This is a genomic window from Nocardia blacklockiae (genome assembly GCF_015477355.1).
GTDB lineage: Bacteria > Actinomycetota > Actinomycetes > Mycobacteriales > Mycobacteriaceae > Nocardia > Nocardia blacklockiae.
Genome location: NZ_JADLRJ010000007.1, coordinates 1 through 227625 on the forward strand (window position 1 = coordinate 1; position 227625 = coordinate 227625).

The window sequence follows — 227625 nt, forward strand, 5'->3', positions numbered from 1 at the left end:
CTCCCACTGCTTGTCCGTCAGCACCTGGTACCGATCACCGGTCAGTGTCGCCACGGCGACCATAATGCATGACCGGCCCGCTGTTCGGGCTGGTCATGCAAAATCTATTGGGAGACAGGCCCTAGTCGGAGAGCGAGGGGCGATGACCAATGCTATGTCCGAGGCCGAGTTGGCCGCGTTCGATATCGCCGGGATGCTCGTCACCGGGCTGAGCGGTGACAGCGAGGCGGTGCGACGTGATCTGTTCGGCATCGGCGCTGTCGGCGCCGCCGTGGTGCTGGATCGCGCCGGTACCCAGCCCCGGTCGGTGGCATACCTGGCGGATGTGGTGCGGGCAGGCGGCTGTCGCTTTGCGGCGGAACTGGAAGAGCCACTTCCGGAACCCGCGCAGGCGGTGACTGTTCGACCCTGGTTGCGCGCGGTTGTCGGCGTCGCCGAGTCGGTGAATACCGATGACCTACTGGCTGATTGGTTGCGTGCGGTCGCCACGATCCTGGCGGTGCGCAGGTTGGATCGTACCGGGGGTTTCGCGTGAACATTCCGGGGCAAGGTGCGGAACCGCGTCGCCGCTCTCGGCTGCCGTGGGTAATCACTGCGATGGTGGTGGCGTTGGTAGCGGCGGTGATGGTGGTCGGCGGGGTCGTCTATCACCGCGGGCATCAGCCGAAAGGGGATGTGGCGAGCGGGGTTTCGGCGGGGCCGGAATGTGCGCTCGACGAGTCGACGTTGGCGCGTACGCGGACGCACAATTTCGAGCATGGGGGGACGTATGAGCCCGGGGGTGGGGGTTCCGGGGTGGCGGAGCGGAACGTAAATTGTGAATGGGGGCAGGTCCGGGGTGTCGATGGGATCGATGAGCGGGAATTGGTTGTGCACGTGGGGATATTCGGTGGGGCGGACGGGGTCGAGCGGGCGCGGCGGAACTATGCGGATACGAAGGTGCCGCCCTATCTGATTTCCGACGCCGAGGTGATCGATGTGGCGGGGATCGGGGACGAGGCATCCTTCGCGTTGCGGAAGAATCGCTCGATCTCGGAAGTGCGGATTCTGGTGCGGAAGGGGAACGTCGTCGTGAGCGCTGGTCTCAGGGGTAAGAAGCAGGGGGCGTTCCGGTCGACCGCGATGTCGTATTCCGAGGGGCGGCCGATCGCTGAACTCGTGGCGCGGGACCTGCTGCGACGACATACCTGAAGTAGGGACCGATAAGCTCGCTCGGGTGACCGACTCGAAGCTGCTGCAGGGCCCGATTCATGATGTTCATGCCGAGCTGGGGGCGACGTTTGCGCCGTTCGGGGGGTGGGAGATGCCGGTGCAGTATGGGGGGACGGTGGCCGAGCACACCGCTGTGCGGGATGCGGTGGGGTTGTTCGATGTGAGCCATCTCGGGAAGGCGACCGTGCGGGGGCCGGGGGCGGCGGAGTTCGTGAACTCGGCGTTGAGTAATGATCTGGGGCGGATTCGGCCGGGGAAGGCGCAGTACACGTTGTGCTGTACGCCGGAGGGTGGGGTGATCGATGATCTGATCGTCTATTACGTGAGTGATGACGAGATTTTTCTGGTGCCCAACGCCGCGAATACCGCCGCTGTGGTCGCCGAGTTGCGGAAGGCCGCGCCGGAGGGTGTGACGGTCACCGACGAGCATCGGGAGTATGCGGTGTTCGCGGTGCAGGGGCCGAAATCGGCGGAGGTGCTGAGCGCGCTGGGGCTGCCCACCGAGATGGAATACATGGCTTTCGCCGACGCGGAGTGGGATGGTCGGCCGGTCCGGGTCTGCCGCACCGGTTACACCGGTGAACACGGATACGAACTGCTGCCGCGCTGGGACGACGCCGCGCCGCTGTTCCGTGCGCTGCTGGCGGAGGTGCGTGCCCGCGGCGGCGAGGCGGCCGGGCTCGGTGCGCGCGACACGCTGCGGACCGAGATGGGTTATCCGCTACACGGGCACGAGCTGTCGCCGGAGATCTCGCCGGTGCAGGCCCGCTGCGGCTGGGCGGTGGGATGGAAGAAGCCGGAGTTCTGGGGCCGCGACGCGCTGACGGCGGAGAAGGCGGCGGGCCCGCGCCGAACCCTGTTGGGGCTCAAGGCCCTCGATCGCGGCGTGCTGCGTCAGGGGCAGGCGGTGCTGCGTGGTGACGAGCGGGTCGGCGAGACCACCTCGGGCACCTTCTCGCCCACGCTCAAGGTCGGCATCGCCCTCGCCCTGTTGGACACCGCCGCCGGGCTCGAGCCCGGCGCGGAAGTGGAGGTCGACGTCCGCGGCCGCCGCCTGCGCGCGGAAGTGGTCCGCCCGCCGTTCGTCACCCCGCACACCTCCTGACCCGAACCTGTTGCGCGCGAGAGTATTCCGTCGCGCGCACTGGCCACCGCGTTGCGGGCCAGCCCGGGTCGTGCTGTCGGTACACCGAGCAGCGCCCACTCGACGTGGCGTCATACGCGTGCAGTAGTCAGTGTGCCGACATGGCTTGAACGCATGCGGTGGCAACGGGTCGGCATAACGTCGAACGCAAGCGGTGGTCGGCAGTCGGCATGGTGTCGAACACAAGCAGTGGTCAGTGTGCCGACATGGCGTTGAACGCATGCAGTGGTCAACGCGGTCGGCATGGCGTTGAACGCAAGCGGCGGTGAGCGGGCGGCATGGTGTCGAGCACATGCAGTGGTCGGCGGAGCCACGAGCAACGGTCAGCGGCTCGGCACGGCGTCGAACACATGCGGTGATCGGCGGTCGGCATGGCGTCGAGTACGCGCAGTGGTCAGCGGGGCGGCATGGTGGCGGGCGACGGGAGGGCGGTCGAGATGACCGGCAGCAGCACGACCGGGCGGCCGCCTCCCACGGGCTCCCGGGGCGGGCGGAGCAGGACGGCCGCGGCGATGAGAACGACCGCCACCGCGATCCCGGCGCCGATGCGGACGTACGCCCAACGCCGGTGTCGCCGTGGTGCCACGAACCGCACGTCCCGCTCCCTCCTGCTCGGACCTCACCGTTCCCATCGGAACCAGTGCTCGGCCGTTAGCAAATGGCCGTCCGCACCGGACGCGCACGGCCTCCGAGAGGGCGGGATCGCGGTCTCCACGCGGGCTGTATGGTCTGTCCCGAGCGCCGCGCCCGGACCGGATGAAGCCACGAACCCCCGAGCGATTCGCTCATCGGTCGCGAGGTCGGGTGCGGCGTGGTTGGGCAGTCTGCGCAGGGGCTCGAGGTGGTACCGGGGGAGAGGCAGGACCTCGCATCATGGGCGGAACGCCGGGTTCTAGGATCGGGTTCATGACCGTTGCCGCACAGTTCACCCGTATTCCGCATCCCTCGCCCACTCCGGCGGCGCGGCGACAGGAGATGCTGGTGGAGCCGGGCTTCGGGCGTTTCTTCACCGACCATATGGTCTCGATCGACTATCGCGACGGCGAGTGGACCGATCCGCGGGTCGAGCCGTACGCGCCGCTGCAGATGGACCCCTCGACCATGGTGTTCCACTACGGCCAGGCCATCTTCGAGGGCCTGAAGGCGTACCGGCAGGGCGACGGCAGCATCGCGACCTTCCGCATCGACGCCAACGCGGCCCGCTTCCAGCGGTCGGCCCGGCGCATGGCGATGGCGGAGCTGCCGGCGGATCTGTTCGTCGAGTCGATCCGCCAGCTGCTCGAGGTCGACGCCGACTGGGTGCCCGCCGCCGGCGGCGAGGACTCGCTGTATCTGCGGCCGTTCATGTTCGCCACCGAGTCCGGCCTCGGCGTCAAGCCGGCCGCGGCCTACAAGTACCTGCTGCTGGGATCGCCTGCGGGAGCGTACTTTCCGCGCGGCCTGAAGCCGGTGCGGGTGTGGCTGTCCACCGAGTACGTGCGCGCCGCGCCGGGTGGCACCGGCGAGGCGAAGGTGGCCGGCAACTACGCCGCCTCGCTGCTGGCGCAGAAGCAGGCCGCCGACAAGGACTGCGACCAAGTGGTGTGGCTGGACGCCTGCGAGCACCGCTACGTCGAGGAGATGGGCACCAACAACCTGTTCTTCGTCTACGGTACGGGCTCTCAGGCGCGCCTGGTGACCCCGGAGCTGTCCGGTTCGCTGCTGCCCGGCATCACTCGCGACTCGCTGCTCACCCTGGCCGCCGATTCCGGCTACCAGGTGGAGGAACGCAAGATCTCCGTCGAGGAATGGCGCCGCGGCGTCGAGTCCGGCGAGATCACCGAGGTGTTCGGCTGCGGCACAGCGGCGGTCGTCATCCCGGTCGCGTCGGTGCGCTCGGAAGAGGGCGAATTCACCATCGGCGACGGCGAACCCGGCGAGGTCACCATGGCGCTGCGCGAGACGCTGACCGGAATTCAGCGCGGCACCTTCGCCGATATTCACGGCTGGATGCGCAAGCTGGTCTGAGTCCGGACCGGCCGGAACTCACCCCGGCATCAACATGTGCCACTGTTCCAAGGTCTGCGGGCGCATCACATAGTTGCTGTCCCGCACCGCCGACAGCGCGGCGCTGGGTTCCTGCGAATACCAGTGCCCCGGATAAACGACCGGATCGCCCGATAGGCCCGCTAGATATCGGAGACTGCGGAACATCGCGTCGGAATCGCCGCCCGGGAAATCGGTGCGGCCGCAGCCGTCGACGAACAGCGTGTCACCGGCGACGAGCCGGTCCTCGAACAGGAAGCACTGGCTGCCCGGCGTATGCCCGGGAGTGTGCAGCAATTCGATCTCGAGCCCGCCGACGCTGATCTTCTCGCCGTGTTCGTGCCCGGTGAACTCACTGGGCGCGATGCCGGTGACATTGGCGACCCACGGCAGTTCCTCGGCGTTGACGTGCACCGGAACCTGCACCCGCTCCAGCAGTTCCCGCACGCCGCGCAGGGTGAATCCCATCATCGTGCCGCCGACGTGGTCGGGGTGGTGGTGGGTGGCGAGCACACCGGTCAGGCGCAGTCCGTCGGCCTCGGCGATATCCACCAGATCGGTTGCCGCATAGGCGGGATCGACGACCACACACTCGCCGCTGTCCCGGTCGCCGATCAAATACGCGAAATTGCGCATCTGCGTCGCGATCGGATCGCCCACGGCCCAATCCCTGCCGGCCAGCAGCTGACGAAAATACAAACGGTCGGATCCCATGCTCATACCCTATGGCTCGGTGGCGACCGGCGCGCATTCGACCGACTGTGATTCGTCACCGCGTAGCACGGACGAAGCCGAAACGAAACACGCACGGGGAAATCACCGGATCACCTATTACAGATCGTGGAAATTGCGCCGCATCGTCCGCCGATGCGGCACAGTCGTTTTCGGTCAGGGCAGCAGCGGCGCGATGTCCTCGGCGGCCTGCGGACCGTAGGCGCCGCGCAGCCGCTCCAGGGCCTCCTCGCGCCGCAGCGACCACTCCTGCGGGCCGTCGGTCTCGAGCACCAGCACCGCGATCAGCGAACCCAGCTGGGCGGCCCGCTCGAGGCCGAGCCCGGCGGTGTGGCCGGTCAGGAAACCCGCGCGGAACGCGTCGCCGATGCCGGTCGGATCGACCTTCGAGCGTTCCGGCACGACCTCGACATTGACCTCGGTGCCGTCGCGGTCGACGATCTGCACGCCCTTCGCGCCCAGCGTGGTGACCCGGATGCCGACCTGCGCGCCGATCTCGTCGAGGCTCAGCCCGGTCTTCTGACGCAGCAGGCCCAGCTCGTACTCGTTGGTGAAAAGGTATGCGGCGCCGTCGATCAGCTGCCGGGACTGCTCGCCGTCGAGCAGGGCGAGCTGCTGCGACGGGTCGGCGGCGAACGGGATGCCCAGTTCGCGGCATTCGCGGGTGTGCCGCAGCATCGCCTCGGGATCGTTGGCGCCGATCAGCACCAGTTCCAGCTCGCGGGTGCGCGCCACCTCGGCGAGGGAGATGTCGCGGGCCTCGCTCATCGCGCCCGGATAGAAGGTCGCGATCTGGGCCATCTCCCGGTCGGTGGTGCAGATGAAGCGCGCGGTGTGCGCGGTCTGCGAGGTCAGCACGGCCGAACAGTCCACACCGTGCCGCTCCAGCCACTCGCGGTACTCGGCGAAGTCGGCGCCGACCGCGCCCAGCAGCAGCGGGTTGCGGCCGAGGACGCCCATCGCGTAGGTGATGTTGCCGCCGACGCCGCCGCGGCGGATGGCCAGATCGTCGACGAGGAAGCTCAGCGAGACGTGTTCGAGCTGGTCCGCGAGCAGTGCCTCGGAGAAGCGGCCGGGGAACTGCATGAGATTGTCCGTCGCAATGGATGCGGACACGGCGATGGTCACGGGGGAGTCCTTCGGTGTCGTGCGCTTCGCACGCCTCGTCGCTGCTCGACAGACGCGTAGCGGGCCGGCGGGGAGGAGCGACCGGGTTTCGGGCGCACGAGTGAATTACCCATGAACGTCCGAAATCAGTCGTCCGTAACGTACACCGTCGAACTGGCAACCCACCAGCCCGACGCCCGGGGTGTCTCAGTCGGTACTGATCTTGTGCGACAACGGATCTCACCGCACCCGGGCAGCAGAAAGCGCGGAATCCCGGCCGGGATTCCGCGCTGGTGCGCCGAACTCAGTTGAAGCTGTCGCCGCAGGCGCAGGAGCCCGTGGCGTTCGGGTTGTCGATGGTGAAACCCTGCTTCTCGATGGTGTCGACGAAGTCGATCGCGGCGCCCTGGACGTACGGGGCGCTCATCCGGTCGACGGTCAGCGTGACGCCGCCGAACTCGGCGGTGAGGTCACCGTCGAGGCTGCGGTCGTCGAAGAACAGCTGGTAGCGCAGGCCCGCGCAACCACCGGGCTGCACGGCGATCCGCAGCGCCAGGTCGTCGCGGCCCTCCTGATCGAGCAGCGCCTTCGCCTTGCTGGCGGCCGCGTCGGTCAGCGTGACACCGTGAGTGGTGGTCTCGTTCTGCACAGTCATGAAGTCTCCTCGGGACCCGTGTTCAACCCGTGAACAGCGCACGGCTCGGAAGCTGTCAACGCCACTTCGCGGGTGGCTATTCCAATCTTGCCACTCCGGCGCGGCGGCGCCCTAGCCCGTATACCCACTCGCACCCGGGAGGTATGCCTGCCGTGCACGTGTGTTCGCTATCGACCGTACTCGCGTGGCCGACGGAAACGGGCGGTTAGCGGCGGGTGAACGGGCGACTATGGCACACGACACAACAACTCGGCGAACCGGATTTCCAGGGCGGTGTGCCATCGAATAGCCTGGTCGGCGTGAAGTTCCTCCGCCGCGGCGATGCCAGCAAGACCGACGACCTCGCCGACGAGACCTCGGCCGACCGGGCCGACGGCGGCGCGGTCACCCCTGACGAGCGGCCGGCCGCCACGGCCACCGCCGGCAAAGGACGGCCCACACCCAAGCGCCGCGACGCCGAGGCCAGGCGCCGCGGCCCCGTCGCGCCCGCGCCGATGACCTCGAAGGAGGCCCGCGCGCGTCGCAAGGCCACCCGCGGTACGCGGGAGGAGCGCAAGGTGGCCTCCGCCGAGCGCCGCGCGGCCGCCGCGGACCGCCGCGCCCGCATGCTGGCCGGTGAGGACAAGTTCCTGCTGCCGCGCGACCGCGGCCCGGTGCGCGCCTACGTGCGCGACCTGGTCGACGCGCGGCGCAATCTGGTCGGGATGTTCATGCCGCTGGCGCTGGTGCTGATTCTCACCATGTTCCTGACGCCCGCGATCCAGGCCTACGTCACGCTGGCGATGCTGGTGATGATGGCGTTCATGGTGGCCGAGGGCTTCCTGATCGGGCGGACCATCAACAAGCGGGTGCGCGAGCGCTTCCCCGACGACACCACCTCCTCGTGGTCGCTCGGCTGGTACGCCTTCGTCCGGGCCTCCCAGATCCGCCGCATGCGCGCACCGAAGCCCCGGGTGAATCCGGGCGAGGCGGTCTAGTTCCGTTCAGCCGTGTTCGCGCATGGCGGTGATGGCGCGGATTTCGAGGTCCAGTCGCTGGGCGTCGCGATCGTCGACGGCGCTGTAGCCGGTCGGCGGCAGGGTGAGGCCGTGGTGCAGGAAGACCCGGACCGCGAGCACGATCATCAGGACGAACAGTGCGGTGAGTAGCAAGGTGAGCATGGCGGTAATTTTTCTATCGGCCACTTACTGCCACCAGTGGCAGTTGCGACATTGTTCGTAAAAATCCGGCCACGTAGACTGACCTGATGTTGTCCAAGGTCGCCGCCGTGCTGAGCGAGAACGTCGCCATGTTCGAATTCGGCGTCGTCTGTGAGGTTTTCGGGCTCGACCGCCGCGACGACGGGCTGCCGGGATTCGACTTCCGGGTGTGCGGGGCCGAGCCGGGGCGGCCGCTGCGGTCGAGTACGCCCGGCATCACCCTCACGCCCGAGTACGGCCTGGACGAACTGCTCGACGCCGACCTGGTCGCGGTGCCCGCGTTTCCGGTCGCCGCGGACCACGAGTTCGATCAGCGGGTGGTGCAGGCTATTCGCGCCGCCGTCGACAACGGGTCGACGGTGCTTACGGTGTGCTCGGGCGCGTTCCTCGCAGGGGCCGCCGGGCTGCTGGACGGTCGGAAATGCACCACGCACTGGCGCTACGTCGGGCAGCTGGCCGAGCTGTACCCCTCGGCCACCGTCGACCCCGACGTGCTGTTCGTCGACGAGGGGAACCTCATCACCAGCGCAGGTACCGCCGCGGGCATCGACGCCTGCCTGCACCTGGTGCGGCGCGAACTGGGCAGCGCGGCCGCGAACAAAATCGCCCGGCGGATGGTGGTGCCGCCGCAGCGCGACGGCGGGCAGCGCCAGTTCATCGAGCGTCCGGTGCCGGAGTGCACCTCCGACAGCCTCGGCGACACCCTCCTCTGGATGGGCGAGCACCTCGAACTGCCGCACACCGTCGAGGACCTGGCCGCGCGCTCGGCCATGTCGACGCGCACCTTCGCCCGCCGCTTCGTCGCCGAGACCGGCACCACACCCGTCAAGTGGCTCACCAATCAGCGTGTGCTGCTGGCAAAGCAACTGCTCGAGGACACCACGCTGGACCTGGAAACCATCGCCGACCGCTCCGGGTTCGGGTCCAGCGCGCTACTGCGCCACCATTTCCAGAGGTTGGTGGGGATTGCGCCGATTGCCTATCGGCGCAGGTTCGGGGGGTGAGCCTCCGACCCCCTGCCCGCGTGATGGCACAGCACCACACCTATCGGCGACCTACCATACGAAACCAGCTCCGGCTCAACCGATCCGCACACTTTCTTCGCCACCTGTCGGTTCCGGTTCAACGACTTCACCGGCGGGGCTGCGGATCCTGTCGGTCACGGCTCGCCTCCATTCCGTTCCGCTGTGCACACCGGGCAGATACGGGTCAGGATGCCGGGCTCGCTGCCGGGCAGGTGCATGCTGCTGGTGATCTCATGACCACCGAAGTGTCGCCCGCAGAGCTCGCACGGCAGCCAGAAGTACCCGTTGACACGTGCGTGCGCCTCGTGTGGCTCCCGGGGCAGGTATGGCCACAGGGCGGCCGGGTCGAAACTGCTGGATCGCACCGGAGCAATGACGCCGCGGCGCTCGTAGACGGCGGCATACTCCGGCGGTGTCCGGATCAACGATCCCGAAAACGTGTGCTGCGCGCGACCGTCAGGGAAGTGTTCGACTGTGTGCGTGCGGTGGTCGAGTGCGCCATGAACCGCCAGCTCGTCTTCACGGCGGAGGGCGCGGCGGCACGCTCCCAGCACGGGGTCGTCGCTCATGCCTGTCTCCACTCTCCTGTGTCCGCTGCAAGTGCATCCTCGCGCTGCCTCCCCTGTCAACGGATTATGAGCCCCCGGCCAGTCGCCGCAGCAGACCGTCGGCTTGGGTCCTAACAGCCGTTCGAGCGAGCCGACACACCTATAGCTGGTGTTAGGAAGCGATAGTGGCTGTTAGCTCGCGGCCGCGGTTCGGTTGCGGGTGCTGGTGCGGGTCGTCTGCTGGGGTTCGGGCGTGGTTCGTCGCGGCGATGAGCGTTCGGGCTGGCCACAGGAGGCTGGTGGGAGTGGGTTGGTACCGTTCTGGCGTGGTGAAGGATGCTGCGGTGCGGACGCTGGTGCTCGGCGGGGCTAGGTCGGGGAAGTCGGCGTTCGCCGAAGGGCTGGCCGGGCGGGCCGGGGTGGTGCGGTACGTCGCGACCGCCGTGGTCGATCCGGCCGATGCCGACTTCGCCGAACGTGTTGCGGCGCATCGGGTTCGGCGGCCCGGGGTGTGGAACGTCGTCGAGGGTGACCCGGTGGCGGTGCTCGCCGAGTCCGCGCCCGTGACCCTCATCGATGACCTCGGCACCTGGCTGACCGGCCGCATCGACGCGCGCGCCGCCTGGGACCTACCCCGCGGCACCGTACGCCCCGACGCCGACGACCTCGTCGCCGCCGTGAGCGCGTACCGCGACCGCCTGGTGATCGTGAGCCCGGAGGTCGGCCTCGGCGTCCTCCCCGCCACCCGCTCCGGCCGACTGTTCCAAGACGAGATCGGCGAACTGAACCAGCGCCTGGCCGCCGTGTGCGACGAGGTGTACCTGGTGGTCGCGGGCCTGCCCACCAGGATCAAGCCGGACATGGCGGGGAGTGTGGGAGCACCCGTGTCTTCGTCGGAGGGCGACTCGGGCGTCGTCGCTGCGCCGCAAGGTGGGTCGGCGGGTCGTGAGAGTGCCGCTGCCGCAGCGGGTTTGGCGGCAGCCGGGGGCGCCGGGCGGGTCGGTGCCGGGTCTGCGGCCGATTCTGAGGCGGGGGAATCGGACGGTGCGGCGGGTGCCGGCGGGGTTACGGCTGCCGGACAGGCGGGTTCTGTGCCGGGAGGGGCGGCTGGTGTCGGGGCGGGGGCCGATGTGGAGGCGATCGGTGGTGGGACGGCCGCGGTGGGGGCTGGGGCGGGGGCGTCCGCTCGAGCGGAATCCGCGGGGGCGTCTGCGGGAGTGGAATCCGCGGGGGCGTCCGCTGGAGTGGAATCCGCGGGTGCGTCTGCGGGAGCGGAGTCCGCAGGCGCGTCCGCTGGAGCGGAAACCGTGGGGGCGTCTGCTGGAGCGGGAACCGTGGGGAAGCCTGTCGGAGCGGGAGCCCCGGGGGAGCCCGGGGCTGACCCGAATGGTGTTGCGGGGCAAGAGGTTGGGGTGGCGCGGTTCGGGCCGGTGGCGGGGCCTGATGCGGTGTGGCGGGGGCGGGCCGAGGCGCGGCAGTTGGAGTTGACGAAGCCGGCTGGGGCGTTGGGGCGGTTGGAGGCGCTGGGGAATTGGGTGGCGGCGTGTCAGGGGGTGTGTCCGCCGCGGCAGTTCGAGCGGGCGCGGGTGGTGGTGTTCGCCGGGGACCACGGCGTTGCGCGGCACGGGGTTTCGGCGTATCCGAGCGAGGTGACCGCGCAGATGGTCGCCAACTTCCTGGCCGGGGGCGCGGCGGTGAACGTGCTCGCGCGGCTGGCCGACGCGAGCGTGCGCGTGGTGGACATCGCCGTCGACGGGGACACCGATCCCTCGGTCTCGACGCACAAGGTGCGACGGTCCTCCGGGCGGATCGACCGCGAGGACGCGCTCACCGAGACCGAGGTGCACGCGGCACTGGCCGCCGGCAAGGCGATCGCCGACGAGGAGATCGACGGCGGTGCGGACCTGCTCATCGCCGGTGACATGGGCATCGGGAACACCACGCCCGCAACGGTTCTCATCGCCACGCTCACCGACACCGAACCGGTGCTGGCCGTCGGCCGCGGCACCGGCGTGGACGACGCGGGCTGGATGCGCAAGGCCGCCGCCGTGCGCGACGCCATGTGGCGCGCCCGCCCGCACCGGCACGACCCGGTCTCGTTGCTGCGGGTCGCCGGCGGCGCCGACCTCGCCGCCGCGGCGGGCTTTCTCGCGCAGGCCGCCGCTCGCCGCACCCCGGTGATCCTGGACGGCGTCGTGATCACCGCGGCCGCGCTGCTCGCCGACATGCTGGCCTTCGGCGCCAAGGCCTGGTGGGTCGCCGGACACCGCTCCACCGAACCGGCTCACACCCAAGCCCTCACCCGCCTGGGCCTGGACCCGCTGGTCGACCTGGACATGCGCCTCGGCGAGGGCTCGGGCGCCCTCACCGCCCTCCCTATCCTCCGCGCCGCGGTCGCCACCCTCGCCGACATGTCCACCTTCGCCGACGCGGGCGTCAGCACCGCTGACGAAACCTCCTCGGCCACAGCCGAATCCACCTCCTGACACCATGCTTCTCGCCCGGCGCGACCTCCCACGACCGTCCGGCCTCCGACGTCGACCGCCGCTGTCGACAAAGGAGGCGACCCGGACGCCGGGTGGCGTACGGCCAGGTGAACCTGGGTGGACGGCACCGCGCGGATGGCGAATTGCGCCATGGCGAGAGTCGAATCGGCATCCGGGTCCAGGCGGATTGCACGGACGTGCGGACACGGCACGGTGCTCGGGAAAGACGTCCTGCGCCGAGACCCGCTGTGCGTCAGGTCCTTTCCTGGCGGCACACGGGTATTCGGTGTCCTGGATCGCGCGGTCGCTTCGTGCAGGCGGACCGACGTCGCCGTCGCAGTGCCCTTGTTGCCTGGGAGCGCGGAGAGCGAACGTCGGGCGGCGGGAACGACGCATGTGGGCCGGTGGAGTGAGCGCGGGCTTCGGGGGCGGATCCCAGGCCCAGGGTGTGGTCGCGTGGGCGGAGCGAGTGCGGGCTTCGGAGGGCGAGTTCGGCGCCTGGGGGCCGGTCGTGGGGGTGGGGTTTTCGGGGTGGAGTTGGTGCGGGTGAACGGGGTTCGATTGGCGGTGTCGTGGTTGACGGTGGTGCCGGTGCGCGGGCCGGAGGTTGTTGATCGGGGGGTGGCTCGATGGGCGATTGGGGTGGCGCCCGTTGTGGGGGTGGGGCTCGGGTTGATTGCGAGTGGGGTGATGTGGGGGCTTAGTGCTGTGGGGGTGGGGTTTTCGCTGGCGGGGTTGCTTGCGGTGGGGGTGCTGGCGTTGGGTACGCGGGGGATGCATGTGGATGGGCTTGCTGATACCGCGGATGGGCTGGGGAGTTACGGGTCGGCGGAGCGGGCTCGCGAGATCATGAAAAGTGGTGGGGTGGGGCCGTTCGGGGTGGCGGCGCTGATCTTCGCGATCGGGGGGCAGGCGCTGGCGTTCGCGGCGCTGGCGGAGCACGGTCGTTGGTTCGCGGTGGTGCTGGCCGTCGCTACGGGGCGGGTGGCGGTGGTGCTGGCCTGCCGTCGGGGAATCGCCGCAGCGCCGGGGGCCGGGTTCGGGAGCCTGGTTGCCGGGACTCAGCCGCGATTCGTTCCGGCCGCCTGGATCGCGGTCGCTCTTGCCGCGAGCCCGCTGACCACGGCCGACCACCGCTGGCTCGGCCCGATCGCGGTCGCGGTCGCGCTCACGGCGACATGGTTGTTCGTCAACCACTGCGTGCGCCGCTTCGGCGGGTTGAACGGCGATGTGCTCGGTGCGGCAGTCGAATTGACGGTCACCGTCACCGCCGTCGTCGCCTCGCTCGTGCCCTGACCACCACGCTTGGATTCGTCGTCGCAGAGCTGCCCGTGCGCCCTGGGCCGGATGCGGAAGCTCGCCGGGGCGGAGGTACGCGAACGCGCCGCGGCCGGGTGCGGGAGCTTGCCGCGGCCGGGCGCGGGAGCTCGCCGGGGGCGGAGCTCAGCCTCGGGCGGCGATGCGGGCCTGGACTTCGGGGCGGCGGAGTGGGGGGATGGATTTCGGGGGGACTTTGCGGTCGGGGAGGGCGGCGAGGAGGCGGGTGGTGGTGGCGGCTATTTCCGCCACGGCGGTTTCTACGGCGGCGCGGTTACCGGCGGAGATGCTGGACAGGCCGCCGACCTTGCGGACGTACTGCAGCGCCGCCGCGTGGATCTCCTCGTCGGTCGCCGCGGGCTCCAGGCCGCGCAGGGCGGTGATGTTTCTGCACATGACCCGAGGGTAGCGCCGGGGTCCGACATCGGTCCGGCGCTCGGCTCCTACAGGCGGACGGGGTAGGCCGGTTCCTGGATGTCCGGCTTGATGCGGTTCTCGACGAAGATGCCGTGCCAGATCATGAAGACCAGCAGGGTCCACAGGCGGCGGCTGTGATCGGACGCCCTGGTGCGGTGCGCCTCCAGCATGGCCTTGATCGCGGACTTGTCGAGCAGGTGGTCGGTCTGCGAATCGGCGATCTGGGCGGCGGCCCAGTCGTGCAGTTCGGGGCCGCGCAGCCAGTGCCGCAGCGGCACCGGGAAGCCCAGCTTGGGACGGTGCAGGACGTGCGGGGGCACGATGGTCTCGAGGGCCCGGCGCAGCGCGTACTTGGTGGTCTCCTTGGTGATCTTCTGGTCGAACGGGATCTGTTCCGCGACCCGGAAGACCTCGGGATCCAGGAACGGCACCCGCAGCTCCAGCGAGTTGGCCATGGTCATCTTGTCGGCCTTGACCAGGATGTCGCCGCGCAGCCAGGTGAACAGGTCCAGGTGCTGCATGCGCGCCACCGGGTCCCAACCGCGCGAGCGGGCGTAGATCGGGGCGGTGACGTCCTGGTGGGTCCACTCGGGACGGAAGTCGCGCAGCACCGCGCGCAGCTGGGCGTCGCTGAAACTGCGGGCGTTGCCGTAGTAGCGCTGTTCGAGCGGCAGCGAGCCGCGATGCAGCAGGCTCTTGCCCCGGGTGCCCTCCGGAATCCGCTCCGACAGCTTGCCCGCCAGCCGCCGCACACCGCCCGGCAGATACTCGAAAGGCTTGAGCGACAACGGTTCCCGATAGATCGTGTACCCGCCGAACAGCTCGTCGGAGCCCTCGCCGGACAGCACCACCTTGACGTGCTTGCGCGCCTCCTTCGCCACGAAGTACAGCGGCACCAGCGCCGGGTCGGCCACCGGATCGTCGAGGTACCAGACGATTTCGGGGATCGCCCCCGCGAAATCCTCGGGCGTCACGGTGCGGATGTAGTGCTTCGCGCCGATCGCCTCCGCGGTCTCGGCGGCGACGTCGGCCTCCGAGTAGCCCTCGCGCTCGAACGCGGAGGTGAAGGTCAGCAGCTTCGGGTTGTGCCGGATCGCCAGTGCCGCAATGGCTGTGGAGTCGATGCCGCCGGACAGGAACGAACCGACGGTGACATCCGCGCGCATGTGCTTGGCGACCGAGTCCTCGAGCACCTCGGCGATCTCGCGGTAGCGGCGCTCCTCGCTGCCCGCGGCGAACGGCCGCACCCGGAACTGGGGCTGGAAGTACCGCGTAACCTGCGGCGCCGCACCGGGTTCCAGGGTGGCGTAGCAACCGGACTCGAGCCGGCGCACGTTCTTGTGCAGCGACTCCGGCTCGGGCACGTACTGCAGCACCGTGTAGTGCTCCAGTGCCCGCACGTCCAGATCGTCCGAAAGGCCCAGGGCCGGAAGCAGTTCCAGCAGGCTCTTCTTCTCGCTGGCGTAGGCGGTGCCGTTCGGGCCGGTGGCCAGGAACAGCGGCTTGATGCCGAACGGGTCGCGCGCGATGACCAGCTGCCGAGTCTCCGTGTCCCAGATCGCGAAGGCGAACATGCCGCGCAGCCGGGCGAACGCCTCGGTGCCCCAGTAGTGGTAGGCCGCGACGATGGCCTCGCCGTCACCCTCGGTGGCGAACGGCGCGTCGTGCTCCTCGCGCAGCTGTTCGCGGAGTTCGAGGTAGTTGTAGATCTCGCCGTTGAACGCCAGCGCGTAGCGCTGCGGGCTCTCCGCCGGTCCCCAGCGCAGGGGCTGGTGCGAATGCTCGATGTCGATGATCGACAGCCGGTTGAACCCGAGGATGATGTGTTCGTCGTGCCAGGTGCCGCGCTCGTCCGGGCCGCGGTGGCGGCCGCACTGCAGGGCGTCGTACACCTGCTTCACCACGTCGTCGGTCGCCACGTCGGCAGTCAGAAATCCGAGCAGTCCACACACTGCGTCGAGAACCTCGTTTCCGGGATCGGGGGTGCGGGTCGGAGGAGCGAAACCCAGTCTCCGAGTATGCCGTACCGGGCGATGGTGTGCGCTACCCGAGGGGATGTGCGGATTCGTGGGTGTGGATCCCGGCCGAAAGCGTGCCGGGATGACGAAGGAGGCGTGCCGGGATGACGGAGGGCGAGAGGGATGAGGGAGGGAGAGAGGGGATGACGGAGGGGGCGAGAGGGGATGAGGGAGGGGGAGTCGGGGCGACGGGGAGCCGGAGGTGTGAACGAATCCGGAGGTCGTCCGGTTGTGGGCGGTGTGTCGAATGCGACCCGGGCACAACGCGGTACCCGGTTTGGTCTACGCTGCGTAGTACTCGGGAACTCCCGGCCTGGATCGTGCGTTGCGCCGGTCCGGCCGCGGCGGCCCGAACGTGCTGGAAACGCGCTGTCCGGCCCCACCCGGGCGGCGGCGAGTCGGAGAGACGACCAGGAAGGCGTTGAGCGTGGCGCACAAGGCGAGCGAAGCGATAGGGGCACGACCCGCCCGAGCCGGGCGGGGCCGCATCCTTCGGCGGGCCGGGCTGGCGGTGTCCATGGGGATCACCGTGCTGCTCGTCTCGGGCTGCTCGATCGACAATCCCGTGCTTCGGTTCGGCTGGCCCACGGGCATCACCCCGCAGGCGACGAAGATGCGGGAACTGTGGACGTGGTCGGTCGTCGCCGCGCTGGCGATGGGTGTGCTGGTGTGGGGCCTCACCTTCTGGACCGTGGCCTTCCACCGCAAGAAGTCGAACTCGCCGGAGTTCCCCCGCCAGACCGGCTACAACGTGCCGCTCGAGCTGACCTACACGGCGATCCCGTTCGTGATCATCGCGGTGCTGTTCTACTTCACCGTGGTGGTGCAGAACTACGTGCACGAGAAGGTCGACAACCCGGACGTGGTCGTCGACGTGACCGCGTTCCAGTGGAACTGGAAGTTCGGGTACCAGAAGGCGACGCTGGCCGGCGGCAAGGTCTACGACGGCGTCGACGCCAACCGCCAGGCGCTCAACCAGGAGATTATCGAGGAGTACAAGGAGCGCAAGGTCGACGGCCACGCGCAGCCCGGCCCGAACAACGGCCTGCCCGCCAACGACATCTCCTACCTGCACTACGACAAGATCGAGACGATCGGCTCCAGCCAGGAGATCCCGGTGCTGGTGCTGCCGACCAACAAGGTCGTCGAGTTCCAGATCGCCTCGGCCGACGTCATCCACTCCTTCTGGGTGCCGGAGTTCCTGTTCAAGCGCGACGTGATGCCGAACCCGGAGCAGAACCACTCCGACAACACCTTCCAGATCACCAAGATCGAGAAGGAGGGCGCCTTCGTCGGCCGCTGCGCCGAGATGTGCGGTACCTTCCACTCGATGATGAACTTCGAGGTCCGGGCGGTTTCGCCGGACAAGTTCGAGCGCTACCTGCAGGCGCGGGAGAAGGGCGCGACCAACGCCGACGCGCTGGCGAGCATCGGCGAGTCGCCGGTGGCCGTGGTGACGCACCCGTTCGACACCGACCGCACCGCGCGCGAAGCCAGCCAGGCCGAGAGCAAGTGAGGACAGAACTGACATGAAGGTCGAAGCACGCATCTTCGAGCTGCTCACGGTGTTCTTCATCATCGTGGCGATCGTCTACGCCTTCTTCACCGCGCAGTCGCGCACCGGCGTCGAATGGGCCGGCACCACCGCGATCGTGCTCACCGCGGGCCTGACGCTGATCGTCGGCACCTACTTCCGCTTCGTGGCGCGCCGGCTGGACCTGCGCCCCGAGGACTACGAGGACGCCGAGATCGTCGACGGCGCCGGCGACCTGGGCTTCTTCTCGCCCGGCAGCTTCTGGCCCATCCTGATCGCCGCGGCCGCCTCGGTGACCGCGATCGGATTCGCGTTCTTCCAGTTCTGGCTGATCGGCATCGGGGTGGTCTGCATCCTGATCGCCGTGGGCGGGCTGGTGTTCGAGTACCACCTCGGCCCCGAGAAGCACTAGCGCACACAGCACAGCGCCCCGGTCGGGAATCCGACCGGGGCGCTGTGCTGTGCGGCCTACCGGATCATTCGGTGTCGTAGCGGCGGGCGCGTTCGGTGGCGCAGATGTCCTCGATCGCGGCGTCGATCTCGCGTAGCAACTCGGGTGTGCCCGACTTGCCGGTGTAGGTGCCGGTGGGGCGCACCCGGCAGGTGAAGGTGATGAAACCGTGGTCCTCGCCGGACAATTCGTGCAGGTAGGGGGACCGCACGCCGTAGGTCATGGCGGAGATGACGGTGAAGCAGCCGCTGCGCTCGCGGTACTCGGTGAACAGGTCGTGCAGGCGGTGGAACACCGCGGTGTAGGTGGACAGCGGCGCGAAGACCGCCACCCGGTAGGCCGGGCCGCGTTCGGCGGAGGTGATCACCGTGTCGGCCAGGTACTCGGCGTCGCGCAGCGTCAGCACCTTCGGGGCGAACATCAGCGCGCCGGCGGCGGCGTTGCGCACCGGCATGCCGGCCGGACCGCGCGCGGCGGAGGCGATGGCGCCCAGCGACTTCCGGGCGCGGGCGCCCAGTTCGCGGCGGGCCCGCAGGGACGGGGTCGCGGTGGTGGGGTGCAGGCTGGACCACTGCCCGAAGCGCACCGTGCCCAACTGCACATGCCCGGTGCCGACCGGACGCGACACCCGCAGCGGCGAGGTGTCGACCCAGCGGCCGACCTGGAGCATGGCGTCGCCGGGGCGGCGGATCTCCGCGATCGAGTGTTCGACGAAGGTGTCGAAGTCGAGGAAGCGGTGCGGGTCCGACGCCAGCCAGGTGTGGTCCTTGTCGACCTCCACGGCCTCCAGGGTGAGTGCGGTGATGATGCCGGTGCGGCCGGCGCCGCCGAGGATGCGGCGGAACCGGTCGGCGTGGTGGGCGCGCCCGCAGGTGCCGAATCTGCCCTCGGGATCGACGTATTCGAGGCCGACGACGTTGTCGCTGAACATGCCGTAGCGGTGCGAGGCGGCGCTGAGCCCGCCCACGGCCGCGAAGCCGCCGGCGGTGATCTCGCGATGGTCGCCCACGATGGGCAGGCCCAATCCGTGCGCGGCCAGCGTGCGGTCGATGTCGGACAGCCGGGCGCCCGCCTGCACCCGGACCAGCCGCGCGTCGGCGTCGACGGCCTGCACGCGATTCATCCGGCGCAGCGACAGCACGACGCGGCGGTCGGGCGGGGCCGGTTCGTCCTCGTGCTCGCCGCCGTGTTCGGGGCGTTCGCCGCCGCGGACGGTCAACGGCTGCGGCCGGGAGTCGCGCACCGTGCGCACGACGTCCGCGGTGTCGCGGGGCAGGTACTCTTCCGGCAGGTCGGCCAGGGGGGTGCTCATGCCGCGGCCTCGCAGGTGCTGGGGTGCGGCATGCGCACGGGCGCATGGTGTTTCAGGTCTCGCTCGCTGCGCACGCTCATGGCCCCACAGCTAACCACAACCGCGGCCGTTCGTCTGCCCCGAGTCCGCCCCGTGGACGGGGGCTCGGGCGCGTCGCGGGCGGGTCGCCCAGGAGGGATTCGGCCCTGCGCAGCGCGGCGGAGCTGGGACGGTTCCGGGGGTGGGGAGTGGGGTAGAGATGACAGGGACGTGGTGTCGTGCGTGCGGCCCGTGGCGGGGTGAGACCGAATCGTGTGGGCGGTCGCGCTGCCGGGGCGAGACAGGCGGCGGGCCGTGTGAACGGCATGTCGCGGGCAGAGACCGGAAGGCGGCGAGGTCGGTATGAGTTCGGTTCTGGTGGCCGGGGGGAGCGGGGCGCTCGGCAGGCATGTCGTGGAGCGGTTGCGGGTGCGAGGGCACGAGGTGCGGGTGTTGTCGCGGCGGGAGGGGGTGGGGACGCACGTCGGGGATCTCGCTACGGGGGAGGGGGTGCGGGCGGCCGCGGAAGGGGCCGAGTTGATCGTGCATGCCGCTTCCGACTTCCGGAAGTTCGGCGCACCGGATCTCGCGCAGACCCGCAACCTGCTCGCGGTGGCCGGTGGCGCGCGGCATCTGCTGTATGTGTCGATCGTCGGGATCGACCGGATTCCGTTCCGGTACTACCGCAACAAGCTCGCCTGCGAGGAGCTCGTTGCGGGAAGCACTGTGCCGCACACGATCCTGCGGGCCACCCAGTTCCACGACCTCGTCGCCGCGGTGCTGGGCGTGGTGCAGCGCCTGCCAGTGGCGCCGCTGCCACTGGATTTCCGGTTCCAGCCGGTGGCTACCGAGGACGTGGCCGTGCGGGTGGCCGACCTGGTCGAAGGCGAACCGCTCGGCCGCGCACCGGATTTCGGCGGGCCGGAGGTGCTGACGCTCGCGCAGCTGGCGGAGGTGTGGCGGGCGCGGCGCGGAGGCCCGCGGCGCACCGTGCGTATTCCCTTGCCGGGCAAGGTCGCTCACGGATTCCGCGCCGGGTACAACACCTGCCCCGACCACGCCGACGGCTCGCAGACGTGGGCCGACTACGTCGCCGGCGATCCGGGCGGAACCTACCGCCTACGGGGGTGACCGCCCCCTCCCGCCAGGCATACAGGTGACTGACGCTCTGGTGGAGTGCTTCGGCGGTGAAGCATGTCGGTTCGTTGATGCCTCGGCGATGAGGCATGTCGTGGTCGGGTGCTGCGGCGGTGGAGCACCTCGGGTGGTGGCGGGTTTCGTGAGGCGGTGGTGGCTCGGTGGTGGTGCTTCGGCGGCGGTGGCGGAGCGCTTCAGTGCCGGGCGGGGTGCTGGTAGCAGGGCCTAGGGGTCAGTCGATGGTGCCGAACATTTGGGTCGCCATGCGGAGGGAGGCGTCGATGGTGTCGAAACCGCGTGGGAGCATGACGCTTTCGTAGGTTGCGACCGCTTCGGGGAGGGGCTTGTCGCCGCGGGCGGCGGTGAGTAGTTCGGTGGCGAGGGTGGCCGCGTCCTGGAGGGCCGTGTTCGCGCCGACGCCGCCGGTAGGGGGCATGGTGTGGATGGCGTCGCCGAGCAGGGTGACGGGGCCGGAGGGCCACGCCGGGATGCGCTCGCCGGCGCGCAGGGCGATGGGGAAGAACGTGGCGGGCTCGGCGTGGGTGAAGATCTCCCGCAATTCCGGGTGCCACTCGGCGGTGGCGGTGACCGTGAGCTTCCACAGGTCCTCCGGGGGCATGGCGAACAGCTCCTCGTCCGGCACGCCGAACCGCTCCGGGCGGGCCAGCAGGGTGACCATCGTGTAGTCGGTCGCGCCCTCGCAGGGAGAACGGAAGCGCACCGGCGCGAACCCGGCTCCGTACCCGGTGCCGTCGGAGATCCAGTTGAACCCGCGCCGGATGGCCGCCGGATACAACGCCTCGTGCTCGGGCGTCAGCGCCATGCGGCCGTAGACGCAGCGCACTCCCAGATCTCGCACCGTCGCGTGCGGGAGCAGCTGCCGCCGCACCGCGGAGCCGACGCCGTCGGTACCGACGAGCAGGTCGCCCTCGTCGGTGCCGCCCTCGGCGAAATGCGCTCGCACACGGCCGGTCTCGGTGATCTCGTAGCGCGTCAGCGTGTGCCCGAAACGCACCACGCCGTCCAGGTCGGTGAGCAGCCCGCGCCGGAAGACGTTGCGGTCGACATTGGTGATCACGTCGTCGGTGAGGTCCGGGAAGTGCTGGACCATCACCTGTTCCAGCTCGTGGGTGTACATGCCCAGCACGTCGTCGTTGGTACCGCTGGTGCGGCGGACCAGGTCGAAGGTGGGCGCGGGCACGCAGGCGCGCAGCGCGGCATTGCCGTCGGCGTCGATGTGCAGGCGGTAGCCCTGGTTTCGGGTCTGGGGCGTGGGGTCCTTCTCGTAGACGGCGACGTCCAGCCCGCCGCTGTGCAGCGCCTGGGCCAGCGCCAGCCCGCCGATGCCCGCTCCGGCGATGAGAACCCGTGGTGTATCCGGCATTTCGCGATCCTTCGTGCTCCGGCGAGCTCTGCCGCCCGCCGTGTCACACCATCGTCAATCGATACGACAGCTCTGTCAAGTATCTATTTGATTAGTTCATGGAGGAGTTTGATAGTGCCAGGCGGCTGTATGATCCGAACGTGTCTGTGTCGAAACCTCGCAGGTCGCCCAAGCCGCAGGAGCGGCAGCGCGACCCGGAACGCACCCGCGCGCTGATCCTGGACGCGGCGGCGGCGGAGTTCGGCGCGCACGGGTACGCCGGCGCGCGGATCAGTGCCATCGCCGCCCGCGCGGGCGTCAACGTGCAGCTGATCTCCTACTACTTCGACGGCAAAGAGGGCCTGTACCAAGCGGTTTCGCGGCAGTGGCAGGAACGGCGGCGGGAGCTGGTGCCGCCGGGCACGCCGCTGCCCGAGCAGGTCCGCCGCTACGCGCTGGAGGCGGTGCACAATCCCGACGGCGTGCGCCTGCTCGCCTGGAGCGGGTTGCAGTACACCGGGCCCGAGGCCGACCCGGACCACGGCCCGCGCACCCGGATCCTGAGCGAGAGCGTCGACGAACTGCGCGCCTTACAGGAGTCCGGCAGGCTGCCCGCCGAGGTCGACCCGGCCTGCCTGCTGGTCATGCTGATGGCCGCGGCCATGGCGCCCACCACGCTGCCGCAGGTGGTCGAGGGTGTCTGCGGCGCGGATCCGCGCTCGCCGGAATTCCTGGCGCACTTCGCCGATCAGGCGGCGGTGCTGGTCCGGCTGCTCGGGCTCGGCGCCGAGTGAGTGGCTAGGAGAGCGCGGGCACCGCGTCCTCGACGGTGCCCGCCGGTTCCGTGCGCCGTGCCGGGACGCCCGTCGAATACAGGGCCGCGATCGTCGCCCGTTCGCGCCACAGGTGATACAGCGCCAGGGCGAAGATGGTGGTGCCGATGACGTTGGCGAGGAAGTGCCACCAGATCCGGTAGGTGGCGAGCCCCGCGCCCGGATCGAGCAGCCCGAACCAGGTGGACAGGCCGATCGCCTTGGCGCCGAACAGCACCGACACGGTGAGCGCGATGTGCTCGAGGCCGTGGATGCCCTGCATCAGCACGCCCATCCGGCCCCAGCGGCGGGCCTGGCTGCCGGCCGCGTAGTGGGTCAGCAGCGCGACCCCGGCCAGTCCGGCCAGGAAGTGGAAGTTGCCGACGAGATGCAGGATCTCCATGCCCAGGGTGGGCCTGGCGTGATTCACCTGACCGAAGCCGTCGGCCAGGGCGGTGCCCCACGGCGTCATCCACGCGGGGGAGTTGGGGTGGCCGATCCAGTAGCCGACCTGGAGGACGTGTTCCTGGAAGTGGCCCAGCTGCGCGATCACCCCGAGCCCGACCACGCCGAGGCCGACCCGGAACACCCACGGCCGCAACGGCTTCCGAATGCCGACGAACAGCACGCCGACCGCCGCCCACATCACGACCATCCACACGACCATGCCGATCGCCCCGGCGATCGCCCATCCGCTCGCTTCGGCAGTGTGCTGCATGGTTACCCACCCTTCGACTGCTCCGCCCGGGCGTTGCGTGACGAAGTCCGAACGTTTGCCGCCCGAAGTTACCCGCGGGTCCGACCGGTTCGTTCCGGTTCCGGGAGCCGTTGACAAATCTCACAATTCGCCCGAAATGCAACGCAGCGACCCCTTTGTGTGCTGCGCCGTTCCCTGCGTGGGATGGTTCGGTGGGCGAAGGGTGTGGGATCGGTGACAAGCTCCTGCAAGGATCGGGGCATGAGTGTCACCGGGGACGATGTCCGCGCCTTCGCCTTGTCGCTGCCGCAGACGTCGGAGCAGTTCGCTTGGGGGATGCCGATTTTCCGGGTCGCGGGGAAGCTGTATCTCACGCTGCCGGAGAACGAGACGTCGATGGCGGTGCGGTGCCCGATCGTCGACCGCGACGAGCTGGTCGTGGCCGAGCCCGCCAAGTTCTGGATCGCCGCGCACGAGGCCGGCAACGCCTGGGTCCGGGTGCGCCTGGCCGCTCTCGACGATCGCGAGGAGATGACGGCCATCGTCACCGACTCGTGGCGGCAGGCCGCGCCGCGCACTCTGGTCGAGGAGACCGGCTGAGGTCCGCGGCACGGCTGTCAACCGTATTTCCAGCGCGTTTCCTGGAGTTACTCCACGTCGACCCGATCGGGAAATCGTCGTAGCGTCGATGTCGTGACTGTTCCGGAACACCTGCCCACCACTGCGGGCGCCCTGCGCGCGGCGGGGTACCTGCCGCGCGGTGTCAAGACCGAGATCCGCGAAAACCTGCTGGCACTGCTGGGTTCGGGCGGCGATCCGTGGCCGGGCATCGTCGGCTTCGACCGGACCGTGCTCCCGCAGCTGGAGCGCGCGCTGCTGGCCGGGCACGACGTCGTGCTGCTCGGCGAGCGCGGCCAGGGCAAGACCCGGTTGCTGCGCACCCTCGCCGGCCTGCTCGACGAGTGGACGCCGGTGATCGCCGGAGCCGAGCTGGGCGAACACCCACTGGATCCGATCAGCCCGGCCGGGCGCCGGCTGGCCGCCGAACTCGGCGACGACCTGCCGGTGGCGTGGCGGCACCGCTCCGAGCGCTACGCCGAGAAGCTCGCGACTCCCGACACCTCCGTGGGCGATCTGATCGGCGACGTCGACCCGGTGAAGGTCGCCGAGGGCCGTAGCCTCGGCGACCCGGAGACCATCCACTTCGGCCTGGTGCCGCGTGCCCACCGCGGCATCGTCGCCATCAACGAGCTGCCCGACCTGGCCGAGCGCATCCAGGTCGCGCTGCTGAACGTGATGGAGGAGCGCGACATCCAGGTGCGCGGCTACACGCTGCGGCTGCCGCTGGACGTGCTGCTCGTGGCCACCGCCAACCCCGAGGACTACACCAACCGCGGCCGCATCATCACCCCGCTCAAGGACCGGTTCGGCGCGGAGATCCGCACCCACTACCCGCTGAGCATCGAGGCCGAGGTGGACCTGGTGCGCCAGGAAGCCGAGCTGGTGGCCGAGGTGGGCGACCCGCTGATCGAGGTGCTGGCGCGGTTCGTGCGGCAGCTGCGCGAGTCCGCGGCCATCGACCAGCGCTCCGGGGTGTCGGCGCGGTTCGCGGTCGCCGCCGCCGAGACGGTCGCCGCCGCGGCGCTGCGCCGCTCCGCGATCACCGGCGAGCAGCCCGCCGTCGCCCGGCCGGTCGATCTCGAGTCGGTACCCGCGGTGCTGCGCGGCAAGCTCGAGTTCGAATCCGGGGAGGAGGGGCGCGAGCAGGAGCACCTGACTCACCTGCTGCGGCGCTCGTTCGCCGAGACCGCGCGCGAACGCCTGGGCGGGCTGAACCTGCGGCCGCTGGCGGAGGCGGTCGGCGACGGCCACCTGGTCACCACCGGCGAGCGGGTGCCCGGTCAGGAGGTGCTCTCGGCGCTGCCCGAACTGCCGGTGCTGCACGAGGTGGCCGGGCGTCTCGGCGTCGGTGCCGAAGAGTCGCCGACCCGCATCGCCGCCGCCGTCGAATTCGCTTTGGAGTCTTTGTATCTGGCCCGCCAGATCGCCAAGGACTCCGACGAGGGCACGACCGTGTACGGCCGGTGACCGGCACACCCGATTTCGCTCCGGCTGGTGAGGCGTCATGACACTTCCCGATCGCTACTCCTACGGGCCCTACCACGAGGGACCCGATCCGCTGGCGCCGCCGCTCGACCTGCGCGAGGCACTGGACCAGATCGGCCGCGACGTGATGGAGGGCGGCTCGCCGCGCTCCGCGCTGGAGGAACTGCTGCGCCGCGGCACGCGCGGCGGCAGCGGCCTCGACGAGCTGACCCGCCGGCTGTGGCAGCGCCGCGCGGAGATCTCCCGGCGGCACCGGCTCGACGGCTCGCTGCAGCAGATCCGGCAGCTGCTCGACGAGGCCGTCGAGGCCGAACGCCGCGCGCTGTTCCCGGACCCGTCCGACGACGCCCGGTTCGCCGAGGCGCGGCTGGACGCGCTGCCGTCGAACACGGCCGCCGCGGTCGGCGAACTGGCCGAGTACTCCTGGCGTTCGGAGACGGGCCGGGAGAACTACGCGAAGATCCGCGATCTGCTTGGCCGCGACCTGCTCGAATCACGGTTCCAGGGCATGAAGCAGGCGCTGGCGAACACCACGCCCGCCGACGTCGAACGGGTCCGGCAGATGATGTCGGATCTCAACGACCTGCTCGCGGCGCACGCGCGGGGCGAGGACACCGAGCGGCAGTTCGCCGACTTCATGGCGCGTCACGGTGAGTTCTTCCCCGAGAACCCGCGCAATACGGACGAATTGATCGATGCGCTCGCGGCTCGTGCCGCCGCCGCGCAGCGCATGATGAACTCGATGTCGGCCGAGCAGCGGGCCGAGCTGTCGGAGCTGGTCGGGCAGGCGTTCGGCGACCCGCGCATCGCCGAACAGGTGGCCGCGCTGGACGCCAATCTGCGGTCGCTGCGCCCGGGTGAGGACTGGGAGTCGGCGCAGCGGTTCCGCGGCGAGGACCCGCTCGGTCTCGGCGAGGGCGCGCAGGCCTTGCAGGACCTGGCCGAATTGGACGCTCTCGCGGAACAACTCGGGCAGTCGTATCCGGGCGCGCGGCTCGAGGACATCGACCTCGACGCGCTGGAACGCCACCTCGGCGAGGACGCGCGGGTGGACGCCGCCCGGCTGGCCGAGCTGGAACGCGAGCTGCGTCGGCAGGGGTTGTTCGAGCGCACGCCCGACGGCTCGCTGCGGCTGACGCCCCGGGCGCTGCGGCGTCTCGGCGAGACCGCGCTGCGAGATGTGGTGGGGCAGTTGCGTTCCCGGCGCGGCGAGCGGGACACGGCGCGGGCCGGCGCGGCGGGCGAGCCGACCGGTTCGGCGCGGGCCTGGCGGTTCGGCGACACCGAGCCGTGGGACGTGCCGCGGACCGTGCGCAACGCCGTGCTGCGGTCGGCCTCGGCGGGCAGTCGCGCGGTACGCCTGGACGTGTCCGATGTCGAGATCATGGAGACCGAGCAGCGCGCCCGCGCCGCGGTGGCGCTGTGCGTCGACACCTCCTGGTCGATGGTGCAGGACGGTCGCTGGGTGCCGATGAAGCGCACCGCGCTCGCGCTGCACCACCTGATCGGCTCCCGATTCCGTTCCGACGCACTGGATCTGATCACCTTCGGCCGCTACGCCGGCACCGTCGACATCGGCGAATTGACCGGGCTGGAACCGGTGTGGGAGCAGGGCACCAACCTGCACCACGCCCTGCTGCTGGCCGCGCGGCACCTGCGCCGCCACCCCGATGCCGTGCCGGTCGTGCTGGTGGTCACCGACGGTGAGCCCACCGCGCATCTGGAGCCGGACGGGGAGGCCTACTTCGACTGGCCGCCGCAACCGCGCACGCTCGCCGTGACGATGGCGCAGGTGGACGCGCTCGCCAAACTCGGCGCGTCGGTCACGGTGTTCATGCTCGGCGAGGATCCGCGGCTGGCGGCGTTCGTCGATCTGGTCGCCCGGCGCAGCGGCGGGCGCGTGGTGGCGCCCGATCTCGACGGGCTCGGCGCGGCGGTCGTGAGCGACTACCTGCGGGGGAGGCGCGGATAACCGGCGAATCCTTGCTCCGCTATTGAACGTGCCGTTATTTAACGGTACATTAATTGGGGTAAGGGATGGTCGCCTGCGGCGACCGCCGAGGTGGCCGGCCATCCGTTGACAACGATCGCAGGTTAGGAAGTTCCGATGTCTCGGACTCACACACCCGTAGGCGCCCGTCGGCGGCTGTTCCGGGTCGTCGCCGCGGTGACCGTGGCGGCGGCGCCGCTCGCCGTCGCGGCTCCCGCATTCGCCGCGCCCGCGCCGGGCGTCCCGCTCGTGGCCGAGCCGGCCGCCCCGGCCGCCGAACAGCCCGCGCAGGCCGCGGACGGTGCGGCGCAGGACATCCACGGCCGTTGGGGTCACGGTGGCTGGGGCCGCGGTGGCTGGGGTCATGGTGGCTGGGGTCACGGTGGCTGGGGCCACCGTGGCTGGCACGGCGGCTACAACCCGGGTTGGTACAGCCCCGGCTGGTACGGCCACGGACCGTCGAGCGGCAGCGCCTTCTGAGCCCACGGCACCGTCCGTGAGGGGCGCGGGCCGCGTCGAAGCGCGGCCCGCGCAAGGACTTTCCCTCCACGCGGGAATGGAACGCGCGGCGCACGCGGTTGGCACGACCGACCGCACCGGTGGAGGAGTACGCGCATGAAGATCCGTTTCGGCGTCGGCACGAGTTCGGGCGCCGGGCCCGCGGAGTTCGCGGCGCTCGTGGATTCGCTCGAGGCCGCCGGTGTCGACTCGCTGTGGCTGTCGGAGTTGGTGTCGGCCGATTCCGTCGAGCCCTTCGTCGGTATGGCGTTCGCGCTGTCGCGGACCACGCGGCTGAAGGTCGGCACCTCGGTGGCGATCCTGCCCGGCCGCCATCCCGTGCTGGTGGCCAAGCAACTGGCCTCGCTGGCCGGGCTGGCGCCCAAGCGGGTGCTGCCGGTGTTCGGCCTGCAACCCGCGCGCCCGGGCGAACGCGACCTGTTCCCGGTGCCGCCCGGCCGGCGCGGCGCGATGTTCGACGAATCGCTGCGGCTGCTGCGGGCGGCGCTCGACTACGACGAGGTCGACTTCGACGGCGAGTTCTTCACGGTCGGCGGCATCGGTATCGGTGCGCGGCCACCACGTCCGCTCGACATCTGGCTCGGCGGATCCGCGCCCGCGGCGTACCGCCGGATCGGGCGATACGCCGACGGCTGGCTCGGCAGCTTCCTGACGCCCGCCGAAGCGGCGCAGGGCCGCAAGGCCATTGAGGCCGCGGCCGCCGAAGCAGGTCGCGAGATCGAGGCCGACCATTTCGGCACCAGCGTCGTACTGGCCGAGGACGGCATCCCCGACGACCTGGCGGCCGCGATCGTGCGCCGCCGCCCCGGCGTGGACCCCGCGGATCTGATCGCGGGCAGCTGGCCGGACCTACACCGCCTGATCGACGGCTATCTCGAGGCCGGTCTGACCAAGTTCGTCGTCGGCTCGGTGAGCGGGCGTCCGGCCGAGGAGTTCGTCGGCCGTTTCGTCGAGGAACTGCTGCCGCGGCAGAACTGAGTGCGCGGGAACAGCGACCCGTCCGAGCCGGTTGCCCCGAACAGGGGGCCGACGAAGAACGGGAGTGCTGCATGCTGGCAATCGGATTCGACACACCGGGCGGGCCGGAAGTGCTGCGGGAGTTGCGGGTCGCCGCACCGCACGCCGGGCCCGGCGAGGTCCGGATCGCGGTCGAGGCCGCGACGGTGAACCCCTCCGATCTCGTCACCCGCTCGGGGCAGGCGCACGACCGCTATCGCGACGTCGCGCCGCCGTATGTGCCGGGCTGGGAGGCGGCCGGAGTGATCGACGAGGCCGGTCCGGGCAGCGAGTGGCGGATCGGCGACCGCGTCTTCGCGATCACCAAGCCGGTGCTGGAGGGCGGCGGCGCCTACGTGAAACACCTTGTGGTGCCGGACGATTCGGTGGCCCGAATTCCCGAGGGCAGCGACGCCGTCGCGGCCGCGACACTGCCGATGAACGGGCTCACCGCGCGGCTCGCACTGGCCGCCCTCGGTCCGGAGCCCGGCCGGACGGTCGCGGTGACCGGTGCGGTCGGTGCGGTCGGCGGCTACGTCGTGGAAATGGCGAAACACGCGGGGCTGCGGGTGATCGCCGACGCCGCGCCGGCGGATCGCGCGGCGGTCGCCGGGTTCGGCGCGGACGTGGTGGTGCCGCGCGGCGCCGAAGTCGCCCGGCACATTCGCGAGCACGTTCCCGGCGGTGTGGACGCCGTGGTGGACACCGCGCTACAGGGCGCGCCGGTGCTGGCGGCCGTGCGGGACGGCGGAGCATATGTGGCGCTGCGGCCGCCGGCGCTGACCGGCGGAGTCGAGTCCGAGCGCGGCATCGCGGTGCACTACGTCATGGTGACCGACCACGTGCGCGACGCGGCCGGGCTGCGCGAGCTGAGTGAGCTCGCGGCACAGGGCGTGCTGACGCTGCGGGTGGCGCGCACCTTCCCGGCCGCGCAGGCCGCCGACGCGCATCGCCTGCTCGAGGCGGGCGGGGTGCGGGGCCGGATCGTGCTGCGGTTCTGACTTTTTCGAGGCCGACATCGATGGACGGAAGCGGCTCATGGTGCATCCGTCCATCGATGTCGGTTGTATCCGAGACAGTGCCCGGCAGGCCGCGAGGCAACCACCGGACACCATCAGGTATTCGGACCCGCTCGCGAATCGGCTTGGTCGGTGTGCCGGTATGGCTCGTGTCACCTGATGCGGTCGGTGCGGGCGGCTGAGCTGGATGCGTACCTCGAGGTGGGTATCCGGAGGAAATTGTGCGTACTTGCCGGGTCGCGGGGGCCGGGACAGCCTGGTGGCAGCGCGCTGCAATGTCCCGGATCTCGAAGGAGCTGACAAACGATGACGACAACCTCGCCGACCTCGGTGACGGTGCTGGGGCTGGGCGCGATGGGGGCTGCGCTGGCCGCGGCGTTCCGCGCGGCCGGGCATTCGACCACGGTGTGGAATCGCAGTCCCGGCAAGGACATCGAGCTCGTCGCGGCCGGTGCGACACGCGCCGATTCGGTGCGCGCGGCGGTGGAGTCGAGCGACCTGGTCGTGGCGGTGCTGCTCGATCACGCCTCGGTGCACGAAACCCTCGACCCGGTCGCCGACGCGCTCGCCGGACGGGCGCTGGTCAACCTCACCAGCACCGCGCCCGAGGAGGCCCGGGAACTGGCGCGCTGGGCGGCCGGGCACGGCATCGACTTCCTCGACGGCGGCATCATGGCCGTTCCCGCGATGATCGGCCGACCCGGCTCGTCGATCCTCTACAGCGGCTCCCGCGAGGTGTTCGACACCCACCGGCCCGCCCTCGAACTGCTCGGCGCCGCAGAGTATTTCGGCGACGACGCGGGCACCGCCGCGCTCTACGATTTCGCGCTGCTGGCCGGCATGTACATCATGTTCGCCGGCTTCCAGCACGGCGCCGCCATGGTGCGTTCGGCCGGCGGCTCCGCCGAGGACTTCGGCACGCGCGCCGCGGCCTGGCTCACCGCCATCATGGCCTCGCTCCCGGCCCAGGGCCACGTGATCGACAGCGGCGACTACACCCACCCGGTCCAGGACCTGCGCTTCACTAAAACGGCCCTCGACGCCATCGTGCGCGCGAGCCGCGACGCCGGGGTCGCCCTCGACGTCCTTCGCCCGGTGCAGGCGCTCGTCGATCGCCAGATCGCCGACGGGCACGGGGCGGAGGCCACCGAGCGCATGTACGAGGGGCTGCCCGCACCCCGTGCCGCCTCCTGAAGCAGGGGATGCGACGAATACCGGATTCGCTTGGCTTATCGGACAATAGAGTCCAACCGCGCATCGCGGACAATGGCGTGCGCGGTGGCGCACTCCGGTCCGCGTCCAATGCCAGCGAAAGGCCGCCAGCCATGCTAATTTCCCCTCGCATCGCCGCTGCGGGAACGAGGTGTACCCGTTCGCGCGACACGCTTACGACGAGCGGTGAAGGGGACGGCGGTCGATGAGAATTCAGCCCCGGCGGCAGATTCTGGCGGTCTGGCATTCGTTGCTGTCCTCCTGTTATGTCGACGGCGAATGGATCTGGGGCGGCCGCGACGGTTCCAACTCCATCAGCGACGCCGAACAACTGCTGTGCCTGCTCTATCCGGCCACCGAGATCTCGAGCTTCGCCCTGGACAACCCCGACGAGCTGTCCGACGACGTCGCCGCGGTGCTGGCGCCGTTCGGCCGCGGCGCCAAGATCGGATCGAAACTGGTCGAGGTGCTGGAGGACTACTGGGCGCGCTACACCGGTCCGGACGGTGAGCCGATCTTCTCCGCCGGCACCTACCTGCGAGCCACCGCCGCGGGGCGGGAACCGACCCGGCGCCAGCGCGAACTGGACGTGGTGGATTCCTATTCGATGTCGCTGACGCTGTGCCTGGCCGCCCTGAAGTTCCTGCGGGCGTTCCGGCGCTGGGTCAAGACCCGTCCCACGCCCGGCACCACGCTGGAAACCCGCATGGCGGAGCTGGAGGAGAAGGTCGCCGCCCGGCTGACGGCGGCGATGACCGGTCTGGTGCGCAGTTTCGTGGTGTTCACCGTGGACCCGCTGGACCCCACCGAACCCGCCGGCCGCAACATGCTGCGGATGTTCAACCAGACCGGCGCCTCCGACGAGGCAGTGGTCGCCACGGTCAACCGGCGGCTCGACCGGCTGCGGGTGCGGCTGCGCCGGGACGTCACCCTCAGCCAGACACCCGATATCGATCTCGAGGACGAGACCCTGCTGTTCGAGTGCGGGTGGAGCTGGGGCGTGGCCAAGCAGGCGGCGCCCATCGAGTTCGTCGACGCGGCCATCGCCGACCAGCCGGGCTACGCGGTGGCGCGGCCCTATCTGTACTTCACCGTGGTCGCGCTCGACGGCATCAACGACCTCACCTCGCCGCGCACCCGCGAATTGGATCTGCTCGACGCCGACCAGCGGCGGCTCGCCGAGGCGCTGCAGCTGCGCTGGGATCTGGCGCAGCGGTACTGGTCGGCCATGGCGCGCTACGGCGAGGGCCGCTGGCCGCTCGAGGACATCCCGTGGCGGACCTCGGACGGCGAGGAATCGGACTACTTCAGTCTCTCGGTGTCGGCCGTGCTGATCCAGGACCTGATCAACCGCGAAGCCAGCGACGACGACCTCACCAGGGCCACACCGGTTTTCGACGAGTTGGCGCGGCGCGGCCGGATCATCCGCCGCCTGACCGTCGACGACAGCGCGCGCGAACTGCACGTGCCGGGCGTGCGGCTCTCGCTGCTGGGCACCGAGGACGTCGACGACGGCGGGCGGCTGGAGTGGACGGTGTCGGACTACGCACCGGTGCTGCTGAAGCGCACGCTGCAGGCGGCCCGGCTCTCCGGCACGCTCACCACCCGCGACCGGCTGCTCGAACTCGCGCAGTCGACGATGGACCACCTCGAGCGCCGCGCCTTCAAGAAAGGGCAGGCCGAGGGCCTGTGGGACAACGCGGAAGAGGTCTTTCGGATCGAGCCGCCCAACGACGGCCGGTATCGGCCGTCGTTCGCCGACACGGCCGCGGCGGAGAACGAGGGTGCGGACCCCCGGCCGTCCTGGTACCTGACCGAGCGGGTGATCGAATGCCTGGTCGCCGCCGACCTCACCTTCCGTGAGCCGCCGTTGCGGTCCACCACGTCCGCGGTGCGCGCGCTGGAACTGCTCAACGAGGCCGAACATCTGCTCAATCAGAAACTGTTGCAGCTCAGCGAGCTCGACATGACGAAGAACCGCCTGGCGCTGGAGACCGTGCACCAACAATTGGAACGCGCGCGCAGCGTTTTCGACGAACGCCCCGGCACCGCGCACAGTCTGTGCGCGGAGGCGCTGCGGGAACTGGACGGATTGGTATTCGCCGACGAGGACGCGCAGAGGAGCGTGTAGCGGATGCTCGTATTCTCGACCTCGGACAAGGGCGGTACCGGCCGCTCGGTGACCAGTTGCAATGTCGCGTACCGGCTGAGCATCAACGGCCGCAACGTGGCGTACCTGGATTTCGATTTCGGGTCACCGACGTCCGGCGCGCTGTTCGAGGTCAATCGGATGGAGCGCGGCACACCCGACAACGACGGCCTGCACGGCTATCTGCTCGGCTCCGGCGCGGCGCCCACCGCGCGCAACGTGCGATCGGAAACGGGCCGCGCGGAATTGCGCGAGCCGCGCCACCCGTACAAGCTGATGCTGTACCCCGGCGATCGCGGCGGCGCCGAATTCCTCACCGCCACCGACACGACCGTGAAACGATGTGTCGAACTGCTGGTGGCGTGCGAGCAGGAATTCGATGTGACGATCGTGGATCTCAGCGCCGGTCGCTCCGTGGCTCTGGAGATGGTGCTGCGCGCCACCCAGAAGGCGCAGCTGCGCAACGCGGTCACCCGCTGGCTGGTCTTCCACCGCTGGACGCGCCAGCACATCCTGGCGACGAACGGCCTGGTCCACGGCGAGCACGGCCTGCTACACGTCGGCGAGCAATGCGGCCACGACCCGAAGACGCTCTCGGCCGCGATTCGGTACGTACGCACCGCGGTGCCCTCGCCGAACGACCACGCGTCGGCCGACAGCGGACCGCAGGCGGCCTGGCTGCGCGCGCAGGACGACGCGCTGCGGAAATTGGCGACCGCCAATCGGCTCGGGCTCAGCGCGGTGCTCGGCTCGACGCCGATGGAACCGATGCTGCAATGGCGCGAGCAGGTCGTCCTCGACGCGGACGTCTCCGCGAAGATCGCGAACGAGAAGACGGTGGTCGCTTTTCAGGAGCTGGCCGCCGGCCTGACCGACGAAGCGGTCTGGGAAGGGGTCTGAGGTGCAGGAGCATTCGGTCTACAGCGAGGCCGGCGAGGAACTCAAGGTCGCCGAGGTGCCGCTGTCGCACCTGTCCATCGAGACCGGCCATTTCTACATGAGCGAGCTGATCAACGGGCACGACAACATTCGCGCGCAATTTCGCGAGGTGGCCGAGCTGGTCGACTTCTACACCGCCTCGGCGAGAAGGAAATTCGGGGATTCGGCCCGGGTGAGTACCTGTTTCCTGATCGACGACTATTTCGCTCCCGACACGAATCCGACGGAAATTCTGGACAAACTGCTGACCGTCGCCGACGAATGCGGGCTGCGCATCGACTATCTCGCGCGCGAGGCCGGTTGCTGGGAGTATCCGGTGTACTTCGACGGCGTCCCGACCGGGTCGGTGGTGAAGCTGGCGGAAACCCTGGCGGCGCGGGTGGTGGCCGAACCGGCCGAGAACACCACGGGCCGACGGCCGCCGGACGTGGAGTCGGGCTGGCTGTGCAACGGCCGCCGCTCCTCCGATCACGAATCCACGCAGGCCATGCGGGCGACGGAATACCGCCCGCCCGCGCAGTACGGACGCCGGGTGCATTCGATATTCCTCGACACCGAGATGTGGGAGAACCCGATCGACGGCGTGGACGACCGGCACACCCGCTGGTCGTGCCCGTTCCTGGCGTCGATCTGGCAGCTGCTGCGGCTGGGCATGGTGCGCTTCGAAGGTGCCGCGCCGTTCCACCCGCAGCTGCGCAACCGCCGCGACGGGTGGGAGGAGCACTGGTGGGAGATGCCGGCGGTGATCCAGCTGAACCCCGACGCGAAACCGTTCGCCGCGTACCGGTCGCTGTCGGTCCTCCCGCAGGAATATCTGGGTATCGAACACGCCGTGCACGTAATCCTCGACCACCTCGAACTCGATGAACAGGTATGGCAACTGCTCTCCGCACGCGGCGCGCGCGAACGAGTCCCCGTGGCGGTCCCGCGCGAAACCAGCAGCCGGTTGTCGCACGTGCTGCTGGACAGGTGCCTCACATGACCCCCGCGGGCGCGGGCTCCGGCGAGACGCCCGTCGCCCTACTGGGTGACATCCACACCTGCCTGCTGCCCTCGCCGAACGTGCTCGACACCTCGGCGGTGGTCGAGGTGCTCGACGCGGTGAAGCCCGGCAGCGGGGTGACCTCGCTGGAACGTCCGGTGCCGCTGGCGATCTCGTCGCCGCGGGTGGAGGGCGTCGACTGCACGCTGCCCACCGCGTCGGGCCGGTCCGTGCACGCCATCGGCACCGTGCTGTCGCGCGTCATCGTGATCGGCGGCCGCGTGATGCAGAGTTCCACGCAGACCGCGGTGACCCAGGCGGGTGCGACCCAGCGGCGGCCGTGGGTGCACTACCTGGCGCGGGCGGGGACGGTGGAGGCGGTCACCGAGCTGGGCGCCGACTCCGGAAGCCGGCTCGCCGACGGGCATCTGCGCGCCAACGGCACCGACCGGCTCGACCTGGCGGCCATCAGCGGGCGGCTGGCGACGCTGATCCGGATGGACACCCGGCTCGACCAGCAGGTCCCGATCCGCGCCGCGACCACGCGACTGCGCTGGGCCGTCGAGATCGCTCCCGCGCCGGAGCAGCCGCCCAGCTTCACCTTCAGGCTCGACAACGACACGCTGCGGTCGGTGCGGCTGACCGTCGCGGCGGGCGATGTCGCCGCGGCGCAACGCTTCTGCGAGGATCTCGCCGCCCACGACTGGCTGCTCACCACCCTCACCCAATTGCTCAGGGACGCCGACCGTTTCGAGTCGACCCGGCAGGACGTCTCGACCACGCTGGCGCCCATCCTGGAACAGCTGGTGCCGCTGTGGATGCCGGGCGCGCACACGCCGCAGCCGCTGCGCCCGCTCTGGGCGGAACTGGAAGCGGCGCCGGGCTTCTCGCGGCAGTGGACGGCCCGCGCCGAGCAACTGCGCGACCGGATGATGACGGCGACGCTCAACGCGCTGCGCAATTCCAAGATCAGCAGCAACGATTGGTGATCACAGCCGGAACCAGCGGCGCACGAGCAGCGCGAAGAACACCGAGGTGGTCAGCAGTCCCGTGTAGGCCTCCACGACGAACACGAGCCGTTTCGCGCCCTGCAGTCCGGCGGTGTCGTCCGGGCCGAGCGGGTTGAGATAGTTGGTCAGGCATTCGTAGACGATCGTCATCGTCGCCTGCGTCGACAGCAGCCGGACCACCGCGGTGAAGAACAGCAGTTGCAGCGCCATCCAGATCAGCATGCGGAACGGCCGATAACCGTAGCCGCACAACAGGTCCGGGAAGAGGCTGGCGATCCGGCGCCAGCGCACGGGCTGGGCGCGCCGCCGGGCGCGGGCCAGTTCCAGGTTGCACCGGTCCTCGCCGTCGGTGTCCTCGTCCTGCCGGTACAGGCTCGCCGCGCGCCGAAAGGCCAAGGCGGCGTGGGCCGGTAGCACGGTGGTGAGGGTGTCGCCGAGGCGCTCGTAGATCTCGGCCAGGTTCCGGGTCTGCGCGCGGCTCAGGCGCAGCGGCCCCCGGTATTCGACCTCGGCGGCGAGCAACGCCGCCAGCAGCTCCGGAGTCACCACCCGGCCGCCGCGGGGTAGTCGCGGGGTGCGCGGCTGACGGGATTCGGCGTAGAGGCGGCGGAAGACGAGACTGTCGCTGTTGCGGCGGATTCCGGGCGGGTCGTAGCGGGCGACGACCGATTCCACATGTGCCGTAAAGAGATCCAGCAGTTGCTGCTCGTCCGGGCGCGGGGATTCGGTGGCGGTGCCGGCCAGGAAACGGTCCACCGCGTGGGAGTAGGCCGTGGCGCGGCGGGCGACGCGGGTCGACATCGAGCGCACGAACGGCGAATCCTGCTGTTGCTCGTCCACCGTCCGCAGGCCCCCTACCCGATCGGCGCCGACCGGGGGCGCGCCTCCACGATAGCAATGCGTCACCGCGCATATGCCGCGTTCGAGGTGGTGGTGACGCCGGTCGCGAGCGGTCGCCGACCGGCGCGCGTTTGCGTGCACGGCGCGCGGGCACCCGCCCCGTATGAGTGCGGACGATCAGCGACAGGGAAGCGACGACGGTCCGGCCACGCCCTCGGAGGTCACCGAAGCCGACCTGCGGCAGTTGCTCGGCGGTGGTGCCGCGGGTACTCGACTTGTGCTGCGGGAGGGGCGGATTCGGCTCGCGCCCGACGGCGACGACGGCGTGGACGGACTGACCCTGGTCACTCGCGACGAGCTGGCCGGGCGGGTCGGCGACCATCCCGACGCGGGCGAGCTGGAGAAGGAAGCCGAGGCGCTCAACACCCAGATCCGGCTGCAAGGGGCCTGAGCCGTCACTCGCGGGCCAGGGCGTCGCCGTCGCGGGCGAGGCTCGGGGTGCGCGGGAGGTGGTGCTCGAGCAGCAACGTGAGCTGGGTGCGGGCGTCGTCGAAGGGGCGTGCGCTCTTGAGGGCGCGGCTCTGCAGGATCGCGCCCTCGATCACCGAGAGCAGCACACCGGCCAGCGAGTCGGCGGCGTGCGGCGCGACGCCGGCGGCGATCATGCCGGCGGCCAGGCGGGCGGTCCAGTCTCGGAAGGCCTGCCCGGCCGCGGCCTGGACGGCCGGGTCGAGTTCGTCCAGGGCGGCGGCCATCATGAACGAGCCCTCCCGGTAGTCGCTGGATTCGAGCGGGTCGCGCCAGAAGGCGAACAGCTCGTCGAGCCAGTCCGGCACCGACGCCGCCTGCGCCAGCGCCTCGGAGACCGCACTGACGTGCGAATACACCACGCGCGACACGATGCGCGCGGCCGTCTCCACCAATTCGCCCTTGCCTGCCGGGAAATGCTGATACAGCGAATTGCGGGAGGCGTTGCTGCGTTTGAGCAACTCGCTCAGCCCGGCCGCGTGCACGCCGTGTTCCTGCACCGTGGCGATGGTGCTCGCGATCAGCCGGCCGCGCGGTCCGGTCGTCAACGGATCTCCTCCAGCCCTTGTGTGAACCGATCGGTCCATGCTAGACGTAAACCCGGTGAACCGATCGGTTCACACGGAGAGGAAGTCATGCCCGCCCACATCGCCACCGCCGCCCCGGTCGCGCACGCCGCGCTTCTGGGCCTCGGCGTCTACCGTCCCCGCCGGGTCGTTCCCAACGCCGAGATCGTCGACCGCATCGACTCCTCCGACGAATGGATCCGGACCCGTTCCGGCATCGCGGAGCGCCGCTGGGCCGAGCCGGACGAGACCATCGTCTCGATGAGCACCGCCGCGGCCCGCGAGGCGCTGGCCGCCGCGGACCTGGCCGCGGAGAAGGTGGACGCGGTGGTGCTGGCCACTTCTTCGCAAATGGTGCTGGGGCCGTCGGCGGGCGCGGTGGTGGCCACCGAACTCGGCCTGCACGACACTCCCGCCTTCGACGTGTCGGCCGGGTGCGCCGGGTTCTGCTACGCGCTGGCCGATGCCGCGAGCCTGGTCCGGGCGGGGCAGGCGCGGCACGTGCTGGTGATCGGCGTGGAGCGGCTGTCGGATCTGCTGGATCCGGCCGACCGCAGCTGCGCGTTCATCTTCGCCGACGGGGCGGGCGCGGTCGTGGTGGGGCCGGCCGAGGCCGAGGGCATCGGGCCGGCGGCGTGGGGCTCGGACGGCAGCCAGACCGCGGCGATCAAGCAGGACAAGGACTTTCAGCAGTACTTCGCGGAGGTCGCCGCCGCCGAGGCCGCGGGCGGCACCACGGTGCGGCCCTACATCCGGATGAACGGGCAGGCCGTATTCCGCTGGGCCGTCACGTTTCTGGAGAAGGCGTGCCGCGACGCCCTGGACGCCGCCGGCGTCACCGTGGACCAGCTGGACGCCTTCGTGCCGCACCAGGCCAATATCCGGATCACCGACGCGCTGGTCCGGGCGCTGCGCATCCCCGACGGCGTCGCGGTCGCCCGGGACATCATCGGCACCGGGAACACCAGCGCCGCCTCGATTCCGATGGCGATGGAGCAGTTGGTGCGTTCGGGCGAGGCGCGGGCCGGGGACACGGCGCTGCTGCTGGGTTTCGGCGCGGGGCTGGCCTACGCGGGCCAGGTGGTGCAGCTGCCGCCGGTGCTCGCGGACCCGTCCTAGGCCACGGCTACACCGCGCGGTAACTTCGTGGCACCATGCCACGGAACGGTTTTCCGTGATATGGGTACGGGTCGGAAAGCCCGCATTTCGAGAGGAACCAGCCTGATGATGAAACGCACCGTCGCGGTGGCAACGGCGGCAGTCGCGGCCTCGCTCTTCGCGTTCGGCCAGTCCGCGGCGCAGGAACCGGTCAGCCAGTTCGTGGTGATGGAGAACCTGGCGGCGACCGCCCACGTCGACGACCCCGCCGAGAACACCTGCTACCCGGGTGTGATCACCGCGGAGGCGCCCCGGACGATGTACTGGCGCAACACCACTCCGTACTACGCCACGATCTACACCCGTGCCGAGAACGGCGGCGAGTGCGGCGGTCCGGTGCTGGCCCGGCTGCACCCGAACGAGGCGCCCGGTGTGCCGATCACGCTGACCGGTGCGATCATCGACATCCGGTTCTCGTCGTTCCAGTAGTCCGCGTGCGCGCTCCGGCGGACTCGGCCCCCACGGCCTCGCCGCCGGAGCGCACCGGCTTTTTCGCGGCCGCGCCGATGAATTCGGGGCTCGGGCATCGTCTGTTGTGACATGACGACTCATACGCTCGTGACCCCCGAGGCCGACCTCGTCTACGACGTCCGCGGCCCGCTGCCGCCCGCCGGGGGTCGGCCGCCGCTGTTCATGATCGGACAGCCCATGACCGCCAGCGGGTTCGACGCGCTGGCGGCGCAGTTCCCCGATCGGACCGTGATCACCTACGACCCGCGTGGGCTCGGCCGCAGCGTGCGCAAGGACGGTCGCGTCGACCAGGCCCCGATGGTGCAGGCCGGGGACGTGCACGCCGTGATCGAGGCGGTCGGCGGCCCGGTCGACATGTTCGCCAGCAGCGGCGGTGCGGTCACCGCGCTCGCCCTGGTCGCGGCGCATCCCGGCGATGTGCGCACGCTGGTGGCCCACGAGCCGCCGATCATCCCGGTGCTGCCCGACGCCGAGGCCGCCGGGCGGGCCCAGGCCTTCTTCCGAGATGTCTACGAGGCCAAGGGTTTCGGCGCCGGTATGGCGGCGTTCCTCGAGATGACCTCGTGGCAGGGCGAGTTCACCGACGAGTTCTTCGCCCGGCCCGCCCCCGACCCGGCGATGTTCGGGCTGCCCGCCGAGGACGACGGCTCCCGCGACGACCCCCTGCTCTCCGACCGATCCTGGGCGGTCAGTAGCTACCTGCCCGACGTGGCCGCACTCACCGCGGCTCCTACCCGCATCGTGATCGGCGTCGGCGAGGAGACCGGCGCGGCCTTCACCGGGCGCACCGCCGTGGCCACGGCCGAACTACTCGGCCAGGCGGCGGCGGTTTTCCCGAGCCATCACGGCGGCTTCGCCGGCCCCGAAACCGGCTACCCGGGCCAGCCCGAGGCCTTCGCCCGCGCCCTGCGCGACATCCTCGACGAAACCGAATTGCCCTGAGCTGGATCGGAATTCGACCCGAGGTACTCAGGGTGTGGGAACTCGGGTGGTTGGTGCCACGGTCCTGATCAGCTGCTCTGCGAATTCGACTGCGTCGGTGCGTAATCCGTTGTGTGCGCCGGGGAATTCGGTGAGGGGACGGCCGAGGCGGGCGGCGATCTCGGCGATCGGGCGGTAGGGGAGGGCGCCGCGGGTTTCGCGGCCCGCCGCCGGGATCAGGCGGTCGGACACGGCGGCCAGTGCGGGGTAATCCGGTGTGTACGAGGTGAATTGCCGCAATTCGTGCTCGAACATGAGCGGGGCGTTGGCGGCCAGGCGGGTCCACAGGGCGGCGGTGCGGGGCGGGAGGTCGGTGATCTCGGGGGCGGGCTTCATCGCGCCGCCGATGCCAGCGAGGAAGCGGGCCGACGCGGCGGCCAGGCCCTCGGTGCGGAACAGCGTGTAGACCTCCTCGACCATGGCCAGGTGCGTGGCGGCGTCGGGCAGGACCGCGAAACACGGTGGCTCGTGCGCGATCAGCGTGCGGACCTGCTCCGGGTGGCGAGCCAGCAGATCCAGTCCGACGATCGCGCCGGCGCTGGTGCCGCACACGAACGCGGGCTCGTCGGTGAGGTGGGCGAGCAGCCGGTGCGCGTCGTCGCGCTGCACGGCGACCTCCTGCGGCACGGGTCGGCCGTCGAGAGTGCTGCGTGAGTACCCGCGCGGGTCGAGCGCGACGACGGTGAAGTGCCGTTCGAGCACCTCGGCGGCCTCGTCGAAGACGCCCGCGTCCCCGCCGCCGCCGGGAATCAGCAGCAGGAGCGGGCCGTCGCCGCGGATCTCGTAGTACAGGGTCGCGCCGGGCACGGTCAGGCTGTCGGATCTCATGGTTCTTCCTTCCTTTCATGCGAAGGTTATAACCTAATCATATTAGGCGCAACGGCGTTGCGTGCGGTGCGGCCGGTGGTCCGGCGGCGCGACTAGGGTTGGCTGCGATGTGGTGTGCGGGCAGGGAGGTGGTGTGATGTCGCCGCGGGCGGGTCTGACCGCGGAGCGAGTCGTCGGCGCGGCGGCCGAACTCGCCGACGAGATCGGCTTCGAGAACCTCACTCTGTCGGCGGTCGCCCGCAAGTTCGGGGTGAAGGACCCGAGCCTGTACGTGCACGTGCGCAACCTGCACGACCTCCGGGTCCGGCTGGCACTGCGGGCCGGCGCCGAGCTGAACGACCGCATCGCCGCGGCCATCGCGGGCCGGTCCGGCAAGGACGCGTTGTTCGCCTTCGCCGACGCGTACCGGGCCTACGCGCTCGAACATCCCGGCCGATACGCGGCGACCCAGATCCGGATGGACCCCGCCGAGGTGGGCGAGGAACCCGAACTGCTGCGCAGCGTCGACCTCACCACCTCGATGCTGCGCGGCTACGACCTCGGCGACACCGCGGGCCTGGACGCGGCCCGCCTGCTACGTGCCACCTTCCACGGCTTCGCCACCCTCGAGGCAGCCGGGGGTTTCGCCCACACCCGCCCCACCGACGCCACCTGGCGCAACATCCTCGAGGCCTTGCACCGCACCCTGTCGAATTGGCCCGAAGGCGCGGGGAAGCGCTGACCTCCCCGCCTCAGTGGGCGGAAACCAGTGCGGCGGAGACCTTGTCGGCCGCGGCGGCGGTGGCGGTGCCCAGGTGGGCCAGCTGGGTGGCGGACAGGCGGGTGTCGGGGCAGGTGACGAGGGCCGCGATCACGTTGTCGCCCAGGCGGATCGGAGCGGCGACGGTGACGACCGCGTTCTCCTCGCCGAGCTCGTCGGGTAGGTAGTCGATGGTGATCAGGTCGGCGATCATGGCGCCGAGGCGGTTGCGCAGGGGGTCGGTGACGGGGGAGTTGCGCAGGGCGGCAAGGGCTTCGAGCATGGGGGCGGACTCGTCGGCGAGCCGCTCCACCGAGTAGCCGCGGGTGCGGACGGCCGCGAGGACGGCCTCGAGCCGGTCGCGATGGGCGGGGTCGGCGTGCGTGAGCCAGGCCGCGCGGTCGGAATCGCTTGCCCAGGCAACGAATTCGCGCGCCACCGGCGGGGCGAGCGGCAGGTGGCGGCCTGGGCGGATCCACGGCACCGACGGCGTGCCGACCACCTCGGTGATGACGATCGACTCGGTGTCGCGCTCGGCCAGGAACACCGGAATGCGCCGCCGGTCCGACAGATCCCGCATCGGCTCGGCCGCCAGCCGGCGCAGCGGGAAAGCCGCCTCGGCCCGCCGCGCCACGGTGCGGAAACCCATGCCCAGGCCGTAGTTGCCGTCCTCGTCGCGGGCGGCCCAGCCGTCGGCGGTCAGCTGAGCGAGCACCGCGTGCGCCGTGGCCCGCGACAGTCCGGTGTCGCGCACGATGCGCGCCAGCGACAGCCGGCCGGTGGGATGCCGCGACAGCAGGTCGAGCACCCGCACCACCCGGTGCGTGGGCGGGGAGGCGGCGGCCGCGGACCCGTTTTCTGAAACAGGTTCTTGACCGGCGCGGCCGGGTCGGCCTATCGTCGGTGTCACAATGTCGAACGATAGCGTCGAATATTCGACACCGCAACCCGGCCGCGCAGTGCGTTCCGCCCCCGCGCGCCCGGTGTCGAATGTCCGGCGCGGTGAGTGGGTGAGCGTGTGATGCGGACGGGATACGAGCTGTCGCATCTGGCGGCCCTGGAAGCCGAGTCGGTGCACATCTTCCGTGAGGTGGCGGCGACCTTCGAGCGGCCGGTGCTGCTGTTCTCCGGCGGCAAGGACTCCGCGGTGATGCTGGAACTGGCGCGCAAGGCCTTCTGGCCCGCGCCGCTGCCGTTCCCGCTGCTGCACGTCGACACCGGGCACAACTTCGACGAGGTCGTCGAGTTCCGGGACCGGACCGCGGCCCGGCTCGGGGCGCGGCTGCTGGTGGCTCGGGTGCAGGACGACATCGACGCCGGGCGCGTCACCGAGCGGCCGGGGGAGACCCGCAACCGCCTGCAGACCACGACGCTGCTGCGGGCGATCCGCGAGCACCGCTTCGACGCGGTGTTCGGCGGCGCGCGCCGCGACGAGGAGAAGGCGCGCGCCAAGGAGCGGGTCTTCAGCTTCCGCGACGAGTTCGGCGCCTGGGAGCCGCGCGCGCAGCGCCCGGAGATCTGGAACCTGTACAACGGCAGACACCGTGCGGGCGAACACATCCGGGTGTTCCCGCTGTCGAACTGGACCGAGCTCGACATCTGGGAGTACATCGACCGCGAGGCGGTGGAACTGCCGTCGCTGTACTACGCGCATCGCCGCACCGTGCTGGAGCGCGACGGAATGCTGTTGGCCGCCAACCGTTTCCTCACCCCGCGCGCAGGGGAGCGCACCTTCGAGGCCACGGTGCGTTTCCGCACGGTCGGTGACGCCACCTGCACCGGCTGTGTCGAGAGCGAGGCCGCCGACCCGGCCGCGGTGATCGCCGAGACCGCCGTCAGCCGCCTGACCGAGCGCGGCGCGACCCGTGCCGACGACCGGATCTCCGAGTCCGGCATGGAAGACCGCAAGCGGGAGGGATACTTCTGATGAGCCGCAACCTGCTACGCCTGGCCACCGCGGGCAGCGTCGACGACGGCAAGTCCACGCTGATCGGCCGGCTGCTCTACGACTCCAAGAGCCTGTTCACCGACCAGCTCGCCGCCATCGAGCGGGTGAGCGCGCAGCGCGGCGACGCCGCGACGGACCTGGCGCTGGTGACCGACGGGCTGCGCGCCGAGCGCGAACAGGGCATCACCATCGACGTCGCCTACCGCTACTTCGCCACGCCGCGAAGGAAATTCGTGATCGCCGACACCCCGGGGCACGTGCAGTACACCCGGAACATGGTGACCGGCGCCTCCACCGCCGACCTGGCGCTGATCCTGGTCGACGCGCGCAAGGGGGTGGTCGAGCAGACCCGGCGGCACGCGTTCCTGGCCAGTCTGCTCGGCGTGCCGCACCTGGTGGTGTGCGTCAACAAGATGGACCTGGTGGACTGGTCGGCGGAGCGCTTCGACGAGATCCGCACGGAGTTCGCCGATTTCGCGGCCAAGCTGACCGTGGGCGACCTGAGTTTCGTCCCGGTGTCGGCGCTGCACGGCGACAATGTGGTGACGGCCTCGCCGCACACGCCCTGGCATGCCGGGCCGCCGCTGCTGCGCCACCTCGAGGAGGTGCACATCGCCTCGGACCGCAACCTCATCGACGCGCGACTGCCGGTGCAGTACGTGATCCGGCCGGGCGCCGAAAACGCCGCGCCCGCACCGGATTCGGTGGACGGTGTGCATCGCACCTACGCGGGCACCGTCGCGGGCGGCATCTTCAAACCCGGCGACGAGGTGGTGGTGCTGCCCTCCGGCCGCACCACGCGGGTCGACCGGATCTGGGGGCCGGGCGGCAGCAAGGTGGACGAGGCGTTCACCGGTATGGCGGTGTCGCTGACCCTCGACGACGACGTGGACGTGGGGCGCGGCGACATGCTGGCCCGGCCGGGCAACCGCCCGCACCTCGCCCGCGACGTCGACGCCATGGTGTGCTGGTTCTCCGACGACACGGAGCTGCGGTCCGGCAGGGAGTACGAGCTGCGCACCGCCGCGCAGACCAGCCGGGTCCGGGTCACCGAGCTCGACTACCGCCTGGACGTGAACACCCTGCACCGCGTGGCCGGTGTAGAACACTTGGCGCTCAACGACATCGCGCGTTTGACGCTGCGCAGCCGCCAGCCGCTGATGTTCGACAGCTACCGCGACAACCGGCGCACCGGCAGCTTCATCCTCGTCGACGAGGCGACCGATCAGACCGTCGCGGCGGGCATGATCCTGGCCCGCGACACCGGTCCCCGCACGGACACCGCGACGGCCGACGTGGTCTGGCACAGCTCGGCGGTGACCCGCGCCGAGCGCCCGCACACCGGCGGCACCGTCTGGCTCACCGGGCTGTCCGGCTCCGGAAAGTCCACCATCGCAGTGGAACTCGAACGGCAGCTGGTGGCCGCGGGACGTCCGGCCTATCTGCTCGACGGCGACAATCTGCGGCACGGGCTGAACGCCGACCTCGGCTTCACCGACGCCGACCGGCGCGAGAACATTCGCCGGGTCGCCCAGGTCGCCGCGTTGTTCGCCGATGCCGGGGTGACCGCGATCGTCTCGGTGATCAGCCCGTTCGCGGCGCAGCGCAAGCTGGCCCGCGCCGTGCACGGCGACCGGGGGCTGCCGTTCCACGAGATCTTCGTCGACACACCCCTGGAAGTCTGCGAGAGCCGGGATCCCAAGGGCCTCTACGCCCGCGCCCGCGCGGGTGAACTTCGCGACTTCACCGGCATCGACTCCCCGTACGAACGCCCGCAGCACGCCGACGTGGTCATCACCCCCGACCACGGCAACCCGGCCGACATCGCCGCGCTGATCCGCCGCGAGCTGCGGCTGTGACCGCGCCGCACGCCCTTTCCCGCACCGACGACTAGGAACCAGATGTCTCAACCATCCACCGAGCCCGCCGCGGACCTGACCGAACCGCTGCGCGCGGCCGTCGCCGAGGCCGAGAAGCTGATCGCGACAGCGGAATTCATCCGCGACGAGCGCGACCTGGCCGAGGGCTACGACTATCTCGCGGGCAGTATCCAAGCCGTGCTGCACCTCTCGCGCGCGCACGGCACCGGGCACCCGTACTTCGTCACGTCCACGGGCCCGTATACCAAGATGGGCCTGGACAATCCGGACACGCTCTACTACCACGCGAACGTCGAACCCGGCGCGGAGTATCTGCTCACCGGAACGCGCGGCACCACCGTCGACCTGAGTTTCCAAGTCCTCAAGGGTGATTACAGCGCCACCGACGTCCCCAACGGCGACGACGCCTTCGACGACCGCCGCCTCGACATCGCCGACGACGGCAGCTATCAGCTGAGATTCGGCCCGCCCCGGGAGAATCCGGGGCCGAACTACTTCGTCCTCGGCGAGGGCGCGTCCACGCTGGCCGTGCGCGAGGTGTACGGCGACTGGAATGCCGAGCGGCGGGGCACGATTCGCATCGAGCGCCTGGACTCCGTCGGCACCGCGCCCGCCGCGCCGACGGTCGACCAGCTGCGCAAGCGCTACCGCGCGGCCGGGCGGATGCTGTTGCAGCGCATCCACACCTGGTTCAACTTCCCGAAGCGGTTCTACCTGGATCTGCCGGTGAACACGCTCACCGAACCCCGGCTCACCCCGGGCGGCCTGAGCACGCAGTACTCCTCGGTCGGCCACTTCGATCTCGACGACGAGCAGGCGCTGGTCATCACCGTGCCGAAATCCGAAGTGCCCTACCAGGGTTTCCAGCTGGGCAGCCGCTGGTACATCTCGCTGGACTACGTCAACCACCAGACCAGCCTCAACAGCGCGCAGGCCCAGGTCGACCCGGACGGCATGATCCGGATGGTGGTCTCGAAGCGTGATCCGGGGATCGCCAACTGGATCGAGACCACCGGCTGCACCCGGGGCATCCTGCAGTTCCGCTGGCAGCGCGCGGACCGCCCGCTGACCGCCGCCGACGGCCCGAGCATCGAGCTGGTGCCGTTCGAGAAGGTGCGGGACCTGTTGCCGCACTACGAGTTCAACGCCGTCGACGAGGCCGGCTGGCAGGAGCGCATCGCCGCGCGCCAGCGCGGTTTCGCACAACGGATGCTGGGATGAGAGAGGAATGTCGATGAGCACCGCACTACTGACCGACAAGGTCGTCGTCGTCAGCGGCGTAGGCCCCGGACTGGGCCGATCGATCTGCACCGAGGCCGCCGCGGCCGGTGCGAAGGTGGTACTGGCCGCGCGCACCGAGTCGCGGCTGAAGGAGGTCGCCGCCGAGATCGAGGCGGCCGGCGGCGAAACGCTGTGCGTGCCCACCGATATCACCGACGACGACGCGGTGGCGACCCTGGTCCAGCGCACCCTCGACACCTTCGGCAAGGTCGACGCCTTGGTCAACAACGCGTTCGCGGTGCCGTCGATGAAACCGCTGGCGCGCACCGACTTCCAGCAGATCCGCGACAGCCTGGACCTCACGGTGCTGGGCGGGTTGCGTATGACCCAGGCGTTCACCGAGCCGCTGGCGCAGACGAACGGGGCGGTCGTGATGATCAACTCCGCGGTGCTGCGGCACTCCGAACCCCGGTACGGCAGTTACAAGATGGCGAAGTCGGCGTTGCTCGCGATGTCGCAAACGCTGGCCAGTGAGCTGGGCAAGCAGGGCATCCGGGTCAACAGCGTGGCGCCGGGCTACATCTGGAGCGACCAGCTGAAGTGGTATTTCGGCGAGGTGGCGAAGAAGTACGGCATCACCGCCGAGCAGGTCTACCAGCAGACCGCGGACCGCTCGGATCTGAAGCGCCTGCCCGAACCCGACGAGATCGCCCGCGCCGTGGTGTTTCTCGCCTCGGACTGGTCCAGTGCGATCACCGGCCAGACCCTCGACGTCAACTGCGGCGAGTACCACGCCTGAGCCCGCGACCCTAGGAACCCTTTTATGACCACCCGCACCGACGTGGGCACCGTCGAGGATCTGCACGCCTCGGCGACCAAGGCCTGCGGTCTCACCGATTTCGGCTCCGACGACTACCGCGAGGCGCTCGGCATCCTGCTCGAGTCCTATCAGCGCGACGCCGACCTCACCGAACTCGGCAGCAAGATGAACCGCTACTTCCTGCGCGGGGCCCTGGTGGCCCGCGCGCTGAGCGAGGCCTCGTGGAAAGCCAACCCCCGATACGCCGAAACACCCATCACCAGGCCGATTTTCGTGACCGGCCTGCCCCGCACGGGCACCACCGCGCTGCACCGCCTGCTCGCCGCCGACCCCCGGCACCAGGCGCTGGAGATGTGGCTGGCGGAATTCCCGCAGCCGCGCCCGCCCCGCGACACCTGGGCCGACAATCCCGTGTACAAGCAACTCGACGCCGGGTTCGCCCAGCATCACGTCGAGAACCCGGAATTCATGGGCCTGCACTACATGACCGCCGCGGAGGTGGAGGAGTGCTGGCAGCTGCTGCGGCAGACCGTGAAATCGGTGTCCTACGAGTGCCTGGCCTACCTGCCCACCTATTCGCAGTGGCTGAGCAAGCAGGACTGGACCGACGCCTACGTCCGGCATCGAAAGAACCTGCAGCTCATCGGGCTCGGTGACGAACGCCGCTGGATCCTGAAGAACCCCAGCCACCTGTTCGCCCTGGACGCGCTGCTGGCCGTCTACCCGGACGCGCTGGTGATCCAGACCCATCGCGACCCGGCGACGGTGCTCGCCTCGGTGTGCAGCCTGTCCGACCACGCCGCGCGCGGCTGGTCGAACACCTTCACCGGCAGCCGCATCGGGGAGACCCAGCTCGAGCTGTGGTCGCGGGGCCTGCACGAGTTCACCGCGGCCCGAAAGCGTTACGACCGAGCGCAATTCGTCGACGTCGACTTCGCCGACCTGCGCGCGGATCCGCTCGGCACGGTCGAGTCGATCTACCGGACCTTCGGCATCGAATTCACCGACGCGGCGCGCGCGGCGATGACCGCCCTGGACGAGGAGAGCCGGACCGGCGACCGCAAACCGGCACACCGATATTCGCTCGAGGACTACGGCCTGAGCGCAAGCCAGGTAAACGAGTATTTCCGAACGTCCTGAGCATTTCGCGACCGCGGGCCGCCAGGGTTTGCCGCCACCCGGGCCGCCCGCGGTGAGCTACTCCAGCTCGACTCCCTTGGTTTCCGGGAGCAGCGCCGTGGACACCAAGCTGACCGCCACGAACAACGCCATCATCAGGCCGACCGCCCAGCCGCCGAAGGTCGCCACCAGCCCGCCCGCGACCAGCGGCGGCACCGCGCCGCCGACGATCCCGGCGAGATTGAAGGCCAGGCCCGCGCCGGTGTAGCGGTACCGCGTCGCGAATATCTCGGGAATGAACGACGAGATGGGGCCGTAGAAGAGGCCGAAGATGCAGAAGGTCACGCCGATGGCCACCGCGAACAGCAGCCCAGAACCGGTGTCGATCAGCGGGATCACCGCGAACGCCCACGGCACGGTCAGCGCGAAACCGATCAGCATGAGACGGCGGCGGCCGTAGGTGTCGCACAGGCTCGCGGACACGGCGGTGAAGGCCATCAGCGACACACCGCTGAGCACGCCGGTCGCAAGGATCAGATTGCGGCTGTGGCCGACCTCGTTGCTGGCGTAGCTCATCAGATACGTGCCGCCCATGAAACTCATGGTGAACACGCCGACCATGCAGCCGGAGGCGAGCACGATCTGGCGCGTCTGCGCGCGGAAGAGGTCGGAGATGGGCGCCCTGGCGACGCTGCGTTCCCGCTTCTCCTGCGCGAAGACCGGCGTCTCGGCGATATTGAGCCGCACGTAGAGCGCGATGGCGACCAGCACGGCGCTGAACAGGAACGGCAGCCGCCAGCCCCACTGCATGAACACCGCGCTCTTCTCGCCGATAGTCGCGTTGACCGCGAGAAACACCAGACCGTTCATCGCCATGCCGGCGCCCACGCCGAGCTGGGTGAACATGCCGTACTTCCCGCGCTTCCCCGTCGGCGCGTACTCCGCGCTCAGCAGCGCCGATCCGGCCCACTCGCCGCCGACGGCGAAACCTTGCAGCACCCGCATCGACAGCAGGATGATCGGGGCCGCGACGCCGATGCTCGCGGCGCTGGGGACCAGGCCGACCGCCACCGTGGACAGGCCCATGATCAGCAGGGTCGCGACCAGAGTCTTCTTGCGGCCCAACCGATCTCCGAAGTGTCCGAAGACGGCCGCGCCCGCCGGACGGGAGAGGAACGCCACCGCGAAGGTGGCCAGCGAGGAGATCGTGGCCATCGTCGGGCCCATGTTCGGGAAGAACACGTGCGGGAAGACGAGGGCGGCGGCCGTGCCGTAGATGTAGAAGTCGTAGTACTCGATCGCCGTGCCGACGAAGCTGGCGAAGGCGACCCGCTTCATCGGGACCGGTTGCGTCGCGGTCGCCTGGGCGGGCGGGTGCTCGAGGTGCACCTGGTCCGGCGCGATGTCGTAGGTCATGTGTCCTCATCTCCTTCGGCCCGCGGCCGTCCACGGCACTCAGTCTGCGGCGGCGGCTGTGACGCGCACCACCACGAGTCGGAGGAAGCTCGCGGCGCGGTTTCCTACATTCCGTGGAATCGTTCAGTCCGCCGGCCGGTCGACGAGATCGAGCAGGCGCACGCCGAGGTGCAGCAGCAGCCGGTCGCGACCGTCGTCGAGGTCCAGTCCGGTGATGCTGCGGATGCGGTCCAGGCGGTAGTACAGCGAGGTCCGGTGCATGTGCAGCGCGGTCGCGGTGCGGGCGATCGAGCCGCCGTGGTCGAGGAAGCTGCGCAGCGTGTCGAGCAGTTTCCCGCTGCCGTCGCGAGCGAGGAGTTCGCGCACCGGGGCGGGGATCGTCGACCAGGTGAGGGCGCGGTCGGGAATCTCGAGCAGCACGGCGTGGGCGCCGAGGTCGTCCCAGTGCGCGATGCCGTCGGGGGAGCCGAGTCCGCGCAGCGCGGCGCGGACGGCGATGTCGGCGCGCCGCCGCGCCTGCCAGGCCTGGTCGAGGTGGCCCTCGACGGTGCCGAGGCCGATCGCGGGATTGCTGTCCGGGCCGAGTAGCCGGTGCAGTTCGGCTCGGATGTGCTCGGCTTGCACGCGCAGGTCGGACGGCGGGCGGTCGCGGAACTGGAGCAGGGTGGCGCGGGTGCCGTCGATGACGAAGTCGGACAGGACGGCTCGCGCGCGGGCGGGCCCGTCGAGCGCGGTGGGCAAGGCGATATCGATGGGGGTGTCGGCGGCGGCGGGCGTGCCGATGTGCACGGTCGTGACCGCGGCGGTTCCGGTCCGGCGGGCGTCGTGTTCGACCTGGAGCGTCGCGAGTGCCGCCCGCCGCGCCGCGCCGTCCTCGCCGAGCAGATCGCGCAGCGCGGCGCGGCGTTCGAGCCGGCGCGGGTCGGCGGCGAGGGAGTCGGCGTACAGCTGGGCGGCGATGTCGCGGCTCGTCTTATCGATGTGCTCGATCTCGGCGGGCGTGAGCGAGCCGTCGGCGTCCATCACCATCAGGAAACCGAGCAGCCAGCCCGGACCGTACAGCGGCACACACAGCCGCGAGTGCAGGCCGAGTTCGGCGCTGGCGCGGACCACGTGCGGGCCGTGCCAGCGTGCCGCGCCCTGCGCCAGGATGAAACGGCCGACCTCGGGGCCGGCGTCGTGCTGCAGGATCGCGCGGATCCGCACCGGATCCTCGTCGCCGAAGTGGCGGCTGGTGTAGATCATCCGCACGGCGGGATCGTCGATGACCACCGACCGCCCGAGCTGGTCCGCCAGGGTGTCGACCATGTGCTGGACGTGCCTGCCGACCGAGAGTGGACCTGTCATGCTGCCCTTCTTCCAGCGTTTTTCTACAGAACGTCGAGTCGGCTGGTCAAGCTTGCGACGTCGCGCGGTGTTGTGCGGGGCGCGGCGATTCGATACTCGGGTTCGGTAGCTCGCGCATCGGTGGCGGTCTCGGTCGCCGGGGCCGCACGCACCGGCCGGCAGCTGGTTCGAGGGCTTCCGATGCCACGCGGTCCGGTGGCCGTCACGTTCGATCATCGAGGAGCGGGAAGACCTATGAGTGGACGGTTGTCGGGCAAGGTCGCCGTCGTGTTCGGGGCGGGGTCCAGCGGCGCGGAGTTGAGCAACGGGCGCGCGGCGGCGCTGGCGTTCGCGCGGGAAGGCGCGTGCGTCGCCGCGGTGGACCGCAGCCCGGACGAGGCGGAGCGGACCGCCGCGCGGATCGTCGAGGCGGGCGGGAGCGCGGTGCCGCTGGTCGCCGACGTGACCGTGGAGGCGGAGGTGGCGGCCGCGGTCACGGCGGCGGCCGACCGGTTCGGGCCGCCGACGGTGCTGCACAACAATGTCGGGGCCACGCAGGTCGGCGACATCACCGAACTCGACCGGGACGCCTGGGACGCGGCGCTGGCGCTGAATCTCACCGGGGTGTTCCTCGCCTGCAAACACACCGTGCCCTGGATGCTGCGTGCGGGCGGCGGGTCGATCGTGAACGTGTCGTCGCTCGCGAGCATTCGCTATGTCGGCTACAACTATCCGAGCTACATGGCCACCAAGGGCGCGGTCAATCAGCTCACCGTGGCGCTCGCGCTCGAGTACGCCGCGCGCGGCATCCGGGTCAACGCGATCCTGCCCGGCCTGATCAACACCCCGCTGGTAGCGCGCCAGCTGGTCGCCGACCCGGCCCGCGCCGCCGAGGCGCTGGCCGCCCGCGACGCGGCCAGTCCCACCGGTCGCATGGGTACGCCGTGGGACGTCGCGCACGCCGCGGTCTTCCTGGCTTCCGACGAGGCGGGCTACATCAACGGTGTGTGCTTGCCCGTGGACGGGGGACTCTCGGCGCGCGCGGCCTGACGTTTCGTGGCCGGAAGTCGTTGGGCGCGTGGATCATCCGGCCGCATATCATGGCTGCGACGGGCCCGTCCGGTGAGCGCTGAGTCGCGGACCGCGGGTAGGGAGTTGTGCGGAGGGCGTGTCCCGTACTGCCCGCGGGGGATCGGGTGCGCGGCATGTCCGGTGTGTCGGCAAACTTACAGCGCTCGGGCACTGAATACTGTGCGCATGACCTCGGGTCGGCTGTCGCGCAGAACGATGTTCGCCCTGGCGGCTCTACTTCCGTGCAGCGCGATGGTTTCCGCGCGCGCCGCGGTGCCGGTGTCGTCGATGCGGTACACGATGACCGCGTTCACCAACCGGAGCCAGACCGACATGTGGGTCTTCGAATCCGCTGACGCGACGAACTTCTCACTGGTGGCGGCGTCGGCCTATTGCCCACCCGAGGCCGACCGCGCCGGGACCCCGGCGGCGGCGGTCACCGACAAGCGGGGACTGTGCCGCGACCCCAGCGTCTTCCGCCACGTTGACGGCGCCTACTACCTGACCTACACCACGGCCTGGGACGGCGACAGCATCGGATTCGCGCGCAGCGTCGACCGCGTCGACTGGACGTTCCTGTACGAATACCCGATCCCCGGGGCAGCCCACGCCTGGGCGCCGGAGTGGTTCGTCGATGCCGACGGCACCGTGCACGTCCTGGTGAATCTCCACGACGGCACCGTCTTCCGGCCGCATCTCATGACCGCGACGGACCCGTCGCTGAGCGCGGAGCAGTGGACCCCGCCGACGCCACTGCTCGGCCTCACGCCGGAAGACGGCGCGCTCGGCTACATCGACGCCACGATCGCCCAGTCGAACGGCCGCTACCACGCCTTCGTCAAGAACGAATCGACCAAGAACATCGAGGTCGCGGTGGCCGACGAGCCACTGGGCCCCTACCACTTCGCGCGCCTGGGCAACTGGGCGTACTGGGGCGGCGCGGGCGAGGGCGCACCCCGCGAGGGCCAATGCGTAATCCCCCTCCCCGACGGCCGCTGGCGCATCTACCTCGACGCCTACAACCTCGACAACCCCGACCAGGGCCGCTACCTCTACAGCGACACCGTCACCGACGACCTACTCGGCCCCTGGACCGCACCAGCAGACCTCCCCGGCCTCTCCGGTTTCATCCGCCACGGCACCGTCCTCCCCGAATACTTCCCACCCTCACCGCAGTAGTCGCCGCCTCTCTCACGAATACCCAACCAGCGCAGCGACTTTCGTGACGGCCTCGTCGCAGAGTTGTGCGCCCGACCGAGCAGCCCTCGATTCTCTGCGGGTCGATCGATTGTCGAGGCGTGGACGGGTAGGGCACTACGCTGTTCCGGTCGACGGGCGGGGCCATACGTTGCGTAAGGAACCGGGGAAAGGTCCGGTTCGCCGATTCGACGGAGGCATGAGATGTTCGCGCACTGGGGCACCTTCACGAAGCCCAATTCACTCAACGTGTGCCTGAATTTCGCGGGCGACTCACTGCGACAGCACGGCTACCAGATCTGGGAGACCGTCGACGACGGTGACTACATGGTGATCGGAGGCCGAGACAACGTGATCGTCAACGTCACCTGCGTTCCGCAGCGCGGCAACACCTGGGTCTCGGTCAGCGCCTACTCGCCGGACTCCGGTTCCGCCGAGTCCGCGCGCAACAGCGTCCGAGAGACGATAGTGCGTCTCCAGCTCATCGACGAACAGTAGACCACAGGGAAAGCCCACCTGAAACATGCTGGAGGGCAACGGCTTCAGGCGCGGAACCGGGCGGGCGGCGTGGGCCGCCCGCCCGGGGAGGGGGTGGGGAGGGGTCAGTTGGCGGGGGCGTTGATCTTCTGGAAGAACTGGACGGCGCTGGCGATGCCTACCGGGACGCCGACCAGGATGGAACCGGCGGCGGCGCCGATGGCCACGCCGACGCTGGCGCCCGCGATGCAGCCGCCGGGCGCGCCGGCGAAGAAGATCGGGGCGGTGAGGGCGCCGACGGTGATCGCGCCCAGGACGCAGCCGCCGACCAGGCCGATGACGCTGCCGATCAGGGTGCCGACACCGGTCGCGAGGCCGAACTGGGTGGCCGCGGCGGACAGGGCCGAGTCGAAATCGGCCTGGTCGACGAACTGCAGGGGCATGTCGACCGGGTGCGCGGTGGCCGGGTCGGTGCTCGGGGTCAGCGTCGCGGTGTTGCCCTCGACCTTGGCGCTCACCGGATATTCGAGGCCGTCCATGCGGTAGGCCAGCGGTAGACCGCCGACCACGGTCCCCGCGGCATCCCGCACGACGAACTGGTTGTCCCGAGCCTCGAGGAAGCCCGCGTCGGTGTGGACGACGACCGACTGCCCGACAACGTCGGCGTCCCAATGGATCACGGCCGGATCGGCGGCGGCAGCCGGTCCCGCGGCCACCGTGCCCGCGACGGTGAGTGTTCCCACTACCAGCGCCGACGTAGCAGCGAACTTCCGAATCTTCATATCCCTCAGTACTTTCTCCTGTACCTGCGCTACCGGTGTCCCGGTGCACACGGCCCGAAAAGGGCCTCCTGGGAGAGTCGGCCCGCGGTATTACCCGCATGGTTCGTTCGTGTGAACAAGGCGAAAACTGGGAATTCTCAGCAACTATCGGCGGTGCATGCCGAGGCGGCCTTCCAGCTGGATCAGCAATTCGCCGAGTTGCTCGGCGAGCAGGCGGTGCTGTCGCTCGTCGAGGCCGGCGAGGAGAGCGTCCTCGAATGCCAACTGCGCGGGCAGAACCGAGTCGAGAAGGTCACGGCCCCGTGCGGTCAGGCGGATGTGCACCACCCGGCGATCGCGCTCGTCGGCGCTGCGCTCCACCAGGCCGCGCTCGGTCAGCTGACGCAAACGCTTGGTGACCGCGGCTCCGGAAGAGAAAGTCTCCCTGGCGAGTTCGCTCGGGGTGAGCCCGCGGCCCGTGCGGCGCAGCGCGCCCAGCAGATCGAATTCGGGCCGGGACAGCTCCGCCTCGCGCAGCGGCGCGCTCTCGGCCTGCTGCAGCAGTGCGGCGCAGCGGTTGATGCGGCCGATGAGTTCCATTGGCGCGGTGTTCAATTCGGGGTGGACGGCCTGCCACTGCCGCACCACCGCGGCCACGGTATCTTCCGTCACGCCTGCTGCTCCTCGCACGGGTGCACGTCGCGCACCAACCCCTGCCGTCGTATCGTCGCAGCGAGCGTACGGTGTGCGCGCTGCTCGGCCCGCAGCAGCCTCTCCTCGGGCAGCGCGCGCTGCCACCATTCCCCCGCGGCGGTGTCGGCGGAATCCCGCAGTTCCACGAGCGCGGCGGTGAGCCCGCGCCGGGCGGCGGTCAGCTCGGCGGTTGACGCGGCCGGTGCCTGTGGGGCGGCGGCCAGTGCACGGGCGGCGGTTTCGGTGGCCGATTCGACGGCGTCGAGGGCTTGTTCCAGGCGGCCGCCGACTCGCCGGTTGGTGACGAGGACGGCTACGAGCATGCCGACCGTGACGCCGGCCAGTGTGTCGAGCACCCGGTCGGAGATGAGCTCGCCGACGGGCCGGCGGTCGGCGGCGAACTCGGTGACCAGCAACGCCATCGGGGTCACGGTGACCGAACCGAGCCAGTAGTTGCGGGTGATCAGCGCCTCGTTGCAGAAGCTGAAGAACACGCACAGCACCGCCAGCACCACGACGCCGGTCCGGGCCAGCGGCACGACCGCGGCGAACAAGGCCACGCCGCACAGGTTTCCGAGCAGCCGCTGCAGTACGCGATGCCAGGTGAGGGTGATATTGGCCTGGTAGATCGCCGCGGCCGAGACGACGGCCCAGTACGGATGGCCGACACCGAGCGCCAGTCCGGCGTACCCGGCCAGCGCGCAGCCCACCGCACAGCGCACGGCCACGGGCAGCAGCGGCGAATCCGGTCGCAAGAGCAGCCGCGCGACCCGCGCCGGGCCCCGCGCGCCTCGGCCCGCACGCTCGACGTCGAGTCCCAGTAGTTCGTCGCCCGCGCCCACCGGCAGCGTCACCTCGGGCAGCGGCCCGTACCCACGGACCTGCCGGGCCCGGTCGCGCAGCCGCCACGCGCCGGCCGGGTCGGGCGCGCTGGCGAGCGCGGCCTCGGCGCGCAGGACGAGATGCTCCAGGGTGTGCCGCGTCGGCGTCCGCCGCCCGCTCGCGAGCAGCGCCTGCCACGCGCCTTGCACGGCTGCCGCCGCGGCGTGCCGGGTGCGGTGGCGACTCGCGTCGTCCGGGGCGTCGAGGTACCCCGCGGCGGCACTCAGGGCGCGAGCGGTGGCGCGGCGCTCGGGCCCGTCGCGCCGAACCAGTGCCGGAGCCAGCGCGACCGCGCCGCCCACCACGCCCGCGGCGAGCGTCAGCGTGAGATGCCAAGGGACCTGGTGCAATTCCTGCGGCGCGAACAGCGTGCCCGACGCGACGAAGACGAAGATCACGTGACCGGGCGGGCCGATCCGGGTGGCGTCGCAGACCGCCTTCTGCACGGCCGCGACCAGCGCGGCGATCGCGATCAGCGCCACCACACTGTCGACGAGCGCCGCGCAGACCAGCGCGACCGCCATGCTCGCGGTCATGCCGAGCACGACCCACGCGCCGGCCCGCACCCGCGCGGCGTAGGGCAGCTGGTGTCCGTAGAGCGCGCAGAACGCGCCGGGCATGACGTAGACCGCCAGCTCGCCGTGACCGGTGATCAGCAGGGGGAGCAGCACCAGGCCGAAGGCCACCGCCACGCTGGTCGCGGGCTTGAACCAGATGTCGGACGGGCGGTTGAGACGGAGTACGCCGGAGAGCGGGAGGAGAGGTGGTCGGGTGCTGGTGTCGGCGGAACTCACCCGAAAAGTTTATCAGGTATTTTACAAGTAAATCATCTAGGGCGATGTCGGTCAGCGGCCCGCACGCCGCCGCGCTCGGCGCTTGCGGATCGCGTCGAAACGCACCTCCAAACCGTCGACGAACGATGCCAGGGCCAGCTCGAAACTCTCCGCGTCGATCTCGTCGGCCTTCGCGCGCAGCAGGTGCGCCTGTTCCAGATGCGGGTAGCGGTCGCGATAGACCTGCACGTCGTCGACGAACCCGCGGGAGAACGAGCCGATCGTCGAACCCATCACCACGTAACGGGTGGCCGCGCCGATCATGGTGGCCTGCCGCGGCGGCCAGCCCGCGCGCACCAGGCCGCCGTGCACGGCGTCGGCGGCCCGCAGGTTCTCGTCGCGGCGGCCCGGGCCGGCGGCCAGGTACGGAACGAAATTCGGGTGCCGGACCAGCGCGGCGCGATACGAGCGCGCCCACGCCACCAGGCCCGCGCGCCAGTCACCGGATTCGAATACCGAGGTGTCGACGCGAGCCATGATGCCGCCGGCGATGTCGTCGAGCAGCTCGTCCTTGGTGGGGTAGTGGCCGTACAGCGAGGCCGCGCGCACCCCGAGTTCGGCGGCGAGTTTGCGCATCGACAGCTCGCCGAGCCCGTCGCGGTCGATCAGTTCCAGGGCGGCGTCGCGGATGCGCTCGCGGCTCAGCAGCGGCACGCGTGGGCGGGCCATGCGCACACCTCCTCGACGTCGGGCCGCCTGATACGCGGCGCTCCTTGAAAAACCGAACAGCGTTAGGATACCGTGTGCGGAGAAACCTAACAGCGTATGGTTAGGAGTTGCCCGATCATGGATCTCGAACTCGGTGACGCGCACCGCGCCCTGCGTGAGGTGGCCGGCGCGTGGGTCGACAAGGAGGTCGTCCCGCACGCGGCGGCCTGGGACCGGGCCGAGGCGGTGGACCGGGCGATCGTGCGCAAACTCGGCGACATGGGCTTCCTCGGCATCGAAATCCCGGAGGAGTACGGCGGTTCCGGCGGCGACGCGCTGTCCTATTGCGTGCTGCTGGAGGAACTCGGGCGCGGCGACAGCGCGGTGCGCGGGATCGTCTCGGTGTCGCTGGGGCTGGTGGCGAAGTCGATCAAGTCCTATGGCAGCGAGGAGCAGAAGCGACACTGGCTGCCGCGACTGTGCGCGGGGGAGGCGCTCGGGTGTTTCGGGTTGACCGAGCCCGAAACCGGTTCCGACGCCGCGAATCTCGCCACCAAGGCGGTGCGCGACGGGGACGGGTGGGTGCTGTCCGGCACCAAGATCTTCATCACCAACGGCACCTGGGCCGAGGTCGCGGTGATCTTCGCGCGCACGGGCGGCCACGGTCCGAAGGGCATCACCGCGTTCCTGGTGCCCACGGACACAACGGGTTTCACGCGCACGGAGATCAAGGGCAAACTCGGCCTGCGCGGCCAGGCGACCGCCGAACTCGTGCTCGACGGTGTGCGCGTGCCGGATTCGGCGCGGCTGGGCGCCGAGGGCGGCGGGTTCACGATCGCGATGAGCGCGCTGGACAAGGGCCGCATGGGGGTGGCCGCGGGATGCGTCGGGCTGGCTCGCGCTTGCCTGGAGGCGTCGGTACGGTACGCGCGCGAACGCGAACAGTTCGGCAAGCCGATCGCGTCGTATCAGCTGGTGCAGGAGCTGATCGCGGATATCGCCGTCGACGTGGAGGCGGCGCGGCTGCTGGCGTGGCGGGTGGCCGATCTGGTCGATCGCGGGCAGCCGTTCGGCACCGCGGCGTCGGTCGCCAAGCTGTTCGCGAGCGAGGCGGCGGTCAAGGCGGCGAACAACGCGATCCAGGTGTTCGGCGGATACGGGTACATCGACGAGTATCCGGTGCAGAAATACCTGCGCGACGCCCGCGTGCTCACGCTCTACGAGGGGACCAGCCAGATTCAGAAGCTGCTCATCGGCCGCGCGCTCACCGGCGTGAATGCCTTTGTGTAGCAGAGCTTTCAGGAGTGATACATGACCGAGGAACGGAGAGTCGCCTTCGTCACGGGCGCCGGTCGGGGCATCGGCGCGGCCACCGCGGCGGCGCTCGCGGACGGCGGCGCGGCGGTGGCGGTGGCCGACCTGGACGAAACCGCCTGCCGCACAACAGTGGACACGATCACCGCCGCGGGCGGCACTGCGATTCCGGTGGCCTGCGACGTCACCGACGAGGAGCAGGTCGACGCGGCGATCGATCGCGTTGCGGCGGAGCTGGGTTCGCTGGACATCCTGGTCAACAACGCGGGCGTGCTGCGGGACAACCTGCTGTTCAAGATGTCCGTCGACGACTGGGACACCGTGCTGTCGGTGCATCTGCGCGGCGCGTTCCTGTGCTGCCGCGCCGCGCAGCGGCACATGGTCGCGCGACGGTACGGCAAGATCGTCAACACCTCCAGCGTGTCCGCGCTGGGTAATCGCGGGCAGGCCAACTACTCCGCGGCCAAGATGGGCATCCAGGGGCTGACCCGCACGCTCGCCATGGAACTGGGCCCGTTCGGCATCAACGTCAACGCCGTCGCCCCGGGATTCATCGTGACCGAGATGACCGCGGCCACCGCCGCCCGCCTCGGCACGACACCCGAAGAGCTGCAGGCGAAGACGGCCGAGATCACGCCCGTGCGCCGGGTCGGCCGCCCGGAGGACATCGCGAACACCGTCGCGTTCCTGGTCTCCGACGCGGCATCCTTCATCACCGGGCAGACCATCTACGTCGACGGCGGACGGCGGCTGTGAACATGTGGCACGGTACGAAGGGCCTCGAACCAGAACCGAAGGAGCGCAACTCATGACCGAGTTTCCCGATCCGGAAGCATTGCGGGCGGCCGTGGGCACGGAGATCGGCGTCAGCGACTGGATGACGGTCGAACAGGACCGCATCGACACCTTCGCCGACGCCACCGGCGACCACCAATGGATCCACGTCGATCCCGAGCGCGCCGCAAAGGGGCCCTTCGGCGGCACGATCGCACACGGCTTCCTGACCCTGTCGCTGCTGGTGCCGCTGACCAACCAGGCCGTCACCGTGGGCGGCGTCCGGATGGGAATCAACTACGGGCTCAACAAGGTTCGGTTCATCACCCCCGTCCCGGCCGGCGGCCGGCTGCGCGCCCGGGTCACCCTGGACGCGGTGCGCGACATCCCCGGCGGAGTCCAGGCCGACCGAACCGTCACCCTCGAACTCGAGGGTGCCGACAAACCGGCCTGTGTCGCCGAATCCATCGTCCGCTATCTGACCTGAGCGCGGACCGCTGCGCCGGTAAGGCGCGGCGGGTCAGGCCGGGCCGAGTTGGTTGGTGAGGGTGACCCAGCGGTCCAGGAGTTGGGCGGCTGCGCCGGAATCGACCGACTGGGCGGCTCGTTCGAGGGCGGCGGCGAGGGCGTCGTGGATGTCCTTGTCGGCGGCCTCGGGGGTGAGTTCGTGGGCGACGATTGCGGCGGCCGAGTTGAGGAGGACGGCGTCGCGGACGGGGCCGGGCTGGCCCGCCAGCATGTTGCGGGCGATGACGGCGTTGGTGTCGGCGTCGCCGCCGCGCAGCGCCTCCTGCGGTACGCGGGGAATGCCGAGCCGGGTCGGGTCGATGGTGGTCTCGGTCAGGTGCCCGGCGGCGACCACCCAGGCGTCGGTGGTGTCGGCCGTGGTGATCTCGTCGAGGCCGTCGTTGCCGCGCACCACCAGCGCGTTGTTGCCACGCTCGGCGAACGCGCCCGCGATCACCGGCAGCAGGTCGGCGAAGGCGCAGCCGATCAGCCCGGCCGCCGGCTGGGCCGGGTTGGTGAGCGGGCCGAGCACGTTGAACACGGTCGGGATGCCGATCTCCTTGCGCGCGGGACCGGCGAACCGCAGCGCCGGGTGGAACAGCGGCGCGAAGCAGAAGCCGATCCCGACCTCGCGCACGCACCGCGCCACGTCCTCGGGGCCCAGCGCGATGCGCACGCCCAGCGCCTCCAGGACGTCCGCGCCGCCGCTCTTCGACGACGCCGCCCGGTTCCCGTGCTTGACCACCGGAACTCCGCTGGCGGACACCACGATCGAGGACATGGTGGAGATGTTCACCGTGCCCGAGCGGTCGCCGCCGGTGCCGACGATGTCGACCGCGCCGAGGTCCAGCGACACCCGCCGGGCGTGGCCGAGCATGCCCTGCGCCATCCCCGACAGCTCGGTGGCGGTCGGGCCCTTCATCTTCATGGCGATGCCGAACGCGGCGATCTGCGCCTGGGTGGCGTTGTCGGAGAAGATCTCATCGATGGCCCACGCCGCGTCCTCCGTGGTCAGATCGACCCCATCGGTGAGGGCCCCGAGGATCTGGGGCCAGGTGCGCGCGCTCATCAAACGTCTCCTGTCCGGATTTCGCACATCGAGGTGCTGGCTAGCAGCCTAGTGGGGCGGGGCAATTTCTTATGCCCCTGTCGCGGGGCCCGGGTACGGGGTGCGACGCCCGCGCCGCTAGCCCTGCGGTTGCAGGGCATCCCAACCGAGCGCCACCCCGTCGTGCCGCTGGGCCAGCCCCGCCATGCGCGAACGCTCCTGCGAGCAGTGCAGCGCATCGAGCACCTGCACGCGCTGCAGGATCAGCGCCACGTCGTCCTGCTGGGGGCTGTCCGGCCCCGCATCACCGGCGCTCGCGCGCTCCGGTTCGGTGCCCGCGGTGTGCTCCACCGCTCGGCGGTAACCGTCCTGCGCCGCCAGGGCCGTCACCTCGTCCACCCGGGCGGGCGGGATGCGCAGGTGGTGGCGGAGCAGGGCGGACTCCTCGGGCCGCCAGTCCGCCGCGCGGGCCAGGGCCGCCGAACACGCCTCGGCGTCATCGAAACTCGACGCCACGACCACCAGATCGGTTCGCGCCGGATCCCATTGCGCCGTGCCGCCGCGCCCGCGCAGTCGCTGCCAGGCCGCCCGCAGTCCCATGTCGTGTCCGCCTTCCGCTCGCCCGCCACGCGCACGGCGCCCGGAGTCCGGCGCCACGCGCGTCCGACAGACCACAATAGGGACCGGCGACGTACCCGCCGGAACCCTGGTGGCGGCGGGTGCGAGCGCCCCTCGGACCGCTCCCGAGCCGGGTATTCGGGTGACACGCCGAGGGGGTGGCGAGACCCGCTCTCGCCGTGCGTTTTCCGACACGCGACCGGAAGTTTCGTACCCGGCTTAGCCTGTCGTACTACGACGAGTCATACTTACCCGCGTGACGACCGCAGTAGGGACCCCAGGATCGGCCATTACTCAGCGTGTGCACTCGCTGAACCGGCCCAACATGGTCAGCGTCGGAACCATCATCTGGCTGTCGAGCGAGCTGATGTTCTTCGCCGGCCTCTTCGCCATGTACTTCGTCGCCCGGGCCCAGGCTCACGGCAACTGGCCGCCGGAGCCGACCGAGCTGAACCTGAAGCTCGCCGTTCCGGTCACGGCCGTGCTGGTCGCGTCGTCGTTCACCTGCCAGATGGGCGTGTTCGCCGCGGAGAAGGGCGACGTGTTCGGGCTGCGGCGCTGGTACGTGCTCACCTTCGTCATGGGCGCGTTCTTCGTCGGCGGTCAGGGCTACGAGTACACGAACCTGGTCAAAGAGGGCACCTCGATCTCGAGCAGCGTGTACGGCTCGGTGTTCTACATCACCACCGGCTTCCACGGTCTGCACGTCATCGGCGGTCTCATCGCGTTCATCTTCCTGCTGGTCCGCACCAAGATCAGCAAGTTCACGCCGGCCCAGGCCACCGCGGCGATCGTCGTCTCCTACTACTGGCACTTCGTCGACATCGTGTGGATCGGGCTGTTCGCCACGATCTACTTCGTCCGGTAGGACCCCCTAGTCTGCGAAGACACCAGCCTCAGCATCAGTCGGTTCCGTCTACTCCAAAGGGACACAGATGAGTTCATCTCCCCCGTCAGCGCCAGATCCCACCAGCCCGGGGATCGGCAGCGCTCGGACCAGCCAGGCCACCAAGACCCGCAAGCAGCGCCGGATGCGCCGGAAGCTGGCGGGTGGCCTGGTTCTTCTGATGGGCCTCGTCGGTGCCGGTTTCGCGGCGTCGGCGCTGACCCCGCGCGCCCAGGTCGCGACGGCGAACGAGGACCAGTCCGCGCTGATCCGCGAGGGTAAGCAGATCTACGACACCTCCTGCATCACCTGCCACGGCGCCAACCTGCAGGGCGTGCAGGACCGCGGCCCCAGCCTGATCGGCGTCGGCGAGGCGGCGGTGTACTTCCAGGTCTCCACCGGCCGCATGCCCGCCGCCGCCAACAGCTCGCAGATCGTGCGCAAGCCCGAGAAGTTCGACGAGCGCCAGACCGACGCGCTGAGCGCCTACGTCGCGGCCAACGGCGGCGGCCCCACCGTCGTGCGCGACCCGAACGGCGAGATCGCGCAGGAGTCGCTGACCGAGGGCGCCGACCTGGGCCGCGGCGGCGAGCTGTTCCGGATGAACTGCGCGTCCTGCCACAACTTCACCGGCAAGGGCGGCGCGCTGTCGTCCGGCAAGTTCGCGCCGCCGCTCGGCCCCGCCAGCGAGCAGCAGATCTACACCGCGATGCTGACCGGCCCGCAGAACATGCCGAAGTTCTCCGACCGGCAGCTGTCGCCGGAGGAGAAGCGCGACATCGTCGCCTACGTCAAGGACCGCACCCAGTCCCACCCCGAGGGCGGCTACGGCCTCGGCGGCTTCGGTCCCGCGACCGAGGGCCTGGCCATCTGGGTCGTCGGCATCGTGGCCCTGGTCGGCTCGGCGATGTGGATCGGATCCCGCTCATGAGCGAGCGCGAGACCAACGAACAGGAGCGAAACGACATGGGGCGGCCTGAGGACGGCAAGCCTGGGGACGACCTGAACCCCACCGAGGAACAGCTCGACGCGATGTCGCAGGAGGAGCTGGTCGCACTCGGCACCAAGCGCGACGGCGTCGACGTCGTCTACCGCGCGCCGCGCTGGCCGGTTCCGGGCACCAAGGCCGAAAAGCGGGCCGAGCGTCAGGTGGCGTTCTGGTTCGCGGTGTCCGCGCTCGCCGCGCTGGCGCTGATCGGCGTGTTCCTGTTCTGGCCGTGGGAGTACAAGAGCCGCCACGAGGACGGCGCGGGCATCTACTCGCTGACCACGCCGCTCTACGGCCTCACGCTGGGTGTCGCGGTGCTGGCGATCGGCGTCGCGGTGGTGCTGATCCGCAAGAAGTTCATCCCGCAGGAAATCTCGATCCAGGACCGCCACGACGGCAAGTCCCCCGAGGTGGAGCGGCGCACGCTGGCCGCGCAGCTCAAGGACGCGGCGGAGACCTCGACGCTGGGCCGCCGCAAGATGATCACCCGCACCGCCGGTCTGGGTGTGGGCGTGCTGGGCATCGGCGCGCTGTTCATGTTCGTCGGCGGCATGATCAAGAACCCGTGGGCCAAGGGCGACAAGTCGCCGCTGTGGGTGTCGGGCTGGACGCCGGACTACCCGGGCCAGACCATCTACATCCGCAAGGACACCGGCCGTCCCGAGGACGTCGTGCTGGTGCGCCCGGAGGATCTGGACGCCGGCGCCATGGAGACCGTCTTCCCCTGGAAAGAGGAGTGGCGGGGCGACGAGCACGAGACCCTGCAGTCGCTGCGCGGTATCCGCAACGCGGTCATGCTGATCCGGCTGCGCACCGAGGACGCGCAGAAGGCGATCAAGCGCAAGGGCCAGGAGAGCTTCAACTACGGCGACTACTTCGCGTACTCGAAGATCTGCACCCACCTGGGCTGCCCCACCTCGCTGTTCGAGCAGCAGACCAACCGCATCCTGTGCCCCTGCCACCAGTCGCAGTTCTCGGCCACCGAGTGGGGTAAGCCGGTCTTCGGTCCCGCCGCCCGCGCGCTGCCGCAGCTGCCGATCACCGTCAACTCCGAGGGCTACCTGGTCGCCAACGGCGACTTCATCGAGCCGCTCGGACCGGCTTACTGGGAGCGTCGTTCATGAGTCCAAGCAAACTGGTCGCTCAGGCCAACGAGATGGACGAGCGCTACCGCGCGGCGGCGTTCGTCAAGCGGTCGATCAACAAGGTCTTCCCGACCCACTGGTCGTTTCTGCTCGGTGAGATCGCGCTGTACGCGTTCATCATCCTGCTGCTGTCGGGTGTGTACCTGACGCTGTTCTTCGACCCGTCGATGAGCGAGGTCGTCTACGACGGCGCCTACCAGCCGCTGCGCGGCGTCACCATGTCGCGCGCCTTCGAGACCGCGCTGAACATCTCCTTCGAGGTGCGCGGCGGCCTGTTCGTGCGGCAGGTGCACCACTGGGCGGCGCTGCTGTTCGCGGCGTCGATCATCATCCACCTGTTCCGCATCTTCTTCACCGGCGCGTTCCGCAAGCCGCGCGAGGCGAACTGGGTGATCGGCTCGCTGCTGCTGATCCTGGCGATGTTCGAGGGCTTCTTCGGCTACTCGCTGCCCGACGACCTGCTGTCGGGTACCGGTCTGCGCGCGGCGTTCTCGGGCATCACGATCGGCATCCCGCTGATCGGCACCTGGCTGCACTGGCTGATGTTCGGCGGCGACTTCCCCGGCGAGATCATCATCCCGCGCCTGTACATCGCGCACGTGCTGCTGTTCCCGGGCATCATCCTGGCGCTGATCGCGGCGCACGTGGCGCTGGTGTGGTACCAGAAGCACACCCAGTTCCCCGGCCCCGGCCGCACGGAGAAGAACGTGGTGGGCGCGCGTATCGTGCCGGTGTTCGCCGCCGACCAGGGCGCGTTCTTCATGTTCACCCTCGGCGTGGTCGCCATCATGGGCGGCGTGCTGCAGATCAACCCGATCTGGAACCTGGGTCCCTACAACCCCTCTCAGGTGTCGGCGGGTTCGCAGCCGGACTTCTACATGATGTGGACCGACGGCATGGCGCGCCTGATGCCGCCGTGGGAGCTGTATCTGGGGCGTTACACCATCCCGGCGGTGTTCTGGGTGGCGCTGATCATGGGCCTGGTGTTCACGGTGCTGATCGCCTACCCGTGGATCGAGAAGCGGCTGACCGGTGACGACGCCATCCACAACATCGTGCAGCGTCCTCGCGACGTGCCGGTGCGGACGGCGATCGGCGCCATGGCCATCGCGTTCTACCTGGTGCTGACCCTGGCCTGCGTCAACGACATCGTGGCCTTCAAGTTCGACATCTCGCTGAACGCGACGACGTGGATCTTCCGGATCGGCCTGCTGGTCGCGCCGCCGATCGCGTACTTCCTGGCCTACCGGATGTGCCTGGGTCTGCAGCGCAGCGACCGCGCGGTGCTCGAGCACGGCATCGAGACCGGCGTGATCAAGCGACTGCCGCACGGCGAGTACATCGAGGTGCACCAGCCGCTGGGCCCGGTCGACAGCCACGGCCACCCGATCCCGCTGGAGTACCAGGGCGCGCCGGTGCCCAAGAAGATGAACAAGCTCGGTTCGGCCGGCAAGCCGGGCCTGGGTTCGTTCCTGCGTGCCGACCCGGCCCAGCAGGCCGAGGAGCTCACCGCTTACGAGAAGTCCGAGCACCACAAGCAGCTGGAGATCCTGGCGGAGTACCAGGAGCAGACCGGCGGCGAGGGCAAGCACGGCCACTGAGCCCCTGTACGGCAACCGGCCCCGAGTCTCTTCGACTCGGGGCCGGTTTCGTTTCGCCGCGCCCGCCTCACTCGCCGATGGAGAAGCCCGCCTCCACATCGGCCTGCGAGTAGGACTTGAACGCGATGTGCGTCGCCGTCCGCAGCACGCCCCCCGTCTTGTTGATGCGCCCGGTCACCACCTCCGCGATCTGCTCGTGATCGCGCACCCGCACCACCGCGATCAGATCGACGTCCCCCGCGCACGAGTACACCTCGGCCACGCCCTCCAGACTGGCCAGCGCCTGCGCGGTCTCGGGGATGCGGGCAGCCTCGGCATGGATCAACACGATCGCGGTAATCATGGCTCCGAGTCTATTGCTCCCCGCCGTGCGTGGACCGACCTCGCGCCTCGACAATCAGCGCCACCGCCTCGGTCACTGTTTCCAGGCGCGCAGCGCCCATCCGGAATGCCTCACTTCGTGCGGAACAGGCGGAGGGCGAGTATCGCGAGCAGTACGAGGCAAAGCGCTTGTTCGACAACCATCCACAGCGGTAGCGGGAGGAAGAGCAGCACCGCGGCGAAGGCGACGAGAAGTATCACGACGATGATGCGCAGCCGCAGCAGGGCGCGCGGATCGCCGCTGTCGGCTCGGCGGGCGAAGACATAGGTCAGGATCGCGGTGATCGCGACGATGACGCCGCGCACCCACGCCTGCTGAGTGACCTGCGCCGGCGCCACCGCCGACAGGACGGCGAGCGCGATCACGGTCGCGACGCCGAGGGCCAGATAGGCTGCGGCGAGCGGGGATACGGTCGTCGTCTGCCCGGTTTTCGTGGACACGTTCATGACTGCTGCTTCCCGTCTCGTGTGCTCGCGGTCGCTCGTTCGATGAATCGGACGATCTCGGACAACAGGTGATCGATGTCGGCGGCATCGGTATGGGCGAGGTAGGACGCAGTGGCATCGACGATCGCCCGGACGGCGGCCGCGGCGACGACGGGGTCGAAGGCGGCGAACTCGCCGGAACGCTGCCCGGCGGCCAGCAACTCCGACAGCGGCTCCACCAGATCGGGTATGCGGGCGCGATGGTGGGGCGCGTTCTCCAGGATGCGCTGCACCGCACGGATGTGCGCCGCGTGGAGGCGGATGAACTCCAGATTCGCCCGCAGCCGCGCGGTGAGTCGCTCACCGGCGGGCCCGGTGTCCTGAGTTCGCTGCTCCATGAACTCCGCGCCCTGGGCGTAGAGCGCGTCGACGACAGCCGCGCAGATGCCGTCCTTCGTCCCGAAGTGGTACAGGACGGTGCCCTTGATCGTATCGGCTTGGCGCGCAATGCGATCCACCGACGCTGCCGCGAAGCCCTCGGTATCGATCACCGCGATCGCGGCCGCGACGATGTCCTCGCGTCGCGCTCGTTGGGTCCGGGTGAGATCCGTCTTGCCGCCAGCCACGCAGCAAGCTTACCAAGGAGTCAATATTTTGACTATATGGTCAGAATCTGGCGGGTGAGCTACCGCCGTGGGAGAGTCAGCTCGCTTTTGCGGCCAGGTCGGCGAGGAACTGTGGCATTCGGCCGACGCCGAAGTCGTAGAAGCGTGCCCACTGTGGTTCGAGCGCGATGCGCGCCATCCGGTCGTACATGGCTCGGCAGTTGCGCTCGAACTCGGCGGCGAACTCGGGGTCGAAGTTCTTCCGCGCGGCCGCGAGGTACTCCGGAACCACTCCGTCGACGATGGTGAGATGCACGATGCCGCGCACCGACAGGTTCTTCGCGGACCCGGGGGTGTCGCCGGCGTCGACGGTCAGGGCCACCTCGGGGTGAGCGGACAGTGCCGCGACCTTGGGTGCGGTGGCCGCGGTGGACATGACGATCTCCTCGCCGGTCCAGAAGATGCCGATGGGTACGACGCGGGGCCGCCCGTCGAGCCCGTTGTATGCCAGCCGCGCCATGGACGCCTGGTTCAGCAGCTCGCGGGCGTCGTCGAATTCCTGTTTGATCTGCTGGGCATCCATGATCGTGTTCCTCGAAGTCGCGGGGGATTGTGGTGGGCTTCAGCGCCGTGACGGGCAGCCGGTCCGCAGCGGATCTGCCGCTTATACGTCGGACGCACTACATCGTGGCCGATTGCTCACATGACATCCAATGCCATATTTCTGTCTCTCGCATAAGTAAAATTTGGGTATGAATCTGACCCAGCTGTCGGTACTGGCCGCCGTGGCTCGGCACGGGTCGGTAACCGGGGCTGCGAAGGAATTGCATTACACCCAGCCGGCGGTGAGCCACCACCTCGCGCGGCTCGAGGCGGCCACCGGCGCGAAATTGATCCAGCGGGTGGGCCGTGGCATCCGGCTCACTCCCGAAGGAGAGTTGCTGGCCGCCCGCGCCGCCGAGATCGTCGGCCGGGTGGACGCCGCCGCGATCGAGCTGGCCACGCAGGTCGGACTGCGATCCGGGCGGGTCCGGCTGGCCGGGTTCCAGTCGATACTGAGCACCATCGTCCCCAAGGCGGCCGCCGCCCTGGCTCGCGACCATCCGGGGATCGAGCTGAACCTTGTCGACGTCCACCCGGAAGAAGCCCTGCGCATGCTGCGTGCGGGCCGGATCGACGTCGCGTTGATATTCCGGTACGCCGACTCGCCGCGGGAGGACGACGGGTTCCGGATGGTCCACCTGCTCGACGACCCGGTCTACCTGGTCACACACGAGGCCGGGCAAACCGTCGCCGATCACCGTGATTCCACCTGGATCGGCGGGTGCGCGCGCTGCCGGGAGGAATTGGTCACCGTCTGTCAGCGCGCCGGTTTCACACCGCGCATCTCGATGGTCAGCGACGACATGGTCGTCATGCAGGCATTGGTCGCCGCGCGGATGGGCGTGACGACGCTGCCCGGACTCGCCCTGCGCGCGCACCGGGTGCCCGGCATCCACACCACGGAACTGCCCGACAGTACTCGCCAGATCTTTGCCATCACCTATGGCGACCCACCCGACCCGCCCGCCACCGCCGCACTCGTCCAGGCCCTGCGGGCCTGTGTCGCACCGAGCTAGCGAATTCGACAGCAACTCGTCGAACCGACGCACCGATGGCCGAAGGCCTGCGATCGCTGCGACTGCTGTGCCGCATCGCGCGCCATGGACCTCTCGATCTCCGCGCCGGTGAAGCTCGTCGCGCTCCGACGTGGCTTGCTCTCGGTGTCGGTGGTTCCGCTTACGCTGGCCCCAAACATCAGTCAGGAGAACAACAGTGGGGAACTTGCACGAGCCGGGCCGACCGGAGGATCTGCCGGACGCGGAGCTGCTGTGGAAGCGGTGGGCAGGGGTCGCGATCGCGACCTTCGATCGGGACGAGCAGGACGAGCCGTCCCAGCATCGTGCGGGGCATTGGATCGATGACGAGGGCCTGCACTGGGATGATCGCGGATGCACCTGGTGGGTGATGAAGTGGTTCGGTGACGGTCGCGCCCTGCTCGTCGGCGAGGACGAGTCGAGCGAGGTCAAGTTTCACGAGACTCCGATCGATCTGCTGGCCGGTGCGCCGGACTGGGTACCGCGGAACTACCTGCGTGATCTGATCGACTCGGCCATGGTCGGCTGCGTCTACTGGTTCGACGAGGGTGCCTGGCGTCGCGCGCCCTACCCGGACGATCTGACCGACGACGGACTCGACGCCGGCATCTCGGCGTTGACCACCCGCGCCGGCGCGGTCGAGAAGGCCACCGATTGGCTGACGTCCGGCGCGCAGGACGAGGGCATCGCGGACCTGTGTGACCAATTGATCGACGCCGCAGAGCGGGGCACGGTTACCGAGAAGACGCTGCGAACGTTCGCCAGGGAGATGACCGGATTGCAGGAGGAGTACTACCCCGAGGACGAAGACGACGAAGGTTTTCAGCCGAAGACCGACGCCGACATCGCCGCGATGTTCGCGCTGGCACGCCGCGCCGGCCTCGACACCCCGTCGTGGACCGGCACTCTCGGCATCACGAACTGAACGGACGGTCATCGTGGACGGGCGATGACTCCACCCGCGCGTAGCATTCCGCTCACGCTGCGGATGCTCATGGAGCCGGGCCCGTGCCGAGGCGGGGTTCGTAGTAGTCGTTGGTGGTGCGGACGATGCGAGTGCCGATTGTTCGAGCCAGCGGACGAGGTACGTCATGCTTCTGCGGAGGTCCTGGCCGAACATATTCGATGGCGGGGCGTGGTCGACCGTTGCTACGGTGCCCGGGTGCGGACGACGCGCATCGAATTCGACTGGCGGAAGGACTGATTTATGCCCCAGCCCGCGCCGAGAGCGCCTCAGGGTGCGTACTCGGCCAGCCTCTCCGCCGGCCACACGTACTGAACCGACTTTCCGCGTCGTCGAGGCGCGCTCGGCCTACTCCTGCTGTTTGCTCATCAGCTTTCTGCCAAGGAGTGATCCGGGTTGTCCCAGCATATTTCCGCTCACAACGAACCCAGTCCGGCCGCGAAGACCGGCACCTTCACCTGCATTCGCTGCGGGCTCACCGTGTCCGTGCTCGCGCCCGACAACAGTCGGCGCAATCACTGCCCGAGTTGCCTGCACTCGTGTCACACTTTCGACCACGTCGAGGGCGGCGTCTCCGAGTGCCGTGGACGCATGGCTCCGTTGTCGATCGCGGTGCGCCGCGGCGGCGAATGGGCCATCGTGCATCGATGCGTGCGCTGCTGTGAATTGGCGCTGCATGCGATCAGCGAGGACGACAACCAGTTGATTCTCATGCGGCTCGCGGTGCGCCCGCTGGCGGAACCGCCGTTCCCGCTCGAAGTCTTCGGCGACCTCTAGGCGGTCGCGATGCCTCGAAGGAACAAGGCGGTCTCCGCGCGCCCGCAACGCGGCAAGACCGTATTGCACGGTCCCGGTGGGGAATCCGGTGCGAGTTTCCGGTGTATCGGCTGTCGGCTGGATGTGCCGATCACCGCACCGGGCACGTCGCACCGCAATCACTGCCCACACTGTCTGACCAGCCGCCATGTCGACGGGCGAATTCCCGGTGACCGCGCGAACCCGTGCCGCGGCCGCATGCTCGCGGTCAGTTCGACCGTGCGCCATGACGGCGAATGGGCGCTGGTCCACCAGTGTTTGCGGTGCGGGACCTTGAAATTGAACCGCATTGCCGGAGACGACAATGCGCTCGCGCTGCTGCGAATCGCACTGCGTCCCCTGGCTGATCCACGTATCGGCCGTCGGGCACTGGACGCATTGTGACGTCCGGCCCCACTACCGCGTGTGGTGGGGCCGGAATTCGCGGGAGCGCGCATGCCGATTTCGTGCACTTCCTATATGCGAGCCGACGATCCCGGCGGGCTGTGAATGTGACGCCTGTCACTTCGTGTCGGATCTGGCCGGTGTGGCGTGTCTCGAGGGCATGACTGATTTCAATGCCATCACCAAAGTGGTCGTGATCGGCGGCGGTTACGCCGGTACCGTGGCGGCCAATCGGCTGCGGCTGCGTCGCGATGTCGAGATCACGCTGGTCAATCCGCGTCCGCGGTTCGTCGAGCGGATGCGGTTGCACCAATTCGTGGCCGGTACCCATGAGGCTGCCATCGACTACGACACGCTGCTCGGCGCCGGGGTGCGGATGATCGTCGACCGTGCCGTCCGCATCGACACCGCAGCCCGACGAGTGGAATTGGGTTCGGGCCGCGCGCTCGACTACGACTACGTGGTCTACGCGGTCGGCAGCACCGCCGCGGTGCCGGCGTCGGTGCCCGGTGCCACCGAATTCGCCTACCCGATCGCCGAATTCGAACACGCCCAGCGGCTCCGCGCGGCGCTGGCAGACGTGCCGGTCCAGTCGCCGATCATCGTCGTCGGTGGCGGGCTCACCGGCATCGAGACCGCCGCCGAACTCGTCGAACAGGGCCGTACCGTGCCCCTGGTGGGTGGCGGTAAGTTGGCAGCGAACTTCTCGAATCCGGCCCGGCGATCGGTGGTGAAGTGGTTGTCCGAGAATGGAGTCGAGGTGCGTGAGCAAGCGCGGGTGAGCGAGGTGCGGCGCGACGGGGTCGTCCTGGCCGACGGGGAATGGGTGCCCGGTGCGATCACGATCTGGACCGCCGGATTCGGGGTGCCCGAACTGGCGGCACGCAGTGGACTGCGCACCGACGAGCTGGGCCGGCTGCTGACCGACGAGACGTTGACCAGTATCGATGACGAACGCATCGTCGCCGCGGGGGACTCGGTCGCGCCCTCGGGCCGCCCACTGCGGATGAGCTGCTATGCCGCCCAGCCCTTGGGTGCGCAGGCCGCCGCCAATGTTCTGGCCCGCATCGCCGGGGACGAACCCGCTGTGCTGGACGTGGCCTTCACCGCCTGCACCGTGGGTTTGGGTAGCCGCGCGGGCGCGATGCAGTTCAGCCGGCGCGACGACACACCCGTGCCGATGTACCTCGGCGGGCGAACGGCCGGGTGGATCAAGGGACGGGTGGGTCTCGCGGGCCCGATCGCGACCATTCGCAAGGAAGCCCGCAAACCCGGCGCGATCCCGACCTTCCTGGGCTTGGGTCGGCGTAAGGATCTCAGTGCCGCCGAGCCACAGGGAGTTCCGCAGCCATGACCTCCACCGACGAGCACACCGAGCGTTTCGTCCACCTGCGCCCGCTGCTGTTCACCATCGTCTACGAAATCCTCGGCTCGGCGACCGAAGCCGACGACGTGCTACAGGACAGCTATCTACGGTGGCGGCGAGTGGACCTGGCCACGGTCCGGGATACGAAATCCTATCTGGCCCAGCTCGTTACGCGGCAGGCGCTGAATGCGTTGCGGGCCGGCGCCAGTCGTCGCGAGGAGTACGTCGGACCGTGGCTGCCCGAGCCGCTGCTGCTCACCGACGGTGACGCCTCCAGCGATGTCGTACTCACCGAATCGATTTCGATGGGAATGCTGATCGTGCTCGAAACACTCACCCCCACCGAGCGCGCGGTCTTCGTGCTGCGTGAGGTCTTCGGCTTCGACTACGACGAAATCGCCTCCGCGACAGGCAAATCCGTCGACGCCGTGCACCAGACCGCCCGCCGCGCCCGCAACCACGTCCAGTCCCGGCGCAAGCGCTACGGCCCCGTCGACACCGTCCGCACCGCCGCGGTCACCGAACGCTTCATCACGGCCGCGACCACCGGGGACATGGAAGGCTTATTGTCACTGCTCGCGCCGGACATCACCTGGACCACCGACAGCGGCGGCAAGGCGACCGCACTGCCGGAGCTGGTCATGGTCGGCGCCGAACGAGTGGGCGCGATTCTCATGGCGGTCTTCCGATACGCGCAGCGGCGACCGGAAGTACGCATCGAGACAGTGAACTGCAACGGCCAACCGGCCCTCGCCTGCTACATCGCCGACAAACTCGAAGCCGTCCTCGTATTCGACATCGTCGACGAGCGAATCGTCGGCGGCTACGGCATCCGCAACCCCGACAAACTCGCCGCCCTCGAATTCCCGCGCGCCATCAGCCGCACCGAAACACCTACGGCGTAATCCCCCGGCAGCACAGGCGGGATCCATCCCCTCACCGCACCCGGCTCGAATCGGGCTTGATACGACCCATGTCGACCAACGCCTGGTACGCGGCACGCTTTCGCGGACAGTCCGCTACCAGGCACTCCAAGTGCATTTGCATGATCGTATGGGCGCGATCCGGTGTCAGCGACCCGATCGGTGCGTCGTGCGTCCACCAGAACGCGGACACTCCCCGCCTGAACGATCCTCCGTCATCGGTCACGCGAAAGCACCTCCTGTCGCCAATGTCCAACGCGCGAAACTCAATCGGGGCGAGAATGTTTCGATTTCGGCGACGTACAGCACAGCGTTCAGCATGAGCGGGCTCAGGTGCCGAGGCGACGGCGTGATCACCGCATCCACGTCGGCGGCACGCACCTGGTCCGCGAGAGGGATCCACGATAGTCCAGGCCAGAGGATCGCGTAACCGAGATGCCGGGCTAGGCGCTGGATCTGAGCGCGGTCCCAAGTGAGAGCATCGGATATGTCGGGGTCTACCCACCCCAACGCAGTCGGCCGGTAGCGCATGACGATGCCTTCCTCATAGCGGTACACCGTGGCGGGTCGTCGCTGTGACTCGCGTCGCCACTCGATTCAGGCCGCCGGATTCGCGTGCCCATCTCGAGCAAAACTTGGCCGCCGCCAGGCAAGAAAGATGGCAAGTCGACCGAAAGCCGACTTGCCGTCCTTTGCGATGGGTCAGAATTGTCACCATGAACAGGGGGACTGCGAACGACTCGGCGGGGCGATCGAAGCGGCAACCGGGAAACGTTGCCGACGAACTGGCGCGTGAAATACGGCGATTGCGTCTCGAGGCCGGGCTCAGCCAGCGCGCACTGGCAGCCAGGGTCGGATATTCACGCCAGTACGTCTCGATGACCGAGTGGGAAGACGCCACGCTCCCTTCGCAAGAGCTTGTCGCGGCGCTCGACACCGCCCTCGGTGCCGACGGTGCCCTGATCGCCCTTCGCGCACACGTTCAGTCCGATGTACAAACGAGGCGGCGTGCACACACGAACGCTCTTGCCGTACCGGCAGAATCCGAAGACACCTTTCCAATTTCTCGGCATGGGTTCGTGCCACCGGGCAATTCAGGCGTGCTGGAGTTCGATGAAGTGAGAAGACGTGATTTCGGAACCGCGATCATGGGGCTTCCCATCCTCGCCGCAGGCGATATGACGCTCGGGCGGACGTTGGCGCATATGGGGGCCGTGACCGGCAACCTCGTCGCACCAGAACTGGTCGACTACTTCCGAACCCAACTCAGCGGGCACTACACAGCGGACATGTATTTGGGACCGCTCTACCTGATTCCGACCGTGCAATCCCAAACGGAGCTGATCGCCGTCCTGGCACGCGAAGCCGAGATGCCCGTGCGCCGTGGACTTCTCGAAACCGGCACCGCATACGCCGCGTTGCTCGGCTGGCTGTATCAGGACGTCGGCGACCTGACCGCTTCCGCTGAATGGCGGGTGATCACCCTCTCTCTCGCGCATCGCTGCGGCGACCCGCAGATGATCTCCTACGCACTGTCCAACATGGCGATGCTCGCCGTCGACCACGGCGACGGCCGGGCAGTCGTCGACTATGCACAAGCCGCTCTCGCCGCCGGACGCGAACTGTCCCCCAAGGCCCGCGCGATAGCCCTCCAGCACCAGGCGCAAGGTCACGCCCTGCTCGGAGACCGCGCTGCCGCAGACACATTGCTCGATGACCTCGCCGCCCTTGTCGGCCGGGTCGATGACACGGACCCATGGGGAAACGCATGCCGCCGCACTCCGCACCATGTCGAAGTGCAGCGGGCGGCGTGCTACGGCCGCACCGGCAGCACACGGGACGCCGCCGCTGCTGTTGCCCTGTGGGATGAGGTCATCGACTCGATACCGGAATCCGCTCGCCGCGACAAAGCGGTGTTCCGCGCCCGGCAGGCCACTGCGCTCGCGAAAATCCCGGATCCCGATCGGGCTGTTTGGGCGGCATCCGACGCTGCCGGTGCGGTGGCGACCACGGGGTCGGCCCGGCTCCGCAGCGAATTGAAAGCCCTTCCCTCCCATGCACATGCCTGGGCGGACACCTCGGCAGGACAAGAATTGCGGGCCCTGGTTGGATCGCTCGCATGACCCCAGTCCCGCTGAACGACAACGAGATCGCCAGCCGCCTCGAAACCCTACCCGGGTGGAAGCGTGACGGGGACGAGATCACGCGCACCTTCGCCCATACTTATCACGAGTGCGTGCACCTCGCGGTGTACGTCGCGGCGAAGGCACGCGAGGTCGGCCACCACCCCGACATGCTGATCACATGGGAGCGGATCGAGTTCCGGATCACGACCCACGACGCCGGACGGAAACTGACCGAGCTGGACTTCGACCTCGCGCGAGACATCGACCGGACCGCGGCAGCCGGCGGGGCGACTCCGATTACACCAGAAGATATTTAGCGACAGGCGCTCGGCTACACACTCGTAGACGAACGGCACAACGCCCAATAGAGCTCGTTGACGTCCTACTTCGACTCTTGCGTGATACGGAGATCTCGAGACTGCGGCCTGAGCGGGCGGGCTTATCAAGTGTGGGCGAGGTAGTGCTCAGTGAGGGATTCCGAGGGGAGTCGATTTCATGATCGAAGCAGAGTACAAGGCCCGACTCGGGGACCCCGATGTGGTTCGCGCGAATCTGCGACAGCGAGCGCGATCCGAGAACGTGTCCTACCGGGATGTGTACTTCGATCGCGGGAACGAACTCGGGCAGGCCGGTCGCGACTTCCGTCTGCGAACGATCATCGGTGAGGATGAGACCCGATATCTGCTGACCTTCAAGGATTCTGCCGTCGACTCCGAGACCGCCTCCAAACCGGAGTTCGAGACCGTAATCGGGGAGCGGGAACCGATGGAAGAGATCATCGCGCGACTCGGGTATCTGCCCGTCATGGAGCTGACGAAGCAGTGTGAGAACTTTCGGTTCGTCAGTCATGGTCGCAAGTTGCTCGCGACAGTCGTGACAGTGCCCGAGATCGAGGGCACGTTTCTGGAACTGGAGACACAGGCCACGGAGGAAAATCTGCGAGCAGTGCTGCGCGATCTGCGGATGGTCCTGGCCGAGCTCGGCGTCTCGGAAGACGAGTTGACCGCCGAGCTCTACACGGATGCCGTGGCAGAAGCGCGCAGACGCTTAGGATGAGACCACCTGACAAGCGGCGCGGAGGACCCGCATGAGCGGTTGTGAAGTGCTGTGGCATCCGACCTCGACGTCGATGGCGCCGATCGTGGCACACAAGCTTCTTTCCCAAGGCTTTTCAACGGGTCTGCATCCAGCGGGTCCCGGTCTCGAGGAGTGGGAGGCGAAGCTCGCGCAATACGGTGTCGACTATATGAGTCGAGGGTCGGCGTTGATCCGACGGCAGGTGGCAACCGATCTGGTTGTGCTGCAACAGCAATTGGATACGCCGCGTATGTGGGCGGTGGCAGCGCGGCTGATGACGTTGTTTGCCAAGACCTATCCGGGGAGTGACGGGAACAAGGCGATTTCTTGGTATCGGATGGCGGCTGAGGCTGCCGATCGGTCCGAGGAGACGGACATTCGGGTGTGGGTTCGTGGGCGGGCCGCTATCGCGCTCGGGTATGAAGGGGCGTCGCTGGCGGTGGCGAATGCCTTTGCGGATCAAGCGCTGGGGATTTCGGAGCGGCACAGTCTCGGGCGGCTCAATTCGATTTGGGGGAAGGCTCATGCGGCTGCTATCCGGGGGGATCGAGCGACGGCGCGGGGGTTGATCGATACGGGACGTCGTGAGTTCGATCGGTCGTATTCCGAGGAACAGACGTCGGACTACGCGGTTCCGTGGTGGCGGGTGAATGTCTTCTTGTCGTTGCTGGCGGCGCGGCTTGGTGAGGAGAAGCTGGCGGTGCGGGCGCAGGAGGACGCGCGGGCCGAACTGCCTGCGGAGTTGCCGCGGTTCGCGACACATTTGGAGATGCATCGGGGCTTGATGATGGTGCGGGCAGGGGACCGTGCCCAAGGTGTGGAGGTGGCGCGTGGCGCGTTGGACGCGCTTCCGCCGGAGAAGCATTCGCTCACGTTGCGGATGCTCATGGAGGAAATCGCCGGGCCCGTGCCTCAGGATCAGGTGTGGGCGATGTAGTCCTGGCCGAGAGATTCCGTGCGGGTGGCGGATTCGGCGCGGTCGAGCCAGGACAGCCAGGGGCCCGCGCCGAGGCGGGGTTCGTGGTAGCCGGCGGTGGTGCGGACGATGCGGGTGCCGGGTTGTTCGAGCCAGCGGACGAGTAGGCCTGTTTCCTCCGGGGACGCGCCGCGCAGAGGTGGGTAGCGCGGGTCGGCGAGATCGTCCGGGGACGAGATAGGGGCGGTGGCGGCTGGGATGCCCGGCAGGGGGACTTGGTGATCGTTGTGCGCCGTAGCCGTGGTCGTCGGTGGCGAGGTTCCGTGGTCGGTGTGCGGGGTGGTCGAGAAAGTGGTGGGAAGGACCGTTTCGGCTGCGGCGACGAGGGATTCGACGACGGGCATGGGGGAGACGCCGCGGGTGGCGGTGCCCGCGGCGGCGAGGCGGCCGTAGCGGATGACCGCGAATTCCCAGCCGCCGGAGCCGTCGGGGCGGGCGGCGATCAGTTCGGCGATGCGGGCCAGGGCGGCGAGGCGCTGGGTGCGGCGCACGGCGCGCACGATGGCCGCCAGGTGGTCGCGGAGGCGGGCCGCGCCCTCGAAATGTTCGGCGGCGGAGTAGTTTTCGATGCGGTCGCGGATCAGTCGCAGCGGGGCGTCGTCGCGGCCCGTGAACAGGTCGCGGATGGCGAGCGGGGCCGTCGCGTACTCCTCGGCGGTGCGTAGCCGGCCGTCGGCGCTCGCGGGGCAGCCGCCGACCACCGCGGGCGGGCAGTCCGCGCCGTGCCGGGCGTGCCGGGGGAGTCGCGCGGTGCAGGTGCGCAGGCCGCAGTATTCGGCGAGGGTGGCGGCGACCTCGGCGGCGTCGGCGCGGGAACGGAAGGGGCCCAGCGCGTCCCACGTCGGGGTGCGGGTGATCGCGAAACGCGGGAACGCCTCGGCGGTGAGGGTGAGCCACCACGCCCGCTTCGGGAACTTCGAGCGCCGGTTGTACGGCGGCGTGTGCGCGACCAGCAGCCGCAGTTCGCGCACCCCCGCCTCCAGGCCGTGCGCGCACGGCACATGGTCGACCCGGGTCGCCAGCGCCACCATTTCGCGCATGCGCGTGCGGGTTTCGGAGCCGGTGAAGTAACTGCGCACGCGCCGCCGCAGATTCACGGCCGTCCCTATATAGAGGACCTCCTCCGACGGCCCGCGGAACAGGTACACGCCCGGAACCGCCGGCAGGTCCGCGGCCAGGAAGCGTTTGGACCGCTGCCGCCGGCTCACGTCCGGCAGATAGTCGACCAGCTCGGTGAGGCTGTGCACGCCGAGATTGCCGACCCGCTCGATCAGCGCGTGCAGCACGTCGACGGTGGCGCGGGCGTCGTCGAGCGCGCGGTGCGTGGGCCGGGTGGAGGCGCCCAGCAGCTGCGCCAGCGCCGAGAGCCGCACGGTCGGCGCCTCGTCGCGCGCCAGGATGCGGCGGGCCAGCTGCACCGTGCACAGCACCCGGAACGCCGGCCACGCCGCCGCGCACCGCGCCGCGGCCGCCTTCAGGAAACCGGTGTCGAAGCGGGCGTTGTGGGCGACCAGCACCGCGCCCGCGGCGAATTCGAGGAATCCGGGCAGCACCGCCTCGATGCGCGGCGCGTCGGTGACCATCGCCGTCGTGATGCCCGTGACCTGGATGACCTGCGGGGGAATCGCGCAGCCGGGATTGACCAAGGTGGCGAACTCGCCCAGCACCTCGCCGCCGCGCACCTTCACCGCGCCGATCTCGGTGATGGCATCGCGTTCCGGGCTGGTGCCGGTGGTCTCCAGGTCGACGACGACGAACGTGGTGTCGAACAGCGGCGTATCCAGGTCGTCGAAGGCCAGCTGGGCCGGACGCGGACCGCCGGGCGTCGCATCGGGCGCGGTCGGAGGCACGGCGTGCAGCGTAGGACGAGGGTCCGACAGAAAGGCCGCGCCCGGGGTGATTGCCCGAGTTCCGTGCGCAGTACTCGGAACGCGAGGTTCGAATTGCCGGAATATGCGGAAATGAGACGAGGGTCACATTCATGCGTGATGTGAATCAATAATCGATCCGCGGCAGATAACTACGGGCCGACATCTCGGCGGTGTCGCGGCGTGTCGCGAGCGGGGGCGCCCGCCATCAAACTGTTCGGTCGCGTTTTTGGCGACAGGGCGCCGTCGACGTGCGGATTCCACCAATTAACGTTCGGTAAACCCAAGATCGACTCGCCGGGTGAGCGTGCCGGTGGCGTCAGGTAAAGCCGCAGGTAGCCGCGCTGCGTTATCTTTTCGTGATTGGTGTGAGATATGTCGCAGTGCGCATGACGGCGATTTCTCGATCGATGCCGATTCGCGCGCTCGCCGCTTTACAACGCACCGTTATGTGCTCGTAATCTTCCTGAGACCTCACGGAGTCCGACGCACCACCGGGTGCGGCGTCGTGGGGCAGATGAGGAGTACCGCATCATGGCGATCAAGCGACAGGTTCCGGGGCCTCGTACCGCCCAGGCGGCGGTCGCGGCCGCCTTCGGCGCTGCCACCCTCAGCGCTCTGCTGCTGCCCTCCGCACCCGCTGCGGCGGCGCCGGTCAACGTCCCGGGCGTCGGCAGCTTCGACGTACCGGACGAGGTGCTCGCCCAGATCCCGCCGGGCGTCAGCCTGCCCGGCATCGAACTTCCCGGCGTCGGCCCCGCGCCCGCGCCGCAGCAGTCGGTCGGCCAGCGCGCCGCCGACGCCGCGCTGACCCGGGTCGGCACGCCGTACTCCTACGGCGCCACCGGACCGGACGCCTTCGACTGCTCCGGCCTCGTGCAGTGGTCCTACCAGCAGGCCGGTGTCGACCTGCCGCGCACCAGCTACGCCCAGCTCGAGTCCGGCTCGCCGGTGTCCGAGGACGCGCTCGAGCCGGGTGACGTGGTGTCGTTCTACGGCGGCAGCCACTCCGGTCTCTATGTCGGCGACGGCAACGTGGTGCACGCGTCCACCTACGGTCAGCCGGTCTCCGTCGCGCCGATCTCGTCGATGCCCTTCGCCGGCGCGCGCCGCTACTGAGAATTGGGCGGTTGACGACGGCCGCCGGTGGTCACCGCACGTGCGCGCGCGTGCGGTGACCACTGCCTCGGCCCGCCGCCCGTGACCGATTCGTGCCCTACTGGACACAGACGGTCGCCGTTCCGTAACCTTATCGAGACCTTCGTCAGTCCGCGGCACTCGGCGGATCCGACTTCAGCGAAACGGGGCACGGCAAGCGTGACAGCGCAGCACCGCAACAACCGGACCAGCCGCTTGGTGGGCGGCTCACTGGCGGTAGGCGTCCTGGTGTTCGGGGCCTGTGCCGGCGGAGGCGCCGGCGCGGACCCGGTGGCCCAGCCGACCAGCGCCAGCGACGCCGTGCAGAAGCTGATCGAGCTGTCGCACCAGGCCGAGCAGCTCAACCAGCAGGCCTTGGCCGCGCAGTCCGATCTCGACGTGAAGCAGGCCGCCGCGGGCGAGGCCGACACCAAGCTCGCGGGCGCCACGGCGGCGGTGGACGCGGCACAGGCCGAGGTCCGCAAGTATCAGCCCGCCATCGACCGCACCGCCATCGCCGCTTATCAAGGCGCGCGCACCAATCGGTTGTTCTCGGTGCTGGTCAGCAATTCGCCGCAGCAGCTGCTGGACCAGATGTCCACGCTGGACGTGATGTCCACGCAGACCGCCGCGCAGGTCTCGCAGTACAAGAAGGCCAGCGACTCGGCCACCGCGGCCCAGTCCGTCGCCCGCACCGCCTCCGACGCCGCCCGCACCGCCGCCCAGCAGGCCGACGCCGTCCGCGCCGATCTCGAGCGCAAGCGCGCCGACCTGCAGGGTTCCATCGCGCAGGTGATCGGCGCGTGGGGTCAGCTGTCCGCCGGCGACAAGGCGGCGCTGTCGGGCACCTTGTTCCCGCCCGGTTTCGACCGGGACCGATTGCTGAACGGCCTGGTTCCCGGCAGCGGCACGAGCGCGCTGGCCGCGGGCCTCACCCGGATCGGCGATCCGTATGTCTGGGGCGCCACCGGACCCGACCAATTCGACTGTTCGGGCCTGGTCCAGTGGGCGTTCCATCAGGTCGGCATCAACCTGCCGCGCACGAGTCAGGCGCAGGCCGGTGTCGGCACACCCGTGGGCCGACAGGATCTGCAGCCGGGCGATGTGGTGTTCTTCTATTCCGACGCGTCACATGTGGGTATCTACGCGGGCAACGGCCTGATGCTGCACGCCTCGACCTTCGGCGTTCCGGTCGCGGTGGCACCGATGGACTCGACCCCGTTCCACTCCGCGCGTCGCTACTGGATGGGTATGCCGTAACCACACCGAGGTGAGCGTGAGCGAGCGTAGCGAGCGAGCGATTCGGGACAGCGACCCCGGCCGGGGCCGCACAGGCGCCGGGCGGCGGCGTTGTCGAGCCGTGAGCTCGGCGGGTGCGCCGGGCGGCGGGGCCGCGGAGTGACCGCCTGGCGCGGTATTCGAGACTGGTTCGCGGCGCGGCGGCGATTCGAGTTCGTCACCACGGTGGCGATGGTGATCGCGTTGACCGCGGCGGGCGGGGCGCTGGTGCTGCTGCCCAAGGCGGCGCTGCCCAAGCTGCGCCCGGCGCCCGCGGTCGCCGAGGCCGTTTCCGCGCCGCTCGATCCCGACCCGCAGCTGCCGGAGTTGCGGCGCGTGATGGAGTCCTACGGACCTGTTGTGGCGCAACAGGTTTCCGGCGAAGACGGCCGACTCTCGGTGGTACTGGGGCATGCACGCCAGCGCGGCGACATCGACACGCTGGCCCGCGAGATCGGTCCCGCGGTCGCGGAGATCACCGAATTGTGGGGTCCGGACTGGGCGCAGACGGCCGTGGTGACGATCGCCTCCGGTCCCGCCGAATTCGCGGCGCTGACGCACGCGACCGGCATGGTGTCCGCCGAGGTGGCGGCCGCCTCGGTCGCGGATCCCTTCGTGCCGGGGACCCGGCCGACCGGTCAGCGCGTGGTGTTCGCGCCGGACGCGAGCCGCCGACTGGGACCCGAGGGACTGCGCGACACCTTGCGCCACGAGCTGACCCACGTCGCCGCGCGGGCCCGCACCGTCGACGGCTCACCCCAGTGGGTCCTGGAGGGATTCGCCGAATACTCGGCCCGCCGCGACGAGCGCGAGGCGTTCGCCCGGCAGGCCCCGCTGCTGGCCGCGCGGGCCCGCTCGGGAGAACTGCCCAGCGAGCTGCCCGCCGACCCCACCTTCACTCCCGCGGCCGGGACCGGCGCCGCCCTGGCCTACGAGCAGGCCTGGTCCGCGAACGCCTTCGCCGCAGGCGAATTCGGCGAAGCGAAACTGGTGCAGCTGTACCGCGGCCTGGCCACCGGCCCGAAGGACCCCGCCGCCCTCGACGACACCCTCCGCTCCTGCCTCGGCATCGGCTACCCCGATTTCGTCGCCCGCTGGCGCGAGTGGATCAGGTCCCGCGTCGACTCCTGACCCGAAAGCGAGGAGCCGGGCGCAAGCGCGGCGTATGTGCCCCGGCTTCCGGCGCGTGCACCGGGCGCAGCGGCTTTCCGTGCGAGTGCGGTTGGTGCGCTGGGGGTTTGGGGGCGGTGCGGCCCCGGAGGTGCGGGATGGGGGTGCGGCAATAGACTCGTGCCCCATGGCACGCACCCTGCTGGTTACCAACGACTTCCCGCCGCGGCCGGGAGGTATCCAGTCGTACGTGCACTCGCTGGCCCTGCAATTACCGCCGGACGATCTGGTCGTGTACGCGCCGCGGTGGCGCGGCGACAGCCACCTGCGGTTCGATGCCGAACAGCCGTTCCAGGTGGTCCGGCATCCGACGACGCTCATGCTGCCGACGCCGCTGGTGCTGCGGCGGGCGGCCAAGTTGCTGCGCGACGAGCGGTGCGACACCGTGTGGTTCGGCGCGGCGGCCCCGCTCGCCCTGATGTCCCCGCTGCTGCGGCGCTCCGGCGCGCGCCGGATCCTGGCCAGCACGCACGGCCACGAGGTGGGCTGGTCGATGCTGCCGGCGGCGCGGCAGTCGCTGCGGGCGATCGGCGACCACACCGACGTGATCACCTACGTCAGCAAGTACACCCGGCGGCGCTTCGCGGCCGCGTTCGGTCCGCAGGCGGCGCTGGAGTACCTGCCGCCGGGCGTCGACACCACGGTGTTCCGCCCGGATCCGGCGGCGCGCGAAGAACTTCGGGCCCGCTACGGCCTCGGCGATCGGCCCACCATCCTGTGCCTGTCGCGCCTGGTCCCGCGCAAGGGCCAGGACATGCTGCTCATCGCGATGCGCGAGATCAGGGAGCGGATCGACGGCGCGGTGCTGGTGATCGCCGGGGGCGGGCCCTACGAGGAGAAGCTGCGCGGCTTCGCCCAAGCCCTCGACCTCGGCGACGACGTCGTGTTCACCGGCCGCGTGCCCGCCGCGGAACTGGCCGCGCACCACACCCTCGCCGACGTGTTCGCGATGCCGTGCCGCACCCGCGGCGCCGGGCTGGACGTCGAGGGCCTCGGCATCGTCTACCTCGAGGCCTCGGCCAGCGGGGTGCCGGTGGTTGCCGGGGATTCGGGCGGCGCGCCGGAAACCGTGCGCGAAGGCCGCACCGGCCACGTGGTCGACGGGCGCTCGCCGAACCAGATCGCCGACGCGATCGTCGGCATCCTGTCCGATCGCGACGCCGCCGCCCGGATGGGCGCCGCCGGCCGCGAGTGGGTGTCCGAGCAGTGGCGCTGGGACGTGCTCGGCGGCCGGTTGCGCACCCTGCTGGAGGGGAGCGTGCGATCGGACCGCGGGTAGCCGGTGGGTTAGGCTCACCAGCATGAGGGAGCGCATCGAGTCATGAGCACTGTCCAGGTTGCCGATCAGACGTTCGTCGCCGCACCCGGCACGGCGGTCGCCGAGCTGCTGGCCGACCGCGGCCGGTGGCGGACGTGGTGGCCCGACCTCACCCTCGACGTCCGGGAAGACCGGGGCGACAAGGGAATTCGCTGGACCGTGGCCGGTCCGCTGGACGGCACGATGGAGGTCTGGCTGGAGTCCTGCCTCGACGGCGTGATCCTGCACTACTTCCTGCACGCCGAACCCGGTGACGCGTCCCGACTCTCGGCCCGGGACCTGGCGGCGCTCAATCGCGCCCGGCGGGTCGCGGGGAAGAGGATGTCGTTCGAGATCAAGGCCCGGCTCGAGGCGGGGCGCCCCGCCGGAACGGCCCCGTGAGCGGTCGCCGCTAGTCGCGCCGACCGAAAACTGTTCTCCCGCACCGCGAGCCGGAAAGGAAACGCTGCCAGTCATGGCCGACCGGACCCAGAGGTCGATCATCATCGACGCGCCGTCGGATCGGGTGATGAGTGTCATCGCCGACCTCGAGTCGTATCCGGAGTGGGTCTCGGCCGCGCGTTCGGTGGAGATCGTCGACAAGTTCCCCGACGGACGCGCCCGCACCGCGCGATTCGTGCTCGACGCCGGGGTCGTGAAGGACACCTATCTGCTGTCCTACACCTGGCGCGCCGACGGCAAGGCGGTGAGCTGGCAGCTCGTCAGCGGCGAACTGCAGAAGGCCCAGGACGGCTCCTACGAGCTGATCGACCAGGCCGACGGCACCACCCAGGTGATCTACGAGCTGACCGTGGACCTGACGATCCCGATGATCGGCATGTTCAAACGCAAGGCCGAGAAGGTGATCACCGATACGGCACTCAAGGAACTCAAGAAGCGGGTCGAAGGCTGACGGGCCCGGTGACCGCCGACCGGACCCGCTTGGAGCTGTTCATCGGCAAGGGCGGCGTCGGCAAGACGACGCTGGCCTGCGCGACCGCCATGTCGTACACGCGCGCGGGGCAGCGGGTGCTGGTCGCGTCGCTGGATCAAGCGCATTCCCTCGGTGACGCGCTCGGGTTCCGCTTCCGGCACGATCCGGGGACCGTCGCGGGGGTGGCGTCGGTGCTGCCCGGGCTCGACATCATCGAGATCGATTCGCTGGAACTGCTCGAGGACCGCTTCCGCGAGGTGCTGCGCATGCTGCGCACCGGCGCGCCGCACGAACACGGACTCGACCTGGCCACGCTCGATCCCGCGGAGCTGACCGGGCTGCCCGGCGTGCAGGAACTGTTGATGCTCACCGAGATCGCGGAGTTCGCGGGCGAGGACGACTGGGACGTGATCGTGGTCGACTGCCCGCCCTCGGCGGACATGCTGCGCCTGGTCACCGCGCCGGAGACGCTGCTCAACTATCTCGACCGGGTGTGGCCCGCGCACGCCCGCGCGCTCAGCGCCGGGGGCCGGGACCTGCGGCGCGCGGTGCTGGCGGTGACCGCCGAGCGGGTCGCGGTCGCGGTCGCCGAGGTGCGTGACCTGCTGGCCGATCGCGGCCGCACCGGCGCGCGGCTGGTGACCGGGGCCGAGCGGGTCGCGCTCGCGGAGACGACGCGGGTGCGTTCGGCGGCCGCGCTGCTGGGTCTGCGCCTCGACGAGGTGATCGTGAACAAAGTGCTGCCGCCGGTGCCGCCCGCCGACTCGGCGCATCCGGCGGTGCAGTGGTATCTGGCCCGGCGCGCCGAGCAGTCGGAGGTGATCGAGGAGCTGCGGCGCAGGCTGGCGGGCATTCCGGTCGCCGTGAGCTACCACAGCGGACCCGAGCCGGTGGGAATCACGCAGCTGACCGATTTGTCGTACGCGGTGGATTCGCGGGGTAACCGGGCAATACCGGAGGCAGAACCTATGCTTGGCGACACGAACACCGCGGCCGGCGAGCCGGTGGTGCGCTTGGAGTCGGGCAGCGGGGCGCGGTCGGTGTTCACGCTGCGGATGCGTTTGCCCGTGGCCGACCCGGCGACCTTGCGACTCGGACGAGTGGAGGACGATTTGATCGTGGGAGCGGACGGAGTGCGGCGCCGCATGCGCCTGGCCCCGGTATTGCGCCGATGCACGGTCGACGGCGCCGAACTCGACGGTGACGAGCTGATCGTGCGCTTCCGTCCCGACCCCGAGGTGTGGCCGCGATGAGCCCCGGCGAGGTAGCGGTATGAGCGACCACGAACGCGACTCGGGCGAGTCGCCCACACACCGTCCGGGCCGCGGCTTCCGCACCGGGCGCAGGCCCTGGTCCGACCGTGTCACTCCGGGTGGCCCCGAGCGTGAATTCACCCGCGCCCGAGCCGAAGACGCCACCCGTGCCGATGGTGTCGGCCGGGGAGACGACGCCCGCCGCGCCGAGGGTGCCGCCCGCCCGGAAAGGAACGAAGGTGCCGGGCTGGCTCGCGATGCCGCTCGCGCCGAAGGTGCTGCTCGGGCTGGCGATACCGCTCGCGCCGAAGGTGCTGCTCGGGCTGGCGATACCGCTCGCGCCGATGGTGTCGGCCGTGGGGAGGCCGGCGAGAGTGCCGCTCGTGGCGACGGTGCGAGAGGGGGCGAAGCGCCGCACCGTGGGGCGCGCAGTGGCGCGACGAGCCGGGTCCACGGCACTGGGCAACACGAGTCGTCCGCTCGAAGCACTGGACCACGTGGCGACACCTCGCGCGTGCCGGGCGGAGCGGTGCGGGGCGCGGAGGGTGTGAGCGATCGGGCGACGGCTGCCCAGGACGGCGAGGCCTCGGCTGCTCAGGGAGACAACGCTTCCGGGCGTTCCGGCCCCTCGCACGAAGCGAGCGGTGCGGAGGATGTGCGGGCCCGTGCGGCCGGTGGCGGGGGCAGTAGTGGGACTCGGCGCGATGCCGGTGCTGGTCGTGATGCTGGGGCCGGGCGCAATGCCAGGGCTGGGCACGATGAAGGAGTCGGGCGGGATGCCGGGGCCGGGCGGGAAGGTAATGGCCGGGCGGGGGGAGCGGCTGGGGATCGTCGGCATGAGGATCAGCTCGGGGATCTTGCCGAGGAGTTGCGGTTGCTCGCGGAGACGATGCTCGAGCGGGTGGAGCCGGCGCTGCGGCGGGCCGCGGCGGGTGACCGGGTGGAGTGGGACGGCTGTAGCTGGTGCCCGATCTGCGCGGCGGCGGCGCTGGTGCGCGGGGAGCACCACGATGTGGTCGCCACCCTCGCCGAGCACGGCACGGCCATCGTGACGGTGCTGCGCGAGGCGCTGGCGGGCATACCCGTGGAGCCCGTCCTGCCCGATCCGGAGCCGGAAACCGCTGAGCCGCAGGGCGATTCGCGCGCGGCGGACCGGCCGGCCGGAGCACGCGCCGGATACGTGCCGATACCGGTGCAGATCAAGGTATGACGACCCGGAACGGGCGGGAGGCCCCGCTGACTGTCGGCATTGATGTCGGCGGTACGAACATCCGCGCGTCGGTGGTCGACGGGAGCGGCGAGGTGCTCGACACCGTGCAGGCCCCGACTCCGCACTCGGCCCGCGCCCTGGAGGACGGGCTGTCGCGGGCCGTGCGGGAACTGCGCGGCCGGCACGCGATCGGGGCCGTCGGGCTGGCCGTGGCCGGATTCGTCGACGAGACCCGCTCGTCGGTGCGGTTCGCCCCGCACCTGCCGTGGGAGGACAGCGCCGTCGCCAAACGGCTCACCGAGCGGCTCGGGCTGCCGGTGATCCTCGAGCACGACGCCAATGCCGCGATGTGGGCCGAGTACCGGTTCGGCGCGGCGGCCGGCGCGCACAACGGCGTACTGGTCGCGATCGGCACCGGGATCGGCGCGGCGCTGCTGGTCGAGGGCCGGTTGTATCGCGGAAGCTACGGTGTCGCACCGGAACTCGGACATCTGCAGGTGGTGCCGCAGGGCCGCGCCTGCCCGTGCGGCAAACGCGGCTGCTGGGAACGGTATTGCAGCGGAACGGCACTGGTGGACACGGCCATCGAGATGCTGGCCACCGACCCGATGCGCTCCACCATCCTCGCGCGCGAGGTGTTCGCCGACGCGGGATCGCTGACCGGGCGCAAGGTCGCCGGCGCCGCGCAGGACGGCGACCCGGTCGCCCTCAAGGTGATGGCCGACTTCGCGCGCTGGCTGGGCCTGGGCCTCGCGTTCGTCGGCGACATCTTCGACCCCGACCTGATCGTCATCGCCGGTGGCGTAAGTTCCTCGGCCGCACTGTTTCTCGACGACGCCCGCGAGCACTACGCCGCCGCCATCACCGGCACCCGCCACCGCCCCCTCGCCCGCATTCGCACCACCCAGCTCGGCGAGGCGGCCGGCATGATCGGCGCGGCCGAACTGGCCCGCGCGGCACTCGACACCGGCACCCCCGCCGCTCGCGCCCGGCGCAAGAATGCCGAAGCGCCGCAACCACAGTCGAGCACGGCCGAGTCGTCTCGCGCGCAGCCGAACGGCGCGGCGCGGCGGCCCAGCGCCGGAACCGGAACGCGCCGCCGATAGCCGCACGATCGAGGGGTCGGAACCGGAACGTGCCGCTGGTCGGCGCACGACCGAGCGGCCGGAAACCGAACGCGAGCAAAGGTTTCGAGCGGCCTGCGCCGGGATGTGAATGCGCTGCCCGAGACCGGCGATGGTCGCCCGGATGTGAAGTGGGCACGATCCGGTGATGGTGATGCGCTGGACGATCCGATCCTGCTGACTTCAGAACTGGACGATCCGATCCTGCTGACTTCAGAACTGGACGATCCGACCCCGCCGACTTCGGAAGCGGGTGGGACGGGCGGTGAATGAAGGGGGCGGGAGTCGGGTATGCCCGAAGGAGAAGTGGTGTTCCGCGACGAGGCGGGCACCCGACCGGGGACCGGCGGCGACGTCCGGGCGCGCGTGGCGCGGCGACGGACCGTCCCAGGCCGACGGGCAGGCCCGGCGCGACGCGGCGGAGTGATTCCGGCCGTGTGAATTCCTCCGTGCGGGCTTGGTCACAACTCGGCGGCGGCGGTAGAGTCGGCACCGACGGAGGTGCCTGCGAAGAGGCCGGTCCCGTACAGATCACGTGGGAAAGGACGCGATGTTCTACTGGCTGCTCAAGTTCGTTCTGGTGGGACCGCTCATGCACCTGATCAATCGGCCGAAGGTCGAGGGTGTGGAGAACATCCCGGCCGACGGATCAGCCATCCTCGCCGGCAACCACCTGTCGTTCACCGACTGGCTGTTCACTCCGCTGATGAGCCCCCGCCGCATCACCTACCTGGCCAAGGCCGAGTATTTCACCACCCCGGGTCTCAAGGGCCGGCTGCAGAAGTTCTTCTTCTCCGGCACCGGCCAGTACCCGATCGACCGCAGCGGCGCCGACGCGGCCGAGTCCGCGCTCAACACCGCGCGCAAGCTGCTCGGTGAGGGCCGCCTGGTCGGGCTGTACCCCGAGGGCACCCGTTCGCCCGACGGCCGGCTGTACAAGGGCAAGACCGGCGTGGCACGCCTCGCCCTGGAGACCGGCGTCCCGGTGATCCCGGTGGCGCTGATCGGCACCGACGAGGTGTGCCCGCCCGGTCCGTTCCGCTGGCGCCCCCGCAAGGTCACCGTGAAATTCGGTGCGCCGATCGACTTCTCGCGCTACGAGGGCATGGGCGGCAACCGCTTCGTCGAACGCGCCGTCACCGACGAGATCATGTACGAGCTGATGCGGATGTCGGGCCAGGAGTACGTCGACGTCTACGCCGCGAGCCTCAAGAAGGGCGTCCCCTCCGGCAGTCAGCCGGACGCCGACCGCCTCCCGGAGACGCTGGCGAGCTAGCCCGCGCCCCGAGCCCGAGGCCCCGTCATCCCGGCACGCCTCTGGCCGGGATCTCCACCGGTTGCTGGATTCCGGCCAAAAGCGTGCCGGAATGACGGGTATGTTGCGTGCCGGAATGACGGATGTGTTGCGTGCGGGAATGACGGGTGGAGGGCGAGCCGGAATGACACAGGGGCGCGGCTCAGGAGACCTGACGCCGCCGGTAGGCCTCGATCGCCTCGTACTTCGCCAGGTTGTGGCGGGCGTCGGCGAGGGCGTCGTGGGCGTCGGGCGGGACCGGGGGAAGGGCGGGACGGCCGAACATCTCCCAGTGCTGGCGCAGCTCGTTGGTATAGCGGGGTAGCGCGCTGGGGAGATCGACCATCGAACCCCACAGCTGGCACAGCACCACGTGGTCGTAGGCGCCGACCCAGGCCCACATCTCGGGTTCCACCGTGGGGCGCGGGACGAGGAAGCGCAAGAGTTCGTCGCGGATCTGCGCGCGGGTGCGCCACAGCGGCGAGGCCGGGGCGGGCAGCTTGGGCAGCACGTTGCGCCGCACCCACGGCCCGGCTCGCTCCGGATCGAATTCCGTTGAGACCGCGTAGAACTCGCGCCCGTCCTCGCAGACCACGCCGATCGAGACGAGGTCGATGACCACGCCGTCCTCGATGAATTCGCAGTCGTAAAAGTATTTCAGCGCGATCGCCCCTCGTGGTCGGCCGGGCGGGAGACCGCCGGCAGCGGAAGCCCCGCACCGATGCCACGGGGCTCCTCGAGGTTACGGGTCCGGCGAGTGCGTTCCCGCACGCCCCCTACCTCCGGGTTACCACAGGGACGCTCGGGGTCACTATCCTGAGCTGGTGAACTGGACCGTCGACGTACCGATCGACCGCTTGCCGGAACTGCCTCCGCTGCCTGCCGAGCTCCGTCGGCGACTCGACGACGCGCTCACGCGCCCCGCCCTGCAGCAGCCCTCGTGGGACCCGGACCTCGCGGCCAAGATGCGCACCGTATTGGAGAGCGTGCCGCCCCTCTGCGTGCCCGCCGAAGTGGAAGAGCTGCGCGAGCACCTCGCCGAGGTGGCCCGCGGCGAGGCGTTCCTGATGCAGGGCGGCGACTGCGCGGAGACCTTCGCGGACAACACCGAACCGCACATCCGCGGCAACATCCGCACCCTGCTGCAGATGGCGGTGGTGCTCACCTACGGCGCCAGCCTGCCGGTGGTGAAGGTGGCCCGGATCGCCGGGCAGTACGCCAAGCCCCGCTCCTCCGACACCGACGCCCTGGGCCTGAAGTCCTACCGCGGCGACATGGTGAACTCGATCGCCGCCGACGGCCCGCTGCGCGAGCACGACCCGTCCCGGCTGGTGCGCGCCTACGCCAACGCCAGCGCCGCGATGAACCTGGTCCGCGCGCTGACCGGCGCCGGCATGGCCGACCTGCACAAGGTGCACGACTGGAACCGGGACTTCGTCGCCAAGTCCCCGGCCGGCGCCCGCTACGAGCAGATGGCCGAGGAGATCGACCGCGGCCTGGCGTTCATGACCGCCTGCCGGGTCCAGGACCCGAGCCTGCAGTCGGCCAAGATCTACTGCAGCCACGAGGCCCTGGTCCTCGACTACGAGCGCGCGATGCTGCGGCTGGGCCACAACCCGGCCGGCGACCCGGTGCTCTACGACCTGTCAGCGCACTTCCTGTGGATCGGTGAGCGCACCCGCCAGCTCGACGGCGCCCACATCGCGTTCGCCGAGCTACTGGCCAACCCCATCGGTCTCAAGATCGGCCCGACCACCACGCCGGAGCAGGCGATGGAATACGTGGAGCGGCTCGACCCCAACAACGAGCCGGGCCGCCTGACGCTGGTCGCGCGCATGGGCAACACCAAGGTGCGCGACGTGCTGCCGCCCATCATCGAGAAGGTCCAGGCCACCGGCCATCAGGTGATCTGGCAGTGCGACCCGATGCACGGCAACACCCACGAGTCGTCCACCGGCTACAAGACCCGCCATTTCGACCGCATCGTCGACGAGGTGCAGGGCTTCTTCGAGGTGCACCACGCGCTGGGCACTCACCCGGGCGGCCTGCACATAGAGCTGACCGGCGAGAACGTCACCGAATGCCTCGGCGGCGCGCAGGACATCTCGGATCTCGACCTCGAGGACCGCTACGAGACGGCGTGCGACCCGCGGCTGAACACCCAGCAGTCGCTCGAGCTGGCCTTCCTGGTCGCGGAGATGTTGCGGTGAGAGCGGCGGACAGCGCGCGGTGAATGTCGTCTTCCGTGAGATCGGGTCCTTACGCGTCGGCCCCGCCGACCGCCACATCCTGCGTTTGCTGCGCGACCGCGACCGCGACGGGGTGCCGTCCGAGGTGGTGCTGCGCGACGGCAGTCGCCTGCTGATCTTCAACATCTCCTGGGGCTTCGACCCGACGGAGGTATCCGCCCAGGTCACCACCAATATCAGTCCCAGTATCGGCGGCATGCCGGTGGACGTGTTCAGCACGTCGGCGGTGGTCGCGATCAACGATCCCGAGACGGGTGCGCCGCTGCTCGCGGTCGCGTGAACGCCGGTCGGCGCCCGGATTAAAAGTTTGCTGAGCTGTTGCTGATCCGGTTCCGGTGGGTTAGGTTCGACGGTGTCCGTTGCCGGTGGTAGCGGGATGACTCGAGATCTGCCCTGGGAGGACCGATGAACGTGGTAGCGGTAGCCGGAGGAGCGCGCCCCGCCGCCGAAAGGCTCGGCGGCGGCCGCGATCGTTTCGCGGGACGCGATCGGGCCGCCCTGGTGCAGCACGAACTGGTGGTCGACGGCGTGCCCGCGTCCGTGGTGATCGAGCGGCCCGAGGCGGATCGGGCATCGCACGCCTGGCGCTGCCGCGTGCGGATCGCGCGGGGAATCGGGCGGCTGGAGCAGTCGCAGGTGGTCGGGACCAGCGCGAACGAGGTGCTGGAGCAGGCCCTGGAACTGGTCGCGGCGCGGGTCGGGCTCAGTGTGGGCGAGGTGCTGGGCGGCGCGAGCGTGGGCGCGGATCTGCCGCTGCGCCGGGCGGAGAACCGGCCGCTCAGAACGGCAGAACGACCAGCGTGACCGTGCTGCCGGGCTCGACGCTGGAGCCCGCGATCGGCGTCTGCCCGCGGATGGTGCCGCGGTCGTTGCCGGTGAAGATATTGCTCAATACGACCTGCAGGCCGAGCGATTCGAGTTCGGTGCGCGCGGCGGACACGCTCTTGCCGCCCACGTCGGGGAGTTTCACCGCGTTCGAGACGATCAGCGTGACCGACGCGCCGGACAGCAGACTGGTCCCGGCGGCGGGGTCGGTGCCCGCGACCTGACCCGACTGAACCCGGGGATCGAACTCGGTCCTGGTGTCCTGCACGGTGATTCCGGCCCGGTCGAGCGCCGCGCGGGCCTCCTCGACGGTCTTGCCGCGCACGTCCGGCAGTTTCACCGGCGCGGAGCCCTTGCTGCGGTAGACCTTGACCGTCGCGTCCGCCGGCAGCACCGTGCCCGGACCCGGTTCCAGCTGTGCCACCGTGCCTTTCGGGGCGGTGCTGGGTTTCTCGCCGCTGTCCACCGGTTTCAACCCGGCGTCGCGGATGGCCTGACGGACCTTCTCGACGTTGTCGCCGGGCTGGAACTGCGGCACCTGCGGCTTGCCGCTGGAGACCAGCACGGCCACCGTCGAGCCCTTGACGATGCGCGACCCGGCCGCCGGATCGGTGCCGACCACGCCGCCGACCGGGATGGTGTCGGAGGCCTTGTTGCGGACGGTGGTCTCGAATCCGGCGTCGCGCAACTCCGCCGTGGCGCGGTCGGTGTCCATGCCCGCGATCGGCGGCACCGCGGCGTAGCGGCCCACGCCCAGCCACCAGCCGCCGAGGCCGAGCAGCAGCGCCAGCACCACCACGACCGTCGCCCAGATGAGCACCCGGCGGCGGGAGCGGTCGCGGTCGGCCCGGAAGTCGTCGGCGTAGGGCTGCTGGGGAGGCGGCGGGCTCGCGTACTCGGGGTAGTGGTCCTCGGGGCGGGGTTGCGTCGCGGTCATCACCCGGGTGTGCTGCGGCGCGGGCGGTTCGGCGGCGAGCCGGGTCGTCGCGTCGGCGGCCGCCACCGCGGCGGGCGCGGGGGTGGGGCCGATGCGGTAGTGCGAGGACAGGTGTTCGGCCGACTCCTTGGGCGCCGGGACGCGATAGGACGGCAGCCCCAGTTCGCCCGCGATGCGCCGCAATTCGATCGCCATCTCGGTGGCGTCGGCGTAGCGGTGCGCGGGTTCGCGGGCGGTGGCGTGCGCGACCAGCTCGTCGATCTCCGGCGGCACCCCGGCGATGAAGCGGCTCGGGCTGGGCACGTCCTTCTCGACGCGCTGATAGGCGATCGACAGCGAGGTGTCGCCGGTGAACGGGGTGCGTCCGGTCAGCATCTCGAAGATCAGCACGCCGAAGGAGTACACGTCGCTGCGCGCGTCGGCGTTGCCGTCGGTGACCTGCTCGGGCGACAGGTACTGGGCGGTGCCCAGGATGACGCTCGCGGAGGTCATATTCGATCCGGCGGCCGCGCGGACCAGGCCGAAGTCGGCGATCTTGACTTCGCCCGCATCCGAGATCAGCACGTTCTCCGGTTTGACGTCGCGATGCACCAGGCCCGCCGCGTGCGCCACCCCGATGGCCTGCAGCACCGGTTCGGCGACCGCGTAGACCGCGTGCGGCGGCATCGGGCCGCGCTCGCGCAGCAGTTCACGCAGGGTGCCGCCCTCGACGAGCTCCATGATCAGGAACGGGTACTCGCCGTCGATGCCCTGGTCGTACACCGCGACCAGGGACGGGTGTTTGAGCTTGGCCACCGACCGGGCCTCGAATTCGAACCGGCTCAGGAACTGCGGGTCGCCGGCGAATTTCGGGTCCATCACCTTGATCGCCACCGGCCGGTCCAGCCGCGTGTCCACCCCCCGAAACACCATCGACATGCCGCCGCGCGCGATCGGCGCGTCGATGCGGTAGCGCCCGTCCAGCATCTGGCCGATCAACTGATGTCCTCCGACTTTCACAAAGCTCTCACCTCTCGCCTCGGCTGCGACAAGCGAATACCGCCCCCGTGGCGGCTGGTGTCGATGGTATAGGCGGACACCGTCAGGGTGTTTCACGACGTGCGGGCGGGGACGGTCTACCGTTGTTCGGGTGAGTGCCTTTCCCTGCAGCGACGATGTTGTTCCGGAGTCGGTGACCCTGCTGCCGTTGCCCGACGTGGCGGACCAGCTCGACGTCGCGGTGACCCGCGTACACCAGATGCTGCGCGACCATCAGCTCCTCGCGGTGCGCCGGGACGGCGTGGCCGGGATCCCGAAGGACTTCTTCGACTCCACCGGCGCCGTCGTGAAACCCCTACCCGGCCTGCTCACGGTGATGCGCGACGCGAAATACACCAACGAGGAAATCCTCGAGTGGCTCTACACCGAGGACGACACCCTCCCCGGCCGCCCCGTCGACGCCATCCACGGCCCCCTCGCCCGCGAGGTAGTCCGCCGCGCAGCCGCCGAACCCTTCTGACGATTCCTCCCGCGCGAATCACGCCACTTCCCGACGCGTGATTCGCGCGGGCATTCCCCCACGTCTCGTGCACCTTCTCGACACGAGAGACACGCCTTTCTCAACACGTGACACACGCCTTCTCGACGCGGGAACACGTCATCCCGGCACGCTTTTGGCCGGGATCCAGTGGACCGCCTGTGGATCCCGGCCAAAAGCATGCCGGGATGACGGTGGTGAGGGCATGCCGGGATGACGGTGGTGGGGGCACGCCGGATGACGGTGGTGGGGGGCACGCAGGATGATGGTGAAGGGCATGCCGGGGCTGGGGGCGTGCCCGGTGGCGGATTCGCGGGCGGAGTGGTTAGTTGCTGCGTCTGGAAGGCAGGAGGGCGGGGGCGAATTCGCGGGCGGCGGTGCGCAATCGGCGGTGGGTGGGGACGACGGCGCGGGTGGTGAAGATTGCGTAGTCGGAGTGTTCGATCTGGTCGAGGATTGCGGCGTACAGGGTGGCGGCTGTGCGGATGGCCGGGCGTACGCGCGGGGTGAGTAGATCGATGCCTGGGGCGGCGCGGCGGTACAGGGCGCGGTTGGTGGCGATCAGGTGGGCCAGGGCGCGGCGCAGCCGGACGTCGGTGCGGCCGGTGCGGCGGCCGTGTGCGAGCAGTTCGTCGTCCACGCCGAAGGCAGCCAGTTCGGCGGCGGGCAGGTAGACCCGGCCGCGGTCGAGATCCTCACCCACGTCGCGCAGGAAGTTGGTGAGCTGGAAGGCCTCACCCAACGCGGCCGCGGCGGGTTCGGCCTCGACGCGCGGCACGACCGTGCCCAGCACGGGCAGCAACTGCAACCCGATCGCCGCCGCCGACCCGCGCATGTACTCGCGCAACTCGTCCATCGTGGCGTAGTGATCGCGAAACAGCGGCGTGCCGGGCACGTCCATCCGCATGGCGTCCAGAAACGTCCAGAAGTGCTCGGGCGCAATGGCAAACCGCTCGATCGTGTCACCGACCGCCCACAACACCGGCTCCCACTCCGCCGGCACGGGCGCGGAGTGCAGCTCCGCGCACGAAGTGTGCCCGCTACCCGCTGCCGAGCTGTCCGCGTGGAGTGGTGTGTGCTCGTCGACCGATTGCGAGACAGGGGGCGGCGGGCAGCCCAATCGATCGCGGAGGAGTTGTTCGATCAGGTCCAGTTGGCGCGCTGCGTCTTTCGCGCCGTGGTCGACGATGTCGTCGACGGTGCGGGCGAAGGCGTAGAGGGCGTGGACGGCGGGGCGGCGGTCGGGGGAGAGCAGGCGGGTGGCGAGAAAGTAGGTGCGGCCGTGGGTGGCGGCGACGGCCCGGCACTGCCGGTAGGCGGCCGAATCCGTGCGCCGGCCGCCTAGCGGGCCGTCGCTCACTGCCGTGATCTACCCGAGTCGGCGCGCAACCGCAGCGGGTCCACCGTGCGCAGCGACAGCGCCGCCACCACCGCGACGAAGGTGGCCGCAGCGACGTGCACCGGGTTGTACAGCCCGATCGCGCCGCCCGGCTGGAACACCAGCATCAGCCAGGTACACAGGCCCACCAGCACCATCAGCGTCGTCGTCGACATCGCGAAACCGGCGGCCAGCGCCAGCGGCCACGAGTAGTACCAGGGCAGCGCCGCGGGCGACAGGATGACGATCGCGACGAACGCGATCAGGATGCCCAGCACGGCCTCCCGCTCGCTGAGCTTGAACCGCCACCACGTCCAGATCAGGATCGCCACCAGCGCCACCGCGCACAGGCCGCGCGTCCAGGTCAGCACCGACTCCACGCGCAGCGGCGTCACCCAGGTGACCATGTGCGCCATGATGGTCGGTAGTGACAGCCAGTTGATGATCTTCTTCGACCCCGACAGCGCGGTCAGCCAGCCGATCCCGACCCCAGCCACCGCCGACGCCGCGGCGAACACCACCGCGAACACCGACAGGCCCAGTCCGCCGATCTTGGCGAAGGTCCACAGCGGGTGCGGGAGCGGACCCTTGTCCTCGGCGGCGCGGCGCTCGCGTTCGTGAATCATCCAGATCCACACCAGGAACGGCAGCGCCACGCCCGCGGTCGCCTTGATCGCCACGCCGATCGCGACCACCACGATGCCGGCCGCGTGATGCCGCTCCAGCACCAGCGCGATGCCGGCCGCCATCAGGCCGACCATCAGCATCTCGTTGTGCACGCCGCCGATCAGGTGGATCAGCACCAGCGGGTTGAGCACCGCGAGCCACAGCGCGACCGTCGGCTTGCCACCCAGGTGCTTGGTCAGGTGCGGGACCGCCCACATCATCAGGGCCAGGCCGGGCAGCATGACCAGGCGCATCGCCCAGGTGCCGGCCACCACGTTGTCGCCGGTGACCGTGGTGATCCACTTGCCCAGCAGCAGGAAGATCGGGCCGTACGGCGCGGTGGTGGTGGTCCACACGGGACTCACGTTGTCCAGCAGTACACCCGGGCTGACGACCGGGCCGACCGTGTAGGGGTCGTAACCGTCGCGCAGCAGCGCGCCCTGCGCCAGGTAGGAGTAGACGTCGGCGCTGAACATCGGCACCGCGAACAGCAGCGGGAAGATCCAGATGCCCACGACGGCCCGCAGCTCGTTCAGCGTCACCGCGCTGCCGTGCTCGGAATTGCCGATCGTGATGCGGCCCAGCCGAACCCACGCGACGATCATCGCCAGCACGCCGATCCAGATGCCGATGGTGGCCAGCGCGTAACCGTGCCCGAACCGCAGCCACGACAGATGCGCCGCCTCGAGCAGCGGATCGCTGCGCCGCACGGCGCCGGCGCCCAGGCCGCCGAAGGTGATCATCAGCGAGCCCCAGAAGCCGAGCAGCGCGGCATGGCCCTCGGGACTACGCAGGAAGTCGGCGGCGAAGTGGATCCACCAGCGCAGGGTGCGCGGGACCGCCGGGGCGTCGGGAGCCGGGGCCTCGGTGATTACTGTGCCCGCCACGGTGGCGGTATTCGCTTCGGGGGTCGGCATAGGTCGTCGGGTCCCCCCGGGAAAGTCGGTGCGGTCGCGACCGCTGTCAACAGGTCGCCGCCATTTTAATTGGTTGCCGGGAACACTAGCGCGTCGGTCGCCGCCTCTCACCCCGAGGTACCCACCGAACCCCGCCGTCCCCGGCGCATTCCGCGCATACCGCCCACTCATCCGCCCGGCGTGCCCTCCCGCCGCGCGAGCGGAATTCCGGCGGCGATCGCGCACGGGCTTCCGAACCATGCCCTAGGCGTGGATATCGGATGCTCGAGCGGTGGAACGCTGCGCGAGGCCGGGCCGTGCTCTGCCGGGCGTGCCGACGATTCGCTGGGCGGCGAGTTTTCCGGAGAAGACGGTGGTGGGCACGCCTACGCCCGGCGTGGTGCCGCAACCGGCCAGGACGACGTTCTCGGCGGTGCGGGGGAGGTTGCGGGGGCGGAAGGGGCCGGTCTGGCGGAAGAGGTGGGCGGCGGAGAACGGTGTCCCGGCGAGCATGTCCTGGGCCTGCCAGGTCTGCGGGGTGTCGAGGTGGTCGACGGTGAAGTGGTCGGCGATGCCGCGGTAGCCGCGGCGCTCCAGCACGGCCAGCAGTTCGCGCAGGTAGGCCCGGCCGATCCGGTCCCAGTGCAGCGGTGCCGCAACGAGATTCGGGCACGGTGCGAGCAGCGAGAGCGGTTCGTGGCGGCCGGTCGGACGGTCGACGAACAGGCCGGGATCGCTGAGCGCCGGGCGGGTGAGCAGCAGCGACGGGTCGCGCATCAACTGCCCGTGCCCGCGCCGGGCGGCGATCTCGGCGAACGTGGTCTCCCAGGCGGCCCCGAAGTCGATGGTGTGATGGGCCCGCACCGGCCAGGCGGCGGCGACTTCCGCGGGCACGGTGCCGTGCGCGACGACGGCCGAGGGCGAGGCCCGCAGCGGCCGCCGCGAGCGCAGGCCGAACCGGTCCAGTCCGCCCAGGTCGGCGGTGAGCACCACCGCGTCGCAGTCGAACGCGCGCCCGTCGGCGGTGCGTACCCGCCGCGCCCGCCCGTCGACGTAGTCCAGTCCCGTGACCGCGGTGTTCAGCTCTAGCCGCCCGCCCGCGGCGACGAACGCGGCCGCCATGGCCGCGGGGATGGTGCGCATGCCGCCCTCGGGAAAATAGACGCCCAGGCAGGTGTCCATGTGCGGGATGGCCCCGTACACGGCCAGCGCCTGCGCCGGCGCCATCCCCGCGTACAACGCCTGGAAGGTGAACAGCCGCGCCAGCCGGGGATCACCCAGCGTGCGGCCCACCCGCGGCCCGAGCCGCCCGAACGCGCCCAGCCGGACCAGCTCGAACAGTGCCGCCCGCTTGTCCGGCAGCCGGACCAGGTCCAACGGCGAGTCGAAATTGGTGTCCATGAATTGGCCGTACGCCGCGCCGTACACGCGACCGAGCCATTCGCGCAGCCGCAGGTACCGCCGCGCCTCGTCGGGCCCGCAGGCGCGGGTCACCTCGGCGGCCATCGCCCCCGGGTCGTCGAAGACGTCGATGACGGAGTCGTCGGCGAAGCGGGCGCGATACGCCGGGGCCAGCCGGTGCACGCGCAGGCCCACCTCGGCGGCCGTGGCGCCCACCGCGGCCAGTGCCTCGTCGATCAGCTCGGGAAGGGTGAGAACGGTTGCCCCGGAGTCGATCTCGTAATCGGGGCCGCGATGGATCCCGACCCGCCCGCCGGGGTGGTCGGCGCGTTCGAGCAGGGTGACCGCGCGCCCCGCACCGGTCAGCCGCAGCGCCGCCGACAGACCCGACAGCCCCGCGCCGACCACGACGATTCGATCGGTCGGTCCCGCAACGGTTTTCACGACTACGCTCCTGAGATCACGCGACGCGCTTGGTGGCGGCCAGGGCCATCGCCCGCAGCCGCTGCTTCGCCTCCGGCGTGGCCGAGCTGTGCTCGAGCGCCGCCAATCCGCGATCGGTCAGCTCGGTGATGCGCCGCTCCACGTCCTCTACCGCGCCGAGTTCGGTGATCAGCTCGCGCAGTTCGGTCACCGTGTCCGGGGACACGTCGGTGCCCAGCGAGGTCCGCAACAGGCGCGCCGCCGCGGGCGCGGAGGCGTCGGCGCGGCGCAGCGCCTCGGCGATCAGCACCGTGCGCTTGCCCTCGCGCAGGTCGTCGCCGGAGGGCTTGCCGGTGACGGCCGGGTCGCCGAATACGCCCAGCAGATCGTCGCGCAGCTGGAACGCGATGCCGATATCGGTGCCGAATTCCCGGTAGGCGGCGACCAGGGCCGGATCGTCGGCGGCCAGCGCGGCCCCCAGGTGCAGCGGCCGCTCCACGGTGTACGCGGCGGTCTTGTAGCGGTTGATGCGCAGCGCGGCCTCCACCGAATCGTCGGCGCCCGCCTCGCCGTGGATGTCGAGCAGCTGCCCGCCCATCACCTCCGTGCGCATCGCCGCCCACACCGGGGCGAACCGGATCCGCGCGGCGGGGTCCAGGCCCGCGGTCGCGACCATGTCGTCGGCCCAGGCCAGGGCCAGATCACCGATCAGGACGGCCACGCTGATCCCGAAATGCGCGGAGTCGCCGCTCCATTCGCGCTCGCGGTGGCGCTCCTCGAAGTCCACGTGCACGGTCGGGAAGCCGCGGCGGGTGCGCGAGGAGTCGATGATGTCGTCGTGGATCAGTGCGCACGCCTGCACCAGTTCCAGTGCGGCACAGGCGTTGAGCACCGCCGCCGCGTGCGGCCCGGCCGGGTCGCCGCCGGCGCCGAGCCAGCCCGTCCACGCGAACGACGGGCGGGTGCGCTTGCCCCCGCGCAGCACGAAATCCTCGAGTTCGGCGGCCGCGTCCACGAAGACCGGGCCCAGCTCGCCGACCAGGTCGCGGCGGGAGACGAAGAACTCGGTGAGCGCGGTCTCGACGGCGGCGACCAGCGCGGCGGGGCCGATCGGGGCCGATCGCGTCGGAGTGCCCGGTCCGGCGGACATAGGAACCTCCCAGAACTCGGCACGCCGATCGTGCGGCTACAAGTAGTTCGGGGCACGACCGCACCCCGAATGGGAACCTTACCGACCTCCGTATTCGCGGCGGACGCGCCCAGGGCCCGCAGTGAGCGGCGCCACCGCACTTACACTGGATCGGTGAGTTTCGACAACGTACGGGGACCCTCGACCCCAGGCCGAAGTTCCCGGACGCCGCAGGTCTCCGGAACTCCCTCCGTCGTCGGGCAGCTGGTCAGGCGCCCGGACGGGACGATTCCCTTCTCGGTGGAGTTCAATCCGCCGCGTGACGCCGCCGCCGAGGCCCGGCTGTGGCGGGCCGCCCGCGAGTTCGAGCGCATGCACCCGGCGTTCGTGTCGATGACCTACGGCGCGGGCGGCTCGACCCGCGACCGCACCGCCCGCGTGACCGGTCAGCTCGCCCGCGAGACCACGCTGCTCACGGTGGCGCACCTGACCGCGGTGGAGCACAGCGTCGCCGAGCTGCGCTCGATCGTCGGCACCTACGCCGACGCCGGCATTCGCAATCTGCTGGTGCTGCGCGGCGATCCGCCCGGGGACCCGCTGGGCGAGTGGCGCCGCCACCCCGAGGGCCTGTCCTACGCCGAGGAGCTGGTGCGCATGGTGCGCGGGCTCGGCGACTTCCACGTGGGCGTGGCGTCGTTCCCGCAGGGGCACCACCGGTCCCCGGACCTCGACCACGACACCGCCTACCTGTGCGCGAAACTGCGTGCGGGCGCGGAGTATTCGATCACCCAGATGTTCTTCGACGTGGAACACTATCTGCGCCTGCGGGACCGGGTGGCGGCGTGCGACGCGGTCGAGGGCGCCAAGCCGATCATCCCGGAGCTGATGCCGATCACCTCGCTGCGCACCGTGCAGCGCGCCGAGGAGCTGTCCGGCCGCCCGGTGCCCGCGCACCTGATGCGGCGGCTCGAGCGCGCCGCGGGCAACGACCCGGAGGCCAACCGCAACGCCGTGCGCGCGGTCGGCATCGAGATCGCCACCGAGATCGGGCAGCGGCTGATCGACGAGGGCGCGCCGTGCCTGCACTTCATCACGCTCAACTTCGCCAAGGCCACCACCGAGGTGCTGACCAATCTGGGCTACACGGTGACAGCGGCCCCGGTGAGCGCCTGATCGGCGTTTCGCGGCCGATAACCGTCCGTATGCCCGCGTCGCGCGGTACCGTCGCATCCCGACCGTGACGACGAGGGGAACTCCGATGTCCGCTGTGCGCAGTCTGATCCGTGTCACCGGTGTGCTGGGCGCGTCCGTCGCCCTGGCCTGCGTCGGCGCGTTGTCGGCGGAGGCCGCGCCGCCCGATCCGGCCGCCGCGGCCGCTGCCGCCGGTCGCGTGGAGACCGCCGGTTCCAGTGATTTGCTGAGCGCCTACCAGACCGCCGTGGACAGCCTGCAGCGGCTGGGTGTGCAGCCGTTCCTGTACCCGTCGGCGTCGGCGCTGTGCCACGACGGCACCACCGCGGGCCTGGTGCCCGCGCTGGCCGGTGCGCTGCCCGGGCCGTGGCCCAAGACGACGGTGCCGACCCCCGGCCTGGACGTGTCGGCGGTGAAATCCGGCCAGACGATGTTCGCCTTCGTGCCGTACGGGCTGGGCGCCGACGGCGCGGACACCACCGGCATGCAGGTGGCGTGGCTCAATACGTCCACGGGCCGTTCCGGTTTCGCCGCGATGAACCCGCTGTCGCAGGTGGTGCGCGCGATGGTGCCCGCGGACGTGCCCGCCGAGGTCCGCCCGCTCGCCGAGCAGGCGGTACAGAACTTCTTCGCGGCCGCGCTCCCCGCGGGCGGCGTGCGCGCGGTCCCCGTGAACACCGGCTCCGGCACAGTCCTGGCCGCAGTCTTCGGCTCGGTCCGCAACGGCGACCGCACCTGCTGGTTCCTGCCGACAGTCGGCATCGTCCCGGTTCCCTGAATCCCACCCGCCAGCAACCATCTACCAAGCCACCAGCCACCAGCTGCGAACCGCCAGCCGCCATCTGCCCAGCGGCCAGCCGTGAACCGCGAACCACCAGCCGCCACCTGCCAAGCGGCGAGCCGCGAACCGCCACCTGCCGAGTGGCCAGCCGCAAACCGCCAGTCGTTGGCCCCAGCCGTGAGTCGCGCTCCGCGAATCGTTGGTGCCAGCGGCGAACCGCGAGCCGCCAGTTGTTGGGGTCAGCCCGCGCGGGCGGGTAGGGCGCGGCCCTTCCAGCTGAGGGCGCCTGCGCGGTGCAGGCGGTGCGAGCGCACCGACAGGCGCAGGTAGGCGGCGATGGAGAGCGGGTGTGCCACGGCGGCAGCGACATCCGCCGCGCCGATCCCGCCGCCGGATTCCAGCGAGCGGGCCAGTAGACGGGCCGCGACGGCGCAGGCGTAGCCGGCGCAGCCGGTGCGACGGAGCCGGCCGCGCCCGAACAGCGCGGCCACCGGCGGTGCCCAGTACGCGAGCGCGGCCACCGCGCCGACCGCGGCGCTGCCCGCCGCCGAGCCGTAGGCCGACCACAGCCAGCGGGTATAACCGGCGTCGAGATCGGCTGCGCCTCGGTACATCCGGGTACTGGCGACCCGGCCCGCGCCCAGCAGCACGGTGCGGTGCCCGGCGCGCCGCAGCGCCCGCGACAGCGCCAGATCCTCGGTGACGTCCGCGGCGACGGCGGCGTGCCCGCCCACGGCCCGGTAGGCGCCCGCGTCGAACACCAGGAACTGCCCGCAGGACACGGCCGTGGACGGCCGCAGGCTCCGATTGGCGAGCCGGATCGGCAGCGTCGTCGCCCACGACCAGCACAGCAGCGGCTGCACCAGCGCCTCGGCGGGCGTCCCGGCCCGCTGCCGGGGCCACGGCGACACCGATCCCGCCCGGCCCCTGCGCAATTCGCCGACCGCCGCCGCGATCGCGCCGGGCCGCAGCCGCACGTCGGCGTCGAGGAACACCAGCGCGCCGGCCGTGGTGGCGCCGGAGGTGACGCCGGCGATGTCGGCCAGCCGCGCGCAGGCGGCGGCCTTGCCGGTCCAGCCGGGCGCGGGCTCGGTGTCGGCGCAGATCACCGTGAACCGTTCGTCGCCGCCTGCCGCGGCCGCGGCCGCCTCGTAGGTGGCGTCGGCCGAACGGTCGTCGAGGATCAGCACCCGCAGCCGCGGAACGCCTTGTTGCGCACGCAGATCCGCGATCAGGGCGGGCAGCCGCCCGACCTCGTCGCGGGCCGGGACGCAGACCGTCACCGGCTCGATCACGGTGGTGCGCGCCCCCGCCAGCTGCGGCACCGTGATCCGGTTCAGCGCGGCCACGGCCGCGCCGGCACCGGCGACCACGGTGCCCGCCAGCACCAGACCGTGGACCGCCCTTGCGTTTACGCCCGCCGCGCCCGCCCGCGCCGCGAACTCACGTGTCCTCTTCATGTGCCATCCAGCCTTTCACACCCGGCGGCGGCTGTCGCGTCCGTCTCCGTCTCTCCGCCGGTCTCGAAAGTGATCGTGACCGGCCCGAAATACGGGCCGGGACAGGAGGATTCGACGAGTCAGTCGTTCGTTCGCGCCCACGGCGGCGTGGGGTTGCGGCTGACGTAGGCCAGGACGGCGACGATGGCGGCGACGGCCAGCGTGATGCCGCCGACGATACCCGCCCACCCGGCGAACGAGCGGGTGTTGGGGTCGGCGTACTTCACCTCGGCGCGCACCGGGCTGACATCGCCGGGCGGCAGCTTCCAGGAGACGACCGAGTCGCCCTCCCGGGTGCCGTTGGTGGTGCCGACCCGGGACGGGAACGCCACGGTGAACTGCACGTCCGAGCCCTGCGGCGGCACGGTCCGCAGATCGACGCGCCCGGACAGGACGACCTGGTCGCCGGTGCGGGTGAACTGCAGGTTGAACATGCCCTGGGTCTCGTCGGACAGTTGCCCGAGCTGCTGCACCTCGCCGAAGGTCAGGTCGTCGAAATAGACCTGGCTGCCCGCGTACCCGTCCTGCGTGTACGGCTCCACCCGCACCTTCGCCGACAACGACTCGGGCACCTTCAGCTCCGGGCCTTTGTCCTTGTCGTTGGCGGGCACGGCGGCGGCGACGATGCGGCCCGACACCCGGTCGTTCGACGACACGCCCATCGACACCTGCAGGCGCAGGCACCCGGCCAGCAAGGGCATCAGCAGGACCGCCAGCATCACCAGTGACCAGGCGCGATGGCGGCCCCGGCGCGGCGAGCGGGCGCTCGGCCCGGCGGGCTTCGGAGTTGTCGGACTCGGCTGCACGGCTCACATCGTGCCATGACCCGCGGACGGGCCCGGCATGCGACGGGCCGGGAGGTGTGCGGCGGGCGTGCGCGTCACGGGTCGCGAGGCGTGCCGCAGATGCCCGGGCAGTGGCCGCGCGCGGCGGGGCGGTCGCGGAACATGGTCGCCAGCAACGGAATTCCGAGCACGCCCAGGCCCAGGAGGCCGTAGCCGCCCGAGACCGGGAGGCCGAGGAACGCCACGTGCGCCAGCGCGGAACCCAGCCACGTCCACAGGAAGACCGCGACCGGGACGGCGAGCGTGTCCACGGTCGCGGCGTACCGGCGGCCGAGCAGTTCCAGCAGCGCCGCCATGACACTCGCGACCGCGAACCAGCCGAGGTAGTTGGTGTACGGAATCTGCGGCACCCCGGGCAGTCCCGGATGCGCCGAACACCAGGTCCAGCGGCCGTCGGCGACCATCTGCGGATCCAGGAACAGGTCCCAGCCGACCGCGCCGAGGGCGGTCAGCGGAATGCGCACCGCCACAAGCGGAGTCAGCCGCCGCACCACCACCCACACCGGATACAGGCCGCCGGTCCACGCCAGCGGGACCACCAGCGGGACCTCCGCCAGCGCGGGCCCCAGGCCGCCGTGCGCGTACCTGTAGCAGCCGAACGGGAATCCGGTTGCGGTACCGGCGATCTCGGCGGCCAGCCCGAGCCCCGACACGATCACCAGGAATCCGGCGGCGAAGCGCGGGCCCCGGGTCAGCGCGGCGTGGGTCAGCGCGGTGGCCGCCGACAGCAGGACGATCGCCACGGTGATCCGGTCGCGCGCCACGCCCGCCGTCAGCGGATAGGCGATCTGCGTCAGGATCAGCGCGAGCGCCGCGACCACCGGCGCCCGGCGGGCCGTCATTCCCGCAGGCGCGGCAGCCGGGGCCGCCGCAGGTCCCGCAGCGCCACCCGGGCGGCGCTGCGCCCGGCCGCGCCCGAGACGCCGCCGCCCGGATGCGTCGACGCGCCGGTCAGGTACAGGCCCGGCGCGCCCGGCACGCGGTGCCCGGACAGCTCCGGCAGCGGCCGCCAGAAGAACATCTGGTCCAGCGACATCTCCACGTGCATCACATTGCCGCCGATCAGCCCGAGTTCGCGTTCCAGATCGGCCGGGGTCTGCACGAAGCGCTCGCGTACCGACGCGGCGAAACCCGGTGCGGCCGAGTCCACCTCGGCGATGATGCGATCGCCCTCGCGCTCGGCGTGCGCGCTCCAGTCGCTGCCGTCGGCGAGCCGGTAGGGGTGCCACTGGGCCCACAGCGACATCTGGTGCTGTCCGGGCGGCGCGATCGACGGGTCGAGCGCGCTGAAACTCATCGCCAGCACCACCGGCTGCGGCGGCAGGTCACCGGCGAGGGCGGCGCCGTGCGCGCGCCGCAGCTGCCGCCGGTCGGTCGCCAGCAGTTGCAGGCCGCGGCTCGACTCCTCGATCGACGCGCCGGGATAGCGCGGCAGCGCGTCGGTCGCCGCGCGGACCACCATGCCGATGCCCGGGCCGACGCGGATCCGCCGCCGCCACCCGGCCAGCGCCTCCGGGTCGAATCCGCCGCGCCCCAGCAGGTCCAGCGTGGTCAGGATGTGAGTGCCCGCGATCACGGTGCGCGCGTGCAGGTTTCGGCCCGACTCGGTGCGCACCCGCCAGCCGTCGCCGGCGCGGCGCAGTTCGGTCACGGCGTCGCCGGGTGAGACCGTGCCGCCCTCGGCGCGCAGGCGTTCGACCAGGGCCGCGGTCAGCGCGCCGCTGCCGCCGACCGCGCGGCCGGGCGGCAGCGTGTGCATCAGGGCCGCGAATCCCACCATCGGCGCGGTGCCCGGTTCCGACATCGGCGGGCCGGACTGCGCGCCGAACCAGGCCAGCGCGGCCTTGAGCCGCTCGTCGTCGAACCAGCTGTCCAGCAACGCGTCTCCGGTCTGCAGGAATTCCCGCGACAGCGCGCTGCCGCCCGCGCGCGCGTCGAGCCCCCAGAACGAGCGCAGCAGGCGGCCGGGTACCGGCGGTCCCGCGAACGACCGCATCACCCGCCGCGCGCGCGGCTCCCACGTGCGCACGAAGCGCCGGTAGGCGTCGGCGTCGCGGGTGCCGCAGGCCGCTTCGATCGACGCGCAGGTCCGGTCCAGGTCGCGGTGGAACACGAGCGGCGGCCGATCCCCGCCCGGCGGCGCGGGCGCGAAAGCCCAGGGGTCGCAATCGAGATAGCGCAGCCCGAAGCGATCCAGCTCCAGTTCCTCGACGATGCCGGTGTGCCGGATCATGATGTGCGCCGAGGAACCGCGATCCACCAGGTGGCCGGGAAACCGCTCGACCGTCGACACCGCGCCGCCCAGCACCTCGTCGCGCTCGAGCACCTCTACCCGGTGCCCGGCCCGCGCCAGATAGCAGGCGGCGACCAGTGCGTTGTGGCCCGAGCCGACCACGAGCACGCTCACCGCGGCACCGCGTTCGAGCCGGGTCGCGCAGCGGTCACGGAGTGTCCAGCGGCAGCCGGCGGCCCAGTACCGCGAAGCGCCGGGTGTCGCCGGAGAAGACGAAATGCCGCACCACATCGGTGAATCCCTGCCGCCGATACAGCCGCCAGGCCCGGTTGTTCTCCCGGTCGACCTCCGGCGTGGACAGCAGCACGGCCTGTTCGGGCCGGTCCCGCAGCAACCGGACGAGCAGCGTCTCGCCGATGCCGCGACCCTGCGCGGCCGGGTGCACGTGCAGTTCGGTGAGTTCGAAATAGTCCGCCAGCAGGTCCCGCGCCGCGTGCTCGGGCCAGCCCGAGCGCCGCATCCCGCTGTGCACCTGCTGATGCCACCACTGGTGCGGCGCGCCGCGGTAGCCGTAGGCCACGGCGACCAGCGGCGCGGTGCGCAGGTCGAATTGCCCGCTGTCGTCGGGGATCACAGCGCCGACGGCCTGCCAGCCCGGCCGCGTGGTGTGCTCGGTCCACATCGGCGCGCGATGGTGTTCGGTGCCGCGCGGATAGTCCATCGCCGCCACGTACACCGCCAGCGCGTCGTGCAACCGGGCGCGTAGCGCGGCCACCGACAGGTCGACGACGACGGGGGCTGGGGTGTGGTGCGGTCTGAGGGCGGTCATATCAGGGCGGCGCGGCTCTCGTTCGACGCGGTCGCCGTGCTCGGGGCAGGAAGCGGCGAGCGCGGGCGCGGAAGTTTGTCGGTGGTCGTCTCTATATTCACACTCAATTGAAACGTTCGAATACCTGTTCGGTCCGTCCGGTCGGCGATGTACCCGGCGGGCCACGGGTGTGCGAAGGGTTGGAGGTACCGCAATGGCTGGTCGGATCGGGTATCCCGGGCGTCCCGGACGAGCGGGCGGTCTGTTGGACCGTGCGGACGGGCTGCTACTGCAATCGTCCGCCGAAAGCGACCCGCGCGAACGGTTCCGCACCGCCTACCTCGCCGCCCTGCGCGGCGCCGGCGCGGTGCTGGCGATGACGGGTGCGGACCGCGCGCCGCGGGCCCGCTCGCGCAACGCGTGGGTGCTGATGCAGCAGGCCGCGCCCGAATTCGTGATGTGGGCGGACTACTTCAGTTCCTTCTCCGAGACACGCGCGGCCATCGAGGCCGGCCTGGACCGCCCGGTCGACGCGCGGCACGCCGACGAGTTCGCTTCTCGGGTAGGGGCATTCCTGCACGACGTCGAGGACCTGGTCAGTACCGCGGCCCGGCTGCGCCCCGACGAGGCCCGCCTGGGCAATGGCACGGCCTGAACATCGGCGAGTAGGTGGTAGCGCACTGATCGAACTCGTATCATTGGTGGCAGGTAGCCGCCAAGGTCGGCTACTTGTCGTCTACCCGGAGGCGACCACCACGACAAGTGCCGGGGGAGGTACCGTGCCACTCTCCGAGCACGAGCAGCGCATGCTCGAACAGATCGAGAGCGCTCTCTATGCTGAGGACCCCAAGTTCGCCTCGACCGTCCGCGGCGGACGGCTACGCTCGGCCACGGGCAGACGCCGGTTGCAAGCGGCGGCGTTGTTCGTCCTCGGCCTGGTTCTTCTCGTCGCGGGAATCGCGCTGCCGGTGAAGCCGGGCGGGTTCCCGATCATCAGCCTGTTTGGCTTCATCGTGATGTTCGGCGCGGGCGTCCTGCTGCTGATGGGTGGCTCGGGTCTGCCGGGCGCCGGTCGCAAGGGCGGCGACGCGCAGCCGGGTCAGGGTGGTGGTCCCGCGGCCCCCAAGGGCAAGCAGCGCAAGACCGGCGGGTTCGCCGCGCGCATGGAGGACCGGTTCAGGCGCCGGTTCGAACAAGACAACTAGCGCTCCCAGCAGCCCGAGAACCACCGCGACACGCCGTGCGATGCACGGCGTGTCGTTTTTGTTGTGTGCATCTCATCCGAGCGCTCCGGGTATCGCCCGCCCCCTGTCTCGCCACGGCGCCCCACATCCACCCACCGTCGCTCCCCACCCCGCCCCACCGGGCGATAAGGGCCTTTCCGATCTGCGGGTTTGCTGACGGTTGTCGGGTTGTCCGGCGACTCGCCGGTGCGCGTCGGGGGAACTCGGCGGTAACTCCCCACCTGCGCGATAGCTGAGTTGAGCTGCGCAATCGGTTGCGCGCACCCCGAGATCGCCCCCGCTTTCGATTGAAAGTGGGGGAAAGTGGGGTAATGTGGGACGCGCACTGATGGAGGCCGACCAGACGGGGTGATCCAGCGGGAGGTGTCGAGACTGTGTTTCTCGGTACCTACACGCCTCGCCTGGACGACAAGGGGCGACTCACGTTGCCTGCGAAGTTTCGGGACGAACTGGCGGGAGGGTTGATGGTCACGAAAGGTCAGGACCACAGCCTTGCCGTGTATCCCAAGGAGGAGTTCACCGCGCTCGCGCGGCGGGCCGCCGCGGCGTCTCGAAACAACCCGCAGGCACGGGCTTTCGTCCGCGCCCTCGCGGCCTCCACGGACGAGCAGCGTCCGGACGGACAAGGCCGGATCACGTTGTCGGTCGAACACCGCCGCTACGCCAACCTCACCAAGGACTGCGTGGTGATCGGCTCGGTCGACTTCCTCGAGATATGGGACAAGCAGGCGTGGGACTCCTACCTCGCCGAACACGAGGAGGATTACTCGCAGGCCAGAGACGAGTCGCTGGGCGGAATCTTCTAGCCCCGAACGAGGCGAGTGCCCCGCGGCCTCTGCCCGACCAGGACCCTGACGTACTTCCCCAACGCCAGGTGCCGACGGTCGGTCAGAGACCCCGGGGCATCCACCACACGACGTGTGAGTCCAATCGCGGGCGCCCCCTGCGGCGTTGCGCGCCGCGCCTCGGGTTCCGTGCGCGACACCGTGAGGCAGGATCCGGGAGGTCGAGGTGAATCATGCGAACCAGACTCCCCGCCATGTTCCGGTCCTCCTGGCCCGCGCCGACGAAATCCTCGGTCCCGCACTGGTTTCCGGTGGCGTCCTCGTCGACGCGACCCTCGGTCTCGGCGGTCACGCCGAGCACTTCCTGCGTACCTACCCGGCGATCCGGCTGATCGGCCTGGACCGCGACACCGAGGCGCTGCGCCTGGCCGGGGAGCGGCTACGCCCGTTCGAGGACCGGATCACGCTGGTACACACCCGCTACGACAGTCTGGCCGAGGCGCTGGGCACCGCCGGGCTGCCCGCCACCGCTTCGGTGCGGGCCGTCCTGATGGATCTGGGCGTGTCCTCGATGCAGCTCGACGAGTCCGAGCGCGGCTTCGCCTACTCGATCGACGCGCCGCTGGACATGCGGATGGACCCGACGGCCGAACTCACCGCCGCCGACGTGCTCAACACCTACAGCCACGGCGACCTGGCCCGGGTGCTGAAAACCTATGGCGAGGAACGCTTCGCGGGCCGGATCGCGAGCGAGGTCGTGCGGCGGCGGCAGCAGCGGCCGTTCAGCACCAGCGCCCAGCTGGTGGAGCTGCTCTACGACGCGATTCCGGCCGCGACCCGGCGCACCGGCGGACATCCGGCCAAACGCACCTTCCAGGCGCTGCGCGTGGAGGTGAACCGGGAGCTGGAATCGCTGGAGGCGGCCCTGCCCGCGGCGCTGGACGCGCTCGAGGTGGGCGGGCGCATCGTCGTCATGTCCTACCAGTCGCTGGAGGACAAGGTCGTCAAACAGGTGCTCGCGCAACGCTCCGCGTCGCGCACGCCGGTGGGCCTGCCGGTCGAACTGCCCGGCATGGGCCCGGAATTCAAGATTCTGACACGGGGGGCGGAGAAGGCGTCCGCGAGCGAGATCGAGGACAACCCGCGGGCCGCACCGGTACGGATGCGGGCCGCGGAACGGATAGAGGAGGCCGGATGACGTCGGCGCGATCGGTGAAACCGGGATGCACCTCGTGGGCGACCACGCGATATCCCGGGAGCACCGTCGCGCCGAGCCGGCCGACGGGGTCGACAGCAGTAGGGGAGGCGGAGAAATGAGCGTGCGCACACGGGTGGACGCACCTCGGCGGGAGCCGTCCGGGCGGGCGGCGCGCGCCGCGGAGAAGCGGGCCGCGCAGGTCGTCCCGCGGCGGGGCGAGCCGGCCGCGCCGCGGCGGGTGGAGCAGGCCGACCGGGTGAAATCCGGTGCGGCGCAACGGGCTTACGCACGCCGCCGGAACCGGGCGCAGGGCCTCGGCGGGCTGCCGCCGCTACCCGGCCGGGCCGCCTCGGCGATGGCCGGGCGGCTGCCGTTCGTCACCGCCATCATCGCGCTGCTGGGTTGCGGGCTGATGGTCACCCTGCTGCTGACGACGCGGGCCGCCGAGGACAGCTACCAGCTCGGCGACGCGCGCCGGATCAACCGCCAGCTCGGCGACGAGCGCGCGGCCCTGCAGCGCGAGGTCGCGGCCGCCGACTCGGCCCCCGAACTGGCCAACCGCGCCCGCGAACTCGGCATGATCCCGGCGAAGGACCCGTCCCGCCTGCTCATCGCCCCCGACGGCACGATCACGGTGATCGGCAAGGAGACCCCCGAACAGGGCGCCCCCGCCCCGCCGCTCAACACCCTGCCCTCCTCCCCGTCGGCCCTCCCCCCGAAACTCGTACAGGCACAGGGCGAACGCCTCGTCCCGGTGACAACCACCCCCACCCAGCCAGGCACCAACCAGGCGAGCCAGCCCGCCCACCCAGGCGCGGACCAAGCGGGCCAGCCCCCTGCCGCCCCGACCCAGCCCGGCGCTGAACAGCCTGTGACACAACAAGTCCCGGCTGACCAGAACCAGGCTCCGCCCGCCCAGGCAGAGCCCACCCAGCCCCCGGCGGAAGGCGCCCCCATCGCGGAGCAAGCGCCCCAGCAAGCCTCGAATGAGGCTGCCGCTCAATCCGTCCCGGCGTCCGCGCCACTCGACCAGGCTGTCCCGGTGCCGAATCAGGCGGCGGAAGTGCCGAATTCGCCCTCTGCCGCGCAGCCTGTCGAGGCGGCGGAGCAGGATGGGGTGGTGCGGTGAGTCCGGCGCGCGGACGTGGCGGTACGGCGGCGCGGCGGGGGCCGGTTCGGCGGGTTCGGAAGAGTGGTAGGGGGCGGGCGGAGTCGGCTGCGGATGCGTCGAGTCGGTTGCGGTTCGGGCTGGGGCGGTTGCTGATGTTGGTGGCGTTGCTGGTGGTGGCGGCGCAATTGCTGTGGGTGCAAACGGTTTCCGCGCCGTCGCTGTCGGCGGAGGCGGCCAGCCAGCGCACCGTGCACGTCGCCGACACGGCGTTGCGTGGGCCGATCACCGACCGCAACGGGAAGTCGCTGGCGTTCACCGTCGCGACCAAGAAGCTCAGTTTCCAGCCGGTGGTGGTGCGCCGCCAGCTCGCCGACGCGCGCGCCAAATCCGCGAAGGCGCCCGACCCGGACGAGCGGCTGCAGGCGATCGCGAAGACGATCCACGACAAGCTCGGCGCGGCCGGGCCCAAGGAAGCCGATCTGCTGGCCATCCTGCGCAGCGACGACAAGTTCGCCTACCTGGCCTACAACGTCGACGCCCGGGTCGCCTCCGAGATCAAGGAGAAGTTCCCCGAGGTGGGCCTGGAGCGCCAGGACACCCGGGTCTACCCGGGCGGTTCGCTGGCCGCCAACATCGTCGGCGCCACCGGCTGGGACGGGCACGGCGCCATCGGCCTGGAATCGTCGATGGATTCCGAACTGGCCGGCACCGACGGCTCACACACCTACGACCAGGGCTCCGACGGCGCGGTCATCCCGGGCAGCGAGCGCGACCGCCAGCCCGCCGTCGACGGCGCCACCGTCGAGCTGACCATCGACTCGGACATGCAGTACTACGTCCAGCAGCAGGTGCAGCAGGCCAAGCAGATGTCGGGCGCGCAGGACGCCTCGGCGGTGGTGCTGGACGCGCACACCGGGCAGGTGCTGGCGATGGCCAACGACAACACCTTCAATCCCCAACTGGGCCCGAAGAACTGGGCCGGCGCGCACATGGGCAACCCGGCCGTCACCGACGCCTTCGAACCCGGTTCGGTGAACAAGATCGTCACCGCCGCCTCGGCCATCGAGTACGGGCTGACGAATCCCGAAGAGGTGCACCACGTTCCGGGTGAGATCAGCATGGGCGGCGTCACGGTGCACGACGCGTGGGACCACGGGGTGACCCCCTTCACCACGACGGGCATCTTCGGCAAGTCGTCCAACGTGGGCACCCTGATGCTGGCCCAGCGGGTCGGCGAGGACCGCTACGCCGACATGCTGAAGCGGTTCGGGCTCGGACAGCGCACCGGCGTCGGCCTGCCCGCCGAGAGCGGCGGCGTGGTCCCCGCGCGCGACCAGTGGTCGGGCTCGACGTTCGCGAACCTGCCCATCGGCCAGGGCCTTTCGATGACCCTGCTGCAGATGACGGGGATGTACCAGGCGATCGCCAACGACGGGGTGCGGATCCCGCCGCGGATCGTGAAGTCCGAGGTCGGCCCGGGCGGCCGCCGCTCGGAGGAGTCGCAGCCCGACGGCGTGCGCGTGGTGAGCCCGCAGACGGCGCGCACCCTGCGCGGCATGTTCCAGTCGGTGGTGCAGCACGACCCGACGGGCGTGCAGCAGGGCACCGGACCGTCGGCCGCCGTCGAGGGCTACCAGGTCGCGGGCAAGACCGGCACCGCGCAGCAGATCGACGCCAACTGCCGCTGCTACTCCGCGGACCGCTACTGGATCACCTTCGCCGGCATCGCCCCAGCCGACAATCCGCGCTACGTCGTCGGCATCATGCTGAACGCGCCGATCCGCAGCTCCGACGGCAGCGGCGGGCAGTCGGCCGCGCCGCTGTTCCACAACATCGCCTCCTGGGCGCTGCAGCGCGACCGCGTGCCGCCCTCCCCGCCCGCCAAACCCCTTGTTCTGCAAGCGATGTGAGAGTGTCCCACCCGATGCGACGGTATCCGGCAGCCGACCCGGCGAGCGGGCGCGACCCCGGCCCGCGACCAGGGTGCCGCGGCGGTGCCGACCTGCGACCGACCGGTCGGAAGCGGCACCGCGACACCGCGGATACGCCTGCTCACAGGGCATGCCGGGCACCCGGAACCGGGCCGTCGACCGCGCCCGGCGGGGCGAACCCGCATGGCCGGGAACCCGCAGCGTCGGGCTGGCGGTAACCTGACACGTCGATCCGATCCGTCCGGGGGGAGACGGCAGAGCAGAACCGCATACATCGAGAGGAGCTTCGTGCCCGTGCAGCCCAGCCCGCAGGCCTTGCGTCCGGCGGCGCCGCCGTCCACCGCGCTGCAAACGGTTGTCGAGCTCACGGGCGCGCGCCCGAGTCGCGAGCTCGGCGGCCTGGCGGTCACCGGCATCGAACAGCGGTCCGACGCGGTGCAGCCGGGTGATCTGTTCGCCGGGCTGGCCGGGGCGCGGGCGCACGGCGCGCGGTTCGCCGCCGACGCGCTCGAGCGCGGCGCGGTCGCCGTGCTCACCGACCCGGCCGGCGCCGAACTGATCGGCGCGGTGGAGGTTCCGGTGTTGGTCCACGACGATCCGCGCGCGGTGCTCGGCGAGCTGTCGGCCGCGATCTACGGCAATCCGTCGGAGCGGCTGCAGGTGCTCGGCATCACCGGCACCTCGGGCAAGACCACCACGTCGTATCTGGTCGAGGCCGGGTTGGCCGCGGCCGGGCGGCAGACCGCGCTGATCGGCACCATCGAGACCCGGATCGGCGGGCGGCGCGTCCCGAGCGCGCTGACCACGCCGGAGGCCCCGCAGCTGCACGCGATGTTCGCGCTGATGGTCGAGCAGGGTGTGGAGGCGGTGGTGATGGAGGTGTCCAGTCACGCGCTGGCGCTGGGCCGCGTCGACGGCGTCCGGTTCGCGGTGGGCGCGTTCACCAATCTGTCGCAGGACCACCTGGACTTCCACGCCGACTTCGAGGACTACTTCGCCGCCAAGCGGAAGCTGTTCGTGTCCGAACCCGGCGCGGCCCGCCCGGTCGCCGCGCAGCAGTGCGTGATCTGCGTCGACGACGCGTGGGGCCGCCGGCTGGCCCGCGAGGTGCGCGGCCGCACGCCGGTGCGGACGGTGGCGACCGCGGCGAACACGACCGGCGAGGACGCCCCCGACTGGCTCGCCCTCGGCCCGTCCGCCGACGGCGCCGAGCAGATCTTCACCGCGGTCGGCCCGGAGACGAAAGTGCCGGTGCGGCTGCGCCTTCCGGGCAGCTACAACATCGCCAACGGCCTGCTGGCGATCGCGGTGTGCGCGGCGGCCGGGGTGGACCCGGCGACGGCGGCCGCCGCGCTGGCGCACGTGGACGTGCCCGGCCGCATGCAGCGGGTGGACCGCGGCCAGGACTTCCTCGCGGTGGTCGACTACGCGCACAAGCCCGCGGCGGTGGAGTCGGTGATCGCGACGCTGCGCGCCTACGTCAAGGACTCCGGCGGCCGGCTGGCCGTCGTGGTGGGTGCGGGCGGCGACCGCGACGCCGGGAAACGGCCGCTGATGGGCGCCACCGCGGCGCGCGGGGCGGATCTGCTGATCATCACCGACGACAATCCGCGCGGCGAGGACCCGGCGGCCATCCGCGAGGCGATTCGCGGTGGGGCACTGGGGATCGCGGAGTCCGAGCGTGGCGAGGTCGTCGAGATCGGCGACCGGGCCGCGGCCGTCGCCGCCGCCGTGGACTGGGCGCGGCCGGGCGATGTCGTGCTGGTGGCGGGCAAGGGACACGAGACCGGGCAGGAGATTGCGGGTGTGAAGTATCCGTTCGATGACCGCGAGGTGCTGGCGGAGGCCCTCTCACGGAAAGCGAAGGACCTGACGGTTTCATGATCGAGATGACTCTGCGGGAGATCGCGGACGTCGTCGGCGGCACGCTGCACGATGTACCCGACCCCGCGGTGACGGTGACCGGCGCCGTCGAATTCGATTCGCGCCGAATCAATCCCGGTGACATGTTCCTGGCGCTGCCGGGCGAGCACGCCGACGGGCACGACTTCGCGGCCACCGCGACGGCGGCCGGCGCGGTGGCCGTGCTGGCGGCGCGCCCGGTCGGCGTCCCGGCGATCGTGGTGACGCCGCAGGACACCGCCCCCAGCCGCGCGATGGCGCTGGCACACGACCGCGACGGTTCCGGCGCGGCCGTGCTCGCGGCGCTGGCCAAGCTGGCGCGGGTGAGCGTCGACCGGCTGGTGGCGGACGGGCTGACCGTCGTCGGCGTCACCGGTTCGTCGGGCAAGACCTCCACCAAGGACCTGCTGGCGAGCGTGCTGGCCCCGCTGGGCCCGGTGGTCGCCCCGCCCGGTTCGTTCAACAACGAACTGGGCCACCCGTGGACGGCGCTGCGCGCGGACGCCGACACCAAGTTCCTGGTGCTGGAGCTGTCCGCGCGCGGGCCCGGACACATCAAGGCGCTCACCGAGATCGCCCCGCCGACCATCGGCGTAGTCCTCAACGTCGGCACCGCGCACCTGGGCGAGTTCGGCAGCCGCGAGGCCATCGCCCAGGCGAAAGGCGAACTGGTGGAGGCACTTCCGCCGTCCGGGGTCGCGGTGCTCAACGCCGACGACCCGAACGTCGCGGCCATGGCGACCCGGACGCGGGCCCGCGTGGTGACCGTCGGCCAGTCGGGCACCGCCGAGGTGCGGGCCACCGACGTTGTTCTCGACGGCGACGCGCGGGCGCGATTCACCCTGCACGCCAAGGGTTCCCAGGTGCCGGTGCGGCTGGCCGTGCACGGCGAGCACCAGGTCGGCAACGCGCTGTCGGCCGCCGCGGTGGCGCTGGAGTGCGGCGCCGATCCCGAGACGGTCGCGCGGGCGCTGTCGGACGCGCGGATCGCCTCGGCGCACCGCATGGACGTGCGGACCCGCGCCGACGGCGTCACCGTCGTCAACGATTCCTACAACGCCAACCCGGATTCGGTGCGCGCGGCGCTCAAAGCCCTGGTGAGCATGGCGAAGGAGACCGACCGCCGGACCTGGGCGGTGCTCGGCGAAATGGCCGAGCTGGGCGAGGAATCGGTCATCGAACACGACCGCATCGGCCGGCTGGCCGTGCGCCTGGACGTCGACCGGCTGATCGTCGTCGGCACCGGGCGCCCGGCGCACGCGCTGCATCAGGGTGCGGTGATGGAAGGCTCGTGGGGTGAGGAATCGATCCTCGTCCCCGATATCGAGGCCGCGATCGCGGTGCTGGACGACGAGATCGCGGCGGGTGATGTGGTGCTGGTGAAGGCGTCGAATTCGGCCGGGCTGTGGGCGGTCGCGCAACACCTCACCGCGGCTCCCGGGGCAGGCACGGAGGCGGCGGTATGAGACAGATCCTGTTCGCGGCGGCGATCGCCCTGGCGGTGTCGATCCTGTTGACGCCCTTGCTGATCCGGATGTTCGCCCGGCGCGGCTTCGGCCAGGAGATCCGCATCGACGGCCCGGAGAGCCACCAGGCCAAGCGCGGCACCCCCACCATGGGCGGCGTCGCGATCCTGGTCGGGCTGTGGGCCGGTTATTGGGGTTCGCACCTGATCGGCATCGGGTACGAGGCCGAGGGGCCGACCGTCTCGGGCCTGCTGGTGCTGTCGCTGACCACGGCGCTGGGCGCGGTCGGCTTCATCGACGACTTCATCAAGCTGCGCAAGCAGCGCAACCTCGGGCTCACCGCGGCGGGCAAGTACCTCGGGCAGCTGTCGGCCGCGGTCATCTTCGGCGTGCTGGCGCTGCAGTTCCCGGGCGCGAACAAGCAGACCCCGGCCAGCCGCCACCTGTCCTACGTCCGCGACATCACCACGGTGTCGATGGGCGTCATCATCTTCCTGGCGTTCGTCTGCCTGGTGGTGGTCGCCTGGTCGAACGCGGTGAACCTGACCGACGGCCTGGACGGGCTCGCGGCCGGCTCGATGAGCCTGGTGCTGGGCTCCTACGTGATCATCACCTTCTGGCAGTACCGCAACGCCTGCTCCACGCACGCCGAGGCCGGGTGCTACAACGTGCGCGACCCCCTGGACCTGGCGCTGGTCTGTGCCGCCGGCGCGGCCGCCTGCATCGGATTCCTGTGGTGGAACGCGGCTCCCGCCAAGATCTTCATGGGCGACACCGGCTCGCTGGCCCTGGGCGGCCTGCTGGCCGGGCTGTCCATCACCACCCGCACCGAACTGCTGATGATCGTGATCGGCGCGCTGTTCGTGGCCGAGACGGCGTCGGTGGTGCTGCAGGTCGCGGTGTATCGCACCACCCGGAATCGGCTGTTCAAGATGGCGCCGTTCCACCACCACTTCGAACTCAGCAAATGGGCAGAGACTACGGTGATCATTCGGTTCTGGTTGCTCGCGGCCATAGCGTCGGCAGTCGGACTGGGATTGTTCTACAGCGAATATCTCTCTCAGGTCGGGTAAAGCAGCGATGGTCGAACACACTCCGCGGGCCCTGCGTTCACCGGGGCCCATGCTCGAATTCCTGCGTGGCCGTGACGTTCTCGTCGCGGGATGGGGGGTGTCGGGCAGGTCGCTGATCGAGCCGCTGCGCGACATCGGCGCCCGGCCCGTGGTCACCGACGCCGGCGAGAAGGCGATGGCCGAGGCCGCCGAACTCGGGCTGACCACCGCCACCGGCGACGAACTGCTCGAGCCCGCCGCGCTGGACCGGTTCGCACTGGTCATCACCAGCCCGGGCTGGCGGCCCGACTCGCCGGTGCTGGTCTCCGCGGTCACCGAGGGCATTCCGGTCTGGGGCGACGTCGAATTCGCCTGGTGGGTGGACCAGGCCCGGCTGTACGGCCCGGCGCGCAAGTGGCTGGTGATCACCGGGACCAACGGCAAGACCACCACCACCCAGATGACGCACGCGATCCTGCGCGCGGCCGGGGTGCCCAGCGTGGCCTGCGGCAATATCGGCCTGCCGATCCTGGACGCGTTGCGCCGCAATCCCGGTCCGCAGGTGCTGGCCGTGGAACTGTCGTCGTTCCAGCTGCACTGGGCGCCGTCGGTGCGCCCGGAGGCCGGCGTGGTGCTCAATGTCGCCGAGGACCACCTGGATTGGCACGGCGGCCTGGACGCCTACGCCGCCGCCAAGGCGCGCGCGCTGACCGGCCGCGTCGGCGTGGTCGGGCTGGACGATCCGGTGGCCGCCGCGCTGGCGCGAAAGTCCAAGGCGCGCCGCACCGTCGGCTTCCGGATCGGCGTGCCCGCCGACGGCGAGCTGGGTGTGGTCGACGGCAAGCTGCTCGACCGCGCGTTCACCAAGGCCGCCATCCTCGCCGAGACCGGCGACATCAGCCCGGCCGGACCGGCGGGCGTGGCCGACGCGCTGGCCGCGGCGGCGCTGACCCGATCCATCGACGTCGCACCGCAATTCGTCAAGGAGGGCCTGCAGGAGCACAAGGTGGGCCCGCACCGCGCCGCGCTGGTGCGCGAACTGGGCGGGGTGACCTTCGTCGACGACTCCAAGGCCACCAACCCGCACGCCGCGCGGTCCTCGATCCTGGCGCACCCGCAGGTGATCTGGCTGGCCGGCGGCCAGCTCAAAGGCGCGCACATCGACGATCTGGTCGAGGAGGTCGCCGACCGGCTCGTCGCGGCCGTGCTGTTCGGGCAGGACGCCCCGGTCGTCGCCGCGGCATTGGCGCGACACGCCCCCGATGTCCCCGTCGTGGAGCTCGGTTCGGGTGACGATGCAGTGATGGGTGTGGAACTCACGTCCGAGATCGATGGGGCGGACGCGGTGATGGCCAGGGCGGTGCGACTCGCCGCCGGGTACGCCCGCCGCGGGGACACCGTGCTGCTGGCTCCGGCCGCGGCCTCACTGGACATGTTCGCCGACTACACCCATCGGGGACGCAGTTTCGTCGCCGCGGTGCAGGGGCTCGACGAGGAAGATATCGGGAGCCAGCAGTGACCGAGAAGGCGCGCAAGCAATCGGGGACCTGGTTCGGTGCCTGGCTGGCGCGCCCGCTGGCCGACTTCCATCTCGTCGTCACCATCGCCGCGCTGCTCACCACGCTCGGCCTGGTGATGGTGCTCTCGGCGTCCAGCGTCGAGTCCTACGCCGACGGCGGCTCGGCCTATCGGCTGTTCATTCAGCAGGCGCTGTTCGCGCTGGTCGGGGCCGTGCTGTTCTATCTGGCGCTGCGACTGCCGCTGCGGCGGCTGCGGCAGCTGTCGTTCCCGCTGTTCGCGGGGTCGGTGCTGCTGCTGGTGCTGGTGCTGATTCCCGGCATCGGCTCGCAGGTGCAGGGTTCGCGGCGCTGGTTCGACCTCGGGTTCGCCTCGGTGCAGCCGTCGGAGATCGTGAAGGTCACGCTGATCATCTGGGGCGCGCACCTGCTCGCGGCGCGCCGCTCCGAGCACGCGAACTACAAAGAGATCATGGTGCCGCTGGTGCCGGCCGGCCTGCTGGCCTGCCTGCTGGTGGTGCTGGAACCCAACCTGTCCACCACCATCGCGCTGGGCCTGATCCTGGCGGCGCTGCTGTGGTTCGGCGGGCTGCCGATGCGGCTGTTCGTGACGATCGCGGTGTCGGGCGTGGTGGCCGCCGGGGTGCTGGCGCTGTCGGCCGGCTACCGCTCCGATCGCATGCGCGCGTTCTTCAATCCCGGCGACGATCCGCAGGGCATCGGGTATCAGGCGCGCCAGGCGCTGTTCTCGCTGGCCGACGGCGGCATCTGGGGCCGCGGGCTGGGGCAGAGCCGCGCCAAGTGGAGCTATCTGCCCAACGCGCACAACGACTTCATCTTCGCCATCATCGGCGAGGAACTCGGATTCCTCGGCTGCGCACTGGTGCTCGGCCTGCTGGCGCTGTTCGCGCACACCGGCCTGCGGATCGCGAGCCGTTCGGTCGATCCGTTCCTGCGCCTGCTGGTGGCCTCCGCGACGGTCTGGATCACCGGGCAGGCGTTCATCAATATCGGCTACGTGGTGGGCCTGCTGCCGGTCACGGGATTGCAGCTGCCGCTGGTCTCCGCGGGCGGGTCGTCGCTGGCGATCACGCTGCTGATGTTCGGCATCATCGCCAGCGCCGCCCGGCACGAACCGGAAGCGGTGTCGGCGCTGCACAACGGGCAGGACGGCCGGATGAGCCGGCTGCTGCGCCTGCCCAAGCCGGAGCTGTACTCACCGGGCCGCGCGCAGGCGGCCCGCACCCGCTCGGGCCTGCGGGCCGCGCCGCCGCGTCGCGAACTGGCGCAAGGCGATCGCCGCGGCGGCGGACGGCGGGGTGGTGCGGCGCCGGCCCCGCGGCGCTCGATAGATTCGGATTCCGCCCGGCGCCGGGCGGCGGACGCCGGCCGGCGGGAGAGTCGCAGCACCAGTTCGTGGCGCTCGACGCGGGCCTGGGAACCGAGCTATCCGATGACACATGCGAGAGAACGGGGTAATTCGAGGTGACAACCGGCGGGAGCGTCAGGTCCGAGACGAAAAGACCTGGGGGACGGACACTCTCGGTGATCGTCGCGGGCGGGGGCACCGCCGGCCATATCGAACCCGCCATGGCGGTCGCGGACGCGCTGCGCCGGCTGGACCCGTCGATCCGGATCACCGCGCTGGGCACCGCCCGCGGCCTGGAGACGACGCTGGTGCCCGAGCGCGGCTATCCGCTGGAGCTGATTCCGCCGGTGCCGTTGCCGCGCAAGCCCTCCGGTGACCTGCTGTGGCTGCCCGCCCGGGTGCGGGCGTCGGTGGCGCGCGCTCGCGCGGTGATCGACGCGGTCGAGGCGGACGTGATCGTGGGCTTCGGCGGCTACGTGGCCCTGCCTGCCTACCTCGCCGCGGGCCGCGGTGCGCGCCGCCGCCGCGCGGTGCCGGTGGTGGTGCACGAGGCGAACGTCAAGGCGGGCATCGCGAACAAGGTCGGCGCGCGCCGCGCCGCGCGAGTGCTTGCCGCGGTGGCGAATTCGGGGGTGCGCGCGCCGGGCCGCGCCGACGCGGAGATCGTGGGGATCCCGGTGCGTGAGGCCATCGCGACGCTGGACCGGGCGGGACTGCGCGCGCAGGCGCGCGCGCACTTCGGGCTGCCCGTCGAGGGGCCGGTGCTGCTGGTGTTCGGTGGCTCGCAGGGCGCGCGGCGGCTCAACGAGGCGGTGTCGGCGGCCGCGCCGCAACTGACGGCGGCCGGGGTGTCGGTGCTGCACGCGCACGGGCCCAAGAACACGGTGAACGTCAGCGGCGTCGATCCGGACGGCCCGGCGAAGTACGTCGCCGTGCCCTACCTGTCGCGGATGGACCTGGCCTACGCCGCGGCCGACGCGGCGGTGTGCCGCTCCGGGGCCATGACCGTCGCCGAGGTGTCGGCGGTCGGCCTGCCCGCGTTCTACGTGCCGCTGCCGCACGGCAACGGCGAGCAGGAACTCAACGCCCGCCCGATCGTCGGCCAGGGTGGTGGCAGAATCGTGCGGGACGCGGAACTGACCGAGAAATACGTGATCGACGAGGTGATCCCGCTGCTCACCGATCCGGTGCGGCTGTCGAGCATGGCGGTGGCGGCCGCCGGGGCCGGCCATCGCGAGGCCGCCGACACGGTGGCGCGGATCGTGGTGGAGGTGGCCGGCCGGTGACGGAGACGGAGAACACGACCGAGCAGGCGAGCCCCAACGACCTGCCGCCGCTGCTGCGGCGGGTGCACATGGTCGGCATCGGCGGCGCCGGGATGTCGGGCATCGCCCGCATCCTGCTCTCGCGCGGCGGCGCGGTGTCCGGTTCGGACGCCAAGGAGAGCCGCGGCGTGCTGGCCCTGCGGGCCCGCGGGGCCGAGGTGCGCATCGGCCACGACGCCTCCGCGCTGGACCTGCTGCCCGGCGGCCCGTCCGCCGTGGTGACCACCTACGCGGCCATTCCCAAGACCAATCCCGAACTGGTGGAGGCGAAACGGCGCGGCGTGCCCGTGCTGCTGCGGCCGACGGTGCTCGCCGAACTCATGCGCGGCCACCACACCCTGCTGGTGTCGGGCACGCACGGCAAGACCTCGACCACCTCGATGCTGGTGGTCTCGTTGCAGCACTGCGGTTTCGACCCGTCGTTCGCCGTGGGCGGGGAGCTCAACGAGGCCGGCACCAACGCCCACCACGGCACCGGCGGCTTCTTCGTGGCCGAGGCGGACGAGTCCGACGGCTCGCTGCTGCAGTACGACCCCGACGTCGCCGTGGTCACCAACATCGAATCCGATCACCTGGACTTCTTCGGCACCGACGAGGCCTACGTCCAGGTCTTCGACGACTTCGTGGCGCGGTTGCGGCCCGGCGGGCTGCTGGTGGTGTGCCTCGACGATCCCGGCTCCGCGGCGCTGGCCGCACGGGTCGCCGCGCGGCAGGCCGCGGGCGAACTCGACATTCGCGTACTCGGTTACGGCTCGGGCGAATTGCCCGATCCGCCCGTCCCGGTCGGGGTGCGGCTGTTGTCGTGGGAGCCGCGTGACGTGGGCGGCGTGGTCACCTTCCACTTCGCCGACGAGCCCGCGCCGCGCACGCTGCGGCTGTCGGTGCCCGGCCGGCACATGGCCCTCAACGCGCTGGCCGCACTGCTGGCCGCGCGCGACGCGGGCGCCGAGGTGGACGAGGCGCTGCAGGGCCTGGAGGGTTTCGGGGGAGTGCACCGGCGCTTCCAGTTCGTCGGCCGCGAGAACGGCGTGCGGGTCTTCGACGACTACGCCCACCACCCCACCGAGGTGCGGGCCGTGCTGGGCGCGGCCGCGGAACTGGTGCGGCAGGAGGCCGCCGACGGCGCGCGGTCCCGGCAGGGCCGGGTGATCGTGGTGTTCCAGCCGCATCTGTACAGCCGCACCGCCACTTTCGCCGCCGACTTCGGCGCGGCGCTCGACCTCGCGGACGAGGTGGTGGTGCTCGACGTCTACGGCGCGCGGGAGAAGCCGCTGCCGGGCGTGAACGGCGCGCTGGTCGCCCAGGCCGTCGGCAAGCCGGTGCACTACCAGCCGGACATGTCCCGGGTGGGGCGGCAGGCGGCGAGCCTGGCCCGCCCCGGCGACGTGGTGATCACCATGGGCGCGGGCGACGTGACGATGCTCGGCGGGCAGATCCTCGACGGGCTGCGGGTGCGCCCGCCGGCGGGACGGTGAGCCGCGTGCCCGGCCGTCGCGACGACTCCGGGAGGTGCGGATGAGATCGGCTGGGCGACAGCGCTATCCGGACGACGATCTGGACGAACGCTACGACGACGCCGTCGACGCGGACGATGTCGCCGCCGCGGCGCGACGCGGGGCGACCGCGCGCCGGAACCGGCGGGGCGGCACGGACTTCCGCCTCGGTCGCGAGCAACTGGCCGACCTCCCGATCCGCCGCATCCTGTGGTGGGGCGTGCCCGTGGTCGTCGCGCTGGTCGTGCTGGTGGTGGTCGCCTATTTCACGCCGCTGTTCGCGGCGCGCAGCGTGGCGATCGAGGGCCTGGTGACGGTGCCCGAACAACAGGTGCGCGACGTGGTCCGGATTCCCGGCGGCCGCTCGATGCTGCGGATCGATACCGATGCCGTGGCGCGGCGGGTGGCGGGCATTCCGAAGATCCATTCGGCGCGCGTGCAGCGCAGCTTCCCCGGCACCGTGCGGATCACCGTGGAGGAACGCACCCCGGTGCTGTTCTACGACGCACCCGACGGCACGCACCTGCTCGATGTCGACAGCGTCGAATACGCGGTGGAGCCGCCGCCCCCGGGCGTGCCGAAGTTGGCGACCGACCGTCCGGGCGGTAGCGATCCGGTCACCAGAGCTGCGGTCGCGGTGCTCGACGCCGCCCCGCCGGAACTGCGCGCACAGGTGGGAGAGGTTGTGGCGCGGTCGGTTTCGAACATCGAACTGAACCTCACCGACGGGCGCACCGTACTGTGGGGTGGTGCGGACGATTCCGCGCGCAAGGCCGCGGTGGTGCTGCCGGTGCTGACGCGGCCCGGGACGGTGTTCGACGTGTCGAGCCCCGATCTGGTAACGGTAAAGTGAGTGATACCCGTTGTGCCTTCGGTGTTTTCGGTGACTGTCACCGGCAGCCGCCGAAATTCCGCAGGCACCAGGAACGATTCCCCGTGCTCGGGGCGGCCGTTCGCGATACGATGCGGGGCGGGCTCGAACGAGACGGATCGCACAAGATTCTCACGCTCGTTTCGGCGCGCCTGCGCGCGGATTGCAGCGGGTGCGAATAGCGTTCCGCAGCAGTCGGATACTTGACATAACGCTAACCCTATTGTTCAGGTTTAGGGTTTGCCCGGACGAAAGCCCGGGTTTGCTCGGACCGAACGGTCGGTGTTCTGCCGAGAATCCGAAAACGACAGGCTTTAGATCGAAGGAAGGCGAGAGCCCATGACGCCCCCGCACAACTACCTTGCAGTGATCAAGGTCGTCGGTATCGGCGGCGGCGGCGTGAATGCCGTCAACCGGATGATCGAACAGGGACTCAAGGGAGTCGAGTTCATCGCGGTCAACACGGACGCGCAGGCGCTGCTGATGAGTGACGCGGACGTCAAGCTGGACGTCGGCCGCGAACTCACGCGCGGGCTGGGCGCCGGTGCGGATCCGGAGGTGGGCCGCAAGGCCGCCGAGGACCACAAGGACGAGATCGAAGAGGTGCTCAAGGGCGCCGACATGGTCTTCGTGACCGCCGGCGAGGGCGGCGGCACCGGCACCGGCGGCGCGCCCGTGGTCGCCAGCATCGCCCGCAAGCTGGGGGCGCTGACCATAGGAGTGGTCACGCGGCCGTTCTCGTTCGAGGGCAAGCGCCGCAGCAACCAGGCGGAGGCCGGGATACAGGCCCTGCGCGAGTCGTGCGACACGCTGATCGTGATCCCCAACGACCGCCTGCTGCAGCTCGGCGACGCGGCGGTGAGCCTGATGGACGCCTTCCGCTCCGCCGACGAGGTGCTGCTCAACGGTGTGCAGGGCATCACCGACCTGATCACCACGCCGGGCCTGATCAACGTCGACTTCGCCGACGTCAAGAGCGTGATGTCCGGCGCCGGTTCGGCATTGATGGGCATCGGGTCCTCGCGCGGCGAGGGCCGCTCGGTGAAAGCGGCCGAGGCGGCGATCAACTCGCCGCTGCTGGAGGCCTCGATGGACGGCGCGCACGGCGTGCTGCTGTCCATCGCGGGCGGGTCGGACCTGGGCCTGTTCGAGATCAACGAGGCCGCGTCGCTGGTGCAGGAGGCCGCGCACATCGAGGCCAACATCATCTTCGGCACGGTGATCGACGATTCGCTCGGCGACGAGGTGCGGGTCACGGTGATCGCCGCGGGCTTCGACGGCGGCACCCCGGCACGGCGCATCGACACCGCCGGCCGCTCCACCATCGGCTCGGCCCGCGCCGGCGAGATCGGCTCGACCACCACGCGCAGCTCCGAGTTCGGCTCCACCCGCTCGACGGAGTCGACCCCGGCGGCGGCCCCGGTGCAGCGCGGCCCGGCCCCTTCCTACGAGCCGCGCCCCGCCAGCGACCCCACCGTCGCCCACAACGCTCGCAACCACATCCAGCCCCCGGACGAGGACACCGACGACGACGTCGACGTGCCGTCGTTCATGCGGCGCTAGTTTCCCCCACTCACGCACCCGCTCCCGCGCGAAGGGGCGGGTGCGTTCGCGTGTGCTGCCTCGAGCCGTTCCGTCGCGCTCCGGCCGACCCGCGCGGCGGGCGCGCCGGTGCGCGGGGAAGGTTGCTCGGACGTGGCTACTAATCTCGGGGTATGACAACTGTTTCGGTCCGGACCCGGCGGGTGACGACCACGCGCGCCGGTGGCTTCTCGCGGGCGCCCTACGACTCGTTCAATCTGGGAGACCACGTCGGGGACGATCCGGAGGCGGTGCGGCGCAACAGGATACGGCTGGCCGAGGGCATCGGCCTGGCGCCGGAGCGGCTGGTGTGGATGGAGCAGGTGCACGGGCGCAACGTCGAGGTGGTGGACGGGCCGCGCGCCGAACCGGTGCCGGTGACCGATGCGCTGGTGACCACCGTGCCCGGACTGGCGCTGGTGGTGCTGACCGCGGACTGCGTGCCGATCCTGCTGTCCGACGACGAGGCCGGGGTGATCGCGGCCGTGCACGCCGGGCGGGTGGGCGCGCGCATCGGCATCGTGCCGCGGGTGCTGGAGGCGATGGTGGCCGCCGGCGCGCAACCCGAACGCATCGGCGCGTTCCTGGGCCCCGCGGCGAGCGGCCGGCAGTACGAGGTCCCGGCGCACATGCGCGACGACGTCGAGGCCCATCTGCCGGGCAGCGCCACGACCACCGCCAAGGGCACGCCGGGCCTGGATCTGCGAGCGGGGGTGCGCCGCCAGCTTGAGCAAGCCGGGGTCGGCGCGGTCGCCGTGGACCCGCGCTGCACCATCGAGGACGCCACGCTCTTCAGTCACCGCCGCGGCGCGCCGACCGGGCGAATCGCCAGTGTCATCTGGATGGATCCCGAGGGTTCTCCCGAATAACTGTTTTGCCCCTATTTCTCGGGGTTGCGCCGAAGTCGGTTCCGTGAATTACGCGGAAAATGGACTGTCGACACGCCCGGCACATTCGTGATTCGTTTCGCATTCGAGGGAGTTGTTCTATGACGCGGACCGCCGAACTGTCCAGGGCCCTGACCGGTCTGTCCGAACGCATCGAATCCGCGAGCCGCGCCGCTGGTCGTGATCCCGCCGAGATCCGGTTGCTTCCGGTAACGAAATTCTTCCCGGCGTCCGATATCGCCCTGCTGTACGAGCTGGGCAGGCGGGAATTCGGCGAATCGCGCGAGCAGGAGGCCGCCGGGAAGGTCGCCGATCTGGGACAGCTGTCGGAGGTGCGCTGGCACATGATCGGCCGGTTGCAGCGCAACAAGGCGAAATCGGTCGCACGCTGGGCTTATGCCGTGCATTCGGTGGACAGCGAGCGGCTCGCGGCGGCGCTCGACGCGGGCACGGCCGCGGCGCGCGAGGCGGGCCTGCGCGACACCCCGCTGCGGGTGTTGCTGCAGGTCAGCCTCGACAGCGACCCGAGTCGGGGCGGTGTCGCCCCGCACGACCTGCCGCGCCTGGCCGATCAGGTGGCTGAGACGGAACACCTCGAACTGGCCGGTCTGATGGCGATTCCGCCCCTGGGTGCCGATCCCGAGCCCGAATTCGCCCGACTCGCGAAGCTGCACGAGCGGCTCCGGATCGACCATCCCGAGGCCACCGAACTGTCCGCTGGTATGTCCGGTGACCTGGAGGCCGCGATCCGACACGGTTCCACGTGCGTGCGTGTCGGTACCGCCTTGATGGGCACTCGACCGATAACCTCGGGATAGCAAAGAAACCTCATCAGTCACATTCGAAACATATGCTTGAGACCGACGAGGGCTGAGCAGGACTCAACACCCCAGGCCAGCCGGGTGCCGTAGGAAGGTCGACCAGGATGAGCGAGCGCCGCGAGCGAGAGTTCACCGCAGCCACGAGCGTGCTCGTGCTGGAGCCGATTGCAAGCGAGGTGGAAGCATGAGCACGCTGCACAGGTTCAAGGCGTACTTCGGCATGGTTCCGCTCGAGGAATACGAGGACGACTACATCGACGACCGCGGCCCCCGCGGCGTCGAGGACCGCGGCCCGCGCCGGTCTCGCGATTTCGCCGAATCCCGTTACGACAGTGGCCGTTCCCGCTTCGGCGACGACCGCTACGAGGACGAGCCCGGCTACCCGGAACCGGCCTACAAGGCCCCCTACCGGCCCGGCTACACCGTCGCCCGCCGCGACGACTACACCGACGACGCCTACGCCGACGACCGCTACGAGCCGCCGCGCCGTCCCACCCGCATCGATGCCGGTCCCTCCGGCCGCGGCCGGGGCATGGACCGGCTCGGTGGCGGCACCCCCATGGTGCGCGGCACCACGCACGGCGCGCTGGCGGTCGACCCCGAGGTCGAGCGCCGGATGGAGGAGCGGCGGCTGGAGGAACAGGCCCGTTTCGAGCCGGCTCCGCGCCGCGCGCCGGTGTTCGAGGACGGAGGCCCCTTGTCCAAGATCACGACGCTGCGACCGCGGACCTACGCCGAGGCCGCCATCATCGGCGAGCGCTTCCGCGACGGCACGCCGGTGATCATGGACCTGGTCGAGATGAGCAACGCCGACGCCCGCCGCCTGGTCGATTTCGCCGCCGGCCTGGCGTTCGCGCTGCGCGGCTCGTTCGACAAGGTCGCGACCAAGGTGTTCCTGCTCTCACCGGCCGACGTCGACGTATCGGCCGAGGAACGCCGCCGGATCGCCGAAACCGGCTTCTACAACCAGAAATAGCGTTGCCGCCGGGGAGTCGCGCCGCGGCCGCGACCCCGGTCGACACGCCGCGAACGGGGGAGTGACGCCGCGATCGGACGGCGCGGGGAGTTTGCAGGACACCGATTCTGAGGCAGAGTGGTCAGGTGGCCTTGTTCCAGGTGCTGTATGTACTCCTGTTCCTCTTCTGGCTGTTGTTGATCAGCCGAGTGATCGTCGAGTTCATCCGTAACTTCGCGCGCGACTGGCATCCGCGCGGCGCGGTTGCCGTCGTCCTGGAGGTGATCTTCACGATCACCGATCCACCCGTGAAACTCCTGAGGCGCTTGATACCGCCGGTGAACCTGGGTGGAATTCGTCTCGATCTGTCGATTATGGTGCTGCTTTTCATCGTGTTCATCTTGATGTCGGTGACCAGTAGGCTCGGGCAGCCGGTCGCCTAGGTGTGACAGAATGGGCCGAGAACAATAGCTTGCTAGATCTACCGCTAGATCTCCGTACGAAGCGTGAAGGGATCCTTCCATGCCGCTGACCCCAGCCGATGTGCACAACGTCGCGTTCAGCAAACCGCCGATCGGGAAGCGCGGCTACAACGAGGATGAAGTCGACGCCTTCCTCGACCTGGTCGAGCAGGAGCTCTCACGCCTCATCGAGGAGAACGCGGACCTGCGCCAGCGGGTTGCCGAGCTGGATTCCGAACTGGCCGAGGCCAAGAAGGCCCCGCGCCCCGCGCCGCAGGCGGTGAAACCCGCTCCGCCGCAGCCCGAACCGCCCAAGCCGGTCCCCGTGCCGCCGCCGGCCCCGGTCGTGCCGGCCGCCCCGCCCGCCGCGCCGAAGGACGCGGCGGACGCGAACCTACAGGCCGCGAAGGTGCTGAGCCTGGCGCAGGAGATGGCCGACCGGCTCACCAGCGACGCCAAGACCGAGGCCGAGAACCTGCTGTCCAACGCCCGAGCAAACTCGGAGCGACTCGTCAGTGACGCCCGCACCCGCTCCGAGGGCATGATCGCGGAGGCCCGCCAGAAGGCCGAGACCATGCTGTCCGACGCGCAGACCCGCTCGGACAACCAGCTGCGCCAGGCCAAGGAGAAGGCCGACGCCCTGCAGGCCGACGCCGAGCGCAAGCACACCGAGATCATGGCGACCATCACCCAGCAGCGCAGCGTGCTGGAGAGCCGGATCGAGCAGCTGAAGACCTTCGAGCGGGAGTACCGGGTGCGGCTGAAGTCCTACCTGGAGTCGCAGCTCGAGGAGTTGGAGAACCGCGGGTCGGCCGTGCCGGTGGACGGCGGCGAGGCGTTCGACGGTGCCGGCGCCAACAACCACGCGGCGTCGTTCGCCCAGGGCGGCAAGTAGTTCGTTCCGTTCGGATGCTCGCCGATTCCGCAGTGGTGCCGGACTCGGCGTGTTGCGCAGTCGTGTGGTCCGCGAGTTCGTCGAGCCACCTGGCCCGCCTAGGGGGTGACCATGCTCGTCCTGACGCTCGTCCTGGCCGCGATCGGTTTCGCCCTGCTGGTGACCGCGTTGACCACCGGCTCGGTGATCTGGGCCTGGGGCTGCATCGTCGTGTGTGTCATCGGCGCCGTACTGCTGCTGGTGAGTGCGCTGTCGATGCGCGACTCCGACGACGACGATCATCCGTCGCGTCCCGGCCGGCATGCCAAGCGGTGAGGTCGACCGGTAGCCGGCCGCGGTCGGCCCGGTGCTGAACGGGCCACGCCGGTGGGGCCCGGAAATAACATTGCCCACACTGGCTACAATCAAACCTGTACAACGGCATTGATCCGGCAATCACCGGGGAGTCTTCGGAAGAACGGCGTTCGCCGCGGCCACCGGGCCGCGCGGGGCGCCCAGTAGAACCGAACGGGCGAGCCCGTCACAGCTCACGACGAGAGGTCCAGGGGTCTGTTCCTGGACAAGCGGGGTGGTACCGCGGTCCCGGCGCACCGGCGTCGGCATCGTCCCCGTGCCTACCGATACGCGCCCGCACCGGGGGCGCCGGCACGAGGAGACCACTGCCCGAGATGGCGGATCAGACATCCACCAGCAAAGCCGTGTCCGAGGCGGCGTCCGGCTACCCGCGCGCCGATCTGGGGTCGAGCGGCCAGGTGTCGTTCCCCGATCTGGAGCGGCGCGTGCTCGACTACTGGGCCGCCGACGACACCTTCCGCGCCAGCATCGAGAACCGTTCCGGCGCACCGGAGTTCGTCTTCTACGACGGACCGCCGTTCGCCAACGGGTTGCCGCATTACGGTCATCTGCTCACCGGATACGTGAAGGATTTGATCCCACGTTTCCAGACCATGCGCGGCAAGAAGGTGGAGCGGCGGTTCGGCTGGGACACCCACGGGCTGCCCGCGGAAATCGAGGCGGAGAAGCAGCTCGGTATCACGGACAAATCACAGATCGACGAGATGGGGCTTGCGGAATTCAATGCCGCATGCAAATCCTCCGTGCTGCGGTACACCAATGAGTGGCGCGCGTATGTGACCCGGCAGGCCCGCTGGGTCGACTTCGACAACGACTACAAGACCCTCGACCCCGACTTCATGGAGTCGGTGATGTGGGCGTTCAAGTCGCTCTACGACAAGGGCCTGGTGTACCAGGGCTTCCGGGTGCTCCCCTACAGCTGGTACGAGCAGACGCCGCTGTCGAACCAGGAGGCGCGCCTCGACGACGCCTACCGGATGCGGCAGGACCCGGCGGTTACCGTCGACATGGTGCTCGACGTCCCCGCCGACCACCCGCTGCGCGAACTCGACGGTGCCAACGCGCTGATCTGGACCACCACGCCGTGGACGCTGCCGTCGAACCTGGCTGTCGCCGTGCACCCCGACATCACCTACGTGCACGTCGAGGGCGCGGACGGGAAGCGGTATCTGCTGGCGGCGGAACGGGTTTCGCACTACGCCCGCGAACTGGGCGAACAGCCGCGGGTGCGGTCCGAACACTCCGGGGCCGCGCTGGTCGGGCTGCGCTACCGGCCGCCGTTCGACTTCTTCGTCGGACACCCGAACGCGCACCGCGTGCTCGAGGCCGACTACGTGACCACCGACTCCGGCACCGGCGTCGTGCACCTCGCGCCGGCGTTCGGTGAGGAGGATATGGAGGTCTGCGCGGCCAACGGCATCGAGATCGTGCAGCCGCTGGATCCGGGCGGCAAGTTCACCTCGATGGTGCCGCCGTACGAGGGCCTGATGATCTTCGACGCCAACCCGGTCATCATCAAGGACCTCAAGGCCGCCGGAAAGCTGTTGCGGCACGAGACGATCGAGCACTCCTACCCGCACAGCTGGCGCTCCGGCCGGCCGCTGATCTACATGGCCGTGCCGTCCTGGTTCGTGGCGGTGACCAAGTTCCGCGACCGGATGGTGGAGCTGAACCAGCAGATCACCTGGGTGCCCGAGCACATCCGCGACGGCCAGTTCGGCAAGTGGCTGGAGAACGCGCGGGACTGGAACATCAGCCGCAACCGCTACTGGGGCGCGCCGATCCCGGTGTGGATGTCCGACGATCCCGAGTACCCGCGCGTCGACGTGTACGGGTCGCTGGACCAGCTCGAGCAGGACTTCGGCGTGCGCCCGGCCGATCTGCACCGGCCCGCGATCGATGAGCTGGTGCGGCCCAATCCCGATGACCCGACCGGCAAGTCGATGATGCGGCGCGTGCCGGAGGTCCTCGACTGCTGGTTCGAGTCCGGGTCGATGCCCTACGCGCAGGTGCACTACCCGTTCGAGAACAAGGAGTGGTTCGAGGGGACGCACGACGAGAAGGCGCACAGCCCCGGCGATTTCATCGTCGAGTACAACGGGCAGACCCGCGGCTGGTTCTACAACCTGCACGTGCTCTCGACCGCGCTGTTCGATCGGCCGGCGTTCAAATCCGTGGTGGCGCACGGCATCGTGCTCGGCGACGACGGGCTGAAGATGTCCAAGTCCAAGGGCAACTACCCCGATGTCAACGAGGTGTTCGACCGCGACGGCTCCGACGCCATGCGGTGGTTCCTGATGGCCTCGCCGGTGCTGCGCGGCGGCAACCTGATCGTCACCGAGCGCGGCATCCGCGAGGGCGTGAGCCACGTGCTGCGGCCGCTGTGGAACGCGTGGACGTTCCTGCAGCTGTACGCGTCGGAACCCGGTGTGTGGCGCACGGATTCGCCGCACGCGCTGGACCGGTACATCCTCGCCAAGCTGGCCGCGGTGCGCGACGCGATGACCGAGGCGCTGGAGGTCTACGACATCGCCGCGGCCTGCGACGAGCTGCGCACCTTCGCCGACGCGCTCACCAATTGGTATGTGCGCCGGTCGCGTTCGCGGTTCTGGGACGAGGACCGCGACGCCATCGACACCCTGCACACCGTGCTGGAGGTGACCACCCGGTTGGCCGCGCCGCTGCTGCCGCTGGTCACCGAGGTGATCTGGCGCGGGCTCACCGGCGGGCGCTCGGTGCACCTGGCCGACTGGCCGGCCGCGGGCGAGCTCCCGGCGGATCCGGAGCTGGTGTCGGCGATGGACGAGGTGCGCGCGGTATGCTCGACGGCGCTGAGCCTGCGCAAGGCGCAGAACCTGCGGGTGCGGCTGCCGCTGTCGGAGCTGACCATCGCCGCCCCGGACGCCGACCGGCTCGCGCCGTTCACGGACCTGGTGGCCGACGAGGTGAACGTCAAGCGGGTCGACCTGACCACCGACGTCGCCGCGCACGGCCGCTTCGAGCTGGCCGTCAACGCGCGCGCCGCCGGACCCCGGCTGGGCAAGGCCGTGCAGACGGTGATCAAGGCGGTCAAGGCCGGGGAGTGGACCGAGAGCCCCGAGGGCGTGGTCAGCGCCGCCGGCGTGGAACTGCTCCCCGAGGAGTACACCCGCCGCATGGTGGCCGCCGAACCCGAATCCACCGCCGCCCTGCCCGGCAACGCGGGCCTGGTCGTACTGAATTCCGAGGTCACCGAGGAACTCGAAGCCGAGGGCTGGGCCCGCGACCTCATCCGCGACCTCCAGGAAACCCGCAAGTCCCTCGGCCTGGAGGTCTCCGACCGCATCACCCTCACCCTCGACGTCCCCCCCGACCGCAAACACTGGGCCGAAACCCACCGCACCCTCATCGCCGGCGAAGTCCTCGCCACCACCCTCAACTTCGCCGACGCAGGCCCGAACGCCACGGAAGTCGCAGGGGGAGTACGGGTCTCGATCACCAAGGCATGAGACCAGCCCCGCGCGGGCGCTTTCCGACCGTTCGGCGACGAGTTCGCCAGCGGCCGATAGTGCCTGCGCGGGCGCGTGGTGAGTCGCCGCCCGATGCGCTTGTGCGTGCGGACCGTCGTGGTGGTTCGCTTGCGTGAGGTCGCCCCGAGTCGTCGTGGTGATTCGCCCGCTCGGTGGCGGAAAGCGTTGGGTCAGTTCGGTTTCGTGTGGCGGTGGACTGCTAGTTGGATTTCCAGGAGGAGGCGGTCGGGGGCGGAGGTCAGGTCGAGGTTCATCAGGTGGGTGGCTCGGCGGATGCGGTAGCGGAGGGTGTTGGGGTGGATGCGGAGGGTAGTGGCGGCGGCGCGGACGTCGCCGTGGTGGGCGAGGTAGGCGTCGAGGGTGGCGCGTAGGTCGGTGGAGTAGGTGGTGTCGTAGTCGATGAGGGTGTCCAGGCGGGGGTCGCGCAGGTGGGGGTGGTCCGCGACGAGGGTCAGGATCTCGCCGAGCAGCACGGTGGTGCGGGAGCGGGCCAGGGTCGTGACCGGTTCGGCCGCGGGGAGATCGGCGGTGCGGTCGAGGACGCGGTCCACCTCGGCGCGGGCGCGGGCGGCGTCGCCCAAGCCGGCGACGGGGGCGGCGATGGCCGCGCGCAGGGCGAGCCCGGATCCCTCGGCGAGGTGCTCGATGACCTGCCGCGTCCACGACGCCACCCGATCCACCGAGCGGTGCTCCGGGAACAGCACGTAGAGCCGGTCACCGAGCCGCGTGGTCACACAATCCTGCCGAAATGCGCTGGCGTGCAGGCGAAGTGCGACCGTGCCGCGCCGCACAGCGGCTTCCGTGGCGCGCTCGGCGCCGTGCGGGGCGAACCCCACCACGGCGGCCTGCCCGTCGGCCACCGTCCCGAACGTCTCGGCGAACGCGGCGATGTCGACGTCGCCGCCGTGCGCCCCGAGCAGCCGCTGGATCAGCAGCGCGTCGGTGGTGGGGGCGTGGCGGGTGCGCCAGATCACCCGCGCCGCGATGGCGGCCGCGCCGCGCAGCACCCGGGCGCTGTCGGCGCGCAGCGGCTCGGCGGCCTCCTGCACCCAGATCGTGCCGAGCACCGTGGGCGCGCGCGGTCCGTCGCGGCCCGGCTCGCGGATGCCGATCGCCAAGCGCCGCCGCGTCTCCCACTCCGGCTGCGCCGGAACCTCCACGGTGTCGGCGGAATTGCGCAGCCGATCGAACACGCCCTCGCGCTGCAACCAGTGCAGATACCCCGCGGGGCCCTGCCGCCCGAGCACCGACAGGCGCCGGACCGCGTCGGCGGAGGCGGTGCTGTCGGCCGAGTACGCCAGCACCCGGGACTGATCGTCCTCGATGCTGACCAGCCCCCGCGTGGACTCGCTCACCGACTGCGCCAGCCCGAACAGGTCGGTGTCGAGCGCGGGCGCGGATGCCACCGCGGCCCGCGGCCCGTGTCCGGTGATCCGCTCGATCAGCGCGTGCACCATCTCCCAGCGGGCGTGCGGGTGCACCGACACCAGCGCGATCCCGGCCTCGTGCGCGGCCGCCCGCAACCGCGCCGACACGCTCTTGGAGAACACCACTCGCGGCCGGTGCTCGGCCGGGCAGCGCGCCCCCAGGTCGCGCACCCACCGGGCGGCATCGTCGTCGCCCACGCCGACCTGCAGATAGACCTCCGGCAGAGCGCGGCCGGGCGGCATGTCCATGGCCAGGTCGTCGATGTCCATGAACGCGACGGAATCGACCAGCACGTCCTCACCGGCCGGCGCGTCGACCAGCGTGACGACCGCGCTGGTCAGCGCCGACAGCAGGTCGGACAGGGGTATGGCACGGCTCACACTCTTCATTCAAGTGGATGAAAATGCCCGGCGCAATTCATCCGGTAGGACAATCCGGCCGGGCCGCGAGTGCGGTTTCGTTTCGTGCATGGACGCGATAACCACGGTTCCCGCACCGTCCAACGAGCCCGTCAACTCCTACGCACCCGGCACCCCGGAGCGCATGCGCCTGCGGGCCGCGTTGCGCGAGCTGGCCGGCGCCCGCACCGAGATCTGTCACGTGATCGACGGCTCGCACCGGCGCGGCGGCGGTACGCGCGTGCCGGTCGTGCAGCCGCACGAGCACGCGGCCGAACTGGGCAGCTTCGCCGTCGCCGAACCGGGCGACGCCCGCGCTGCCGTCGAAGCCGCGCTGCGCGCCGCGAACGACTGGCGCGCACTGCCTTTCGACGAACGCGCCGCGGTGTTCCTGCGCGCTGCCGACCTGCTGTCCGGGCCGTGGCGCGAGACCGTCGCCGCGGCGACCATGCTGGGCCAGTCCAAGTCGCCGTATCAGGCCGAGATCGACGCATCCTGCGAACTGGTCGACTTCTGGCGGTTCAACGTGCATTTCGCCCGGCAACTGCTGGCCGGGCAGCCGATCTCGGGGCCGGGCGGGTGGAACCGCACCGATTACCGCCCGCTGGAGGGCTTCGTCTACGCGATCACGCCGTTCAACTTCACCGCGATCGCCGGAAACCTGCCCACCGCACCGGCTCTCATGGGCAACACGGTGGTGTGGAAGCCCTCGCCCACCCAGTCGCTGGCCGCGTACCACACCATGCGGCTGTTGGAGGCGGCCGGACTGCCGCCGGGCGTGATCAACCTCGTGCACGGGCACGGGCCGGAGGTCTCCGACGTGGTGCTGCCCGACCCGCGGCTGGCCGGCATCCACTTCACCGGTTCCACCCGGACCTTCCAGCACCTGTGGCGCGAGGTCGGCGGCCACATCGAGCGCTACCGCACCTATCCGCGGCTGGTCGGGGAGACCGGCGGCAAGGACTTCGTGCTCGCGCACCCCTCCGCCGACCCGGACGTGCTGACGACCGCCCTGCTGCGCGGCGCCTACGAATACCAGGGCCAGAAATGCTCGGCCGCCTCCCGCGCGTTCGTCCCGCGCTCCCTGTGGGACCACATGGGCGGCGACCTGATCGACCGGACGGCCGCGCTCACCTACGGTCACGTCACCGATTTCACTCGTTTCGGTGGCGCGCTGATCGATCGCCGCGCCTACGACCGCAACGTCGCCGCCATCGAAAGAGCCAAGGCCACAGCGGGTCTCACCGTCGCCGCGGGCGGCACCTACGACGACAGCGAGGGCTGGTTCGTCGCCCCCACACTGCTGCTCGGCGACGATCCCGGCGACGAGGCCTTCCGCACCGAGTATTTCGGCCCGATCCTGTCGGTGCACGTCTACGACGACTCGCGCCCGCACGCCTTCGACGACGCACTGCGACTGGTCGACACGGGGGCCGCCTACGGGCTCACCGGCGCGGTGCTCGCCCGCGACCGCGCGGCCATCGAAAAGGCCAGTGCCGCCTTGCGTTTCGCGGCCGGGAACTTCTACGTCAACGACAAGCCGACGGGCGCGGTGGTCGGCCAGCAGCCCTTCGGCGGCTCCCGCGCCTCGGGCACCAACGACAAGGCCGGTTCGCCGCTGAACCTGCTGCGCTGGACCTCCCCGCGCTCGATCAAGGAGACGTTCGTCCCGCCGACCACCCACGAATACCCGCACCAGGCAACCGATTCCGCTCTCCAGGAGCCGCGATGAAGCCCGCACTCGCGAACCCGCTGCGGCCCGTGTTGCTGGCGATGGCGCGCTCGCAACGCACCGAACGCGGACTCACCCGCCTGCACGCCACGAAACACCTGGTCGACCGCTTCGTCGCCGGGGACACCCGCGACGCGGCCTTGGCGACCGCGCGGGAGTTGTTGCGGCAGCACCGTTTCGTGTCCATCGACTACCTCGGCGAGGACACCACCGACCCCGAGCAGGCGCGGCGGGTCGTCGCGGAGTACCTGGCGCTAATCGAGGCACTGGCCGCGTTACCGGGCCTGCCCGCGACGGAAGGCCCTCGGCCGCTGGAGGTCTCGGTGAAACTGTCGGCCCTCGGGCAGTCGCTGCCCGGCGACGGCCACGAGACCGCCCTGCACCACGCCCGCACCCTCGCGCGCGCCGCCGAATCCGCCGGGATCTGGCTGACCGTCGACGCGGAGGACCACGCCGCCACCGACTCGCGACTGGCGATCGTGCGCACCCTGCGCCACGACCACCCCGACACCGTCGGCACCGTGCTCCAGGCCTACCTGCGGCGCACCGAGGACGACTGCCGCGTCTTCGCCGACGAGGGCGCGCGGATCCGCCTGTGCAAGGGCGCCTACAGCGAACCGGGCACCGTCGCGTTCCGCCGCAAGCCGGAGGTCGACGCCGCGTACCTGCGCTGCCTGCGAATCCTGATGGCGGGCAAGGGCTATCCGATGGTCGCCACGCACGACCCCGCGATGATCGAGGCCGCCGCGCTGCTGACCGCCGCGGCCGGGCGCGGGCGCGCGGACTTCGAATTCCAGATGCTCTACGGCATCCGGCCCGCCGAACAGGCGCGCCTGGTGGGCTTCGGCCAGCACCTGCGGGTGTACGTGCCGTTCGGTGACCAGTGGTACGGCTACTTCGTCCGCCGGCTCGCCGAACGCCCGGCCAACCTGATGTTCTTCCTGCGGTCGGCCGCCACGTCCGGCTGAGGTCCGGTGCGCGGGCTCGCGGCCGGCACCGCCCGCGTAGCATCACCGCGGTTCGACACCACCTGACGAGGACCGCAGTGACCGACCCCGTATCCACCGCCCCGCCCGCCCCCGCGGCCACCGGCGGGCGGACCATCGCGACGGCCAGTTTCATCGGCACCGCGATCGAGTTCTACGACTACTACATCTACGGCACCGCCGCCGCGCTGGTGCTGAACAAGATGTTCTTCCCGACCCTGTCGTCGGTGGCGGGCACGCTGGCGTCGCTGGCGACCTTCGCGATCGGCTTCGTGGCCCGGCCGGTGGGCGCGATCGTGTTCGGGCACTTCGGCGATCGCATCGGGCGCAAGACGACGCTGGTGGTGTCGCTGCTGCTGATGGGGCTGTCCACGGCGGCCATCGGGCTGCTGCCCGGCTACGCGACGCTGGGCGTGGCCGCGCCGGTGCTGCTGGTGCTGCTGCGGGTCCTGCAGGGCATCGGGCTCGGCGGCGAATGGGGCGGCGCCGCACTGCTGTCCACCGAGCACGCGCCGAAGCACCGGCGCGGGCTGTACGCGGCGGCCCCGCAAATGGGTTCGCCCGTCGGGTATTTCGTGGCGACCGCGGTGTTCTGGGCGTTGTCGGAGTGGCTGCCGAAGGACGCCTTCGACGGCTGGGGCTGGCGGATCCCGTTCCTGCTGTCGTTCGTGCTCGTCGCGATCGGGCTGCGGATCCGGTTGCGAGTGGCCGAGACCCCGGCGTTCGCGCAGTTCATGGCGCACCGCGACGCCAACCGGGTGCCGATCGCGGCCGTGGTGCGGCGGTATCCGAGGGAGCTGCTGCTGGGGGCGGGCAGCATCGTGGTGGTGTACGTGATGTTCTACACCGCCTCCACCTACTGCCTCACCTACACCACGAAAACCCTTGGCGTGCCCCGCAATACGATGCTGGGGCTGACGCTGATCGCGGTCATCGTGCTCGGCGGCGCCACCTTCGCGGTGGCGCGGCGCTCGGATGTGTCGGGCCGCCGCGGCCTCATGCTCGGCGGCGCGGCCTTCGGCGTGGTGTGGAGCCTCGTCTTGTTCCCGCTGCTGAACACCGAGAACCCGGTGCTGATCGTGGTGGGCCTGTCGGGGGCGCTGCTGTGCATGGGCATCGTGTGGGGGCCGCTGGGCGCGTTCCTGCCGGAACTGTTCGGTACCGGCGTGCGGTACTCCGGCGCGGGCATCGCCTACAACCTGGGCGGCGTACTCGGTGGCGGCGCGGCGCCCTTGATCGTCGCCCACCTGGGCGAGACGCGCGGGACCACCGCCGTCGGCGTCTTCATGGCCGCCATGGCCGTGCTCTCCCTGCTGTCGATCTACGCGCTGCCCGAGACCCGGCACCGCGACCTCGACGAGGTGTGAGGCAGATCGAGCGGGCCAGGTGGCGAGCCGCCGGCCACGGGCTCGAGTCGGGCTGAGCGAGGGTGCGCCACGGCTCTGACCTGGGGCGGGGGCGCGAGGTGAGAATTAGTTCTTGTGGGGCGCAGGTGAATTGCGGTAGAACAGCTATGTCACAGCAACTGTAAATGTCACGTTGAGCTTGTGTGTTCTATCCGTTCGACCACGTCGAGAAACCGCACTGCCAGGCCAGCTGTCCGGATGAGATGCCCGTGGGGAAGCGGTCGTCCCATGCACGTCCAATGTGCTGAGTAGTCGCCGGAGAGTGAGCCGTCGGGGTGGTGTGCGCCGAACCGAAGGGCAAGCCATGGCGACAACTCCATCGCGCAACAGAATCGTCCGACTGCTGCTCACCGCGGTGACCGGGGTGCTGGCCGCGTCGGCGCTGGCCGGCACCGCGTTCGCCGACAGCGGCAGCGCCTCCGGCAGCAGCTCCGGATCCGGGTCCGGCTCGGCCTCGGGCAGCGCCAGCGGCTCGGCGAACCTGCCCATCGCCAGCCCGCGCGCGATCATCGCGCTCAACCTGGCACAAACGCAGGTCGGCAAGCCGTACGAGTGGGGCGCCACCGGCCCCGCCACCTACGACTGTTCCGGCCTGGCACTGTGGGCCTTCCGGAATGTCGGCATCATGCTGCCGCGCACCACCTGGCAGCAGGCGGCGGCCGGCAGCGCCGTGCCGCTGGGCGCGATCCAGCCCGGCGACATCGTCATCGTGAACTCCGACGGCTCGCACGAGGGCATCTACGCCGGCGGCGGGCAGCTGCTCAACGCGCATTCGCTCGGCGTCGGGGTCGTGCTGACGCCGCTGAGCGAATTCGAGATCTACGCGATCCGCCGCTTCTATTGAGCGGCGGATCAGTCCTGCACGAGGGCGCGCAGCAGCGGGCCGTACTCCGGGTGGGTCAGGGCGGAGGCGAACTGCGCGATCAGGTAGTCGGCGGGGTTGCCGGTGTCGTACCACTTGCCGCGAATCACCTGGCCGTACACCGCGTTCGAGGCCGCGAACACGTTGATGGCGTCGGTCAGGTACACCTCGCCGGAACGGTGCGTGTACCACTCGGCGACCTGCTTGCGCAGTTCCTCGATGATGCCCGGGGTGACCACGTACCCGCCGATCGCGGCGTAGGCCGACGGCGCGTCCTCCGGCTTGGGCTTCTCGACCAGGCCTGTGATGCGCATCAGGCCGTTGTCGAAGGTCTCCTCGACCACCGGCACGCCGTAGCGCTTCGAGTCGGCCGGGTCCATCGGCAGCAGGGCCAGCACCGGCGAGTGGGTCTTGTTGTAGGCGTCGATGAGCTGCTGGGCGCGCGGCACCTCGGCGACGAACACGTCGTCGGGCCACAGCACCAGCATCGGCTCGTCGCCCAGCGTGCGGGCCGCGTTCAGCACCGGCGTGCCGTTGCCGTACGGGCCGTGCTGGTCCAGATAGGTGATGTGGCCGAGGCGGCCGAGTTCGCCGACCTCCTCCACCGCGTCGGCGTAGGCGGTCTTGCCGTCGGAGCGCAGCTGCGCCACCAGCGCCGGATTGGGCCGGAAGTGGTCCTGGATCAACGACTTTCCGGCACTGACCACGATCGTGATGTCGGTGATCCCCGAGGCCACCAGCTCCCGCACGGTGTGCTCGATCACCGGCTTGTCGCCGACCGGCAGCATCTCCTTGGGGATGCCCTTGGTCAGCGGCAGCAAGCGGGAACCGATACCGGCGGCGGGGATCACGGCCTTGCGGATGGTCATGATCCGATCATCACATACTCACGGGACCGATCATGTCGGTAGTCGAGCGTAGATTCCCTGGCATGGACCCCGCCCCGGACTCGGCTACGGCACGGCTCGTGCCTGGTCAGCGGGCATCTGCCGGGGTCGGCCGGGGTCGCGGCGGCGGGCCGGGCCGTGGCCGCGATTCGCAGGAACCCACCAGCAATTTGCCAGCCCGGGGAACCACCCTGGCATCCGGCCGTGCGGCTCTCGAGGTGCCGGCGCGGCGCTGGGTGCTGCACATCGATATGGATGCCTTCTTCGCGTCGGTGGAACAGCTCACCCGGCCCACGCTGCGCGGGCGGCCGGTATTGGTCGGCGGCACCGGTGCGCGCGGCGTGGTGGCCGGGGCCAGTTACGAGTCGCGGGTGTTCGGGGCGCGCTCGGCCATGCCGATGCATCAGGCTCGCCGGCTGGTGGGGGTGACGGCGGTGGTGGTGCCGCCGCGCGGGGTGGTCTACGGCGAGGTGAGCGGTCAGGTGTTCGAGGCGCTGCGCTCGCGGATCCCGGTGCTGGAGACGCTGTCGTTCGACGAGGCGTTCGGCGAGCCGGCCGAGCTGGCCGGGGCCACCGCCGGGCGGGTGCTGGAGTTCTGCGAGGAGCTGCGCGCCCTGGTCCGCGAGCGCACGGGGCTGGTCGCCTCGGTGGGCGCGGGCACCGGCAAGCAACTCGCCAAGATCGCCTCCGGGCTCGCCAAACCCGATGGCGTGCGGGTGGTTTCACCGGCCGAGCAGGAGCGGATGCTGGCCGCGCTGCCGGTGCGCAAGCTGTGGGGCATCGGCCCGGTGGCCGAGGGGCGGCTGCGGTCGCTGGGCATCGAGACCGTCGGCGCGTTCGCGGCGCTGCCCGAGCAGGAGGCGGCGTCGCTGCTGGGCGGCAGCGTCGGCGTGGCGCTGCACCGCCTGGCCCGCGGCATCGACGACCGCCCGGTCGCCGAGCGCGCCGAGGCCAAGCAGATCAGCGCCGAAACCACCTACGAGAGCGACATCGTCACGCTGGCCCAGCTGCGCCCGGCCATCGAGGCGATAGCCGCCGCCGCGCACCGCCGCCTGACCGCCGACGGCCGCGCCGCCCGCACGGTGGTGCTGAAACTGAAGAAGGCCGACATGAGCATCGTGACGCGTTCGTTCACGCTGCCCTACGCCACCGAGGAGGTCGCGACGCTCACCGCCGCCGCGCTGCGCTCGGCGATCGACCCGGGCGAGCTGGGCCCGATTCGCTTGGTGGGCGTGGGTTTCGGCGGCCTGTCCACCGTCCGGCAGGAGTCGCTGTTCCCCGAGCTGGACCAGGCGCTGGCGGCCTCGGGCCGGTCCGCGCGGGCGGCCGGCCCGGCAAGCGCCCTGGACGAATTCGTCGCCCCCGAGCCCACTCTCGCGCCCGCGGCGGTGCCCGAGCCGGTCGGTGCGGCACCGGCCGTCCCGCCCGCCACCCGCTCCTACACCACCGAATTCTGGTATCCCGGGCGGGATGTCGCCCATCGCGAGCACGGGCACGGCTGGGTGCAGGGCTCCGGGCGCGGCCGGGTCACCGTCCGTTTCGAGACCCGCTCGACAGGGCCCGGTCCGGCGTATACCTTTGCCGCCGACGATGTCGACCTCGCCCCTGCCGACCCGCTCCTTAGTCTTCGTTGAATTTCTGCGGGTAGCGTGAGGCCACTCGTGCAGCGCTGCCGGTCGGGTGGCGGCTGTCACGTGCACGGAACATACCGAACTCGAACGCAAAGGACGAGCATTGAAGCTTCAGATGACTGGACGCATCGCGGTCGCCACACTGGCCGTTGTTGCCGCGCTCGGCATGTCGGCCTGTGGCAGCGGTGACAAGAACGAGGGTTCCAAGCCGAAGACCTCGAGCAAGGCGGCCGCCACGTCGGTGCAGAACGTGCCGCCGGTGCCGACCGTCGAGGAGCTGAACAACGAGCTGTCGCAGGCGCTGGACCCGAACGTCCCCGCGGAGGAGAAGATCCAGTACCTCGAGGACGGTCAGGAGGCCCTGCAGAAGGACCCCGACATGATCAAGAAGCTGGCCGACGCGTACCAGCAGAACAACGCCAAGGTCGAGGTGACCAACGTCACATACCTCGGCGGCGACACGCTGACCGCCAAGGCGAACTTCTCCGTCAACGGCGGTGCGCCGAGCGAGGCCAGCGTTCCGTTCATCGCCCAGGACGGCAAGTGGGTGCTGCAGAAGAGCTGGGCCTGCGCCGGAATCCAGAACCTGGGTCAGTCGTCGCCCGCCTGCTCGTAACGTTCCGCACCGTGGCGGGGCCGATGTCCGTGCAGGACATCGGCCCCGTTCGCATGTCCGCCCGGCGCGGCGGGAAGTTAAGCGCAGGCTGAGAATCCATTGCACGATTTCTCCGGTCACGAATGCGTCACGCTACGATCGGCCCCCGTGACGGACACGATGGTGAGGGCGGACGAGGCGCCCGCAGCGGGCGAGCAACCTCGGGCCACCCGGCCGCGGCGCGGCGGTTGGGCCCAGCCGCTGGCCCTGATCGCCGGGTTGTTCGCGGCGCTGTTCGCCGTCGCGGTACCGCTGCTGCCGGTCCACGTGGACAAGACCACGCTGTCGTGGCCGCAGGACGAATCGACCCGCAGCATCACCGCCCCGCTGGTGTCCTACGCGCCCTTGACCTTCGACGCCACCGTCCCCGGGCAGGCGTTGCGGCAACTCGCCGAGCGCGGCGGCCTGGCCGCGGCGACCCTGCCGGCCGGCGCCCCCGATCTGGAGAAGTACGGCTTCGTCGCGCGGGTGCGGCCCGCCCAGGACGGCAAGCCCGCGCTGCTCGAGGTGATACTGCGCAGCCAGTCGATGTTCAGCGTGCCGCTCGACGGCCTCGCCGACGCCACCCTGGACGTGCATTCGGACATGTCCTCGACCACCGCCGAACTGCGCGGCACCGGCGCCAAGCCGGTAACACTCTACGGCGACTTCCGCCCGCAGCTGGTGGGCGTGTTCAGTGATCTGCCCACGGCCGCGGGCACCTCGGTCACGGCCGAGGTCGACAGCCGATTCTCGGTCGTGCCGACGTTCGCCAAGCGCGCGGCGACCGTGCTGGCGGTGGTGCTGGCGCTGGTCTCGCTGGTGGCGCTGTTCCGGCTGGACCGGCTCGACGGCCGCCGGGTGCGGCGCCTGCTGCCGCAGCGGTGGTGGACGTTCACCCCGGTGGACGCGGTCGTCCTCGGCACGCTGGTGGTCTGGCATTTCATCGGGTCCACCACCTCCGACGACGGCTATCAGTTCGGCATGGCCCGCACCTCGCTGGTGTCGGGCTACATGGCCAACTACTTCCGGTTCTTCGGTGTGCCCGAGAACCCGGTCGGCACACCGCCTTACGACGTCATCGCGCACATGACCGAGATCAGCACCGCCAGTCCGTGGATGCGGCTGCCCACGCTGCTGGCCGGCGTCATCACCTGGCTGGCGCTGAGCCGGGAGGTGATCCCGCGACTGGGCGTGGCGGTGCGCCACGACAAGGTGGCGGTGTGGACCGGCGCGCTGGGCTTCCTGGCGGTGTGGCTGCCCTACAACAACGGACTGCGGCCCGAGCCGGTGATCGCGGTGGCCGTGCTGCTCACCTGGTGCTTCGTGGAGCGGGCCATCGCGACGCGGCGCGTGCTGCCCTACGGCATCGCCATCATGATCGCGGCGTTCAGCCTCACCGCGGCACCGTCGGGTGTCATCTGCCTCGCGCCGCTGCTGGCCGGAGCGCGCTCGGTGGTGCGGTTCGGCGTCGTGCGGGCGCGCGAGCTGGCGCACGGCGGGGAGGTCGGCGCGGCGCGGGTCTCGCGGTGGTCGTGGATCAAGGCGTACGGCGCGCTGCTGGGGCCGCTGGCCGCGGCGGGCACGCTGGTGCTGGTCTTCGCCTTCGGCGTGGAACCTCTCTCGGCGATGTTCGAGATGAAGCGGGTGCACAACGCCGTCGGTCCGTCGGTGCCGTGGTTCGACGACTACCTGACCTACCAGTGGCTGTTCATGCCCACCGCCGACGGATCGATCGGCCGCCGGTTCGGCATCGTGGCGATGTGGATCGGCCTGCTGGTGTGCGCGTTCGTGGTGCTGCGCAAGGGCGGGCGGATCCCGTTCGTCGCCGCCGGACCGGCGAAACGGTTGCTGGGCATCACCTTCGGCGCGATGCTGCTGATGGCGACCGTCCCGACCAAGTTCACCCACCACAACGGCATCTACGCCGGGCTGGCCGGTGCGGTCGCGGTCGTCACCGCGGTGGCGGTCGGGCCGCGGGTGATGCGGGCGCCGCGGTACCGGGCGCTGTTCGCGGCCATCGTGGCCGTCGCCATGGCGCAGATCTTCACCAGCGTCAACGAGTGGTGGTACGTGTCCAGCTACGGCATTCCGTGGTGGGACAAGGCGCCGTCGGTGGCGGGCGTCGGAGTCAGCAAACTGTTCCTGATCATCGCGGTGCTGTGCCTGGCGCTGGCCGCGTGGTGGCACGTGCGGGCGCCGGAACCCGGTACGCCGCACCGCATCTCACCGCGCGCCTGGCGGCTGGTGAAGATCCCGCCGCTGACGGTGGTGGCGGCGCTGATCGTGCTGTTCGAGGTGGCCTCGTTCGCCAAGGGCGCGGTCACCCAGTACCCGGCGTTCTCGCTGGCGCGCTCGAATGTCGATGCGGTGCTGGGCAAGCCGTGCGGGCTGGCCGACGACGTGCTGGTCGAGACCGACCCGAACGCGTCCATGCTGGCCCCGCTCACCGGCGACGCGTACAGCACCTTCACCGGCACGTCCGAGAACTTCATGCCCAACGGCGTCGGCGACCTCACGCCCGACGACCAGCCCGCGGGCAACAGCAGCAGCATCGCCAACGCCTTCAACGACAAGTCCGACGGCAGCTCCGGCACCCAGACCGGCGGCGCCCCACTGCCTTTCGGCCTCGCGAACGGCACCCCGGAACTGGGCACCGCGGGCCAGCAGGCGGCGGCGGAACTGACCACCGGCTGGTACCGGCTGCCCGCGCCGGACGACCGCCACGGAATCGTGGCGATCACCGCGGCGGGCCGGTTCCGCGCGATCACCCAGGACGGGTCGATCATGCCGGGCCAGCCCATCGACATCGAGTACGGCAGAAGCGATTCCGCGACCACCGCGCAGTCGCTCGGCCAGGTGACGCCGATCGATATCGGGCCCGCCCCGTCGTGGCGCAACCTGCGGGTGCCGCTGGACCAGATCCCGGCGCAGGCCGACGTGATCCGCATCGTGGCCAAGGACAAGACCCTCGACCCCAAGCAGTGGATGGCGCTGACCCCGCCGCGGATTCCGCAGACCCAGACCATCGATCAGCTGATCGGGTCGAGCGATCCGGTGCTGCTGGACTGGGCGGTGGGCCTGCAGTTCCCCTGCCAGCGTCCCTTCGACCACAAGGACGGCATCGCGCAGATCCCGAGCTGGCGCATCCTGCCCGACCGCCCCGCGGCCCACGACACCAACCTGTGGGAGAGCCACGACGGCGGCGGTCCGCTCGGCTGGAGCCAGCAGCTGCTGCGCACCGAAACCCTCGCCACCTACCTGCGTGACGACTGGAGCCAGGACTGGGGCGAGCTGCAGCGCCTCACGCCCCGAGACGCCTCCGCCGCGCTCGCCGAGCCCTCGGTCACCCAGCAGGCGCACAGCGGTCTGTGGAGTCCCGGGCCGATCAATACGGCGTGGTAGAGCTGTAAGTCGTTGCGGCGGTGCGGTTCTGGTCGACCCGCACCGCGGCTGCGGCGAGCCCTCGACTCAGGGGCCGACGACACCTTGCAGCCGCTGGACCTGTTTCGCGGTGAGGTCGGCGAAGCTGCCGGGATCGACCGGCTGCGGGGCGGTTTCGGCGATCTGCACGACGCTGCTGCCGACCAGCACCAGGGCCGCGGCCGAGTACAGCGTCATGCCCTCGCTGCTGGTGCGCACCTCGAACGCCGTGGAGGCGTCGCCGGTGCGCGGCAGTGACAGCCCGTCCACCCGGTAGTCGATCGCGACACCGTCGGCGTCGGTGCCGGAATAGCTGGTGCAGTCGCGCAGTAGTTGTTGCGCCGCCGAGAAAGCCTGTGCGGCACCGTTGTCCGGATAGCTGGCGGCATCGATGTCGATGCTGGCGAAGTCGGGGGTCGAATAGCTCACCGCGCCACGGGCGCTCGATCCCGGCACCTGATCACCGATCGCGGCGAGCACCTTGGCGCACGCGGCCGGTTCGGTGCGGGAGCGGTCCTGCGGCGTCACGCCGTTGCCCGGCGCGCCGTCGTCCAGCCGGGTGTAGCCGGGCGGCAGGTCGGCCGCGGTCAGCAACTTCGCTTGCAGCGCGGCGGAATCGGTGACGGCGGGCGCGGTGACCGACGGCGGCGTGACCGCGGACCCGAGATCGCGTGCCGAATCCTCCTGGGAGGAACCGCATCCGGCCGCGCACAGCGCCAAGCCCGCCAGCAGCCCGCCGGCTCGCCTCACTCGCCCCATTGCACCTGCGTGCTGATGTTCTGCCGCAGCAGCACCGAGCTGCGCGGGTCCTTGTAGAACTGGCGGCCGCCGACGGTCACCGACCCCGCGACCGGCAGCGGCAGGCCCAGATCCACCGTGATGGTGCCGGTGCCGCGCATCCGGTAGTCGGCGATGTCGAGGGAGCCGGCGTTGTTGGGCAGGTCCCACACATTCGACTTCGGGGTCTGGGTGACATCGAGCTCGATGGTGAGCCGGTCGCCCTCGCGCTTGGTCAGCGTCGCCGTCGTCACCTGCTCCAAGGGCACCGCGCCGGACACCTGCTGGTGCACCGTCCACACCGCGCCCTCGCCCACCGGCTCGGTCGGGAACGCGATTGACTGGTAGACGGCCTGGTAGAAGGCCTGTTCCAGGGCGGCGCGGGCGGGATCCGGGGTGGCCGGCTTGGGAGCCATCCGCAGCGCGGTGATCGCGCCGAGTTCGCTCATCTCCAGGCCTGCGTGCGAGCCGTCGGCGGTCGACAACTGCTGGGCCAGTGCGGGATCGGTGGACGTCGGGCTGCCCAGGGTCAGGTCGACGCCGTCGCGTTCGGTGCGCGCGGTGAGCGGGATCGTCACCGCGGGCGGCGAGAAGTCCCGCGCCGCTTGGTCGTTGATCTCCTGCTCGATGTGGTGGTTGGTGCGCAGGGTCACCTGCTGGGAGGTGCCGATCTCGTAGCCGGGCCGCAGCAGCGAGCGCGGGTCGGAGCCGGGTTGCACCACCGACGTCACCGTCGCCGAGATCGGCACGGTGACCTCCTTGCCCAGGCCGGACGGCTCCACGTCGGGGTCGGCCGCGGACTCGTTGCTGTCGCTGCAACCGACGCCCAGGGCCGACAGCGCGACCGACAGGACCACCAGCAGCACGCCCGACCGGACGGACCGGGCAGCCGAGGTAGCGCGCGCGTCGGAAGCGGCGCGGGAGGGAGAAGGCAACACCGTCACGCCGAACAGACTACGACCGGTTCCTGAAAATCAGCTGGGATGCGACGCGCCCCCCTGCGAACCGGGGGTCGCCGCACCCGGCGAGCGACGAGGCCGATATTCGTATAGGGGATGATGTCAGCTGTGAATACCGACCGCCCGAACGAGCAGCACCCCGACGAGCACGACGACTCACCCGGCGACACCGCCGCGTCGGAGCCCTCGGCGGGCGCGGGGGCTTCGGCGATCGGCGCCGCTACTCCGGCGCGCCGCCTGCCCGCCCTGCTGGTGGTCGCGGCCGTCGTGTTCGCCCTGGACCTCGGCACCAAGGTGCTGGTGGTGGCGAAGATGACGCCGGGTGAGCCGATTTCGATCCTCGGCGAGGTGGTGCGGCTGACCCTGGTGCGCAACGCGGGCGCGGCGTTCTCCATGGCCACCGGCATGACGTGGCTGCTGACGCTGGTCGCCGCGGCCGTCGTGATCGGGGTGATCCGGATCGGCCGCTCGCTGCGGTCGCTGGGCTGGGCGGTCGGGCTGGGGCTGGTGCTCGGCGGCGCGTTCGGCAATCTGGTCGACCGGGTGTTCCGCGCGCCCGGCCCGCTGCAGGGGCACGTGGTGGACTTCATCTCGGTCACCAAGTGGTGGCCGGTGTTCAACGTGGCCGACTCCGGCATCGTGTGCGGGGCGATTCTGCTGGTGGCGCTGACGCTGTTCGGGTTCGAACCCGACGGCACCCGCGCCCGGCACTCCCGGGACGAGGCCGAGTCGGCGGCGGGGGAGCAGGCATGAGGGAGACGCGGTCGATGCCGGTGCCCGACGGACTCGACGGCCTGCGGGTGGACGCGGGGTTGTCGCGGCTGCTCGGGCTGTCCCGCACCGCCGTGGCCTCGCTGGCCGAGGCGGGCTCGGTGCAGATCGACGGATCGCCGGCGGGCAAGTCGGACCGCCTGGTCGGCGGGGCGTGGCTGGAGGTCGAGTTCCCCGAGCCCAAACGTGAGTTGACGGTCGAGGCGACCCCGGTGGAGGGGATGAAGATCCTCTACGCCGACGACGACATCGTGGCCGTCGACAAACCGGTCGGGGTGGCCGCGCACACGGGTGTGGGCTGGTCCGGGCCGACCGTGGTGGGCGGGCTGGCCGCGATGGGCTACCGCATCTCCACCTCCGGCGCGCACGAGCGCCAGGGCATCGTGCACCGGCTGGACGTCGGCACCTCCGGGGTGATGGTGGTGGCGCAGTCCGAGCACGCGTACACGGTGCTCAAGCGCGCGTTCAAGCAGCGCACGGTCGACAAGCGCTATCACGCTCTGGTGCAGGGACATCCGGATCCGTCGTCGGGCACCATCGACGCGCCGATCGGCCGGGCGCGGGGCAACGAGTGGAAGTTCGCGGTGACCGCGGACGGCCGTCCGAGCGTCACCCACTACGACACCGTGGAGGCGTTCCAGGCGGCGAGCCTGCTCGACATCCACCTGGAAACCGGTCGCACACACCAGATTCGCGTGCACTTCTCGGCCGTGCGGCATCCGTGCTGCGGCGACCTCACCTACGGGGCGGACCCGCGGCTGGCGGAGCGGCTGGGGCTGGAGCGGCAGTGGCTGCACGCTCGCGCGCTGAGTTTCGCCCACCCCGCCGACGGCCGGTGGATCGAGATCACCAGCGAGTACCCGCCGGATCTCGAGCACGCGCTCGACGTCCTGCGGCATGCGTGAGGTGTTGCGGCGCTTCGCATTCGCGGCCGCCGCGGTCGCGGTGGTCGTGCTGATCGTGGTGCTCGGCTGGGCGATTCCGCCGCGCGCCGCGATCGTGTCCACCGATCGGCTGGGGCCCGAGTCCGGCGAGCGGGTCGCCGACTACCTTGCGCGGGCGCGGGATTCGCTGAGCGGCACGGATACCGCGGAGCACTGGGCGCTGGCATCGTTCGGCGCGGGAGCGGCGGCGGAGCGATTGCCGGAACTCGCTGCGGGACTGCGGATCTCGCAGGTGCTCTACCACGTGCCGCTGGACCGGGTGTACACGCCGGTGACCGCGGTGCCGGTGCCCGCCGGTGACGCCGCGGCGATCGGCTCGCTCCAGGCCGCCGCGGGCGCGATGGATTACGCGCAACCGGCCGAGGAGCGCGCGGCCCGGACCGCCGCCGTCGTCGCGGCCCGATTGCACGCCGGGTGTGCCTGCGCCGTCGGCGTGGTCGTGCGCGGGCGTCTCGACCAGCTGCGAGAACTGTCCTCGCGCAACGGCGTCCGGTCCGTCGAGGCGCTACCGGCGGACGCGGCGGCGGGTGCATTCGCCGTGGTGCCGCTGTTGCCGGAACAACTCGACGTTGTGACCCCGGGTCCTGACGACGGGCCGGTGCCCGACCGGTGAACGGTGCCGTATGGAAACGGTCCCCGCACTCACCCGGGTTCCGGGACGAGGCTGAGTTGCATGAGGACGGTGTCTATCCACCGGTCGTGCTTGTGGCCGACCCGGCGCAGGCGTCCCACGTCGGCGAAGCCGCGGCTGCGGTGCAGGGCGGGTGAGGAGGGGTCGCCGCTGTCGGCGATCACGGCGATCATCTCGCGCAGGTCCAGGGATCGGCAGACGGCGACGAGTTCGTCCAGCAGCCGCCCGCCGAGGCCGCGGCCGAGTGCCCAGGGCGCCAAGTAGATCGAGTTCTCCACCGTCTGGCGGTAGGCCGGGCGGCCCTTCCACGGCGCGCAGTAGGCGTAGCCCGCGACGCACCCGTCCTCCTCGACGACCAGGAACGGCAGCCCGGCGCGGGTGATCGCCTCGAACCGGCGTTCCCACTCCGCCCGGTCGGGAGCCTGCATCTCGAAGGTCGCGACGGTGCCGTGGACGTAGTGCGCGTAGATCTCCGCGACCGCGGGCAGATCCGCCCGACGCCCGGCGCGCACCACCCGAGATTTCGCTATAGAAGAATCGGTCACTACTATAGTGTAGATGGATCTTGTCGCGCTCGGCGAGCGCATCCAGCGGCTCCGGCACGACCGGGGGCTGACGTTGCAGGCCCTCGCCGACCTGTCGTCGGTCAGTGTGAGCATGCTGTCGGCCGTGGAGCGCGGCGACAAGGCACCCACGGTGGTGGTCCTCGATCGGATTGCGACCGGGCTCGGAATTCGCCTGTCCGCGTTGGTGTCCGGGCCGGACGCGGAGCGGGTCATCGTGCGCCGCGCGAGCGAACAGGACGTCGTCGCCGAATCCGGCTGGGAGCGCACCGTTCTCACGCCCGTGGTGCCCGGCGTGAACTTCGAGTGGATCCGCTCGACGCTGCCGCCGGGCTGCGTCCCCGGCGAATACCCTTCGTACGCACCGGGTTCGCACGAGTTCATCTACGCCGAATCCGGCACCGTCACCCTCACCGTCGACGGGGACCGGGTCATCGACCTGAACCCGGGCGACTCGGTCTACCTGGCCGCCGACAGCACGCTGCACTACGCCAACCACACCGACCAGCCCTGCACCTACTACGTCGCGGCACTGATCATGCGCCCCCGCAGCCCGCGATAGCCCGCCGCGAGGAAGTCGCCGCACGTGCCCGCGGTAGCCCGGCGCGAAAAGGTGCCGCCCGCGATACCCCGGCGCGTGGAAGCCGCCACACGTGCCCGCACCCCCGGCGCGAGAAGTCGCGGGACGCGCCAGGGATATCGGGGTCGGGGCCCCGGGACGTTCTAGGCTGTCGGCATGTCGATCACCGAGCAGGCGGCGCGTGCCCCGGGTCTGTCCACGGCCGAGGTCGAGCAGCGGGTCCGCGACGGGCAGACCAACGACGTGCCGGACCGGGCCAGCCGCTCGGTCGCCGACATCGTCCGGGCCAACGTCTTCACCCGGATCAACGCGATCCTGGGCGTGCTGTTCATCCTGGTGCTGGCCACCGGCTCGCTCATCGACGGAATGTTCGGCCTGCTCATCGTGGCCAACAGCGTGGTCGGCATCGTCCAGGAGATCCGGGCCAAGCAGACCCTGGACAAGCTGGCCATCGTCGGGCAGGCCCGGCCGACCGTGCGCCGCGAGGGCCGCACCGAGGAGATCGCGCCGTCGGAGGTCGTGCTCGACGATCTGATCGAACTCGGCCCCGGCGACCAGATCGTCGTCGACGGCGAGGTGGTCGAGTCCGAACTGCTCGAGATCGACGAGTCGCTGCTCACCGGCGAGGCCGACGCGATCGACAAAGCCGTTGGCGCGGAGGTGATGTCGGGCAGCTACGTGGTGTCCGGCTCGGGCGCCTACCGGGCCACCAAGGTCGGCCGCGACGCCTACGCCGCCAAGCTCGCCGCCGAGGCCAGCAAGTTCACCCTGGTCGATTCCGAACTGCGCAACGGCATCAACACGATCCTCAAGGTCATCACCTACCTGCTGATCCCGGCCGGGTTGGTGACCATCTACAACCAGCTGTTCTCCAGCCACGAGTCCTGGCGCGCCGCGCTCAACGGCATGGTGGCCGCGCTGGTGCCGATGGTGCCCGAGGGCCTGGTGCTGATGACCTCGATCGCGTTCGCGGTCGGCGTGGTGCGTCTGGGTCAGCGCAAATGCCTGGTGCAGGAGCTGCCGGCGATCGAGGGCCTGGCCCGCGTGGACGTGGTGTGCGCCGACAAGACCGGCACCCTCACCGAGAACGGCATGCGGCTCGCGGAACTGCGGACCGTGGGCGAGGTTCCGGAGTCGCGGCTGCGAGAGGTGCTGGCGGCCATGGCATCCGACGATCCGCGCCCGAACGCCAGCGTCGCGGCCATCGCGGAGGCGCTGCCGGATTCCCCCGGCTGGCGCCCGACGGGGATCGCCCCGTTCTCCTCGGCGAAGAAGTGGAGCGGCTTCTCCTACGGCGAGCGCGGCAACTGGCTGCTCGGCGCGCCCGACGTGCTGCTGGATCCGCAGTCCGAGGCCGCGGCCGCCGCCCAGGAGGCCGGCGCGCAGGGCCTGCGCGTGCTGCTGCTGGCCACCAGCGACCGCCCGGTCGACGACCCCGACGCCCCCGGCACGGTGACCGCCGAGGCACTGGTGGTGCTGGAGCAGAAGGTGCGCCCCGACGCCCGGGAGACGCTGGATTACTTTGCCAGCCAGGATGTCTCGATCAAGGTGATCTCCGGCGACAATGCGGTCTCGGTCGGCGCGGTGGCCTCGTCGCTCGGCCTGACCGGCGGCGACGAAGCGGTCGACGCCCGCAAGCTGCCCGCGGACCGCGACGAACTCGCCGACGTCCTCGACCGGCGGACCACCTTCGGGCGGGTGCGGCCGGACCAGAAGCGCGCCATGGTCGGCGCGTTGCAGTCGCGCGGGCACACCGTCGCGATGACCGGCGACGGCGTCAACGACGTGCTCGCGCTCAAGGACGCCGACATCGGGGTGGCGATGGGCGCGGGCAGCCCCGCCACCCGCGCGGTGGCGCAGATCGTGTTGCTGGACAACAAGTTCGCGACGCTGCCGTACGTGGTGGGCGAGGGCCGGCGGGTGATCGGCAACATCGAGCGGGTCTCCAACCTGTTCCTCACCAAGACGGTGTACTCGGTGCTGCTGGCGTTCCTGATCGGCGTCGCCGGGATCGGGTCGCAGCTGTTCCACTACGAGCCGGTGCCGTATCCGTTCCTGCCGCGGCACGTGACCATCGCCGCCTGGTTCACCATCGGCATTCCGGCGTTCATCCTGTCGCTGGCGCCCAACAACGAAAGGGCGCGAACAGGTTTCGTGCCCCGGGTGCTGCGGCTGGCGATACCGTCGGGCGTGGTGATCGGCGTGATGACGTTCATCGCCTACCTCATCGCGTACCAGGGGCCGGAGCAGAGCGACACCCAGAAGGTGCAGGCGGGCACCACGGCGCTCATCACGCTGCTGATCATCGCGGTGTGGGTGCTGGCGATCGTGGCACGGCCGTGGTCGTTCTGGAAGATGGTGCTGATCGGCGGCTCGGTGGCCGGGTACCTGGTCCTGTTCGCCGTGCCGTTCACCCGGCACTTCTTCAAACTCGATCCTTCCAACACGGCGCTGACGGGCACCGCGGTGATCTGCGGGGTGATCGGCATCGTGCTGGTCGAGGTGGCGTGGTGGCTGAGCGCGTCGCTGGCGGGGGAGAAGCGGCACCTGATGCCCGACCCGCCGGGTGACGACGACTGATCCGGGCGGCGCGTCGCGTCGGCGGCGCACTATCGCAACGGCCGAAAACGGCTGAGTTCAGCGGCATTTCGCGTGTCCGAATTGGTCGCATGCTATGGCACGCCGTGAACGGCCTTGTCCCCCGCGTCTTCTGGAAACACGGGTACCTTCGGCTGTATGGAGGTCCTGCTGCATCAGATCGATGCATTCGCCGATGCGCCGTTCACCGGCAATCCGGCGGCGGTGATGCCGCTGCTGGACTGGCTGCCCGACGGGCTGTTGCAGCAGCTGGCCGAGGAGAACAATCTCGCCGAGACCGCCTTCTACACCTCGGCGCTGCCGCCGGCGGCCGGGCCCGTGCCGGGCGAAGGACCGGCGTTTCACTTGCGCTGGTTCACCCCGGCGGCGGAGGTCGACATGTGCGGGCACGCCACCCTGGCGTCGGCCGCGCAGATCCTCGAGGACATGCATCCGGGCGCCGACCGCGTCTACTTCCACACCCGCAGCGGCTGGCTGACCGTCGACCGCACCGACGACGACGAACTGGTGCTCGACCTACCCGCAGTCGCCTCGCTGGACGTGGTGCCCGATCCGATCCTCGTCGACGCGCTGGGCGTGCGTCCGCTGCGCACCCTGACCGGGCAGGACGAGGTGGTCGTCGTCGCTTCCGAGGCCGAGGTGCGCGCCGCCCGGCCGAACCTGTTCGCGTTCCCGAAACTCACCCGCGGCGTCATCCTCACCGCGCCCGGCGACACGGCCGACTTCGTCTCCCGCTTCTTCGCCCCCGGCGTCGGCGTCCCGGAGGACCCGGTCACCGGCTCGGCCCACGCCCAGCTCACGCCCCTCTGGAGCCACGACCTCGGCCGCACGGAGCTGAGCGCGCGTCAACTGTCGGCCCGCGGTGGTCGGCTGCGGTGCACGCTGTCCGGGGAGCGGGTGCTGCTGACCGGGCGCTGCCACCGATACATGGACGGGGTTGTGCGCCTACCGGATTGAGGTCGGGGCGGCGGCGCGCCCGAATCCCGTTCGACAAGCGGTACCGTCCGGAAGTACCGTCTGTGCAGTGCAGTTCCGCAGACCGTCAGCGCAGGTGATACCGGGTTCCGGGGGAGAGGCCCGCCGGGCGGCGACCGCGAACTGGGGGACCGCGGTCGGGGCGTCGGCGTACCTGCTGTGGGGCGCGTTCCCGGCGTTCTTCGGCCTGCTCGAGTTCGCGAGCCCGGTGGAGATCCTGGCGCAGCGCATCCTGTGGACCTTGGTGGTGGTGCTGATCGTGCTGCTGGCCGCCGGGCGGATCCGGGAGATGGCCGCGATAGACGCCCGCACCTGGCGGCTCGCCGCCGTCGCGGGCGCGGCGATCGCGCTCAACTGGGGCGTCTACGTGTACGGCGTCACCTCGGGACATGTGGTGGAATGCGCGCTCGGGTACTTCATCAATCCGCTGGTCACGGTGTTGTTCGGGGTGGTGCTGTTCCGGGAGCGGCTGGCCTGGCCGCAGTGGGTGGCGCTGGCGCTCGGGGCGACCGCGGTGGTGGTGCTGACCGTCGACTACGGCAAGCCGCCGGTGATCGCGCTGGTGCTGGCGTGCTCGTTCGCCACCTACGGGTTGGTGAAGAAGGTGATCCGGCTCGATCCCCTGCGCAGCGTCGCCGCGGAGGGTGTGGTGTCGGCTCCGTTCGCGCTGGCCGCGGCCGTGGCATTCGGGTTCACCGGCAACGCGGCGTTCGGTGACGGCGCGGGGCACACGGCGCTGATGATGTCGACCGGGCCCGTGACTCTGATTCCGCTGCTGCTGTTCGCCTTCGCGGCGGGGCGGGTGCCGTTGTCGACCATGGGGATCCTCCAATACCTCACTCCCGCACTGCAAATGGCGTGGGGCGTGCTGGTGGGTCACGAGGCGATGCCCGCCTCCCGCTGGGCCGGGTTCGGGTTGATCTGGCTGGCGCTGGCGGTGTTCACGGCGCACGCGGTGCTGCGGTCCCGGCGCTCGGCCGAAAGCGCCGCTGAGGCAAGCTGATTCAGCTGCCGGGCGCCATCGGTGTGTCGTGGACCGCGCCGGCGCGTCGTCTCCGGCCGGTCACGTCGTCTCCACCCGGCTGTTGCCGATTCCGCCGTGCGCGGTATACCTTCGTGGCGTGGCGGTGCTCCCGTAGGCCGAACTTGGTACCGGTCCGGGGTCGGGACCGCCACGACCTCGGGAGAAATCCTTTGTCCATTCAGTTCAACCACACCATCGTCGGATGCCGCGACAACCGCAAGTCCGCCGAATTCTGGGCCGATATCCTCGGCCTCACCGCCGGAGACCAATGGGGCCCGTTCGTCCCGGTCACGGTGGCCAACGGAGTCACCTTCGACTTCGCCGTCGTCCCACCCCACATCACCGAGATCCAGCCACAGCACTACGCCTTCCTGGTCTCGGAGCAGGAGTTCGACGCCGGTTACGCGAAAATCCAAGCCCTGGGCATTCGCCACTGGGCCGATCCGCGCCAGCAGCACGAGGGCGAAATCAACCACAACGACGGCGGTCGCGGAGTGTATTTCCTCGACCTCGACGGGCATTTCCTGGAAATGCTGACGGTCCCGTACGGGGGTTGGCCCAAGTAGCCGAGTGGCCCCGTCGCTCTCTTCGGGTGGCGGGGCCCACTGCCCCGGTTACGACGTGGTGTGCGGGCCGGACCAGAAATCGTGCCGGACGGCATCCCACAACGGTGCCAGTCGCGGCCACCGTTCCCGCGCGTGCACCAGGTCAGAATGCGCGAAAGCCGTCGATCTCGGTGTGGCGGGGCGTTTTCGCGGACATCGGTTGCGGCGTCATCCGATCGTCCTCGGCGGTGAGGTCGTCGCCCACCGCGCGAAACTCATTCGCGGACAGACGGTTTCCACATCGACGAAATACATGAGGGTATGCAGGGTGAGCACATCCAGGTGCAGCGGCGTCGGCGTGATGACGGCATCGGTCTCGGCCGCCCGCACCTGATCGGGCAACGGCAATGCGCTCAGTCCGCTCGGCCACAGCAACGTGTAACCCAATAACCGCGCCAGCCGCCGAACCTGCGCCGCATCCCACTCGGGCGTCGTCGTGACGTCGTGGTCGATCCAACCGAATGCCGTAGGCACAGATCTCATCGCCGCCCCTCAATCCTGCTGTGGTGGTGGAAAATTCGCCTGAATCGGCTCCGCACGGCAATGGCCCGCAACGGCTCGGAAGAACGTTATGAGCCAAGTCACACCTGGATTGTCCTGAAAGGACAGGGCCACCCACCGCGCGAATAGAAGCTGACGCCTGAAGCCCCGCGCTGCCGGGCGATACCCTGGACTGTGGGCTCCGGACACGGAGGAGAGGCCGATGAGCGAAGTTCCGCCGAACGACATGGGTCGCCGGTTGCGCGAGATCCGGGCTTGGCGCGGATTGAGTCTCGAGGCAGCCGCGGGGCTCGCGGGGATTTCGTACGGATATCTGGGCCGGTTGGAGCGTGGGGAGCAGAGCCTGACCAATCGGGGGACGCTCGAGGCCGTCGCGCGTGCGCTACGGGTGTCGCCGTCCGAGTTCACCGGCCGCCCTTGGGAAGTCGGTGACGGAGTCGCCGCCGAGACGCATGCGGCGTTGGTCGAGTTCGAGAATGCGCTCGATGTCTGCGAACTCGGTGAGGACCCCGAAGTCCCGGTGCGGCCGTGGCCCGAGATAGCGGCCGATCTGCGGCAGCTGAAGATTTATCGGCAGGCCGCCGACTATGCCGCCCAGGGCAGTCTCACGCCGCGACTGCTCAGCGAGTTGCACGCCGTCTACGTTCGCTGCCCCCGATCTACGGGAGCAGTCGCTCGTCGGGCTCATCACCTGCTACGACGCGATGGCATGGGCCACGAAACGACTCGGCGGTCGCGGTCTGCCGCTCTTGGCCGCGAAGACGGCCCGCCAGTGCGCGGAGGCGCTGCAATCGCCCGCGTGGATCGGCTTCTCGGTCTGGCTGCGCGGCAGCGTGGCCGGGGAAGTCTCACGGACACAGCAGTATCAGCGCTCGGTAGCGGCGGCCGACCGGCTGGCACCGTATCTGGACGACTCGAATACCTTGCAGTGCTACGGAATGCTGCATTTGAACGCAGCACTCGCCGCCGCCGTCCAGTCCGACCGTAGCACCGCCGCAACACATCTCGACGAAGCGGCGTCCGCGGCCGGCCGGATGGAGGACGACGTCGGCACCTTCGGCGGCTTCTGGTTCGGATGCGTGAACGTGAGCATCTGGCGTTCCTCCCTGGGCCTCGAACTCGGCGACGGCGTACAAGCCGTGGAGCAGGCGTCCGGTGTTCCGATCGAAGCCATCCCCAGCCCCGTCCGCCAGGCCAACTACTACGCCGAAGCAGGCCGCACCCTCCTCCCCGAACCGAAGTACCGAGACAAGGGCCTCGCCCTCCTACTCCGCGCGGAAGAACTTGCCCCCCAACGCGTCCGCAGCGACTTCTTCGTCCGCGAAGCGGTAGCCGACCAACTCCGCACGGCCCGCCGAGACGCAGGCGGCCGCAACTTGCGCGGCCTGGCGTGGCGGTTGGGGTTGGCCCCGGAGATAGCCCCGCGAACCAATTGAATCGCATCCACTGCGTACCAGCATCAGACGTCATCAATGCGCCTCGTCGACTTCGCCAATTCGATCGATCGCGCGCTCATGCTTATGAGCGGGTGTTTATCGTCGCGATCTGTGAGGATTGAGTGGTGGTAGCCAGCATGAACAGTCTGCGGATCGAGATCAGTGTTTCGTCGGAACCCGGAGCGGGCAGCGAAACCGTGGTGAATGCCGCGGTCCATCCGATTGTCGACGGTCGCAACGTCATCGCGGACGCTTTCGACGCTGGACCTGGCCACGCCCCGGAACGTCTGCTACCTCCGCACGGACCGCTTCACACCGGTGAGGAACCCCATGAGGTCGAGTTGGCCGAAGCCGACTGCACTTGGGGATGTTGCGGAGCACTCTGCGTCACCATCCGTCGTGTGGGTGACCAGGTGGTATGGGACGGCTGGCGAAACCGTAACGGACCCGCTCCCGACCTTCCGGCGTTCCGATTCGATGCCGATCAATACAACGCCGAGATCGCCAGAGCGGAAAAGGACTACAGCTGGGAGTGGCCGGCTCGAACGCTGGCCCGGCTGCTCAGTGAGCGACTGCGCATCGATCCCGAGGAGATCGGGCGCTGGAATTTCGACTTCCATTCCGCGTCGTCATGGCGGCCCGACGAGGTCGACGTCCTTTTGGGACACCCTCGAGGATCCACGGATGACGGGCCGTGGCTCCAGTTCCGCAAAATCCTGACGGTGACCGACGAAGACCCTGCCGTTCAAGCAGCGCGGTTCGGAGCCGAACTGATCGACAACGACCCGCGTGGTTACACCGAAATCTGCGGCGGCTCAGCCGAATTCGCCCGGGAACTCGGCTTCCCCTGGCCACCGAACAAGCTCTGAGCGCAAGCCCCGATTCCAGACCGACCGCAACACCGGCGCTTTCGTTGTCCTGCGCCTAGGTACTTCCGCCGATCGATAGCGCGCCGACATTCGCTGATGCCGTGGACCGGGCGGTCCCGCGCTACGCAATGCCGGTTCGGTGTGGGACCGGGGCAGGCAGAATGGTTTTGTGGTTGCCCACTCGCACCGTCATCTGCTGTTCCTCGATGTCGACGGGACCTTGCTTCCGTATCAGCGCAGCGCGTCGCCGGCGAGTGAAAGGGATTGGGCGGCATGGCAGCATCCGTCGAATCCGGTGCTGTCCCGGCTGGACCGGAGCCTGGGAGAGCGGCTGTTGGCGTTGGATTGTGACCTGGTGTGGGCTACGGGGTGGGGTGAGGATGCCAATCAGGTGCTGGCTCCGGTTCTCGGCCTGCCGGTATTGCCTGTGATCACATTGCCCGAGTATCCCGGCGGCGATTACTACGAAGACGAGTTGCATTGGAAAACGAGGGCTTTGGTGGCTGCCGCTGCCGGGCGATCGTTCATCTGGGTGGATGACGAGATCAGGGAGCAGGATCGAATGTGGGTCGCGGACAACCATTCCGGGCGCGCCCTCCTCCATCGGATCGAGGGCGCCTCGGGACTCCTGGATGTCGATTTCACGACCATCAAAAACTGGATATCGTTGGAGGGGTGACGATTCGGGAGACTCAGCCCTCGTCGTGGAGGGTCAGTACGACCAAGGGGATCGGCCGGTCGATCTTGGACTGGAAATCCGCCAGCAGCGGGTTGTTGGCGAGGACCCAGGCCGCGAACTCGTCGTAGTCCTCGCCTTCCAGGACCTTGCCGGTCGCCTGATACGTCTTGTCTCGAAGCTCGACGGTGACCTGCGGATTCGCCTTGATGTTGTGCCACCAGGCCGGGTACTTGTCCTCGACGAACGAGCTCACGTACATGATGTCGTCCCGGTACAGGGGTCCCAGCGGAGTCGTATGCCGCTTGCCGCTCTTGGCGCCGGTGGTGGTGAGCAGGATGAGGTCGCCGCCCGCATACGCCCCGCCGACCTTGCCCGAGTTCTCCCGGAACTCGTTGATCACGTCGTGGTTCCAGTCGGCAATGCCGCCTTCCTGGTCCCACGCCTGGTTCCACGGCGCGTCCGGATCGTTGTATTCGGTGATGTCGGCCGGTGTCGGCTGTCCCGCAGTCGCTTCGATTTCGCTCATGCCATGAGTATGTCGGGCAGATAGGACAGCTACGGTCCTAACTCGACAAGAATCCTGAAGCGTTTCGTCGACCGCGGCCGCTGCCCCACCGAGCGCTCATTCCGAGAACGCACTTGCCTCGGTACTGTGATTTCGCATGGGCGACCCTGGAATCACCGCGGAGCTGGTCCGCGACCTGCTGCGGGAGCAGCACCCAGATCTCGCGGAGCTGACCCTCCGCGAGGTGGTGGGCGGCTGGGGCAACCAGATGTGGCGTCTCGGCGATGATTTGGCCGTGCGTGTGCAGCGCATGGATCCCACCCCGGCGCTCCAGCTGAAGGAACGGAGGTGGCTTCCCGTGTTGGCCCCGCGCCTGCCGCTCCCGGTGCCGACTCCGGTGCGGTTCGGCGAACCGTCGGAACGTTTCCCCAAGCATTGGACCGTGATGACGTGGGTCCCGGCGAACCGCTGGACCACGGCACGATCAGCCGCGGCGCGCACGCGGCCGACGCGCTGGCCGGCTTCCTGCGAGCGCTGCACGTGGCGGCACCCGCCGAAGCGCCGGTCGCTGTGGACCGCGGCGCCCATCCCCGGGACTGCACGGACGGCTTCGAGAAGTTCCTGCACGCCGTTGCGCCCGACGACCTCGCTGCCGAGATCCGGGCGGTCTGGGCGGAGGCTGTCGCGGCTGATGCGTGGGAGGGCCCGCGGGTGTGGGTGCACGGTGACCTTCATCCCGCGAACGTCGTCGTCTCGGACGGAACACTCTCGGGCATAGTCGATTTCGGTGACCTGTTCGCCGGCGACCCGGCATGGGACCTCGCCGCCGCATGGGTACTGCTGCCCGCGGGCACGGCCGCACGATTCTTCGATGAGTACGCGCAAGCCGACGAAGCGGCGATCCGGCGGGCCCGCGGGCTGGCCGCTTTGAAGAGTCTCTTCCTGATGCTCATGGGGCAGAACGGAGATCGGGGCCTCCCCGGAGGTAAGCCGCATTGGGGGCCCGCAGGCCGAGCTGCACTTGATCGCGTATTGCAGGGGCTTTGAGTCGCACTGCGCCAAATACGCTGCGGCGCGGTATTGCTCGCATCCCTAGGTATGAATACTGGTATGACCCAGGTCGGTCGGGGTGCCGCGTCCCTTCACTCGGGCTGAGCGGGTGTAAGGCCCGGTTCGCCCAACAGGTGGCGGATCTGTTCGTCGGGATATGAGGTGCTACGGCTGGTCTGCTGAAAAGTACGGGTAAATGCCGACATTGCCGCGGCGGTCGGTGCGTGTTGAGTGAGTATTGCGGCGGCCGTTTTCGAGATTCCCTGGGGTGGTTGACCTTCGGCGAACGCGCTCACCATCTCGGCGCGCCTCTCGCGGTCCTCTCGCCGGAGGCCGTACAAGGCGGTGAGGAGCCAGTTCACCAGGTAGGTGGCGGTGTAGGCGCGGTCGTAGGTCCGGTGGTGGTCGAAGAACGCGGATTCCGCTGGGGAGAGGGCGAATACGGACGAGAGCGCGAGGCCGTAGTCGGTGAAATAGAGGCGTCGGCCGTCGGTGAGGATGTTGTCGAAGTGGGCGTCGAGGTGCAGTAGGCCGTGCCCGTTCATGAAGGCGGTGCCAGTGGCCAGATCCCGGTCCACCTGGGCGCAGGCTTGATCGTCGCCCGCCTCGATCCGGGCGGTCAGCCATTCGTGCAGGTTCTGCGGAATATATTCCAGGAACAGCGCGATGCTCGCCGAGGCGTCCCGCAGGGCTTCGATGCGGTGGCGTATCTGGGGCCGGCCATCCCAGTAGGCGACAGCGCGGTCGATGTCGGCGAGTTCCTTCGGTAGCGGCGTGCAGTCCGGCAGCACTTGCCAGTGGTACAGCAGCGGGAAACTCTCGTGTTCGGCGGCGAGCACCCAGTTCGTCGTCATGGCGTGTACGGCGAGTTCGCGCCAAGCCCCGAAACCCGGCCCGCCGATCAGGCCGACGCCGTACTGGCAGAACAGCGGCACATCGAACAAGTTCGCCGTGGAACGGACGTGCTCGGGCCGCCGTTCCAGGTCGGTGAGGGGGACTCGCTTTACGAAGACCGGTGTTCCGGCGACCTCGAGCAGCGCCGACTTCCCACCGATACCGGCACCGAGCGGTGCGGCCGCGTCCACGAGCTCGCGCACCGCGTGGTCGCTGTGCAGCGCCAGGGCGGTGGAGACCGCGCTGTAGGCGCGCAGGCGTGCGGGGCGCGACATGTCGCGAGGCGTCGCCGCGCCGGGCGGACAGGAACTCACTGCGCCAGGGTAATTCGCCGCAGGCGTTCCGGGCGATGGGTGGGTCAGGGGATCAGGATGGTCTTGCCGGGGAGGTGGCCGGCGAGGGCGTCGTCGTGGATGGTGGGCAGGTCGGTTAATGGGCGGCGTTGGGCCACTGCGATTTTCAGGGTTCCGGCGTCGACTCGGGTGGTGAGGTCGGTGAGTTGGGCGGCGTCGCTGCGTACCAGGACCTGGCGTATTCGTATGTTGCGTTCGGGGTGGTCGGGTCCGGGAGTGGTTGTGCTGACGAAGGTTCCGCCGTCGGTGACCAGGTTCGCCAGTAGGGCGGTTTGCTCGGGGGTGTCGCGCACGAGTTGGAGGACCGCGTCGAATCGTCGGTTCGCGACCGCCGCCATGATCGGTGTGGTGGTGTGGTCGACGGTCTGGGCGGCCCCGTAGGACGTGACACGGTCGCGGCTGCGGGGGCTCACGGTGGCGGTGACGAGGGCACCGGACCGGGCCGCGAGCTGGACGGCGTATCCGCCGACGCCGCCACCCGCGCCGTTGATCAAAAGGCTTTGGCCCGAGCGCAGTTCGGCGTATTCGAACAGTGCTTGCCACGCGGTGAGTCCGGCCAGCGGCAGTGCCGCAGTGTCGGCGAGGTCCACGGTGCGCGGGGCGGCGGCGAGGGCCTCGGCAGGGGCGACGACGTAATCAGCGGCCGCACCGGGCGCGTCGGGAGGCAGGAGAGCGATCACCGGATCGCCAGCGTGCCAACCGGAAACGCCGTCCCCGATCTCGACGACGATGCCCGACACGTCGCAGTTGGGGATGTGTGGGAACGTCAGCGAGATCGCGTCGCGCAGGATGCCCAGGCGCAGAGCGACATCCAACATGTTGAACGAGGTCCCGGCGACGCGGAGCAGGACCTGCCCGGGGCCGGTCGCCGGCCGATCCACCTCCTCGCCGACAAGAACGCCGCTGTCGCCGTAGGAGTGGTAGCGCATTGCCTTCATGGCTTCTCCGTATCGCTTCGTCTCGAATCCCGAGATGCCAAGAAGGTAAGGTCGCCTGACCATAGTTGTCAAGCAACCTGATAAGGTTGCCTGATGAAAGCGAAGTCGGAGGTGGACGGGCAACCACAGCGCCCGCTCCCGGCCCTGCTCGATCAGGTGAAGGTCCTGACTCTGACCGAGTTGCACAGTCGGCTGGCCGAGGAGGGTTTTTCGGCGATACAACCACGGCACGGTGTCGTGTTCCGGTTCATCGACGATGCCGGCGCCCGGCTCACCGACCTCGCGGAGCGGTCCGGGGTCACCAAGCAGTCGGTCGGTGAAGCCGTCGCCGAACTCGAACAGCTGGGTTTCGTGGAACGCGCGGCCGACGCGGTGGACCGGCGCGTCAAGATCATTCGCTTGACCCGGCGCGGCCGCGCTGCTCGGGCGGCCTCGGAGCGGATTCTCGCCGAGATCGAAACCCGCCGGGCGCACCTCGTCGGAGCCGAAAACCTTGCGGCACTGCGGCATACCTTGGAACGGATCATCGCGGCGGAACATGGCTGATCAGGCCGTAGTCTCGCGGACGTTCGCCCGGACCAGGGCTTGACGCGGACCCTGCACCTGGCACGGGAAACCCGGCCGCCCCTCATGCGGCCGGGCTTCCTCTCTCGCGCGTCCTACGGGAGTGCAAAGGCTTCCGCGTTCAGCGCGAGGCGCGTCCGGTGTTACTGCTTGCCCTGTAGCGCCTTCTCGACGAACTCGTTGGTGTAGGTGTCCTCCAGCACGATGCTGTCGCGCTTGGGCTGTACGTTGCGTGAGTACTGGCCCAGGATCTTCAGGACATTCTGTGCCCCTTCGGGTTTCATCAGACCGTCGCCGTTGAACATGCCGATCGAGTCACGGATGGACTGGATGTAGAGGTCCTGGCCGCCTGCCGCGTACTGCGGGGGCATCTTCGCCGCGATTTCCTCCGGGGTGTGGGTCTCGATCCACTGGAGGGTTTGGACGAAGGCGGTCGCGAGCTTCTGGACGATGTCCGGATGCGACTGCACCGTGTCGCATTTCATGTACAGCGACGACGCCGGGTACAGGCCGCCGAGCGCGGCGCGGGTGCCCGACTCGGTGCGCATGTCCAGAAGTACCTGGGCGTCACCGGATTTCACCATCTGCGCCACCGTGGGGTCGGTGGTCATGCCGGCGTCGATGCCACCGTGGTTCATCCCGGCGATGAAGGTCTGTCCCGCACCGACTTTCACGCGGTCGTAGTCGGAGGTGGTCATGCCCGCCTGCCCGGCCAGAGCCTGTGTCAAGAAGTCGGTGGACGAACCCAGTGACGTCACGCCGAGCTTCTTGCGGCGGAAGTCGGCGGGGGAGCGGATTTCCGCGGCCTGCGCCTTGGACACCAGCTGCACCTCGCCCGGCACGTCGGAGAACTGGACGACGGTGCGCAGGCACTGCTCCTTGGCCTGCAGGTCGACGGTGTGGTCGTAGAACCCGACCACGGCCTGCACATCGCCGGTGAGCAACGCGGTCTCGGCGCTCGCGCCGGACTGCTCGCCCATCAGTTTCACGTCGATGTCGTTGCGGGCGAAGTTGCCCAGCCGCTCGGTGAGCATCGCGGGCAGGTAGATCACCTTCTCCAGGCCGCCGACCATGATGGTGATCTGCGGGCGGCCGTTCGCCATCGGGATACGGCGCGAATCGCGGCAGCCGGTCGCCAGCAGCAGCGCGCAGACGGCGATCAGGACGACGGCAACATGCTTGCGGTACTTCATCCCTCACACCTCGTGCGCCGACTGGGCCTGCGACGGACGCCATTTCAGCAACCGCCCCTCGGCCACCCCGATGGCCCACTCCGCGAGCAGCGCCACGACCGTGATGATGATCATGCCCGCGTAGATGCCCGCCGCGTCGAACGTGCCCTGCGCGTTGGAGATCAGCAGCCCCAAACCCTTGCTGGCACCGGCGTATTCGCCGACCACCGCGCCGATCAGCGCGAAACCGAACGCCGTGTGCAGACTCGACAGGATCCAGGTGGTGGCGCTGGGCAGCACGATCTGCGACAGCACCTGCCAGCGGCTCGCGCCCAAGATCCGGGCATTGTTGATGACGTTGCCGTCCACCTCGCGGGCGCCGGTGAAGGCGTTGAAGAACACCGCGAAGAAGGTCAGCACCACCACCGTGGCGACCTTGGACTCCAAGCCCAGCCCGAACCAGATGATGAACAGCGACGCCAGCACGATGCGCGGAACGGCGTTGAGCGCCTTGATGAACGGCGCCAGCACCTCGGCCCAGTAGCGGCTGCGACCGAGCAGCACGCCGAGCACGACACCGGCCACCGCGCCGATCACGAAGCCGAGCACCGCTTCCTCGACAGTGGTGAAGATCTGCAGCCAGATCGACCCGAACTGTGTTCCCTCGGTGAACCATTCGACGATCCGATCCCAGATCAGCGACGGCTTCGAATAGAAGAACGGGTCGATCCACACGGTCGCGGTCAGCTCCCAGGCACCCAGCCAGAGGGCGATGAGCGCGACCCGCAGACTCCACGTCCGGATCCGGTTGCGGCGCGCCTGCCCGCGCGCCCGGGCGAGGATCTGCTCCTCGGACTCGGCCTCGACCTCCGGTGCGGCGGTGGCGGTTTCGGTGAGAGTGTCAGGCGACACGGCTCGCTCCCTTCGCGCGGGCGGCCTCGACCTGGTCGCGCAACGTGCCCCAGATCTCGGTGTACAAACGGCGGAACTCGTCGGTGAGACGGACCTCCTCGACGTCGCGCGGGCGCTCCAGGGTCACCGGGAAATCGCCGCACACGGTGGCCGGGCTCGCCGTCATCACCACGACGCGGTCGGCGAGCACGATCGCCTCCTCCAGGTCGTGGGTGACGAACACGACCGCGGCGCTGTGCCCGCGAGCGGTGCCCGAACCGGACCACACCCGCAGCAGCTCGTCCTGCATCAACTGGCGGGTCTGCACGTCCAGCGCGCTGAAAGGCTCGTCCATCAGCAGGATCTCCGGCTCGTTGACCAGAGTCTGCGCCAGGGCCACGCGCTTGCGCATGCCGCCGGACAGCTGATGCGGGTAGTACTTCTCGAACCCCGCCAAGCCGACCTTGCGCACCCACTCCGCCGCGCGTTGGCGCGCTTCGGATTTCGCCATGCCCTGCAGGCGCGGACCCAGTGCGACATTGTCGAGTACGGTCCGCCACGGCAGCACGGCATCCTGCTGGAACATGTAGCCGATGCCGTCGGGGATGCCGTGTACGTCCTTGCCGCGCACCAGGGTTCGCCCGGCGGAGGTCTTCTCCAGCCCGGACACCAGCGACAGCGTGGTGGACTTGCCGCAGCCCGTGGGGCCGACCACCGCGACGAATTCGCCTGGGGCGACGGTGAAGTGGAGGTTCTTCACCGCGGTGTGGATGCCACCGCCGGACCCGGGAAAGCGCTTGGTCGCGCCCCGGAATTCGATACACGGCTCGCCGGCGGGGCGCTCCATGAGGTTGGTCATGACGTTCTCCTGAACTTCGACGCCGCACGGTGTGAGGTGCGACCGCCGGTCGACCATAAGTGCTCCCCGTCACATCGGGTCTGCTTGTGCGCACAACCGGCGCAATCCGCAATCGAGGCATTCTGCTCATTTTGCGCGGGAATTTTGGCTGCGCTTCGCTGCGGCGGGTTTGCTGCATTTTTGGCCTCCGCTTCGCTGCGGCGGGTTTTCGGCGCCTGAGTCTCGGTTTTCGGGTACCGCCGCTTGCTCCTTCGTCGCGGCGCGGCGGCACCCGAAAACCGAGACGCGCCGAAAACCTTGGAGGTTGATGGCGCAATCGGGGGTTCGTCTTGTTGACGCAAGCATTGGTTCGCTTTGATGACGTGAGCCTTGGTTGGTTGAAGGTGCGCGTCTTGGCGGTCGCTTTGAAGCCGCAAGCCCTGGTTCGTTTGATGGTGCAGGTCGTGGAGGTCGTTTCGAAGCCGCAGATCTTGTAGGTGTGCTACGAAGCCGCAAATGTTGGTGGGTCGACGTTGAGGCGCTGCGAAGTGGGGTGTGAGGGTTGTGATCATTTAGCTCAGGCGTGTACAACTGCGGGGTGAACGTGTTCGGCCGCGGGGTGCGGTTGCGGACACAGATCGTGTTGCTGCAGGTCGTGCTTGTCGCGCTGACGCTGGGTATCGCGTTCGGCGTGTTCGCTCATGTGGGGCAGCAGCGCTTGTCCGGGGAGTACGGGCAGCGGGCGCTGGCCATCGCGCGTACGGTCGCGACCGATCCGCAGGTGCGGTCGGAGACTTCTCGCTACACCTCGGCTACCGTTGCCGATCCGGGGGCGCTGCGGGATGAGTTGGCCGACGGGCAGCTGGAGCGGATTGCCGAGGAGACTCGGCTGCGCACCGGCGCGCTGTACGTCGTGATCACCGACGATGCGGGGATCCGGCTCGCGCATCCGGACGTGCCGCGGCTGGGGGAGATGGTCAGCACCGATCCGTCGGTGGCGCTGGCGGGGTCCGAGGTGGTGGTGCAGGAGCGCGGCACCCTCGGGGAATCCGTGCGGGCCAAGGTGCCGGTGCTGCGGCCCGACGGGGAGACCGTGGTCGGCGAGGTCAGCGTGGGTATCTCCACGGCCGCGGTGCGCGAGCAGCTGTGGGTCGATCTCGGGCGGGCCGGGGTGCTCGCCGCTGCCGCGCTGGTCGCCGGGGTGATCGGCTCTATGCTGCTGGCGCGGCGCTGGCACGGCCTGACCCTCGGGCTGGAACCGCCCGAACTCGCGGAACTGGTTCGTGAGCAGGCCGCCGTGCTGCATGGCATCGGCGAAGGTGTGGTCGCCGTCGACACCGGCTGGCGCGTCACCGTCGTGAACGACGAGGCGCGGCGGCTGCTCGGCATCGAGGGGGACAGCGGGCGCCCGGTGAACGAGATCGGCCTGACGCCCCGGGTGCTCCAGGTGTTCCGCGCCGCCGACGGCGTGCCGGTGCCGGCCGCGGTGGGTGATCGCCTGGTGGTCGTCACCGCGCGTTCCGTCAGCCGCGACGGGCGGGCGCTGGGTGCGGTGCTGAGCGTGCGCGATCGCACCGATGTCGAATCGCTGACGCGCCAGCTGGACGCGGTGCGTTCGATGAGCACCGTGCTGCGCGCCCAGCGCCACGAGTTCGCCAACCGGCTGCACCTGCTCAGCGGCCTGCTGCACGGTGGCCGCCCGGGCGAGGCCGCGCAGTACATCGACGAACTCCTCGGCTCGGGCCCGCTGGGTGCGGCGCTGCCGGGCATGGACGCGCTGCGCGATCCCTACCTACAGGCGTTCCTCGCGGCCAAGGCAGCCCACGCCCGCGAGAGCGGCGTCGAACTCCGGCTCGGCCCCAACACCTGGGTCGACGCGAATCTCGCTGTGCCCGTGGACGTTACGACCGTCCTGGGAAATCTCCTCGACAATGCGATAGAGGCCGCCCGCACGACCTCGCCCCAGCAGAACGGCAACCCCGAACCTCCGCCTGACCCGCCCGCGTCTTCCGAGTCAACGCGCAGAATCCGTGGCGCGGGAAGCGAGGAGCGTGCGGAGGGCAGCGAAAGTGGTGTAGGGCGAGGTCTGCGGGCGCTCGGCGGCGGCGGGTTGACGGCTTCGTCCAGGGGCGGTGATGGGGAGCGGGGGCTGGGGGCGGGCGTGCAGGTGGTGGAGGTGGAGTTGGTGCAGGAGGGGGCGACTTTGCACATCACAGTCATCGACAGTGGCGGTGGTGTGGCACCGGAGATGGTGGAAGACGTTTTCGCGGAAGGGGTTTCCACGCGGCCGGACAACGGGGTGCCGGGTGGGCGCGGGGTGGGGCTGGCGTTGTCGCGGCAGGTGGCGCGGGCGCTGGGCGGGGACGTGGTGTTGTCGAGCCCGGGTGGCGGTCCCGCGCCGCTGGGCGGAGCGGAATTCATCGCCCGGCTGCCCGGGGTCCTGGTGGAGGGAGAAACGGTATGGGCACAACCGATCTGAGCGTCCTGGTGGTCGACGACGACTTCCGGGTGGCCGACCTGCATGCCGGAATCGTCTCGGCCCTACCGGGTTTCACGGTCGGCCGCACGGCCACCACCCTCGCCGCGGCCCGCGCGGCCATCGCCGGGACCGCGTTCGATCTGGCGCTGGTCGACGTCTATCTGCCCGACGGTTCGGGTCTGGACCTGGTGCGTGAAATCCGTTTCGACGCAATGATGCTCACCGCCGCGACCGAAGCCGAGACGGTGCGCTCGGCGCTGACGGCTGGTGCGCTGGGCTACCTGGTGAAGCCGTTCGACCACGCCGCACTCGCAACGCGCCTGGCGGGTTACGCCCGCTATCGGCGGCTGCTGTCCGCGCCGGTGGTCACCGCCCGCGACATCGACGCCGCCGTCGAGGCACTGCGCCCCGCCGGACCGTCCGGCCCGCAGGCGGCCACCGCCTCACCGACCAAAGAACTTGTCCTGCAAGCGGTTCGAGCAGCCGACACAGCCCTGTCGGCCGCCGAGGTATCAGCGGCGACGGGCGTTTCCCGAGCCACCGCCCAGCGCTATCTCGCGAACCTGGTAGCAGCGGGCACCCTCCGCATGCAACTGCGCTACGGCAGCACCGGCCGCCCCGAGCAGGAATATTCCACCCCGCGCACGTAGTCGACTCCGCGCGTGTGGGGCCTCCTCGCCCCTAGTGGCCCTGCGCATGTGATCGGCCCCGTCTGTGGTCGGGCCTCCGCAGATGAGCGGTTCTGCCCGCGCGAGTGGCCCTGCGAGCGTGATCGCACTCGCGCGTGGTCCGTCCTGAACGCGTGGTCGGTCCCGCGTGTGAGCGGCCCGCGCGTGTGAGCCGCACGCCGTCAGTCCGCTTCGAGAGGGGCCGTAATCGCAGGTCAAGGGTTGACGGCTACGCCCAGGTACAGCGAGGCGAGGAATTTCGGGGCGTTCTCCTCGTAGAAGCGGTCGAGTTCTCGGATGGTGAAGCCGGACTCCTCGATGGTCGACTCGATGTCGCGGTTCAGGTGACAGCCGCCGAACAAGGTTTTCTGCACCGGGTTGAGGCGGTGCTGCCAGGTCTGCACGCGTGCGTCCGGGGCGAGGCCGTGTTCGACGAAATGCAGGGTGCCGCCGGGAACGAGGACCCGGCGCAGTTCGGTGAGCGCGGCACCGGCGTCGGGGATGGTGCAGAGCGTCCACGTCGACAGGGCGGTGTCGAAGCTGTTGTCCTCGAACGGAAGTGACTGTCCGTCGAGACCGGACCGCCGCACCGGCACCGTCGCGTGCGCGAGCCGTTTGCCAGCCAGCCGCCACCCGGCGTCGGCCGGTTCCACCGCCGCCACCGACACCACCGCCGCGGGGTAGTGCGGAATGTTGTGCCCGGACCCGAAGCCGATCTCCACCACCCGCCCGCTCAGCCCGGCGCACACCCGCCGCCGCATCTCGTCGTTGGCCGGCAGCCCGCACGCCACATCGATGATCCGCGGCAGCACCAGATCGCTGTAGATTCCCACCCCACCACTGTGGCAACCCGCGCGCCGCAGCACCAGTGCGCGGAGCTGTCGGTGCCTGCGGGAGACGAGTGCAGCGGAGGCCGCGCCGGGTTCACCGTGGCGCTCGGCGGGCGCGGCGGCGCCGTTGCAGGCCGGGGTGCACGCCGGGAGGGAGGCCCGCGTGCGCGGCGATGCGCTGGAGTAGCGGGAGGAGACGAGCTCGCTCGGCCTCGTCGAGCGGAGCGAGAATTTCCGATTCGAGTGCGTCGGCCTCGGATTGGATCGACTCGAGCACCTCGCGGGCGTGGTCGGTGAGGTGGACCGCGTGCGCGCGCCGGTCGGCGGGGTGCGGCTGCCGGGTCACCAGTGCGTGCTCCTCCAGCTCGTCGACCAGCCCGACCATCGCGTTGCGGTGCACCCGCAGCAGATCCGCGAGTTCCTGCTGACTGCGGCCGTCCGCGACGGCCAGCTGGGTGAGGACCGCGAAGTGAGCCGGGTCGAGATCCAATCGCGCCAGCTGGTCGGTGAGCCGGTGCGATACGTGAAAACCGATCTGCGACAACAGGAATGCCCCGCGAGACTCCAACGGCCGGTTCGTCATGACTCCCACACTAGCAACCCAACATGATTGCCAGTTAACCGTATTGACATGCAATATGATTGTCATTTAACGTGACAATATGACGAACCCAAACATCCCGGCCGTCCCGCACACCGACGCCCCGGTCACAGTGATCAACACGATGTCGGTACCCGCGGCGCAGCGAGACGAGTTCCTTCGGCGCTGGCGTGACAGCGCCGACTACATGGCCGCCGCGCCCGGTTTTCGCCGAACCCGGATGTTCCAGGCGGCCGGTGCGGCGGCGGAGGCGGTCTTCGTGAACGTCGGGGACTGGGACAGCGGCACCGCCTTGCGCGCCGCGCTCGGTACTGCGGAATGGCGGGCGTTGACGCTGCGGATGCAGAACGATTTCGACCTCACCGCGCGGCCGATGATCTACCACCTCGCCCTGGAGCTGGGCCCCGAAGGCGTGCCGTCCTAACCGCCGGCCGGTAACGCAGAGACTCGCCGCTCAACGCCACAGGAGAACCACCATGTCGCGCAAGACCTTCAACACCATCCTGGCCGCTACCGTCGTCCTGTTCACCTTCTATCTCGCGATCTCGTTCATCGCGACCCCTGCGTCCGCCGCCGCGGGCTTCGGGCTGCCGCACCTGCCCGCCGGCGACGGCGGCGGCTTCCTCGTCGTGAAGGGCAGCCGCGAACTCGCGATGGGCCTGGGCATGGGCGTTCTGCTGGTGACGGGCCGGCGGCACGCATTGGGCTGGGTCGTGCTGATGACGGCCGTCGCCCCATTCGGCGACATGATCATCGTGCTGACCCATCACGGCTCCACCGCCACCGCACTCGGCGTCCACGGCCTGACCTCCGTACTGATCGCGGTCACGGGGCTACTGATCCTCCGTGAAAGCAAGGCCCCCGAGGCCCAGGCCACCCCCGCACATGCCACGCAGCTCGCCTGAAACCTATATGCCCGCACCAGGCCGGGCGCATCGGCCTTGTCGGGCAGGGGGTTCAGGGTGTGACGATGGGGAAGTTCGGGTCGGGCTGATCCAGTAGGTCGAGAAGGCGGTGGAGGGCGGTGATGTCCCCGGTGTGGTCGATGCCCTCGACGCCCTGCCCGGCCAGCAGGGCGAGGAGGCGAGGTTTGGTGAGCGTGAGGGTGAGGTCGACGTCGGCTCGGCGGCGGGGGTCGAGGGTGCGAATGAGCGCCCCGTTGGACAGGGTGAGTCGCATGGTGGTGTCGAGATCGGTGAATTGCCAATCGATGACGAGCGATTCGGCGGCGGCACGGGGTCCGTCGACACGGATGGCCACGGTGTCGAACAGCTGCTCGATCGACAGGGCCGAGGCCATGCCGCCGGCGAGGTTCAGCGCGGTGGGGTAGACGCCCTCGCGGAGTTCTTTGGCGCCCATCAGATAGAAGCCGCGCCATGTGGCGTTCTCGGCACCGTAGCCCAGTCGGGTATAGACCTCGGCGAGCGCGTTCCTGGCGGCGGTGTGGCCGGGATCGGCGAAGACCGCGTGCTTGAGAAGTTCGGCGGCGAAGCGCAGGTCCCCGTCGCGGGCGAACTCGGCGGCTTTGTCGACCACGACGTCGATCCCGCCGAAGGCCCGCACGTAGCGGGTCGCGGCGGCCTCGGGCGGGTGCGGCCACAATGAGCTGGGATGCCCGTCGAACCAGCCGAGATAGCGCTGGTAGATGGCTTTGACGTTGTGGCTGACCGATCCGTAGTAGCCGCGCGCCGACCAGGCGTCGGCCAGCCCCGGCGACAACTCGATCCGTTCGGCGATCTCGACGCCGGTCAGGCCCTGATTGAGCAGGCGCAGGGTCTGGTCGTGCAGATAGCAGTACAGATCGCGCTGGACGCGGAGGAATTCGACGAGGTTGTCGGTGCCCCAGGTCGGCCAGTGGTGGGAGGCGAAGGCGACGTCCGAATCGGCGGCGAACAGGTCGATCGCCTCGTCGATGTAGTGCGACCACACCCGCGCGTCCCGAACCAGAGCACCGCGCAGGGTCAGCAGGTTGTGCAGATTGTGCGTGGCGTTCTCGGCCAGGCACAGCGCGCGGTGGCGCGGGAAGTGGAAGTTCATCTCCGCGGGTGCCTCGGTGCCCGGCGTCATCTGGAACACGATGGGCACGCCGTCGACGGTCTCGCGTTGCCCGGTCTCGGTGATGTCGACGGTGGGCGGGTAGAGGCTGAAGGTGCCGGTGGAGGTCTGGATGCCCAGACCGGTGCTCATCTGCCCGTCGGCGGCCGGTTTCAACCCGATGGCGTACATATAGCTGGCGCGCCGCGTCATCGCGGTGCCGGCGTAGACGTTCTCCGAGACGGCCTCGGTCATGAATCCTGCCGGGGCCAGGATCGGAACTTCCCCCGGTCCGTCGGGGAGCACGCCACCGACACCGCCGAAATGGTCGCCGTGGGAGTGGGTGTAGATGACGCCGGTGACCGGGCGGTCGCCGCGGTGCTCGCGATACAGCGCCAGACCCGCCGCGGCGCATTCGGTCGAGATGAGCGGGTCGATGATGATCACGCCGGTGTCGCCCTCGACGATGGTCATGTTCGAGACGTCGAACCCGCGGATCTGGTAGATCCCCTCGACCACCTGATACAGGCCGTTCTTCACGGTGAGCTGCGCTTGGCGGAACAGGCTCGGGTTCACCGTGTCCGGGCACGGCCCGTCGAGGAAGGCGTAACCGGAGGTGTCGAACACGATCGCCCCGTCGGCGTTGCGGATCGTCATCGGTTTCAGGGTCGCGATGAACCCGCGTTCGGCGTTGTCGAAATCGGTGCGGTCGTCGTAGTCCAATGCCATTCCGGATCAACTCCTCGATGCGATCGCCGGTGTGGGGCACGCTGATTGTCGACACCTGCGACCCGCGGATCGTCATCCCATACGGATGAATCAGGCACTCGGTCCGTGGCGGCGGACCGCGGCCTCGGACTGGGTGCGATGCTGGGGCGGTGACGGGGTTCGAGGTGTGGGCGCCGCGGGCGCGGCGGGTGTGTGTCGAGGTCGACGGGGTCGCGCACGGCATGGCGGGGGACGCGCGCGGATGGTGGCGGGCCGACGTCGATGCCGAGGCGGGGGCCCGTTACGGGTTCCTGCTGGACGATGATCCGGCGGTGCTCCCGGATCCGCGGTCGGCTCGCCAGCCGGACGGGGTGCACGGCCGGTCGGCGGTGCATCGGCTGGATCCCGCTGGCTGGACCGATGCCGGGTGGACCGGCAGGCAGTTGGCGGGATCGGTGTTCTACGAGTTGCATGTCGGGACCTTCACGCCGGAGGGCACCTTCGACGCGGCGGTGTGGCGGCTCGACCATCTGGTCGAACTCGGTGTCACGACAGTGGAATTGATGCCGGTCAACGCGTTCAACGGTGCCTGGAACTGGGGTTACGACGGCGTGCTGTGGTACGCGGTGCACGAGCCCTACGGTGGGCCCGACGGCCTGCAACGTTTCGTGAACGCCTGCCATGCAAAAGGTTTGGCGGTCGCGCTCGATGTCGTCTACAACCACCTGGGGCCCTCCGGCAACTATCTGCCGCGCTTCGGCCCGTATCTCGGCGAGGCGAGCAATACCTGGGGGCAGACCGTGAATCTGGACGGTCCCGGCTCGGACGAGGTGCGCCGCTACATCATCGACTGTGCGCTGCGCTGGTTCGACGAATTCCATGTCGACGCACTGCGTTTGGACGCCGTGCACGCCCTCGCGGACCGTCGCGCGATACCGCTGCTGGAGCAGCTGTCGATCGAAACCGACAGGCTCTCGGCCCGGCTTGGCCGCCCGCTCACCCTCATCGCGGAGAGCGACCTCAACGATCCGCGACTCATCACTCCGCGCCCCGCGGGCGGGCTGGGGCTGCACGGCCAGTGGAACGACGACCTGCACCACGCCGTGCACGCGGCGGTGTCCGGCGAACGACAGGGCTACTACGGCGATTTCGGTTCGCTGCGCTGCCTGGCCGACACCGTGCGGCACGGGTTCTTCCACGCCGCAACCTATTCCAGCTTCCGCGGCCGAATACACGGCCGCCCCTTGAACATCGACGTGGTGCCCGCCTCGGCGCTGCTCGCCTACACCTGCAACCACGATCAGATCGGCAACCGCGCCACCGGCGATCGTCCGAGCGCCTACCTGAACGAGGGACAGCTGGCCGTCAAAGCGGCACTTGTCCTGCTCTCCCCGTATACGCCGATGCTGTTCATGGGGGAGGAATGGGGTGCGCGCACGCCGTTCCACTTCTTCACCTCGCACCCGGAACCGGCCCTCGCCACCGCCGTCGCCGCAGGCCGCCGCGCGGAGTTCGCCGACCACGGCTGGCCCGCCACCGACATTCCCGACCCCCAGGACCCGGCGACCTTCACCGCCTCGAAACTCGACTGGGCCGAACCCTCCGCCCGGGCGCACGCCCGGCTATTGGCGTGCTATCGCGCCCTGCTGGCCCTGCGCCGTGCCCGCGTCGACCTCGCCGATCCGCGACTGCCGCACCTGACGGTCGACTTCGACGAGCAGGCGCGCTGGATCGCCCTGCACTGCAACCGAACCCACGTGCTCTGCAACCTGTCGCCGGTCGAGGTGACCGTGCCGCTCACCGGTACGCCGCTGCTCGTCTGGGAGCCGGTCCGTGAAACAGGCTCCGGCACAGTTCTTCCCGGTCACTCCTTCGCCGTGCTCGAGTCGTCGGAGTAGGAAGCTACCTCCTCACCGCCCCGGCGGCACCCGCTGTGTCAACCACCCCGTGACGTAGTCCAGCACCTCGGGCGCGATGGTCGTCTCGATGGCCGGATATTCGGCGGGATTGCCCGTGTCGGCCGGCTGCATCAGATGATTCAGCCCGTCGAAGACGTGGATGTCGGCGTCGGGATCGGCGGCCAGCTGCTGCCGGGCGAGCGGCTCGCTCTGCGCGGGCGGGACCTGCCAGTCCTTGCCGCCGTAGAACGCCAGCACCGGCATCCGCAGCGCCGACAGCGCGGGCGCGGGGTCGTATGTGATCAGCGAGGCGAAGTAGAGGCTGCTGAACTCGTCGATCTCGCCCGGCGACAGCCGGCGGTCCGGTGGGCGCTGGGCGTTGCGTTCGGTGAGGTAGCGCCGCACCTGCTCGGTGTCGCCGCTGCGCACGAGAGTGGTGAGGGTGCTGAGGAATTCGACGCGGTCGCGGGTCTCCTCCACCGAGGCGCCGGTCGCGGCCAGTTCGACGCGGTTCTGCTCCATCAGCACGTCCGCGCCGGTCGCCGCGGGACCGGCCATCATGATCACGAACGCCACGCCGCTGTCCGGTCGCGCCGCCACCAACGGCGCGAGATAGCCGCCCTCGCTGTGGCCGAGCAGGCCGATCCGGTCCTTGTCGATGTCGGGACGGCCACGCAGGAACCGCATTCCGGCCACCACATCGTCGGCCAGATCCTGGTAGCTCGCGCGGTCCAGGGCACCGCCGGTGCCGCCGACCCCGCGGTCGTCGGTGCGCAGCACGGCATAGCCCGCGCGGGTGAGCGTGTCGGCCAGCAGCAGGAACGGCTTGTGGCCCAGCAACTCCTCGTTGCGGTCCTGCGGGCCGCTGCCGGTGATCAGCACCGCCGCCGGATACGGGCCCGGCCCGGTCGGGAGGGTGAGGGTGCCGGCGACCGTCAGCGCGCCGCTGGGGAACGTGACGTCCTCGGACAGGTACGGAAACGGCGGTTTCGGTTCCTGCGGCCGCGGCACGGCGGGCACCTCGCCGCGCTCGAAGGTCAGCGGCAACTCCTGGCCGGACTGGGTGAACGTCCCGGTGATCGTGTCGGCGGCCCGGTCGTACCGGCCGCGGAAGGTCGGGGTGCCCGGCAGCCGCGCGATGGTGAACCCCACCTCGTCGGGACGTAGCGACACCTGGTCGAGCGGGCGGTCGTAGACGCCCTGCAGCGGAATCGAGACCGTGGCGCCGTCTTCCGAGAAGGTCACGCCCAGCGGCAGCGGATGCTCCGGGACCGGCAATGTTCCATGCCAGTCCCCGGTCAGCGCCCGCTCCGCCGTGCTCGGTGCGGGGATGGGAGTGCCCGAGGTGGAACACGCGCCCGCGAGCGCGACGACGAACAGCAGCAGCGCCAAGGACCGCAACGATCGCATAACCCACGATAGCCACCCGATGACCGGTCGCCGGTGCGTGTCGCGGAAAACCGCAGTATGCCGGGATGCCGGCCGCACCCCCCCGAGATATCGGCGCGATGACGGGAAATCACCACTCGGACAACGGCATTGCCGAGTATGCGGTACGAGCCGTACCGTGAACATGTGAGCAACGCCGACTTGACGTCCGGTTCCGCGGACCTGCCCGCCGGGGTGTCCGGCCACGCCGTCGCGGGCTTCGAGCCGCTGGTCCGCGCCTTCGCCCGCTTCGTCGGCGATCGGCCGGACGCCGGGGGCGCCCTGGCGGTGCACCGCCACGGAGAACCCCTGGTGAACATCTGGACCGGCCACGCCACGCCCGCCGCGGCGTGGACCGAGGACACCGGCGCGCTGGTGTTCTCGGCGACCAAAGGCGTCGCGGCCACCGTTGTCCACCGTCTCGCCGATCGCGGGCTGATCGACTACGCCGCGCCCGTGGCGGAGTACTGGCCCGAGTTCGGCGCCGCCGGCAAGGACCGCATCACCGTGCGCCAGGTGCTCACGCACAGCGCCGGCCTGTCCGGTCTGCCGCTGATCGCCGCGGGCCTGGACGACGTGCTCGATCACGAACTGATGCAGCAGCGCCTGGCCGCCGCCACCCCCGACGCGCTGCTGGGCGTACCCACCTACCACGCGCTGACCTTCGGCTGGCTGCTCGCGGGCCTGGCACGCGGGGTCACCGGCAAGAGCATGGCCGAACTGTTCCGCACCGAGGTCGCCGAACCGCTCGGCGTCGACGGCATCCATCTCGGCCGCCCGCCCGCCGGGTCGCCGACCACCGTCGCCGCGATGGCGGGCACGCGGCTCGCGGTGGTGCGCTCGCCGCTGGGCGCGCTGGTCCTGCCGCGCGCCTACAAGATTCCGGGCGCGCTCGGCGCGGTGGTCCGGGCGCTGTTCCTGCCCGGGCTCGAGGCGCTGCTCGACGGTGACGACCCGCCGATCCTGACCACCGAACTGGCCGCCGGCAACGGCGTCTGCACCGCGGGCGCGCTGGCCACGATGTACGGCGCGCTGGCGGGCGACGGCACGGTCGCGGGCCGCCCCTACCTGTCGGCGCGCACGCTGGCCGCGGTGCGCCGGGTCGAGCGCTACCGGCTCGACCACGCCCTGTTCTACGTGCCGCTGATGTGGCATCTCGGTTACCACTCGCTGCCGATTCCCGGCGCCTACACCGGTTTCGGCCACATCGGCCTGGGTGGTTCGTTCGGCTGGGCCGATCCGCGACTGGGCCTGTCGGTCGGTTACGTGCACAACCGGATGACCCTCGACAAGTTCGCGTGGGACCAGATGGCGGCGGGCTGGGTGCTGCCGCTGGCGGTCCGGGGAGCCAACGCGGCAGGTCGGCGGCCCGTGCGCAGCGCGCGGCGGCAAGCCGCCTAGTCCCGCGTCGAGTCCCCTACCGGGGTCGCGGAACCGCGGAATCCTTCCCGGCGCGGCCGGTGCCTATACAGTGCCGGGGAATGTTTATCCGCACGCTCCGCCGCACCGGCGGGGCCGCCAGGGATCGAGAGATACTTCGTGCGTACCACGATTCGCGCAGCAGCCGCCGGCTCGATGATCGCCGCCGCGCTGTGCGCGGGCACCGCCACCGCCGCCGCCGACACGCCACAGCGCGGCGTCCTCGAGCAGATCGCCGACCATCTGCGCGAGATCGGCACCGGCTCCTCACTGGCCAACTGGCACTGCCAGTTCGGGTCCAGCAACGACCCGGCCTGCTTCCTGCCGTACTACGACTGATCGACGGCGCTCCGGCACAACGGCTTCGAGAGTCGTTGTGCCGGAGCGTTTCCCGTCAGGTGAGGTAGCGGTAGGCGGGGGAACCCGGGTCCAGCCGCTCGCACTGGATGGGGGAGTCGTGCATGCGCTTCTGCAGCGGCTCCAGGCCTTCGGGTTCGCCCAGCTCGATACCGACCAGGGCCGCACCGGTTTCGCGGTTGTTGCGCTTGACGTACTCGAACAGGGTGATGTCGTCGTCGGGCCCCAGCACCTCGTCGAGGAAGCGGCGCAGCGCGCCCGGCTCCTGCGGGAAATCCACCAGGAAATAGTGTTTCAGCCCCTGGTGCACCAGGGAGCGCTCGATCACCTCGCCGTAGCGCGACACGTCGTTGTTGCCGCCCGAGACCAGGCACACCACCGTCGACCCGGGCTCCACGTCGATCTCGGCGAGCGCCGCCACCGCCAGCGCGCCGGCCGGCTCGGCGATGATGCCCTCGTTCTGGTACAGCTGCAGCATCGCGGTGCAGATCGCGCCCTCGTCCACCTGCATCAGGCGGAAAGAGCCCGCGCCCCTGGGGGATTCGGTCGCGGTCAGCAGCGGCAGCGAGCCGTGCGAGCGGACCCGGCCGCCGAACCTCGACACCGCCGTGTACGGCAGGTTGCCGATGCGCCGCACCGCCGCGCCGTCGACGAACGGATCGATCTCCGGCAGCGTCACCGGGCCGCCGGCCACCAGCGCGGCGGTCATCGACGCCGCGCCGGTCGGCTCGACGCCGAGAATCGCTGTGGCCGGGGACCTTTCGCGCAGATACGTGCCGATCCCGGCCAGGCAGCCGCCGCCGCCGACCGGCACGATCACCAGATCCGGTGTGGCACCGAGCTGTTCGAGCAATTCGACGGCGATGGTGCCCTGGCCGGCCGCGGTGCGCGGGTCGTCGAAGGGGGCCACCATGGTCGCGCCGGTGCGGGCCACGTCGGCGGCGGCCGCGGCGGCCGCGGCGTCGTAGGTGTCGCCGACGGCGATCAGCTGCACGGCCGCGCCCCCGTGCGCGCGGATCCGGTCGCGCTTCTGCTTCGGCGTGGTGGTCGGGACGTAGATGCGGCCCTGGATGCCCATCGACTTGCAGGCGTAGGCGACGCCCTGGGCGTGATTGCCGGCGCTCGCCGCGACCACGCCGGCCGCCCGTTCGGTCTCGGACAGCTGGACGATCAGGTTGTACGCGCCGCGCAACTTGTAGGAGCGGACCGCGGTCAGGTCCTCGCGCTTGACGTAGACGTTCGCACCCGAGGCCGCCGACAACCGCTCGATGTGCTGCAGCGGCGTCGGCTCGATGATGTCGGAAATTCGCTTGGCGGCGGCATCGATCTCGTCCGCGCTCAGTTCGGGCAGCGGACCGGTTACCTTTTCAGCGACATCAAGCGGGTTGGACACCCGAAACATGCTAGCCGGGCGGTGTCGGGCGCGAATGCCCACGGTCCTACCGTCTCCGCGGGTCGTGCGGTGTGCGATGTCCGCCTCGTTGGTACGAGGCGGGCATCCGAGTGTGGTCTTCCGGCGCGGGGCCGCGCCGGGAAGCGTTACTGCGGGGTCAGCACGAACACTGGGATCTCGCGGTCCGTCTTGGTCTGGTAGTCGGCGTAATCGGGGTAGGCCCGCACCGCGCGCTCCCACCACACGGCCTTCTCGTCACCGAAGACCTCACGAGCCGTGTAGTCCTTGACCACCGCGCCGTCGCGCAGTTCGACGTGCGGCTCCGCCTTGATGTTGTAGTACCAGACCGGATGTTTCGGGGCGCCGCCGAGCGATGCGACGACGGCGTACTCGCCGTCGTGCTCGACCCGCATCAGCGCGGTCTTTCGCAACTTGCCGGTCTTCGCCCCGCGCGTGGTGAGCAGGATGATCGGGAGGCCCTTGATGGTGTTGGCCTCGGCGCCGTTCGAGGCCTCGTACTTCTCGGCCTGTTCGCGCGCCCAATCCGACGTGCTGGGTTCGTACTCTCCGGTGAGTGGCATGCCCTGGAGAATGCCCGGCAACCTTCCGGATATTCCTGGGTGGAAATGTTCGGTGGCCCGAACTTCGCATTGCGTGTAACCTGTCGACATGGCAGTGGTCGACCCCATCTCGCGTCCCGCGGCCGTCGCGCGCCGCACGGTGGATATCGCGGGTACGGCTTGGCCGGTCTACAAGCTGGAGGCGCTCGCCCTCGCCTTGCCGGTCCTTCTCGTCCTCGCGCTGATTACCGGGTCTTTGCAGGTCGCCGTGCTGGTGGCCGCCGCGGTGTCGGCTGCGCGCTGGGTCGTCGGAGCGGTTCGGGCCACTCGGTTGTAGCGGGTTCCCTTGGGGCCCTAGGTATTCCGGCTCGGGTCTTCGGCATTCCGGGTCCGGGTATGCAGTCCGGGGTGTTGCCGGACCCTCCCTCTTGAAGCCTGAGTTCGCGAAACTACTGCCGAGTTCTCCCGCTTGGTGTTAGCGTTAACACGCTACGGCAATTATTGTCGGAGGTCGCCATACCGCCGACAACCGTTGACGGGTAACGCTTTCGACGGCCGATGAGGGGGTCGTCGACAGCGGCGGTGCGAGCGCTAACCTGAATTCGGAACGAACCGGGGCCGTGTCCGCACAGCGGCCCGGAAAGCGGGAATGTGAGTGAGCTCGAGACCGGACCGTCGGCGGCGGGTGTCGGTGAGGTGAGGCCGTGGCGGACTGCGCGAGCGCACCACGCGCGGCCGTCGGGTGGGGAGTGGTCGTGAGCGAAGCGAAAACCCGCACGGCGCGGGCCGGGGGAGACCGTCCGGCGGTGATGACCGATGTCGCCAAGCTGGCGGGCGTCTCGCATCAGACGGTGTCGCGGGTGCTCAACGGCAGCCCGCAGGTGCGGCCCGAGACCCGCGACCGCGTGCTCGCGGCCGTCGCCGAACTCGGCTACCGGCCCAACGCCATGGCGCGCGGACTGGTCAGCCGGCGGTCCGGGGTGCTGGGCGTGGTCACCTTCGACACCGTGCTCTACGGTCCCGCGTGCACCATGCTGGGCATCGAAAGGGCCGCGCGCGCAGCGGGTTACGGGGTGAGCATCGTCACCCTGGAGCGGGTCGACCGCGCCGGTGTGCTGACGGCCGTCGATACGCTCGCCGGCCAGGGCGTGGACGGTGTGATCATCATCGCGCCCCAGATCGCCGCCGTCGCCGCGCTGCACAATCTGCCCGCCCGCCCCGTGGCGGTCGCCGTGGAGGCCGGGCAGGACGCGCCGCTGCCCTCGGCCGCCGTCGATCAGTTCGAGGGCGCGCGGCTGGCCGTGCGGCATCTGCTGGACCTGGGGCACGAGACCGTCTGGCACGTGTCGGGGCCGGGTGATTCGCTCGAGGCGCGCGACCGCATCGAGGGCTGGCGGCGCACCCTCGCGGCCGCCGGTGTGACCGCGCCGCCGCCGATCGGCGGCGACTGGAGCCCGCGCTCCGGGTATGCCGCCGGGCTGGCGCTCGCCGCCCAGCCCGGGGTCTCGGCGGTGTTCGCCGCCAACGATCAGATGGCGCTGGGTCTGCTCCGGGCCTTCGCCGAACGCGGAATCCGGGTACCCGAGGACATTTCGGTGGTGGGTTTCGACGACATCCCCGAGGCCGCGTACCTGTCCCCGCCGCTGACCACCGTCCGCCAGGATTTCGACGAGGTGGGCCGCCGCAGCATGGCACTGCTGTTGCGGCTGCTCAAGGCCGACGGTCAGGTCCCGAGCCCGCCGCCGGTGCTGCCCACGTTGGTCGTGCGGGAGAGCACGGCCGCGCCGCGGTAGCGGGCGGGATCAGTCCTCGTCGGCGTCGCTGTTCGCGCGTCGATCGGGTTCGGTTGTCCGGGTGGCCGATTCGACGGTCTCCCGGATGTCGCGCAGACCGGGTGCGCCGGGAAACAGGTCGGGGAGATCCGGCAGTATCTCGGCGGGACCGGTGATCGGCGCCAGGATCTCCGCCCGCCGTCGATGTGCCGCTTCGGCGGCGGCGCGCGCGGCCTCGGTGAGGGATCGGGCGAGCCGCGCCGGCGGACCGGCCCGGAAGGCGTCGGCCGACAACCGGACATCGACCACGCGCCCGTACGCGTCGACGGTGACCTCGGCCAGTCGATCCGCCGACCAGGCCGAGGATCGGGCAGCGGCCAAACGGTCTCGCACGCCCGGTAGGTCTTCGCGCTGTTGATCCAAGCCGTCGAGCAGCGCGGAGACGAGCCGTTTCATCTCGGCGGTCGCGGCCGTCAAATCGTCCAGACTTCGATCGTCCATCCGTCCGTCCCCCGGGCCTCGGCACCCTGGCCGGATGAGTTTACGCCGAGTCGACTATACGTCGTCCAGCAGCGGCGGTCTCCGCGCTGCCGAGGGACCCTTCCGGGTCTCCCCAGTGATGGGAATGGATGAGACTGGACGTACCTGACGTGAGGAATCGGGGAGCGATGAGGGAAACCGGCGACATTTCGCATGCCATTCGTCATGCGTATGACGGTGTGCGTGCGCGGGGTAATTCATGAGCGGAATATTCTCGCTCGATTCCGACGAATTCGCCGGTCAGAGCCCCACGATTGCCGGTGCCGCCGAGGAATTGGCGGCCGCGCTGCGAAATCTGGAAACCGTTCTGGGTGGCGAGGGGCAGTGCTGGGGCAAAGACGATCCGGGCAAGGCATTCGAGCAGACATATCATCCCGACGCGCAGCAGACGGTGCAGAATCTGCGCAACCTGGTGGAAACGCTGCGCGCGAGCGGACGATCCGTCAAGGACATCGCCGACGATTTCACCGGTATGGATTTCGCTGCCGAACGCAGCGTCAGCGGTGCCGATTCGCGTTCCGGATCGGCTGCGTACGATGCGGGAAACTCGCCTGTCGGTAATTACTCCGCTGCGCCGACGAACTCTGTGGCAGCAGCCGATTCGAATTCGCCGCACGGTGCTCGGACCATCTCGGGCACATCGAACGGTGCGACGGCGGGGCCGGAGCGTTCGCGGCGGTCCGCCGGTAGCGCTGTCGATCGTTCCGGGTCCGGGATGACCGATTCCGGTGGAGCCCGTCCGGTTTCCGGTGATTCCGGGTCGTCCGGGGCTCCGGGCACGCCCGGCTCGTCCGGCGCGACCAGCGGGACGCACGCGGATACTGCGCAAAAGTCCTCTGCCGCAACGGCGGAAACCGGTCGCGGACCTGCCGCTACCGCGCCCGGAGCGGTCGGTGGCGCACCCCGAACCTCCAGACCCGGCACGGCGGCCGAGACAAGAGCGACGGGTTCTCCGGTGAGCAGCCCGTGGTCGCGACCTATCGAACGCCCCGGACAACAACCCGCCGCGCAACCCGCCCGCGTGCCGGAAGAATCCTCCGGCGGCCGTCCACCCGCACAACCCCACGGCCCCGGCGCGAAACCGCCACGGCGCGAACGGAAGAAGAACGACAAGCAGTCGAAGCGACCTTCCGAGGTCTCCGCGTCGGAGGCGACGGACAGGCCGCCTACGGACCTGAAGCGGCCGTCGGACGCGGCTGGATCACTCGCGGAGAACGCGGCGCCGGACGCGACCGGCCCAGCGGCGTCGCCGTCGCGCGGTGCCGAGGGCACCGTGCCCGCGGAGTCGTCCGGTGTGCTTCCGACGCCGTGGTCCAGGCGGACCTCGGCGGAACACAGCGGGCCGCGGGCGGCGGACCGAACGGCGGGAGGTGGGCAGGGATGACTCGTGCGGAAGACTCTGGTGCGGAGGATTCGCGTGCGGCGCAGGACGAGCTGGTGCGGCTCGTCGACGCCTTGTCGGACGCCTTCGACGAGCGGCCACCGGATCTGCCCGGCGTGGCGGCGGAGCTGGCGACCGCGCGCTCGACGGCAACCTCCGGCGACGACCTGGTGACCGTGACGGTCGACGCGTACGGAGTCGTCACCGACATACAGCTGTCTTCCCGAGCGTTCCAAGCGAATTCGCCCGAGCGGCTGGCCGCGTCCGTCGTGGCGGCCGCGCGGGCCGCCGTCCTGGCCGCGCAGCGGCGGCAGGCCGACATCGTCCGGCCGCTCACCGAGACTTCCGGCGCGCTGCCGGATCTGCCCGACCTGTATCCGGGAGCGCCCACCCTGCGCGGCATCCGCGAGACCGTCGACCCGGCCGAGAACTCCGAAACGTCGCGTGGCGACAGCGAATTCAGGCGCGGTGGCTGAGTGGGTGTCACCGAAAACCGCCGTGGTGAGCGATGACGCTGGAGATTCCCAGCGAGATTCCGCCCTGGGTCGTCGCCGCGGTGGCCGGTCCGTGGCCGGAGGGGGACGAGGACGCGCTGCGGCGGCTGGGAGCGGCGTGGAACGAGATCGGCGACGCCATCACCAGGGTGTCGGAGCTGTCGGGCAAGGCCCGGCGCAAGGCCGTGGCGGCGATCGAGGGCGAGACCGGCGAGGCGCTCGCGAAGCACGGCATCGATCTCGACGGTGACCTGAAAGACGCTGCGAAAGCCTGCTATTCGCTGTCGGAGCAGTGCATGCACGACGCGCTGTCCACCGAATACAGCAAGTACGTGATCATCGGGTCGCTGGCGGCGCTCGTCATCCAGCTGGGCGTGGACGCGTTCGTCCCGGGCGTGGGTCAGGTGCACGGTGCGGCGGCGACGGCGGCGACCCGGCTGACGGTGCGGGCCGCGTTCCGTGAGCTGTTCACGAGTGTCGGTGCCGAGGCGACGCGGGCGGCGCTGGCCCGGCTGGTGCGCGTGATCGCTGTCAAGGGCGTGACATTGGGCGCGGTGCAGGGCGGGGCGGTTCCCCTTGTCGCGCAAGGGGTTCAGATGGCCGGGCCGGGGCACTACCGGAAGGAGATGGACTGGAAGGAGGTCGGGATCGGGGTGGTGTCCGGCGCTGCCGCCGGTGCCGCGGGCGAATTCGCCGGTGTGCGCGTGATGATGGGTCTCGAGCGGCGTTTCGCGGGCAACGCGGCCGCTTCGGCGGCGCGGAATCGTGTGCGGCAGGTAGGAATTCGGTTCGCGGGCGCGGGGGCCGGCGGCGCGGCGGGCGCGGTCGCCGGAGTGGCGGCGGTGGCGCCGCTCACCGGCGGTCTCGATTTCAGCTGGGATCATGTGCTGCCCGGCATGGTCGGCGGTGTGCTGGGTTCGATGCCGCACGCGCTGCGCGGCCCGGCCGGCCCCGCCATCGGCGCACCGGTGGGCAAAGTCGGCCGACCGTCCGGCGACGGTCCCGGCGCGGGGAACCGGCCTGCCGCATCGCCGGACGGAAACGACGGCCCGCCTCCGCCTCCCCGGGACGAAGCGGATTCCGGTGATAGATCGGGCGACCGGGACGAGAGCGCGGCCGACGGACGTCACGAGGACTCCGGCGACACGGTGACGCCGCCGGATGACCGTGGCGATTCGGAGGGCGAGGGGCGGTCCGGGGGTGAGGGGCGGCCGGAAGGGGAAAAGCGGCTCGAGAGTGACGGTCAGCCCGACGATGGCAGTCGGCTCGACGGTGAGGGGCAGCCGGAAGTTGAGGGGCGGCCGGAGGGTGACGGTCGGTCCGAGGGAGAGGGGCAGCCGGAAGGTGAGGGGCGGCCCGAGGGAGAGGTGCGGCCGGAAGGGGAATCGGGGCCCGAGCTGGTGCCGCCTTCTGTGAACGACACACGGCCGGACGGATTGCCGCTTCCCGATGGGGAGGCGCGTCCCGGGTTGCATCCGGACGAGGGAACGACTCGTAGCGGGGGCGAAGAGCCGCCGGAGACCGTGGTGCGGCCCGAGAACGAGGCCGACTCCCGAGGCGAAGAGGTGCCGGAGGACGGGGCGCGTCCTGAGCCTCGGACCGAGGGCGAGACCGGGCCCGGGACGGTGGTTCGCCCCGACAACGAGGCCCTTCCGGAAGGGGAATCGCGGCTCGAGGGCGAAACGCGCGGGGACACAGAGACCCGCCCGGAAGGCGAGACTCGTCCAGAGTCGGAGACGCGACCAGAGAACGAGATCCGCCCGGATAGCGAGGCGCGTCCGGAGAACGAGACGCGCCCGGAGAACGAGACCCGCCCGGAGACAGAAACCCGCCCGGAGACAGAATCCCGACCGGAGTCCGAGACGCGACCGGAGACAGAAACCCGACCGGAGTCCGAGACCCGCCCCGAGGCGGAGACCCGTCCGGAGAACGAGAACCGCCCAGATGGCGAACCGCGGTCGGACGGCGAGGTGAGGCCCGAGGGTGCCCGCCCGCGGCCGGATGAGGAAACCACCGTCCGCGACGAATCCGATACGGACAGACCGGTTCTCCCGCACGGCGACGAGGCCGTACCGCCGCGCGCCCGGGAGAACGAGCCGACTCCACCACGCACTCGGGAGGACGGTCCGACGACGCGTGGCCGCGAGAACGAGCGAACGCGCGGCCGGGACAACGAGCCGGCCACGCCGCCCGCCCGCGAGGGCGCGACCACGCCGCGCGCCCGGGACGGCGAGGTCACCGCACCGCGCGGGCGAGAGGAAGAGGCCGCGGCGGCGAAGCGTCGCCTGGACGAGGAAGCGGCACGTCGTGCGAAAGAGGAAGCGGCGGCACGCGAGAAGGAGGAAGCGGCGGCGCGCGAGAAGGAGGAAGCGGCGGCGCGCGAGAAGGAGGCCGCCCGCCGCCGCGCCGAGGAGGAAGAGGCCGCCCGCCGCGAAGAAGAGGAGGACCCGCCCACCGTGCCGACCAAGCGCACGAAGGTGAACGAGGCGGAGGTGGCCCGGATGGCCGCGGGCGCGGAGCCCGGCGCGGTGCGCGTCGACGGCGATTGGACGCAGCGGGAATTCATCCCGCGCCTCGAAGACAGCTCCGCGCGCGTGTACACGAAGGATCAGATCGCGGAATTGTGGGAGAACAAGATCGGTCGGAAGTTGACGCCGAGCGAGATCAAAACCTTGGAGCAGGGGTGTGTCGGCATCACCAGTATGGTCACCGGCCACTCGAATCATCCGCCGTACAACCTGATGTTCAGCGATCCGGTGTCCTATCGCACCCAGTTCGAGTACGAGCGGGCGCTCGTACCGTTGGACCGGATCAACGGCGATCTGAACAATGCGAAACGATCGCTCCGAGAGGCGAAGCACGCCCTGCGCGCGGCGGAGAAGGAACACGGCCGCGATTCGAACTCACCTGTCGTGCGTAAGGCCCGCGAAGTGGTGAAGGGCCTGAACGAACACGTCGAACAGATCCAGGCGGCCGCGCGGGCGGCCGCGGCGAAGATCGGGGACGAGGTGGACATGCTGCAATTTCAGCGCGGCATGGCGCAACTGGAACACAGCTTGCGCACCAAGGACCTCGTCATGGAATACAAGCGGTTGTTCGAAGACATTCTGGAGCGGCAGCCCGCGACCCGCGAGGATTTCCTGCGAATGGTCGCCGAGGATCCGGAGCTCTCCCGGCTGCGGGATGTGGAACGCTACCTGCCGAACGGCAATCCCTCCGAATGGGACGTCGTCATGTACGCCAAACATTTCTATTCCGGGCAGGAACACGTCCGCGACGCTGCCGGAAATCTGCTCTACGACCGCGGCTACCCGGTCTCGCGGCCGACCGACCCGAATCCCGACCTGTTCGCGCCGGATCCGGAGACCGGGCAAGTCGACATGTCGGGCGACCTGTGCTGCCCGAAGGGCCGGGGCCTGGGCAACTTCGATTTCGGCCTGTATCTCGAGGACATCGACGCCTGGGTGAACGCCAACCATATGGAGTACCCGCACCCCGATCAACGGGCGCGGGATCCGATGAAGGCCTTCGTGCAATCGGATATGGGGTTCCATATCTACGGCGGCTCTTATGACAGCGCGGTGATAGGACTCGCGTTCCGGCGTATCGTGCCGTGACGAGTCCGCGACACACGATGAGGTGGAGATGAATTTCGAAGAGTTCCTGGACGAGCCGGTGACCCTGTACGGTGTCGCCCAGAATTCGACGTTCGGCGCGATTCTCCAATGCGGCCCGAACTCCGTCGTGTATGTCGAGGGAGTTTCGGAGTGGGAAGCGGCCGACGAGTCCAAGATGATCGAACTCTCCGGCACGCTGGTCGCGGCGGGCGACGATGCCGATCTGCACGGCGACGACGGCACCGTCAAGCACGGCATCGGCCGGCACTATGTGGTGCGTGAGGCCACTTGGGAGCGGCTGTCCTGAGACGTCTCCCGAGCGGCCCGTCCGCCTAACTCGCCAAACACCCCGGACCGAGCAGCGCCTTCAGATCGCCCATCAGCGCCGACGACGGCGAGACCCGCAGGTTGTCGGCGACCTTCAGCATCGTCGTCTTCTCGCGGGAGCCGACGTGGCGGATGTGCACGTTGGCCGTGCCGGGGTGGCTGCTCAGTACGCGCTTGAGCGCGCTGATCTTGTCGGGGGTGCACAGGCGGGTCGGGATGGTCACCGCCAGCGGCTTCTCCACGCCGATCGAGGACAGGTCCGGCACCGCCAGGTCGTTGGCGATCAGGGAGACGCGGTCGTCGCGGGCGGAGACGCGGGCCTTCACCAGCACCACGGCGTCCTCGACGACGTCCATGCCGTAGACCGAGTAGGCCTGCGGGAAGAACAGCACCTCGATGCCACCGGTGAGGTCCTCCAATTGCGCGGAGGCCCAGGGCATCCCGTTCTTGTTGATGCGGCGGGTGACCGAGGCGAGGATGCCGCCGATGGTGACCTGCGTGCCGTCCTTCACGTCGCCTTCGAGGATGGCCGGGATCGGAGTGTCGGCCTGCGCGGCGAGGACGTGGTTGACGCCGTCGAGCGGATGCCCGGACACGTAGAGGCCCAGCATCTCCCGTTCCAGCGCGAGCTTGTGCTTGGTGTCCCACTCCTCGTCGGGCACCTTCACGTCGAAGACCGAGGCGATGCTGTCGTCGCCGTCGTCGAGGCCGCCGAACAGGTCGAACTGGCCGATCGCCTCGGCCTTCTTGGTGGCCATCACGGCGTCGATGGCGTCGGAGTGCACCAGCATCAGGCCCTTGCGCGGATGCCCGAGCGAGTCGAAAGCCCCTGCCTTGATGAGGGATTCGGTGACCTTCTTGGTGCAGGCGACGGTGTCGATCTTGTTCAGGTAGTCGGAGAAGTCGGTGAACTTCGACTTCTCCTTGCGCGCCGCGATGATGGAGGCCACCACGTTGGCGCCGACGTTGCGCACCGCGCCCAGGCCGAAGCGGATGTCGTTGCCGACCGAGGCGAAGTTGTGCTCGGACTCGTTGACGTCGGGCGGGAGCACCTGGATGCCGAGGCGGCGGCAGTCGGCCAGGTAGACCGCGGCCTTGTCCTTGTCGTCTCCGACCGAGGTGAGCAGCGCCGCCATGTACTCGGCCTTGTAGTTGGCCTTGAGGTAGGCGGTCCAGAACGAGACCAGGCCGTAGCCGGCGGCGTGCGACTTGTTGAACGCGTACCCGGCGAACGGGAGGATGGTGTCCCACAGCGCCTTGATGGCCGCCTTGGAATACCCGTTGTCCTGCATGCCCTTCTCGAAGCCCTCGAACTCGGCCTCGAGGACCTCGGCCTTCTTCTTGCCCATGGCGCGGCGCAGAATATCGGCTCGGCCGAGCGAGTAGCCGGCCACCTTCTGCGCGATCTGCATGATCTGCTCCTGGTACACGATCAGGCCGAACGTGTCGCGCAGGATGTCCTTCAGGGGCTCCTCGAGCTCCGGATGGATGGGTTTGACCTCTTGCCGGGCGTTCTTGCGGTCGGCGTAGTCGTTGTGGGCGTTCATGCCCATCGGGCCGGGGCGGTACAGCGCGAGCACGGCGACGATGTCCTCGAAGCCGGTGGGCTGCATGCGGCGCAGCAGGTCACGCATGGCGCCGCCGTCGAGCTGGAACACGCCCAGGGTGTCGCCCCGGGCCAGCAGCTCGTAGGTCGGCTCGTCCTCGAGCGGCAGGTTCTCCAGATCCAGATCGATGCCGCGGTTGGACTTGATGTTCTCCAGGCAGTCACCGATCACGGTGAGGTTGCGCAGGCCCAGGAAGTCCATCTTCAGCAGGCCGATGGCCTCGCACGACGGGTAGTCCCAGCCGGTGATGATGGCGCCGTCCTGCGCCCGCTTCCAGACCGGGATCGCGTCCATCAGCGGTTCGGAGGACATGATCACCGCGCAGGCGTGCACGCCGGCGTTGCGGATCAGGCCCTCCAGGCCGCGGGCGGTCTCGTAGATCTTGTTGACGTCCGGGTTGGTGTTGATCAGCTCCCGGACCTCGGCGGCCTCCTTGTACCGCTCGTGCTCGGGATCCATGATCCCCGACAGCGGGATGTCCTTGGCCATGATCGGCGGCGGCAGCGCCTTGGAGATCTGGTCGGCGATCGCGAAGCCCGGCTGGCCGAACTGCACGCGGGCCGAATCCTTCAGCGCCGCTTTGGTTTTAATGGTGCCGAAGGTGATCACCTGGGCGACCTTGTCGCTGCCCCACTTGTCGGTGGCGTAGCGGACCATCTCACCGCGGCGGCGATCGTCGAAGTCGATGTCGATATCGGGCATCGAGACGCGCTCGGGGTTGAGGAACCGCTCGAACAGCAGACCGTGCGGGATCGGGTCCAGGTTCGTGATGCCCATGGCGAAGGCGACCAGCGAGCCGGCCGCCGAACCGCGGCCCGGGCCGACGCGGATGCCGACCTCGCGGGCGTGGTTGATCAGGTCGCCGACGACCAGGAAGTACGCCGGGAAACCCATCTGGATGATGACGTTCAGCTCGAACTCGGCGCGGTCGATGTACTCCTGGGCGACGCCGTTCGGGAAGCGCCACTCCAGCCCGCGCATGACCTCCTTGCGCAGCCAGCTGCCCTGGTCCTCGCCCTCGGGGACCGGGAAGACGGGCATCCGGTCGCGGTGCGCCCAGACCTCCTCGTAGGACTGCACGCGCTCGCCGATGAGGACCGTATTGTCGCAGGCGCCGGGGACGTCGGCGTCCCAGATGGCGCGCATCTCGTCGGCGGACTTGAGGTAGTAGCCGCTGCCGTCGAATTTGAAGCGGGTGGGGTCGGAGAGGGTCTTGCCGGTCTGGATGCACAGCAGCGCCTCGTGGTTGCTCGCGTCCGACTCGTGCACGTAGTGGCAGTCGTTGGTGGCCAGCGGCGGGATGCCGAGCTTGCGGCCGACCTCGAGCAGGCCCTCGCGGACCCGGCGCTCGATGGACAGGCCGTGGTCCATCACCTCGAGGAAGAAGTTCTCCTTGCCGAAGATCTCCTGCCACTTGGCGGCGGCCTCGAGGGCCTCGCGCTCGTGGCCCAGGCGCAGGCGGGTCTGCACCTCGCCGGACGGGCAGCCGGTGGTGGCGATGATGCCCTCGGCGTACTGGGCGATGATCTCCTCGTCCATGCGCGCCCACTTGCCGAGCTGACCCTCGATCGAGGCCAGGGACGACAGCTTGAACAGGTTGCGCAGGCCGGTCGCGTTCTCCGCGACCATCGTCATGTGGGTGTAGGCGCCGGAACCGGAGACGTCGTCGCTCTTCTGGCTCGGGTCGCCCCACTGGACGCGCTTGGTCTGGAAGCGGGAGGCGGGCGCGATGTAGGCCTCGATGCCGATGATCGGCTTGATGCCCTGCTTCTTGGCCGAGTTGTAGAACTCCGACGCGCCGTACATGTTGCCGTGGTCGGTCATTCCGACCGCGGTCATCCCCAGCCGCTCCGCCTCCTTGAACAGAGGCGTGATCTTGGCCGCGCCGTCGAGCATCGAGTACTCGGTGTGGTTGTGGAGGTGAACGAATCCCGAGGCTGACACGGCATGAGATTATGCCTTGCCCCCGACAGGTTTTGGCCGACCCGTGCCCGGTCCCCGCGAATGCCCATGTGGTAGCGGTGCGTCCGTGTCGCGGGCCGTCGGGAGGTCTCCGCTAACCGCCGCCGCTCGTCTCCGGCGACCGGTAGCAGTCGTAGTTGCGCTGCTCCACGATGCGCCCGTCGCGGACGACGAGGAAGACGGCGATCTCGGCGGACAGGACCGTTCCGGCGGGGAGCGGGCCCAGTGGTACGGCGAGGGTGCCGGTCCAGGTCGACTCCACCGCCACGCGGTCGTCCGAGGCGAGTACGCCGTGGATCTCGAAACGTTGTTCCCGCACGGTTTTCCGGCCTTGCTCGGCGGCGGCGAGGATGGCGGCCAGGTCGCGCGTCGCGCCCTCGGGGACGAGCGCGTTCGGGTATTCGTGCTGCACGATGTCCGGGTGCAGGTACTCCGTCAGGTCCGCTCCGGCCGCCACGGCCTCGAGATAGCGGATCGCCAGGCCGGAATGTGGATGGTCGGTCATGTCGGCCCCCGGATCTCGTCGCCCGGCGCGCGGTCGGTGTCGGCGGGTGCCGCGGTGCGGGCCGGATCGCTGCACGGCGAACTCTACCGGCGAGGGCCCGTCCGGCCGACCGGAGTAGGGGCTGCCGCGGTGGGTTCGGCGGAACGGTCATGGGACGACCGGATGACTGGTAGCGTCGCAGCGCATCAGATCCGCGTGATTGTCGACCCCCGGGGGTATTGATGCGTTCGATGGGATCTTCCGCAGCACTTGCCGCGACGGCGCTCGTCGCCGGGGCCACTGTGCTCGGCACGGCCGGTCCGGCCGCCGCCGAGTCCAGCGGTGGCCAGTTCACCAGGGTGTACTCGCTGGCGAACGGTCCATGCGTCGCGATCGTCGACTCCTCGGTGAACGGCAACGCCTACCCCGGCGCCGCCGGCTTCACCGCGTCCGTGACCCTGATCGGCGTCGGCTCCTGCTCGCTCGACGTCACCCTGAACTGGCGCAATGTCGCCACCGGCGAAACCGGCAGCAAGACCCACCACGCCAACGGCCCCGGCTACTGGAGCAACGACGGCCGCTCCTCGCTGTTCTCCCCGGGCTACGGCGACTTCGTCGGCACGGTCACCGTCGGCGCCGCCCACGTCCCCGAACCCGGCGAACTGCCCTTCACCGTCCACCCCTACCAGGGGTAATCCGGTGCCATCTGTACACCCGTTGTAAGGGGTGTTGGGAGTGGATATCTGGTGTTAGGACGGGTGGTTGCGGGCGATGGTGTAGAGGGTGTGGGCGGGGCCGGTGGGGGGTTGGGCGGTGGGCCAGATGGCTCGGAGGGTGCGGGTGAGGGGGGTGTGGGGGATTTGGGGGGAGGCGAGGGTGCCGGTGGACAGTTCGTTGGCTACGGCTAGGGAGCTGAGGACTGCGGGGGCTACGCCGGAGGCGACGGCGGATTTGATGGCGGTTGTGGAGGACAGTTCCAGGGCTATGGCGGGTTGTATGCCGGGGAGGGCGGTGGTGACCGCGCGCTCGAACCAGGTTCGGGTGCCGGAACCGGGCTCGCGTTGGATGAGGGGGGTGGTGGCCAGTTCGCGCAGGGTTACCGTGCCGCGGCGGGCCCACGGGTGGTGTGGTGGGACCACGGGCACGAGGTGGTCGCGGGCGACGGGGTGGCTCTGGAGGCCGCGGGCCGCGCGCGGGCTTTCGATGAAGCCGATCGTCGCGCGGCCTTCGAGGACCGCCGCGCTCACGTCGGTGGAGTTGCCGGATTCCAAGGCGATGGTGGTGTCGGGCGCGGCCGCGCGCATCCGGGTCAGCCAGGTGGGGAAGAGGTACTCGGCGACGGTTTGGCTGGCGGCCACCCGCAGGCGCGAATCTCGTTGTGCGCGTAGGGTGTCGATGCCCGCGTCCAGGCGCGAGGCGGCATCGACCACGCCGCGCGCCCACTCCGCGATCAGCGCTCCGGCCGCCGTCGGCCGCGAACCCAGCGTGGTGCGCTCCAGCACGGGCATTCCCACCAGTTGCTCCAGATGCCGGATCCGCGACGACGCCGACGGCTGACTGATCCCGTGCGCCCGCGCCGCCCGCCCCAGACTGCCCAGTTCGACCACCGATAAGAGCAGGTCCAGAGCGGACAGATCGGGGACGCGCGGTGTGACAGGGGCATAGGTCGAGGCTATGCCGTTCCCGGACCGCGCAGTGGGGCGGCCCGACGGGTATCTCCGTGGCGCAGGAAGAAGCGGCCGTGCTCTGCGATGTCGAGCCATGGTGGCGGAGTCGTCAGGGGACGGCACCTGATGGATGCCGGGCCGGGCGTTGCCTGCGGAGCTGTGGGGCTTCCGGGCCGTGGAGGTCGGTGACCGACTTGTTTGGTGTCGGGAGGGTGGTGAAGGCATAGGGCGGGGCTATGGGTCCATTGGGGTGTGGGGGCTACACGGGCTGGGTGTGGGAGGGGACCGTGGAGGTATGCGATTGATGGCGGACGGTGCAGGTTGTCGGGCGGTGTGCTGGTGACCGCGGTGGTGGTGGAGGATTCGGTTCGTCGTGTGGTGGTGGAGGATTCGGCTCGTCGTGGGATGGTGGAGGATTCGGTTCGGAGTGGGGTGGCCGGGGCTTCGGTTCGGGGTGGGGAGTGGGTGCGGGGGCTCGGGCCGAATTGGTTCGCGGTGGTGATGGGGACCGGGATCGTTGCCAATGCGGCGGTGGGGCTGCCGTGGCAGGTTTCGGGGGTGCGGGTGGTGGCCGCGGTGGTGTGGGGGATGGCGGCGGTGCTGCTGGGGGTGTTGGTGGTGGCTGTCGGGTGGCAGGGGTGGCGGTATCCGGCCGATGCGCGCGGGCATCGGGAGGATCCGGTGATGATGCACTTCCTGGGTGCGCCGCCGATGGCGCTGCTCACCGTCGGGGCCGGGACGTTGCTGGTGGGTCGGGACGTGATCGGGGAGACGGCCGCGGTCGCGGTGGACTGGGTGTTGTGGACGGCGGGGACCGGGCTGGGTCTGGCGACGGCGTTCGTGGTGCCGTACCGCATGATGACCCGGCATCGGGCCGCACCCGATGCGGCCTTCGGCGGCTGGCTGATGCCGGTGGTGCCGCCGATGGTATCGGCGGCGACGGGTGCGCTGCTGGTGCCGCACACGCCCGCGGGCCAGGCACGCACGACCTTGGTCCTGGCCTGCGTCGCGATGTTCGGGCTGAGCCTGATCGCCGCGCTGATCACCGTGACGATGATCTGGTCGAGGCTGGTGCACCACGGCGTCCCCGCGCCCGCCGCGGTGCCGACGCTGTGGATCGTGCTCGGTCCGCTCGGGCAGTCGATCACCGCGGCCGGGTTCCTCGCCGATGCCGGGCCCGCGGCCCTGCCGCCGCTGTACGCGCGGGGGATGGCCGTGTTCTCGGTGGTGTACGGGCTGATCGCGTGGGGCTTCGCGATGCTGTGGCTGGCGCTGGCACTGGCGGTCACGCTGCGCACCCGGCGCAACGGTGAACTCCGATTCACCCTCAGCTGGTGGGGTTTCACCTTTCCGCTCGGCACTTGCGTCACCGGCAGCACCGCGCTGTATCACCACACCGGCGCGCTGATGTTCGCGGTGCCGGGCGTAGCGCTGTACCTGTTGCTGGTGAGTGTTTGGACGGTGGTCGCGGCGCACACCGTCCGAGGCCTGTCGGGCGGTGCGCTCCTGGCCCGCGCGTGACTGCCTGCCGCGCGGACCGGCCGCTGCGGACGAGTAGCGTTACCCCGCTGTATATTTCGCGCGGATCTGCCATCCAGCCGGACGCACCGGAACTATTCTGCGGGCATGGATTCCCCGCTCACCGTCGTCGCGATGTCCTCGTCCGAGCCGGGCGACGCCGACGAATTCGGCCGTGTGCTACAGAGATTCGCCGACCTGGCACGCACCGAGCCGGGGTGCCTGTCGTTCGACGTGTTCCGCTCGGTGGAACAGCCCGAACGCTACGTGACCGTCGAAAGATACGCTGGGGCGGACGCATTGGCGGCGCACCGGTCCACCGAACACTTCCGTGACATCGTGCTCGGCGAGCTGATGCCGCTGTTCGTCTCCGGCGACGCCCACGTGTACGGCGCTCCGATCGAGGTGCCGCCCGCGGAGTGAGCCGACCGCACACCACCGGCAACGGGACGGCGCGCCCCGACGAGCTCGGTACCCACCCGCTGTGACACGGTGGGAATGCGGAAATGCGCGTGCGCCGGGACGAATGTGCGGAAAGGATTAACGTCCGCACCGATCCCGGGCGATGAATCGAGTAGTTCACTACGCGGGATCCGTGGAATGCGGGGCGGGAGGATCAAGGTATGAAACGTCTGGTGGTGTGCTGCGACGGCACGTGGGGATCCGAGAGCAACCCGACGGTCAGCAACGTGGTCAAGATCGCGGAATCGGTGCGGCTGGGGACGACCCTCGACACCGGCGAGCATGTGGGACAACGAGTCTTCTACGCCGACGGCCCCGGCTCCCAGGGCTATCTGGCCGACAAACTGCTGGGCGGCGCGTTCGGCTTGGGCCTGAACGCGAACCTGTCCACCATGTACTGGCAGCTGGCGTTGAACTGGGAGCCCGGCGACGAGATCTTCGTGTTCGGATTCAGCCGCGGCGCCTACACCGCCCGCAGCCTGACCGGCATGATCCACCGCCTCGGCCTGCTGAAGCCCGAGGCGATGATCGGCAAGCAGTACCCCGAGGCGCTGCGGATCTACCGGCAGCGCAAGCGCGCCGCGGACGACCCGGATCCGCAGGAGTGGAAGGACTTTCGCGAGAAGAACTGCCACTACCCGGTGCCGATCAAGTTCCTCGGCGTCTTCGACACCGTCGGCGCGATGGGGGTGCCCGGGCTGACGTCGTGGCGCTACCGCTTCCACGATGTGCGACTGTCCTCGCACGTGCACTGCGCGCGGCAGGCGCTGGCCATCGACGAGCGCCGCCGCATCTTCGCACCGTGCCTGTGGGAGGTGACCGACGAGGCCGGGGTCGAGCAGCAGCGTGCCGACCGCGTGAAACAGGTGTGGTTCAAGGGTGGTCACACCGATATCGGCGGCGGCCAGACCGACTGCCGGCTGTCGGACCTCACGCTGCGCTGGATGGTGGACGAGGCGGCGGCGCAGGGCCTGCAGTTCAACACCGAGCGGCTCGAGCAGCTGATGGGGTGCCCGGCGTTCGACAACGTTGTGCGCCCGCACAATTCGCTGCCGATCCCGTACCGGATCCTGAATCTGCTGGGCCTGCTGGTCAATCCGCGCAACCCGCGGTACTACCGCGACTCCTGGCGCCGCCTCGCCGCCCCGGACGACCGGAAGGTGTCCCTGTCCTCGACGGTCGAGGTCTGCGACACCTACCGCCCGCCGAATATCGAACGGTGGCAACGGGAATTGTCCCGGGCGGGCAAGCCGCTGCCGAGCGAGCTGGTGGAGAACGTGGTCGAGCTCGGCGAACCGGAGCTCGAGGAGCCCGTGGTCGCCTAGCGCACCAGCAGCGCGACCGGCAGCCGGGTGAACACCTTCTCCAGCCGGGCGCGGCCGGAGAAGGAATTCCCGGTCAGCCGGTCGGTCCAGGTGCCCTCGGGCAGGTCGAGTGTGGTGTCGCCCCAGCCGGTGTCGGCCAGGCGCGCGCTGTGCCGGGTGGCCGCCACGATCACCTGCGGTGCCTCGCCCGCGCGGCCCCGGGCGTAGGCGACGAGGTGGTCGGCGCCGTCGCCGGTGGCGAACAGCGGGGTGTAGGTGCCGCCGACGAAGCAGTCGGGACGCTCGCGGCGCAGCCACAGCGCGTAGGCAACCACCCACATCTTCGACGCCCCCGAGGCGTCCAATTCCGGTGTGCCGGTGAGTGACTGCAGCATCGCCAGCCGGTGGCCGAAGTCCACCGGACGCCGGTTGTCCGGGTCGACGAGCGAGTCCTCCCACAGCTCGCAGCCCTGGTACAGATCGGGGATGCCCGGGCCGCACAGCTGAAGCAGCTTCTGCGCCAGCGCATCCGACCAGGCGTGCGGAGCCACCTTGGCGACCAGCGCGTCGAGCTCCGCGCCGACCGGGCCGTCGATCACCGCGTCCACCCAGCGGTGCAGCCGGGACTCGAAGTCGGTATCGGGCTCCTCCCAGGACGACTGGGTGCCCGCCTCGCGAACGGCCTTCTCCGCGAACAGATGTAGCCGCTCGCGTAGGCCCGGCACCGCGGCGGCGGGCCGCCCGTCGGCGGGCCAGACGCCGAACATGTTCTGCAGCAGGAACAGTGCCGTCGCGCCGTCGGGCGGCGGGGTGATCTCGTTCCAGGCCGTCACCGCCTTGGTCCAGGTGTCGGCGAACTGCGACAGCACCCCGATCCGCGCGCGCACGTCCTCGCCGCGCTTGGTGTCGTGGGTGGACAGCGTGGTCATGGTGGCCGGCCAGCGATTGGCCCGCTCGGTGTTGGCCAGATGGAACTCCAGCAGCGAGTGACCGAACCGCGACGGGTTGGCGCCCACCTCCTGCAGCGACACCAGCCGCGCCGCCTGGTAGAACATGGTGTCCTCGACGGCCTTGGCGGTCACCGCGCCGCACACCTGATGGAACCGCACGGCCGCCTCCCCGCCCGCGGACAGCGCGGTCACCAGCACCGAGAGCGGCACGGTCAGTTCACGATTGCGCTTGCCGACCTTCGCCACGACGGTGCCGATCATGCCGGCCAGCGGGGCGTAGTCGGTGCGGTACACGGGCATGAACGACAGCACCTCGACGGTGGCGTTGGTCAGCGCCACGTCGCTGATCGCCGCTGCGTCGAAGCCGCCGACCACGGCGTCGCGCTTGATCGCGGCCACCAGTCGCCGTACCTCGGGCACCAGCAGCCGCTCGGCAACGGCCCGCTTGATCCGGTGCTCGTTGTTGCCGAACCACGCGCCGTTGCTGCCGTGCCCGCAGAACTTGCGCGACAACCCGGTCAGCGTCGGTTCGCCCGCCGGATCGACCAGCACCCCGCCCAGTTCGCTCAGCGCGTCGTAACCGGTGGTGCCGTCGATGGGCAGGGTGGCGTCCAGCGGTTCGCGATTGGAGAGCACCTTCTCCACCAGCAGCAGCCGGTGCGGCCCGATCAACCGGCGCAGCTTGGTCAGATACGCCGCGGGATAGGACAATCCGTCCGGGTGGTCGACGCGCACGCCGTCCACCAGGTCGTGTTCGCACCAGGCCGCCAGTTCCCGGTGGGTGAGGTCGAAGACCGCCGGATCCTCCTGCCGCAGCGCCGCCAGGCTCGACACCGCGAAGAACCGCCGGTACGTGCAGATTCCGGCCTTCCAGCTGACCAGGCGGTAGTGCTGCTTGTCGTGGATGCGCAGCGGGTTCTCGCCGTCGGTGCCCGGCGCGATGGGGAAGCGCAGATCGTGCAGTGCCAGCATGGGTTCCGGGCCGCTGCGGTCGACGGTCAGTGCGGCCGGGTCGTTCTCGCTCTGCAGCACCGGCAGCGCCAGCCGTCCGCCCGCGCCGTTGCCCGGGCTCCAGTCGATGTCGAAGCAGTGCGCGAACTTCGACTTCTTGCCGTTCCGCAGCACGTCCCACCACCACGGGTTCTGCCGCGGGTCGCCGACGCCCACATGGTTGGGCACCAGGTCCACGATCAGGCCCATGCCCCGGCTGCGCACCTCGTCCGACAGCGCCTTCAGCCCGCCCGGCCCGCCGAGCGCCGCCGACACCGTGGTCGGATCGGTCACGTCGTAGCCGTGCGGGGAACCCGGCATCGCCGTCATGATCGGCGACAGGTACAGATGCGAGATGCCCAGCTGCTGCAGGTATTCCGCGATCGTGCGGGCGTCGGCGAAGGTCAGGGTGTCCGGGCGCAGTTGCAGCCGGTAGGTGCTGCGCACCGGGGTGCTGCGCGCGATGGGGCCGGTGCGGTGGTCGGGAATGGCGGGGTTTGCTGTCATCTCGATTTCGATCATGCGGTACGGCGGAGCACGAGCAGGCAGCGAGCCGGCACCTCGACCGTGCTCGCGGCGGAACAGGTGACACGGGACGATCCGGTGGGCGTCGAACAGTCGAGCGCGGCCGACCATTCGGCGCCGTAGTCCGGGCCGGGAACGGTGAAGTCGATGGGTGCGTCGTGGGCATTGAAGCACAGCAGGAACGAGTCGTCGCGCACGCGCTCGCCGCGCGGGCCCGGCTCGGCGATGGCGTCGCCGTTCAGGTACACCGCCAGCGAACGGGCGAAGCCGGATTCCCAGTCGGCGGCGGTCATCTCCTCGCCGGCGGGGGTGAACCAGGCGATGTCGGTGCCGGCGTCGCCGGATGCGGGGCGGCCGTCGAAGAAGCGCCGCCGACGGAAGACCGGGTGCGCGGCGCGCAGCGCGAACGCGGCGGCCGTGAACTCCACCAGCTTCGAATTCTTGTGCGCCAGTGACCAATCCATCCAGGAGACGGGGGAGTTCTGGCAGTAGGCGTTGTTGTTGCCCTGCTGGGTGCGGCCCATCTCGTCGCCGTGCAGCAGCATCGGCGTGCCCTGCGACAGTGCCAGCGTGGCGATCATGTTGCGGCTCTGGCGTTCCCGCAACGCGAGCACGTCCGGATCGTCGGTCGGGCCCTCCACACCGCAGTTCCAGGACCGGTTGTGGTCCTCGCCGTCGCGGTTGTCCTCGCCGTTGGCCTCGTTGTGTTTGTCGTTGTAGGACACCAGGTCTCGCAGCGTGAACCCGTCGTGCGCGGTGACGAAGTTGATGCTGGCGCCGGGGCGGCGGCCGGTGGCCTCGTACAGGTCCGAGGAGCCGGTGAGGCGAGAGGCGAACTCGCCCAGGGTGGCCGGTCGGCCGCGCCAGTAGTCGCGGACGGTGTCGCGGTACTTGCCGTTCCATTCGGTCCACAGGCCGGGGAAGTTGCCGACCTGGTAGCCGCCCTCGCCGACGTCCCACGGTTCGGCGATCAGCTTCACCTGGCTCACCACCGGGTCCTGCTGCACCAGGTCGAAGAAGGTGGACAGCCGGTCGACATCGTGCAGTTCGCGCGCCAGCGTGGCCGCCAGGTCGAACCGGAAGCCGTCGACGTGCATCTCGAGCACCCAGTACCGCAGCGAATCCATGATCAGCTGCAAGGTGTGCGGGTGCCGGACGTTGAGGCTGTTGCCGGTGCCGGTGTAGTCCATGTAGTGCGCGGGGTCGTCCTCGAGCAGGCGGTAGTACGCCGCGTTGTCGATGCCGCGCAGCGAGATCGTAGGGCCGAGGTGGTTGCCTTCCCCGGTGTGGTTGTAGACCACGTCGAGGATCACCTCGATGCCCTCGGCGTGCAGCGCCCGCACCATGGCCTTGAACTCGGTGACCGCGGCACCGGCCCGGGGGTCGGCGGCGTACTCGTGATGCGGGGCGAGGTAGCCGAAGCTGTTGTAGCCCCAGTAGTTTCGCAGTCCCCGGTCGAGCAGCAGGCGGTCGTGCAGGAACTGGTGCACCGGCATCAGCTCGAGCGCGGTGACGCCCAGCGACTTCAGATGCTCGATGATCGCGGGGTGGGCGAGCCCGGCGTAGGTGCCGCGCAGCTCGGGCGGCACCTGCGGGTGTGTGTACGTCATGCCCTTGACGTGGGCCTCGTAGAGCACGGTCTCGTGGTACGGGCGGCGGGGCGGGCGGTCGTCGGCCCAGTCGAAGAAGGGGTTGATGACGACGCCGGTCATGGTGTGGCCCAGCGAATCCAGGCCGTAGGTGTGCAGCGCGGGGTCGTTGCCGAACTCGCCGGCGAACGCCTTGCCGTAGGGATCGAGCAGCAGCTTGCTCGGGTCGCAGCGCATGCCGCGCTCGGGATCGAACGGGCCGTGCACCCGGAAGCCGTAGCGCTGGCCGGGCGCGACGGTCGGCACGTACGCGTGCCAGACGTAGCCGTCGACCTCCTCCAGCGGAATACGGCTCTCCGCGCCCGCCCGGTCGATCAGGCACAGCTCCACGCGCTCGGCCACCTCGGAGAACACCGAGAAGTTGGTGCCGGCCCCGTCGTAGGTGCCGCCCAGCGGGTACGCGGTGCCGGGCCACACGCCCAGCGGTGCCGCGTCACCGTGCGGGTTGGGCTGAACCATGCCCCCGACCCTAATCGCAGCCCCGGCGGCGGCGGTGTCCGAGTGGCGGTCCGCGAGGTCAGAGCGTTGTCCGAGGGATGTCCCGGAGTCGGCCGCCGTGGGTTGCTCCGGCAACCAGCGGGGAGCATTCCCTGCCTCGGTGATACACGGGCGCGTATTGCAGCAGACTGAGGGCATGGAGTACCTGGCCCGGGTGCCCGCGCCGCCACTCGATCGGTACGTCGACGACATCTACTGCTTGACCGGGGTGCCGCGGCATCGCCGGATGAGTGTGCCGCCGATGCCGTCGGCGCATCTGTTCGTCAACCTGGGCGAGCCTGCGCGACTGCGGGATTCCGATCCCTCGGTGCCGTCCGCGGTCTTCGCCGACGCGTGGTTCATGGGCGTGTGGACCAGGCGTTTCCTGGTCGAGTACGGGACCCGGGTGCGGCTGGTCGGCGTGCATTTCAAACCGTGGGGGCTGGCGCCGTTCATCGAGGGGCCGGCGGCCGAGCTGCGGGATCGGTGGGTGCCTGCCGATGCCGTCTGGCAGCGGTCGGTGGACCGGATCCGCAACCGGCTGGGCGAGATCGGCACGCCCGGCGAGATGCTGCGGGCGGTCGAGACGGAACTGCTGGCGCGACTGGCCGAACCGCGCGGCGTGGACCTGGTTCGGCATACGGCGCAGCGGCTGGCGCTGTCGCACGGCGCGGTCCCGATCGGCGCGCTGATCGAGGCCACCGGTGTGAGCGCGACGCACCTGACCGGCCAGTTCAAGACTCACGTCGGGGTCACGCCGAAGCAGGTCGCGCGAATCTATCGCTTCGCGCGGCTGATCCTGTCCGTGGACGCCCGGCACCCGGTGGGCTGGTCGGACCTCGCCGCGACGGTGGGCTACTTCGACCAGGCCCACCTGAGCAAGGAGTTCAAGGACTTCACCGGGCACACCCCGACCGAATACCTGGCGCTGCGCCGCCGATATCCGGCCGAGCGCGACTTCCCGCCGGACGCCGGGCCGATGCCCGCCGCGTGATTTTCTACAAGCCCGCGCTCGCCGCGTGCGCCAGGATCGAGGCCTGAGACGGACGGACTTCAGGAGGCTTCGGTGGGCACGGTGATCATGCACAACGTGGTGTCGGTGGACGGTTTCATCGCCGACGAGAACGACGATGTCGGGCCGCTGCACGAGTGGTATTTCAGCGGGGACACCCCGATCACCGCGAGCGACGACCACGGGTTCGACCATTCCGGCGCCGGGCAGGGTTTCCGGGTCTCCCGCGCGTCGGCGGAGTACGTCCGGCCGATGTGGGCGTCGATCGGCGCGATCGTCATGGGCCGCCACCTGTTCGACCTGGTGAACGGCTGGGAGGGGCACCCGCCCGCGGGCGACCACGTGGTCGTGGTGTCCCATCGCCCCAAGCCCGAGGGCTGGCATCCGGAGGCGTCGTACCACTTCGTCGACGACGTGACCGCCGCGATCGACACCGCGAAGAAGCTCGCCGGGGAGCGCGTCGTCAGCGTGAACGCGGGCGAGGTGGGCGGGCAGATCTTCGCGGCCGGACTCGTGGACGAGGTGGCGATGGACGTGGTGCCGGTCGTCTTCGGTTCGGGGAAAAGGTATTTCGGCAGTGTCGAGGGACAGCACCTGCTCGCCGACCCGCACGTGGTCATCCAGGGCGATCGCGTGCTGCACCTGAAGTACGCGGTTCGCCGCTGACCCGCGCTCAGACGAGTGAGCGCCGCCAGGTCTGGCCGACGAGGTCCTTGCCGAAGCTGTGGTGCGGTTCGGCGTCGACGAGTTCGAAGCCGGCGCGCTCGTAGATGTGGCGGGCCGAGGTGAGCACGTCGTTGGTCCAGAGCACCATGGCGCGGTACCCGGCCGCGGTGGCGAAGCGCAGGCACTCCTCGACCAGCGCACTGCCGACGCCGAGGCCGCGGGCCGACGGCTCCACCAGCAGCAGCCGCAGGCGCGCGGTGGCGTCGTCCTCGCGGACGCAGAACACGCCGCCGATCGGCTCGCCGTCCTGGTCGGCGATCCAGGCCCGCTCCGCGCCGGGCTCGCGGGTCTCCAGGTAGTCGGCGACGATGCGGGCGACGAGAGTTTCGTAGTCGGCGTTCCAGCCGTATTCGGCGGCGTACAGCGCGGCATTGCGCTGGATCACCCAGCCGTAGTCCCCCGGGCGGGGGTCGCGGAGCACGAACGGCGCGCCCGCGCGGTCGTCGAGGATGCGCTCGATGGTGCGCATGGCGTTGACCAGACGATCGCGGTCGGGCGCGGCCCGGGTGCCGAGCAGGGCGGCGACGTCGTGGCTGGAGCGCTCGTTGAGGTCGGCGAAGGCCGCCTCGCCGTGCTCGGTGAGCCGCACCAGCTGGCGTCGCCCGTCGGTCTCCGATCGCTGTCGCCGCACCAGTTTCGCCTCCTCGAATCGGGACAGGATGCGGCTGAGGTAGCCCGGGTCCAGCCCGAGCCGCTGCCGCAGCGCGACCACCTCCACCGGCCCGAAGTGCGCCAGCTCGAACAGGATTCGCGCCTCGGTGAGCGAGAAGTCGGTGTCGACGAGGTGTTCGTGCAGCACGCCGATCAGGCGCGTGTAGCGACGGTTGAACTCGCGCACCGCGGCGATGTGCTCGGCGGCGACGGGCGCGGTGGTGGCGGTGCTCATGGACCTGTGCCTCCGGATCGGGGCGCTGTCGGGCGCCCAAAATTCTTTGACGGAGTCAAAGGTTACTCGATGGCGAGGTCCCGTGGGCGGATTCCGCGGCCGTGGTAACTTGAACAGCGTTCAAGACGCTCGGCGCGAAGGATTCCCGTGGCCCTGACACCCGACCAGATCAGCGCACTCGACGCCGCGCACGTCTGGCATCCCTACGGCGGCTTCCCGGCGAGCACCGAACCGCTGGTCGTCGCGTCCGCCGCGGGCACCAGGCTGACCCTGGCCGACGGGCGGGAGCTGATCGACGGGATGAGTTCGTGGTGGGCGGCGGTGCACGGCTACCGGCACCCCGTGCTGGACGCGGCGTTGACGGCGCAGGCGCAGCGGATGAGTCACGTCATGTTCGGCGGGCTGACCCACGAGCCGGCGGCCCGGCTGGCGCAGCTGCTGGTCGAGATCACCCCCGCGGGCTTGGACAAGGTGTTCCTGTGCGACTCCGGCTCGGTGTCGGTGGAGGTTGCCGCGAAGATGTGCCTGCAGTACTGGCGGGCGCTGGGGCGGCCGGGCAAGCGGCGGCTGTTCACCTGGCGCGGGGGTTACCACGGCGACACCTTCACCCCGATGAGCGTGTGCGACCCCGACGGCGGCATGCACTCCCTGTGGACCGACGTGCTCGCCGAGCAGATCTTCGCGCCGGTGCCGCCGAAAGAGTATGTCCCCGAGTACGTTCGAGAGCTCGAGCGGCTGTTCGAGACGCACGCCGAGGAGACGGCGGCGGTGATCGTGGAGCCGATCGTGCAGGGCGCTGGCGGCATGCGCTTCCATCATCCGGGCTACCTGAACGAGCTGCGGCGGCTGTGCGACGAGCACGGCGTGCTGCTGGTCTTCGACGAGATCGCCACCGGATTCGGCCGCACCGGAACGCTTCTCGCCGCCGACCGGGTCGGGGTGCGGCCGGATGTGCTGTGTGTCGGCAAGGCGCTCACCGGGGGTTACCTCACGCTCGCCGCCGCGCTGTGTACCGCCGAGATCGCGGAGACGCTCAGCGCCGGGCACGGCGGGCTGATGCACGGCCCCACCTTCATGGGTAATCCGCTCGCCTGCGCGGTCGCGGTCGCCTCCGTCGAACTGCTGCTCTCGCGCGACTGGCAGGGCGAGGTCGCCGCCATCGAATCCGGGCTCGAAGCCGGACTTGCTGCCGCTCAAGGCATTCCGGGGGTGGTCGAGACGCGGGTGCTCGGCGCGATCGGCGTCGTCGAACTCGACCACCCGGTGGACATGCGCAAGGCCACCCATGCCGCCGTCGAATCGGGGGTGTGGCTGCGGCCGTTCCGCAACCTGATCTACACCATGCCGCCGTTCATCAGCAGCCCCGAGGACGTGCGCCGGATCGCCGCCGCGGTGGTGGCCGCGGCCGCCACCTGACGGCGAAAAACCTTGTCCCATCCGATTCTTCGCGGTAATCGAGAATTTATTTTCTCGTGATATGATGGAAGCGAATTCGAAAATTCCTGTCTACCATCGGCTTTCGCTCGTAGTGGAAAGTCGGCGGAAGGAATTTCGATGGATGGCGTAGGCCCCAGCCGGACGGCATTGATGGCGGCGGCCGCTCGTGCGGCGCATCTGCTGGTGGACCGGGAACCGTTCCTGTTCGAGGACACCGCGGCCGCGCGCCTGCTCGGCGACCAGGCCGAGGAACTGCTGTCCTACCACCGGCTGCACGGCGACCATCTCGTGCTGGCCGGTACCCGCGCGCAGGTCGCCGTGCGCGGGCACTTCACCGAATCCCGGCTGGCCGCTTCGGGGCTGGGGCAATACGTGATTCTGGGCGCCGGGCTGGACACCTTCGCCTACCGGTCCCCGCTGGCTCGCGAGGTGGCCGTCTTCGAGGTCGACCATCCGGACACCCAGCGGTGGAAGCGGGCCGCGCTGGCCTCGGCCGGCCTCGGGCCGCTGGGCGAAATCGCTTTCGTGCCGGTCGATTTCGAGCGCGACGACCTGATGTGCGGCCTGGTCGCGCACGGCTTCGACCGAGCGCGCCCGGCCGTCGTGAACTGGCTCGGCGTCACCATGTACCTCACGCCCGCCGCGCTGGAAACCACCGTCGCCGCCCTGTCCGCCTGTGCGCCCGCCACCGAACTGATCGTGGAGTACGCACTGCCTCCGGAACTGCGCGACGAACCGGGCCGCGCCTACGCCGAACTCGTCGCCCCCGCGGCCGCCGAACGAGGCGAACCCTGGCTCGGCACGCAGACTCCCGAGGAGATGTCCCACCTGCTCGCCCGGCACGGATTCCGCGTCGCCGAGCACGTCACCCAGCGAGCGGCGGTCCCGGCGGCGGCCTGGGAGCGCTCCGACGTCCTGCGGCCCTCGGACCTGTGCCGCCTCGTCCGAGCTGTCCGGGCGTAGCGGCACTGGTCGCGAGACGCCGCCCCTTGCTCCTGAACGGCGTTCAAGTATGCTGCTGGGCTGTGAGTGTGGATCCGTTGAGCTGGTTGGACGCGCGGGCCGGGGACCGGGTGCGGGCCGGGCTGCGGCGGGAGCTGCGGCCGCGCGCGCCGGAGACCGGGCTGATCGACCTGGCGTCCAACGACTATCTGGGACTGTCCCGGCATCCCGAGGTGATCGAGGCCGCGGTGGAGGCGGTGCGCACCTGGGGCACCGGGTCCACCGGGTCGCGGCTGGTCACCGGCACGACGCTGGCGCACGAACAGCTCGAGGCCGAACTCGCCGAGTTCGTCGGCGCGGAGTCGGGACTGGTGTTCGCCTCCGGCTACGCCGCGAACCTCGGAGTGGTGACGGCGCTGGCCGGGCGCGGGGCCCTGGTGGTGTCCGACGCGGGCAGCCACGCCTCGCTGGTGGACGCCTGCCGGCTCTCGCGGGCACGGGTGGAGGTCGCGCCGCATCGGGACGTGGCGGCCGTGGCGCGGCTGCTGTCCGCGCGCACCGAGGAGCGGGCGGTGGTGCTCACCGACTCGGTGTTCAGCGCGGACGGTGACCTCGCGCCGCTGACCGAACTGCATCGCGTGGTCCGGGCCCACGGCGCCGTGCTGATCGTCGACGAGGCGCACGGCCTCGGGGTGCGCGGCACCGGCGGACGCGGACTGGTCCACGAGGTCGGCCTGGCGGGCGAGCCCGACCTGATTGTCACCGCCACCCTGTCGAAAGCCCTTGCCGCACAAGGCGGTGTGGTGCTGGCAGGGGAGCGGGTGCGGGCGCACCTCATCGACGCGGCACGCACCTTCATCTTCGACACCGGGCTCGCGCCCGCCGCCGTCGGCGCCGCGCGTGCCGCGTTGCGCCTGCTGCGCCGCGAGCCGGAGCGGGCGGGCCGGGTGCTCGACCGCGCCACCGCCCTCGCCCGCATCGCCGATGCGCCGCAACCGGATTCGGCCGTGGTGTCGGTGGTGCTCGGCGCGGCGCAGGTCGCCTACGACGCGGCCCAGGCCTGCCGCGCCCGCGGCCTGAGCGTGGGCTGCTTCCGCCCGCCGTCGGTTCCGGAGGGCACCTCCCGGCTCCGGCTCACCGCCCGGGCCGACCTCGACGACGCCGAAATGGAGTACATCGCCGCGACTCTCACGCAGGTGCTGTCCGAGGCGCGGGAGGCGGTGCCCGCGTGAGTGCCGGATGGCGCGGAATTACCAGCAACGCAACGCAATTCGGTCGCTCGAGAGGGTAGGCGGAGATGGGTGTGCTGATCGTGACCGGAACCTCCACGGAGGTCGGCAAAACCGTGGTGACGGCGGCGCTGGCCGCGGCCGCGCTGGCGGCGGGGCGCTCGGTCGCGGTGTGTAAACCCGCGCAGACCGGGATGGGCCCGGGAGAACCCGGCGACCTGGCCGAGGTGGCGCGGCTGGCCGGTGTCACCCGCACGCTCGAGTTGGCGCGCTACCCCGACCCGCTCGCTCCCGACACCGCCGCCCGGCGTGCCGGGCAACCGCTGCTGACGCTCGGCGAGACGGTCGCCGCCGTGGATTCGCTGTCCGACGCGGACCTGACGCTGGTGGAGGGCGCGGGCGGCGTGCTGGTCCGGCTCGGCGAGTTCACGATCGTCGAGCTGGCGCAGAAACTCGGCGCGCCGGTGCTGGTCGTCGCCGCCGCCGGGCTCGGCACCCTCAACCACAGCGAACTCACCACGCGCGCGCTCGCCGCTGCCGGCGTGCCGTGTGCGGGGCTGGTCATCGGATCCTGGCCTGCCGCACCGGATCTCGCCGCCGAATGCAATCGGACCGACCTGCCCGAGGTGACCGGCGTGGACATCGTCGGCGCGATCCCCGAGGGCGCCGGGCGCTGGCAGCCGCAGCGCTTCGCCGGTACCGCGCCGAGCTGGTTCGCGCCGCAGTGGCGGGCGCGCCATCTCGGCTGAGCCCGGCCCTGCGGCGCAGGTCACCCCACCTTCTGCGGCCCACCGGTGGGAAGTATGGCATGCTGGATCGCGGGTACGGGCTGTTGAAGTGATCGCCCGGCTCGCAACAGGAAGTTAAGAAACAAGTATGTCGCAAGGCAGTGTGAAGTGGTTTAACAGCGAAAAGGGTTTCGGGTTCATCGCCCAGGACGGTGGCGGCCCGGACGTTTTCGTCCACTACTCCGAGATTTCCGGCTCCGGCTTCAAGTCCCTCGAGGAGGGGCAGCGTGTCGAGTTCGAGATCGGGCAGGGCCAGAAGGGTCCCCAGGCTCAGAGCGTCCGCGCGATCTAAGCGGAACCGGTAAGGCCTGTGAAACCCGCGCTACGGCGCGGGTTTCGCGTTTTTCCGGGCAGTCGCGCCGGTCTTGCGGGCAACGATCGCCCGCAAGACATAGCCTCCGGACCCGGACTGTGGCGCGGGCCACCGGTCCCGGATCGTGAGCAATCGACTCGCGAGGGCAGTCCTACAGTGGATGAAGATGCTTCTGGAGGACCGGCACCCGACCACCGTCGCGGACTACGACGATGCGCGGCGGCGGGCTCGCCTGGCCGAAACCGGGTGGGGACACGGCTGGACGCGCCTGCGCCGGACCGGTCTGGTGCTGCTGCGGTTGTCGCTGCTCCCGATTCTGCTGCTGGTGCTGTTCGCCCAGTACCTCGCCGTCGACGTCACACCCGAGCGGGCCCGCCTGGCACGGACCGAGCCGGCGGTGCTGCCGGTCGCCGCGCCCGCTCCCGAGGCGCGCAACACGGCGGTGTTCGATCTGGTCGGGCTCGGCGGGCTGGACGCCGCCGCCACCGCCCGCGCGCTGCCGTCGCTGTCGCGGATGGGGTCGGTGTGGGCGGTGCGCTACGACAACACCGGTATCGACACCAAGGTCATCAGCGACCTGATCATCCGGGTCACCGAGGCCGCCCGGATCCAGAACGTGGTGCTGGTCGGCCACAGCATGGGCGGGGTGATCGCCCTGGAGATCGGCAAGCACATCCACACCGAGTCCACCAAGAACCTGTCGGCCGTCGTGCTCGACTGCACTCCCGTGGATCTCAACGCGGTTCGCCCGGAGAGCCGCAACCAGGGTGAGGATCTGCTGCGCTGGACCGGCTGGCTGCCCGGCATCCGGGAGAGCCGCAGCCTGCGGCTGTTCGCCGAAACCTACGCGCGCCGTGAGCGTTTCGTCGACCACGACACCGTCCCGCCGGGCATTCGCGGCGACCGGCTGTGGTCGGTGGTGGGCGAGGTGCTGCGGCAGAAGATCGGCAACCGCGACGCGGCCAGCAACGGCCTGATCGAGTCGCAGTTCCGGGCGATCGTGGCCGGCGGCGCCGTCGACGATCTGCGCGCGCTGGTCAAGCCGGTGACCGGCAAGGCCCGCCCGGCGGTGGTCTTCCTGCGGCCGGGCAATCCCGAGCGCGACCCGATCGTCGACAACGAGTACACCCACCGCGTGCTGCTCGAGCAGGTCGGCGGGGGGAACGGGATGCTGCTGACGGTGCTCACGCACGGCACGGGTCACGCGAATCCGATCCAGCAGCCGGGGGAGTACAACAAGGTCATCGCCCAGCAGGTGGTGCCGTTCGTGCGGCTGGTGCGCAATCAGGAACTCGTCATGGCCCGGTGAGCGCCGCGGTTCAGCGGACCGCGTCGTCGGCGCGCGGCCGTATTCCGGAGGGCGGCAGCAGGTTCCAGCGTTCCAGCTGGGCGCGGAGCTGTTCGGCGGCGTCGATGTTCAGCGGGCCGCTGGTCCACAGGGCGTAGGGCAGGTTGAAGAATCGCTGCTCGGTGACCGCGCGCAGCCGGTTGATGCCGGGCTTGGCGCGCAACATCTCCACCTTCTGCGCGAACGACTGCGGCGGATAGTCGACGAAGACGATCGCGTCGGGGTCCGCAGCGGCCAGCCGCTCCCACGACACGCGCGTCCAGGAATCGGCCACGTCCGCGAGCACGTTGCGGCTGCCCGCGGCGTCCAGGATCGCTTGCGGCCCACCGAATCTGCCGCTGGAGAACACGGTGTCGGAGCCGCTGTCGAAGACGAAGACGTCCGGGCGGCGCGGGGCCTGCGGCGCGGCGCGCAGCGCGTCGAGCCGGGCGTCGAGATCGGCGACGAGCCGGTGCGCCTGCTCGGCGCGGCCGGTGATCGCGCCGAGGTTGTCGAGGTCGGTGCGCAGCGCGGTCCACGGCTCGACGATGCCGCGCGCCTGTCCGCCCGCGCGCGGGCGGCAGCTCTCGGTCAGCACGTAGGCCGCGATCCCGTTCTTGCGCAACGACTCCGGCGTGAGGTCCTTGGCCTCGGTGTAACCGTAGTTCCAGCCCGCCACCATCACGTCGGGACGCTGCGCGAGCACGGTCTCGCGGGAAGGAGATTCGGTGGCAACGACTTTCAGGCGGTCGACCGCGTCGCCGTAGTGGCGTCGCAAGGTCGCCGCGTCGTCGGCCTGGAGACTGGACACCGCCGTCACCACATCTTGCGCGTCCAGCGCCAGTGCCATCGAGATCATGTTGCTGTCGTTGACGAACAGGCGCTGCGCGGGCGCGGGGAAACGTACGTCCTGTCCGCAGTTGCGCACGGTGAGATTGCCTTCGACGGCGGGTGCGGTGCCGCACGCGGTGGCGGCGAGAATCGCTGCGAGCGTGGTCATTACGAGTGCGCTGCGTCTCATCGTGGTCGTTCCTTCGGTGGGTGACAAGCGGTGGGGAGTGTGATTCGAGTCGGTCGGAGTGCGCCGGGCCGCAGGCGCGTGCGCCGGCACGGGAGTGGGCGCACGAGCCGCCGCCGTGCGCGCGCCTGTTGCCGCGCGGGGTCACGGCTTCGGGATGGGCTCGAGCAGTAGGTGCGGCAGTCCTGTGTCCGGGTGGCGGACCCGGGCCGCGCGCACGCCGAACACCGTGCCGAGAACGGCTGGGGTGAGGGCGGTTTCCGGGGGAGCGAGGTCGCTCGCGTGGCCGTCGTGCAGCACCAGCACGCGGTCGCAGAATCGGTCGGCCAGATCGAGGTCGTGGAGGGTGAGGACGACCGTGCGGTTCAGGGTGCGGGCCAGCGCGAGCAGAGCGAGACGGTGGGTGACGTCGAGGTGATTCGTCGGTTCGTCGAGCAGGAGCAGCGGAGTGTCCTGGGCGAGAGCCCGGGCGAGCAGGACCCGCTGCCGTTCACCACCGGACATGCGGTGCACCGGGCGATCGGCGAAGCCGTCGAGATCCACTGCGTGCAAGGCCCTTTCGACCGCCGCGCGCTCCTCCGGACCGCCGGGACCCCACGGGGGCAGATACGGTGTCCGCCCGAGCGCTACTACTTCGCCCGCCCGCAGGTCCTCGGGTGGCTGCTCGTCCTGCGCGACCAGTGCGAGCGCCCGCGCGCGCCGACGAGGCGAGAGCCCGTGCAGCTCCGACCCGTTCACGAAGACCTCGCCCTGCCGCGGCCGGAGCAGCCCGGCCAGGGTCCGCAGCAGCGTGGTCTTCCCGCTCCCGTTCGGCCCGACGATGCCGACGATCTCCCCGACCTCGACCGCGAACGTCACGCCGGTGAGGACGTCCCGCCGCCCCGGCCCGCAGGCGAGTCCCCGCACCTCCAATACCGGCCCGCCACGGTGCTTCCCAGCCTCGAGCGACCCCGTCGCGGCCGGTGTCCCGAGGACCGGTTCGCTCCCCACCATCCGCGCACCCCGCCTCCTCACGACGCACCGAAGCGGTAGCGGCGGCGGCCCATCAGCAGCAGGAAGACCGGGGCCCCGATCAGGCCGGTGAGCACACCCACCGGAATCTCGGTGGGCCGCACCAGGATCCGCGCGGCGGCGTCGGCCACCACCAGGAACAGCGCACCGCACAGTGCGCTCACGGGCAGCAGGGCGCGATGCGGCGAACCGACCAGCAGCCGCGCCGCGTGCGGCACCACCAGCCCGACGAAGCCGATCCCGCCCGACACCGCCACCAGCACGCCGACCAGCACGGCCAGCCCGGCGAACAGCCCGATCCGCAACGCGCGCACCGGAACTCCCACCGACGCCGCGGTATCGGCCCCCACGTTCAAGGCATCCAGCCACCGCGCCGCCGCCAGCAGCGCCGCCGCGGCCACCCCGACCACGCACAGCGGCAGGGTGATGCGCGTCCAGTCCGCACCCGCGAGGCTGCCGAGCAGCCAGAACAGCACGGCCTGCGCCGCCGCCGGATCGGCGCTGCGGAAGATCAGGTAACTGCTCAGCGCCGCGCAGGCCGACCCGAGCACGGTGCCGGTCAGCACCAGCCGCAACGGCGTCAGCCCGCCCTGCGCGACCGCGATCAGGAAGACCAGCGCCGCCGCCGCGAACGCGCCCAGCAGCGCGCCGCCCGACAGTGCCCACACCCCCGCGCCCGCGAAGAACCCGGACGTGATCACCGCCGCCGCGCCGACTCCCGCCCCCGAGGACACGCCGAGCAGATACGGGTCGGCCAGCGGATTGCGCACGAGCGTCTGCATGGCCGCGCCCGCCAGCGCCAGCCCCGCGCCCACCACGGCCGCCAGCAGCGTGCGCGGCACCCGCAACTGCCAGACGATGGTGTCGAGACCGGGATCGGCGACCGCGGCTCCGGTCACCCGTGCTCGCAGCACCTCGAAAACCGTTGCCGGCGGCACCGTTTCGGCCCCGCAGCCGGTCGCCACCACCAGGGCGCACGCGAGCGCCACCACGACGACGGGAACGACCACCGATGTCCGCGCGCGGATCATCGCCGATACTCCATGGGCACCTCGCGACCTCAGAGCGATACCCGGCGAGGGAGGTCTGACTTCCGCGCCGGGCCCGAGCCCGCCGCGGTCACAGTGGCGCGACCGTCCCGGATTTCCACCGGATTCCCGCACCCGCCGAGGATGACGGCACGAACTCTACCGTCCGGTTTGTCCGGTCAGCGCACCCGGTCGCCCAGCAGGTGCCGCACGCCGCCCACGAACAGCTGCAACCCGAAGTCGAAACGGGCGGTGGCGCTGGTGTTCTCGTACAGCGGCGAGGACTCCTCCGGCAGCGCGCCCGCGGAATCCATCTGCATGCGCGACTGCTCGTCGACGGTCTCGCCGAGCACGTAGTACAGCAGCGTGTAGGCGGCCAGGTCGGCCTCCTCGCGCGTCATCCCGCCGCGGATCAGCGCACCGGCCACCCGCTCGCGACCCTTGCTGGTGGTCAGGCGCGAGGCGTAGGTGGCCGACACCAGCTCCGCGCCGTCGCGGTAGGCGAGCAGGCACGAGCGCATCCGGTGCGCCAGCTCGCCGAGCTGCGCGGACCACTCGTCGGCGGAGACCGGCTCGTCCAGGGGCGCCAGGATGCGGTCGGCGACCGCGCCGAGCAGCGCCTGCTTGTTGGGGAAGTGCCAGTACAACGCGCCGGGCTGGACGTGCAGCGAGGTCGCCAGCCGGCGCATCGTGAGATCGGCCAGGCCGAATTGGTCGAGGATGGCGATGGCGCCGTCGACGACGTCGGTGCGGTGCAGTTGCACTTGGCGACAACCCTTTCGTGCTTTTGACTCGCTGCTCACGCTACCCTAGCCTGAACACCGTTCAAGTTGCACGGCCGCAGCCCCGGCCGGACGAAGGGATTCGTGCGCATGACCCAGGCACCCGTCAGGACCGAGACCGACATTCTGGCGATCGCCCGCGAGCAGGTGCTCGAGCGCGGCGTCGGCCTCGACAAGGAACAGACCGTGCAGGTCCTGACCCTCGCCGACGACCGGCTCGAGGAACTGCTGGCGCTCGCGCACGACGTGCGGATGAAGTGGTGCGGCCCCGAGGTCGAGGTCGAGGGCATCATCTCGCTCAAGACCGGCGGCTGCCCCGAGGACTGCCACTTCTGTTCGCAGTCCGGCCTTTTCCAGTCGCCGGTGCGCGCCGCCTGGCTGGACATCCCGTCGCTGGTCGAGGCCGCCAAGCAGACCGCCAAGACCGGCGCCACCGAATTCTGCATCGTCGCCGCCGTGCGCGGCCCCGACGAGCGGCTGATGGCACAGGTCGCCGCCGGGGTCGAGGCCATCCGCAACGAGGTCGACATCCAGGTGGCCTGCTCGCTGGGCATGCTCACCCAGGAGCAGGTCGACCAGCTCGCCGCGATGGGCGTGCACCGCTACAACCACAACCTCGAGACCGCGAAGTCGCACTTCCCCAACGTGGTCACCACGCACAGCTGGGAGGAGCGCTGGGACACCCTGCGCATGGTGCGCGAGGCGGGTATGGAGGTGTGCTGCGGCGGCATCCTCGGCATGGGCGAGACGGTCGAGCAGCGCGCCGAATTCGCCTTGCAGCTGGCCGAATTGGAGCCCGACGAGGTGCCGCTGAACTTCCTCAACCCGCGCCCGGGCACCCCGTTCGGCGACCTCGAGGTGCTGCCCGCGGCCGAGGCACTCAAGGCCGTCGCCGCGTTCCGGCTCGCGCTGCCGCGCACCATGCTGCGCTTCGCCGGCGGCCGCGAGATCACCCTGGGCGACCTGGGCGCCAAGCAGGGCATCCTGGGCGGCATCAACGCCGTCATCGTCGGCAACTACCTGACCACGCTGGGCCGCCCGGCCGAGGCGGACCTGGATCTGCTGGGCGAATTGAAGATGCCGATCAAGGCGCTCAACGAGACGCTCTGACCCGTCGGGTATTGTCGGCAGCCCAGGAGCTGCACTTTTCGAGGTGGTCGTGGACATCATGGAAGAGCGCTACAACCCGTTCACGGGTAAGCGGGTGGTACCCAACCTGGCCGACCCGGTGCCGGCGGCGGCCGTCCTGGGCCTGGAGCCGCCGCGGTTCTGCGAGCAGTGCGGTCGGCGCATGATCGTGCAGGTGAGTCCCGACGGCTGGTGGGCCAAGTGCTCCCGGCACGGGGTGATCGATTCCAAGAGCCTGGACCATCGCTGATGGCGCACCAGAGCACCGCCGCACCCACCGGCGCGGGTCGCCGCGAACTGCGCGTCGTGCTGTGGGTGGTGGCCGGGGTGCTGCTGGCCAGCGCGCTCGGCGGGGTGGTGTGGGGTCTGCTGGCTCCCGCCGAGCGGGTGCTCGTGGTGGAGCCCGGCCGGGGCGCGGCGCTGACCGGTGAGAGCGCGCACCGCTTCGACGCGATGGCGATCTTCGTGTGCGCCGGCGCGGTTTGCGGCGTGCTGACCGCCGCCGCGGCGTGGCGGGTGCGGGCGGTCCGCGGTCCGATCCTGCAGGGCGGCTTGCTGTTCGGTTCGCTGGCCGGCGCGTGGCTGATGGCGTGGCTCGGCGAACAGGTCGCGAACCTGCGGCATCCGCACGTGGCCGATCCGCCGGTGCGGTCGATTGTCGAACTGGCGCCGATGATCTCGCCGTCGGAGCCGACCGGCTGGACGCAGCTGGTGGTGCAGCCGCTGCTGGCGTCGCTCGTGGTGCTCGTGCTGTCGGCGCTGAGCACGTCGGAGGACCTCGGCGCCGGGTTCGCCGCGCCCGCGGCGGCGCCCGAGGGCGGGCGAGCCTACGCCTCCGATGTGACTTACGGGCCTTATGGCACGCCGGTGTCCCAGCCCCCGCGGTTCGGCCCGTTCGAGGGCGTGGACTCCGGTTCGCCGCGTTGACGCCGGTCCGAAGCCGAACCGTTGCCGGAGATTTCCCGGTGCGCCGTAGTCTGTAGTCCCGGCGCCGGGTGCGCCGGCCCTGCGGAGGAGGCGGCGGGTTGGCATTCAGCGGTGACGCACTGGTCGTCGAGGAGATCGACGCGCAGTCCTGGATCGTGCGCGCGCCCATCGAATATCGCGGCCGGCACGACCTTTTCGTGGTTCCCGAGGGGTTCCGCACCGACTTCGCCTCGGTGCCGCGGGCGCTGGTCTGGCTGATCCCGCGTTACGGCGTCTTCACCAAGGCCGCCATCCTGCACGACTACCTGTGCCGCGACGCCGAGGTGAGCCGCGCCGACGCCGACGGCCTGTTCCGGCGGGCGCTGCACGAGGAGGGCGTCTCGCTGCCGCAGCGCTGGATGATGTGGGCCGCAGTGCGTTTGGGCTCCGGGCTGCGCGGCGCGACCGCGGGCGAGGTCGGCCTGTTCCTGTTGGTGGCCATTCCCGCGCTCGTCTTCCTGCTCGTTCCCGCGGTGGTCGTGCAGCTGTGGCTGGTGCTGTTCTGGGTGGTGGAGGCAGTGTTCTGGACCGCGAGCCGAGTGGCGGGGCACACCACCGCCCCGCCGCCGAAACCCCGCGTGAAACTGACCACCTGACCTCGCACGTGACCGAAAATCGCTCGCCGCTGTTTCTTTCGAGCGTTACCGTGGTTCGGACGCGACGGAAGGAGGACGGCGATGAGAGCGACACACCGGTCGGCGGAGACCCGGAACGAGCCGCGGGCCGAGCGCGCCGACCTCACCGCGTGGCGGCGGCGGCACGAGTTGCGCAGATCCAATGCGGCACAGCCGGTCCCGAGCAAGCGACGCTACGAACGCACGCCCAAGCACCGGCACCGCACGGACTGAGTCGGCGGAAGACGTACGGAAACAACGAATCCGCCCGGGATCGCCGGGCGGATTCGGTCGGCTGGTCGTAGCGTCGGAGGCTACCGGGCCGCGGGGGCCCGCGGGGGACGCGGCACGAACGGCTCGTTGATCGTCGTGAAGTACTGCGCCACAGCGGCGATGGCGATCGGCGCGGTCACGAACAGCTGACCGGCGAGAGTGCCGAGCGCGCCGACGGCGATGATCCCGCCCAGGCAGCCCACGGCCGCGGCCGGGATGATCGGTCCGAACAGCCCGATGATGGTGGCGCTGGCGACCGTGGCGCCGGCGATGCCGCCCAGCACGCAGCCCACCAGGCCGCCGCCGATCCCGCCGACCGCGGTGCCGATCGCGGCGCCCGTGGCGATGGTGTCCTTGAGCCGGGTGAACGCGGCGACCTCGCGGTCGTACGGCGTGGCCCACTGGGCGTGCTCCTCGAACGGCAGCGCGACCGGCTGGTAACGCGCGTGCTCGAGGTCGAATTGCGGTGTGAGCGTGGCCTTGCGGCCGTCGATGGCCGCGGCGATGGGGAACACGAAGTCGTCGACCCGGAACTCCAGCGGGGTGCCGGCGAGCACGGTGCCGTCGGCGGCCTCGATCTCGAACACGCCGTGCTCGACTTGCAGCGAGCCCGAGTCGATTTCGACGACGGCGTGCTCACCGGTCGTGGTGGCGGTGTAGCCGACGGCGGCGCCGTCCGCGGATCGCGGTGCGGCACCGGCGGTTCCGGCCGTGAGGGCGGTCACGGCCAGCGCCAGTGTCGAAGCGGTAGCCATCTTGCGCAGGGACATCGTTCGCGGTGGGTGGGCAGGCGAAGGCAACGGTGAATTCTCCTGTGGGAGTTGTCGTCTCGAATGTGACCAGAACTATCTCGAGAGTGTACTGAAGGTAACCTGAAGATACCTGAAACGTTCTTCAGGAACGAACCTCACGGTTTCTCAGCCACGGGGACGCAGTGCCGCGAATTCGTCGGTGACGCGGATCCCGTCGTCGGTGAACTTGTAGACCGCGGCCGGGCGGCCGCCGGCCTTGCCGGGGGAGGCGGTGTCGCCGGTCGGGGTGATCACCTTGCGGCGGCTCAGCACTCGTTGCAGGTTCGTGGTGTCGACCTCGTAACCCAGCGCCGCGCAGTAGATCTCGCGCAGCGCGGACATGGTGAACCGCGAAGGCGCCAGGGCGAAGGCGATATTGGTGTAGGACAGCTTGGCCGCCAGCCGGGCGCGGGCGTGGTCGACGACCGTGCCGTGGTCGAAGGACATGTCCGGCAGCGACGAGACCGGATGCCAGCGGGTGTCCGGGGGAAGGTGCGGATCGGCGGTCAGCGGCACCAGGCCGAGGTACGCCGAGGCGATGCGGCGCGGGCCCGGCACCCGGTGCGGATCGCTGAAGACCGACAGCTGCTCGATGTGCCACAGCTCGCGCACGTCCACCTTCTCCGCGAGTTGCCGGCGGGCGGACACGTCGAGGTCCTCGTCGTCGCGCAACCGGCCCCCGGGCAGCGACCAGGTACCCGTCTGAGGTTCCATCGCGCGCTCCCACAACAGGACGGCCAGTTCGGTGTGCCGGCCCGGCGCACATCGCGGCGACTGCGGATCCACCGGCTCGCTGGTGGCCTGACCTGCGGTGACGGTGTCGGCGAAGCGACGAACCTGGAACACCGCGGTGAGCGATTCGTGAATGGTGCTACTATGGGCCACGTTTTCGATTGTAAGTCGAAAACCGGGTTGATGCGAATCGGCGAGGTTGCCGAGCGCATGAGGAAGGAGTCATGCCATGGCGACTATGACGTTTGCCGGGCACGTCACGGACGGTCCGTCGGGGTACACGGGCGTAGCGGCCACCCCGGAGTGGGCGCAGGAGATCCAGCGCCTGGCGCGCGAGCGCAACGCGACCATCCTGGCGCACAACTATCAGCTGCCCGAGATCCAGGACGTGGCCGACCACGTCGGCGACTCGCTGGCGCTCTCACGCATCGCCGCCGAGGCGCCCGAGGACACCATCGTGTTCTGCGGGGTGCACTTCATGGCGGAAACGGCCAAGATCCTCAGTCCCGGCAAGACGGTGCTGATCCCGGACCAGCGGGCGGGCTGCTCGCTGGCCGACTCGATCAGCGCCGACGAACTGCGCGCGTGGAAGGCCGAACACCCCGACGCCGTGGTGGTCTCGTACGTGAACACCACCGCCGCGGTGAAGGCGCTCACCGACGTGTGCTGCACCTCGTCCAACGCCGTCGACGTGGTGGCCGCCATCGACCCCGACCGGGAGGTGCTGTTCCTGCCCGACCAGTTCCTCGGCGCGCACGTCAAGCGGGTGACCGGGCGCGACAACGTGCACATCTGGGCCGGGGAGTGCCACGTGCACGCCGGCATCAACGGCGAGGAGCTGACCGAGCAGGCCCGCAGCCACCCCGACGCCGAACTGTTCGTCCACCCCGAATGCGGTTGCGCCACTTCGGCGCTGTACCTCGCGGGCGAGGGCGCCTTCCCCGCGGACCGGGTGCACATCCTGTCCACCGGCGGCATGATCGACGCGGCGCGGGCGGCGAAGTCGAGCCAGGTGCTGGTCGCCACCGAGGTCGGCATGCTGCACCAGTTACGCAGGGCCGCACCGGGTATCGACTTCCAGGCCGTCAACGACCGGGCCTCCTGCAAGTACATGAAGATGATCACCCCGGCGGCCCTGCTGCGGTGCCTGGTCGAGAACCGGGACGAGGTGCACGTCGATCCGGAAACCGCGGCGCTGGCCCGTGATTCGGTGCAGCGGATGATCGCCATCGGCAATCCCGGCGGCGGCGAATGACCACGCCGCGCGCGGCCGCACGGCCGTGACCATTTCCGGTGACTCCGGGATCCGCCGTCCGGCCGGCGCCGGTCGGCGGGTCCCTGCCGAAAGGGCTCGATCCCGATGAACACAACGGTCTCCAGCACGCCGTCGGTGGCGTGGGAAGCCGCCGCCGACCTCGTGGTGATCGGCGGCGGGGTCGCCGGTCTCACGGCCGCGCGCACCGCGTCGCTGCGGGGCATGCGCGTGCTCACGCTGAGCAAGGGCGGTCCGACCGACACCTCCACCCAGTACGCCCAGGGCGGCATCGCCGTCGTCGCGCCGCAGGACGATTCGGTCGAGGCGCATGTGGCGGACACCCTGACCGCGGGGGTGGGCCTGTGCGACCCGGCCGCGGTGCGCTCGATCGTCGAGGGCGGCCGGGACGCGGTCGCGGCGCTGACCGACCTGGGCGCGGTCTTCGATCTGGGCCGCGACGGCCAGGTCTCGCGCACCCGCGAGGGCGGGCACAGCACGCGCCGCATCATCCACGCGGGCGGCGACGCGACGGGCGCGGAAGTGCAGCGGGCGCTGAACGCGGCCGGGCTGCCGGTGCTGTTCGGCACCTCGGCCGTCGACATCGTCACCGGGCCCGGGGGAGTGCGGGGCGTGGTCGCTTTGTCGGACAAGGGTTTCGGCGTCGTGCACGCACCGGCGGTGCTGCTGGCGACCGGCGGCCTCGGCCAGCTGTACGCGTGCAGCACGAATCCGCCGGGCGCCACGGCGGACGGGATCGCATTGGCACTGCGGGCGGGGGCGATGGTCGCCGACCTGGAGTTCGTGCAGTTCCACCCGACGGTCCTGTTCACGCCCGGCGGCCTCGGGCGGCGTCCGCTGATCAGCGAGGCGGTGCGCGGCGAGGGCGCGATCCTCGTCGATTCCGAGGGGCGCTCGGTGACGGCCGGGGTGCACCCGCGCGGCGACCTCGCACCCCGCGACGTGGTGTCGCGGGCCGTCGCCGCGCGCATGCACGCCCTGGGCACCGATCACGTGTACCTCGACGCGCGGGGGATCGAGGGCTTCGCCGCGCGTTTCCCGACGGTCACCGCGTCCTGCGTGGCCGCCGGGCTGGACCCGCGCCGGGACCTCGTGCCGGTCGCCCCGGCGGCGCACTTCCAGTGCGGCGGCGTGGTCACCGACACCCACGGCCGCACCACCGTGCCCGGCCTGTACGCGGCGGGCGAGGTGGCCCGGACCGGCCTGCACGGGGCCAACCGCCTCGCGTCCAACAGCCTGCTCGAGGGCCTGGTGGTCGGCGAACGGGCGGGGGCGGCGGCCGCCGAACGCCTCGGCGAACGCGCCCGCGTCACCGACCTGGGCGCCGTGACCTTCCCACGCGCCGACCGGAAGGCCTTGCAGGAGTTGATGACCGACCACGCGTCGGTCGTCCGCGACGGCGACGGCCTGCGCACCGCGGTGCTGCGCCTGCTGCAACTCCTGTCCGACCCGCTCGGCCAGGATTCGGCGGACGAGTCCGGCGAGGGACTCGGCGGTGATGTGTCGGCCGACCCGCTCGGCGAAAGGTGTTCCGGCGGTAGCCTTTCGCTAAGGCGCGAGGCGGCGGAGCGCCCTGGTT

The 227625-nt window shown here is 70.1% G+C and carries 215 protein-coding genes and 3 pseudogenes (1 of these 218 only partly in view); 146 read left to right on the forward strand and 72 right to left on the reverse strand.

What is annotated here, in order from left to right; genetic code table 11:
- The first annotated feature begins 154 nt into the window (after positions 1-154).
- The 3 genes from IU476_RS21395 to gcvT all read left to right on the forward strand — a co-directional run bounded on the left by IU476_RS21395 (position 155) and on the right by gcvT (position 2317).
- Positions 155-535 (forward strand): hypothetical protein, encoded by a 381-nt coding sequence (locus tag IU476_RS21395; RefSeq protein ID WP_228824086.1) that lies wholly within the window; start codon positions 155-157, stop codon positions 533-535.
- A gap of 62 nt (positions 536-597) precedes the next feature.
- On the forward strand, positions 598-1191 hold the full coding sequence (locus tag IU476_RS21400; RefSeq protein ID WP_195102749.1) for a hypothetical protein: 594 nt from the start codon (positions 598-600) through the stop codon (positions 1189-1191).
- 25 nt (positions 1192-1216) lie between these two features.
- Positions 1217-2317 (forward strand): glycine cleavage system aminomethyltransferase GcvT, encoded by a 1101-nt coding sequence (gene gcvT, locus IU476_RS21405; RefSeq protein WP_195102751.1) that lies wholly within the window; start codon positions 1217-1219, stop codon positions 2315-2317.
- Between the two features lie 433 nt (positions 2318-2750).
- On the opposite strand, the gene IU476_RS21410 is transcribed toward gcvT, so the two are convergent.
- The gene (locus tag IU476_RS21410) at positions 2751-2942 is read right to left on the reverse strand and encodes a hypothetical protein (protein WP_195102753.1); all 192 of its coding nucleotides are present in this window, start codon (positions 2940-2942) and stop codon (positions 2751-2753) included.
- A gap of 320 nt (positions 2943-3262) precedes the next feature.
- On the opposite strand from IU476_RS21410, the gene IU476_RS21415 reads away from it, so the two are divergent.
- Entirely contained in the window at positions 3263-4363 is a 1101-nt protein-coding gene (locus IU476_RS21415; RefSeq protein ID WP_195102756.1) for a branched-chain amino acid aminotransferase, read from the forward strand.
- An 18-nt stretch (positions 4364-4381) separates the two neighbouring features.
- On the opposite strand, the gene IU476_RS21420 is transcribed toward IU476_RS21415, so the two are convergent.
- The 3 genes from IU476_RS21420 to IU476_RS21430 form a co-directional block, all read right to left on the reverse strand.
- Positions 4382-5095 carry an MBL fold metallo-hydrolase gene (locus tag IU476_RS21420; protein WP_195102758.1) on the reverse strand — a complete coding sequence of 238 codons (714 nt, stop codon included), beginning with the start codon at positions 5093-5095 and terminating at the stop codon, positions 4382-4384.
- A 174-nt stretch (positions 5096-5269) separates the two neighbouring features.
- Entirely contained in the window at positions 5270-6241 is a 972-nt protein-coding gene (locus tag IU476_RS21425; protein WP_195102760.1) for a carbohydrate kinase family protein, read from the reverse strand.
- Positions 6242-6524: 283 nt separating this feature from the next.
- Positions 6525-6875, reverse strand: a complete 351-nt coding sequence (locus IU476_RS21430) for an iron-sulfur cluster assembly accessory protein (protein WP_195102762.1) — start codon at positions 6873-6875, stop codon at positions 6525-6527.
- Positions 6876-7174: 299 nt separating this feature from the next.
- On the opposite strand from IU476_RS21430, the gene IU476_RS21435 reads away from it, so the two are divergent.
- Positions 7175-7852 carry a DUF3043 domain-containing protein gene (locus tag IU476_RS21435; RefSeq protein WP_195102764.1) on the forward strand — a complete coding sequence of 226 codons (678 nt, stop codon included), beginning with the start codon at positions 7175-7177 and terminating at the stop codon, positions 7850-7852.
- A 6-nt stretch (positions 7853-7858) separates the two neighbouring features.
- Here the strand turns inward: IU476_RS21435 and IU476_RS21440 are convergent, their stop codons facing one another.
- On the reverse strand, positions 7859-8035 hold the full coding sequence (locus IU476_RS21440) for a hypothetical protein (RefSeq protein WP_195102766.1): 177 nt from the start codon (positions 8033-8035) through the stop codon (positions 7859-7861).
- An 86-nt stretch (positions 8036-8121) separates the two neighbouring features.
- Between IU476_RS21440 and IU476_RS21445 the strand changes: the two genes are divergently transcribed.
- Complete coding sequence (locus IU476_RS21445; RefSeq protein ID WP_195102769.1) at positions 8122-9078, forward strand: helix-turn-helix domain-containing protein; 957 nt, start codon at positions 8122-8124, stop codon at positions 9076-9078.
- A 155-nt stretch (positions 9079-9233) separates the two neighbouring features.
- Here the strand turns inward: IU476_RS21445 and IU476_RS21450 are convergent, their stop codons facing one another.
- Positions 9234-9668 (reverse strand): hypothetical protein, encoded by a 435-nt coding sequence (locus IU476_RS21450; protein WP_195102771.1) that lies wholly within the window; start codon positions 9666-9668, stop codon positions 9234-9236.
- Positions 9669-9916: 248 nt separating this feature from the next.
- On the opposite strand from IU476_RS21450, the pseudogene IU476_RS37095 reads away from it, so the two are divergent.
- The 3 genes and pseudogenes from IU476_RS37095 to IU476_RS21460 all read left to right on the forward strand — a co-directional run.
- A pseudogene (locus IU476_RS37095) lies at positions 9917-10486 on the forward strand (bifunctional adenosylcobinamide kinase/adenosylcobinamide-phosphate guanylyltransferase); the annotation flags it as partial.
- A gap of 573 nt (positions 10487-11059) precedes the next feature.
- The gene (cobT, locus tag IU476_RS37100) at positions 11060-12133 is read left to right on the forward strand and encodes a nicotinate-nucleotide--dimethylbenzimidazole phosphoribosyltransferase (protein WP_324194214.1); all 1074 of its coding nucleotides are present in this window, start codon (positions 11060-11062) and stop codon (positions 12131-12133) included.
- A 546-nt stretch (positions 12134-12679) separates the two neighbouring features.
- Entirely contained in the window at positions 12680-13429 is a 750-nt protein-coding gene (locus tag IU476_RS21460; protein WP_195103326.1) for an adenosylcobinamide-GDP ribazoletransferase, read from the forward strand.
- A gap of 147 nt (positions 13430-13576) precedes the next feature.
- On the opposite strand, the gene IU476_RS21465 is transcribed toward IU476_RS21460, so the two are convergent.
- Together IU476_RS21465 and asnB are read right to left on the reverse strand one after the other, a co-directional pair.
- Positions 13577-13846: a DUF2277 domain-containing protein gene (locus IU476_RS21465; RefSeq protein WP_195102773.1), complete on the reverse strand. Its 270-nt coding sequence runs from the start codon at positions 13844-13846 to the stop codon at positions 13577-13579.
- Between the two features lie 47 nt (positions 13847-13893).
- Complete coding sequence (gene asnB, locus IU476_RS21470; protein ID WP_195102774.1) at positions 13894-15819, reverse strand: asparagine synthase (glutamine-hydrolyzing); 1926 nt, start codon at positions 15817-15819, stop codon at positions 13894-13896.
- A gap of 583 nt (positions 15820-16402) precedes the next feature.
- Here asnB and ctaC point away from each other — a divergent pair.
- Both ctaC and IU476_RS21480 read left to right on the forward strand, forming a co-directional pair.
- Complete coding sequence (gene ctaC / locus IU476_RS21475; protein ID WP_195102775.1) at positions 16403-17401, forward strand: aa3-type cytochrome oxidase subunit II; 999 nt, start codon at positions 16403-16405, stop codon at positions 17399-17401.
- A gap of 13 nt (positions 17402-17414) precedes the next feature.
- Positions 17415-17831 (forward strand): cytochrome c oxidase subunit 4, encoded by a 417-nt coding sequence (locus IU476_RS21480; protein ID WP_195102776.1) that lies wholly within the window; start codon positions 17415-17417, stop codon positions 17829-17831.
- A gap of 64 nt (positions 17832-17895) precedes the next feature.
- Here IU476_RS21480 and IU476_RS21485 read toward each other — a convergent pair whose 3' ends face one another.
- A complete protein-coding gene (locus tag IU476_RS21485; RefSeq protein WP_195102777.1) occupies positions 17896-19182 on the reverse strand; it encodes an FAD-binding oxidoreductase in 1287 nt (428 codons plus the stop codon).
- 381 nt (positions 19183-19563) lie between these two features.
- Between IU476_RS21485 and IU476_RS21490 the strand changes: the two genes are divergently transcribed.
- Entirely contained in the window at positions 19564-20331 is a 768-nt protein-coding gene (locus IU476_RS21490) for an SDR family oxidoreductase (RefSeq protein WP_195102778.1), read from the forward strand.
- A gap of 238 nt (positions 20332-20569) precedes the next feature.
- Here the strand turns inward: IU476_RS21490 and IU476_RS21495 are convergent, their stop codons facing one another.
- Positions 20570-21721, reverse strand: coding sequence for an FAD-dependent oxidoreductase (locus tag IU476_RS21495; RefSeq protein ID WP_195102780.1), 1152 nt, complete (start codon positions 21719-21721; stop codon positions 20570-20572).
- 140 nt (positions 21722-21861) lie between these two features.
- Here IU476_RS21495 and IU476_RS21500 point away from each other — a divergent pair, with 140 nt between their 5' ends.
- Positions 21862-22494, forward strand: coding sequence for a TetR/AcrR family transcriptional regulator (locus IU476_RS21500; RefSeq protein ID WP_195102782.1), 633 nt, complete (start codon positions 21862-21864; stop codon positions 22492-22494).
- Positions 22495-22498: 4 nt separating this feature from the next.
- Here IU476_RS21500 and IU476_RS21505 read toward each other — a convergent pair whose 3' ends face one another.
- Positions 22499-23230, reverse strand: a complete 732-nt coding sequence (locus IU476_RS21505; protein ID WP_195102784.1) for a DUF6008 family protein — start codon at positions 23228-23230, stop codon at positions 22499-22501.
- Between the two features lie 240 nt (positions 23231-23470).
- Between IU476_RS21505 and IU476_RS21510 the strand changes: the two genes are divergently transcribed.
- From IU476_RS21510 to IU476_RS21560, 11 genes are all read left to right on the forward strand, one after another.
- On the forward strand, positions 23471-23809 hold the full coding sequence (locus IU476_RS21510; RefSeq protein ID WP_195102786.1) for an MmcQ/YjbR family DNA-binding protein: 339 nt from the start codon (positions 23471-23473) through the stop codon (positions 23807-23809).
- A gap of 93 nt (positions 23810-23902) precedes the next feature.
- Positions 23903-25297, forward strand: a complete 1395-nt coding sequence (locus IU476_RS21515) for an ATP-binding protein (protein WP_195102788.1) — start codon at positions 23903-23905, stop codon at positions 25295-25297.
- A 37-nt stretch (positions 25298-25334) separates the two neighbouring features.
- Positions 25335-27287: a vWA domain-containing protein gene (locus IU476_RS21520; protein WP_195102790.1), complete on the forward strand. Its 1953-nt coding sequence runs from the start codon at positions 25335-25337 to the stop codon at positions 27285-27287.
- Between the two features lie 135 nt (positions 27288-27422).
- Positions 27423-27785 carry a hypothetical protein gene (locus IU476_RS21525; RefSeq protein WP_195102793.1) on the forward strand — a complete coding sequence of 121 codons (363 nt, stop codon included), beginning with the start codon at positions 27423-27425 and terminating at the stop codon, positions 27783-27785.
- A 135-nt stretch (positions 27786-27920) separates the two neighbouring features.
- A complete protein-coding gene (locus IU476_RS21530; protein ID WP_195102795.1) occupies positions 27921-28802 on the forward strand; it encodes a TIGR03854 family LLM class F420-dependent oxidoreductase in 882 nt (293 codons plus the stop codon).
- 71 nt (positions 28803-28873) lie between these two features.
- The gene (locus IU476_RS21535) at positions 28874-29821 is read left to right on the forward strand and encodes an NADP-dependent oxidoreductase (RefSeq protein ID WP_195102797.1); all 948 of its coding nucleotides are present in this window, start codon (positions 28874-28876) and stop codon (positions 29819-29821) included.
- Positions 29822-30145: 324 nt separating this feature from the next.
- Entirely contained in the window at positions 30146-31033 is an 888-nt protein-coding gene (locus tag IU476_RS21540) for an NAD(P)-dependent oxidoreductase (RefSeq protein ID WP_195102799.1), read from the forward strand.
- Between the two features lie 223 nt (positions 31034-31256).
- A complete protein-coding gene (locus tag IU476_RS21545) occupies positions 31257-33182 on the forward strand; it encodes an SCO2524 family protein (RefSeq protein WP_195102801.1) in 1926 nt (641 codons plus the stop codon).
- Between the two features lie 3 nt (positions 33183-33185).
- Positions 33186-34100, forward strand: coding sequence for an SCO2523 family variant P-loop protein (locus IU476_RS21550; protein ID WP_195102803.1), 915 nt, complete (start codon positions 33186-33188; stop codon positions 34098-34100).
- Position 34101: 1 nt separating this feature from the next.
- Positions 34102-35121, forward strand: a complete 1020-nt coding sequence (locus tag IU476_RS21555) for an SCO2522 family protein (RefSeq protein ID WP_195102805.1) — start codon at positions 34102-34104, stop codon at positions 35119-35121.
- Positions 35118-36110, forward strand: coding sequence for an SCO2521 family protein (locus IU476_RS21560; protein ID WP_195102807.1), 993 nt, complete (start codon positions 35118-35120; stop codon positions 36108-36110). The genes IU476_RS21555 and IU476_RS21560 overlap by 4 nt, the downstream gene beginning before the upstream one ends.
- On the opposite strand, the gene IU476_RS21565 is transcribed toward IU476_RS21560, so the two are convergent.
- Positions 36111-36971: a hypothetical protein gene (locus IU476_RS21565; RefSeq protein WP_195102809.1), complete on the reverse strand. Its 861-nt coding sequence runs from the start codon at positions 36969-36971 to the stop codon at positions 36111-36113.
- Between the two features lie 163 nt (positions 36972-37134).
- Between IU476_RS21565 and IU476_RS21570 the strand changes: the two genes are divergently transcribed.
- Entirely contained in the window at positions 37135-37422 is a 288-nt protein-coding gene (locus IU476_RS21570) for a hypothetical protein (RefSeq protein WP_195102811.1), read from the forward strand.
- Between the two features lie 4 nt (positions 37423-37426).
- On the opposite strand, the gene IU476_RS21575 is transcribed toward IU476_RS21570, so the two are convergent.
- On the reverse strand, positions 37427-38047 hold the full coding sequence (locus IU476_RS21575; RefSeq protein WP_195102813.1) for a TetR/AcrR family transcriptional regulator: 621 nt from the start codon (positions 38045-38047) through the stop codon (positions 37427-37429).
- An 87-nt stretch (positions 38048-38134) separates the two neighbouring features.
- Here IU476_RS21575 and IU476_RS21580 point away from each other — a divergent pair, with 87 nt between their 5' ends.
- The 3 genes from IU476_RS21580 to IU476_RS21590 all read left to right on the forward strand — a co-directional run bounded on the left by IU476_RS21580 (position 38135) and on the right by IU476_RS21590 (position 40636).
- Positions 38135-39184, forward strand: coding sequence for a beta-ketoacyl-ACP synthase III (locus tag IU476_RS21580; RefSeq protein WP_195102815.1), 1050 nt, complete (start codon positions 38135-38137; stop codon positions 39182-39184).
- A 105-nt stretch (positions 39185-39289) separates the two neighbouring features.
- Positions 39290-39652, forward strand: a complete 363-nt coding sequence (locus tag IU476_RS21585; protein ID WP_195102817.1) for a hypothetical protein — start codon at positions 39290-39292, stop codon at positions 39650-39652.
- A 111-nt stretch (positions 39653-39763) separates the two neighbouring features.
- Positions 39764-40636 (forward strand): alpha/beta fold hydrolase, encoded by an 873-nt coding sequence (locus tag IU476_RS21590; protein ID WP_195102820.1) that lies wholly within the window; start codon positions 39764-39766, stop codon positions 40634-40636.
- Positions 40637-40663: 27 nt separating this feature from the next.
- Here IU476_RS21590 and IU476_RS21595 read toward each other — a convergent pair whose 3' ends face one another.
- Complete coding sequence (locus IU476_RS21595) at positions 40664-41503, reverse strand: alpha/beta fold hydrolase (RefSeq protein ID WP_195102822.1); 840 nt, start codon at positions 41501-41503, stop codon at positions 40664-40666.
- Between the two features lie 136 nt (positions 41504-41639).
- Here IU476_RS21595 and IU476_RS21600 point away from each other — a divergent pair, with 136 nt between their 5' ends.
- Positions 41640-42224, forward strand: coding sequence for a TetR/AcrR family transcriptional regulator (locus IU476_RS21600; RefSeq protein WP_195103328.1), 585 nt, complete (start codon positions 41640-41642; stop codon positions 42222-42224).
- A gap of 10 nt (positions 42225-42234) precedes the next feature.
- Here IU476_RS21600 and IU476_RS21605 read toward each other — a convergent pair whose 3' ends face one another.
- The gene (locus IU476_RS21605; RefSeq protein ID WP_324194180.1) at positions 42235-43152 is read right to left on the reverse strand and encodes an IclR family transcriptional regulator; all 918 of its coding nucleotides are present in this window, start codon (positions 43150-43152) and stop codon (positions 42235-42237) included.
- Between the two features lie 111 nt (positions 43153-43263).
- Here IU476_RS21605 and cysD point away from each other — a divergent pair, with 111 nt between their 5' ends.
- The 5 genes from cysD to IU476_RS21630 are packed head-to-tail and all read left to right on the forward strand — an operon-like array spanning position 43264 to position 49251.
- On the forward strand, positions 43264-44169 hold the full coding sequence (gene cysD / locus IU476_RS21610; protein ID WP_195102824.1) for a sulfate adenylyltransferase subunit CysD: 906 nt from the start codon (positions 43264-43266) through the stop codon (positions 44167-44169).
- Positions 44169-46049, forward strand: a complete 1881-nt coding sequence (gene cysC, locus IU476_RS21615) for an adenylyl-sulfate kinase (protein WP_195102827.1) — start codon at positions 44169-44171, stop codon at positions 46047-46049. Before cysD ends, cysC begins: the two co-directional genes overlap by 1 nt.
- Positions 46050-46091: 42 nt before the next feature.
- A complete protein-coding gene (locus IU476_RS21620) occupies positions 46092-47291 on the forward strand; it encodes a hypothetical protein (RefSeq protein WP_195102829.1) in 1200 nt (399 codons plus the stop codon).
- Positions 47292-47298: 7 nt separating this feature from the next.
- Complete coding sequence (locus IU476_RS21625; protein WP_195102832.1) at positions 47299-48090, forward strand: SDR family oxidoreductase; 792 nt, start codon at positions 47299-47301, stop codon at positions 48088-48090.
- A 24-nt stretch (positions 48091-48114) separates the two neighbouring features.
- Positions 48115-49251 carry a sulfotransferase family protein gene (locus tag IU476_RS21630; protein WP_195102834.1) on the forward strand — a complete coding sequence of 379 codons (1137 nt, stop codon included), beginning with the start codon at positions 48115-48117 and terminating at the stop codon, positions 49249-49251.
- Between the two features lie 57 nt (positions 49252-49308).
- On the opposite strand, the gene IU476_RS21635 is transcribed toward IU476_RS21630, so the two are convergent.
- Positions 49309-50568 (reverse strand): MFS transporter, encoded by a 1260-nt coding sequence (locus IU476_RS21635; RefSeq protein WP_228824124.1) that lies wholly within the window; start codon positions 50566-50568, stop codon positions 49309-49311.
- 201 nt (positions 50569-50769) lie between these two features.
- On the reverse strand, positions 50770-51993 hold the full coding sequence (locus IU476_RS21640) for a PucR family transcriptional regulator (RefSeq protein WP_195102838.1): 1224 nt from the start codon (positions 51991-51993) through the stop codon (positions 50770-50772).
- Between the two features lie 234 nt (positions 51994-52227).
- On the opposite strand from IU476_RS21640, the gene IU476_RS21645 reads away from it, so the two are divergent.
- The 3 genes from IU476_RS21645 to IU476_RS21655 all read left to right on the forward strand — a co-directional run bounded on the left by IU476_RS21645 (position 52228) and on the right by IU476_RS21655 (position 54738).
- Positions 52228-53022: an SDR family NAD(P)-dependent oxidoreductase gene (locus IU476_RS21645; protein WP_195102840.1), complete on the forward strand. Its 795-nt coding sequence runs from the start codon at positions 52228-52230 to the stop codon at positions 53020-53022.
- Between the two features lie 207 nt (positions 53023-53229).
- Positions 53230-54222, forward strand: a complete 993-nt coding sequence (locus IU476_RS21650) for a glycoside hydrolase family protein (protein ID WP_228824087.1) — start codon at positions 53230-53232, stop codon at positions 54220-54222.
- A 222-nt stretch (positions 54223-54444) separates the two neighbouring features.
- On the forward strand, positions 54445-54738 hold the full coding sequence (locus IU476_RS21655) for a hypothetical protein (RefSeq protein ID WP_195102842.1): 294 nt from the start codon (positions 54445-54447) through the stop codon (positions 54736-54738).
- A gap of 104 nt (positions 54739-54842) precedes the next feature.
- Here the strand turns inward: IU476_RS21655 and IU476_RS21660 are convergent, their stop codons facing one another.
- From IU476_RS21660 to IU476_RS21675, 4 genes are all read right to left on the reverse strand, one after another.
- Entirely contained in the window at positions 54843-55499 is a 657-nt protein-coding gene (locus tag IU476_RS21660) for a DUF8020 domain-containing protein (protein ID WP_195102844.1), read from the reverse strand.
- Between the two features lie 144 nt (positions 55500-55643).
- Positions 55644-56150, reverse strand: coding sequence for a MarR family winged helix-turn-helix transcriptional regulator (locus tag IU476_RS21665; RefSeq protein WP_324194181.1), 507 nt, complete (start codon positions 56148-56150; stop codon positions 55644-55646).
- A complete protein-coding gene (locus IU476_RS21670) occupies positions 56147-57847 on the reverse strand; it encodes an FUSC family protein (protein ID WP_324194182.1) in 1701 nt (566 codons plus the stop codon). The genes IU476_RS21665 and IU476_RS21670 overlap by 4 nt, the downstream gene beginning before the upstream one ends.
- A gap of 51 nt (positions 57848-57898) precedes the next feature.
- Positions 57899-58555 carry a TetR/AcrR family transcriptional regulator gene (locus IU476_RS21675; RefSeq protein WP_195102848.1) on the reverse strand — a complete coding sequence of 219 codons (657 nt, stop codon included), beginning with the start codon at positions 58553-58555 and terminating at the stop codon, positions 57899-57901.
- 117 nt (positions 58556-58672) lie between these two features.
- On the opposite strand from IU476_RS21675, the gene IU476_RS21680 reads away from it, so the two are divergent.
- The 3 genes from IU476_RS21680 to IU476_RS21690 are packed head-to-tail and all read left to right on the forward strand — an operon-like array spanning position 58673 to position 61109.
- Complete coding sequence (locus IU476_RS21680) at positions 58673-59824, forward strand: acyl-CoA dehydrogenase family protein (protein WP_195102850.1); 1152 nt, start codon at positions 58673-58675, stop codon at positions 59822-59824.
- Positions 59825-59845: 21 nt separating this feature from the next.
- Positions 59846-60604 carry an SDR family NAD(P)-dependent oxidoreductase gene (locus IU476_RS21685; protein ID WP_195102852.1) on the forward strand — a complete coding sequence of 253 codons (759 nt, stop codon included), beginning with the start codon at positions 59846-59848 and terminating at the stop codon, positions 60602-60604.
- Positions 60605-60656: 52 nt separating this feature from the next.
- Entirely contained in the window at positions 60657-61109 is a 453-nt protein-coding gene (locus IU476_RS21690; RefSeq protein WP_195102853.1) for a MaoC family dehydratase, read from the forward strand.
- Positions 61110-61142: 33 nt separating this feature from the next.
- On the opposite strand, the gene trpD is transcribed toward IU476_RS21690, so the two are convergent.
- On the reverse strand, positions 61143-62198 hold the full coding sequence (gene trpD / locus IU476_RS21695; protein WP_195102855.1) for an anthranilate phosphoribosyltransferase: 1056 nt from the start codon (positions 62196-62198) through the stop codon (positions 61143-61145).
- 117 nt (positions 62199-62315) lie between these two features.
- A complete protein-coding gene (locus tag IU476_RS21700) occupies positions 62316-62777 on the reverse strand; it encodes a hypothetical protein (RefSeq protein ID WP_195102857.1) in 462 nt (153 codons plus the stop codon).
- 274 nt (positions 62778-63051) lie between these two features.
- On the opposite strand from IU476_RS21700, the gene ctaE reads away from it, so the two are divergent.
- The 4 genes from ctaE to qcrB all read left to right on the forward strand — a co-directional run bounded on the left by ctaE (position 63052) and on the right by qcrB (position 67415).
- The gene (gene ctaE, locus IU476_RS21705) at positions 63052-63663 is read left to right on the forward strand and encodes an aa3-type cytochrome oxidase subunit III (RefSeq protein ID WP_195102859.1); all 612 of its coding nucleotides are present in this window, start codon (positions 63052-63054) and stop codon (positions 63661-63663) included.
- Positions 63664-63730: 67 nt separating this feature from the next.
- On the forward strand, positions 63731-64612 hold the full coding sequence (gene qcrC / locus IU476_RS21710; RefSeq protein WP_195102860.1) for a cytochrome bc1 complex diheme cytochrome c subunit: 882 nt from the start codon (positions 63731-63733) through the stop codon (positions 64610-64612).
- Between the two features lie 35 nt (positions 64613-64647).
- Positions 64648-65793: a cytochrome bc1 complex Rieske iron-sulfur subunit gene (gene qcrA / locus IU476_RS21715; protein WP_195103335.1), complete on the forward strand. Its 1146-nt coding sequence runs from the start codon at positions 64648-64650 to the stop codon at positions 65791-65793.
- Entirely contained in the window at positions 65790-67415 is a 1626-nt protein-coding gene (gene qcrB / locus IU476_RS21720) for a cytochrome bc1 complex cytochrome b subunit (RefSeq protein WP_195102861.1), read from the forward strand. Before qcrA ends, qcrB begins: the two co-directional genes overlap by 4 nt.
- 67 nt (positions 67416-67482) lie before the next feature.
- On the opposite strand, the gene IU476_RS21725 is transcribed toward qcrB, so the two are convergent.
- From IU476_RS21725 to IU476_RS21740, 4 genes are all read right to left on the reverse strand, one after another.
- Positions 67483-67758 carry an Lrp/AsnC family transcriptional regulator gene (locus IU476_RS21725; protein ID WP_195102862.1) on the reverse strand — a complete coding sequence of 92 codons (276 nt, stop codon included), beginning with the start codon at positions 67756-67758 and terminating at the stop codon, positions 67483-67485.
- A 110-nt stretch (positions 67759-67868) separates the two neighbouring features.
- Positions 67869-68243 carry a hypothetical protein gene (locus tag IU476_RS21730; protein ID WP_195102863.1) on the reverse strand — a complete coding sequence of 125 codons (375 nt, stop codon included), beginning with the start codon at positions 68241-68243 and terminating at the stop codon, positions 67869-67871.
- Complete coding sequence (locus IU476_RS37105) at positions 68240-68848, reverse strand: TetR/AcrR family transcriptional regulator (protein WP_195102864.1); 609 nt, start codon at positions 68846-68848, stop codon at positions 68240-68242. The genes IU476_RS21730 and IU476_RS37105 overlap by 4 nt, the downstream gene beginning before the upstream one ends.
- A gap of 76 nt (positions 68849-68924) precedes the next feature.
- Positions 68925-69410, reverse strand: a complete 486-nt coding sequence (locus tag IU476_RS21740) for a pyridoxamine 5'-phosphate oxidase family protein (protein WP_195102865.1) — start codon at positions 69408-69410, stop codon at positions 68925-68927.
- A 169-nt stretch (positions 69411-69579) separates the two neighbouring features.
- On the opposite strand from IU476_RS21740, the gene IU476_RS21745 reads away from it, so the two are divergent.
- The 10 genes from IU476_RS21745 to IU476_RS21790 all read left to right on the forward strand — a co-directional run bounded on the left by IU476_RS21745 (position 69580) and on the right by IU476_RS21790 (position 79057).
- Positions 69580-70446, forward strand: a complete 867-nt coding sequence (locus tag IU476_RS21745) for a LysR family transcriptional regulator (RefSeq protein WP_195102866.1) — start codon at positions 69580-69582, stop codon at positions 70444-70446.
- A gap of 196 nt (positions 70447-70642) precedes the next feature.
- Entirely contained in the window at positions 70643-71389 is a 747-nt protein-coding gene (locus IU476_RS21750; protein WP_195102868.1) for a hypothetical protein, read from the forward strand.
- Positions 71390-71824: 435 nt separating this feature from the next.
- Complete coding sequence (locus tag IU476_RS21755) at positions 71825-72205, forward strand: RNHCP domain-containing protein (RefSeq protein WP_195102871.1); 381 nt, start codon at positions 71825-71827, stop codon at positions 72203-72205.
- Positions 72206-72214: 9 nt separating this feature from the next.
- A complete protein-coding gene (locus IU476_RS21760) occupies positions 72215-72628 on the forward strand; it encodes an RNHCP domain-containing protein (protein WP_195102873.1) in 414 nt (137 codons plus the stop codon).
- A 160-nt stretch (positions 72629-72788) separates the two neighbouring features.
- Positions 72789-73982, forward strand: a complete 1194-nt coding sequence (locus tag IU476_RS21765) for an NAD(P)/FAD-dependent oxidoreductase (RefSeq protein ID WP_195102875.1) — start codon at positions 72789-72791, stop codon at positions 73980-73982.
- On the forward strand, positions 73979-74899 hold the full coding sequence (sigJ, locus tag IU476_RS21770) for an RNA polymerase sigma factor SigJ (RefSeq protein WP_195102877.1): 921 nt from the start codon (positions 73979-73981) through the stop codon (positions 74897-74899). The genes IU476_RS21765 and sigJ overlap by 4 nt, the downstream gene beginning before the upstream one ends.
- A 734-nt stretch (positions 74900-75633) precedes the next feature.
- Positions 75634-77040 carry a helix-turn-helix domain-containing protein gene (locus tag IU476_RS21775; protein WP_195102879.1) on the forward strand — a complete coding sequence of 469 codons (1407 nt, stop codon included), beginning with the start codon at positions 75634-75636 and terminating at the stop codon, positions 77038-77040.
- Positions 77037-77360 (forward strand): 4a-hydroxytetrahydrobiopterin dehydratase, encoded by a 324-nt coding sequence (locus IU476_RS21780; RefSeq protein WP_195102881.1) that lies wholly within the window; start codon positions 77037-77039, stop codon positions 77358-77360. The genes IU476_RS21775 and IU476_RS21780 overlap by 4 nt, the downstream gene beginning before the upstream one ends.
- Before the next feature lie 178 nt (positions 77361-77538).
- Positions 77539-78099, forward strand: coding sequence for a class IV adenylate cyclase (locus tag IU476_RS21785; protein WP_195102883.1), 561 nt, complete (start codon positions 77539-77541; stop codon positions 78097-78099).
- A gap of 31 nt (positions 78100-78130) precedes the next feature.
- A complete protein-coding gene (locus IU476_RS21790) occupies positions 78131-79057 on the forward strand; it encodes a DNA-binding protein (RefSeq protein ID WP_228824088.1) in 927 nt (308 codons plus the stop codon).
- Here the strand turns inward: IU476_RS21790 and IU476_RS21795 are convergent.
- Positions 79039-80946 carry a DEDD exonuclease domain-containing protein gene (locus tag IU476_RS21795; protein ID WP_195102886.1) on the reverse strand — a complete coding sequence of 636 codons (1908 nt, stop codon included), beginning with the start codon at positions 80944-80946 and terminating at the stop codon, positions 79039-79041. The genes IU476_RS21790 and IU476_RS21795 overlap by 19 nt on opposite strands.
- Positions 80947-81498: 552 nt before the next feature.
- On the opposite strand from IU476_RS21795, the gene IU476_RS21800 reads away from it, so the two are divergent.
- From IU476_RS21800 to IU476_RS21855, 12 genes are all read left to right on the forward strand, one after another.
- Positions 81499-82083 (forward strand): C40 family peptidase, encoded by a 585-nt coding sequence (locus tag IU476_RS21800; protein ID WP_195102888.1) that lies wholly within the window; start codon positions 81499-81501, stop codon positions 82081-82083.
- 198 nt (positions 82084-82281) lie between these two features.
- Positions 82282-83361, forward strand: a complete 1080-nt coding sequence (locus IU476_RS21805; RefSeq protein ID WP_195102890.1) for an NlpC/P60 family protein — start codon at positions 82282-82284, stop codon at positions 83359-83361.
- Between the two features lie 138 nt (positions 83362-83499).
- Entirely contained in the window at positions 83500-84510 is a 1011-nt protein-coding gene (locus IU476_RS21810; protein WP_195102892.1) for a hypothetical protein, read from the forward strand.
- Positions 84511-84676: 166 nt separating this feature from the next.
- A complete protein-coding gene (locus IU476_RS21815) occupies positions 84677-85828 on the forward strand; it encodes a glycosyltransferase family 4 protein (protein WP_195102894.1) in 1152 nt (383 codons plus the stop codon).
- Positions 85829-85870: 42 nt separating this feature from the next.
- Entirely contained in the window at positions 85871-86248 is a 378-nt protein-coding gene (locus IU476_RS21820) for a polyketide cyclase / dehydrase and lipid transport (RefSeq protein WP_195102896.1), read from the forward strand.
- A 73-nt stretch (positions 86249-86321) separates the two neighbouring features.
- Entirely contained in the window at positions 86322-86759 is a 438-nt protein-coding gene (locus tag IU476_RS21825) for an SRPBCC family protein (RefSeq protein WP_195102898.1), read from the forward strand.
- An 8-nt stretch (positions 86760-86767) separates the two neighbouring features.
- Positions 86768-88033 (forward strand): ArsA family ATPase, encoded by a 1266-nt coding sequence (locus tag IU476_RS21830; protein ID WP_324194183.1) that lies wholly within the window; start codon positions 86768-86770, stop codon positions 88031-88033.
- A gap of 131 nt (positions 88034-88164) precedes the next feature.
- A complete protein-coding gene (locus tag IU476_RS21835) occupies positions 88165-88584 on the forward strand; it encodes a hypothetical protein (protein ID WP_195102900.1) in 420 nt (139 codons plus the stop codon).
- 323 nt (positions 88585-88907) lie between these two features.
- The gene (locus IU476_RS21840; protein ID WP_228824090.1) at positions 88908-89243 is read left to right on the forward strand and encodes a hypothetical protein; all 336 of its coding nucleotides are present in this window, start codon (positions 88908-88910) and stop codon (positions 89241-89243) included.
- Entirely contained in the window at positions 89240-90349 is a 1110-nt protein-coding gene (locus IU476_RS21845; protein ID WP_195102903.1) for an ROK family protein, read from the forward strand. The genes IU476_RS21840 and IU476_RS21845 overlap by 4 nt, the downstream gene beginning before the upstream one ends.
- Positions 90350-90454: 105 nt before the next feature.
- Positions 90455-90640, forward strand: coding sequence for a hypothetical protein (locus IU476_RS21850; protein ID WP_195102904.1), 186 nt, complete (start codon positions 90455-90457; stop codon positions 90638-90640).
- A 277-nt stretch (positions 90641-90917) separates the two neighbouring features.
- Complete coding sequence (locus tag IU476_RS21855) at positions 90918-91643, forward strand: lysophospholipid acyltransferase family protein (RefSeq protein WP_195103341.1); 726 nt, start codon at positions 90918-90920, stop codon at positions 91641-91643.
- A gap of 181 nt (positions 91644-91824) precedes the next feature.
- On the opposite strand, the gene IU476_RS21860 is transcribed toward IU476_RS21855, so the two are convergent.
- A complete protein-coding gene (locus IU476_RS21860; protein ID WP_195103344.1) occupies positions 91825-92322 on the reverse strand; it encodes a polyadenylate-specific 3'-exoribonuclease AS in 498 nt (165 codons plus the stop codon).
- A gap of 163 nt (positions 92323-92485) precedes the next feature.
- Here IU476_RS21860 and IU476_RS21865 point away from each other — a divergent pair, with 163 nt between their 5' ends.
- The 3 genes from IU476_RS21865 to IU476_RS21875 all read left to right on the forward strand — a co-directional run bounded on the left by IU476_RS21865 (position 92486) and on the right by IU476_RS21875 (position 94714).
- A complete protein-coding gene (locus IU476_RS21865) occupies positions 92486-93871 on the forward strand; it encodes a class II 3-deoxy-7-phosphoheptulonate synthase (RefSeq protein ID WP_195102905.1) in 1386 nt (461 codons plus the stop codon).
- 19 nt (positions 93872-93890) lie between these two features.
- A complete protein-coding gene (locus tag IU476_RS21870; protein ID WP_195102906.1) occupies positions 93891-94190 on the forward strand; it encodes a hypothetical protein in 300 nt (99 codons plus the stop codon).
- A 125-nt stretch (positions 94191-94315) separates the two neighbouring features.
- The gene (locus IU476_RS21875) at positions 94316-94714 is read left to right on the forward strand and encodes a hypothetical protein (protein ID WP_195102907.1); all 399 of its coding nucleotides are present in this window, start codon (positions 94316-94318) and stop codon (positions 94712-94714) included.
- Here IU476_RS21875 and pknB read toward each other — a convergent pair.
- Positions 94689-96638 (reverse strand): Stk1 family PASTA domain-containing Ser/Thr kinase, encoded by a 1950-nt coding sequence (gene pknB / locus IU476_RS21880; RefSeq protein WP_195103346.1) that lies wholly within the window; start codon positions 96636-96638, stop codon positions 94689-94691. The genes IU476_RS21875 and pknB overlap by 26 nt on opposite strands.
- 163 nt (positions 96639-96801) lie before the next feature.
- Between pknB and IU476_RS21885 the strand changes: the two genes are divergently transcribed.
- Positions 96802-97170, forward strand: coding sequence for an Rv2175c family DNA-binding protein (locus IU476_RS21885; RefSeq protein WP_195102908.1), 369 nt, complete (start codon positions 96802-96804; stop codon positions 97168-97170).
- 343 nt (positions 97171-97513) lie between these two features.
- Here IU476_RS21885 and IU476_RS21890 read toward each other — a convergent pair whose 3' ends face one another.
- The 4 genes from IU476_RS21890 to IU476_RS21905 all read right to left on the reverse strand — a co-directional run bounded on the left by IU476_RS21890 (position 97514) and on the right by IU476_RS21905 (position 103102).
- Positions 97514-98548 carry a phytoene/squalene synthase family protein gene (locus tag IU476_RS21890; protein WP_195102909.1) on the reverse strand — a complete coding sequence of 345 codons (1035 nt, stop codon included), beginning with the start codon at positions 98546-98548 and terminating at the stop codon, positions 97514-97516.
- Positions 98545-100149 carry an alpha-(1->6)-mannopyranosyltransferase A gene (locus tag IU476_RS21895; protein WP_195102910.1) on the reverse strand — a complete coding sequence of 535 codons (1605 nt, stop codon included), beginning with the start codon at positions 100147-100149 and terminating at the stop codon, positions 98545-98547. Before IU476_RS21895 ends, IU476_RS21890 begins: the two co-directional genes overlap by 4 nt.
- 243 nt (positions 100150-100392) lie before the next feature.
- Positions 100393-101973 carry a phytoene desaturase family protein gene (crtI, locus tag IU476_RS21900; RefSeq protein ID WP_195102911.1) on the reverse strand — a complete coding sequence of 527 codons (1581 nt, stop codon included), beginning with the start codon at positions 101971-101973 and terminating at the stop codon, positions 100393-100395.
- A 16-nt stretch (positions 101974-101989) separates the two neighbouring features.
- Positions 101990-103102, reverse strand: a complete 1113-nt coding sequence (locus IU476_RS21905) for a polyprenyl synthetase family protein (protein WP_195102913.1) — start codon at positions 103100-103102, stop codon at positions 101990-101992.
- Positions 103103-103255: 153 nt separating this feature from the next.
- Here IU476_RS21905 and IU476_RS21910 point away from each other — a divergent pair, with 153 nt between their 5' ends.
- Entirely contained in the window at positions 103256-104254 is a 999-nt protein-coding gene (locus IU476_RS21910) for a methylenetetrahydrofolate reductase (RefSeq protein WP_195102915.1), read from the forward strand.
- Positions 104255-104339: 85 nt separating this feature from the next.
- Positions 104340-105050 (forward strand): hypothetical protein, encoded by a 711-nt coding sequence (locus IU476_RS21915; protein ID WP_195102917.1) that lies wholly within the window; start codon positions 104340-104342, stop codon positions 105048-105050.
- 242 nt (positions 105051-105292) lie between these two features.
- On the opposite strand, the gene IU476_RS21920 is transcribed toward IU476_RS21915, so the two are convergent.
- From IU476_RS21920 to IU476_RS21940, 5 genes are all read right to left on the reverse strand, one after another.
- Positions 105293-106513, reverse strand: a complete 1221-nt coding sequence (locus IU476_RS21920) for a glycosyltransferase family 2 protein (protein WP_195102920.1) — start codon at positions 106511-106513, stop codon at positions 105293-105295.
- A 119-nt stretch (positions 106514-106632) separates the two neighbouring features.
- Positions 106633-107358, reverse strand: a complete 726-nt coding sequence (locus IU476_RS21925; protein ID WP_438944051.1) for an LppM family (lipo)protein — start codon at positions 107356-107358, stop codon at positions 106633-106635.
- A 74-nt stretch (positions 107359-107432) separates the two neighbouring features.
- A complete protein-coding gene (locus IU476_RS21930; RefSeq protein WP_195102923.1) occupies positions 107433-108239 on the reverse strand; it encodes a carotenoid biosynthesis protein in 807 nt (268 codons plus the stop codon).
- Entirely contained in the window at positions 108236-109804 is a 1569-nt protein-coding gene (locus tag IU476_RS21935; RefSeq protein ID WP_324194185.1) for a phytoene desaturase family protein, read from the reverse strand. The genes IU476_RS21930 and IU476_RS21935 overlap by 4 nt, the downstream gene beginning before the upstream one ends.
- Positions 109805-109838: 34 nt before the next feature.
- Positions 109839-110459, reverse strand: coding sequence for a GNAT family N-acetyltransferase (locus IU476_RS21940; RefSeq protein WP_195102927.1), 621 nt, complete (start codon positions 110457-110459; stop codon positions 109839-109841).
- A 193-nt stretch (positions 110460-110652) separates the two neighbouring features.
- Here IU476_RS21940 and IU476_RS21945 point away from each other — a divergent pair, with 193 nt between their 5' ends.
- From IU476_RS21945 to ileS, 22 genes are all read left to right on the forward strand, one after another.
- Positions 110653-111093 carry an SAV_6107 family HEPN domain-containing protein gene (locus IU476_RS21945; RefSeq protein WP_195102930.1) on the forward strand — a complete coding sequence of 147 codons (441 nt, stop codon included), beginning with the start codon at positions 110653-110655 and terminating at the stop codon, positions 111091-111093.
- Positions 111094-111217: 124 nt separating this feature from the next.
- Positions 111218-111643 (forward strand): SCO2097 family morphological protein, encoded by a 426-nt coding sequence (locus tag IU476_RS21950; RefSeq protein ID WP_195102931.1) that lies wholly within the window; start codon positions 111218-111220, stop codon positions 111641-111643.
- Between the two features lie 413 nt (positions 111644-112056).
- Positions 112057-112488, forward strand: a complete 432-nt coding sequence (gene mraZ, locus IU476_RS21955) for a division/cell wall cluster transcriptional repressor MraZ (RefSeq protein WP_195102934.1) — start codon at positions 112057-112059, stop codon at positions 112486-112488.
- 205 nt (positions 112489-112693) lie between these two features.
- On the forward strand, positions 112694-113665 hold the full coding sequence (gene rsmH, locus IU476_RS21960) for a 16S rRNA (cytosine(1402)-N(4))-methyltransferase RsmH (protein WP_195102936.1): 972 nt from the start codon (positions 112694-112696) through the stop codon (positions 113663-113665).
- Between the two features lie 115 nt (positions 113666-113780).
- Positions 113781-114794 (forward strand): cell division protein FtsL, encoded by a 1014-nt coding sequence (gene ftsL, locus IU476_RS21965; protein WP_195102938.1) that lies wholly within the window; start codon positions 113781-113783, stop codon positions 114792-114794.
- 134 nt (positions 114795-114928) lie between these two features.
- Positions 114929-116686, forward strand: a complete 1758-nt coding sequence (locus tag IU476_RS21970) for a peptidoglycan D,D-transpeptidase FtsI family protein (protein WP_195102942.1) — start codon at positions 114929-114931, stop codon at positions 116684-116686.
- 309 nt (positions 116687-116995) lie between these two features.
- Complete coding sequence (locus IU476_RS21975) at positions 116996-118591, forward strand: UDP-N-acetylmuramoyl-L-alanyl-D-glutamate--2,6-diaminopimelate ligase (RefSeq protein WP_324194186.1); 1596 nt, start codon at positions 116996-116998, stop codon at positions 118589-118591.
- The gene (locus IU476_RS21980; protein ID WP_195102955.1) at positions 118588-120075 is read left to right on the forward strand and encodes a UDP-N-acetylmuramoyl-tripeptide--D-alanyl-D-alanine ligase; all 1488 of its coding nucleotides are present in this window, start codon (positions 118588-118590) and stop codon (positions 120073-120075) included. The genes IU476_RS21975 and IU476_RS21980 overlap by 4 nt, the downstream gene beginning before the upstream one ends.
- Positions 120072-121148, forward strand: a complete 1077-nt coding sequence (mraY, locus tag IU476_RS21985; protein WP_187684008.1) for a phospho-N-acetylmuramoyl-pentapeptide-transferase — start codon at positions 120072-120074, stop codon at positions 121146-121148. The genes IU476_RS21980 and mraY overlap by 4 nt, the downstream gene beginning before the upstream one ends.
- Before the next feature lie 49 nt (positions 121149-121197).
- Positions 121198-122646, forward strand: a complete 1449-nt coding sequence (gene murD, locus IU476_RS21990) for a UDP-N-acetylmuramoyl-L-alanine--D-glutamate ligase (RefSeq protein ID WP_195103350.1) — start codon at positions 121198-121200, stop codon at positions 122644-122646.
- A complete protein-coding gene (ftsW, locus tag IU476_RS21995) occupies positions 122643-124133 on the forward strand; it encodes a putative lipid II flippase FtsW (RefSeq protein ID WP_324194187.1) in 1491 nt (496 codons plus the stop codon). Before murD ends, ftsW begins: the two co-directional genes overlap by 4 nt.
- Positions 124130-125299, forward strand: coding sequence for an undecaprenyldiphospho-muramoylpentapeptide beta-N-acetylglucosaminyltransferase (gene murG, locus IU476_RS22000; RefSeq protein ID WP_195102967.1), 1170 nt, complete (start codon positions 124130-124132; stop codon positions 125297-125299). The genes ftsW and murG overlap by 4 nt, the downstream gene beginning before the upstream one ends.
- Before the next feature lie 68 nt (positions 125300-125367).
- A complete protein-coding gene (murC, locus tag IU476_RS22005) occupies positions 125368-126813 on the forward strand; it encodes a UDP-N-acetylmuramate--L-alanine ligase (RefSeq protein WP_228824141.1) in 1446 nt (481 codons plus the stop codon).
- 40 nt (positions 126814-126853) lie between these two features.
- Entirely contained in the window at positions 126854-127684 is an 831-nt protein-coding gene (locus tag IU476_RS22010) for a cell division protein FtsQ/DivIB (RefSeq protein WP_195102973.1), read from the forward strand.
- Between the two features lie 357 nt (positions 127685-128041).
- Positions 128042-129265, forward strand: a complete 1224-nt coding sequence (gene ftsZ, locus IU476_RS22015; protein WP_195102975.1) for a cell division protein FtsZ — start codon at positions 128042-128044, stop codon at positions 129263-129265.
- Between the two features lie 152 nt (positions 129266-129417).
- Positions 129418-130152, forward strand: coding sequence for a peptidoglycan editing factor PgeF (pgeF, locus tag IU476_RS22020; RefSeq protein WP_195102978.1), 735 nt, complete (start codon positions 129418-129420; stop codon positions 130150-130152).
- A gap of 119 nt (positions 130153-130271) precedes the next feature.
- Positions 130272-130988 (forward strand): YggS family pyridoxal phosphate-dependent enzyme, encoded by a 717-nt coding sequence (locus IU476_RS22025; RefSeq protein WP_195102983.1) that lies wholly within the window; start codon positions 130272-130274, stop codon positions 130986-130988.
- Positions 130989-131175: 187 nt separating this feature from the next.
- Positions 131176-131967: a cell division protein SepF gene (locus IU476_RS22030; protein WP_195102986.1), complete on the forward strand. Its 792-nt coding sequence runs from the start codon at positions 131176-131178 to the stop codon at positions 131965-131967.
- A gap of 125 nt (positions 131968-132092) precedes the next feature.
- Complete coding sequence (locus IU476_RS22035; protein WP_036567455.1) at positions 132093-132389, forward strand: YggT family protein; 297 nt, start codon at positions 132093-132095, stop codon at positions 132387-132389.
- Positions 132390-132468: 79 nt separating this feature from the next.
- Entirely contained in the window at positions 132469-133302 is an 834-nt protein-coding gene (gene wag31, locus IU476_RS22040; RefSeq protein ID WP_195102987.1) for a DivIVA-like cell division protein Wag31, read from the forward strand.
- Between the two features lie 111 nt (positions 133303-133413).
- Positions 133414-133617, forward strand: a complete 204-nt coding sequence (locus IU476_RS22045; RefSeq protein WP_195102988.1) for a hypothetical protein — start codon at positions 133414-133416, stop codon at positions 133615-133617.
- A 353-nt stretch (positions 133618-133970) separates the two neighbouring features.
- Positions 133971-137144, forward strand: coding sequence for an isoleucine--tRNA ligase (ileS, locus tag IU476_RS22050; RefSeq protein ID WP_195102993.1), 3174 nt, complete (start codon positions 133971-133973; stop codon positions 137142-137144).
- Between the two features lie 191 nt (positions 137145-137335).
- On the opposite strand, the gene IU476_RS22055 is transcribed toward ileS, so the two are convergent.
- Positions 137336-138973 (reverse strand): PucR family transcriptional regulator, encoded by a 1638-nt coding sequence (locus IU476_RS22055; protein WP_324194188.1) that lies wholly within the window; start codon positions 138971-138973, stop codon positions 137336-137338.
- Positions 138974-139061: 88 nt separating this feature from the next.
- Between IU476_RS22055 and pruA the strand changes: the two genes are divergently transcribed.
- The 4 genes from pruA (at position 139062) to IU476_RS22075 (ending at position 143959) form a co-directional block, all read left to right on the forward strand.
- Positions 139062-140723 (forward strand): L-glutamate gamma-semialdehyde dehydrogenase, encoded by a 1662-nt coding sequence (gene pruA, locus IU476_RS22060; RefSeq protein WP_195102997.1) that lies wholly within the window; start codon positions 139062-139064, stop codon positions 140721-140723.
- Positions 140720-141691 (forward strand): proline dehydrogenase family protein, encoded by a 972-nt coding sequence (locus IU476_RS22065; protein WP_195103000.1) that lies wholly within the window; start codon positions 140720-140722, stop codon positions 141689-141691. The genes pruA and IU476_RS22065 overlap by 4 nt, the downstream gene beginning before the upstream one ends.
- A gap of 77 nt (positions 141692-141768) precedes the next feature.
- On the forward strand, positions 141769-143076 hold the full coding sequence (locus IU476_RS22070) for an MFS transporter (RefSeq protein ID WP_195103002.1): 1308 nt from the start codon (positions 141769-141771) through the stop codon (positions 143074-143076).
- 343 nt (positions 143077-143419) lie between these two features.
- On the forward strand, positions 143420-143959 hold the full coding sequence (locus tag IU476_RS22075; RefSeq protein ID WP_195103004.1) for a C40 family peptidase: 540 nt from the start codon (positions 143420-143422) through the stop codon (positions 143957-143959).
- An 8-nt stretch (positions 143960-143967) separates the two neighbouring features.
- Here IU476_RS22075 and IU476_RS22080 read toward each other — a convergent pair whose 3' ends face one another.
- The gene (locus IU476_RS22080) at positions 143968-144846 is read right to left on the reverse strand and encodes a UTP--glucose-1-phosphate uridylyltransferase (protein ID WP_195103006.1); all 879 of its coding nucleotides are present in this window, start codon (positions 144844-144846) and stop codon (positions 143968-143970) included.
- 269 nt (positions 144847-145115) lie between these two features.
- Here IU476_RS22080 and IU476_RS22085 point away from each other — a divergent pair, with 269 nt between their 5' ends.
- From IU476_RS22085 to IU476_RS22095, 3 genes are all read left to right on the forward strand, one after another.
- The gene (locus IU476_RS22085) at positions 145116-146498 is read left to right on the forward strand and encodes a DNA polymerase IV (RefSeq protein WP_228824146.1); all 1383 of its coding nucleotides are present in this window, start codon (positions 145116-145118) and stop codon (positions 146496-146498) included.
- A gap of 112 nt (positions 146499-146610) precedes the next feature.
- Entirely contained in the window at positions 146611-147111 is a 501-nt protein-coding gene (locus IU476_RS22090; RefSeq protein WP_228824094.1) for a WKL family lipoprotein, read from the forward strand.
- Positions 147112-147270: 159 nt separating this feature from the next.
- The gene (locus IU476_RS22095) at positions 147271-150534 is read left to right on the forward strand and encodes an arabinosyltransferase domain-containing protein (RefSeq protein WP_228824147.1); all 3264 of its coding nucleotides are present in this window, start codon (positions 147271-147273) and stop codon (positions 150532-150534) included.
- Between the two features lie 66 nt (positions 150535-150600).
- Here the strand turns inward: IU476_RS22095 and IU476_RS22100 are convergent, their stop codons facing one another.
- Entirely contained in the window at positions 150601-151302 is a 702-nt protein-coding gene (locus tag IU476_RS22100; protein WP_195103015.1) for a hypothetical protein, read from the reverse strand.
- Positions 151299-152273, reverse strand: coding sequence for a hypothetical protein (locus IU476_RS22105; RefSeq protein ID WP_324194189.1), 975 nt, complete (start codon positions 152271-152273; stop codon positions 151299-151301). The genes IU476_RS22100 and IU476_RS22105 overlap by 4 nt, the downstream gene beginning before the upstream one ends.
- A gap of 114 nt (positions 152274-152387) precedes the next feature.
- Here IU476_RS22105 and lspA point away from each other — a divergent pair, with 114 nt between their 5' ends.
- Genes lspA through IU476_RS22120 form a run of 3 tightly spaced genes read left to right on the forward strand, consistent with a single transcriptional unit; the run spans position 152388 to position 154616 of the window.
- Positions 152388-153041: a signal peptidase II gene (gene lspA / locus IU476_RS22110; RefSeq protein ID WP_228824095.1), complete on the forward strand. Its 654-nt coding sequence runs from the start codon at positions 152388-152390 to the stop codon at positions 153039-153041.
- A complete protein-coding gene (locus IU476_RS22115) occupies positions 153038-153964 on the forward strand; it encodes an RluA family pseudouridine synthase (protein ID WP_195103019.1) in 927 nt (308 codons plus the stop codon). The genes lspA and IU476_RS22115 overlap by 4 nt, the downstream gene beginning before the upstream one ends.
- Positions 153957-154616, forward strand: coding sequence for a hypothetical protein (locus IU476_RS22120; protein ID WP_195103022.1), 660 nt, complete (start codon positions 153957-153959; stop codon positions 154614-154616). Before IU476_RS22115 ends, IU476_RS22120 begins: the two co-directional genes overlap by 8 nt.
- 29 nt (positions 154617-154645) lie before the next feature.
- Here IU476_RS22120 and IU476_RS22125 read toward each other — a convergent pair whose 3' ends face one another.
- Complete coding sequence (locus tag IU476_RS22125) at positions 154646-155179, reverse strand: GNAT family N-acetyltransferase (protein ID WP_324194190.1); 534 nt, start codon at positions 155177-155179, stop codon at positions 154646-154648.
- 13 nt (positions 155180-155192) lie between these two features.
- Between IU476_RS22125 and IU476_RS22130 the strand changes: the two genes are divergently transcribed.
- The 5 genes from IU476_RS22130 to IU476_RS22150 all read left to right on the forward strand — a co-directional run bounded on the left by IU476_RS22130 (position 155193) and on the right by IU476_RS22150 (position 160940).
- On the forward strand, positions 155193-155759 hold the full coding sequence (locus IU476_RS22130) for a helix-turn-helix domain-containing protein (protein WP_195103026.1): 567 nt from the start codon (positions 155193-155195) through the stop codon (positions 155757-155759).
- Between the two features lie 174 nt (positions 155760-155933).
- Positions 155934-158357, forward strand: a complete 2424-nt coding sequence (locus IU476_RS22135; RefSeq protein ID WP_195103028.1) for an HAD-IC family P-type ATPase — start codon at positions 155934-155936, stop codon at positions 158355-158357.
- A 156-nt stretch (positions 158358-158513) separates the two neighbouring features.
- Positions 158514-159332 carry a PhzF family phenazine biosynthesis protein gene (locus IU476_RS22140; RefSeq protein ID WP_195103031.1) on the forward strand — a complete coding sequence of 273 codons (819 nt, stop codon included), beginning with the start codon at positions 158514-158516 and terminating at the stop codon, positions 159330-159332.
- A 97-nt stretch (positions 159333-159429) separates the two neighbouring features.
- Positions 159430-160353 carry an EamA family transporter RarD gene (gene rarD, locus IU476_RS22145; protein ID WP_195103356.1) on the forward strand — a complete coding sequence of 308 codons (924 nt, stop codon included), beginning with the start codon at positions 159430-159432 and terminating at the stop codon, positions 160351-160353.
- A gap of 191 nt (positions 160354-160544) precedes the next feature.
- Entirely contained in the window at positions 160545-160940 is a 396-nt protein-coding gene (locus IU476_RS22150) for a VOC family protein (protein ID WP_195103033.1), read from the forward strand.
- A gap of 207 nt (positions 160941-161147) precedes the next feature.
- On the opposite strand, the gene IU476_RS22155 is transcribed toward IU476_RS22150, so the two are convergent.
- A complete protein-coding gene (locus tag IU476_RS22155) occupies positions 161148-161462 on the reverse strand; it encodes a hypothetical protein (RefSeq protein WP_195103035.1) in 315 nt (104 codons plus the stop codon).
- A 244-nt stretch (positions 161463-161706) separates the two neighbouring features.
- On the opposite strand from IU476_RS22155, the pseudogene IU476_RS37235 reads away from it, so the two are divergent.
- Positions 161707-161826, forward strand: a pseudogene (locus IU476_RS37235) (helix-turn-helix domain-containing protein); the annotation flags it as partial.
- Positions 161827-161862: 36 nt separating this feature from the next.
- Here the strand turns inward: IU476_RS37235 and IU476_RS36280 are convergent.
- Positions 161863-162114, reverse strand: coding sequence for a hypothetical protein (locus IU476_RS36280; RefSeq protein WP_228824096.1), 252 nt, complete (start codon positions 162112-162114; stop codon positions 161863-161865).
- Between the two features lie 115 nt (positions 162115-162229).
- Here IU476_RS36280 and IU476_RS22165 point away from each other — a divergent pair, with 115 nt between their 5' ends.
- The 3 genes from IU476_RS22165 (at position 162230) to IU476_RS22175 (ending at position 164464) form a co-directional block, all read left to right on the forward strand.
- Positions 162230-162916, forward strand: a complete 687-nt coding sequence (locus tag IU476_RS22165; protein ID WP_228824097.1) for a hypothetical protein — start codon at positions 162230-162232, stop codon at positions 162914-162916.
- 137 nt (positions 162917-163053) lie between these two features.
- Complete coding sequence (locus IU476_RS22170; protein ID WP_195103041.1) at positions 163054-163785, forward strand: hypothetical protein; 732 nt, start codon at positions 163054-163056, stop codon at positions 163783-163785.
- Between the two features lie 169 nt (positions 163786-163954).
- Complete coding sequence (locus IU476_RS22175; RefSeq protein ID WP_195103043.1) at positions 163955-164464, forward strand: HAD domain-containing protein; 510 nt, start codon at positions 163955-163957, stop codon at positions 164462-164464.
- Positions 164465-164477: 13 nt separating this feature from the next.
- On the opposite strand, the gene IU476_RS22180 is transcribed toward IU476_RS22175, so the two are convergent.
- Positions 164478-164990 carry a nitroreductase/quinone reductase family protein gene (locus tag IU476_RS22180; RefSeq protein WP_195103050.1) on the reverse strand — a complete coding sequence of 171 codons (513 nt, stop codon included), beginning with the start codon at positions 164988-164990 and terminating at the stop codon, positions 164478-164480.
- 247 nt (positions 164991-165237) lie between these two features.
- Here IU476_RS22180 and IU476_RS22185 point away from each other — a divergent pair.
- Positions 165238-166016 (forward strand): annotated as a pseudogene (locus IU476_RS22185) (aminoglycoside phosphotransferase family protein).
- A gap of 95 nt (positions 166017-166111) precedes the next feature.
- Here the strand turns inward: IU476_RS22185 and IU476_RS22190 are convergent.
- Positions 166112-167227, reverse strand: a complete 1116-nt coding sequence (locus IU476_RS22190) for a BUD32 family EKC/KEOPS complex subunit (RefSeq protein WP_324194192.1) — start codon at positions 167225-167227, stop codon at positions 166112-166114.
- 44 nt (positions 167228-167271) lie between these two features.
- Positions 167272-168204: an NADP-dependent oxidoreductase gene (locus IU476_RS22195; RefSeq protein WP_195103053.1), complete on the reverse strand. Its 933-nt coding sequence runs from the start codon at positions 168202-168204 to the stop codon at positions 167272-167274.
- A gap of 93 nt (positions 168205-168297) precedes the next feature.
- Here IU476_RS22195 and IU476_RS22200 point away from each other — a divergent pair, with 93 nt between their 5' ends.
- Positions 168298-168750 (forward strand): MarR family winged helix-turn-helix transcriptional regulator, encoded by a 453-nt coding sequence (locus IU476_RS22200; RefSeq protein ID WP_195103055.1) that lies wholly within the window; start codon positions 168298-168300, stop codon positions 168748-168750.
- A 161-nt stretch (positions 168751-168911) separates the two neighbouring features.
- Here the strand turns inward: IU476_RS22200 and IU476_RS22205 are convergent, their stop codons facing one another.
- Genes IU476_RS22205 through IU476_RS22215 form a run of 3 tightly spaced genes read right to left on the reverse strand, consistent with a single transcriptional unit; the run spans position 168912 to position 171690 of the window.
- A complete protein-coding gene (locus IU476_RS22205; RefSeq protein ID WP_195103057.1) occupies positions 168912-169961 on the reverse strand; it encodes an ABC transporter substrate-binding protein in 1050 nt (349 codons plus the stop codon).
- Between the two features lie 3 nt (positions 169962-169964).
- Positions 169965-170852: an ABC transporter permease gene (locus tag IU476_RS36285; protein WP_195103059.1), complete on the reverse strand. Its 888-nt coding sequence runs from the start codon at positions 170850-170852 to the stop codon at positions 169965-169967.
- Positions 170842-171690: an ABC transporter ATP-binding protein gene (locus tag IU476_RS22215; protein ID WP_228824099.1), complete on the reverse strand. Its 849-nt coding sequence runs from the start codon at positions 171688-171690 to the stop codon at positions 170842-170844. The genes IU476_RS36285 and IU476_RS22215 overlap by 11 nt, the downstream gene beginning before the upstream one ends.
- Before the next feature lie 598 nt (positions 171691-172288).
- On the opposite strand from IU476_RS22215, the gene IU476_RS22220 reads away from it, so the two are divergent.
- Together IU476_RS22220 and IU476_RS22225 are read left to right on the forward strand one after the other, a co-directional pair.
- Complete coding sequence (locus IU476_RS22220) at positions 172289-174148, forward strand: ATP-binding protein (protein WP_195103363.1); 1860 nt, start codon at positions 172289-172291, stop codon at positions 174146-174148.
- Entirely contained in the window at positions 174130-174798 is a 669-nt protein-coding gene (locus tag IU476_RS22225; protein ID WP_195103062.1) for a response regulator, read from the forward strand. Before IU476_RS22220 ends, IU476_RS22225 begins: the two co-directional genes overlap by 19 nt.
- A 233-nt stretch (positions 174799-175031) precedes the next feature.
- Here IU476_RS22225 and IU476_RS22230 read toward each other — a convergent pair whose 3' ends face one another.
- A complete protein-coding gene (locus tag IU476_RS22230) occupies positions 175032-175649 on the reverse strand; it encodes a class I SAM-dependent methyltransferase (protein WP_195103063.1) in 618 nt (205 codons plus the stop codon).
- A 91-nt stretch (positions 175650-175740) separates the two neighbouring features.
- The gene (locus IU476_RS22235) at positions 175741-176229 is read right to left on the reverse strand and encodes a MarR family winged helix-turn-helix transcriptional regulator (protein WP_195103064.1); all 489 of its coding nucleotides are present in this window, start codon (positions 176227-176229) and stop codon (positions 175741-175743) included.
- 79 nt (positions 176230-176308) lie between these two features.
- On the opposite strand from IU476_RS22235, the gene IU476_RS22240 reads away from it, so the two are divergent.
- A complete protein-coding gene (locus IU476_RS22240) occupies positions 176309-176671 on the forward strand; it encodes an antibiotic biosynthesis monooxygenase family protein (RefSeq protein WP_195103065.1) in 363 nt (120 codons plus the stop codon).
- A 52-nt stretch (positions 176672-176723) separates the two neighbouring features.
- Positions 176724-177152, forward strand: coding sequence for a DUF4267 domain-containing protein (locus IU476_RS22245; protein WP_195103066.1), 429 nt, complete (start codon positions 176724-176726; stop codon positions 177150-177152).
- 52 nt (positions 177153-177204) lie between these two features.
- Here the strand turns inward: IU476_RS22245 and IU476_RS22250 are convergent, their stop codons facing one another.
- Positions 177205-179010, reverse strand: a complete 1806-nt coding sequence (locus IU476_RS22250; RefSeq protein WP_195103067.1) for an alkyl/aryl-sulfatase — start codon at positions 179008-179010, stop codon at positions 177205-177207.
- Between the two features lie 149 nt (positions 179011-179159).
- Here IU476_RS22250 and treZ point away from each other — a divergent pair, with 149 nt between their 5' ends.
- Complete coding sequence (gene treZ / locus IU476_RS22255) at positions 179160-180887, forward strand: malto-oligosyltrehalose trehalohydrolase (RefSeq protein ID WP_195103068.1); 1728 nt, start codon at positions 179160-179162, stop codon at positions 180885-180887.
- Between the two features lie 12 nt (positions 180888-180899).
- On the opposite strand, the gene IU476_RS22260 is transcribed toward treZ, so the two are convergent.
- Positions 180900-182297, reverse strand: a complete 1398-nt coding sequence (locus IU476_RS22260) for an alpha/beta hydrolase family protein (protein WP_195103069.1) — start codon at positions 182295-182297, stop codon at positions 180900-180902.
- A 165-nt stretch (positions 182298-182462) separates the two neighbouring features.
- Between IU476_RS22260 and IU476_RS22265 the strand changes: the two genes are divergently transcribed.
- Together IU476_RS22265 and IU476_RS22270 are read left to right on the forward strand one after the other, a co-directional pair.
- The gene (locus IU476_RS22265; RefSeq protein WP_324194193.1) at positions 182463-183716 is read left to right on the forward strand and encodes a serine hydrolase domain-containing protein; all 1254 of its coding nucleotides are present in this window, start codon (positions 182463-182465) and stop codon (positions 183714-183716) included.
- Between the two features lie 138 nt (positions 183717-183854).
- Positions 183855-184073, forward strand: coding sequence for a hypothetical protein (locus IU476_RS22270; protein ID WP_195103074.1), 219 nt, complete (start codon positions 183855-183857; stop codon positions 184071-184073).
- 55 nt (positions 184074-184128) lie between these two features.
- Here IU476_RS22270 and ilvA read toward each other — a convergent pair whose 3' ends face one another.
- Complete coding sequence (ilvA, locus tag IU476_RS22275) at positions 184129-185493, reverse strand: threonine ammonia-lyase IlvA (RefSeq protein WP_195103076.1); 1365 nt, start codon at positions 185491-185493, stop codon at positions 184129-184131.
- 137 nt (positions 185494-185630) lie between these two features.
- Positions 185631-186065, reverse strand: coding sequence for a nitroreductase family deazaflavin-dependent oxidoreductase (locus tag IU476_RS22280; RefSeq protein ID WP_195103078.1), 435 nt, complete (start codon positions 186063-186065; stop codon positions 185631-185633).
- A gap of 88 nt (positions 186066-186153) precedes the next feature.
- Between IU476_RS22280 and IU476_RS22285 the strand changes: the two genes are divergently transcribed.
- Together IU476_RS22285 and IU476_RS22290 are read left to right on the forward strand one after the other, a co-directional pair.
- Entirely contained in the window at positions 186154-186381 is a 228-nt protein-coding gene (locus tag IU476_RS22285; protein WP_195103080.1) for a hypothetical protein, read from the forward strand.
- 418 nt (positions 186382-186799) lie between these two features.
- Entirely contained in the window at positions 186800-187837 is a 1038-nt protein-coding gene (locus IU476_RS22290; RefSeq protein ID WP_324194195.1) for a LacI family DNA-binding transcriptional regulator, read from the forward strand.
- A gap of 9 nt (positions 187838-187846) precedes the next feature.
- Here the strand turns inward: IU476_RS22290 and IU476_RS22295 are convergent, their stop codons facing one another.
- Together IU476_RS22295 and IU476_RS22300 are read right to left on the reverse strand one after the other, a co-directional pair.
- Positions 187847-188317, reverse strand: a complete 471-nt coding sequence (locus IU476_RS22295; RefSeq protein WP_195103084.1) for a YbaB/EbfC family nucleoid-associated protein — start codon at positions 188315-188317, stop codon at positions 187847-187849.
- Between the two features lie 202 nt (positions 188318-188519).
- Positions 188520-188972, reverse strand: a complete 453-nt coding sequence (locus tag IU476_RS22300; protein WP_195103086.1) for a hypothetical protein — start codon at positions 188970-188972, stop codon at positions 188520-188522.
- 764 nt (positions 188973-189736) lie between these two features.
- Between IU476_RS22300 and IU476_RS22305 the strand changes: the two genes are divergently transcribed.
- Genes IU476_RS22305 through IU476_RS22315 form a run of 3 tightly spaced genes read left to right on the forward strand, consistent with a single transcriptional unit; the run spans position 189737 to position 194155 of the window.
- Entirely contained in the window at positions 189737-190213 is a 477-nt protein-coding gene (locus IU476_RS22305) for a YbaB/EbfC family nucleoid-associated protein (RefSeq protein ID WP_195103088.1), read from the forward strand.
- Positions 190214-190245: 32 nt separating this feature from the next.
- A complete protein-coding gene (locus tag IU476_RS22310) occupies positions 190246-193848 on the forward strand; it encodes a WXG100-like domain-containing protein (RefSeq protein WP_195103089.1) in 3603 nt (1200 codons plus the stop codon).
- A gap of 28 nt (positions 193849-193876) precedes the next feature.
- Positions 193877-194155 carry a hypothetical protein gene (locus tag IU476_RS22315; RefSeq protein ID WP_195103090.1) on the forward strand — a complete coding sequence of 93 codons (279 nt, stop codon included), beginning with the start codon at positions 193877-193879 and terminating at the stop codon, positions 194153-194155.
- 25 nt (positions 194156-194180) lie between these two features.
- On the opposite strand, the gene dnaE is transcribed toward IU476_RS22315, so the two are convergent.
- Entirely contained in the window at positions 194181-197726 is a 3546-nt protein-coding gene (gene dnaE / locus IU476_RS22320; RefSeq protein WP_324194196.1) for a DNA polymerase III subunit alpha, read from the reverse strand.
- Positions 197727-197838: 112 nt separating this feature from the next.
- The gene (locus IU476_RS22325; RefSeq protein WP_195103091.1) at positions 197839-198249 is read right to left on the reverse strand and encodes a nuclear transport factor 2 family protein; all 411 of its coding nucleotides are present in this window, start codon (positions 198247-198249) and stop codon (positions 197839-197841) included.
- A gap of 230 nt (positions 198250-198479) precedes the next feature.
- On the opposite strand from IU476_RS22325, the gene IU476_RS22330 reads away from it, so the two are divergent.
- Positions 198480-198923, forward strand: coding sequence for a hypothetical protein (locus IU476_RS22330; protein ID WP_228824100.1), 444 nt, complete (start codon positions 198480-198482; stop codon positions 198921-198923).
- A 54-nt stretch (positions 198924-198977) separates the two neighbouring features.
- On the opposite strand, the gene IU476_RS22335 is transcribed toward IU476_RS22330, so the two are convergent.
- On the reverse strand, positions 198978-199904 hold the full coding sequence (locus tag IU476_RS22335; RefSeq protein WP_324194215.1) for a LysR family transcriptional regulator: 927 nt from the start codon (positions 199902-199904) through the stop codon (positions 198978-198980).
- Between the two features lie 324 nt (positions 199905-200228).
- Between IU476_RS22335 and IU476_RS22340 the strand changes: the two genes are divergently transcribed.
- The 3 genes from IU476_RS22340 to IU476_RS22350 all read left to right on the forward strand — a co-directional run bounded on the left by IU476_RS22340 (position 200229) and on the right by IU476_RS22350 (position 203200).
- A complete protein-coding gene (locus IU476_RS22340) occupies positions 200229-201416 on the forward strand; it encodes a TDT family transporter (protein ID WP_324194197.1) in 1188 nt (395 codons plus the stop codon).
- A gap of 105 nt (positions 201417-201521) precedes the next feature.
- Positions 201522-201836 (forward strand): antibiotic biosynthesis monooxygenase family protein, encoded by a 315-nt coding sequence (locus tag IU476_RS22345; protein WP_195103094.1) that lies wholly within the window; start codon positions 201522-201524, stop codon positions 201834-201836.
- Between the two features lie 200 nt (positions 201837-202036).
- Positions 202037-203200: a T6SS phospholipase effector Tle1-like catalytic domain-containing protein gene (locus IU476_RS22350; protein WP_195103095.1), complete on the forward strand. Its 1164-nt coding sequence runs from the start codon at positions 202037-202039 to the stop codon at positions 203198-203200.
- On the opposite strand, the gene treY is transcribed toward IU476_RS22350, so the two are convergent.
- Both treY and glgX read right to left on the reverse strand, forming a co-directional pair.
- Positions 203197-205626, reverse strand: coding sequence for a malto-oligosyltrehalose synthase (gene treY, locus IU476_RS22355; RefSeq protein WP_195103097.1), 2430 nt, complete (start codon positions 205624-205626; stop codon positions 203197-203199). The genes IU476_RS22350 and treY overlap by 4 nt on opposite strands.
- An 11-nt stretch (positions 205627-205637) precedes the next feature.
- Positions 205638-207752, reverse strand: a complete 2115-nt coding sequence (gene glgX, locus IU476_RS22360) for a glycogen debranching protein GlgX (RefSeq protein WP_195103099.1) — start codon at positions 207750-207752, stop codon at positions 205638-205640.
- Positions 207753-207927: 175 nt separating this feature from the next.
- Here glgX and IU476_RS22365 point away from each other — a divergent pair, with 175 nt between their 5' ends.
- Positions 207928-208764: a helix-turn-helix domain-containing protein gene (locus tag IU476_RS22365; protein WP_195103100.1), complete on the forward strand. Its 837-nt coding sequence runs from the start codon at positions 207928-207930 to the stop codon at positions 208762-208764.
- A gap of 72 nt (positions 208765-208836) precedes the next feature.
- Positions 208837-209448, forward strand: a complete 612-nt coding sequence (locus IU476_RS22370) for a dihydrofolate reductase family protein (protein WP_195103102.1) — start codon at positions 208837-208839, stop codon at positions 209446-209448.
- A 7-nt stretch (positions 209449-209455) separates the two neighbouring features.
- On the opposite strand, the gene IU476_RS22375 is transcribed toward IU476_RS22370, so the two are convergent.
- Positions 209456-210394 carry a bifunctional helix-turn-helix transcriptional regulator/GNAT family N-acetyltransferase gene (locus IU476_RS22375; protein WP_195103103.1) on the reverse strand — a complete coding sequence of 313 codons (939 nt, stop codon included), beginning with the start codon at positions 210392-210394 and terminating at the stop codon, positions 209456-209458.
- Positions 210395-210541: 147 nt separating this feature from the next.
- Between IU476_RS22375 and IU476_RS22380 the strand changes: the two genes are divergently transcribed.
- From IU476_RS22380 to IU476_RS22405, 6 genes are all read left to right on the forward strand, one after another.
- Complete coding sequence (locus IU476_RS22380; protein WP_195103104.1) at positions 210542-211810, forward strand: adenosylmethionine--8-amino-7-oxononanoate transaminase; 1269 nt, start codon at positions 210542-210544, stop codon at positions 211808-211810.
- Between the two features lie 138 nt (positions 211811-211948).
- Positions 211949-212794, forward strand: coding sequence for a class I SAM-dependent methyltransferase (locus IU476_RS22385; protein WP_228824101.1), 846 nt, complete (start codon positions 211949-211951; stop codon positions 212792-212794).
- A gap of 62 nt (positions 212795-212856) precedes the next feature.
- Complete coding sequence (locus IU476_RS22390; RefSeq protein WP_195103105.1) at positions 212857-214005, forward strand: 8-amino-7-oxononanoate synthase; 1149 nt, start codon at positions 212857-212859, stop codon at positions 214003-214005.
- A gap of 65 nt (positions 214006-214070) precedes the next feature.
- Entirely contained in the window at positions 214071-214751 is a 681-nt protein-coding gene (gene bioD / locus IU476_RS22395) for a dethiobiotin synthase (protein WP_195103106.1), read from the forward strand.
- A gap of 127 nt (positions 214752-214878) precedes the next feature.
- A complete protein-coding gene (locus IU476_RS22400) occupies positions 214879-215082 on the forward strand; it encodes a cold-shock protein (RefSeq protein ID WP_195103107.1) in 204 nt (67 codons plus the stop codon).
- 187 nt (positions 215083-215269) lie between these two features.
- Positions 215270-216412: an alpha/beta fold hydrolase gene (locus IU476_RS22405; RefSeq protein ID WP_195103108.1), complete on the forward strand. Its 1143-nt coding sequence runs from the start codon at positions 215270-215272 to the stop codon at positions 216410-216412.
- Between the two features lie 10 nt (positions 216413-216422).
- Here IU476_RS22405 and IU476_RS22410 read toward each other — a convergent pair whose 3' ends face one another.
- From IU476_RS22410 to IU476_RS22425, 4 genes are all read right to left on the reverse strand, one after another.
- Positions 216423-217451, reverse strand: a complete 1029-nt coding sequence (locus IU476_RS22410; RefSeq protein ID WP_228824102.1) for an ABC transporter substrate-binding protein — start codon at positions 217449-217451, stop codon at positions 216423-216425.
- 141 nt (positions 217452-217592) lie between these two features.
- Complete coding sequence (locus IU476_RS22415) at positions 217593-218441, reverse strand: ABC transporter ATP-binding protein (RefSeq protein WP_195103111.1); 849 nt, start codon at positions 218439-218441, stop codon at positions 217593-217595.
- A 17-nt stretch (positions 218442-218458) separates the two neighbouring features.
- Positions 218459-219490 (reverse strand): FecCD family ABC transporter permease, encoded by a 1032-nt coding sequence (locus tag IU476_RS22420; protein ID WP_195103113.1) that lies wholly within the window; start codon positions 219488-219490, stop codon positions 218459-218461.
- A 176-nt stretch (positions 219491-219666) separates the two neighbouring features.
- Positions 219667-220251, reverse strand: a complete 585-nt coding sequence (locus IU476_RS22425) for a TetR/AcrR family transcriptional regulator C-terminal domain-containing protein (RefSeq protein WP_195103115.1) — start codon at positions 220249-220251, stop codon at positions 219667-219669.
- A 108-nt stretch (positions 220252-220359) separates the two neighbouring features.
- Here IU476_RS22425 and bioB point away from each other — a divergent pair, with 108 nt between their 5' ends.
- The 5 genes from bioB (at position 220360) to IU476_RS22450 (ending at position 223211) form a co-directional block, all read left to right on the forward strand.
- The gene (gene bioB / locus IU476_RS22430) at positions 220360-221379 is read left to right on the forward strand and encodes a biotin synthase BioB (protein ID WP_195103117.1); all 1020 of its coding nucleotides are present in this window, start codon (positions 220360-220362) and stop codon (positions 221377-221379) included.
- Positions 221380-221437: 58 nt separating this feature from the next.
- The gene (gene bsaP / locus IU476_RS22435) at positions 221438-221647 is read left to right on the forward strand and encodes a biotin synthase auxiliary protein BsaP (protein ID WP_195103374.1); all 210 of its coding nucleotides are present in this window, start codon (positions 221438-221440) and stop codon (positions 221645-221647) included.
- Complete coding sequence (locus IU476_RS22440) at positions 221647-222324, forward strand: DUF2567 domain-containing protein (RefSeq protein WP_195103118.1); 678 nt, start codon at positions 221647-221649, stop codon at positions 222322-222324. Before bsaP ends, IU476_RS22440 begins: the two co-directional genes overlap by 1 nt.
- A gap of 98 nt (positions 222325-222422) precedes the next feature.
- Complete coding sequence (locus IU476_RS22445; RefSeq protein WP_195103119.1) at positions 222423-222959, forward strand: DUF1353 domain-containing protein; 537 nt, start codon at positions 222423-222425, stop codon at positions 222957-222959.
- 81 nt (positions 222960-223040) lie between these two features.
- Positions 223041-223211 carry a hypothetical protein gene (locus IU476_RS22450; RefSeq protein WP_195103120.1) on the forward strand — a complete coding sequence of 57 codons (171 nt, stop codon included), beginning with the start codon at positions 223041-223043 and terminating at the stop codon, positions 223209-223211.
- Positions 223212-223291: 80 nt separating this feature from the next.
- Here the strand turns inward: IU476_RS22450 and IU476_RS22455 are convergent, their stop codons facing one another.
- The gene (locus tag IU476_RS22455; protein ID WP_195103121.1) at positions 223292-224020 is read right to left on the reverse strand and encodes a DUF8020 domain-containing protein; all 729 of its coding nucleotides are present in this window, start codon (positions 224018-224020) and stop codon (positions 223292-223294) included.
- Positions 224021-224167: 147 nt separating this feature from the next.
- Complete coding sequence (locus IU476_RS22460; RefSeq protein ID WP_195103122.1) at positions 224168-224926, reverse strand: NUDIX hydrolase; 759 nt, start codon at positions 224924-224926, stop codon at positions 224168-224170.
- 76 nt (positions 224927-225002) lie between these two features.
- Between IU476_RS22460 and nadA the strand changes: the two genes are divergently transcribed.
- On the forward strand, positions 225003-226028 hold the full coding sequence (gene nadA, locus IU476_RS22465; RefSeq protein ID WP_195103123.1) for a quinolinate synthase NadA: 1026 nt from the start codon (positions 225003-225005) through the stop codon (positions 226026-226028).
- 105 nt (positions 226029-226133) lie between these two features.
- Positions 226134-227625, forward strand: the 5' portion of a protein-coding gene (locus IU476_RS22470) for an L-aspartate oxidase (RefSeq protein WP_195103124.1). Its footprint extends 308 nt past the window's final position; only the first 1492 of its 1800 coding nucleotides appear in the window; its start codon is at positions 226134-226136; its stop codon lies beyond the right edge, outside the window.

Excerpts from the sequence above, each read along its gene's own strand:
- IU476_RS21395 (WP_228824086.1), top strand. The coding sequence starts at position 155 with ATGTCCGAGGCCGAGTTGGCCGCGTTCGATATCGCCGGGATGCTCGTC.
- IU476_RS21400 (WP_195102749.1), top strand. The coding sequence starts at position 598 with ATGGTGGTGGCGTTGGTAGCGGCGGTGATGGTGGTCGGCGGGGTCGTC.
- IU476_RS21415 (WP_195102756.1), top strand. The coding sequence starts at position 3,263 with ATGACCGTTGCCGCACAGTTCACCCGTATTCCGCATCCCTCGCCCACT.
- IU476_RS21420 (WP_195102758.1), bottom strand. The coding sequence starts at position 5,095 with ATGGGATCCGACCGTTTGTATTTTCGTCAGCTGCTGGCCGGCAGGGAT.
- IU476_RS21430 (WP_195102762.1), bottom strand. The coding sequence starts at position 6,875 with ATGACTGTGCAGAACGAGACCACCACTCACGGTGTCACGCTGACCGAC.
- IU476_RS21440 (WP_195102766.1), bottom strand. The coding sequence starts at position 8,035 with ATGCTCACCTTGCTACTCACCGCACTGTTCGTCCTGATGATCGTGCTC.
- IU476_RS21445 (WP_195102769.1), top strand. The coding sequence starts at position 8,122 with ATGTTGTCCAAGGTCGCCGCCGTGCTGAGCGAGAACGTCGCCATGTTC.
- IU476_RS21450 (WP_195102771.1), bottom strand. The coding sequence starts at position 9,668 with ATGAGCGACGACCCCGTGCTGGGAGCGTGCCGCCGCGCCCTCCGCCGT.
- IU476_RS21465 (WP_195102773.1), bottom strand. The coding sequence starts at position 13,846 with ATGTGCAGAAACATCACCGCCCTGCGCGGCCTGGAGCCCGCGGCGACC.
- ctaC (WP_195102775.1), top strand. The coding sequence starts at position 16,403 with ATGGGGATCACCGTGCTGCTCGTCTCGGGCTGCTCGATCGACAATCCC.
- IU476_RS21480 (WP_195102776.1), top strand. The coding sequence starts at position 17,415 with ATGAAGGTCGAAGCACGCATCTTCGAGCTGCTCACGGTGTTCTTCATC.
- IU476_RS21485 (WP_195102777.1), bottom strand. The coding sequence starts at position 19,182 with ATGAGCACCCCCCTGGCCGACCTGCCGGAAGAGTACCTGCCCCGCGAC.
- IU476_RS21490 (WP_195102778.1), top strand. The coding sequence starts at position 19,564 with ATGAGTTCGGTTCTGGTGGCCGGGGGGAGCGGGGCGCTCGGCAGGCAT.
- IU476_RS21495 (WP_195102780.1), bottom strand. The coding sequence starts at position 21,721 with ATGCCGGATACACCACGGGTTCTCATCGCCGGAGCGGGCATCGGCGGG.
- IU476_RS21505 (WP_195102784.1), bottom strand. The coding sequence starts at position 23,230 with ATGCAGCACACTGCCGAAGCGAGCGGATGGGCGATCGCCGGGGCGATC.
- IU476_RS21510 (WP_195102786.1), top strand. The coding sequence starts at position 23,471 with ATGAGTGTCACCGGGGACGATGTCCGCGCCTTCGCCTTGTCGCTGCCG.
- IU476_RS21520 (WP_195102790.1), top strand. The coding sequence starts at position 25,335 with ATGACACTTCCCGATCGCTACTCCTACGGGCCCTACCACGAGGGACCC.
- IU476_RS21525 (WP_195102793.1), top strand. The coding sequence starts at position 27,423 with ATGTCTCGGACTCACACACCCGTAGGCGCCCGTCGGCGGCTGTTCCGG.
- IU476_RS21530 (WP_195102795.1), top strand. The coding sequence starts at position 27,921 with ATGAAGATCCGTTTCGGCGTCGGCACGAGTTCGGGCGCCGGGCCCGCG.
- IU476_RS21535 (WP_195102797.1), top strand. The coding sequence starts at position 28,874 with ATGCTGGCAATCGGATTCGACACACCGGGCGGGCCGGAAGTGCTGCGG.
- IU476_RS21540 (WP_195102799.1), top strand. The coding sequence starts at position 30,146 with ATGACGACAACCTCGCCGACCTCGGTGACGGTGCTGGGGCTGGGCGCG.
- IU476_RS21545 (WP_195102801.1), top strand. The coding sequence starts at position 31,257 with ATGAGAATTCAGCCCCGGCGGCAGATTCTGGCGGTCTGGCATTCGTTG.
- IU476_RS21550 (WP_195102803.1), top strand. The coding sequence starts at position 33,186 with ATGCTCGTATTCTCGACCTCGGACAAGGGCGGTACCGGCCGCTCGGTG.
- IU476_RS21560 (WP_195102807.1), top strand. The coding sequence starts at position 35,118 with ATGACCCCCGCGGGCGCGGGCTCCGGCGAGACGCCCGTCGCCCTACTG.
- IU476_RS21570 (WP_195102811.1), top strand. The coding sequence starts at position 37,135 with ATGAGTGCGGACGATCAGCGACAGGGAAGCGACGACGGTCCGGCCACG.
- IU476_RS21580 (WP_195102815.1), top strand. The coding sequence starts at position 38,135 with ATGCCCGCCCACATCGCCACCGCCGCCCCGGTCGCGCACGCCGCGCTT.
- IU476_RS21585 (WP_195102817.1), top strand. The coding sequence starts at position 39,290 with ATGATGAAACGCACCGTCGCGGTGGCAACGGCGGCAGTCGCGGCCTCG.
- IU476_RS21590 (WP_195102820.1), top strand. The coding sequence starts at position 39,764 with ATGACGACTCATACGCTCGTGACCCCCGAGGCCGACCTCGTCTACGAC.
- IU476_RS21595 (WP_195102822.1), bottom strand. The coding sequence starts at position 41,503 with ATGAGATCCGACAGCCTGACCGTGCCCGGCGCGACCCTGTACTACGAG.
- IU476_RS21600 (WP_195103328.1), top strand. The coding sequence starts at position 41,640 with ATGTCGCCGCGGGCGGGTCTGACCGCGGAGCGAGTCGTCGGCGCGGCG.
- cysD (WP_195102824.1), top strand. The coding sequence starts at position 43,264 with ATGCGGACGGGATACGAGCTGTCGCATCTGGCGGCCCTGGAAGCCGAG.
- cysC (WP_195102827.1), top strand. The coding sequence starts at position 44,169 with ATGAGCCGCAACCTGCTACGCCTGGCCACCGCGGGCAGCGTCGACGAC.
- IU476_RS21620 (WP_195102829.1), top strand. The coding sequence starts at position 46,092 with ATGTCTCAACCATCCACCGAGCCCGCCGCGGACCTGACCGAACCGCTG.
- IU476_RS21625 (WP_195102832.1), top strand. The coding sequence starts at position 47,299 with ATGTCGATGAGCACCGCACTACTGACCGACAAGGTCGTCGTCGTCAGC.
- IU476_RS21630 (WP_195102834.1), top strand. The coding sequence starts at position 48,115 with ATGACCACCCGCACCGACGTGGGCACCGTCGAGGATCTGCACGCCTCG.
- IU476_RS21635 (WP_228824124.1), bottom strand. The coding sequence starts at position 50,568 with ATGAAGCGGGTCGCCTTCGCCAGCTTCGTCGGCACGGCGATCGAGTAC.
- IU476_RS21640 (WP_195102838.1), bottom strand. The coding sequence starts at position 51,993 with ATGACAGGTCCACTCTCGGTCGGCAGGCACGTCCAGCACATGGTCGAC.
- IU476_RS21645 (WP_195102840.1), top strand. The coding sequence starts at position 52,228 with ATGAGTGGACGGTTGTCGGGCAAGGTCGCCGTCGTGTTCGGGGCGGGG.
- IU476_RS21650 (WP_228824087.1), top strand. The coding sequence starts at position 53,230 with ATGACCTCGGGTCGGCTGTCGCGCAGAACGATGTTCGCCCTGGCGGCT.
- IU476_RS21655 (WP_195102842.1), top strand. The coding sequence starts at position 54,445 with ATGTTCGCGCACTGGGGCACCTTCACGAAGCCCAATTCACTCAACGTG.
- IU476_RS21660 (WP_195102844.1), bottom strand. The coding sequence starts at position 55,499 with ATGAAGATTCGGAAGTTCGCTGCTACGTCGGCGCTGGTAGTGGGAACA.
- IU476_RS21675 (WP_195102848.1), bottom strand. The coding sequence starts at position 58,555 with ATGGCCCGCCCACGCGTGCCGCTGCTGAGCCGCGAGCGCATCCGCGAC.
- IU476_RS21680 (WP_195102850.1), top strand. The coding sequence starts at position 58,673 with ATGGATCTCGAACTCGGTGACGCGCACCGCGCCCTGCGTGAGGTGGCC.
- IU476_RS21685 (WP_195102852.1), top strand. The coding sequence starts at position 59,846 with ATGACCGAGGAACGGAGAGTCGCCTTCGTCACGGGCGCCGGTCGGGGC.
- IU476_RS21690 (WP_195102853.1), top strand. The coding sequence starts at position 60,657 with ATGACCGAGTTTCCCGATCCGGAAGCATTGCGGGCGGCCGTGGGCACG.
- trpD (WP_195102855.1), bottom strand. The coding sequence starts at position 62,198 with ATGAGCGCGCGCACCTGGCCCCAGATCCTCGGGGCCCTCACCGATGGG.
- IU476_RS21700 (WP_195102857.1), bottom strand. The coding sequence starts at position 62,777 with ATGGGACTGCGGGCGGCCTGGCAGCGACTGCGCGGGCGCGGCGGCACG.
- qcrC (WP_195102860.1), top strand. The coding sequence starts at position 63,731 with ATGAGTTCATCTCCCCCGTCAGCGCCAGATCCCACCAGCCCGGGGATC.
- qcrA (WP_195103335.1), top strand. The coding sequence starts at position 64,648 with ATGGGGCGGCCTGAGGACGGCAAGCCTGGGGACGACCTGAACCCCACC.
- qcrB (WP_195102861.1), top strand. The coding sequence starts at position 65,790 with ATGAGTCCAAGCAAACTGGTCGCTCAGGCCAACGAGATGGACGAGCGC.
- IU476_RS21725 (WP_195102862.1), bottom strand. The coding sequence starts at position 67,758 with ATGATTACCGCGATCGTGTTGATCCATGCCGAGGCTGCCCGCATCCCC.
- IU476_RS21730 (WP_195102863.1), bottom strand. The coding sequence starts at position 68,243 with ATGAACGTGTCCACGAAAACCGGGCAGACGACGACCGTATCCCCGCTC.
- IU476_RS21740 (WP_195102865.1), bottom strand. The coding sequence starts at position 69,410 with ATGGATGCCCAGCAGATCAAACAGGAATTCGACGACGCCCGCGAGCTG.
- IU476_RS21745 (WP_195102866.1), top strand. The coding sequence starts at position 69,580 with ATGAATCTGACCCAGCTGTCGGTACTGGCCGCCGTGGCTCGGCACGGG.
- IU476_RS21760 (WP_195102873.1), top strand. The coding sequence starts at position 72,215 with ATGCCTCGAAGGAACAAGGCGGTCTCCGCGCGCCCGCAACGCGGCAAG.
- IU476_RS21765 (WP_195102875.1), top strand. The coding sequence starts at position 72,789 with ATGACTGATTTCAATGCCATCACCAAAGTGGTCGTGATCGGCGGCGGT.
- sigJ (WP_195102877.1), top strand. The coding sequence starts at position 73,979 with ATGACCTCCACCGACGAGCACACCGAGCGTTTCGTCCACCTGCGCCCG.
- IU476_RS21775 (WP_195102879.1), top strand. The coding sequence starts at position 75,634 with ATGAACAGGGGGACTGCGAACGACTCGGCGGGGCGATCGAAGCGGCAA.
- IU476_RS21780 (WP_195102881.1), top strand. The coding sequence starts at position 77,037 with ATGACCCCAGTCCCGCTGAACGACAACGAGATCGCCAGCCGCCTCGAA.
- IU476_RS21785 (WP_195102883.1), top strand. The coding sequence starts at position 77,539 with ATGATCGAAGCAGAGTACAAGGCCCGACTCGGGGACCCCGATGTGGTT.
- IU476_RS21790 (WP_228824088.1), top strand. The coding sequence starts at position 78,131 with ATGAGCGGTTGTGAAGTGCTGTGGCATCCGACCTCGACGTCGATGGCG.
- IU476_RS21800 (WP_195102888.1), top strand. The coding sequence starts at position 81,499 with ATGGCGATCAAGCGACAGGTTCCGGGGCCTCGTACCGCCCAGGCGGCG.
- IU476_RS21815 (WP_195102894.1), top strand. The coding sequence starts at position 84,677 with ATGGCACGCACCCTGCTGGTTACCAACGACTTCCCGCCGCGGCCGGGA.
- IU476_RS21820 (WP_195102896.1), top strand. The coding sequence starts at position 85,871 with ATGAGCACTGTCCAGGTTGCCGATCAGACGTTCGTCGCCGCACCCGGC.
- IU476_RS21825 (WP_195102898.1), top strand. The coding sequence starts at position 86,322 with ATGGCCGACCGGACCCAGAGGTCGATCATCATCGACGCGCCGTCGGAT.
- IU476_RS21845 (WP_195102903.1), top strand. The coding sequence starts at position 89,240 with ATGACGACCCGGAACGGGCGGGAGGCCCCGCTGACTGTCGGCATTGAT.
- IU476_RS21855 (WP_195103341.1), top strand. The coding sequence starts at position 90,918 with ATGTTCTACTGGCTGCTCAAGTTCGTTCTGGTGGGACCGCTCATGCAC.
- IU476_RS21875 (WP_195102907.1), top strand. The coding sequence starts at position 94,316 with ATGAACGTGGTAGCGGTAGCCGGAGGAGCGCGCCCCGCCGCCGAAAGG.
- pknB (WP_195103346.1), bottom strand. The coding sequence starts at position 96,638 with ATGCTGGACGGGCGCTACCGCATCGACGCGCCGATCGCGCGCGGCGGC.
- IU476_RS21895 (WP_195102910.1), bottom strand. The coding sequence starts at position 100,149 with ATGCCGACCCCCGAAGCGAATACCGCCACCGTGGCGGGCACAGTAATC.
- IU476_RS21905 (WP_195102913.1), bottom strand. The coding sequence starts at position 103,102 with ATGTCCGCCGGACCGGGCACTCCGACGCGATCGGCCCCGATCGGCCCC.
- IU476_RS21915 (WP_195102917.1), top strand. The coding sequence starts at position 104,340 with ATGTCCGCTGTGCGCAGTCTGATCCGTGTCACCGGTGTGCTGGGCGCG.
- IU476_RS21920 (WP_195102920.1), bottom strand. The coding sequence starts at position 106,513 with ATGAAGAGGACACGTGAGTTCGCGGCGCGGGCGGGCGCGGCGGGCGTA.
- IU476_RS21930 (WP_195102923.1), bottom strand. The coding sequence starts at position 108,239 with ATGACGGCCCGCCGGGCGCCGGTGGTCGCGGCGCTCGCGCTGATCCTG.
- IU476_RS21940 (WP_195102927.1), bottom strand. The coding sequence starts at position 110,459 with ATGACCGCCCTCAGACCGCACCACACCCCAGCCCCCGTCGTCGTCGAC.
- IU476_RS21945 (WP_195102930.1), top strand. The coding sequence starts at position 110,653 with ATGGCTGGTCGGATCGGGTATCCCGGGCGTCCCGGACGAGCGGGCGGT.
- ftsL (WP_195102938.1), top strand. The coding sequence starts at position 113,781 with ATGAGCGTGCGCACACGGGTGGACGCACCTCGGCGGGAGCCGTCCGGG.
- IU476_RS21970 (WP_195102942.1), top strand. The coding sequence starts at position 114,929 with ATGTTGGTGGCGTTGCTGGTGGTGGCGGCGCAATTGCTGTGGGTGCAA.
- IU476_RS21980 (WP_195102955.1), top strand. The coding sequence starts at position 118,588 with ATGATCGAGATGACTCTGCGGGAGATCGCGGACGTCGTCGGCGGCACG.
- mraY (WP_187684008.1), top strand. The coding sequence starts at position 120,072 with ATGAGACAGATCCTGTTCGCGGCGGCGATCGCCCTGGCGGTGTCGATC.
- murD (WP_195103350.1), top strand. The coding sequence starts at position 121,198 with ATGCTCGAATTCCTGCGTGGCCGTGACGTTCTCGTCGCGGGATGGGGG.
- murC (WP_228824141.1), top strand. The coding sequence starts at position 125,368 with ATGGTCGGCATCGGCGGCGCCGGGATGTCGGGCATCGCCCGCATCCTG.
- IU476_RS22010 (WP_195102973.1), top strand. The coding sequence starts at position 126,854 with ATGAGATCGGCTGGGCGACAGCGCTATCCGGACGACGATCTGGACGAA.
- ftsZ (WP_195102975.1), top strand. The coding sequence starts at position 128,042 with ATGACGCCCCCGCACAACTACCTTGCAGTGATCAAGGTCGTCGGTATC.
- pgeF (WP_195102978.1), top strand. The coding sequence starts at position 129,418 with ATGACAACTGTTTCGGTCCGGACCCGGCGGGTGACGACCACGCGCGCC.
- IU476_RS22025 (WP_195102983.1), top strand. The coding sequence starts at position 130,272 with ATGACGCGGACCGCCGAACTGTCCAGGGCCCTGACCGGTCTGTCCGAA.
- IU476_RS22030 (WP_195102986.1), top strand. The coding sequence starts at position 131,176 with ATGAGCACGCTGCACAGGTTCAAGGCGTACTTCGGCATGGTTCCGCTC.
- wag31 (WP_195102987.1), top strand. The coding sequence starts at position 132,469 with ATGCCGCTGACCCCAGCCGATGTGCACAACGTCGCGTTCAGCAAACCG.
- IU476_RS22045 (WP_195102988.1), top strand. The coding sequence starts at position 133,414 with ATGCTCGTCCTGACGCTCGTCCTGGCCGCGATCGGTTTCGCCCTGCTG.
- ileS (WP_195102993.1), top strand. The coding sequence starts at position 133,971 with ATGGCGGATCAGACATCCACCAGCAAAGCCGTGTCCGAGGCGGCGTCC.
- pruA (WP_195102997.1), top strand. The coding sequence starts at position 139,062 with ATGGACGCGATAACCACGGTTCCCGCACCGTCCAACGAGCCCGTCAAC.
- IU476_RS22065 (WP_195103000.1), top strand. The coding sequence starts at position 140,720 with ATGAAGCCCGCACTCGCGAACCCGCTGCGGCCCGTGTTGCTGGCGATG.
- IU476_RS22075 (WP_195103004.1), top strand. The coding sequence starts at position 143,420 with ATGGCGACAACTCCATCGCGCAACAGAATCGTCCGACTGCTGCTCACC.
- IU476_RS22080 (WP_195103006.1), bottom strand. The coding sequence starts at position 144,846 with ATGACCATCCGCAAGGCCGTGATCCCCGCCGCCGGTATCGGTTCCCGC.
- IU476_RS22085 (WP_228824146.1), top strand. The coding sequence starts at position 145,116 with ATGGATGCCTTCTTCGCGTCGGTGGAACAGCTCACCCGGCCCACGCTG.
- IU476_RS22090 (WP_228824094.1), top strand. The coding sequence starts at position 146,611 with ATGACTGGACGCATCGCGGTCGCCACACTGGCCGTTGTTGCCGCGCTC.
- IU476_RS22095 (WP_228824147.1), top strand. The coding sequence starts at position 147,271 with ATGGTGAGGGCGGACGAGGCGCCCGCAGCGGGCGAGCAACCTCGGGCC.
- lspA (WP_228824095.1), top strand. The coding sequence starts at position 152,388 with ATGTCAGCTGTGAATACCGACCGCCCGAACGAGCAGCACCCCGACGAG.
- IU476_RS22115 (WP_195103019.1), top strand. The coding sequence starts at position 153,038 with ATGAGGGAGACGCGGTCGATGCCGGTGCCCGACGGACTCGACGGCCTG.
- IU476_RS22120 (WP_195103022.1), top strand. The coding sequence starts at position 153,957 with ATGCGTGAGGTGTTGCGGCGCTTCGCATTCGCGGCCGCCGCGGTCGCG.
- IU476_RS22130 (WP_195103026.1), top strand. The coding sequence starts at position 155,193 with ATGGATCTTGTCGCGCTCGGCGAGCGCATCCAGCGGCTCCGGCACGAC.
- IU476_RS22135 (WP_195103028.1), top strand. The coding sequence starts at position 155,934 with ATGTCGATCACCGAGCAGGCGGCGCGTGCCCCGGGTCTGTCCACGGCC.
- IU476_RS22140 (WP_195103031.1), top strand. The coding sequence starts at position 158,514 with ATGGAGGTCCTGCTGCATCAGATCGATGCATTCGCCGATGCGCCGTTC.
- IU476_RS22155 (WP_195103035.1), bottom strand. The coding sequence starts at position 161,462 with ATGAGATCTGTGCCTACGGCATTCGGTTGGATCGACCACGACGTCACG.
- IU476_RS22170 (WP_195103041.1), top strand. The coding sequence starts at position 163,054 with ATGAACAGTCTGCGGATCGAGATCAGTGTTTCGTCGGAACCCGGAGCG.
- IU476_RS22180 (WP_195103050.1), bottom strand. The coding sequence starts at position 164,990 with ATGAGCGAAATCGAAGCGACTGCGGGACAGCCGACACCGGCCGACATC.
- IU476_RS22195 (WP_195103053.1), bottom strand. The coding sequence starts at position 168,204 with ATGAAGGCAATGCGCTACCACTCCTACGGCGACAGCGGCGTTCTTGTC.
- IU476_RS22200 (WP_195103055.1), top strand. The coding sequence starts at position 168,298 with ATGAAAGCGAAGTCGGAGGTGGACGGGCAACCACAGCGCCCGCTCCCG.
- IU476_RS22205 (WP_195103057.1), bottom strand. The coding sequence starts at position 169,961 with ATGAAGTACCGCAAGCATGTTGCCGTCGTCCTGATCGCCGTCTGCGCG.
- IU476_RS22215 (WP_228824099.1), bottom strand. The coding sequence starts at position 171,690 with ATGACCAACCTCATGGAGCGCCCCGCCGGCGAGCCGTGTATCGAATTC.
- IU476_RS22225 (WP_195103062.1), top strand. The coding sequence starts at position 174,130 with ATGGGCACAACCGATCTGAGCGTCCTGGTGGTCGACGACGACTTCCGG.
- IU476_RS22235 (WP_195103064.1), bottom strand. The coding sequence starts at position 176,229 with ATGACGAACCGGCCGTTGGAGTCTCGCGGGGCATTCCTGTTGTCGCAG.
- IU476_RS22240 (WP_195103065.1), top strand. The coding sequence starts at position 176,309 with ATGACGAACCCAAACATCCCGGCCGTCCCGCACACCGACGCCCCGGTC.
- IU476_RS22245 (WP_195103066.1), top strand. The coding sequence starts at position 176,724 with ATGTCGCGCAAGACCTTCAACACCATCCTGGCCGCTACCGTCGTCCTG.
- IU476_RS22250 (WP_195103067.1), bottom strand. The coding sequence starts at position 179,010 with ATGGCATTGGACTACGACGACCGCACCGATTTCGACAACGCCGAACGC.
- IU476_RS22260 (WP_195103069.1), bottom strand. The coding sequence starts at position 182,297 with ATGCGATCGTTGCGGTCCTTGGCGCTGCTGCTGTTCGTCGTCGCGCTC.
- ilvA (WP_195103076.1), bottom strand. The coding sequence starts at position 185,493 with ATGTTTCGGGTGTCCAACCCGCTTGATGTCGCTGAAAAGGTAACCGGT.
- IU476_RS22280 (WP_195103078.1), bottom strand. The coding sequence starts at position 186,065 with ATGCCACTCACCGGAGAGTACGAACCCAGCACGTCGGATTGGGCGCGC.
- IU476_RS22285 (WP_195103080.1), top strand. The coding sequence starts at position 186,154 with ATGGCAGTGGTCGACCCCATCTCGCGTCCCGCGGCCGTCGCGCGCCGC.
- IU476_RS22295 (WP_195103084.1), bottom strand. The coding sequence starts at position 188,317 with ATGGACGATCGAAGTCTGGACGATTTGACGGCCGCGACCGCCGAGATG.
- IU476_RS22305 (WP_195103088.1), top strand. The coding sequence starts at position 189,737 with ATGACTCGTGCGGAAGACTCTGGTGCGGAGGATTCGCGTGCGGCGCAG.
- IU476_RS22310 (WP_195103089.1), top strand. The coding sequence starts at position 190,246 with ATGACGCTGGAGATTCCCAGCGAGATTCCGCCCTGGGTCGTCGCCGCG.
- IU476_RS22315 (WP_195103090.1), top strand. The coding sequence starts at position 193,877 with ATGAATTTCGAAGAGTTCCTGGACGAGCCGGTGACCCTGTACGGTGTC.
- IU476_RS22325 (WP_195103091.1), bottom strand. The coding sequence starts at position 198,249 with ATGACCGACCATCCACATTCCGGCCTGGCGATCCGCTATCTCGAGGCC.
- IU476_RS22330 (WP_228824100.1), top strand. The coding sequence starts at position 198,480 with ATGGGATCTTCCGCAGCACTTGCCGCGACGGCGCTCGTCGCCGGGGCC.
- IU476_RS22345 (WP_195103094.1), top strand. The coding sequence starts at position 201,522 with ATGGATTCCCCGCTCACCGTCGTCGCGATGTCCTCGTCCGAGCCGGGC.
- IU476_RS22350 (WP_195103095.1), top strand. The coding sequence starts at position 202,037 with ATGAAACGTCTGGTGGTGTGCTGCGACGGCACGTGGGGATCCGAGAGC.
- treY (WP_195103097.1), bottom strand. The coding sequence starts at position 205,626 with ATGACAGCAAACCCCGCCATTCCCGACCACCGCACCGGCCCCATCGCG.
- glgX (WP_195103099.1), bottom strand. The coding sequence starts at position 207,752 with ATGGTTCAGCCCAACCCGCACGGTGACGCGGCACCGCTGGGCGTGTGG.
- IU476_RS22365 (WP_195103100.1), top strand. The coding sequence starts at position 207,928 with ATGGAGTACCTGGCCCGGGTGCCCGCGCCGCCACTCGATCGGTACGTC.
- IU476_RS22375 (WP_195103103.1), bottom strand. The coding sequence starts at position 210,394 with ATGAGCACCGCCACCACCGCGCCCGTCGCCGCCGAGCACATCGCCGCG.
- IU476_RS22385 (WP_228824101.1), top strand. The coding sequence starts at position 211,949 with ATGGATGGCGTAGGCCCCAGCCGGACGGCATTGATGGCGGCGGCCGCT.
- bioD (WP_195103106.1), top strand. The coding sequence starts at position 214,071 with ATGGGTGTGCTGATCGTGACCGGAACCTCCACGGAGGTCGGCAAAACC.
- IU476_RS22400 (WP_195103107.1), top strand. The coding sequence starts at position 214,879 with ATGTCGCAAGGCAGTGTGAAGTGGTTTAACAGCGAAAAGGGTTTCGGG.
- IU476_RS22405 (WP_195103108.1), top strand. The coding sequence starts at position 215,270 with ATGCTTCTGGAGGACCGGCACCCGACCACCGTCGCGGACTACGACGAT.
- IU476_RS22410 (WP_228824102.1), bottom strand. The coding sequence starts at position 217,451 with ATGAGACGCAGCGCACTCGTAATGACCACGCTCGCAGCGATTCTCGCC.
- IU476_RS22415 (WP_195103111.1), bottom strand. The coding sequence starts at position 218,441 with ATGGTGGGGAGCGAACCGGTCCTCGGGACACCGGCCGCGACGGGGTCG.
- IU476_RS22420 (WP_195103113.1), bottom strand. The coding sequence starts at position 219,490 with ATGATCCGCGCGCGGACATCGGTGGTCGTTCCCGTCGTCGTGGTGGCG.
- bioB (WP_195103117.1), top strand. The coding sequence starts at position 220,360 with ATGACCCAGGCACCCGTCAGGACCGAGACCGACATTCTGGCGATCGCC.
- bsaP (WP_195103374.1), top strand. The coding sequence starts at position 221,438 with ATGGAAGAGCGCTACAACCCGTTCACGGGTAAGCGGGTGGTACCCAAC.
- IU476_RS22440 (WP_195103118.1), top strand. The coding sequence starts at position 221,647 with ATGGCGCACCAGAGCACCGCCGCACCCACCGGCGCGGGTCGCCGCGAA.
- IU476_RS22450 (WP_195103120.1), top strand. The coding sequence starts at position 223,041 with ATGAGAGCGACACACCGGTCGGCGGAGACCCGGAACGAGCCGCGGGCC.
- IU476_RS22455 (WP_195103121.1), bottom strand. The coding sequence starts at position 224,020 with ATGTCCCTGCGCAAGATGGCTACCGCTTCGACACTGGCGCTGGCCGTG.
- nadA (WP_195103123.1), top strand. The coding sequence starts at position 225,003 with ATGGCGACTATGACGTTTGCCGGGCACGTCACGGACGGTCCGTCGGGG.